The following is a 224772-nucleotide window of genomic DNA, read 5'->3' as shown; positions in this document are numbered from 1 at the left end:
CTGCTCGCGGTGCGCCGGGAGACGACGCAGGCGTTCGTCGCGGCATCCGGCCTGACGGCCTGGAACGATCCCCACAACGCCGACGCACGGTACGCCAGAGTGCGCGTGCGCGAGCGTGTGCTGCCGGTGCTCGAGACCGAACTCGGTCCGGGTATCGCGGAAGCTCTCGCCCGGACGGCCGAGCAGCTGCGCGAAGACGCCGAGGCTTTCGACGAGATGATCCACGAGACGATCGAGGACATCGTCGAGCACGCCGAGGCCGGCATCTCCGTCAGCGTGGCCGCGCTCGCCGCGAACCCCGCCGCCCTGCGGAACAGGATCATCCGCCTCGTCGTCGACAGCGAGTTCGGGGTCGCCCTCACCCGCGCGCAGACCCTCGAGGTCGCCCGGCTCGTCACCGACTGGCGGGGTCAGGGGCCGATCGACCTGCCCGGGTGCGCAGCCGCCCGCAGGGGCGGACGCATCGTCATCACCGCATCCGGTCGCTGATCGGGAGCTTCGCCCAGACGGAGCGCGGAGGGCGGGCTACTTCTTCCCGCCGAACAATCCGCCGAGGATGCCGCCGAGGTCGATTCCGCCGCCCGAGCCGCTGTTCCCGCCGCCGAGCAGTCCGCCGATGACGTCGCCGATGCCGCCGCCCGAGCCGCCCTTGTCGCCGCCGCCGAGGATGCCGCCGATCACGTCGCCGATGCCGCCGGAGCTCTCCGCCCCGGCGTCGGTCTTGGCGCTCTTGTCCTTCGTCGCGTTCGCGATGAGACCCATGACGATGGGGGCGAGGATGGGCAGGAGCTTGCCGAAGTCGATTCCGGGGGTCGCCTTCGACTCCGTGAGCTCCTTCGTGACCTCCTTCTCCTTCGAGCCGAGGATGTGCGCGACGATCTTGCCACCGTCGGCCTGATCGATGTCGTCCACCGTGCTGGCGGGCGTCGAGCCGGAGTGCTTCTTGAGCGCGGCCTCGATCGCCGCGGAGCCCTCGGTGGTCTCGGCGTTCTTCGCCAATCCGCTCAGGAGCACGGCGCCGCCCTGTTCGACCGCGACCTTCGCCTCGTCGCGCGAGACGCCCAGCTTCTCGGCGATGTCGTCGATCGGCACCTGGGTGAGGATGTCGTCAAGAGCCATGAGGATTCCTTCCGTCGGTGGGCGTCCGCCCGCGTCACCGATCACAGTAGTGCGGATGGCGGGCGATGGGGAGATCTCCCCATCGCCGTCATGCAACAGGCGGCCCTATGGTGGAAGCTCCGGGGGGAAGGAGTACCGATGTCCGATCTCGATGTCCAGAAGGACGCGCTCGACACGGCGCAGGCGCGGCTGACGGCAAGTGCCGCGCCGGTCATCACGTCGTGCCTGTCTTTCGCCGGCACCGGTTCGCCCTCCGTCGAAGGCGCGCTGGGCGAGGCTGAGTCGCTGCTGACGCAGATCCTCTCCGCACTCGCGCAGACGGCGACGAACTCCGCGGCCGACACGGCCTCCGTCGCCTCCACGTTCACAGCGTCCGACGAGACCCTGGCGCAGGCGGCACGATGAGCCTTCCGGGAATCGTCGACGACCCGGCCAAGGGCGATGTCGGGGCGGTGAACGGCTACGCGACCGCCTTCACCACCCGTGCGAGCTCTTCGCGGGAGCGCAAGGGCGACGCGGATGCGGCCCTCGCCAGCCTCACCTCGATGACTTCGTCGGCGGCGGCTGAACTCGGCACCAGAGTCGTGCTCCTCGCGCAGCGCCTCGGGGAGACGGCCCAAGGGCTCGACGGGATCTCCGCCGCCGTGTCGACGTACGCGACAGACCTCGAGGCGTTGAAGAGCGAGGCCGCGCGGCGCCTCCGGGCCGCTCAGAACGCGTACGACCACATCTTCGTCCGACGCGCGGAGGCACTCAACGCCGCCAGCGAGTTCGTCACCGGCTGGGCGCTTCCGTGGGACGCGGTGCTTCCGTCATGGATGTACCTCGACGACCCCGGCTACCTGCGCCGCTGGCAGGACGCGATCGACGGCTACCGCACCGCGCTCGCCTCCTACAACGCCCTCGCGGAGCAGCGCGCGACCATCGATCAGAAGGCCGTGAGCGCGCTCGCCGCCGTGCCCCTCATCACCGCCGTCACCCAGGGCGGGAAGGTCGGCCCTGGCGGATTCGTCGCCGCGAGCCTCGCGTGGGCGGGCAACGTCAACGCGATCACGGCGGAATCCCTCGCCGGTCTCGGCGACCCCGACATCATCCGCGAGACGTGGAACGCGATGGACGACGAGACGCGGGCGGCGCTCCTCGCCGCGTCATCCCTCATCCTGGGAAACCTCAACGGCATCCCGATCCGCGACCGCGTCACGGCCAACCACACCAACATCCGCGACGAGATCGCGCGAAGGGAAGCCGAGATCGCCCGGCTCCAGGCGCTGGTCGACAGCCTCAAGACCGGCGACCGCGCCGACGCCTGGGAGGCGAAGGGCTACCTCGACGAGATCGCGAAGCTGCGCGAGCCCATCGACTACTGGCAGAGCCTGCTCGACCAGGACTACACGTGGTGGGACGAGAGCGAGCGAAAGCACACCGAGAGCGGGGCAGGCGCGCGCGTCGTCGTCTTCGACCCGGGCGCGGACGCGGTGGCCACGTACCACGGCCCGATCGATCCGATCACCGGAGACATCCCCGCGTGGATCCGCAACGTCGCCGTGTCGGTCCCGGGGACCACGACGACCATGACCAGCTTCGGTGACGGAACGGGTGCGCAGCTCTACCGGTCGGCCGGCCCCGACACCGCGGTGTTCCAGTGGGCGGGAGGCACGTTCCCGCAACTGGAACTGCCCGGACCGACCGACGCCTCCTTCTCGCGGGACCTCGCGCCGAAGCTGGTCGACTTCGTCGCCGGAATCGACAAGCCGGATGGTTCGTCCCTCACCGTGCTGGGCCACAGCTACGGAGGGGCGACCGTCGGGCTCGCCGAGAAAGCGGGTCTCGTCGCCGACCGCATCCTCTACGTCTCAGCGGCAGGTATGGGCGCTGGGGTGAGCGGTATCGAGGACTTCCCGCAGACCTCCGGAGTCCCGCACTACTCGATGATGGCGCGAGGTGATCTCGTCGTCGGACTGATCCAGGGCAACGGGCCGGAGCAGATGCACGGGCAGTCGCCGCTGACCGCGGACGGTGTCACCCGATTGGAGACGGGGTGGATCAAGGACGACAACGGTGATCGCCTGGTTGACCTCGAGGACTACAACGTCGAGGGGAACGGCACGCCGCGGGGTATCGACAGCCACAGCTCCGTGTATGACCCCCGATCGGTGGCGTTCGACAACATCATCGCTGTCATCACCGGCGGCGACGCCATGCTCTTCGCGCCGGACGATGTCTACAACCCGCGACCCATCGTCGTGCCGGGAGCCGGACCCATCGTGCAGGCCCCGGTGCAGATCGACGGCATCGACAAGTCGGGTTTCGAACCGGAGTACGCGAGGATCGAATGATGAAGATGACCGCACGTGCCGTCGCGCTGATGGCCGGCGTTCTCGTGGCCCTGACGCTGGGAGGCTGCACGATGGTGACCGAGACAGACAGTCGACTCGACGAGTATCAGGCAGAGGCGGAGGGCTTGGCCGACGAACTGATCGCCCTGGTCCCGGCCGACCTCGCTCCGACGACTCCCCCCGACGTCGAGTCGTCGGGGCGCATGCTGCAGAATCCGGTCTCCGCCGACCCCTCTCCGCAGGACTCGGTCTGGTGGCAGGTCGATGCGTACATCGAACCGGTCCAGCGGCCCGCCGCCTCGGAGGACGCTGCGAAGGCGATCGCCAACGGCCTGCTCGACGACGGGTGGGAACAGACGAAGGCCCGCGAGACGGCAGAGGGCCGAAGGACCGCCGACGCCTATGCGAAGGACGACTGGTACGTCGAGGTGACGTGGGTTCGTTCCGAGGAGGGCAAGTTCGAGACGGTCGAGATCTCCGTGCTCAGTCCGAAGACGACGCGCGGAGACCACGACGAGATCCACTCCTGAGGGGGCGGTCGCAGCCCGGGACCGGAGCACACCGCTGCGTCGCCTAAAATCGATCCATGCGCGCCGCGGAGATCCAGGACGACCTTGCACAGATCCTCGTCACCGAGGAGGAGATCCACGCCAAGCTCGACGAGCTCGCGGCGCAGGTCGCGAAGGACTACGAGGGCAAAGACCTCATCCTCGTCGGCGTGCTCAAGGGCGCCGTCATGGTCATGGCCGACTTCGCACGGGCGCTGCCGTTCCACGCCCCGATGGACTGGATGGCGGTGTCGAGCTACGGCGCCAGCACGAAGTCCAGCGGTGTCGTCCAGATCCGGAAGGACCTCGACACCGACCTGCACGGCAAGCACGTGCTCATCGTCGAGGACATCATCGACTCGGGCCTCACGCTGAGCTGGCTGCTGGAGAACTTCGAGTCCCGCGGCGCGGAGTCGATCGAGGTGCTCGCGCTGCTGCGCAAGCCGGAGGCCGCCAAGGTCAAGATCGACTGCAAGTACGTCGGCTTCGACATCCCGGTGGAGTTCGTCGTGGGCTACGGGCTGGACTACGCGGAGCGGTACCGCAACCTGCGGGACGTCGCCGTGCTGGCGCCCCACGTCTACAGCTGACGCTTCGACAGGCTCAGCGACCCACGCTTCGACAGGCTCAGCGACCCACGCTTCGACAGGCTCAGCGACCCACGCTTCGACAGGCTCAGCGACCCACGCTTCGACAGGCTCAGCGACCCGGGGGCAGCGACGGGCGTTGCGCCGTGGGTGAACGCACAGCGCCCGCCTAGGGCGCGCGCGATACGCTGATCCGATCATGGATGTGAAGAAGCTCACCCGGAATCCGCTGATCTACGTCGCGCTGATCGGCGTGCTTCTCTTCGGCGGATTCCTGCTGATCTCCAATCTGGGCGCGCCCAAGCAGATCACGACCCAGGAGGGGCTGAAGCTCCTGTCCGGGACGACGGTCACCGAGGTCGTGAACACCGACGGGGATCAGCGGGTCGACATGACACTCTCGAAGCCCTTCGAAGGCTCCGAGAACGTGCAGTTCTACTACGTCGATGCGCGTGCCGACGAGGTCGTCAGCGCGATCAACGAGGCAGCCCCCAAGGACGGCTTCAACGACGCCGTCCCACGTGCGACCTGGTTCGACGGCTTCCTCTCGCTCCTTCTTCCGCTCGTGCTGCTCGGCCTGCTGTTCTGGTGGCTCCTGTCGTCCATGCAGGGTGGCGGCGGCAAGGTCATGCAGTTCGGCAAGTCCAAGGCCAAGCTCGTCAACAAGGAGACTCCGACCGTCACCTTCGCCGACGTCGCCGGCGCGGACGAGGCCATCGAAGAGCTCCACGAGATCAAGGAGTTCCTCCAGGATCCGGCGAAGTTCCAGGCCATCGGCGCCCGCATCCCGAAGGGCGTGCTGCTGTACGGCCCTCCCGGAACCGGTAAGACCCTCCTCGCCCGCGCCGTCGCGGGTGAGGCCGGCGCCCCGTTCTACTCGATCTCCGGTTCCGACTTCGTCGAGATGTTCGTCGGCGTCGGTGCCTCCCGCGTGCGCGACCTGTTCAGCCAGGCGAAGGAGAACGCGCCGGCCATCATCTTCATCGACGAGATCGACGCCGTCGGTCGTCACCGTGGTGCCGGCATGGGCGGCGGCAACGACGAGCGCGAGCAGACCCTGAACCAGATGCTCGTCGAGATGGACGGCTTCGACCCGAACGCGAACGTCATCGTGATCGCGGCCACCAACCGTCCGGACATCCTTGACCCCGCACTGCTGCGCCCCGGCCGCTTCGACCGCCAGATCGGCGTCGACGCCCCCGACCTCAAGGGTCGCCAGAAGATCCTCGAGGTGCACAGCAAGGGCAAGCCGCTGTCGAAGAACGTGGACCTCGAGGTCGTCGCCCGCAAGACCCCAGGCTTCACCGGTGCCGACCTGGCGAACGTGCTGAACGAGGCCGCGCTGCTCACGGCCCGCTCGAACGCCCAGCTCATCGACAACCGCGCGCTCGACGAGGCCATCGACCGCGTGATCGCCGGTCCGCAGCGTCGCACCCGCGTGATGAAGGACAAGGAGAAGCTCATCACGGCGTACCACGAGGGCGGCCACGCTCTCGCTGCAGCGGCGATGAACTACACCGACCCCGTGACGAAGATCACGATCCTGCCCCGCGGCAAGGCGCTCGGCTACACGATGGTGCTGCCGCTGGACGACAAGTACTCGGTCACCCGCAACGAGCTGCAGGACCAGCTCACCTACGCGATGGGCGGCCGCGTCGCGGAGGAGATCGTCTTCCACGACCCCACCACGGGTGCGTCGAACGACATCGAGAAGGCCACCTCGATCGCCCGCAAGATGGTCATCGAGTACGGCATGACGACGCAGGTCGGCCCGGTCAAGCTCGGCACCGAGGGCGGCGACATGTTCGTCGCCCGTGACATGGGCCGCGGCCGCGAGTACTCCGAGAAGGTCGCGGAGCGGGTCGACGCCGAGGTGCGCGCGCTCATCGAGCAGGCCCACAACGAGGCCTACGCCGTGATCAGCGAGAACCGCGACATCCTCGACAAGCTCGCCCTCGCGCTGCTCGAGGAGGAGACCCTCGACCACAACCAGATCGCGGAGATCTTCACCGAGGTCAAGAAGCTCCCCGAGCGCCCGCTGTGGCTGTCGAGCGAGGACCGCCCGGTCTCCGAGCGTCCGCCGATCGACGTGCCGAAGAAGGACGTCTCGCTCGCCGCATCGGTCGAGGCGCCCAGCAGCGCACCGCGCACCCAGCAGGGGTCGGCCGGAGCCGGTCACCCGCGGCCCGCGACGGCGTGACGTGACCGTCGACAGGCAGCGCGTCGAGCGACTCACCAGGGAGCTGCTCGAGGCGATCGGCGAGGATCCCGATCGACCGGGGCTCAAGCAGACGCCGTCGCGCATGGCCGAGCTGTACACGGAGTTCTTCTCCGGAGTGGGGGAGGACCCAGCGGCTCCGCTCGCGCACACCATCAGCGTGACACGAGGCCCTGCGCCCGACACCCTCCCGTCCGGGGCGGTGCTGCTGCGTGACATCCGCTTCCGCTCGGTCTGCGAACACCACCTCCTGCCCTTCGCCGGTCACGCGCACATCGCGTATCTGCCGGGCGAGCAGGTCGTGGGACTGGGTGCCCTCGTGCGCGTGGTCGAGGTGCTCGCGGCGCGACCGCAGGTACAGGAGCGCCTCGGAGAGCAGATCGCCGACACGATCGCCGAGCACCTCGACACCCGCGGCGTGCTCGTGGTGCTCGATGCCAGCCACGGCTGCGTCACGATGCGCGGCGGACGCCAGACGGAAGCCTCGACGCTCACGATCGCCGCGCGCGGCGTCTACGCGGATCCGGTCGCTCGCACCGAGCTCATCACGCTCATCGGACTGTCCGCCGGCTCGGGGGCGTCCCGCGACGGGTCCGCTCTCTGATGACGGGCATCTGGGGCATCGTCAACGTCACGCCCGACTCGTTCAGCGACGGAGGACGATACCTCGACGTGGACGCGGCCGTCGCCCATGGTCTCCGGCTGCGCGCGGACGGGGCCGCCGTGCTCGATGTCGGCGGAGAGTCGACCAGGCCCGGAGCCGAGCGCGTCGGCACCGATGTCGAGCAGCAGCGCGTGATCCCGGTGATCGAACAGCTCGCCGCGGCCGGCGTGCCCGTCAGCATCGACACGCTGAGCGCCGAGACCGCCGCAGCGGCGGTCCGCGCAGGCGCCCGCATCGTGAACGACGTCTCGGGCGGGTTGGCCGATCCGGACATGCGGGCGGCCGTCGCGGAGTCCGGAGCGGATTTCGCGATCGGGCACTGGCGCGGTTTCTCGGCGGACATGTACGCGCACGCCGAGTACCGCCGGGTGGCCCGCGAAGTCGCCGGCGAGCTCCAGGAGCGCATGGGCGAAGCAGCAGCCGCCGGGATCGCCCCCTCGCGCCTGATCCTCGACCCGGGTATCGGCTTCGCGAAGGCGGGCACGCAGAACTGGGACGTGCTGCGCGGGCTCGACGAGATCATCGCGCTCGGCCCGCGCGTGCTCATCGGCACCTCGCGCAAGCGGTTCCTCGCGGAGGTGCTGCGTGGCGAAGGCGGCCAGGACGAAGAGGTCTCCGAGGCGCGGCGAGACCTCGCCACCGCCGTGACCAGCGCCCTCGCTGTGCGGGCCGGCGTCTGGGCGGTCCGCGTGCACGATGTGTCCGCCACCCGCGACGCCCTCGCCGTCGCGCACGCCTGGGAAGGCTGAGGGGCGCGCCCTGGGGTCGCCCCCGTACGCTAGAGGCATGGATTTCCTCGATGAGATCGTCCTCACCGGTCTGACCGTCTTCGGCCGCCACGGCGTGTACGCGCATGAGCGAGAGGACGGCCAGGAGTTCGTGGTCGACCTCCGGCTGCGGATGTCGCTGGAGCAGGCCGCCGCCTCGGACGACGTGGCCGACACCGTGCACTACGGCGAACTGGCCGAGAAGGTGGCGGGAGTCGTCGAGGGCGAGCCCGTCAACCTGATCGAGACCCTCGCCGAGCGGATCGCCGCGGTGGCGCTGCAGGACGCCCGCGTGCAGAACGTGACCGTCACCGTGCACAAGCCGCACGCCCCGATCGACCGGAACTTCGCCGATGTCGCGGTGACCGTGCACCGCAGCCGCGGGCCCGAGTGGCTCGAGGACATCACCGCATGAGCCGCAGCCTCGCGAAACCCCCGCAGCTGCCCGGTCCTCGCCCCGCGCGACCGGAGACCGTCGCGGTCGTGGCGCTCGGCGCGAACCTCGGCGACCGGCACGAGACGATCCGCGCTGCTGCGGAGCGCATCGCACGGCTGCCGCTGGTCAGCGAGGTGCGCCTGTCCGCCCTGTTCGAGACCGTCGCCCTGCGTCTCGACGGGCCGGATCCCGACGCCCCCGGCTACGTGAACGCGGTCGCGCTGGTGACCACGCGTCTGGCGCCGGAGATCCTGCTCGGCATGCTGCACGCGATCGAAGACGAGAACGGGCGGGAGCGTCGAGAGCGCTGGGGCGACCGCACCCTCGACCTCGACCTCATCGCGTACGGCGATTTCGTCTCGGACGAACCGCGGCTGCAGGTGCCGCATCCGCGCGCCGCAGAGCGCCTGTTCGTGCTCGAACCCTGGCTGGACGTCGACCCCGACGCCGTGCTGCCGGGGTGGGGCAGGGTCGCCGAACTCGCGGCAGGTCTCCTCGCCAGGGGCGAGGGATGAGACGCACCTCGGCCGGACTGCTCGTCGTCCTCGCCCTGCTCGGCGCCGGCGGCGGCTTCCTTCTCGATCACCTGCTCACGGCGGGCGGTCGCGCGACCTTCACCCCGTCCCTGCTGCTGCCGGTGCTGCTCCTGCTGATCGCGGCGGCGTCCCTCGGAGTGGCCTGGCCGGTCCGGCGCAGCGTCCGGTCGGGCGTCCGCATCGATCCGTTCCGGGCTCTGCGGGCCGCGACGCTCGCCCGTGCATCGAGCCTGCTCGGCGCGATTCTGGCCGGCTTCGGCGCCGGGCTGCAGCTGTTCCTCCTGACACGGCCGATCGAACCCCCGGTAGGGTCGACTGTGGCCATGCTGGCCCTCATCGGAAGCGCGATCGTCCTCGTCGTCGCCGCGCTCGTCGCTGAACAGTTCTGCACCCTGCCGAAGGATCCTGATGACTCAGAACCCAGAGACCGCGCCCCTGAACCCGGCGGAGGGCACTGACCTCGACGCCCTCGACCAGGGGACCTACACGAAGCTGCGCACCGCGCGGAACGAGGCCAGGCTCGAGCTCGACGGCACATGGCACCAGATCTCGCCGCGCTACGTCGTCTCGCAGATCGTGCAGAACGTGATCTTCATCGCGATCGTCGTCGCGGTCGCCGTCGTGCTCAACGTCGTGCTCGAGCAGGATTGGGTATGGATCCCGGCCGGCGTGATCCTGTTGATCACGGTCATCACGCTGGTGATCCTGCCCCGTCAGGCGAAGGCGATCGGCTACATGCTCCGTGCGGACGACATCGTGTTCCGCAAGGGCATCCTCTGGCAGCGGATGATCGCCGTCCCCTACGGCCGCATGCAGCTGGTCGACATCACCCAGGGGCCCCTCGACCGCGCCTTCGGGGTCTCGCAGCTGAAGATGGTCACGGCCGCCGCGACCACCGGCGTGCAGATCCCGGGCCTGACGCAGGCGGCATCGGAAGCGCTGCGCGACACCCTCATCCAGGTCGCCGAGACGCGTCGGACCGGCCTGTGAGCGAGCCGCAGCCTCCCCTGACGCCGAGCCCGCAGGCATCCGCCGTGGAGCCGTCGACCACGCTCGCGAACGGCGAGTGGCACCGGATGCACCCGCTCACCCCGCTCTTCAAGGGCGGTCTGGCGCTGATCATCGTGGCCGGCATCGTGGTCGCGAACATGCGTGATCGCGTCATCAACTGGCTCGTCGCGCTGTTCACGCCCGAGGAAGCCCACTACGGCGATTACACCGGCGGCGATCCGGTCGACTGGGTACTGGCGAACAACCTGATCCTCGTCGCTCTGCTCAGCGTGCTCGGACTCGTCCTCGTGCTCGTGGCGATCTTCTGGTTCGTCTGGCGCTTCCAGCAGTTCCGGATCACCGGCGACCACGTCGAGGTGCGCAAGGGCATCATCTTCCGCTCGCACCGGCGGGCGCCGCTCGACCGGGTGCAGGGAGTCAACCTGACCCGACCGTTCCCCGCTCGCATCATCGGACTGGCGAAGCTCGAAGTCGTGGGCGCCGGCAATGACGCGAACGTCGAGCTCGAGTACCTGGCGACGCCTCGCGCCGAGTCGGTGCGTGCGGACATCCTGCGTCTGGCCTCCGGCGCGCGAGCGGCGCGTCACGCCGCGCTCAACCCCGACGCCGCGGGAGCGGCCGCTGCGGCGCCCGCGTCCGCGCGCGCGCAGCTCGTCGGCTCGATGAACGCGGGGGTCAACGACCTCATCGCCGGCGTCGACCTCGCCGACGTGGTGCCGGAGAGCGTGGTCAAGATCCCGACCGGTCGACTCGTCGGATCGCAGTTGATCTCCGGCCTGCTGTGGCTGGTCTTCTTCGGAGTGATCTTCGCCGTCGCGATCGGCAGCACGCTCATCGGCATGCTCGTCGACGGCGACCCGGACGGCGGCGTCGTGCTCCTCGGCATCGGGCTCGGGATGGGCATCCCGATGGTCATCGCCGTGGTCGGTATCACCTGGGCGCAGATCTCCAAGTCGCTGCGGTACTCGATCGCGCCGACGCCCGACGGCGTGCGCATCACCTACGGACTGCTGACGACCGTGACCGAGACGCTGCCGCCAGGGCGCATCTTCGCCGTCGAGGTCTCGCAGTCGCTGCTGTGGCGCCCCTTCGGCTGGTGGATGATCAAGATCAACCGCATGAGCGGCAAGAGCGCGGCGCAGCAGTCGTCGGGGAGCGGCCAGCAGTTCAACGTCGTCCTCCCGGTCGGCAAGCGCGCGGACGTCGAGCGCGTGCTCGCCCTCGTGCTGCCGGATGTCCCCGCCGCGAGCATCTCCTCGCTCTGGGATCAGGGCGTGGTCGGGCCGAGCGAGGGCGACGCGTACCGTCGGATGCCCCGTCGCGCGTGGTGGCGCCGTCCGGTCTCCTGGAAGCGTCACGGTTACCTCGTCGAGGAGTTCGGCCTGATCCTCCGACGCGGGAACATCTGGCGGAAGCTCGCGGTGTTCCCGTTGGCGCGGCTCCAGGGCGTCTCGCTGAGCCAGGGACCCATCGACCGGGCGCAGCGCGTGTCCGGAGCGCAGGTGCACACCGTGCCCGGGCCTATCACGGGCTACCTCTCCGGGCTCGAGCGCGCCGATGCGCTGGCGCTCCTGGACGATGTCAGCCGAGCCGCCGCGGAGGCGGCGTCTCGGGATACGACCCATCGGTGGAGCGAGCACGCGTCGACGCCGACGGCGGTGGCCGCGCCCGTGGCCCCGCCGCCCTACACGGGGCCGCCGCCGGTCTTCACCGCGCCGGGGCAGACGCCGCCTGCGCCTCCGGTCGCTCCGCCTGCTGCGCCTCCGGTCGCTTCGCCTGCTGCGCCTCCGGTCGCTGCGCCTCCGGTCGCCCCGCCGCCCGCGCCTCCGGTCGCTCCGCCTGCTGCGCCTCCGGTCGCCCCGCCTGCGCCGCCCGCTTCACCCGCTGCGCCGGGGGAGTGAGCGTGGTCCGTGACGGACGCCTCGGCGTCGGGATCATCGGCGCCGGTCGGGTCGGTCCGGTCGTCGGAGCGGCGCTCGCCGGAGCCGGACACGCGGTCGTCGGGATCACGAGCGGTTCCGACGATGAACGCGCCTCTGCGGTGCTGCCGGACGTCCCCGTCCTGGACGCTCTGGAGGTCGTCCGTCGGGCGGAGCTCGTGATCCTCGCCGTGCCGTCCGAGCAGTTGCCGTCGCTCGTCTCCGGCATCTCCGAGGTGGGCGGCTGGCAGATCGGCCAGCTCGTGCTGCACACCGACCCCGCGTACGGCATCGAGGTTCTTCGTCCGGCCGCAGAGCGCGGGGCGATCCCGCTCGCGGTTCATCCGGCGATCACGTTCACCGGAACCTCGATCGACCTCCGACAGCTGCAGGCGGGCTTCGCGGCCGTGACCGCGCCTGCCGCCGTGCTGCCCATCGCACAGGCGCTCGCGGTGGAGATGGGGTGCGAGCCCGTGGTGATCGCCGAAGAGGACCGCCCCGCGTATGCGGACGCGATCGCGACGGCCACCGAGTTCTCGCGATCCATCATCGGTCAGTCGACCGCACGCCTCCGCGAGATCGGGGTCGAGAACCCCGGCGGCTACCTGTCGGCGCTCGTGCAGTCGACCGTGGAGCGAGCGCTGCGCGAAGCCTCGGACGAACCGCCCCTGATCTGAGGCACCGCTCCGCTGAGCGCGTCGCTGCGCTGAGGCGCCGCTGAGCTGAGCCCGGCGGTCGCTCAGCGCCCGCCGGAGAACCCGCCTCCCCCGCCCCCTCCGGAGAATCCGCCGCCGAACGATCCGCCTGTGCTCGACGAGCTGGACGGCGCCGAGTATGTCGCAGCGGAGTGCGACGACGCGACGAAGGAGGCGAGCTGCGCTCGCAGCAGGAAGGAGCCGGGATCGCCGATCCAGGCCGCACCGCGCTGCTCCCGTGCGTATGCCTGCTCCAGCACATCACCCCATTCGTCCTCCAGACCGAACAGGATCGCGTAGGGCAGGAGCCTCTCGTACACGTGGATGACGTCGGCGGTGCCGTCCGGACGGCGCTCGGCACCGGTGTACGACTGCAGCATTCGAAGACGGTCGGCGTCCGCGACGCGGATGAACTCCTTCACGCCCTGCAGATACTCGGAGACGCGGGCACCCTCGGCGGTGGGGACCGTGTGCCGGGAGAACGCATAGAGGCTGGAGAGCAGCACGAGAAGGACGGCGAAGGCGGCGGCGACGAGGCCGGGGATCGCGGAGAGACGGCCCGTGCTCGCGGCCACGATCCCCAGCGTCAGGCCCACGAGGGCGATCGCGATGGCGCACCACTGCACGATCACGGCACCGCGACTCCGCGCCTTCTCGGTGAGGCCGCGCGACTCCGCCTCGAGCAGGCCGCCCTGCCGCAGAGCCGCCATGCGCGCCGCGAACGCCTCGTCCGCTGCGGGCAGATCGACGACTCCTTCCGGATCAGCACCGAGGAAGAGCGCGTCGAGCGCCTGTGCGTCGAGAGCATCGGGAGCGGGTGCCCCGGCGATCCGGCGCAGCCGCGGCTCCTCGGATGCGGGGCCCTCCTCGATGCGCAGTGCTCCGCGCACCGCGAGATGGACGATCTCCGCCGGGATCACATCCTTGGCGCCGGGCACGAGGGCAGCTGCGACCAACGGCGGCAGGGAATCCGGTACGTCGTACTGCGCGACGACGACCCCGGTCGCCGTGCGCCGACGACGGGTGAACGCGGAGACGGCCACCCAGCTGCCGACGGACACTCCCACCGCGCCCACGGCCGCGGCCACCGGGGCGACGTCGCCCACGGGATCCGGCGTGCGAGCGAGAGGCTGCGCGACGGTGCCCGCCTCGAAGCCGACGGCGACCGTCACCCCGTCTCCGGCCGGAAGCTCCGCGGCTTCGACGTCGAACGTCGCCTGTCCGTCCTCGGTACCGGGCCCAGCGAGTTCGCACTCCTCCGTCGACCCTGCCGGTCCCGTGTAGCAACGGGTGTCGCCGGTGAGCTTCGTGCTCATCTCGGCGTCGAACACGATCTCGGCGCGGAACCGGTCGATCGGCTGCGTGCTGTCGAGGGGCAGCAGGTTCCAGTAGAACTCGTCCACCGAGGGGTTCGACGACCCGGCAGCCGGCTCAGTCGCCAGGATCACGTCCCGCATCTCGTACTCGATGACGTAGGTGGTCAGGCCGTGCACGTAGTCGTCGTCTCCCGTGAGGACGAAGAGCAGTCCGTCGTCCTCCTCGGTCTCGTACGGCACCGCTGCGCCGGTCTCATCGGTCACCGACAGGACCGTGGTCTCCGTGCTCGCTCCCTGGTACTCGGTGGCGAGGCCTCGGACGATGCCGCGATTCTGGTCCGTCTCCGGGAACCGGGCGACCAGGGTCTCCGTCACGTGCATCCGCGCGCGGCCCTCGTCGTCGAGCCGGACCTCGTACGCGGAGGTCCACGAGCTGTAGGAGAAGTCGTCCTCATCGTCAGCCGTGACCGCTGTCTGCGCCTGCGAGGCGACGGCCGAGGTGTGCTCGGCGGGGGCTGCCGTGGCGGCGGTGGGCATGACCACCGCCCCGAAGGCGAACATGAGGACAGCGAACGCGCGGAGGATCCGTGGATGGCCCATTGTTCGAGGCTACCCAGCCTGGGCGGAGAGTCCGCACGCCGCCTCGGTAAACTGGCAGGGACTTCCAAGGAGCCCCCCACATGACTGACGCGTCCGCCGCGCCCGAATCGGCCTCGACCGACCCTTCCTCCGAAGAGGACGTCCACGAGCAGAAGGCCGTGCGACTCGCGAAGCGCGAGCGTCTGATCGAGAAGCGGACGGACCCGGGCGGGGGAGCGTTCCCGGTCGCCGTTCCCGTCACCCACACGATTCCCTCGTTGCGCGCCGAGTACGGCGAGCTCGAGGCCGGCGCCGAGACCGGCGTGATCGTCGGGGTCGCGGGGCGCGTGGTCTTCAGCCGCAACACCGGCAAGCTCTGCTTCGCCACGCTCCAGGCGGGTGACGGATCCCGCATCCAGGCCATGATCTCCCTCGCGAACGTGGGCGAGGAGTCGTTGGCCGACTGGAAGGAATACGTCGACCTGGGTGACCACGTCTTCGTGCACGGCGAGGTCATCTCCAGCCGTCGCGGAGAACTGTCGATCATGGCCGACGACTGGGCGATCGCGGCCAAGGCGATCCTGCCGCTTCCCAACGCCTACGCCGAGCTCAGCGAGGAAGGGCGCGTGCGCAGCCGCTACCTCGACCTGATCGTCCGCGAGCAGGCGCGCACCACCGTCCGCGCGCGCGCCGCCGTGAACGCGAGCCTGCGAGCGACGTTCGCGAGCCACGACTACCTCGAGGTCGAGACTCCGATGCTGCAGGTGCAGCACGGCGGGGCCTCCGCGCGGCCGTTCATCACCCACTCCAACGCCTTCGACACCGAGCTGTACCTGCGGATCGCGCCGGAGCTGTACCTCAAGCGCGCGGTCGTCGGCGGGATCGAGCGGGTGTTCGAGATCAACCGCAACTTCCGCAACGAGGGCGCCGATTCGACGCACAGCCCCGAGTTCGCGATGCTCGAGGCGTATCAGGCCTACGGCGACTACAACCAGATGGCCGCGCTGACGCAGGAGCTGGTGCAGAAGGCGGCCATCGCGGTCGCCGGCTCCACGACGGTGACCTGGGCCGACGGCACGGAGTACGACCTGGGCGGCGAGTGGGACCGCATCTCGATGTACGAGTCTCTCTCGGCGGCCTCCGGTCGCACCGTCACCCCGCAGGACTCCGTCGAGGACCTGATCGCGTTCGCCGAGGAGAGCGGCGTCGACCTGCCCCCGCAGGCGACCCACGGCAAGCTCGTCGAGGAACTCTGGGAGCACTTCGTGAAGGGCGGCCTGGTCCGACCGACGTTCGTGATGGACTTCCCGGTCGACACGTCGCCGCTCGTGCGGGAGCACCGGTCGATCCCGGGAGTGGTGGAGAAGTGGGATCTGTACATCCGCGGCTTCGAGCTGGCCACCGGGTACTCCGAGCTCGTCGATCCCGTGATCCAGCGCGAGCGCTTCGTCGAGCAGGCGAAGCTCGCCGCCCGTGGTGACGTCGAGGCGATGCCGGTCGACGACGAGTTCCTCCGCGCTCTCGAGCACGGCATGCCGCCGTCCGGGGGAATGGGCATGGGCATCGATCGGCTGCTGATGGCGATCACGGGACTGGGGATCCGGGAGACGATCCTCTTCCCCCTCGTCAAGTAGCGTCGGCTCGCCCCTCGTCACCGCCGCTGCCCCCGTCGGAACACCCATTCCGGAAGCGCGGCGTTGCCGATCAGGGCTTCCAGAAGCACCGCCAGCGAGTAGTCCGGGTCGATCTCCCGTGCCATCTCGAGGTAGCGTCCCGCGTGAGTGGCCCGGCCGAGTGCCCAGGCCAGCCATGCGGCGACCGTGAGCGGTGCGGGTCGGGAGGATCGTGGTGCGCGGGCAGCTGCGCCACGGACGACGGCGAGCGCGTCGCGCAGTCGCTCGGTGTCCGGCATCGCGCCCTGTCCGAGGAAGACCCGGCCCAGGTCGTCGGGGAATGCACGACCCGCGTGGGCGAACGCCGTCTGCGCCCCCAGTGTGCGGACTCCACCGGAGAGATCAGTCGCCCACTGCGCGATCGCGACGTCACGCAGGAACGGCCGGTCGAGACACCACAGCAGTGCCGCCGTCGCGAACGGCGGAAGGTCATCGGGAGCCGCGAGAGCGGATTCGAAGAAGACCGGGATGTCCTCCAGCAGCACGAGCGCGGCGATGAGCTGCGGGTTCTCGCGGCCGCTCACACGCCCTGTCGCGCTCGCGTCGAGAACGGCTGCGAGCTCGACGGCCGCCCTTCCCACGCGTTCCTTCTCCGCGAAGTCGACCTCCGGAAGGTCCACCCCCGCCGACTGGTCGCCGCGGACGTCATCGCCGGCGGCGGAGGGGAGCGGGCGGATGTGCTCGAGCGCATGCAGCTGCGGTTCGGCCTCGAGGAAGCTCGCCCAGCCCGAGGGAGTGACGCACAGCGCGTCGACGATGCGGAGTCCGGCGTCTTCGGCGCAGCCCAGCACTTCATCGACGACGACCGCATACGGGAGGACGAGACCGTCGCGCGTGGGATGCGCTTCCCGGTCGGTGTACACGACCACCGCGATGGCGTCGGTCTCCGGCACGCGCGCCGTGAGGCCGACGGCCGCATCGGCGTACGCGTCCAGGTCGATGTCGTCGTCGGGGAGGTCGAGGCGCATCGCTCCGTCGGTGCGGCTGCCGTGGAAGGGCAGCAGCACGACGCTCTCCCGCGGTGTGAAACCGGCGAGCGAGGGGACGATGCCGAGGAAGGCGGCGGAATCGGTGGCGTGGAGAACGGTTGTCATCCCGAGAGTGTCGTCGAATCGCACGCGCGGCGACGGCGGAACGGATGCTTGTGGACGCAGATCCTGGGAACGCGCGAATGTGCACGAAGAGTCGCTCGCGTACGATGGAGGGATGGAGAACATCTGGGTCGCCGTGGCATGGTCGCTTCTGCCGACCGTCGGGGTGAGCATCGTGTTCTTCGTCGTGGTCCGCGGCATCCTCCGGTTCGATCGCACCGAGCGCAAGGTGCACGCGCAGATCGAGGCCGAGGAGCGCGCCGCACGCGGCCTGCCGCCGCGCGTCTGAGTCCGACCCATCGGCTACTGTGAAGCCAGCGCACCGTGCTCGGTGCGCCTCGGACGTGATGGTCACTGCGGTGGCGAGGGAGCACGATGACTGCGGAGACCTGGGGCTGGTGGATCGCCGCCTTCCTCCTGGTGCTCGACATCATCATCCGTGTCACGGCCATCATCGTGATCCCACGCAACCGTCGCCCCACGGCGGCGATGGCATGGCTGCTCGCCGTGTTCTTCATCCCCTTCGTCGGAGTGTTCCTCTTCCTGGTGATCGGCAATCCGCGCCTCCCACGCGCGCGTCGACGGAAGCAGGACCAGATCAACGAGTACATCGCCGAGACGAGCGAGCACCTGCACTTCGGCACCCTGCGCCCGAACGCCCCCGCCTGGTTCGGCCCGATCGTGCAGATGAACCAGAGGCTCGGTGCCCTGCCGCTCTCCGGTGACAACGGCGCGCACCTGATCTCGGACTATCAGGAGTCGCTCGACGAGATGGCCGAGGCCATCCGCACGGCCCAGCAGTACGTGCACGTCGAGTTCTACATCCTGCAGTCGGACGACTCCACCGACAACTTCTTCCGCGCTCTGGAGGAGGTCTCGGCGCGCGGAGTCGAAGTGCGCGTGCTGCTCGACCACTGGGCGAACAGGGGCAAGCCGCGCTACCGGCAGACGATCGCGCGACTAAACGCGATGGGCGCCGACTGGCACCTCATGCTCCCGGTGCAGCCGCTCAAGGGGAAGATGCAGCGCCCCGACCTGCGCAACCACCGCAAGCTGCTCGTCGTCGACGGTGTGGTCGCGTTCCTCGGTTCGCAGAACATCACCGACTCGACCTACAACCTGAAGAAGAACATCAAGCGCGGTCTGCACTGGGTCGACCTCATGGTGCGCCTCGACGGACCGGTCGTGCTCAGCGTCAACGCGATCTTCCTCAGCGACTGGTACAGCGAGACGGATGTCGTGCTCGAGGAGATCGACATCGCGCACGCCAACATCGGTTCCGGTGACCTCGACTGTCAGGTGGTGCCGTCCGGTCCCGGGTTCGAGGTCGAGAACAACCTTCGCCTCTTCCTCGCGCTGCTGTACGCGGCGAAGAAGAAGATCATGATCGTGAGCCCCTACTTCGTCCCGGACGAGGCTCTGCTGCTCGCCGTCACCGCCGCCGTAGACCGGGGAGTCCATGTCGAGCTCTTCGTCTCCGAAGAGGGCGACCAGGCGATGGTCTACCACGCCCAGCGCAGCTACTACGAGGTGCTGCTCAAGGCGGGCGTGCGCATCTGGATGTACCGCAAGCCCTACATCCTGCACACCAAGACGCTGACGATCGACGACGAGGTCGCCGTCATCGGCTCGAGCAACATGGACATGCGCTCGTTCGGTCTCAACCTCGAGGTGTCGATGCTCGTGCGCGGCGAGGAGTTCGTCGACGAGATGCGCGAGGTCGAGGACAAGTACCGCTCGCTCAGCCGTGAGCTGACGCTGGAGGAGTGGATGGAGCAGCCGCTGCGCTCGACGGTCCTCGACAACCTGGCTCGCCTCACCTCCGCGCTGCAGTAGGCGGGCGGGCGGGCTACCCGCGGTTCCGCGGCGCGAGTAGCCTGAGGGAATGACCCCCACCAGGCTCGCCGTCGCCGCGTCCTCCGCCCTCGTGGCCGTCCTCCTCCTCGCCGGTTGCACCGGCGGCCCCGGTGGAGCCGCACCGCACTCGACCTCGGATCCGTCGAGCGGACCCGGCAATGCCGGCAGCGGCGAGGACCACGACGACATCGAGGGTGCGCTGCTCGACGACGGACGCATGTTCGCGGTCGTCACGTGGGGATCGTCGACGTGCGTGCCGCAGGTCGATCAGGTCACCGCGGAGGGGCAGACCGTGACGGCGACGCTCGTCGAGCCCGAAGGCGACGGCGCCACCGAGAAGGCGTGCACCGCCGACCTCGCCCCGCGTGCCAGCATCGGGGCCCTTCCGGAGGGTGTCGATCCGACGAAGGACATCGAACTCCGCATCACGTACGGCGACATGACGGACGACGTCGACCTCGACGGCGACCCGGACGCCTCCGGCACACCGGGCACGCCCACCGAGTACCTGCCTTCCGCGGGGTGGTTCGACGACAGCGGCCTCGTGCTGCTGACCTGGGGGTCGTCGACCTGCCTTCCGGTCGTCGAGTCGGTGGAGGGGGCCGGCGACGCCGGGACGGTGACCTTTGCGACCGACGGGAATCAGGTCTGCACCATGGACATGGTGCCCCGCGCGACCATCCTCGCGTTCGGCGACGACACGGTCGACGACGACAAGACCTTCACCCTGACGTTGGTCGGCGGGGGGCTCGACGGAACGGTCGAGGTCCGCTGACCCGGAGGGCGCCGCTCGCTCAGCCAGAGGTGTTGGACCGGTCGCCGGAAGAGTGGTTAGGGGGCGACCCAGTCGCACCTATGCGACTTCACACAACGGGGATCACTGGTCGGAGTTCTTTCCCTGGTCCCGGTACCGGGGCCTCGAAGTATCTACCTGATGCTCATGTGTGGGGCGCGCCTGTTGACATCGGGGGCACCCATCCGCAGTCAGGGCGTCGCTTTCCCACAGCTCCATAGGTTTTGAATAGGGCCCTACGAGAGTCGGGTTTGTCAAGAGGACTGCCAGCTCCTGCTCCGTCGCGTTCAGCGTCGCGATAACGCGCAAGAGGGACTTCAGCGTCGGGTTCGCCCACTGCCCGCGCGCGAATGCGCGCTCGAGAAGGCCATACGTTGAGACAGCCATATCGGAGTCGTGTGCGAGGCGCTCCTGGGAGAATCCCCTGGACTCACGCATCCATCGAAGCCAGGCAGCGATGTGTCTTGCTACTCGACTGTGTGCTCGTTCGGGCGTCACACTCCGATTCTTGATGATCACCGGTGACAACCGCGGGAACGTCACGGAATACTGGTAGCGCGAGCTCAGGAAACGGGCCGTTCACGTTCTGACGCCGATTTGAATAGCTTTCGACGGAGAACGGACGTTGCGATGTGGATCTCCGGGACGCGGATGAGTGCCAGCACGCCGACGTAGACGAGCAGGACAACGCCGCCGATAGCGAGTGAGCCCAGCGCACCCAGCAGCTTGTCGCTCACCATCCACCCGTCCACTCCGCCGAGAAGAACGAAGAGACCAACACCGGCGAAAGTCGACGGCACGGCTGCCACCATGCAGCGGACCAGGGAGAGCAGCCAAGTTCGCGCTCCAAGGTGGCCCATGCGTCTGCGAAGGAGGGCGATTGCAACAACTGTTTGGAGCGTGCTAGCCGCTGATTGCCCTAGAGCAACAGCTGCAGCAAGGAGGGCCGTTGGTAGGATTCCTGCCGCATTGAGCGCTGCCGCCATGGAGGTTGTCGCAACGACGATGACGCCTTGGAGCAATGTGAAGAGGAACGGCGTACGCGTGTCGCCGTAGGCATAGAACGTCCGTTGGACGATGAACAAGATCGCGAGAGGAAGCAACCCGATCAGGTAGCAGAGAAGGACAATCGCGGCGTCGATCGAGTCGGCGGGGGTGTTCGTGAATACACGTGACGCCGGGATGGCCGCGGCGGTGGTTGCTGCAAGTGCCCCGGTGATGAAGAAGCCCAGCACACGGATGCTCCGCGAGATATCCCGACGAACCTCCGCTGTGCGGCGGGCGGAGGCGTGCTCAGCGATCTGCGTGAAGTAGGGCGTCCCGATCGAGTAAACGATCATCGAGTAGGGGAGCATGAATACGAGCCAGGCGTTGCTCATGACAGCGGCGGCGGCACCTTGACCGGAGGCTTCATTCGCAACCCAACTCTGATAGAAGCCGGCGGCCAAGCTCGAGAGCGCCATCAGCAGCGTCCAGCCTGCAACTCGGCCGAGGTTGCCCAACCCGGCACCACGCCACCTGAAGTCGATCCGCAACGCAATTCCGGTCGCACGCCAGAACAGGAGTAGGACGGCGGCCTGGACCGCGATTCCCAAAGTTGACACTCCTCCGAGCCAGGCGATCATTTCGGGAGTCCACACCGCGACGTTGGTGAGGTCCTGGCCGAAGAGTGCGCCCATAAGGAGGAAGCCGACGATCGAGATGATGTTGTTGGCAACCGGTGCCCATGTGAAGGGCCCGAAGATCCGCCGCGCGTTAAGGGTCTCGCCCAGCAACGCATACAGGCCGTAGAACAGGATTTGCGGGAGGCACCAGTATGCAAACGCTGTTGCGAGAGCGATTTGTTGAGGATTGTCGGGACGTAATTGCAAAGCCACGAGCCAGGGTGCGAGCACCATGGCTGCACCCGTTGCTAACACCAGAACAGTGGTTCCCAGGCTGAACATCTTAGAGATGAAGGCGTTCCCACCGTCGCTGTCCGCTGTCGCCTTGACGATTTGCGGGACGACGACGGCAGTCAGGATGCCAACGGAGATGATGCCGAAGATGCTGTTGGGAAGCTGGTTGGCGACAAAGAACGCATCCGCGACCGCTGAAGCATTCGACCCGATGAGGCCGACCAACACGACGGTTCGGAGAAGCCCAGTGAGTCGGGAAGCCATCGTTCCGACGCCAAGGAGGGCGCTGCTTCTACCCAGGTTCGACATAAACCCCCATCGATCGACCCTCCATCCGCTCTTCAGGCTATCGACCGCAAGCTGAAAACACTCACTGCCTCCCTAACAGGTGATGCAGGGGAGGCACTGAGTCGAGATCTGGAAACGAGCACGGAGCGCTCCGTGCTCGCTGACTAGCAGTTGTGGCGGATCCCGTTGAACTCGAAGTTGGACTGTCGAATCAGCGTCGCGTGCGGCTTTAGTGTTTCGCAGCTCATGTATCCGCCCTGCCTATAGGAAAACTGCATCCTTTTGCTGGTCGATGTGCAATTGCGCGCGTGCGCGTAGTACTGCGCCCCCTGGAAGGGGTTCCAGCTACTGGTCTGCCAGTACTCGATCCCTCCAATGCAGGGCGCCGCTGGCACGATCTTGGCCGCGGACGCCATCGCGGCTTGAGAGCTGAGTGGGGTCGCTGCCGTGGACGGTGTCGCCACTCCTAGGATCCCAGCGGCGACGATGGCCGCGCCGATCGCAAGCTTCGACGGGTTTTGCATTTCGTGACCTCTCTTCTGCTGGTTCAAGTGCCGAGTGCACCGCTGAGGATTGAAGCGGGAGCCGAACAGGTGGAACAGAGCGTCAGTGCTCTTGTGCTGCGGGCATCGGAGTGATCTGTCCGGAGACGCGTCTGTATCGCGAGCTTCAGTTCCGTGAGTAGCCGATGCGGCGAACCCGCGGCCGGGAATGGTGCGGGTGTGAGCGGAGTCCAACGGGGATGCGAGCCATGCACGAGAAGCCAGGGATGAGCCATTCACCCCTGGCACACCGCGACTCTCGTAGACGAGGATGATCCGGACCTGAAGCGCGCTCTTGCTCTTCCCGGGCTCACCGTGCGGGACCGGCCGCCGGGTTCACCGTTCGCAGGCGTTGGCCCAGATCAGATTCATCAGGACGAGGACGACGAGCACGAAAGCCCCGATAGACATCACAAGACCGCCGCCGGCAGAGAGGGCACCGCTCGCTCAGATCATCGCGACGGGGTGGCCGCTCGGCAACGCCAGCAGCAGCGCGCCGGGGTCAGCCCAGCAGGTGATGCGCACCGCGGAGCCGAACTCATCGCCGTCGAGCTCGACGGGAGTCGACTCGGGCACCGCGGCCTCGGCCGCGGTCCCGCGGAAGTAGTGCACGGACGCGTTCCGGCCGCGGCGCTCCAGCACGCGTCGGCCTGCGCGGAACCGTCGGAGGACGGAGTTGTCCCACCAGATCTTCCGCCACACCGCGACCCAGCCCAACACCCCGGTGGGCTGGATGACGGCGATGTCGAGCGCGGCATCCGTGATCGAGGCCTCGGGAATCAGCGCGATGCCCGCGGGCAGCGTGCCGCAGTTGGCGAAGAGCACGCTGTACGCCCGATGCGTGTGCAGCCGGCCCTCATCGATCTGGTAGACCGTGCGGAACGGCTTCGCCCTCGGCAGGGATCGCGCGGCTCCGTCCACGTAGGCGATCCACCCGACGGACTTCTTCAGATCGGATCGGGTGTTCGCGATCATGTCCGCATCCAGGCCGATGCCGGCGAGCACCACGAACGCGTGCTCGGATTCCGTGCCGTCCTCGCGCGTGATGCGCGCCCAGCCGATGTCGATCGGATGCCGGAAGTCCCCGAGGGCGGCGCGGATCATCTCGTCCGGATCGCCGAGCGGCAGCCCGAGGTTGCGGGCCAGGAGATTGCCGGTGCCGCTCGGCAGGATCGCGAGCGGCACTCCCGTGCCGGCGATCGCCTCCGACACCGCACGAACCGTGCCGTCGCCGCCCGCCACGAGGACGACATCCACCCCGCGCTCGAGAGCCTGCGCCGTGGCGAGCTGCCCGGCATCCTCGACCGTCGTCGGGTAGAAGGCCGGATGCTCCCACCCGGCTTCACGCGAGAGGTCGCGCACACGGGCTCGCAGGTTCTTGCCGTCGACCTTGATGGGGTTGTAGACGAGCGCCGCCTGTCGCTGGACGGGTGCGCTCGTGGTCATGGCGCTACTCTAAACCGCCATCCGCGTCGGGCTCCCCATCCTGCACGTCGGGGCGTTCACCGTAGACTTGACGGATGATCGACCTCGCACTCCTCCGCGACAATCCGGAGATCGTCCGCCGTTCGCAGGCTGCTCGTGGAAACGACCAGAGCACCGTCGACGTCGCACTCGAGGCCGATCGATCGCGCCGCGCCGCGCTCGTCGCGTTCGAGGAGCTGCGCGCCGAGCAGAACGCGTTCGGCAAGCAGGTCGCGAAGGCGCCCAAGGAGGAGAAGGCCGCGCTCGTGGCGCAGGCGAAAGACCTCGCCGAACGCGTCAAGCAGGCCCAGCACGCCGCCAACGAAGCAGCCGAGGCGGCGTCCGTCGCGCTCGCGCGGATCGAGAACGTCGTGATCGACGGCGTTCCTGCCGGCGGAGAGGCGGATTTCGTCGAACTCCGCCGTGTGGGCGACGTGCCGGCGTTCGATTTCGAGCCGCGCGATCACCTCGAACTCGGCGAGATGCTCGGTGCGATCGACATGGAGCGCGGGGCGAAGGTCTCCGGCGCCCGCTTCTACTTCCTGCGCGGGATCGGGGCGCGCCTCGAGATCGCCCTCATGAACCTGGCCCTCGACAAGGCGCTCCAGAACGGCTTCGTCCCGCTGATCACGCCCACGCTCGTGCGGCCGGAGATCATGCAGGGCACCGGTTTCCTGGGCGAGCACGCCGATGAGGTCTACCACCTCGACAAGGACGACGACCTGTACCTCGTCGGAACCAGCGAGGTCGCGCTCGCCGGGTATCACAAGGACGAGATCGTCGACCTTGCCGACGGCGCGCTCCGCTACGCGGGCTGGTCGACCTGCTACCGTCGCGAGGCCGGCTCGCACGGCAAGGACACCCGCGGCATCATCCGGGTGCACCAGTTCAACAAGCTCGAGATGTTCGTCTACACGACCGCCGAAGACGCCGAGGCGGAGCACCTGCGTCTCGTCGCGCTGCAGGAGGAGATGCTGACCTCCCTGGGCCTCGCGTACCGCGTGATCGACGTGGCAGCGGGAGACCTCGGTTCGAGCGCCGCCCGCAAGTACGACATCGAGGCCTGGGTTCCGACGCAGGGCGCGTTCCGCGAGCTCACCTCGACCTCGAACTGCACGACCTTCCAGGCGCGCCGTCTGGACGTGCGGTACCGCCCGACGGTCGATGCCGCCGACGCTGCACAGGGGACCGCCAAGACGCAGCACGTCGCCACGCTGAACGGCACGCTCGCCACGACGCGTTGGATCGTCGCGCTGCTCGAGACGCACCAGCAGGCCGACGGCTCGGTACGCGTGCCCGAGATCCTCCGTCCCTACCTCGGCGGGCTGGATGTGATCCGCCCGCTGACCGAGGGGCGGGCAGCCCGGTGACGGACTCCTGGCTGATCGGGCTCGACGTCGACGGCACGATCCTGTTGCAGGACGAGACGATGAGCCCCGGCGTGCCGGAGGCCATCGGCCGCGTCCGGGATGCCGGTCACCTCGTGACGATCGCGACCGGGCGCAGCTGGATGGCGACGCGCCGCTACGTCGAGGAGCTGGGCCTGACCGCCGACTACGTCGTGTGCTCCAACGGCGCCGTCACGATGCGTCGATCCGGCGATGAGTGGGAGCGCTGGAAGGTGGAGACGTTCGATCCGACGCCCGTCCTCTCCCTGCTGCGCGACCGGCTGCCGGACGCCAGATACATGGTCGAGCTCGCCTCGGGGCAGCGCCTGTTCACGGAGCAGCTCGACGACTGGACGCTCGACGGCGGCCGCCAGGTCGACTTCGAGGAGCTGGGCGCGCTCCCGGTCTCGCGCATCGTTGTCGTCTCGCCCGGCCACGACGAGGACGACTTCCACCGCCTCGTCGCCGACGCCGGTCTGAACGAGGTCTCCTACGCCATCGGCTGGACCGCATGGCTCGACATCGCCCCCCAGGGTGTCGACAAGGGCACGGCCCTGGAGCAGGTGCGCACCGAGCTCGGGCTCGCCCCGGAGCGCATCCTCGTCGCCGGAGACGGACGCAACGACATCGGCATGTTCGGCTGGGCGCTCTCCCTCGGCGGTCGTGCAGTGGCCATGGGGCAGGCGCCCTCCGAGGTGAAGGACGCGGCGGGCGAGGTGACCGCCGATGTCGTGGACGGCGGACTCGCGCAGGCTCTGGACACGCTTCCAGCGCCCGCCCAGGTCAGCACGGGAGAATAGAACTCGGCTAGACTCACGCCTGGTCGACAGACGGCGTCTGTCGGGAGGGTTGTCCGAGCGGCCGATGGAGCTGGTCTTGAAAACCAGTGGGCAGAGATGTCTCGTGGGTTCGAATCCCACACCCTCCGCATGCTGAGCACGGTGCCCCCGCACCGATGCTGAATCCGAAAGGGCCCGAGTGAGCGAGAACCCCCGGCGCCGCCGCACCATCGCCCGGCACGGTCAGCTGGAGAGCCCCAGCACCGTCAGCCAGCTGTTGAAGTTCATCGCGATCGGTCTCGCGGTCGTCCTCGTCAGCGGTCTCGGCGTCGGCGCGTACGTCTTCTACGACCTCTCCAGCACGGTTTCCGCGAACGCCGTCGAGCTCGAAGGCCAGGAGGCCGTGCCGCCGGACATCGGCGAGTACGAGGGCGGGTTCAACCTGGTGCTCACGGGTGTGGACACCTGCGAGGAGAAGTACGCGGAGCTCTTCGGCGACCGCTGCACCGGCAGCGACGCCGAGGGCACGCTCAACGATGTGAACCTGCTGGTGCACGTCTCGCAGGAGCCGCGTCGCATCACCGTGGTCAGCTTCCCCCGCGACCTGATGCTCCCCATCCCGGAGTGCGTGGACGAGGACGGCAACACCCACTCGGCGATGAGCAAGCAGCCGCTCAACGTCGCCTACACGGACGGCGGCCTGAACTGCGTCGTCAAGACCATCTCCGAGCTCACCGACCAGGAGGTGCAGTTCGCGGCATCCGTGACCTTCGGCGGTGTGATCGAGATCACCAACGCCATCGGCGGTGTCGACGTCTGCCTCGCCAACCCCATCAAGGACCGCTACACGGGCCTGGACATGGCCGCCGGAACGCACACGGTCGAGGGGCTGCAGGCGCTGCAGTTCCTGCGCACCCGTCACGGCGTCGGGGACGGCAGCGATCTGGGACGCATCGGCAACCAGCAGCAGTACATGTCGAGCCTGGCCCGCAAGATGATCAGCGGCGAGGTGCTCGGCAACGTGCCCGTCATGCTCAAGCTGGCCAACACCGCTCTGAACAACCTCGAGGCCAGCACCTCCCTCGCGAACAACCCGATGACGCTGGTCCAGATCGCCCTGGCGGTGAAGTCGGTCCCGTTCGAGGACATCGTCTTCGTGCAGTACCCGACGGGTGCGGACTCCGCGAACCCGAACAAGGTGGTGCCGAACTACCAGGCGGCGACCGCGCTCTGGGAGGCGATCGAGCAGAACGCCCAGCTGCAGATCACCCACCAGAACAACAGCAACGACGGCGTGGTGGTGCAGGAGCCGACGACGCCCGTCGAGGAGACGCCGGTCGACCCGTCGGCGACGCCCGATCCCGCGGCGACCCCCGACAACGTCGTGGCGCTCCCCGACTCGATCAAGGGCAACTCGGCCGCTCAGGAAACCTGCTCCAACGGCAACGTCCGCTGAGGATCCCGCGACTCCACGCAAGTCCTTTGCGCACTCTTGCAAGGGCTTGCGTACACTGACTGCATGTCGAAGCGACTCGCCGAGGTGGCCCGCAAGGTCGGAGTGAGTGAGGCGACGGTCAGTCGTGTGCTCAACGAGAAGCCGGGGGTCTCGGACGCCACGCGCCAAGCGGTCCTCACCGCACTCGACGTCCTCGGCTACGAGCGGCCGACGAAGCTGCGCGGAGAGCGCGCCCGCCTCGTGGGCCTGGTGCTGCCCGAGCTGCAGAATCCGATCTTCCCCGCATTCGCCGAGATCGTCGGCGGAGCGCTCACCCAGAACGGGTACACGCCGCTGCTCTGCACGCAGAACGCCGGAGGTGTGACGGAGTCGGACTACGTCGACCTGCTCCTCGCGCAGCAGGTGTCCGGTGTCATCTTCCTCGGGGGGAACTACACGCAGGCGGACGCCGCGCACCAGCACTACGAGCGCCTGCGCCAGGTGAACCTCCCGACCGTGCTCGTCAACGCCCGTGTGCCGGAGCTGCCGTTCGCCACGGTCTCGACCGATGATGCCGCCGCCGCGGAACAGGCGGTGTTGCACGTGCACCAGCTCGGGCATCGGAAGATCGGCCTGCTGCTCGGGCCGGAGGATCACATCCCGTCCCGCCGCAAGCTCGAATCGGCGCGACGTCTGCTCGAATCGCTCGGAGCACCGCTGGCGGACGAGCTCGTCGTGCGCGGCATGTACTCCCTCGAGTCCGGCCAGGCGGGGGCTTCGCGACTGTTCGCCGCCGGTGCGACGGCGATCGTGTGCGCGAGCGACCCGATGGCGCTCGGGGCGGTGCGTGCGGCCCGGCGTGTCGGACTGTCGGTGCCGGGTGACGTGAGCATCGTCGGATTCGACGACTCCGCGCTGATGAGCTGCACCGAGCCGCCGCTGACCACGGTCCGGCAGCCGATCGAGTCGATGGGGCGAGCCGTGATCGCCCTCCTGCTCGCTCAGATCGCCGGCACGGCTCAGCCGGGCGACGAGCTCCTCTTCGAGCCCGAACTGGTGCTGCGCGCCTCCACGGGGCCCCTGCCCGTCTGACCCCAGGCCCCTGAGGGGGCGCCGATTGCTGCGCCCGCAAGACATCGTAAATTTACGACATTTCGTTTACTTCTTGCGTTAAGTGGTTAGGAAAGCTACATTCGACTCATCGCCACCGACGACGAGGAGTTCCGTGAACACTGACGTTCTGCGCACGGCGGCACCCGCCCGCACGCTGACTATGCCCGTCGGCGACGGCTGGTGGCGGACGGCCGTGATCTATCAGGTGTATGTGCGCAGCTTCGCGGACGGAAACGGCGACGGCATCGGCGATCTCGCCGGTGTCCGCTCGAGGCTCCCGTACTTGAAGAGCCTCGGGGTGGACGCGCTCTGGTTCACCCCGTGGTATCTGAGCCCCCTCGCCGACGGCGGGTACGACGTGCAGGACTACCGCCGCATCGATCCCCGTTTCGGCTCCCTGGAGGAAGCCGAGCAGCTGATCGCGGAGGCGCTCGCACTGGGCATCCGAACGATCGTCGACATCGTGCCCAACCACATCTCGGATCAGCACGAGTGGTTCCAGCGAGCGCTGGCGGCCGGTCCAGGCAGTCCGGAGCGGGAACGGTTCTGGTTCCACCCCGGCCGCGGGGAGCACGGAGACGTCATCCCGACGAACTGGGTGTCGAGCTTCCAGGGCGAGACCTGGTCGCGTACCAGGAACCCCGACGGCAGCGACGGCGAGTGGTACCTGCACCTGTTCACCCCCGAGCAGCCGGACCTGAATTGGAACCACCCCGATGTGCGGCGTGAGCACGAAGACGTCCTGCGGTTCTGGTTCGACCGCGGGGTCGCGGGTGTGCGGATCGACTCGGCGGCTCTTCCCGTCAAGGACCCCGCCCTTCCCGACCTCCCCGCCGGCTCGGCGCCCACGGTGGACCATCCGCACACCGACCGTGACGAGCTGCACGACATCTATCGCGAGTGGCGTGCGGTCGCCGACGAGTACGACGGGGAGCGGGTGCTCGTGGGCGAGGTGTGGCTCGAGGATGCCGAGCGATTCGCCCGGTACCTGCGGCCGGGGGAGATGCACACCGCCTTCAACTTCGGCTTCATGACGCAGCCGTGGAGCGCGCGTGCCATGCGCGATTCCATCACCCGCACCCTCGCGGAGCATGCGCCGGTCGGTGCCCCGGCGACGTGGGTGCTCTCGAACCACGACGTCACGCGTCCGGTCACGCGCTACGGGCAGGCGGATTCCTCGTTCGCGTTCGAGCGCAAGCGCTTCGGCACCCCGACCGACCCGGCTCGCGGCGCACGGCGAGCCCGCGCCGCTGCGCTGCTCGTCGCGGCCCTGCCGGGCAGCCTCTACATCTACCAGGGAGACGAACTCGGTCTGCCCGAGGTGGAGCTGCCGCTCGACGCGATCGAAGACCCCATGCACTTCCGCTCCGGCGGGGTCGACCCGGGGCGGGACGGCTGTCGCGTGCCCCTGCCCTGGACGGGGGCGGCGAGTCCCTACGGCTTCGGCGGCACCCCCTGGCTTCCCCAGCCCGACGACTGGGCCGCGCTCACGGTCGAGGCGCAGGACGCGGATCCTGCTTCGATGCTCAACCTCTACCGTCGGGCCATCGCCCTGCGCCGCCGGATCGACGACTTCGCCGGCGCCGACCTGGAGTGGCTCGAACTGGGCGCCGACGTCCTCGCCTTCCGCCGTGGTGACGGCACGCTCAGCGTCACCAACCTCGGGGCGATCGCCGTGCCGCTGCCTGCACACCATGAGGTCCTCCTCTCCAGTGCGCCGCTCGACGGCGTGCTCCCGCCCGACTCCACAGCCTGGCTCGCTCTGCGGGCCACCCCCGCGCGCTCGCAGTGAGCGCCGTCGTGATCCTGCACCACCCGTTCAGCACCACATGGAAGGACAGACAATGAAGTCACCAACGAAGGCCATGGCCGCCGGCATCGCCGTGCTCGCGACGGTCGGCGCCCTTGCCGGCTGCACGTCCGCCGGCGACGGGGACGGCGCCGACGGACGCCTCGAGCTGCGCGTCGCGACGTTCCCGCCCGGGGCGGATGCGGCCGCGTACGATGCGTTCGCCGCCCAGGAGAAGCAGTTCGAGAAGGAGCACCCCGACATCGACATCATCGGTGTCGAGTACGAGTGGGAAGGCCCCACATTCGCCGTGCAGCTCGCCGGGGGAAGCCTGCCCGACGTCTTCACCGTGCCGTTCACCGACTCCAAGACGTTGCTCGAGAACGGGCAGCTGATGGATGTGACCGACGCGATCGAAGAGCTCGGATACACGGACAAGTTCAACCCCATCATCCTCGACGGGGTCACCGGCGCCGACGGCAAGATCTACGGCTTCCCGCGGCAGGCCTACGCCGCAGCACTGCACTACAACCGCGACCTGTTCGAGCAGGCGGGGCTCGACCCCGACAGCCCTCCGGAGACGTGGGACGAGATCCGCGAGGCCGCCAAGAAGATCACGGACGCCACCGGCAAGGCCGGCTACGCGCAGATGGCGATCAACAACACCGGTGGATGGCAGCTCACGTCGCAGACCGTGGCCCGTGGTGGTCGCACGCAGACCGACAACGGGGACGGCACCGCCGAGTCGACGATCGACAACGACGCGACCAAAACCTCCCTCCAGTTCCTGCACGACGTGAAGTGGGAGGACAACGCCTTCGGCTCGAAGGTCGACCTCGACTGGGGGACCATCAACCAGGAGTTCGCCGCGGGCAACATCGGCATGTACACCTCCGGCTCCGACATCTACACCGCTCTCGTGCGCGACTTCGGCATGGACTCGGACATCTACGGCATGACCGTCGTGCCCATGGAAGGCGACGATCCCGGCACGCTCGGCGGCGGTGACATCGCCGTGATCAGCCCCACGGTCGATGACGCGACCAAGGAAGCCGCAGTGACCTGGATCGACTGGTACTACATGCAGAAGCTCATGGACAAGGATGCCGCGGTGCTCGACGCGAAGACCCTGAACGAGTCGGGTCAGGCCGTCGGAACCCCGCTGCTGCCGGTGCTCAGCCGGGAGCTGTACGACGAGTCGCAGGAGTGGATCGCCGACTACATCAACGTGCCGGTCGACCAGATGGCGCCGTTCAGCGACCGCATCTGGGATCAGACGCCGGTGGGGGAGCCGAAGGTCAAGACGCAGGAGGTCTATGCCCTGCTCGACACCGTGGTGCAGAAGGTCCTGACCGACCAGAACGCCGACATCGACGCTCTCCTGGCTCAGGCGCAGAGCGATGCGCAGGCGAAGCTCGACGAGTAGACCTTCATGACGATGACGCTCCCCGAGCAGCGGGCGGCGGTGGAGGATTCTCCGCCGCCCGCTGTGCGCCGCTCCCGCCGCCGCTCACCCCTCACCTGGTTCCGCGGCGGCGGGCTCGCGAACCTCCTGTTCGTGCTCCCGATGCTGTTCGTGTTCGTGTTCTTCTCGTGGTCGCCGATCGTGCAGTCGGTGGTCATGAGCCTGCAGAAGACCAACCTGATCGTCTCCGAGTGGGTCGGGTTCGACAACTACCTCGCCGTGATCGGCGACCCCGAACTCGGTCGCGCCGTGATCAACACGCTGTGGTTCGCCGTGCTCGCCCTGCTCTTCGGGTTCCCGCTGCCGCTGCTGATGGCCGTGCTCATGAGCGAGGTGCGCCGCGGCAAGGGCATCTACTCCGCGCTCGCCTACCTCCCGGTCGTCATCCCGCCGGTGGTGGCCGTGCTGCTGTGGAAGTTCTTCTACAGTGCCGACCCGTCCGGTGTGTTCAACACCGTGCTCGGGTTCGTGGGCATCCCTCCGCAGCCGTGGATCCAGGACGCCGTGCAGGCGATGCCCTCGCTCGTGCTCGAGGCCACCTGGGCCGGAGCCGGGGGATCGATCATCATCTACCTCGCGGCACTCCTGGGCGTGCCACCGGAGCTCTACGACGCGGCCGAGGTCGACGGTGCCGGGATCTGGAAGAAGGTCTGGCACGTCACCCTGCCGCAGCTGCGCGGCATCCTCTTCATCATGCTGATCCTGCAGGTGATCGCGACCGCTCAGGTCTTCCTCGAGCCGTTCCTGTTCACCGGCGGCGGCCCTGCGGGAGCGACCAAGACCGTGCTGCTGTACATCTACGACAAGGCCTTCCGGAACAGCCTGGGCGGCGACTACGGCGAGGCCACGGCCGTCTCGGTGCTGCTGGCGATCGTCCTCGCCCTCCTCTCCTGGCTGTACTTCAAGCTGACCGACCGTTGGAGCACGACGTGAGCCTCACCACCCGCCTGTCGACACGCGCTGCAGAGAAGGCCGCAGAGAACGCCGCCGACAGCGCGGGTGATCGCACGGTCATCTCCGACTCCGAACGTCGGCGGCCCGGCATCCGCATCGGGATGACGCTCACCCACGTGTTCCTCGCCGTCGGGCTGGTCGTCGCCGGACTCGGTCCCATCCTGTGGCTCGCGAAGTCGGCGATCACGCCGACGCAGGACACCCTGCAGCAGCCGTTCGCGCTGTGGCCGAACGGCATGGACTGGGAGAACCTCTCGACCGCGTGGAACGACATCCACATCGACCAGTACTTCCTCAACACGGTGATCATCGCGCTCGGGGCCTGGTTCGTGCAGCTGTTCATCGCGACGACGGCGGGCTATGCGCTCTCGGTGCTGCGCCCGACTTACGCGCCCATCCTCAACGCGCTGGTGCTGGCGACGCTGTTCATCCCCGGGATCGTGCTGCTGGTGCCGCTGTACCTGACGATCGTCCGGCCGCCGTTGCCGGGCGATGTGAGTCTGCTCAACAACTACCTCGCGGTGTGGCTGCCGATGGGCGCGAACGCCTTCAACATCCTGCTGGTGAAGCGGTTCTTCGACAGCCTGCCGCGCGAGGTGTTCGAGGCCGCGCGTACGGACGGCGCCGGGCCCTTCCGGCTGTTCTGGTCGATCGTGCTGCCGATGTCGAAGCCGATCCTCGGGGTGGTCTCGGTCTTCGCGATCATCGCCGCGTGGAAGGACTATCTGTGGCCCATGCTGGTGCTGCCTGACCCCGCGGTGCAGCCGCTGTCGGTGCGGCTTCCCGCCGTGCAATCGCAGACCGAACTGGATGTGTTCCTGGCGGCGCTGGCGATCGCGACTCTCATCCCGATCGCGATGTTCCTCGTCTTCCAGTCGGTGTTCCTGCGCTCGGCAGGTCTCGGCGGTGCCGTGAAGGGGTAGTGCGCGGCGTCGGTCCGCCCGCACGGATGTCGGGCGGGCGGGCGGATGCAGGACCGGATCCGGGGCAATCGCCCGACATCCGGACATCCGCCCGACAAGTGTCCCCCGAGTGGACGGAAGAGGGTGCCGGAGAGCTAGGGCCCGGGTGCCGTCGGGGGGAGCAGGGCGTCGATCAGGGCGGCCATGATGCCGGGCATGTCGACCGTCGGATCGATCATCCACTGCAGCTGGAGTCCGTCGGACACGGCCTGGATCACGCGGGCGAGGGTGTCGGGGTCGAGCGCGGAGGGCTGCTGCTCACCGCCGAAGTTGTCGGCGATGGACTCGCGGAGGCGTGCACTGCGGTCGAGGAAGTACGGGTGGGCGGGATGCGCCGGGTCCGCTGCATCGACCGCGAGCCGCGAGAACAGGGCGACGAGTCCGGGGACCTCGGTGTTGTGCCGGATCACGTCGAGGAAGGCGCCTCGGGCATCGTCCGCGCTGAGGGCGGAGGGATCCAGCCCGTCGTGCTCGTCGCGCTTGCGGAGGACCTCCGTGAAGAGCTCCTCCTTCGAGCCGAAGTAGTGCAGGAGGGCAGCGGGGGTCACACCGACGACCTCGGCGATCTCCTTGAGCGAGGCGTTCTGATAGCCCTTGCGTCCGATCACGTCGAGCGCGCTCTCGAGGATCTCCTCCCGTCGCGCCACGCCCTTCGCGTACGAACCCCGTCGTGCCATGCTCCGAGACTAATCCTGAATGCTGTTTGAAATCTAATACTGAAGAGCATATGGTTTTCGCAAGGACATCGACGTCGCCCGCGAAAGGACCACCATGACCGAGAACTCGGCTTCCGACCTCACCCTCGAGGAGAAGGCGGCGCTCACCAGCGGCGCGGACTTCTGGACCACGAAGGCGATCGACCGCGTCGGCATCCCCTCGGTGATGATGACCGACGGCCCGCACGGACTCCGCAAGCAGTCCGGCGCCACCGACCACCTCGGCCTCGCCTCCAGCGTGCCGGCGACCTGCTTCCCGCCCGCGGTCGGCATCGGCTCATCGTGGGATCCGGAGATCATCGAGCGCGTGGGCGCCGCGATCGGCGTGGAGGCCGCCATCGAGGACGTCGCCGTCGTGCTCGGACCCGGCATCAACATCAAGCGCTCGCCGCTGTGCGGCCGCAACTTCGAGTACTTCTCCGAGGACCCGATCGTGTCGGGCGTGCTCGGAGCCGCGTCCGTCCGCGGCATCCAGTCGCAGGGCGTCGGCACCTCGCTCAAGCACTTCGCCGCGAACAACCAGGAGTTCGACCGCATGCGCGCGAGCTCCGACGTCGACCCGCGTCCGCTGCGGGAGATCTACCTGCGCGGATTCGAGCGCGTCGTGAAGGACGCCTCGCCATGGACGGTCATGTGCTCGTACAACAAGCTCAACGGCGTCTGGACCTCCGAGGACCCCTGGCTGCTCACCAGCGTGCTGCGTGACGACTGGGGCTTCGACGGCCTCGTCGTCTCCGACTGGGGAGCCGTGAACGACCGCGTCGCCGGCGTCGCCGCAGGACTCGACCTGGAGATGCCCTCCTCCGGCGGCCGGACGGATGCGCAGCTCGTCGCAGCCGTGCGTGCGGGCGAACTCGCCGAGAGCGTGCTCGACACCGCGGCCGGTCGTGCGATCGACCTCGTGCGCAAGGCAGGCCGGCGTCCTGCCGTTGCCGGGCCTCTGGACGTCGACGCCCACCACGCGCTCGCCAGGGAGGCCGCTGGTCGGTCCATCGTGCTGCTGAAGAACGACGGTGCACTGCTGCCGCTCGCCGGCGATCGGAAGGTCGCCGTGATCGGTGCGTTCGCCACCGAGCCGCGGTTCCAGGGAGCGGGCTCTTCGCTGATCAACCCGACGCGTGTCGACACGGCGCTCGAGGAGATGCGGGCTGTCGGCGGCGAGAACGTCAGCCACGCTCCCGGCTTCGCGGTCGAGGGTGGGGCGATCGCCGCGTCCGGACGCTCCGCGGACGATCTGCGGGCCGAGGCGGTCGAGGTCGCGACGGCGGCGGACGTGGTCGTGCTGTTCCTCGGTCTCCCCGCGGCGGAGGAGTCGGAGGGCTTCGACCGCGACCACATCGACCTGCCCGCCGAGCAGCTCGCGGTGCTGGACGCGGTGCTCGAGGCGAACCCCCGCGTCGTCGTCGTGCTCTCCAACGGTGGAGTCGTCGCCTTGCCCTTCGCGGAGCGGGTGCCCGCTATCGTCGAGGGCTGGCTGCTCGGGCAGGCCGGCGGCGGTGCTGTCGCCGATGTGCTCTACGGTGCGGTCAACCCGTCCGGGAAGCTCACCGAGACGGTGCCGGTGCGCCTGGAGGACAACCCCTCGTTCGGGAACTTCCCCGGCGAGTTCGGCCACGTCCGCTACGGAGAGGGCCTGCTGGTCGGCTACCGCTGGTACGACGCGAAGGGCCTCGAGGTGACCTTCCCGTTCGGTCACGGCCTGTCGTACACGACCTTCGACTACGGGGCGGCGACCGCCGAGGTCCGCAGCGACGGCGACGTGCTCGTGCGCGTCGACGTCACGAACTCGGGCGACCGCGACGGCAGGGAGGTCGTGCAGGTCTACGTCGCCCCGACCACATCGATCGTGCAGCGCGCCCCCCGCGAGCTCAAGGCGTTCGCCTCGGTCCTGCTCGCCGCGGGAGAGACCCGCACGGTCGAACTGGTCGTGCGGCGCGAAGACCTCGCGTACTGGGACATCCGCGTCGACCGCTGGGTCGTCGAAGGCGGCGCCTACACGGTCGACGTCGCCGCGTCGAGCCGCGACATCCGCGCGACCGCGACCGTCGACGTCTCCGGCGACGAGGTGCGTCAGGAACTCACCATGAACTCGTCCGTGGGCGACCTCCTCGCACATCCGGTCGCCGGTCCGATCGTGCAGCAGGCGATGGGCGGGATGCTGGGCGGGGCCGGTGGCGACGCGGCCGGCGCCTCCATGATGCCCAACGACGAGGCGATGCAGAAGATGATGGCATCGTTCCCGATCGGGCGCCTCGCCGGTTTCCCGGGTCTGCCGGTGTCGTTCGAGCAGATCGAGCAGTTGATCTCCGCTGCGAACGCCGAAGCCCCCACCGCGGGCTGACCGGCGGCTGGCCTCTCGACTGGGAGCCGAGTCCGTTCCGCACGCGACCGGGCTCGGCTCTCCCGCTCCCGCCGTCAGCCGGTGGTGGAGCGCCGCACGATCAGCTCCGGGGGGAAGACGGTCTGCCGGGGGATGCTCTCCGGATCGGCTGCCTCTTCGAGCACGATCCGCAAGGCTGTCCGTCCGATCATCCGACTGGGCTGGCGGATGGACGACAGCGGCACGGCCGCTGCTGACGCGAACGGGATGTCGTCGAAGCCGATCAGGGCGATCTCGCCGGGGACGAGCACGCGACCGCCGGAGACCAGGGACTGCAGCAGGCCGAGCGCGAGCAGGTCGTTCGAGGCGAACAGCGCATCCGGCCACTCCCGGCGGGGACGGGTGAGCAGCCGCGCTCCGGCCGCTGCGCCCTCCGCCACGGTCATGGCCGCCGTCGGCACGACCTCGAGGTCGACGTGGACGGCGGCGTTCTCGGCCGCAGCACGGGCACCCGCGAGTCGATCGGTGACCTGCCGCATGTCGAAGGGGCCGCCGACGAAGGCGATGCGGCGTCGGCCGGCCTCGATGAGGTGCTCGACCGCGAGTCGACCGCCCGCCACGCTGTCGACCGAGACCGAGGAGAACCCGCTGTCGGCGCTGAACCGGTCGACGAGGACCGTGGCGATGCCGCTCGCCCGGAACCGGCGCAGCTGCGTCATGACGTCGCCGTAGGGGGCGATCAGCAGGCCGCGCACCTGCTGCTCCCGGAAGAGGTCGAGGTACACCTTCTCGCGCGACGGGTCTTCGTCGGTGTTGCCGTAGAGGATCGCGATGCCGTGGCTGGATGCCTCGTCCTCGGCGCCGCGGACCACGTCGCTGTAGAACGGGTTCTGGCCGTCGAGCACGACGAAGCCGACGGTGGTGCTGACACCGGCGCGCAGTTTGCGGGCGGCGTCGTTGCGCACATAGCCGAGTTCCTCGATGGCGCGGCTCACGCGGGCGACGGAGTCGCTCGATACCTCTTCCGGCCGATTCAGGACGTTCGAGACCGTCCCCACGGACACCCCCGCGCGCAGGGCGACATCGCGGATGCTGACCGGCACGGCTGTCCTCTCGTCATCGGGCGGATCACGGTTCGGGCATCAGGGCTTGACCTGAGGCCCGCGTCACATACACTAGCCTGAAACACACCTGAATCGATTCAGGTCGGATTCAACCCGAACATCATCCCCCTCAACGGAGAGGAAAGCCAGTGGTCGACGAAGCACCCGTCCGCAGTGCTCCCCCCACCGCGGTGGAACTGCATCGCGTCGTCAAGTCCTTCGGACCGGTCATCGCACTGCGCTCCGGAAGCCTCACACTCCGCCCCGGATCGATCCACGCCCTCATCGGCGAGAACGGTGCGGGCAAGTCGACGCTCGTGAAGATCATGGCGGGTCTGTACCGTCGCGACTCCGGCGACTTCCGTCTGCACGGCGAGGACGTCGACTTCACGAGCACGGCGCAGTCGAAGGCGGCGGGGATCGCCGTGATCTACCAGGAGCCCACACTGTTCCCCGACCTCTCGGTCACCGAGAACATCTTCATGGGACGACAGCCGACCGGTGCGCTCGGACGCATCGATCGCAAGGCCATGCGCTCCGAGGTGGACCGCATCTTCCGGCGCCTCGGTGTCGCACTCGACCCCGATCGCATCACCGAGGGACTCTCGATCGCCGACCAGCAGATCATCGAGATCGCGAAGGCCATCTCCCTCGACGCGAGCGTGCTCATCATGGACGAGCCGACCGCCGCCCTCAGCGGCGTCGAGGTGGAGCGTCTGTTCGCGGTGGCTCGGAGCCTGCGCGACGAAGGGCGGGCCATCCTGTTCATCTCGCACCGCTTCGACGAGGTGTTCGACCTGTGCGACACGGTCACCGTGATGCGCGACGGCGCCTACATCGACACGACGCCCATCGCCGACACCACGGTCGACGATCTCGTGCGCCAGATGGTCGGGCGCGACGTCACGGAGCTCTTCCCGAAGCAGGAGGCCGCCGTGGGCGAGCCGCTGCTCGAGGTCCGCGGACTCACCAGCCCCGGCGTCTTCCACGACATCTCCTTCACCGTCCGGTCGGGAGAGATCGTCGCGCTCGCCGGTCTCGTCGGAGCAGGTCGCAGCGAGGTCGCCCGAGCCGTGTTCGGCGTCGACCCCTATCGCGAGGGGGAGGTGCGCATGCAGGGGAACGCGGTCCCGCGCCGCAACCCGACGGCGGCCATGCGCCGCGGCCTCGCGCTCGTCCCGGAGGATCGGCGCAAACAGGGACTCGTGATCGACGCGGGCGTGGGCGGCAACATCACGCTCGCGATCCGCCGGAACCTCGCCCGGTGGGGACTCCTCACCACGGGCATGGAGAACCGGGCGGCGCGGGTGTGGGCGTCGCGGCTCGAGGTGAAGGCGCATGCGCTCGACACCGTCGCCGCGACCCTCTCCGGGGGCAATCAGCAGAAGGTGGTGCTCGCCAAGTGGCTCGCCACCGATCCGCGCGTCCTGATCATCGACGAGCCGACGCGCGGGATCGACGTCGGCACCAAGTCCGAGGTGCACCGGCTGCTGTCGCAGCTGGCGGGCGAGGGCATGGGCATCCTCATGATCTCGTCGGAGCTTCCCGAGGTGCTCGGCATGGCCGACCGCGTGCTCGTGATGAGGGAGGGGCGGATCACCGCCGAACTCGCGCGCGACGACGCCACCAGCGAGAACGTCATGTTCGCCGCCACCCACGCATCGGAGCAGCACGCATGAGCACGACCACCGCCCCCGCCGCGCCCGCGCCGGCGATCGCCAAGAAGCCCGGCGGCATCGGCCGCGCCCGGGAGTTCGGGATCCTCGCCGCGCTGATCCTCGTGGTGGTCGCGGCCACCGTGAAGAACCCGAACTTCCTCTTCAGCGCCGACGGCTGGCGCGACCTCCTGCTCACGCCGTCGATCCTGATGCTCGTGGCGGTGGGACAGGCGATCGTCATCATCACCCGCAACGTCGACCTCTCCGTCGGATCGGTGATGGGCCTGACCGCCTTCCTCACCGGCCGGCTGTTCATCGACGTGCCCGGCATCCCGATCCCGCTCGTCGTCCTCGCGGCCGTCGTGTTCGGCGGGGTGCTCGGCCTGATCAACGGCGCCCTCGTGGCGTTCGCCCGGGTCCCGGCCATGGTGATCACCCTCGGGACGCTGTATGCCTACCGCGGCGTCAACGTGCTGTGGACGGGCAGCGACCAGGTGCACCCCTCGGACCTTCCTCGCGAGTTCCTGGGACTGGGCACCCAGCAGATCCTCACGATCCCCGTGCTGTCGATCGTGGCGATCATCGTGCTCGCGCTCGCCGCCTGGTACATGCGCAACACCCGCGGCGGCCGCGAGTACTACGCGATCGGCTCGGACCCCGCCGCCGCAGAGCTGTACGGACTCAAGACGACTCGTCGGGTGCTCAGCGCCTTCGTCCTCTCCGGTGCCCTCGCGGGACTCGCAGGCGTCTTCTACGTGGCCCGCTACGGATCCGTGAGCTCGCAGGTCGGCTCGGGCTGGGAGCTCGATGCGGTCGGCGCGGCCGTGATCGGCGGCATCGCGATCACGGGAGGGGTGGGCACGGTCTGGGGAGCGGCGATCGGCGCCATGCTCCTGATGACGATCAACAGGGCGCTGCCGATCCTCGGGATCCCCGACTTCTGGCAGCGGGCCGTGGTCGGCGTGCTCATCATCGGCGCGATCGTGCTGGATCGCGTCCTCGCCGTCCGACAGAGACGGCAGCTCATCGAGGCGAGGGACGACTCATGACCACGACCACATCCACCACCTCGACCCGCGTGATCCGGGACTACGACCGCCCGCTCTGGCGGCGCGTCCTCCTCAACCGCGAATTCGCCATCATCGCCCTGCTCGTGCTCGTCGTCGTGGTCTCGGCGGCATCCATCCGCGGTTTCGCGCAGCCGATCACCGTCAACTATCTGCTCCTCGACGTCGCCCCCATCCTCCTGATCGCCCTGCCGATGACCCTTGTGATGATCACGGGAGAGATCGATCTGTCCGTGGGCTCGATGGTCGGCCTGGCGAGCGTCGTCACGGGCGTGCTCACCGAATCCGGCGCGCCGTTCGAGGTCGCCGCGCTGGCCGCGCTCGCGGTCGGCGTCGTCGGAGGAGCCTTCAATGGCTTCCTCGTGACGGTGGTCGGACTGCCGTCGCTGGCGGTCACGATCGGCACCCTGGCGCTGTTCCGCGGTCTCGCCGTCGGTCTGCTGGGAACGACCGCCGTCACCGACTTCCCCGAGATGTGGACGGCCCTGGCCAAGGCGAAGATCGCGGGCACCACGATCCCGTACATCGTCATCCCTTTCCTGGTGCTGCTCGCGATCTTCGTGGTCGTGCTGCACTTCACCCCGTTCGGCCGCGGCATCTACGCCATCGGGCTCTCGAAGGACGCCGCGCGGTTCTCCGGCGTCAACGTCGAGCAGACGAAGTTCATCCTGTTCATCCTCTCCGGCGCGGTCGCGGCGTTCGCCGGCATCTTCTACACGCTGCGCTTCGGCAGCGCCCGCGGCGACAACGCCACCGGACTCGAGCTCCAGGTGATCGCCGCCGTCGTGCTCGGCGGGGTCTCGGTCTTCGGCGGCCGAGGGCACCTGCACGGAGTCGTCGCGGCCGTGCTCCTGATCGGCGTGCTCGGCAGCGGCCTGCGCCTCGCCGGCGTCACCTCCGACGTCATCAACATCATCACCGGCGGTCTGCTGATCTTCTCGGTCGTCGCGGCCAGCGTCCTCGCCTGGGCCCAGCGCGTCCGTGCGAAGGCCGGACCGCCCCTCCGCGTCGCAGCCTCTCCCGCACCATGAGGCGGCCTCTCGCTGTCGGCACCCGCCGGCGGTGATCATCACGAAAGGAAGAACAATGACGTTTGCACGCAAGAGGGTCTCGGCGTTCGCCGCCGTGGCCGTCGCCGCAGCGCTCGTGCTGACCGGCTGCGCCGACACCGGCAGCGGGTCGGGCGGCTCCGGATCCGGCGGTGACGGCGGGTCCGACAACCTGGCGATCACATTCCTGCCCAAGAACCTCGGCAACCCGTACTTCGACACCTCCAGCGAGGGAGGCAAGAAGGCCGTCGAGGAGTTCAGCGGCACGTTCGCCGAGGTGGGACCCGCCGAAGCGACACCCGACGCGCAGGTGAGCTACATCAACACCGCCACCCAGCAGGCGGTCGGCGCACTGGTCGTGTCGGCGAACGATCCGAAGGCCATCTGCGACGCTCTCAACGAGGCCAGGGACGCCGGAGTGAAGGTCGTCACCTTCGACTCCGACACGAACCCCGAATGCCGAGACGTGTTCATCAACCAGGCCGACTCCGAGGGCATCGCCAAGACCCAGATCGACCAGGTCGCCGAGCAGATCGGCGGCTCCGGCGAGATCGCCATCCTGTCGGCCTCCGCCAACGCGACCAACCAGAACGCCTGGATCGAGCTGATGAAGGAGTACGCCGCGAGCGAGTACCCCGACATCACGATCGTCGAGACCGTGTACGGCGACGATGACGACCAGACCTCGTTCGACAAGACGGCCGCGCTGCTGCAGAGCCACCCCGAGCTGAAGGGCATCGTCTCGCCGACCACGGTCGGCATCGCGGCCGCTGCGCGCTACCTGTCCACCTCGGACTACAAGGGCAAGGTCGCGCTGACCGGTCTCGGCACCCCGAACCAGATGCGCGAATACGTGGAGGACGGCACGGTCACGTCGTTCGCCCTGTGGAACCCGGCGGACCTCGGCTACCTGTCGGCCTTCGCCGCGAAGGCGCTCATCGAGGGGGACATCACCGGAGCCGAGGGCGACACCTTCGAAGCCGGAGACCTCGGCGAGTACACGGTCGGCGCCGACGGCGTGGTCGTGCTCGGCGACCCGTTCGTGTTCGACGCGGACAACATCGGCGACTTCGACTTCTGAGTCGGCGCCGGGAAGGGGCGTCGGAGCTTCGGCTCCGGCGCCCCTTCCACGTGCGGCCGCGCGCGGACGCGGCGGTGTCAGCGTCGAGGGGTGAAGCGCGCCGGGGAGTGCGTGTGCGAGACGAGGGCACGCAGCTCCTCCAGCGTCGACGGTGCAGCTCCGAGCGCGCGCGCCTGGACGAGCACGTTGCCCAGAGCCGTCGCCTCGACCGGCCCCGCCAGCACGGGCAGCCCGGTGCGGTCCGCGGTGGCCTGGCAGAGCAGGCGGTTGAGCGAGCCGCCGCCGACGAGGTGGATGCTGTCGAGCTCGCGTCCGGTGAGAGCCGAGGCGGTGCGCACGGTCTGCGCGAACGCCTCCGCGATCGATTCGACGATGCTCCGCACGAAAGCGGGCCTGGTGGTCGGGGCCTCGTCCCCGAGCAGGGCTCTGATGCGTGCCGGCATATCGCCGGGCGCACTGAGGCTCGGGTCGTTCGCATCGAACAGCGCCACCGCGTCGGTGACCTCGGAGGCGGCCGACAGCAGCTCCGGGAGGTCGATCGGTGCTCCGTCGTCCGCCTCCCAGGCCCGCACGGTCTCGCTGAGGAGCCAGAGTCCGGTGACGTTGTGCAGGAAGCGGTATCGACCGTCGACCCCGAGCTCGTGCGTGAAGTTCGCCTCGCGCGCGGCATCCGTGAGCACCGGCGCGCTCAGCTCGACGCCGACCAGACCCCACGTGCCGCAGGAGATGTACGCGGAACGCGGCGTCGACAGGGGCGCGGCCACGACGGCGGAGGCTGTGTCGTGCGAGCCGACCGCGATCACGGGGAGGCCCTTCCCGACGCGCTCGACGAGCTCGGGGCGGAGTGCTCCGATCGTCGCACCCGGATCCACGAGAGGCGGCAGGATGCTGCGGGGGATGCCCAGGCGCTCGGCCAGCGCCGCATCCCACTCGGCATCCTGGACCCCGAGCAGGCCGGTGGTCGAGGCGTTCGTGCGTTCGGCCACCGCCGATCCGGTGAGCAGGAAGGCGATCAGGTCGGGGATCAGCAGCGCGGTGTCGGCCTCGGCGAGGCGTTCGTCGACGCGAAGCTGATACAGCGTGTTGAAGGGCAGGAACTGCAGGCCGTTGCGCCGATACAGTTCGGTGAACGCGGCGACGGTGTGCACCTGCTCGACGCCCCGCGCCGTGCGCTCATCCCGGTAGTGGAACGGCTCGGCGAGAAGCTCGCCGTCTCGCAGGAGTCCGTAGTCCACGGCCCACGAGTCGATCCCGATGCTCTCGATGCCGGGTTCGCGTCGCACGGCCTCCGCGAGCCCGGCGACCACGTGCTCGTACAGCGCGGCGAAGTCCCAGTGCAGTCCGTCCGCGCGCTCGACGGGCCCGTTGGGGAACCGCGACACGAGCTCGAGGTCGAGTCGTCCGTCGCCGATCCGCCCGATCATGACTCGGCCGCTGGTCGCGCCGAGGTCGACCGCCGCCACCGCCCGCACGCTCACGCCCCGCGCCCTGCGCTCGAGTGCACGGCATCCCGTCGAGCGCACGGCTTCGCCGCGAGCGCAGGCCGTGCACTCGGCGGGTTCCCGTGCGCTCGGTGGAGGGTGATCATCGGAGGAAGGCCGCGGCGACGCCGGAGTCGACGGGGATGTGCAGGCCCGTGGTGCGGCTGAGCTCGGGGCCCGTGAGCACGTAGACCGCGTCCGCGACGTTCTCCGGCACGACCTCGCGCTTGAGGATCGTGCGGTTGGCGTAGAACTGGCCGAGGTCCTCTTCCTTCACGCCGTACGTCGCGGCGCGGTTGGCGCCCCAGCCCGAGGCGAAGATGCCGGAACCGCGCACGACGCCGTCGGGGTTGATGCCGTTCACGCGGATGCCGAACTCGCCCAGCTCGACCGCGAGGAGGCGCACCTGGTGGGCCTGGTCGGCCTTGGTGGCGGAGTAGGCGATGTTGTTCGGGCCGGCGAAGACGGAGTTCTTCGAAGAGATGTAGATGATGTCGCCGCCGAGCTTCTGGTCGATGAGCACGCGGGCGGCGGCCTTCGACACCAGGAAGGATCCCTTCGCCATCACGTCGTGCTGCAGGTCCCAGTCCTTCTCGGTCGTCTCCAGCAGCGGCTTCGACAGCGACAATCCGGCGTTGTTGACGACGAGGTCGACGCCGCCGAAGGCGAGGACCGCCTCGTCGAGGGCTGCCTGCACGGCATCCGCGTCCGCGACGTTCGCGGCCACTCCGATCGCGACGTCGGCGCTCCCCAGCTCAGCCGCGGCGGCCCGCGCCTTCTCGAGGTCGAGGTCGGCGACGACGACGCAGGCTCCCTCCGCGGCGAGGCGCGTGGCGATCGCCTTGCCGATTCCCGAAGCGGCGCCCGTCACGAACGCGATGCGTCCCTGGTGCGACTTCGGCTTCGGCATCCGCTGCAGCTTGGCCTCCTCCAGCGCCCAGTACTCGATGCGGAACTTCTCGGCGTCCGAGATCGGGGAGTAGGTCGACAGCGCCTCGGCACCGCGCATGACGTTGATGGCGTTCACGTAGAACTCGCCGGCCACGCGGGCGGTCTGCTTGTTCGCTCCGTAGGAGAACATGCCGACGCCGGGGACGAGCACGATGAGCGGGTCGGCGCCCCGGATGGCGGGCGAGTCGGCCGTGGCATGCGCGTCGTAGTACGCCTGGTAGTCGGCGCGATACTGCTCGTGCAGGTCGTGCAGACGCGCGATCTGCTCCTCGACGCTCGCGCTCGCCGGGAGGTCGAGGATCAGCGGCTTCACCTTGGTGCGCAGGAAGTGATCGGGGCAGCTCGTGCCGAGCGCGGCCAGCGCCGGGGCCTTCTCGGAGGCGAGGAAGTCGAGCACCTCCGGGGAGTCGGTGTAGTGGCCCACCATGGGCTTGTCGGTGGAGGCGATGCCGCGGATCGTGCCGGCGAGGGCTGCCGCGCGCTCGCGCCGCAGCGCTTCCGGAAGCGCCTCGAAGCCCGTCCGCACGGCGCCGAACGGAGCGTCCTTCCCGTGCTCGGCGATGTACTCCGCCGCAGTGTCGATGATCCAGAGGGAGTTGGTCTCGGCGTCCGCGGAGGTGTCGCCCCACGCCGTGATCCCGTGACCGCCGAGGATGCAGCCGATGGCCTGCGGGTTCGCCTTCTTGATCGCGGCGATGTCGAGGCCGAGCTGGAAGCCGGGACGCCGCCAGGGCACCCAGACCACCTTGTCGCCGAAGATCGTCGTGGTCAGTGCTTCGCCGTCGGCGGCGGTGGCGATCGCGATGCCGGAGTCGGGGTGCAGGTGGTCGACGTGCGCGGCGTCCACGAGTCCGTGCATCGCGGTGTCGATCGACGGGGCGGCGCCGCCCTTGCCGTGCAGGCAGTAGTCGAACGCCGCGACCATCTCGTCTTCGCGGTCGACCCCGGGGTAGACGTCGACGAGGGCCCGCATCCTGTCGAGGCGGAGCACCGCGAGTCCGCTCTCGGTCAGCGTGCCGAGGTCGCCGCCGGAGCCCTTGACCCAGAGCAGCTCGACGGGCTGCCCCGTCACGGGATCGGTGGCCGTGCCCTTGGCGGAGGTGTTCCCTCCGGCGTAGTTGGTGTTCTTCGGGTCGGCGCCCAGGCGGTTCGAGCGGGCGATCAGTTCGGCAGCGGTGGGGGTGGTCATGCGAGTCCTCGGTTCGTGGGAGAAGGTGCCCAGGTGCGGCTGGGAGTCAGGGGAGTTGCAGGATGCGAGCGGCGAACTGCTCGATCGTCCTGGCGAAGGCCGGCTCGGTGGGACGGTTGAGGTGGCCGTGCGTGGTGCCGGGCTCGACCGCCACGGTCACCTCGGCGCCCGCTGACGTCAGGGTGCGGGCGAACGCCTCGCCGGAGACCCGCAGCTCGTCGGTCTCGTCGTTGATCATGATCGTCGGTGGGAAGCCGGCGAGATCCTTCGGCTCCGCGACGCCGGGAACGGCGTAGATCTCAGCGCCGTCGGTGTCGCCCCCGAGGTAGTTCTCGTACATGCCGCGCACGAAATCCGGAGTGAACACGTCGGCCGCCGGATCCGCATCCAGCAGGGCGCGCAGATCGGCGTCGGGGGCATCCTGCACGGCCTGGAGAGTCGGGTAGGCGAGCACGACGAGGGCGGGTGTCGGACCCTGCTCGTGGACCAGACGGAGCGCGGCGCCGGTGGCGAGGTTGCCTCCCGCGCTCGCTCCGCCGATCGCCCACCCGCGGGGTGCCCTGCTCGACGTGGACGCCCAGCGGAATGCCGCGACGACCTCGTCATGCGGGACGGGGTAGTGCGTGCCGCCGCGTTCGGGAGAGCCGAGGCGCGTGGTCCAGTCCGCGGTCATCGGCGCCAGGCGGTAGTCGACGCTGGCGACCACGATGCCGCGATCCGCGAAGGCTCTGGCGACCGCGTCGGCCTCCGGCATGTCGAGATCGCCGCCCGCGAAGCCGCCGCCGTGCGCCCACACCAGGCCGAGGCCGTTCGGCGCTTCGGGCGTGTAGACGCGGATGCGGAGGGGCCCGTGCGGACCGTCGACGATGTGGTCGGCGATGTCGGGTGCGGTCATCGGATCAGGCACCCCATCCGGCCTGCACGCCGCCGACGCGCTCCTCGGCGATCCGCTGCTGGTAACCGGATGCGGCGTACGCGGCCATCGGGTCGGCCGCGAGTCCGCGCGACTCGCGCCACTGCGCCAGCGCCGGACGCACGTCCGTGTAGAACGCATCCATGAACACGGCGTTGGCGGCGAGCACATCGCCCGACTTCTGGGCGGCGGTGAGCGCGTCCCGGTCGACGAGCAGAGCGCGCGCGGTCATCTCCTGCACGTTCAGCACGGAGCGGATCTGACCCGGGATCTTGTCCTCGACGTTGTGGCACTGATCCAGCATGAACGCCACGTCGGGGTTGTTGAGGCCGCCACCGCGGATGACCTCGAACAGGATGCGGAAGAGCTGGAACGGATCGGCCGCGCCGACGATCAGGTCGTCGTCGGCGTAGAAGCGCGAGTTGAAGTCGAACGACCCGAGCTTGCCGAGGCGCAGCAACTGCATCACGATGAACTCGATGTTCGTGCCGGGAGCGTGGTGGCCGGTGTCGAGGCACACCATGGCCTTGTCTCCCAGGGCGCTGACCTGGGCGTACGAGGTGCCCCAGTCCGGAACATCGGTGTGGTAGAACGCCGGCTCGAAGAACTTGTACTCCAGCACGAGGCGCTGATCGTCGCCGAGTCGGGCGTAGATCTTCTCCAGCGACTCCTGCAGTCGGTCCTGGCGTCCGCGCAGGTCGGCCTGACCCGGGTAGTTCGAGCCTTCCGCGAGCCAGATCTTGAGGTCGCGACTGCCCGTCGCATCCATGACGTCGATGCACGCGAGGTGGTGATCGATGGCCTTCCGTCGGATCGCCGGGTCTTCATGGGTGAGGGCGCCGAACTTGTAGTCGTCGTCCTGGAACGTGTTGGAGTTGACCGTGCCGAGGGTGACGCCGTGGTCCTCGGCGTGCTTGCGCAGATCGTCGAACGAGTCGACCAGGTCCCACGGGATGTGCAGCGCGACGGAGGGGGCGAGGGCGGTGTAGGCGTTGACCTGCGCCGCGTCGGCGATCTTCTCGTACGGGTCGCGGGGAGTGCCGGGGGTTCCGAAGACCTTGAATCGGGTCCCGGAGTTGCCGAACGCCCAGCTGGGCAGCTCGATGCTCTGCTTCTCGAGCTCTGCGAGGGTGTCGGGGGAGAGGATGCTCACGGTGCGCTGCTTTCGTCGTCGATGCGGATGAGGGCGGTCTCGCCGACGGCGGCGAGCTGGTCTTCGAGGTGGAACACCTCGGTGAGGGGGGTGGCCGCCTGGTCGGGGCGGCCGTCGAGATCGACGAAGAACCTGCTCATCTCGGCTTCCCAGCGGGCGGCGATCGGCGATGCGGCGAGGTGCGCCTGCGCGGCGGCGTCGTCATCGGTCTCGTAGTAGCCGAAGAGCGTGCCGCACTCGCCGAGGAACAGGGTGTAGTTGCGCCGGCCGGCGCGAGCGATCTCGGCCAGCATCTCCGGCCATACGGGGGCATGGCGTTCGAGGTATTCGTCGAGCAGCTCGGGACGGATCGTCAGCTGGAAGCCGATGCGCTCCATGATGCCTCCGCCTTTCTGACTCCTGTGGCATGAATCGTTTCAACCGCCATGCTATGCGGCGACCCGCACACCCGTCAAGATCGGGCCGCCCTTGGCAGGTGCCGTACACTCACGGACAGCATCCGAGAGCGGCGAGGAGCAGGTGTGGCAGTGAGCGTACGGGACGTCGCGGCGGCGGCGGGAGTGTCGGTCGGCACGGTCTCGAACGTCATGAACCAGCCGGACAAGGTCGCGGCAGCGACCGTCACCCGGGTGCAGGCCGTGATCGCCGAGCTCGGATTCGTGCGCAACGACGCGGCGCGCCAACTGCGCGCAGGGCGCAGCCGCAGCATCGGGCTCGTCGTCCCCGACGCCGGCAACCCCTTCTTCGCGGATGTCGCGCGCGGCGCGGAGGCCCGCGCCGACGAGGACCTCCTCGCGGTGCTGCTCGGCAACAGCGACGAGAACCCCGCGCGCGAGGACAACTATCTGGATCTGTTCCGCGAGCAGCGGGTCAACGGCGTGCTCATCACCCCGTCCTCCGAAGACGTCGACAAGCTGGTGCGCGTGCAGGCGGCAGGCACCCCGGTCGTGCTCGTGGACCACGAGGTGCCCGGATCCGCGTTCTGCTCCGTCTCGGTCGACGACGTCGAAGGAGGCCTGCTCGCCGCCCGACATCTGCTGGCCATCGGTCGCCGACGGCTCGCCTTCGTCGGCGGCCCCGCGGAGATCGCCCAGGTCGCCAACAGACTCCAGGGCGCCCGACGCGCTGTCGATGAGGTGCCCGGCGCGAGCCTGGAGGTGATCCGGATGCCCGCCCTCACGGTCCTGCACGGGCGGGAGGCGGGCGAGCAGATCGCGGCGCGGACGGCGGGGGAGCGCCCGGACGGGATCTTCGCCGCGAACGACCTGCTCGCCGTCGGACTGCTGCAGGCGCTGACCATGCTCCGCACCGTGCGCGTGCCGGAGGACATCGCCCTCGTCGGCTACGACGACATCGACTTCGCGACCGCGACCGTCGTCCCGCTGACCTCCGTACGGCAGCCGGCGCAGCTGATCGGTCGCACTGCGGTCGAGCTGCTGCTGCGGTCGATCAGCGATCCGGACGGCGACTACGAGCGCCGGGTGCGCTTCCGCCCCGAGTTGGTCGTGCGACAGTCCACGACCGGCTGAGATCGCGCGACGAACCGGGGGCGTCGGACGATCAGAGCGGCAGACGCACCGACCTCGTGTGGGCACCGTGGCCGAGCTGCTCGACGGCAGCACCCGGCAGGTCGAGTTCGGCGGTGGTCCCGACCGGGACGACGACGTCGACAGCGAGCTCATCGCCGTGGAGTTCCCAGGAGATGGCCGCTTCGCCATAGGGCGTGCGCTGTCGTGCCGAGGCGCGTGTGAGACCGCCGCCGGGCCGCGGGGCGAAGCGGATGCGGCGGTAGCCCGGCTCGGCGGGGGCCAGCCCTGCCACGCTGCGGTGCAGCCAGTCGGCCACGGCTCCGAGGGCGTAGTGGTTGAACGAGGTCATCGTTCCGGGATTCACGGTGCCGTCGGGGCGCAGCGCATCCCACCGCTCCCAGACCGTGGTCGCCCCCTGCACCACCTGGTACAGCCACGACGGACACTCCCGCTCCAGCAGCAGGTCGTAGGCGGTGTCGGCGTGTCCGGTCAGGGTGAGGGCGTCGCACACCAGCGGTGTGCCGACGAATCCCGTCGCGATGCGGTTGCCCGCACCCCGCACGAGGGCGGCGAGGCGGGCTCCTGCGGTGGCGCGATGCTTCTCGTCGGGGAGCAGGTCGAAGACGATGGCGAGCGCGTAGGCGGTCTGGGCGTCCGAGGTCATGGTGCCGTCCGGGCGGACGTAGGCGGCGCGGAAGGCGGCGGTGACCTCGTCGGCGAGCGAGCCGTAGTGCGCGGCCTCCGCGTCCAGACCGAGCACGCCGGCCATGTCGGCGACCGCCCGGGCCGACCGCGCGAAGTACGCCGTCGCGACGAGGTGGCGATCGGTCCGCCCCGCGCCCGGATCCTGCGGGGGAGCCGCGGGGTCGAGCCAATCCCCGAGCTGGAAGCCCTCGTCCCAGACGCGGTCGGCTCCGGCCACCGACTCGACCTTGTCGACCCAGCGTCTGGCGCTGTCGAACTGCGCGTCGAGCACGCCGGCATCCCCGAACCGCCGATACAGGGTCCAGGGCAGCAGCGTCGCCACATCGCCCCAGGCGGCGCCCGGCCGGATCGGCGACCACACCTTGTGCGTGGGGATCACCGGAACGAACCACGGCACCGTCCCGTCGGAAAGCTGCTCGGCTTCGACGTCCCGCAGCCAGCCCGTCAGCATCCCGGCGACATCGAACAGCGTCGCGGCCGTCGGCCCGAACACCTGGATGTCACCGGTCCAGCCGACGCGCTCGTCCCGCTGCGGGCAGTCGGTCGGGATGTCGACGAAGTTTCCCCGCATGCCCCAGACGACGTTGCGGTGCAGCTGCTCGACCAGCGGATCGGAGCACGCGAACCAGCCGGTCCGCTCGAGGTCGGTGTGGAGGACCCGGGCGGTGAGCGCGCCCGTTGCGGCGTCGGCGTCGAGGTCACCGGGCCATCCCGACACCTCGGCGTACCGGAACCCGTGGAACGTGAATCGCGGCTCCCACTCCTCGCCCTCCGGTCTCCCGGCGAGCGTGTAATGGTCCGTGGAACGCGCGCTGCGCAGCGGACGCGTGTAGAGCTCGCCGTCCTGCAGCACCTCGGCCGTGCGCAGCGACACGGTGGCGCCGGACGGACCGGAGACGCGGATGCGGATGCGGCCGACGAGGTTCTGTCCGAAATCGAGGATGCGCGCGCCGCTGGGTGAGGTGAGCACGGCCACCGGCGACACCTCCTCGGTGATGCGGACGGGAGGCCCCGTGGGAGCCACCAGCGTGCGCGGGTCGCGGGCGCGCACGCTCACCGGGAGCCAGCCGCTGTCATCGAAAGAGCCCGTCGACCAGTCGGGGATCTCCCGGCGGGCGTCGTAGTCCTCGCCGTCGTAGATGCCTGACCGCAGGATGGGCGAGAGCGTCGCCCGCCACGTCGCATCGGACGCGACCGTCTGCCGCCGTCCGTCGGTGTAGGTGATCTCCAGCTGTCCGAGGAACGACAGGTTGCTCCCGAAGATGTTCCTGGTGCCCCCGCGCCAGCCGAGCCGCCCGCGATACCAGCCGTCGCCCAGCCAGGCCCCGATCGCGTTCTCGCCCTCGGCGAGCAGGTCCGTCACGTCGTAGGTGTAGTAGCGGAGGCGCGACCGATAGACGGTCCAGCCCGGAGAGAGGGTGTCCGAGCCGACCCGGCGGCCGTTGACCTCGGCTTCGCACAGGCCGTGCGCGCTGGCGTAGAGCCGGGCGTCGGCGACCTCTCCATCGACGCGGAACCCTCGGCGCACCAGGGTCGCGCGACGGGCGTCGCTCTCCGGGTCCTCGTCGAGATCGGCTCCGACCGGTCGCGCCGTCCAGTCCTCGGCGCGGAGCAGCCCGGTCTCGACGCGGGTCTCCGGGCCGGCGGCGGACCACACGCCGTCGGCGCCCTGCACCGCGACGCGCACGCCCACCCGTTCCCGGGAGCCCAGCGGGCGGCTCGGCCACGGGACGAGCACCTGCTCGGCGGAAGCGACCTCGAACGTCTCCTCGGCGCCCGGACGGATCACGGTCACGGCGTAGCGCGCCTGGTGCCAGCCCTCCGGTGCATCCGACAGCGTCCAGCTCAGACGCGGACGGGATTCGCCGATGCCGAACGGCTCCCGATGGTGTTCGATCCGGGGCGCGGAGACGGTGGTCATGTTCTCATCCTCGCCGAGCGGGGGCGTTCCTCTCAGGCGGGTGTGGGCGTGCCGCGCCCTGCGCTCGAGCCGCGCATGATCCGGGCGACTGCGGTGATGAGGAACAGCTGCCCCGTGATGGCCTCGGCGATCGCGACCGCCTGACCGCCGGTGCCGACCGGCACGAGGTTGCCGTACCCCGTGGTCGTCAGCGCCGTGAACGAGAAGAACAGCTGATTGCCGAGGGAATCCGGGTTCTCGGAGCCGAACAGCGGATCGGGGGCGATCTGCGACATCAGGTTGTACACGAACGCGAAGAACATGCCGACGAGGATGTAGGCGGTGACCGCGGCGAGGAGCGCCTCGAGGTCGAGCCCGCGACGCGTCACCTGGTGCGCGATGATCACCCAGGGAGCGACCAGCAGGGCGATCATCGACGCGGCCGACAGCGGGATGGCCAGCACGGGACCGTCGGCGCCGAGCGCTCCGGCCACGATCGCCGCGAGACCGGCGGCGGAGAGCACGACCCAGGACACCCGCTGCGCGATCCGACTCGCTCCCGTGACGGAGAACACGACGGCGACGGTCGCGAGCATCGGGAGGAACGCCCACGGACTCGGATCGGTGCTCGGCTGCACGGCGCAGAGTCCGTACGACACCACCAGCAGCGCGAGCACCACGCCGTATCCCGTCGCCCGCCTCGTCCACAGTCCCTCGCGCGCCTCGACGGATGGTCCGCCCGACGCCAACGGCATCCCGGTCATGCGGTCAGTATCCCAGGCGGTTCCGGCTCGGCGGGGAGGTGGGGACACGCTCGGTTCGTGTCCGATCATCAGACCCGTTATGATGGCTAGGTGCATCCGTACTTTCGGGTCGGGTGCCTGGAGACGTCGCATAGTCCGGCCGAGTGCACCACCCTGCTAAGGTGGAGTCCCCTCACGGGGACCAGGGGTTCAAATCCCCTCGTCTCCGCAGAAGAACCCCCGCTCCGGCGGGGGTTTTCTCGTTGACTCAGCGGTCGTCGCGCGCCGGGGCTCTTGGTCGGCGAAACCGGTGTCGAGTGGGAATCGGGTCCGGCCCTCCGGTAGTCTCGCCCGCATGCCCACCGCAACGACGCAGACCCCGAGACGCGAGGCCTTCGGCTCTCGGAACGTGTTCATCCTCTCCGCGATCGGCTCGGCTGTCGGCCTGGGGAACATCTGGAGATTCCCCTACGTCGCGTACGAGGGCGGCGGCGGGGCGTTCCTCATCCCGTACCTGTGCGCCCTGCTCACGGCAGGCATCCCTCTGCTGTTCTTCGACTACGCGATCGGACACCGGTTCCGCGGCTCGGCGCCGCTGGCATTCCGCCGCCTGCACCGCGCGGCGGAACCGCTGGGGTGGTGGCAGGTCCTCATCTGCGTCGTGATCGCCGTGTACTACGCGGTCATCATCGCGTGGGCGGCCATGTACACCTGGTTCTCGGCGCAGCTGACCTGGGGACCGGGGAACGAGGACGCCTTCTTCGCCGGTGACTTCCTGCGCTCCGAGTCCGTCGCGGACGTCGGCGTCTCCACCCAGTTCGTGCCGCAGGTGGGTCTTCCCCTCGTGGTGGTGTGGCTGGTCGTGATCGTCATCATGGCGCTGGGCGTGAAGCGGGGCATCGGCCGCGCGAACATGATCCTGATGCCGCTGCTGACCGTGATGTTCGCGATCCTCGTCGTGCAGTCGCTGTTCCTGCCCGGCGCGATGGACGGTCTCGACGCGTTCTTCCCCCCGAACTGGGAGGCGCTGGCGGATCCGGGAGTCTGGGCGTCGGCATACGGACACATCTTCTTCTCGCTCTCGGTCGCCTTCGGCATCATGGTGACCTACTCCTCGTACCTCAAGCGCAAGACCGACCTCACCGGCTCCGGTCTCGTGGTCGCTTTCGCGAACTCCGGGTTCGAGATCCTCGCCGGCATCGGCGTGTTCGCAGCACTCGGGTTCATGGCCCAGGCCCAGGGCACGGATGTCGCCGGGGTGGCGACCTCCGGCATCGGTCTGGCCTTCGTGGCGTTCCCGACGATCGTCTCGCAGGCGACGGGCGGCTCCATCATCGGCGTGCTGTTCTTCGGGGCGCTGGTCTTCGCCGGAGTGACCTCGCTGATCTCGATCCTCGAGGTGATCGTCGCGGCTCTGCAGGACAAGCTCGGTTGGGCCCGGGTCCGCACGACGCTCACCGTGGCGATCCCGCTCGCGCTCGTGTCGATGGCGCTGTTCTCGACGACGACGGCGCTGACGGTGCTCGACACCGTCGACGCCTTCGTGAACTCCTTCGGGATCATGGCCGTCGCGCTGATCGCCGTGATCGTGGTGGCCTGGCTCCTGCACAAGCTCCCCGCGCTGGTCGAGCACCTGAACCGCCGCTCCAGCTTCCGCGTGGGCACCGTCTGGAAGCTGCTCGTCGGCGTGCTCGCCCCGATCGTGCTCGGCTACCTCTTCATCAGCGAGCTGATCGCGAAGATCTCCGAGCCGTACAGTGGCTACCCGGTGTGGTTCCTCGCCGTGTTCGGCTGGGGCATGGTGGTCGCCCTGGTCGTGCTGGCGCTGCTGCTGTCGGCCGTGCCGTGGAGCAGACGCTCCCACGCGAAGGACGACCCCGAGTACGACCGGTTCCTGGCCCAGGAGGAGTACGCGCCCGACGCGGAGACCTCGGCCATCCCGACGCTCGGGACGACCACGAAGGGAGCGGGAGCATGAGCCCGATCGCGATCATCATGATGATCATCGCCATGGTCACGGTATGGGGCGGGCTGATCGCCGCCATCGTGAACCTCGCGCGGCACCCGGAAGCAGCGGAGTCGGAGCCGGCGCCGCCCGTCGAGCTCTGACGCCGCGGCGAGCCGATCGCATCCGGCAGGAGAAGTCGGGTGCGCGTGAGGCGACGCGGAGACGATGGTGAGGAAAGGAGGACCTCATGATCGCCACGCTCAACGCCCTGGTCGACCTGGTCGAATCGGATCACGCCGCGGAGCTCGACGTCGACGCGTTCGCTCACGCGCACGGGACGACCGAGTACCACCTGCGGCGGATGTTCTCGGCGCTGGCCGGCATGCCGCTCTCGGAGTACGTGCGCCGTCGTCGGATGACGCTCGCCGGTGCGGAGCTCGCGTCCGGGGCGGGGAACCTGCTCGACGTGGCCGTGCGCCACGGGTACGGCTCGACCGAGGCGTTCGGCCGCGCGTTCCGTGCCGTGCACGGGATCGGGCCCGCGGATGCGCGGCGAGACGGGGGTCCTCTCCGCACACAACCCACGCTCCGGTTCCGCCTGAGCGTCGAAGGGAGCACCCGCATGGATGTCACCATCGTCCACCAGCCCGCATTCGTCCTCACCGGCCACGCCGTCGAGGTCCCGCTCATCCACCAGGGAGTCAATCCGCACATCCAGGCGCACATCGCCGCTCTCCCCGCAGAGGAGCACCAGCGGCTCAAGGCGCTCGGCGACGCGGAGCCGGCAGGCATCCTCGCCGTCACCGCCGGCATCGACCCGGACGCACCGGAGGGCAGCATGCTCACCTACCTGCACGGTGTCGCGCTGTCGGCCTCGACGCCCGTGCCGGACGACCTCGATGCGATGTCTGTCGAGGAGGGGGCGTGGGCGGTCTTCGCGGCACGCGGACCGTTCCCGCAGACTCTGCAGGACCTCTGGGCGGCGACCGCGACCGAGTGGTTCCCGTCGAATCCCTGGCGGCTGCGACCGGGGCCCTCGATCGTGCGCTATCTCGAGTTCAGCGGCGACTTCGCCTCGTGCGAGCTCTGGCTGCCGGTCGAGCACGCCTGACGGCGACAGCGGGGAGCGACGGTCCGTTCCTCCCCGCTGTCGGACCTCCCTGTCACACTGGGCCCACGACCAGAGCGCACCAGTCAGGAGGCCCGCCATGGCGGCGATCGACCCCAAGAAGACCATCGATGCGTATCGCGCCAAGCGGGGAGAGTTCCGTGTCCTCGACGTGCCGCCGCTGCAGTATCTGATGATCGACGGCAGCGGAGACCCGAACACGGCGCCCGCGTACGCGGAGGCCGTGTCGGCGCTGTTCCCCCTCGCCTACACGCTGAAGTTCGCCAGCCGGACCGAGCTCGGGATCGACACCGTGGTCATGCCGCTCGAAGGGCTGTGGCACGCCGACGACATGGAGTCGTTCACCTCTCGGCGCGACAAATCCGCGTGGGAATGGACGCTCCTGCTCCTGGTGGGAGACCACGTGACGAGGCCGATGTTCGCCGACGCCGTCGAGACCGTCGCCCGCAAGGCCGAGAAGAAGAAGGAGCCGCTCCCCGCGCTGTCGAGGGTGCGGCTGGAGACGCTCGCCGAGGGACGATGCGTGCAGACGCTGCACGTCGGGCCGTTCGACGACGAGGGGCCGGTGCTCGACGAACTGCATCACCGCTTCATCCCGGAGAACGGCCTGCGGATGACGGGCCGGCATCACGAGATCTACCTGAGCGACCTGCGGCGCACCGACCCGGCGAAGCTGCGCACCATCCTCCGGCAGCCGGTCGCGGACGCCGACTAGGTCTCCGGTCGAGAACGCCGGAATGCAACCCCCTCTTCGGCGGCGCTCCGCCGGGATACCCTTCCCTTCATGAGCACGGTCAAGCACGCGGCGCGCGTGGCGAAGGACTCCACGGCGTTCCGACGCATCGCCCGTGCCGGGTTCGTGGTGCTCGGACTGATCCACGTCATCATCGGCTCCATCGCGATCTCGATCGCCGCCGGCGGATCGGGTGACGCCGACCAGGACGGCGCGATGGAGCAGGTGCGGAACAATCCGATCGGCGGTCTGCTGCTCCTGCTGATCGCCGCAGGACTGATCGCCCTCGCCGTCTGGCAGATCGCGAGCGCGTTCCTCGCCGCCGACCCCGCCGAGACGAAGAAATGGGGACAGCGGCTCAAGCTCTTCGGCATCGCGGGCGCCTACCTGGTCATCGGGGGACTCGCGCTGGTCTACGCCGTCGGCGGGCATGCGGAGTCCGAGGAGGCTTCGAAGACGCTCAGTCAGGTGGTGCTCGCGGCACCGGGAGGCGTCGCGCTGCTGGTGATCGTCGGGCTGTCCGTGATCGGCGTGGGCGTCGGATTCGTGGTCAGCGCGATCATGCGATCGTTCGAGAAACTGCTCGACATGCCGACCGGCGCAGCGCGCGGCGGCATCATCGCTCTCGGCGTCATCGGCTACCTGGGCAAGGGCGTCGCCGTCGGAGTGACCGGTGTGCTGTTCGTGGTGGCCGCCGTCACGCAGGACCCCGACAAGGCGGCCGGGCTGGACGCCGCGCTGCACAGTCTCCTGGACCTGCCGTTCGGTCGTCTCGTCCTGGGTGCGGTCGGGGCCGGCTTCGCGATCTACGGCATCTTCTGCATCGCCAGGGCGCGGTTCGCGCGGATGTGACCGAACGCCTCCGCCGCCCCAGGGTGCTCGGCGGATGGGAGACTGGAGGGATGAGCGCTTCTCCCGGAGTCGACGTCGTCGCCCCCCTGACCGAGGACGAGGTGCGGCGCATCCGCGCCGACTTCCCCATCCTCGGCACCGAGGTGAACGGGCATCCTCTCGCCTACCTCGACTCGGGGGCGACCTCGCAGCGTCCGTCGGCCGTGTTGGACGCCGAGCGCGAGTTCGCGACCACCAGGAACTCGGCGGTGCACCGCGGTGCGCACACGCTCGCGGCCGAGGCGACGGAGCTCTTCGAAGACGCCAGGGCCACGGTCGCCCGCTTCGTCGGGGCGGAGGAGGACGAGATCGTCTGGACCTCGAACGCCACCGAGGCCATCAACCTCGTCGCCTACTCCCTGTCGAACGCCTCCCTCGGGCGCGGTGGGGCGCAGGCCGAGCCCCTCCGGCTCCGCGCGGGCGACGACATCGTCACCACGGAGATGGAGCACCACGCGAACCTCATCCCGTGGCAGGAGCTGGCCGCGCGCACGGGTGCCACGCTGAAGGTCATCCCCCTCGACGACGACGGCGCCCTTCGCCTCGACATCGCCGCCGAACTGATCGGCCCACGCACGAAGCTGGTCGCGTTCACGCACGTCTCCAACGTCCTCGGCGTGATCAACCCGGTCGATCGCCTCGTCGCCCTGGCGCGAGAGGTCGGCGCTCTGACGCTGCTGGACGCCTGCCAGTCGGCGCCGCACCTGCCGCTGGACGTGCGAGCGCTCGGGGTCGACTTGGCCGTGCTGTCGGGGCACAAGATGCTCGGCCCCACCGGCATCGGCGCCCTCTACGGGCGTCGCGACCTGCTCGCCGCCATGCCCCCGTTCCTGACGGGTGGCTCGATGATCACCACGGTGACGACGACCGAGGCCGAGTACCTTCCGCCGCCGCAGCGGTTCGAGGCGGGGACGCAGCGGGTGTCCCAGGCCATCGCGCTCGCCGCCGCCATCGACTACCTGACGGCCGTCGGGATGCCGCGCATCGCCGCCCACGAAGCCGCCTTCGGTCGCCGTCTGGTCGAGGGTCTCGGTGCGATCGACGGAGTGCGCGTGCTCGGCGCCGGCATCGACCTGCCGCGCGTGGGCCTGGCGAGCTTCGACGTCGCCGGCATCCACTCGCACGACGTGGGGCAGTACCTCGACGACCTCGGCATCGCGGTGCGCGTCGGCCACCACTGCGCCCAGCCGCTGCACCGGCGTCTCGGTGTGACCTCGTCGACACGGGCGAGCACCTACCTGTACACCACGGACGCCGAGGTGGACGCCGTGATCGACGGCGTCGCCGGAGCGATCGAGTTCTTCCGGAGGGGCGCATGAGCGACCTGCAGAACCTGTATCAGGAACTGATCCTCGACCACTCCCGCACGCCGCACGGTTACGGTCTGCGGGACGAGATCGCGGCGCAGTCCCACCAGCTCAACCCCACGTGCGGCGACGAGATCACGCTGCAGGTGCATCGCGCGGCCGACGGCTCGGTGGAGGCGATCGCGTGGGAGGGCCACGGCTGCGCGATCTCTCAGGCGTCGGCGTCGCTGCTCGCCGAACTCGCCGAAGGACTCACGGTGGCGGAGCTCGAGGTGCGGATCGCGGCCTTCCGCGAGGCGATGCGCTCCCGCGGGAAGATCGAGCCCGACGAGGAGCTGCTGGGCGATGCGGCCGCTCTCGGCGGGGTCTCGAAATACGTCGCGCGCGTCAAGTGCGCCATGCTCGCCTGGGTCGCCGCGGAGGACGCGCTCGCCCGCAGCTGACAGCCGTCGACTTGTCCCGCACGGAGTCAGCGGGGAATAGTCGTCGCTCTCGCGCGTTGGGGCGAGCATGACAACTCTCGGAATCATCGGTGCAGGAAACATCGGCAGCCAGGTCGCGCGCGTCGCGGTGGCGAACGGCTACGACGTCGTGATCGCGAACTCGCGCGGGCCGGAGACGCTCGCCGACCTCGTCGCGGAACTCGGACCCCGCGCGAAGGCCGCCACGGCGGAGGAAGCGGCAGCGGCCGCGGACGTCGCGGTGGTCACCGTGCCCCTGCGTGCGATCGATCAGCTCCCGGCCGAACAGCTCGCGGGGAAGATCGTGCTCGACACCAACAACTACTACTTCGAGCGCGACGGCCACATCGAAGCGCTGGACAAGGGCGAGACCACCACCTCGGAGCTCGTGCAGCGCGCCCTTCCCTCCTCGAAGATCGCGAAGGCGTTCAACCACATCTTCGCGTCCGAGATCACGACCGACGGCGCGCCGGCGGGGACCCCGAACCGGCGTGCCCTCGCCACGGCGGGAGACGACGAGGCTGTCGCCTTCGTGACGCGGTTCTACGACGAGGCGGGTTTCGACACCGTCAACATCGGTCCGCTGAGCGAGTCCTGGCGGGCCGAGCGCGACCGCCCGGCGTACGTGGTGCGCCAGAACGCCGAGGAACTGACGGCGAACCTGGCGAAGGCCAACCGCCTGCCCTGACGCGCCTCTCCGGTGCGGGTGGGGTGACCGACCCGCCCGCACCGGCCCGGGCGTGTTGGGATACCAAAGTTGAGGATCCCCGACCGAAGTGCAAGAATGCCCAGATGGCGGGGGCTGTGGGGGCACGGGGCGAGCTGGAGTCGGTCAGGGTCACGAGGATTCTGCGCGACGACATCATCCTCGGCCGACGCGCGCCCGGATCCCGACTGGTGGAGCGGGACATCGCCGCCGAGCTCCACGTGTCACGGCTTCCCGTGCGCGAGGCCATCCGCACCCTCGTCGCCGAGGGCGTGGTGGTCGCCCGGCCGCGCACCTGGGCGGTGGTGCGCGAGTTCACCTACCGCGACATCCGTGACTTCGCCGAGGTCCGCGAGGCGATCGAGACCCTGATCTTCGTGTTCGCGGCCGAGCGGCACGATGAGTCGGGGATCGCCCGCCTCCGCGACGCCTACGAGCGCGAGCTCGCTGCCGCGCTGGTGGACGACTCGGAGACCGCTCGGATCGCGGCGGCGGAGTTCCACGAGATCGCGGTCGAGCTCGCCGGGAACGAGATGCTCGCGGAGCTCATCGCGGTCTTCCTCACGCGCCTTCGCTGGCTCTTCGGACAGCATGACGACCTCGTCGCGATGGCGGACGAGCACCGGATCATCCTCGACGCGGTCATCGCCCGCGATGCCGACGCGCTGCGCCGGATCGTTCCCGCGCACCTGGCCAGCGGTCAGTCGGCCGCCGAGCGGCGGCTCGCCGGCGACGGCGACCTCGTGATCTGACGAGCCGTCGGGCAAGATCGGGGACGACAGACGCGACCCCGGTTGTATATTGGTGCGATCGGAGTGGGTCCGGAACTGTTGCGCTGTCCTGGGGAGCGAGATGCGAAGTCTTGCTGTCGCTGTCGGATGCCTGTTGCTGGTCGGCGGTGTCGCGCTCGTCGCGATCGCCGATCAGGAGCGTCTGACGGCGCTCGCCGCGGTCAAGGCGGAGATCGTCCGCGTCGAGCGCGCTCTGGACGACTCGCGAGGTCAGAACCTCGAACTCGCGGAGCGGCTCACCGAGCTCCGCGCGCAGGTCGCCCAGCAGGACGCGGATCTCGCTGACACGACCGGGTTCCTGCCGTGATGCGACGCGCGCTGGCGGTCACCGTCGCGCTGGCGGTCGTTCTGGCTGCGGGAGTCCTCGCCCGCGCCGAGGGCCTCGACGCAGAGCGGGCGGAGGCGGTGGCGGAGCTCCGCGCACTCGCCGACCAGCGTCAGGACGCGGCCCAGCGCACGGACCACCTGGCCGTCTCCGTCGAGAGGGCCGAGCAGGATTCCGCCGACAGGGCGTCCGTGCTCGCGGCGCGCCCCGCATTCCTCACCGAGATCGCCGCGCTGAGCACCGCGCTCAGCGGGGCGACCGGGATGGTCGACACGTCGGCGCACCGGGCCGCGGCGCTCTCGGCTCAGCAGACCGTGCTGGCTGAGAAGGAGAACCCCGACACGGTCGCCGCGGCCACCGCGACCGTCCACGCCCTCGCCGAGAAGATCGGCACCCAGGTCGCTTCGTGGCAGGCCGCGCAGAGCTCCGGACCCGGAGGTCCCGCTTGGAGTTCCAGCGGGCCGAGCGGCTACGCGCGGGTGCGGGCGGCTCTCGACCTGGTCGGCGGCGGCGGGGTCGGACTCTACGAGTCCTCCTCGTGCGCCGGCGGCAACGCTCCGGCGTGCGCCAACAGCAACGGGTACATCAAGTACCGGGCGGACATCGTGAACTGGAGCAGCGGCCGGCTGAACTGGGCGATGGCCCACGAGCTGGCCCACATCTACCAGTTCCGGGTGTGGGGAGCTCTCACGTCGTCGTCGGCCTACGGCTCGCTGTTCGGCGGCGACCCCGAGTTCCTCGCCAACTGCATGGCCGTGGTGCGCGGCTACGCCGGATCCGTCGGCTGCAACGGCGACCAGCAGGCCTGGGCATCCGGCATCTGGGTGGGCGCCGTCCGCTGACCGACCGGCCGCGATCAGGAGAGCGGCGTCGTCGTGTCGATCGCTGCGCGCAGGGGGCGCCGCATGACGCGCCAGTACGACGACGGTGCGACCCTCGTGAGCACGTCGATCAGGCGCGCCTCCCGTCCGACCATGGTGCGAGCGGCCCGACGCTCGGTGGCCCGGACGATGCGCGCCGCGGCGTCAGCGGGGTCGGTGTGGTACATCGCCGCCTGGGCGGCGGCGGCTCGAGCGGCCACCGCGGGATCGATCGCGGCGGCATACCGGCCGTGCAGGATGATCCCGGTGCGCACACCCGCGGGATACACGGCGCCGACGCTGACGGACGAGCCCTCCAGCTCGTGCCGGAGCGCCTCGGAGAACGCCCGGACGGCGAACTTGCTGAGGGAATACGGGATCCGTCCGGCCGGAGCGGCGAGGGCGTACACGCTGGCCACGTGTGTGATGTGCGCCGCGGGTGCGGCGCTGAGGGCGGGGAGCAGAGCCTTGGTGACCGAGACCGTGCCCCAGAGGTTCACGTCGGTGAGCCAGCGCATCTCCTCCATCGTCAACTGCTCGAGATTGCCCAGCATGGAGGAGCCGGCGCACGTGATCAGGGCGTTGATGCGCGGATGCTCCGCGGTGATGGCCGCTGCGGAGGCGAAGACCGCGTCGTCGTCGCGGAGGTCGACGACGTGCGTCGTGACCCGGACGCCGCGGAGCTCGGCGGCGATCGCGGCGAGTCCGGTCCCGTCATGATCGATCAGCGCGAGGTGCGCGCCGCGGGCCGCGAGGAGGCGCGCGATGTCGGCTCCGATGCCGTGCGCGGCCCCGGTGATCACGGTCGTGCTCCCGGTGAGGTCGAGGCGTTTCATGGGACTCCTGCGGGCGCGCATCCGAGAGCGGAACCGCGGATGTCGGATGGATGGGGCATTCTGATTGCGAACCATTCTGGCCGACACCGGGCCCCAGTGATACCGGTACGCTCGTGGAGAGGAGGTGCCGGTGGGACGGACAGCGGATGCCATCGCCGAAGGCGTCGCGATCGCGACCGCCGCCGCGCGCCTCGCCGTGAAGAACCACATCCTCATCGGCACGATCGCCGAGGGCGGCGTGTTCGACACCGAGAAGTACATCGACGACGCGCGGGAGGCGCTGCGGGCGATGGCGGAGGAGTCCGAAGAGGCCGCTGCCACGGTCACGGCACTGCGCAAGCGCGCGCGAGGCCGGCACTCCGACCCGGTCGGAACGCACGACTACCGGGACCGCGACGTGCGCAACCTGCGCCGCCGCGCCAAGCAGTCCACCGGCGTGGCTCAGCGCCTGCGCGAGATGATGCAGGATCGGGCGAGCCTCGAGCGGATCGTCGAGGAGGCGCGCGATGCCGCCTGGGCCGACGTGCGCCACAACCTCGACCGCCGCTTGCGGGTCGAGGGCATGCGACCCGACCACGACCCCGACTACTCGCGGATGCGCGAGGCGAGGATGCAGGCTCTGCGCCTCGTCGACCTGCAGGCTCTGTCCTCGGAGCAGCGGGCGAAGGCCAAGCGCCGGAAGAAGCAGCAGAAGGCCGCCGCGGACGACGAGTGACCCCTCGTTTCGCTTTCCTCTCGGGACTGTTGTAGGCTGTTCCACGGCCCGCTGAGCGGGCTGGGCGCCCGTAGCTCAATGGATAGAGCATCTGACTACGGATCAGAAGGTTAGGGGTTCGAGTCCCTTCGGGCGCACACTGTGTTGAGACAGTACGGAGATCCCCGTCGCGAAAGCGGCGGGGATCTTCGCTTTTCCCGGAGCCTTCCTGTCCGCCCGAGTCAGAGCAGGCTCGTGATGGCCGGGTCCCGCTCCGCGACGGCCGCCGCGGTCGACACGATGGCCCGGCGCATGGCCGCGACGGCGACCGCCGGGGTCACATCCGATCGGTGGGCCAGGCTCACGGTGCGGGTCATCGCGGGGTGGGAGAGCCGCGCCGAACGCAGCAACGGGCGGTCGAAGAGCACCATCGCCGGAACGACCGCGACCCCCACGCCCCGTTCGACGAAGCGCAGCACCGCATCCATCTCGGCCCCTTCCAGGGCGAGCTTCGGCGTGAGGCCGGCCGCGCGGAACGCGGCATCCATCGTGGCGCGCAGCTCGTAGCTCTCGTCGAACGCGATCAGGGGCAGAGTGGCGAGGTGGTCCAGGCTGATCGAGGGTCCGTGGGTCACGGGTGGCGAGGCGTCCGAGGACACGACGACGAGCTCTTCTGTGAGCAGGGGGACATGCGTCAGGCTGACCCCGGCCGGGGGTGTCGCATCGGACTGCGTCACGAGCGCGATGTCGACCGCACCCACCGCCAGCTGCTCGACCAGCAGGCGCGACCCGCTCTCGGTGAGATGCAGATCGACGTCGGGATAGGCGTCGTGGAAGAAGCTGAGGGCTTCGGCGACGAGGCTGATGCAGAGCGTGGGAGGGGCGCCGAGGCGCACGCGTCCGCGGCGGAGTCCCGCCAGCTCGCCCATCTCCTCCCGGATGGCGTCCGCTTCGGCGAGCATGCGCTGAGCGCGGGGGAGGAGCGTCTCGCCGGCGGCCGTCAGTGCGATGTGGCCGCGCGCGCGGTGGAACAGCTCGGCGCCGAGTTCGCGCTCCAGCGTCGAGATCTGCCGGCTCAGGGAGGGCTGGGCGAGGTGCAGGTGCTCGGAGGCGCGGGTGAAGTGCCCGAGGCGGGCCACTTCGACGAACCCGCGCAATTGCTCGAGGTTCATATCCATAGCCTACCCGCATGGTTTCCAGTCGAACTATGCATTGGAGTTATTAGGATCGCCTAACTAGCGTCGAGATCATGAATGCACCCGAACGACAGATCTCCACCACGGTCCTCGTGATCGGCACCGGCGGATCCGGGCTGCGCGCGGCGATCGAGGTCGCCGAACGCGGCGTCGATGTGCTCGCCGTCGGCAAACGCCCTCGCCACGACGCCCACACCTCCCTCGCAGCCGGCGGCATCAACGCGGCGCTCGGCACCATGGACGCCGAAGACAGCTGGCAGCAGCACGCCGCAGACACCATCAAGGAGAGCTACCTGCTCGCCAACCCGCACACCGTCGAGATCGTGACTCAGGGCGCCGAGCGCGGCATCCGCGACCTCGAACGCTGGGGCATGGACTTCGCCAGGGAAGACGACGGACGCATCTCGCAGCGCTTCTTCGGCGCGCACACCTTCCGCCGCACGGCGTTCGCGGGGGACTACACGGGCCTCGAGATCCAGCGCACCCTCGTGCGCAAAGCCGAGCAGCTGGACGTGCCCATCCTCGACCACGTCTACATCACCCGCCTCCTGGTGCGCGACAACGTCGTTTTCGGCGCCTACGGCTTCGACCAGGCCGACGGCACCCGCTACCTCATCCACGCCGACGCCGTGATCCTCGCCGCCGGCGGGCACAACCGCATCTGGCGGCGCACCTCTTCCCGCCGCGACGAGAACACGGGCGACTCGTTCCGGCTCGCGGTCGACGCGGGAGCTCGCCTGCGCGACCCCGAGCTCGTGCAGTTCCACCCCTCCGGCATCATCGAGCCCGAGAACGCCGCCGGCACCCTCATCTCGGAGGCCGCCCGCGGGGAGGGCGGCATCCTGCGCAACGCGCTGGGCGAGCGGTTCATGGCGAAGTACGACCCCGAGCGGATGGAGCTGTCGACACGTGACCGCGTCGCGCTCGCGGCCTACACCGAGATCCAGGAAGGACGCGGCACCGAGAACGGCGGCGTCTGGCTCGACGTGTCGCACCTGCCACGCGAGACCATCATGACCCGGCTTCCACGGGTCTACCAGACGATGATGGAGCTGCAGATGCTCGACATCACCACCGATCCGATCGAGATCGCCCCGACCGCGCACTACTCGATGGGCGGCGTCTGGGTGCGGCCGGAAGACCACCGGACCGACGTCGAGGGCCTGTACGCGATCGGCGAGGCCTCGAGCGGACTGCATGGCGCGAACCGGCTCGGCGGCAACTCGCTGATCGAGCTGCTGGTGTACGGACGAATCGTCGGGCAGGCGGCCATGGCCCACGCGGCTGGGCTGGATGCGCAGCGTCGCTCCTCCGAAGCGGTGGCCGCGGCCAGGGCCGAGATCGACGACCTGCTCGCCGCGGACGGCCGAGAGAACGTGCGCGCGCTGCAACGGGCCACCCGCAACCTCATGACCGAGTACGCCGGTGTCGTGCGGTCGGAGGAGGGGCTGAACGCCGGACTCGCCGACCTCGACATGATCGAGGGGCGCATGGAGGACATCGGGATCCACCCCGACATCGCCGGATTCCAGGACCTCGCGCACGCCTTCGACCTCAAGGCATCGGCGCTTGCGGCCAGGGCCACGCTCGAGGCAGCACGCGAGCGTCGGGAGACACGCGGGTGCCACAACCGCAGCGACTTCCCCGACACCGATCCGACCCTGCAGGTGAACCTGGTGTGGTCGCCGACGTCAGGTGTCACGCGGGAGCAGATCCCGCCCGTCCCCGGCGAGATCGCCGAGCTCATGCGCGACGTCGACACCGAGGGCAAGCTCGTGGAGTGACGTGCCCTTCCCCGCCGGGCGCCCGCTGATCCGCTCCCGCTGCCCTGGGCTCGGGCCGCGCGCGGGGGTGACCAGGGGCGAGCGGGTCAGGGGGACTGCGGGTCCTCGGAGTCGATGACGCCGATGCCGACGGCCTCGTGGTCGGGCTCGGACTCCTGGCGCGGCGGAGCCTTGGGCTCCTCACCGGGATCCTTCTCCGTGCTCGGCTCCTCGAGCTCCTCGGTGCTCGGAACCTCCTCCGGGTCCGCGTCCTCCGTCGACGAGGCCTCGTCGGGCGTCGTGACCTTTCCTTCCGACGTGTCGGAGGAGGGCGTCGGCGTGGGAATCTGAGCCTCGGGCGTGCTGCCGTCCTGCTCGGGGGTCTCGGTCGGTTCGGGTGTGCTGTCGCTCATGTTCTTCCCTTCCTCGGAGTCGTGAGACCAGGATGCCCTGCCGCCGTCGGCCGTTGAAGGGGGTTGACGCGGCCGACGGGTTAACGCCGGTGAACCGGAGCGTGCGAAGCGGCGTAGCCTGGAGGGGTGACAGCGTACGTCTCGGCCTTCGACCTCTTCTCCATCGGAGTGGGACCATCGAGCTCCCATACGGTCGGACCGATGCGGGCGGCGCTCGACTTCGCGCACCGGCTCTCCGCAACAGGGGTCCTGCCGCAGGTGGCACGGGTCGGCAGCACCCTGTACGGATCGCTCGGTGCGACCGGGATCGGGCACGGGACCCCGGATGCCGTGGTCGCGGGGCTGCGGGGGCTCGCGCCGGAGACCTGCGATCCAGCGGAGGTGCGGTCGGCCTGGACGGACTTCCCCCCGGGCGGGATGCTGTCGATCGACGGGAGCCATGCGGTGCCGTTCGCGAAAGAGGACATCGTCTTCGCGCCGCGCACCCGCCTGCCAGGGCACCCGAACGCGATGACCCTCACCGCCTGGACCGAAGACGGCTCGGTCCTCATCGAGGAGACCTACTACTCGGTCGGCGGCGGCTTCATCCGCCGCGACGGCGAGGATGCGAAGCTCACCACCGCGGGCTTCCCCTACTGCTACGCCGACGCGGCGTCGCTGCTCGCCCTGTGCGACGAGCACGGACTCTCCATCGCCGAACTCGCCCGGCTCAACGAGACCTCCGTCCGCAGCGAAGAGGAGGTCGCCGCCGGGCTCGACGCGATCTGGGAGGCGATGTCCGGATGCGTGGACGCCGGGTTGCACGCCGAGGGCGTCCTTCCCGGGATCCTCAAGGTCAAGCGACGGGCGGGTGTGATCCGCGGGCAACTCGAAGAGGTCGAGGCCGACGGGCACCGCGAGCTGCCGGGCGAATGGCTGGGCGCCTTCGCTCTGGCCGTCAACGAGGAGAACGCCGCGGGTGGTCGCGTTGTCACGGCTCCGACCAATGGAGCTGCCGGGATCCTCCCCGCCGTCGCGATGTACTGGTGGCGCTTCCTGGCGGACTCCGGGCTCGGCGCGGGCAACGCCGTCACACCTTACGGCGAGCTCGTCGGCAGCGCCCTGCTCGGCTTCGACGCGACGTCTCCGCAGGGCGCCGTCGCGGAACCGGACGGCGTGGACGAAGCTCTGGTGGCCGAGGCCAACCGTCGTCGCGGCATCCGACGCTTCCTGCTCACGGCGACAGCACTCGGGTCGCTGTTCAAGGCCAACGCGTCGATCTCCGGGGCCGAGGGCGGATGCCAGGCCGAGGTCGGGTCGGCGTGCGCCATGGCAGCCGGCGGGCTCACCGCCGTGATGGGCGGCACGAATCGGCAGATCGAGAACGCCGCCGAGATCGCGATGGAGCACCATCTCGGGCTCACGTGCGATCCGATCGGCGGACTCGTGCAGATCCCGTGCATCGAACGCAACGCGATCGCCGCTTCGACCGCCGTGACCGCCGCACGTCTCGCGCTGCGCGGCGACGGGAGTCACTACGTGTCGCTGGACGCGGTCGTCGAGACGATGCGCCAGACCGGCCTGGACATGTCGACCAAGTACAAGGAGACGAGCGAAGGCGGGCTGGCGGTCAACGTCATCGAATGCTGACCGTGCTCCACAGCCTTCGTGTCGGTGACGGCGGGTAGCCTGCGACCAGGCGTCACGCGGAGGGGACATGATGGATGCGTTCTGGGACCCGACCTCGCGGCGTCGGCGGCAGCAGCCCGTGGTGTCGGTCCGTCCGAACGATGATGCCCCGACACCCGGGATCGACTGGCCCACGAACATCCCCGCGGTCGCCCAGGTTCTGCGTGAGGGCATCGACCTCGATCCCGGCGTCACGTTCCTCGTCGGGGAGAACGGCAGCGGCAAGTCCACCCTCGTCGAGGGGGTCGCGATCGCCTACGGGCTCTCTCCCGAGGGCGGTTCTCGCCAGGCGCGGCATCGCACACGCCGGACCGAGTCGCCCCTGTCCGACTGGCTTCGACTGCAGCGCGGCGTCGGGGCGAGCCGGTGGGGTTTCTTCCTCCGCGCCGAGACGATGCACTCGTTCTACACGTACCTCGAGGACAATCCTTCGACGCGCGGTGCCGACGTCCCGTTCCATGAGATGAGTCATGGCGAGTCCTTCCTCGCCCTGCTGGAGAGTCGATTCGATGAGCCCGGCTTCTACTGCCTCGACGAGCCGGAAGCCGCCCTGTCGTTCAACTCGACGCTGGCGCTCATCGCCGTGCTCCGGCGCATCGCCGACGACGGCGGACAGGTGCTGTGCGCGACGCACTCGCCGGTGCTGGCCGCTCTGCCCGGCGCGAAGATCCTCGAGGTGGGCGACTGGGGCATGCGGCCGGCCGAGTGGGGAGACCTCGAGATCGTGAACCACTGGCGCTCCTTCCTCGATCAGCCGGCCCGCTATCTGCGGCATCTGCTCGACTGATCCGGCCGCGTGAAGTCGTAGGCTGACGGGCATGACCGAGCACAGAACGCCGCGTCGACGAGGGCGCCCGCGGGGTGGATCCGACTCCCGTGCGCGCATCATCGGGGCTGCGGTCGACGACTTCGGGGAGAAGGGATACGACGGCGCGACCGTCCGCTCGATCGCGGCCCGCGCAGGGGTGGATTCCGCGCTGGTGCACCACTACTTCGGCACCAAGGCCGATCTGTTCGCCGAGGCCGTCGGCATCCCGCTGCGCCCCGACGTCGACGTGCCGAGGATCGTCGCCGGTCCCCGCGCAGAGGTGGGGGAGCGGCTGATCCGATACGTCCTCGAGAGCTTCGAGCAGCCGGAGATCCAGCGGCGAGGTGTCATGCTCATGCGCACCGCGATCGGGAGCCGGCTGACGACGCCGCTGCTGGCGGGCTTCCTCTCGCGTGAACTCGTGGGCCGGATCGCTGCGGCGCTGGGCGTCCCCGACGCGGAGCTTCGCGCCACGCTCGTGGCCTCGCAGGTCGCCGGACTGCTCCTCACGCGTTATGTGCTGAAACTCTCCCCGATAGCGACAGCCTCCATCGACGACCTCGTCGCCCGCGTCGGCCCCACCCTCCAGCGCTACCTCTTCGCCTGACCCCCCTCCTCCCTGCCCCTCCTCGCCCGTCCCGCCGCCCCTCCTCGCCCGCCCCTCCCGCCGCCTCGCCGTCGCAGGCCCTCCGCCTGCACAACTTCGGAGATCGACGGCGACACGCCGCGCCTGTACGGCTCCGCATCGGCGTGTCGGTTCAGGACTCCGAAGTTGTGCGGGCTGGGGTGCGGAGTGGGGTGCGGGCTGGGGTGCGGAGTGGGGGGCGGGAGGGGAAGGGCGGCTGTTGACGAGGGGGAGGGGGGAGGCGGATAATTCATCGCATGATGAATAACTCGGCGGTGGACATCACGCGGCTGCGGGTGGACCGCGGAGGCACGCGCGTGTTCGACGGTGTCGATCTCACCATCCCGCGCGGCCAGATCACTGGGCTCCTCGGCCCATCAGGGTGCGGCAAGACCACCCTGATGCGCGCGATCGTGGGTGTGCAGAAGATCTCCGCGGGCGAGGTGACTGTTCTGGGGCAGCCGGGTGGATCGCGGCAGCTGCGACATCGCGTCGCCTACGGCACGCAAGGCGCCGCGGTGTACGGAGATCTCAGTGTGCGGCAGAACCTCGCGTACTTCGCGGCTCTGCTCAAGGCTCCGAAGGCGGATGTCGACCGTGTCATCGCGGAGGTCGGGCTCGGTCCCCAGGCGGGGCAGCTGGTGGACTCGCTCAGCGGCGGTCAGGCCAGCCGGGTCTCGCTGGCGATGGCGCTGATCGGGTCGCCGGAGCTCGTGGTGCTGGACGAACCGACGGTCGGGCTCGACCCGGTCCTGCGGGTCGAGCTGTGGGAGCTCTTCCGAGGTCTCGCCGACCGAGGAGTCACCATGCTCGTGTCGAGTCACGTCATGGATGAGGCACTGCGGTGCGATCGGCTGCTGCTCCTTCGGGAAGGGCGCATCATCGCCGACACCACACCGGCGGCCCTCCTGGACGACACGGGCACCGCCGATCCCGAGGCCGCCTTCCTCGCCCTGATCGAGCGCGATCGAGCCGCCGAGCGCCCTGAGGACGGCCCGACACGGCGATCGAGACGTGAGACGCGCGGTCACGGAGGTCAGCGATGAACGGCCGTCGGATGCTCGCGACGGCGGGGCGCGTCCTCGCTCAGCTGCGGCACGATCCGCGCTCGATCGCCCTCATGCTCGTGGCGCCGAGTCTGCTCGTCGGTCTGTTCGCGTGGCTGTTCAGCGATCAGGAGGGTGTCTTCGATCGCTTCGGAGGCGCCATCCTGGCGTTGTTCCCGTTCATCGTGATGTTCCTGATCACCTCGATCACCACCTTGCGAGAGCGCCGTTCCGGCACTCTCGAGCGCCTCATGACGACGCCGCTGGAGAAGGCCGACTTCATCCTCGGCTATGCCCTCGCGTTCGGAGTCATGGCGCTGCTGCAGGCGGTCATCACGGTGTCGTTCGCGGTCGGCGTGTGCGGCCTGGGCGTCGAGGGGCCGCTGTGGCAGCTGGGGCTCGTCGCGATCGTCGATGCGCTTCTGGGCACGGCGCTGGGCCTGCTGGCGAGCGCGTTCGCGCAGACGGAGTTCCAGGCGGTGCAGTTCATGCCGCTGCTGGTCTTCCCGCAGATCATCCTCGGCGGACTGTTCATGCCCCGCGATCAGATGCCCGATGTGCTGTACGCCATCTCGGACTGGCTGCCGCTGAGCTACGCGATCGACACAATCAACGCCGTCACGGCGGGGGAGGAGGGATGGGACGTATTCGGTCCGCTCCTGATCGTCGTGGCCTTCGCCGTCGGCGCTCTGGTGCTGGCATCCCTCACCCTGCGGCGTCGCACGCGCTGAGGTGAGGTGGGACGCGCCTCAGCGCGCCGGGCGATTCTTCGTGTGCTTGGTCGGCACAGCGGCCCAGGGGTCCTCCGGCCACGGATGTCTCGGGTAGCGTCCGCGCATCTCGGCGCGCACCTGGCCATACGGCCCGGACCAGAACGAGGCGAGGTCGTCGGTGACGGCGAGGGGGCGACCCGCGGGGGACAGCAGGTGGAAAAGCACCGGCACCCGTCCGTCGACCAGGCGGGGTGTGTCCGCCCACCCGAAGCACTCCTGCAGCTTGACCGCGACGACCGGTCGTGCGGTCTCGTCGTCGGGGTCGGGGTAGGCGATGCGGATGCGGGATCCGCTGGGAACCTCGAGGCGCTCCGGCACCAGTTCGTCGAAGCGCGTCGCCTCGGGCCACGGCAGCAGACGGCGCAGCGCCGAGGTCAGCTCCAGGCGTCCCGCGGGAGAGCCGGAGGCGAGCGCGTCGAGCTCCGGCGCGAGCCACTCGTCGAGAGCCCCCACCAGACCGGCATCGGAGACGTCTGGCCAGGGTGCACCCAGCTCGCGGCGCAGCAGCGACATCCGGCGGCGCAACGCGCGCGCGCCATCGGACCAGGTGAACACGCCGAGTCCGTCGCGGTGGAGTGCTCGGCGGACCGCATCCCTCCCCTCCTGGATCGATGCGCGAACCGGCACCGCGGTGCGCAGGATCGCTCCGATGCGTCGCTCGCGCCGTGCCTGCACGCGACCTCCGACGAACTGCGCCTCGACACGGTCGGTCATCAGGTGGCTCGCCGCCTGCTCCATCCGGTCTTCCGTCAGCAACGCGGCGGAGCGGATCATCGCTCCGGATCCGGCTGTGGTCCGCGAGGGGGCTCGCGCGACGTCGGCGACCGCGAGCCATTCGACCGCGGCCAACGGACCGCGCACCGCGGCCCTCGTCCCGGACGCCAGTAGGAACGTCGCTCCTTCTGCGGTGCGCTCGACGCGGTGGGCGATGCGCTCGGGGAAAGCGAGGGCGATCACGAGCCCGACGCCGTCGAGATCGGAGTCGACGCCCGGGGTCGGTGCGACCATGCGCTCGAGGCGGCGGACGTCGTCCCGCCATCGGCGGGCGTCGGGGGCTCTTCCGCCTCGCAGGGTGACCAGCGCCCGGGCGGTGTCGGCGTCGGCGATCCTCAGGTCGCCGCCGAGCAGCGCGACGACCTCGGCCGCGAGTCGGTTCCCGACCATCCGGCTGCCGTCCCGCAGAGCCCGGGCGAGGCGCGGGTCCGTCGGGATGCGTGCGAGGGCGCGGCCCTCCGGCGTCGCGCGGCCTCGATCGTCGATCGCCCCGAGGCCGCGCAGCACGGCGGTGGCGTCCGCGAGGTTCTCGGCGGGCAGTGGGTCGATCATCCGAAGGCCGGCCCCGCCGGGAGCACCCCAGCAGGCGAGCAGCAGAGCGGCGTCGGCGAGGTCGACGACGGCGATCTCCGGCGCAGGTCGCGCCGGAGCCGCCGCGTATGTGCTCTGATCCACGCAGCGGATCACGGTGCCGGGACCCTGGCGGGTGGCGCGCCCGGCACGCTGTACGCAGGAGGAGCGCGAGGCTGCGGTGGTGACCAGTCCTGTCATGCCGCGGGCAGCGTCGCGCTGCGGCTGTCGCGACAGGCAGCTGTCCACGACGAGACGGACCCCGGGGACGGTGAGCGAGGACTCCGCGAGGGAGGTCGTGACGATGATGCGGGGCAGATCTCCAGCCGTGCGGCCCCGGATCACCGCGTCCTGTTCGGGTGGGGGAATCCGGCCGTGCAGCTCCCGCACGTCGAAGGCGCTGCTCGCGGCGCGGATGCGTCCGGCGATCTCCGACACCTCACGGACGCCCGGCGCGAAGACCAGCACGTCCGCTGCCGTGTCATGACGGACCAGCTCCGCGGCGGCCGCGGTCGCGATGCCGGCGACGTGGTCGAGGAAGCCCCAGGTGACACCGCGTTCGTCCAGACGCGGCACGGGACTCGGCGCCCAACGCTCGGTGAGCGGGAAGGCGGGAACGGCATGATCGACGATCGGTGCGGGGCGGTCGTCGGTGCCGATGACGGCGGCGAGGCGCGCGGCGTCCACCGTGGCCGACATGGTGACCAGCACCAGGTCGTCCCGCAGTTCGCGCACCTCGGAGAGCAGTCCGATCAGGAGGTCCGTCTCGAGGGCGCGCTCATGCACCTCATCGAGGATCACGGCATCGACGCCCACGAGACCCGGGTCGTCGAGCATCCGTCGAAGGAGCACGCCGGCCGTGACGAACTCGACCCGCGTCTCCGGTCGCGTCGAGCGCTCGCCGCGGACCGTGAATCCTACGCGCGTGCCCAGGGGGGAGCCGTCGAGGTGGGCGAGTCGTCGAGCAGCCGCGCGTGCGGCGACGCGGCGCGGCTGGGTGACGATGACACGACCCGCGCCACGGGAGGCGATCAGGGGTGGCACGAGTGTCGTCTTCCCGGTTCCCGGTGGGGCGGTCACGACCACGGATCCGCTCTCGTCGAGCGCTGCGGAGAGTTCGTCGAGGGCTGCCGCGAACGAGAGGTCGGCGCCGATGGCGTCGAGGTCGAAGGCGGCGGGCGTCACCCGTCCAGTCTGCCCGCTCTCCGGATCGTTGGACTGAAGCGGACGTTTCGGGCGGTGGGATGCCGGCTTCCGGGGTGGGTCGGGTGGTACGCACGGATGCCGCGACCGATTCGGTCGCGGCATCCGGTCATGCAGTGTGTCTGCTGAGCTGTGTCGACTACTCGGCGGCGGGTGTCGGCGCCGTCGATGGCGGTGGCGTGGGTGTGGTCGCCGGGCGCTCCGCCTGTGCGGTGACGGTGGATGCCGCGGCGACGCCCTCTCCGATGCCGCGTCCGACGGCCTGTCCCTGGATGATGCCGGCGAGGTCGAGACCCGTGGCCGAGTGGACGCTGTCGAACACCGAGCGCAGTGCCTTCGCGTTGTCGGCGCCGACGACGTTCGAGGCGCCGTCCTCCCCGGAGCTGCCGATGATCGAGACGTTGCCGATCGCGGCGTAGCCCTTGGAGAACTCGGCCATGATCGACGGCAGGACCTCGAGCACGCGCTGCGACAGGAACGCATCCTGGTTCGAGGCGATGGCCTTCGCCTCTGCTTCGAGCGCGGCAGCGCGGGCGTCACCCTCGGCGCGGATCGCGTCTGCTTCCGCGCTCGCGCGCAGGCGGCGGGCTTCTGCCTCCGCCTCAGCCTGGGCGCGGAGGGCGTTCGCTTCACCGCTGGCCTTGGCGATCGCCGCGGCGGCTTCACCCTCGGCGCGGGCCTTGTCGGCCTGTGCCTGCTGCTCGGCGATGCGGGTGCGGGCCTCTGCCTGCTTGACCTGCTCGATCGCGGCGGCTTCGGCCGCTCGTTCGCGCGTGTAGAGCTCGGCCTGAGCGCGGGTCTCCGCCTCATAGCGCTGGGCATCGGCGACGCGCTTGACGTCGGCATCGAGCTGAGCCTGCTTGTTCTCGGCCTGCTGCTGCAGCACGGCCTGCTCGGCCTGAGCACGGGCCAGGGCTTCGGCCTGCTCGGCCTCGGCACGCGCGCGGCCGATGCCGGAGTCGGCGTTGGCCGTGTTCGTGTCGAGCGCGGTCTGCTCGATCAGGTTGGCTTCCTGGTTGGCGATGTTCTTCTGGTTGATCGCGCGGTCGGCGTTCGTCTGCGAGATCTCGGCGGCCTGTCGCTTCGCCTGGATCTCGGGCGCACCGAGGGACTGGATGTAGCCGACCTTGTCGGTGATCCCCTTGATCTGGAAGGAGTCGAGGATCAGGCCCTGCTCGGCGAGCTCCTGCGACACATCGGCGGCGATCTGGTCCGAGAACTTCTTCCGTTCCCGCATCAGCTCGACCACGGAGAGCGTCGCCACGATGCCGCGGAGCGCACCTTCGAGCTGCTCGGTCGTGAACTGCTCGATCGCCTTGTCCTGCGAGGCGAATCGCTCGGCCGCGCGGCGGACGTACAGCGGGTCGGAGCCGATCTTCACGATCGCGACGCCGTCGACGTTCAGCGTCACGCTGTCGAGCGACTGCGCTTCGGCGTTGAGGGAGACCTGGCGTGAGCGCAGGGAGATGATCTCGTGCCGCTGCGTGATCGGGTTGACCAGCGACTTGCCGTTCACGATCACCGTGACGGGAGACTCCGCCATCTCGGAACTGGTCGTGCCGTCGGCGGCGATGACCGCGCGCTGGATCTTCTGCTTGCGGCCCGAGATGACGAGTGCCTCGTCCGCACGAGCGACCTTGATCCAGCTGCGTGCGAACAGCAGCAGGATCAGCAGCAGGACGACCGCGACGACGACCGCGATCCCGACGATGATGAGGATGCCGACGATTCCGGCGATCTCCATGGATGACCTCCCTGGTTCGCCCCCCCGAGGGGGCGGTCCGATGTGCCCGCATCCGTTGCGGGCATCCGTGATCCACCCTGCCAGAAAAGCCGATCGGGAGACGGCGCCGACGGCGTTCGCCTCACGGAATGTGAGCAACTCGCGCTGATCCCGCTGTGAGGAGGAAGCGCGGGGGTCAACGGGCGCGGAGCTTCTCCGCGAGATCGCGAAGGGTGCGCAGCTCGTCGTCGTCCAGGCGCGACATGCGGTCGGCGATCGAGCGCCCGTGCACGGTGGCGAGCGAGCGGAAAGCGCGCGCACCCTCGTCCGTCGCGCGGATCAACGCACCTCGGCCGTCGTCGGGGTCGGCGCACTTGGCGACGAGTCCGCGAGTGACCATGCGATCGACGAGTCGCGAGACGCTGGGCTGACTGATCAGCATGTTCGCTGTGATGTCGCGCAGCCGGGCGGTCATGTCCGGGGACCGGGTGACCGTCAGCAGCACGTCGTACTCGGCCTGGGTGACGTCGCTGTGATCGAAGTCGGCCATCATCTCGGTGAACAGCTCGTGCTGCGCCCGGAAAAGGCTCTCCCAGGCCTCCAGGGCGAGCTTGCGATCGGTCATCCTCACAGAATAGTGCGAACAGTAAAGGGCCGGTCGGAGAGGCTCCCGACCGGCCCTTGTCCCTTGCACCAAGAGTGTCCTGCAATCACATGCGGTGGATGCCACAGCAAACATTCACCGTGCGATCACTGTATAACGGCGAGGTAACGAATGCAACGGTTTGATCACGGAAATTCCTGCTGTCCTGTGTGCCCGTGCCGCGACGCCCGCGCCCGAACTGTGGGAGCCGCCTCGCCTCGGTGACAACCACGGCTATCGAGACCTCGCAACCGAGCACCCGGAGTAGCTGGCGCAGAGGAAGGAGTTGTTTGCGATCGCGAGCGGCACGAAACGACGTGCTCCCGGTGGGCGGCGGGCTCTGGATCCCCGCTCTGCATCCCGAACATCGACTGAACACGCCGTACTCCGACGGATGCGACCGCCACTGCTTCCCGGTAGTTCTCATCGGCATGCCCGGACTCGACCAACGATCTCGCCGCAGGGAATGCCGCCCAGCGCGCCTCCGTTCAGACGAGTGGTGACACGGTGTCACTACCGGGAGAACCGCCCGGTCCGCAGACTCGATGGATGAAAGCCTTGGATCTGGTGCTCAACGCAGTCATCCTCCTGTCCGCGACCGTCTTCTTCGCGTATCTCGGTCTGCTCTACGACTTCGGCCTCTTCACCACTCTTCCGGGATGGATCACCCGCCCGTTCCTGGCTCTTCCGGTACTGCAGTACGTCGCCCTGGCTGTGGTCATCGGCGCAATGCTCGCGAAGATTCCCGTCAGGAAAGCGATCCGTCGAAAACACCCTCGGGAGGAACCTTGGTGACCGACAGCGAGAGACCGACCGATACACAGGCGATCCCTCGGATGCGGAGGATGGTGGTCGGTTCCGCCATCCTCGCGATCGCCCCGCTGTCGGTGATCGGCGTCGCCCTCACCAGCACGTCCTGGTGGGAGGCGCTGTTCGTCGGACTCACACTGGCGTTCGCGACGACGCTGTTGAAGGAGTGGCGTCTCGACGGGTACCCTCCCCGCGCCGTCTTCCTCTTCCTCTTCACCGGAGCGGCGTATCTCTACGGGGCTTTCATGGCGAACAGTCCGATCAGCTTCATGCCGTTCGCCGTCGTGGGTGCCCTGCTCGTCATGAAGGTCCGCAGGCACCGCCTGATCGCCTCGCTCTTCCTGGCGCTGGTCGTAGCGGGGGTCGGCGCGGTGTCGTTGCTGACGCATGTGGCGACGCTCCCTCTCGTCATCCAGTTCGTCGTCGTGCCGGCGGCCGGGACGCTCTACGTCCTCGCAGTCGTTTTCGTAGGCGAGCTCGCCTGGGAGCTCGTGCGCGAGGCCGAGCGCGCCAAGGTGATCGACCTGGAGCTTGCTGTGGCGGAGGAGCGGGTGCGCTTCGCGGGCGACCTGCACGATATCCAGGGGCAGTCGCTGCATGTCATCAAACTCAAGGCGATGCTGGCCCATCGACTCCTGGAAGACGATCCGCACCGCGCGGCAGGAGAGCTCGCCGAGATCCGTCAGCTCGTCGACGATACCGTCGCGAAGACGCGGGAGCTCACCTATGCCCGGTACGAGATCGACCTCGTCGCCGAGCTCGAGAACACCCGGGCGCTCGCCGAGGCATCGGGGATGAGCGTGTCGATCCGCACCGAACTCGACCGCTCCGCCCGCCCCCACCCGCTCCTGGCTCACACGCTCCGCGAGGCCACGGCCAACCTCTTGCGACACGCAGAGCCGTCGTGGGTGACCATCACCGCCAGCGCCGTCGAGGTCGAGATCACGAATGACGGCGTTCCCCCCGCGGGCGAGATCCGTCCCCGAGGACTCGCGCGACTCGAACGGCGGATCCACGCCGTCGGCGGCGAGCTCGACTTCTCGCGGCGCGTCGACGCCTTCTCCGTCCGTGCGCGAATTCCCGCGCACGACGGGACCGCGTCGACTGCGCGCGATGGTCAAGATGGAGAACGATGAGTAGCGGCGACAGCATTCGGGTCGTCCTCGCCGATGACGAGCAGCTTCTGCGATACACGCTGGGCGCACTCCTGACGCTCGACGGTGCGATCGCCATCGTCGGTCAGGCGTCGGACGGTGCGGAGGCGGTGACCGTGACCCTCCGCGAGCGGCCCGACGTGCTGGTGATCGATCTCGAGATGCCCGGCACCGACGGTCTGCACGCCGTCGAATCGATCCGCCGGCAGGTGCCGGAACAGAAGATCCTGATGCTGACCCGACACGCGCGGCCCGGGGTGCTTCGGCGAGCGCTGAAAGCGGGGGTGCGGGGCTTCATGAGCAAGGCTGCGGATCCCGAGCTCATCGGTGAGGTCATCCGTCGGTTGCACGAGGGCGGCCGGTGGGTCGACCACGACATCCTCGAGGCATCCATGATCGACGATTCGCCGCTCTCGGATCGGGAGCTCGATGTGCTCCGGGAGACGCTGGAAGGGTACTCGGTGAAGGAGATCGCTGCGAGGCTGCATCTGGCTGGTGGCACGGTGCGCAACTACCTGTCGAGCGCGATGCAGAAGACCCACTCGTCGACGCGACAGGACGCCGCACGTCACGCCCGGTCGCGCGGCTGGCTGTGAGAAGGCATGTGACGCCGTGTCACTCATCCTGGTGACACCAGCCCACTACTGCGCACCGAGCATCCGGAGTCCACTGGATGCATGACAACTCCAGTGCCCATCAAGAATCAGCCCCAGCGCGTGCGCCTCTGGCGACGCCCCTTCCGGGTGGTGCGTGAGAATCTGCGTGCCTACCTCATTCTCAACGCGGCCGCATACGGACTGGCCGTCGTCGGGCTCGTCCTCGGACTGATCTTCCCGGATCTCGTCGCACAGGAAGCCGCCGGCCTGGAAGCGGACGGAACCGGCGAGCTGGTCCGCACGCTCGTCGCGACCCCTGCGCTGTTCGCGCTGGCGATCCTCGGCGTGAACCTGTTCAACCTCACCGCCTTGACCATCGTGCTGCCCTCGCTCATCGTGCCGTTCGCGGGGCTTGCCCTCTTCGGCTACTGGGCTGTGACGACCGGGATCACCATCGCCCCCCAATCGGAGGGCGAATGGATCCTCTTCATCCCGCACTCCCTCACCCTCGTGATCGAGCTGCAGGCGTACATCCTGTTCCTGCTCGGCGCCTTCCTGATCGGCAAGTACTGGCTCCTCCCGCGCACTGCCGGGGCACAGACCCGACGCCGAGGGTACCTGCGGGGCCTCCAGAAGCTTGGACTCCTCGCGCTCCCTGCGCTCGTGCTCCTCATCATCGGTGCCCTCTGGGAGGCGTACTCTCTCAGCTTCCTGCTTGGTGGATTCGCGTAGTTCGAGCCCGGAATCGGGTGCGCCTGCGTCGGAGCCCGTCGCTTTCGACGCAGGTCATCGACGTCTTCGTCGGTTTCGTCGCGGACTTCTCGGAGATGCTCACCAGCGAGGTCGCTCGACCGTCTCGCCGTCGCGGTATCTGGACTGCCTGGTCCGTAAGCGGGATAATGATCGGTATGTCCGCATCGCAGACCAAGCCGGGGAGACCCCGCGAGTTCGATCCCGACGACGCCCTCGAACAAGCCATGAGAGTGTTCTGGGCCAAGGGATACGAAGGTGCGAGTCTGACCGACCTGACCGAGGCGATGGGCATCACTCGCAGCAGCATGTACGCAGCGTTCGGGAACAAGGATGAGTTGTTCCAGCGAGTGGTCGAGCGGTACACGGAGGGCCCAGCGTCCTACGGATTTCGCGCCCTGTCGGAGCCGACCGCACGCGAAGTGGCCCAGTCGATTCTTCGCGGTGCAGCAGCAGCCAGCACGAGCCGTGAGACGCCGCACGGATGCCTCGGCGTCCAGGCTGCGCTATCCGTCGGAAACAACGGGCTCGCAGCCCAGAAGGTCCTCATCGACTGGCGCCAGGATGGAACTGCGCGCCTCGAGGCCCGGTTCCTGCGTGCCAGGGCCGAGGGCGATCTACCGGAGACCGAGGATCCGCGCACGCTGGCGACCTACATCACGACGGTCGCATACGGCATCGCTGTTCAGGCCGCGACCGGAAAGAGCGAGGCGGAACTGCGCCCGGTTGCCGATATGGCGATGAACGCGGCATCCTGGTCCCACGACTGAGGCTTCGAACTCCGCGATCGTCTCATCGCCGGGGTGTTCACTGTCGCCGCCCGCTGCGAGCGGCTTCCTCCACTCGCGCGACGAGGTGACTGTTGTGCAGCGCGTGAGCGAAGCCCGGCGTCGTAAAGCTGTTCTCGTCGATGTCTCGTGCAAGACTCGCGTACACCTCTCCCACGTTGATCGCAGCACCCGCCCAGAATTCCGCAGCGGTGGGTCCCACGCCGGACGAGACCGGCGCGTCGGGCGCGGCGAAGTCGACGCTCGCCGAGAGGGTGAGATCACCGACCTGGACGCCGCCGGGGTGGTTGCCCTCGAGCTTCACCCATCCTTCTGCGCCGCGCACCTCCAGCGTGAATCGGGAGTCCTCCATCGGGACCCCCGCGAGCACCTGAACCGACACGGGGGCACCTGAGCTCGTCTTGGCGATCAGGTCGATGTGATCGTCGACCTCGCGTTCCGACGTCTCACCGGAATCGGTGAGCACCACCTGCGGCCAGAGTCTCTCGGTCCTCGCGTCCACTTCGGTGATCTGCCCGAGGACGGTCTCGATGACGTCCAGCACGTGCGCGGTTGTGATCGTGAGGAAACTGGCCCCCGACTCTTGCTTGTTGAAGTAGTCGTAGGCCGAGATGGATTCCGGGCCGTAGCCGAACGTCGTCGCGTGAACCCGGGCGGAGAGCACGCGCCCGATGGCCCCGTCGGCGATGATCTCCGCCGCGCGTCGCACCGCGGGGTTGAGACTGCCCTGCAGGCCGATCGCCGTGTGCTGAGAACCCACGGCCTCGGCGATCTCTTCCGTCTCACCGAGATTCGCGCCGAGGGGAGATTCCGAGTAGACAGCCTTTCCCGCGGTGAGCGCCGCTACCACGAGGTCTCGGTGGGCCGGCACTTTCACGGCGACCGTGACGAGGTCGATGTCGGGGTCGGCGATGAGGGCGTAGGGATCAGCGAACCACCGCCGTGCCCCGAATGCCTCCGCGGCCCGCTTCGCCGATTCCTCTCGTCTTGTCGCGACGGCCTCCAGCACGAACCGCGGCTGGGCCGCGATCGCGGGTATGTGCGACGCTCCTGCCCAGCTCGCTGCGGTGTCGGCGCCGATGATTCCGACTCGGATGGGGTTGTCCTTCATGATTTTCCAATCGATGCGTGATCAGGGTGATGTGTCGTTCAGTTCAAGAGACGCTGAGTCGGCTCGGACGGCGGGCACGGATCGCCGCTCGCCCCCACCGGCCAGCTGCGGCGGGTCGACCGTCAGCGATCGATCGCGGCCATGTCGGCCGCCGAATGGCGCTCGCCGTCGGGTCGGGGGAGCGCGTCGAGCCGGGTGAGCTGCCCAGGCGAGAGCTCGAGGACATCTGCGGCGAGGTTCTCTTCGAGGCGAGTGATCCTGGTGGTGCCCGGAATCGGTGCGATCATCGGTCCGCGGGCCAGCAGCCAGGCGAGTGCCACCTGAGCCGGAGTCGCGTCGGATTCGCGCGCGACCGCTTGCACCTCATCGACGATCGCGAGGTTCCTCTGCAGGTTGTCGCCGCTGAAACGGGGGTTGCTTCGGCGCCAGTCGTCAGGTGCCAGGCCATCGAGCGTGCGGATGCCGCCGGCCAGAAAGCCGTGGCCGAGGGGGGAGTAGGGGACGAGTCCCGCGCCCAGCTCCGTGAGAGTGGGCAGCAGTTCCTCCTCCACGCCTCTCGTCCAGAGCGAGTACTCGGTCTGCACGGCGGTCACCGGGTGCACGGCATGCGCCCGACGAACCGTGTCGGCCCTGGCCTCCGAGAGACCGAGATGGCGGACCTTACCTTCCGAGACGAGCTCTGACAGCGCGCCGAACGTCTCCTCGATGGGCGTGTTCGGGTCAACGCGGTGCTGGTAATACAGGTCGATGACGTCCGTGCGCAGCCGGCGCAGCGAGTTTTCCACGGCGAGCCGAACATTCTGTGGCGAGCTGTCGGGAGCCGGTCGGCCCGTGTGCGAGATGAGGCCGAACTTGGTCGCGATCACGGCGCGATCGCGGCGTCCCTGCAGAGCTTTGCCGAGCAGTTCCTCGTTGGTGAAGGGGCCGCAGACCTCAGCGGTGTCGAACATGGTCACGCCGAGGTCCATTGCGCGGTGGATGGTGCGCACATGATCGGCTTCCGGGCCCCCTGCACCCGTGTAGAAGGCCGACATGCCCATCACACCCAGGCCCAGCCGAGGTACTTCGAGTGTCCCGAGGTGCGCTGTCTTCATTCGTCCGTCCGTCCGTGTCTCGACGTGATCCCCGACCCGCCGCTATTCTGTATTGAATAGTACACAATTATGCGGGCGGTGAGTCGTCCGCATCTCGGGGAGCACGAGCCGGAGGGTGGTGACGCTTGTCACAAGAAGTGGTGATGTCCGCCACTGTCGGGTGGGCGGTCGACTCCGGAGGCTGGAATCATGAAGTCACTTGATGTCTTGCTGAACGTGGTGATCGTGCTGGCGATCACGGTGCTTTCCTCGTATGCGGCCTTCTCCTATTACGGCATCGGACTGCTGGCCTCGCTTCCTGGGGGAGTGACGGGCTTCTTCCTCGATAACGGCGCGATCCAGTACGTGGCGCTCGTGATCCTGGTCGCAGCCGTGGTCGGCAAGATCGCCGTGGGCCGGGCACTGAGGAGACGGGCACGAAGCGAGACATGACGACCGACGAGCAGATCGCCACCGAAGACCCGATGGCATCGCGAATGCGACGGCAGGCGATGGTGACTGCCGTGCTGACCATCGCGCCGCTGACCTTGCTCGGAGTCGCGTTGACCACCAGAAGCTGGGGGGAAGGGCTCCTCGCCGCCGTGTGCCTCCTGCTCACGCTCGGAGTGCTGCGCGAGTGGGACCTCGACGGTTACCCTCCCCGGTCCGTGTTCGCAATCGTCGTGACCGCTACGGCGTGGCTCGCCGGCGCCGCGCTGATGACGAGTCCGTTGAGCTTCTTGCCGCTCGCCCTGGTCGGCTCCCTGATGATCGTGCGCGTCCGTCGACGAGTCCTGTGGGTGCTGATCTTCGCGCTCGCGGTGGCCTCGCTGGGTGCGGTCGCGTTTATCCTCCGCCCCATCACCGCTGAGCGTGCAGCCACCTATCTTCTGTTGCCGTTCCTCGGTGTTCTCTTCGCTGCCGCGGTGATCGGCGTCAGCGAACGGGCATGGTCGATCGCGCGACGTTTCGAGCGTATGAGACAGATGGAGACACAACTGGCGGTGGGACGGGAGAGGGCCAGGTTCATCAACGACCTGCACGACATCCAGGGCCAGTCCCTCCACGTGATCAAACTGAAGTCCGCGGTCGCGCACGGGATGGTGCGGGACGACCCGGAACGCGCGGAGTCCGAGATGCTCGAGATTCAGCGCTTGGCTCGCGAAACCATCTCGCAGACCCGCGCCATGACAGTCGACCGCTACGAGCTCAACCTCGCGGTGGAGTTCGAGAACGCGAAGCGCCTCTGCGAGTCGGCAGGCATCGCGGTGCACGCACACGTCGATCTGGCGGAGGGCGTTGTGCCGCAGTTGACCCTCGCCCATGTGCTGCGCGAAGCGACCACCAACCTGCTACGCCATGCGCAACCTACTGTCGTGAGCATCAGAGCATCCTCGCGGATGGTGGAGGTGGCGAACGACGGCGTCGCTGAGAGCCGAACCGACCCGGAGCGCGGGCTCGCGCGCCTGCGAGAGCGAGTGGGGGGCGCGGGGGGCGTGATGACGGTGACGCGCGAGCCCGACCGGTTCGTCGTTCGCGCGGAATTCTCCCCCTTGCCTCTCGACCGGGCGAGATCGTGACGACCGACGATGTCATCCGCGTTGTCCTCGTGGATGACGAGCATCTACTACGCTCGGCTCTCGCGACGTTGCTCCCATCGGACGGAACGATCGAAATCGTCGCAGAGGCCGCAGACGGCGCGGCAGCCGTAGCGGCCACGCTTCGATCCACCCCCGACGTCGTCGTCATCGACCTGGAGATGCCGACGATGGACGGGCTCGAAGCCGTCACACGCATCAAGCAGCAGATACCCGGCCAGCCTGTGCTGATGCTCACACGGCATGCCCGCCCAGGAGTGCTGCGGCGTGCGCTCGAACTCGGCGTGCGCGGCTTCCTCAGCAAGAACGCCGAGCCGGAGGAGATCGCGGCTGTCATCCGCGAGATATCCGCGGGAGGGCGTTGGATCGGACGCGACGTCCTAGAGCTCTCCGTCGTCGACGACTCTCCCTTGACCGACCGCGAGAGAGACGTCCTGCACGCGGCCTACGGCGGACACTCGGTCAAAGAGATCGCTCGCAGGCTTCATCTCGCACCGGGGACCGTGCGGAACTACCTGTCGAGCGCGATGCAGAAAACGGGCTCCTCCACCCGCTATCACGCGGCCCACGTGGCAGCCGAGCGCGGCTGGCTCTGAGCTCCGAACAGACCCGTTCCGCGGACCGCACGACCTCGTGACATCTGACACTACTGCCGCTGCACGGACCCACGGAGTCTGGTTACATGCATCTCACCGACGACGAGGGCGCGTCCGCCCGCACCGACAATGCCCCTCAACGCGGACGAGCCGTCCGGCCCGGCGTGGAGTACCACCGCACTCTGGCCGGCGACAAGCGTCGGGTCGGCCGGGGCATCCTCGCTATCGTGCTGCTCCTCGGCGGAATGTGGGCTGGCATCCTCGGATCGGTCCTCCTCGCGCGGCTGTTCGACCAGGCTGTGGGCATACCTCCGGTGGCGGAGGGTCGAGGAGGACTCACCCCGTCGATGCACATCTTGGGTATGTTCGCGAACGCCTTGCTCATCCCGCTGAGCATGCTCATCCAGCGCTGGCTCTACGGGGTGCCCTTCGCGTCCTTCTATTCGGTCTTCTCCCGCTTCCGGTTCGCCCTTTTCGCGCGGGCCCTGTTCGTCATCCTGCCCGTCTTCATCGTCATGAATGTCGTCGGCAGTTTCCTGCTCCCGACAGAGTCTGTGGCGTGGGTCCAGAGCGAGGCGCTCTGGATGCTCGCCGGAACGCTCCTCCTGGTGCCGTTGCAGGCAACGGGTGAGGAATTCGGTTTGCGGGGACTCGTGTTCCGAGTTGCAGGCAGTTGGGGGCGCGGCCCGCGCACCTCCCTCGTTCTGGGCATCGCAGTCACGGGCTTTGCTTTCGCGGCTCTCCACTTGGCGATGGACCCGTGGCTATGGGTCTGGTACTTCCTGCTGGCGATCACGACGTGCCTGATCACCTGGCGCTCGGGCGGAATCGAGATCGCCATCGTTCTCCACGTGGCTTTCAACACGCTCAACTACGTCTTCGCCGTCGGCACGAGCGGGGACCTCAGCGGCGCGAGTGACCGTTCAGGGGGCAACTCGACGATCGCCGTCAGCTTCATCCTTCCGGCCCTCATCTTCATCGCGGCCACCATCGTGGTGTGGTTCCGGACCAGGGGCACCGGCCCAATCACGACCCCACCTGTGGACTGGCGGCCCGACGATTGGCAGAGCTTGCACGGTATCGCAGACGGCCGCACGAGTCGGCCGAGCTGATCTACGGCCCGGCAGCCGGACCGCGGTCAGGTTTCAGAGGATGGATTGGGGTCGGGCTAGGCGTTGGCGATGACCGGTTTCAGCGGCCCGTGTTATCGCATCGAGCACCCGGTGGTGGTCGAGTGCCACCGTGAAGTCCGGTGCATTGGTGGTTCCATCGCGGAGGTCGGCGGCGAACTGGGCGTAGAGGCGGGCGACCCCTGCAGCTGGTGCGTCGAGTTGCCGGTCGGGAGTTGCATAGGCGGGCGGTACCCGCAGTACTTGGACAGGCTCATCGCCGCGGCGAAGCGTGATGGTGAAGTCGGTGAAATGGATGTAGCCCGACGGTGACTCCACACGCAGACTGCCCTCGGTGCCGTGGATCTCCCATGCTGTCGCGGTGCCGGCAGGGCGCCCGACGCTGTAGTGCAGCGAAGTGACGGTCCCGCCTTCGAGGACACCCGCGACGACGATCTCGTCTGGCGCGTCCTTCGGCAGCGATGAGCCATCCGAGAGGCGGATGCCGTCGCCGCGCTGGTTGGCGACGACGGCGGAAGTGTTCTCGAACCTGCCGAGCACGCGCGAGAGGGGTTCCAGCCCGTGGCCGAGCATGATGCTCAGCAGCGTGGCGCCATTCTCCGCCCGCGCCATGTACTCGAGCGGCGGGTCGTATCGGCCGACCCACATGTCGTCGGACACGTGCGCTCGGACGCTGGTGCTGAGCGGCTTGCCGATCACGCCTTGCGCGATCAGGTCGCGAAGGAAGAGGATCGGCGGGTGCAGGCCGCCTTGCAACCCGGCAACGGTCCGCAGCTGTCGTTCGCGTGCGAGTCCCTCCAGCTCTTCGGCTTCCGAGAGGTTTCTTGCGAGCGGCCATTCGCTGTAGACCATCTTGCCCGCGGCCAGTGCGTCGGAGACGATCTGCTTGTGCTCGGGTACCTTGACCGCAACCACCACCAGGTCGACCTCCGGCCGCTCGACGAGAGCCTCATGTGTGTCGAAGGCGAGGTCGGCGCCCAGTCGATGAGCGGTTGCGTTCGCGCTCGCCATTCGTGTCGTACTGACGGCTCGGATCTGGAACGCGTCGAGAGCCTGCAGTGCGGGTATGTGAGCTATGCCACCCCACCCTCGATCGGCGCTAGCCCCGACAAGGCCGACGCCGATCCGGGCGTTTGCTGAGTTCATGATCTTGAGTGCTCCTGCCTCGTGCAGCCCGGCAGATCTCGGAGGGCCGCGTCACGGTGTTCTGTTGTGAAGTGATGCGGGGGCACCCGAGCCCACTATGGCGAGCGGGTGAGAATGCCGTTCGCGTAACGGTCGAGCCCGGGTGCCTGCGTACGGGTGTTTACGCGTGATCCCAGTGGGCCTCGAGTTCGCGCGCCACGTCGGCTGGACGCTCGATCATCGGCCAGTGCGAGCTGCGCAACTTGAAGACGGCACGTGCGCGAGTGGCATTGCCGAGCTCGTCAGCGAAGCGATGCGGCAGGAACGGATCGTCGAGGCCCCAGATCACCAGCGCTGGCGCGGTCGCGTTGCTCAAGCCCGGCTTCCATTCCGCTCCGACCTCGATCGCCGAACGGTAGAGGGCGAGAATGCTGGCCCGCATGGTGGCATCGAGGTGCCGAACCGACTCCTCTGCCGCTTCGCGGGGCATCTGCGCCTCGGTCAGGCTCGCTGCGAACTCCGCGAGATCGAGGTCCGCCATCCACTGCTCGCCCTCGCCCGGCGTCTGCCAGATCTCGGCGAGATAGTGCCATGGGTACTCGGGATCGATGGGTCCGCTGATGCCCGTCCAGGTGCGCACAAGATCCGGCCGGATGGATGCGAGGCGGCCTGTCAGGAGAGTCCCCCAATCATGACCGACAAGGTCGACGGGTTCGCCGATCTGCTCGATCTTCTCGATGAGCCACTCGAGGTACTCCTCTTTCGTCGACGTGAACCCCGCTGGGAGGGGTGCATCGAAACCGGGGAGATCGATCGTGACGATGTCTTCGCGCTGAAGATGAGAACGAAGGGTGTCCCAAAGCCGGTGGGTATCGGGTACACCATGAACGAGAACTGCGGGCATTTCGGATTCTCCAATTGATTGTTGTCGTGGTCGATGGGCCGGTCGGCCGGGTCAGGGAAGGAGGATGACTTTGCCGTGGGTGTGGCCCGTGGCGACGAGTCGGTGGGCGTCCGCAGCCTGGTCGAGCGGGAAGCTGCGGCTGATGCGCGCGGTCCATGCGCCCGCGGCGATCAGGTCTAGGGCTTCCTGGACAGGGCGGCTGTCGCGGTTCCCGCTGCCTCCGGGGCTGAATTCGACGCCGTGTCGTGCGGCATCGCGGTCGGCGAGCGTGACGACCCGCTCGGGGCCGCCGAGCACTTCGACGAGGGCGGGAAGGAGTCCTTTGCCGGCGGTGTCCAGCGCGGCGTCGACCCCGCCAGGCGCGGCCGCACGGATGCGATCGACCAGGCCCGGTCCGTGGGCGACGGGGATCGCACCGAGGCTCTTGACGAAGTCAGCGTTGGAGGCGCCGGCGACGCCGATCACGGTGGCACCGCGCTGTCGCGCGAACTGCACCGCAGCGCTCCCCAATGCCCCGCTCGCGCCCGTGACCACGAGCGTCTCACCCGGACGAAGGTTCAGAAGCCCGAGAGCCCTCGCCGCGTTATCGGCACCGATGACGGTGGCCGCGGCGTGCTCGAAGGACACACCGTCGGGGATGGTCGCAAAGTTGCTGCTCACTGTGTACTCGGCGTAGGAGCCTTGGGTCGCGGAGTCCGGCCACCCAGCGACGCGGTCGCCGACCATGCCCTCGTCGACACCCGAGCCGACCGCCTCGATGACGCCCGCGAACTCGAATCCGATGATGGCGGGTGCAGGCAGACGGAAGGCGCCGGCGCGTGCCAGGATCTCCGCCGGGTTCACTCCGGCGGCGTGAACCCGCGCCAGGACTTGACCCGGACCCGGTACCGGCCGCGGGGCCTCCGTGACCCGCAATACGGACGGTTCGCCGAACGAGGTGATGACGGCGGCTTTCATGATGATCCTTCTCCTTCGTATCGAGCCGGCGGCACTTCCGCTGCGGCGCGTTCGCTCCTCAATGACCGGCTGTGAGATCTCCCCGGCACTTCAAGACCGCTCGGTACAGATTTAACGTAGACGGGACGAGTTTTATTCGCAAACCCTTTGCTGTGGGGAGGGGGCGCCAGCTGGGGGCGTCAGGGCTGGGTGCTTTCGCCGTCCTGTGCCCGCGCGAGCTTGATCGCCTGCGCCATGACATCGCGCTGTGCGGGGTTGTACAGCGCGCTCATCGCTTCGGCCAGAGCAACCTGCGCGGCGTCGAGGGGCACGCTCATATGTCCAGAAGGATCCGTGAGCCACGCGTACCGGCGGAATGCCGAAGCCAGCTCGGGGGCGAAACGCTCGGCGAGGCGGACGCGGACGTCCTCGTCCGCGTCCGGAGGGAGGGTATCGAACTCCTCGCTTGCCTCAGCCGAGCGGTCTGCCTCGTCCAGCACCATCTGGCGGATATCCGCCAAGGCCTGACTGTCATACAGTGTCGTCGACAGGAGGATCACCGCTTTCTCGGCCGGTGATAATCGGTCGGCGACGTCCTCGAACTCGACGGGGAGCCACGCAGCGAAGTCGCCGTTGAGAATCACGCTGATATCTGCGCGCATTCTCTGCAGCCGCTCGATCTCGATGTCGAGCTCTGCGTCGATCGTTCTCAAGGTTTCTGACGGTCGCGCACCCGACGCCACCTCTTCGATCCGGTCCAGGGGTACGCCGATCTCGCGCAACCGACGGATCTGCAGCAGTCGCAGCAGATGCGTCGCTTCGTAGCTCTTGTAGCCGTTGGAGCGACGCTCGGGGTGATCCAGCAACCCCACGCGGTGGTAGTGGCGAATGGCGTTGACGGTCGTCCCGGCGAGCGCGGCGAGTTCGGTCGTGCTCCACGGCATGACCCGATTATGGCGGGTGCCCTGCTCGCGGGTCGCGATCTCGATCATCCGTTGGCCTCGGCCAGCGTGCACTGGGCATCGCGAGCTGGCACCTCGAGGTCGACCAGATAGGCGGCGACCGCCGCTTCCACGCAGTCATTGGCGGCCAGCAATGCCCCGTGCTGGTCTCCCACGACGGTCAGCAGCGATCCGCCGAGAGTCTCCGCGAGTCGGATGCCCCCGGCGTGAGGGGTCGCAGGGTCGCCGGTCACCGAGACCGTCAGGGTCGGGGGGAGGTCGCTGATCCCGTCCGCGTAGGGGAAGCCCAAGGTCGGCTCGACGGGCCATCCCTCGCAGAGGTCTGACGTTTCGCGGATCGGGGTCGCGGGATCGAGGAACGGCGCGGCGTCGAGCGCGGTCCGTTCCAGTTCGGCCAGTTCCGCCGCGGTGAACCGGTCCTCGTCCAGGCAGTTGATCGCCAGAGTCGCTTCGGTGCCGTTGTCGTAGGTGCCTTCGGGGGTGCGCCCGAGGTAGAAGTCCCTCAGGCCGAGCATGGTGGTCCCGTTCCCCTGTGCGAGCTCGAAGAGTCCCTGGCTCATCACCGGCCAGGTCGCGGAGCTGTAGAGGCCCGTCACCATGGCGTCGCTCACATCGGCGAACGTGAGTTCGCGCCCGGACGCCGTCATGAGCGGTGAGTCGACGAGGGGGCGTGTCAGTCGCTGATACGCCTCGGTTGCAACGGCGGGATCGTCGCCGAGCGCGCAGGCGCCTTGCTGGGCGCAGAAGGCGGCGAACTGTTCGAACGACCTCTGGAAGCCGGCCCACTGCTGCGCGCGGCGCTCCAGAGTGGTCGCGTGTGGATCGAGCGCGCCATCCAGTACGAGAGCGCGTACGTTCTCTGGGAATATTTCGGCATACACCGCGCCCAGCCTGGTGCCGTAGCTCGAGCCGGCGAAGGAGAGCGCAGGGTCACCCAGCACAGCGCGCATGATGTCCATGTCCCGTGCGACGTCGCGGGTACCAAGGTGCGCCAATGCCTCCTCCCCGCCCACGCTCTCAGCGCATGCCTCTACGAGAGGGCGCACACCGGAGTACGACAGCTGGCTCGCGCTGCCCGCCCCCGCGTCGCGTTCCGCGTCGCTGTAGCAATCGAGCGCGGGCACGGTCGCGCCGGTGCCGCGCGGATCGAAGCCGACGATGTCGAATCGCTCGGTCAGTGCGCTATCGGCCCAGACGTCCGCGAGCTGAGCCGCGTAGCCGACCCCAGGGAAACCCGGACCGCCCGGGTTGACCACGAGCGAACCGATCGGAGACTCTCCGCGGGCCGGAACGCGAAAGACTGCGATCTGCGCCGATGTCGCATCAGGGTCCTCGTAGTTCAGCGGCACCTCGATCTGTCCGCACTCGCCCGCGATCACGCTGTCGGGGGCGTAGCCAGGCAATTCGCAGGGCTCGAGGTCCATCGGCTGTTCGTAGAACCGCTCGAGCCCGCCACTCTCCGAATCCTCCGGCGGGGGCGAGTCGGCCGGGGTGCACGCGGTGGCGGCGAAGACAACCGACACCAGGGCGGCGAGGATCGCGTATGGACGGCGTCGAGGCACTCGTCGAAGGGGGCGTTCGTTCATGAACCCAGACCACACCCTGTCCTCGCGACAGGGTCAAGCGGGTCCACCGCGACGTCTTCTCCGATTCTCGTGTGATCGGACAGTTCCTCTCCGATTCGCGGAGGTGTCGGGCTCACCGGGCGGTCGGCGCGTCCCTGTCAGGAGCATCGGAGTCCTGTCCGTCGATGATGTCGTCCGCGTTCCCGACGACCCAGGCGGTGAGAGGGGCGAGGAGCGCGCTCAGCTCGCGGCCGCGATCGCCGGGGAGGGCCGCGTCAACGCCGTCACCCGTCGCGACCTCGCCGAGGCCGCGGTGGCCGTGCTGCTCGGCGACGACCACGCGGGCAAGGTCTACGAGCTGGGCGGAGACGCTGCGTTCACGCTCGCCGAGTTCGCCGCGGAGATCACGGACGTCACGGGGACCCCGGTCGTCTACAACGACCTCCCCGCCGCTGACTATGTCGCCGTGCTGGCCTCGTTCGGCCTCCCGCTGCCCATCGCCGAACTTCTCGCGGACTCTGATCAGAGCCTGAAGCGCGGCGAGCTCCTGGTCGAGGGCGATGACCTCCGCACTCTCATCGGGCGCCCGACGACCACCCCCGCCGAGGCCATCCGGGAGGCCGTCTCCGCCTGACCCCAGGTGCGCCACGATCGTCGGCGCCTCCGCCGAATTCCGCCTCGAGACGGTGCCCCCCCGCGCGCTCCTCCGGACGGCGGCACGCCGTGCGGCGCCGATGATCGCGATGCGTCCGCCCCTTGTCGAATCGCGCACGTTCGACCGGCGGACGCAGCTGCTCGAATACGTGCCCACCGTCCTCGACGGGCCACCGGGCGCGTGATCGGACTCGGCAGACGACAGCGACTCCGATTTTTCACGGGTATTACGCGCGATGCGATACATTGCATAGAAGGTAGAACTTCAGGCTCTACTGTCGTGTTCGAGTGGAGGACATGTGGCACTGTCAGGCGGACCCCTCGAGCGTCGGTCGATGAGCGACGAGGCCTACGCGCGGTTGCAGGACGCGATCATCACCGGAGAGCTGCGGCCCGGTGAGCGGTTGCGCGACTACGAGCTCGCGGAGCGGCTCGGAACCTCGAAGACCCCGATCCGCCATGCCCTCGACCGGCTCGCCGACCACGGTCTCGTGGAGATGCAGCGCAACCGCTACACGCGCGTGGCGCCGATCGACCTCGACCAGGTCCGCAACGCGGTGGATCTCTTCGGCGACATCTGGATCGGCTCCGTGCGCCACGTGATGCCGCTGATCCAGGACGACGACGTCGCCTACCTCACCGAGCTCGCCGACGCGATGTCGTCATCGGCCAAGGCGCGCGACGTCGCCGGGTTCAGCATCGCGCTGCGGGGCATCGCCACCGGCTTCGCCCGCATCGAGGGCAACGACGCGCGCGCCGTCATCATCGAGCGTCTCGGACCGCAGATCCGCCGGTTCAGCCAGCATGCGCGCGACGCCGTCGACTGGGAGGCCGTCGACGGTTTCGTCGGCGCCCTCCGCGCGGCGATGATCGAGCGCGACGCCGTGAAGACCAGGGCCGTGCTCGTGAGCTTCTTCGACGAGGTGCTTCCGAGCACCATCGACCGTGCGGAGGAGCAGGACCTCACTCGCTCCGAGCTGGACTGACACCGAGGGCGTCGTCCGTTCGCAGGTGATCCACAGGAACAGCAAAGGGTCGTCTTCTATTCTGAGATCTCCCAAGGGGAGTACTCCGATACGGTGGGGTCGTCATTACGGATGCACGTCGCATCCCGGGCCACCGGTTCCATGTTCCATGGAATGGAGAAGACTTTGGCGGTACTGTCGTACCCCGAGTCTGGAGCCCGCATTTGGACGTCACCCCCCTGATCTGGATCATCACGATCGCCGTCACGATCGCGTTCTTCGTATACGAGTTCTTCGCGCACGTGCGCACGCCGCATGAGCCGACCATCGGCGAATCGGCCCGCTGGTCGATCTTCTACATCAGCCTCGCGCTGCTGTTCGGCGTCGGCATCGGCGTCGTCTCGGGCTGGACATACGGCGGGGAGTACTTCGCCGGCTATCTGACCGAGAAGGCGCTGTCGATCGACAACCTCTTCGTCTTCCTCATCGTGATGACCGGCTTCGCGGTGCCCAAGAAGTACCAGCAGAAGGTGCTGATGATCGGCATCGTGATCGCCCTGATCCTGCGCGGCATCTTCATCGCCGTCGGTGCCACGCTGATCGAGAACTTCTCCTGGATCTTCTACCTGTTCGGTGCGCTGCTGCTCGTGCTCGCCTACCGTCAGGCGTTCAGCAACCACGAGAGCAACCCGGCGAACGGGCGCTTCATGACGTTCGTCCGTCGTCACCTCCCGGTGAGCGACGAGTACAACGGCGACAAGCTGACCGTGGTCAAGAGCGGCAAGCGCTTCGTCACCCCGATGCTCCTCACGATCATCGCGATCGGCTTCATCGACCTGGTGTTCGCGGTCGACTCGATCCCCGCGATCTACGGCCTGACCGACCAGGCATACATCGTCTTCACGGCGAACGCCTTCGCGCTCATGGGGCTGCGTCAGCTGTACTTCCTGATCGGCGGACTCCTGGAGCGTCTCGTCTACCTGGCTCAGGGCCTCGCGGTCATCCTCGCGTTCATCGGCGTGAAGCTCGTCCTGCATGCCCTGCACGTGAACGAACTGCCGTTCATCAACGGCGGCCAGGGCGTCGAGTGGGCGCCCGAGATCCCCATCTGGTTCTCGCTGCTGTTCATCGCCGCGACCATCGCGGTGGCGACCGTCGCGAGCCTGCTCAAGACGCGTCGCACGCCGGGCGCCGTCACCTCCACCACCGACACCACCCCTACCGACAAGGAGCACTCTTGAGCGCGCAGCGCTGTTCTGACTCTTCGGACTCTGACAGTACGAGCGCCCGGCTCACGCCGGGCGCTCACCCCGCCACCGAGGAGGGGGCCCGCTGATGGGCGACCTGCTCTGGAACATCGCCCTCGTCTTCGTGTTCGTGCTGATCGGCGGTGTCTTCGCTGCGACGGAGATGGCGCTGGTCACCCTGCGCGAGAGCCAGATCAACGCGATCGGCCAACGAGGCCGCCGCGGCGCGAAGGTCGCCGCCCTCGCCCGCAACCCGAACACCTTCCTCTCGGCCGTGCAGATCGGCGTCACGGTGGCGGGCTTCGCCTCCGCCGCCTACGGTGCGACGTCGATCGCGCCGTCGCTGGCACCCGTGCTGGAGTCATGGGGCCTGGCGCCCGCGCTGTCGCTGACCCTCGCGACGCTGGTCCTCACGCTGATCATCGCCTACCTCTCCCTGGTGCTCGGCGAGCTCGTGCCGAAGCGGCTCGCGATCCAGCGCAACGCGCAGTTCGCCTACGCGGTCGCGCCGGCGCTCAACGGATTCGCGACGGTCATGCGCCCGGTCATCTGGCTGCTGTCGGTGTCGACCAACGCCCTCGTGCGTCTGCTCGGCGGCGACCCGCACAAGACGAACGATGAGATGACCGACGAAGAGGTGCGCGACATCGTCGCGAGCCATCAAGGGCTGCCCGACGATGAGCGTCGCATCCTCGACGACGTGCTGTCCCTGCGAGGGCGGCAGGTGAGCGAGGTGATGCGACCGCGGCCCGAGGTCGTCGCCCTCGACGAGGCGTCGAACGTCGGAGACGCCCTGTCGCAGGTGCGGGACCTCCCGTTCTCGAGGTATCCGGTCTCGAACACCTCGATCGACGACATCACCGGGTTCGTGCACGTGCGCGATCTCTTCGAGGCGGCCGCCGAGGATCCGACGCGCGCGCTGAACGCCCTCGTCCGCGACATCCCCTACATCCCGTCGACCGCGCGGGTGCTGCCCACCCTCACCCGTATGCGAGCCGAGGGTCACCACATCGCGGTGGTCGTGGACGAGTACGGCGGCACCGATGGGCTGGTGACCCTGGAGGACCTCGTCGAGGAGGTCGTGGGGGAGATCTTCGACGAGTACGACGCCGAGGTCTTCATCACCTCGGACGAAGGCATCGACGGGCGTCTCAATCTGCAGGACTTCGAAGAGGCCACCGGCCTGGCGATGCCCCGGGGCTCATCGGACACCATCGCCGGACTCGTCACGGAGCAGCTCGGGCGGCTCGCCGTGGTCGGTGACACGGTCGAGGTGCCCGGAGCGACGATCCAAGTCGCGGAGATCGACCGTCGACGCATCTCGCGTGTGCGCGTCACGCCCCACGCGAGTGCCGAGCCGGCGAGCGCGAGCGACGCCTGACCGCGGTCAGCCGGGGACGCCGCCTCCATCGCGGCGGACCCGGCTGCCGAGGTCGCGCAGGCCGTCGACCAGGACGTCGGCCAGCAGGAGCGCGTACCGCCCGTCGGGGTCGAGATCGGGGTCGAATACCGTGATGGAGGCGCCGACCGCGTGCGGAGCCAGTCCCTGCAGCAGCGCGGTAAGTTCGCTCGCATCGATCCCGCCGGCATCGGGGCTGTCCACCGCGGGCATGACCGTGGGGTCGAGCACGTCGACGTCGACCTGGAGCCAGTACGCGGGGCCGGCCACGGCGACGGCGTCGGCGGCCACACGGGCGGCTCCGAGAGCGACGACGTCGGAAGCCGGAGTGACGCGACCGAGCAGGGCGCGCACCTCCTCCTGCTCCTCGTCGTCGTCCCGGTGACCGATGTGCGCGGTGCGTTCCGCCGAGAAGTAGGGCGCCAACCCCTCGATGTCGGCGATCGCCGGCCAGTGCCGGCCGACCGCGGCCGCGAGAGCCTCGCCTGCCACGCTCGCGCACTCGTCGCTGTTGCCCGGGTGACGGAAGTCGGTGTGCCCGTCGACGTGCACGAGCCCGATCCCGCCGCGGCGTGCGGTCGCGACCCCGGCTCCGAGTAGGATCGCGCAGTCGCCGCCGATCACGAGCGGTGCCTCACCGGCATCGAGTATCCGGCCGAGCCGTTCCGCCAGGCGTCGGGTGTGATCGAGCATCGCCTCCTGGTTGCGCACGAAGCCGGCCGCGCGGGTGTCGTCGTCGTCGACGTAGCGTCCCGACAGGACCACTCCGCTCTCGCGGGCGCCGAGTTCCCCGAAGCGGCGGAAGAGTCCCGCTTCGCGGAGCGCCTCCGGTGCCTTCGCAGCTCCTGGGACGCTGCCGTGCTCGGGCGGGCGGAGACCGAGATTGGACGGGGCCGAGAGCAGCGTGATCATGCCGTCATCCTGCCCGGGGGGTCGGACATCGCGGACCGATGACGCGGCACGGTGGCGCTGCGACAGCGGATCGGTCGGGTGGGGGCGCCGACCGCGCGCCCCCACCCGGATGATCAGCTGATCGCGTAGACCGCGCTCCCGACGATGAACGCGACGATGGTCGTCCATCCGATGATCGCGAGCGCCTGCCAGAAGAGGATGCGTCCCTTGCCGATGCCCGACGCGGCCAGCATGGTCGCGGTGAACTGCGTCGGCAGCAGCAGGGGGCCGAGGAGGCTGACGCCGGGAACGCCGTAGCGCTCGAACGCGCGCTGGAACTTGTCCCGGCGCGCACTGCCGCGTCCGGCGTCCGGTGCGGGCTCCGTCTCGGTGCCGGTACCGCCGCCGGCGAGCGCGACCTGCTTGGCCCGCGAACGGTTCACCACAGCGGCGCGGGCGCCGGAGCTCGCCAGCACCAGCACCATGACGCACAGGAAGTTGCCGACCATGGCGGCGATCGCGGCGACGACCGGAGCGATGCCGCCGATGATCCCGATGCTCACGGCGCCCTCGCCTTCGACGAAGGGGACGGCGCCGGCCAGGGCGACGATCAGCGGCTGGACCAGCTCGGGCACCTGGGCGACCAGGTTCTGGAAGGTCTCGATGAGGTTCATGGGGGTGCTCCCGTGGTTCGATGCGATCGGAGTCTCCGTCGCGATGACACCAGTCCACTCGAACTCCGACGCGCGCGGCAGTGTCGGCCCGTCATCCCTTTCCGGGTGGATCGCGCCCTCGACGGGTGACAAGTGTCACGGCCGTATCGTGGGAGCGTGAGCAGCATCCCCCCGTCCTCCGTCGCCGAGCCGGCACTCGGCGCCCGTCAACTCGCGCGGGGCATCACCGCGACCTGGTGGTACACCGTCACCGCCGTCCTGTTCATCGAGTTGATGCTCGTCGTCGCGTGGGCCGGGATCGCCGCCGCGGAGGATGTGAGCGGCGGCGTCGTGCTCTTCGTCGGCATCGGGGGCGTGGTCTGGTGCGCGTCGACGCTGATGCTGCTCGTCCACTACCGACGCCGCGTCGACAGCGGGCCGGAGGCGATGTGGCGGAGCCTGGCGGTGCCGTTCCTTGTCGCGGCCGCCTATGGCCTCACGGCCGGCGCCCTGGTGAGCAGCTGGCAGCTCGCCGCCATGCCCATCGTGCAGTTCTTCGTGCTCCTGAGCTGGCCGCGCGGCGTCCGCGTCCGCGTCGTCCTGGCGGCGACCCTCATCCTCGCCGCACTGGCCGTGGTCGATTCCGCCGCCGGACTGAACGGCGGGCTCCCCTGGTGGATTCCCGTCGTCTACGGCGCGCTGCTCCCCGGTATGAGTGTCAGCTCGCTCTGGTGGTGGGACGTGCTGGTGACGCTCGACCGCGCGAGAGCCTCCGAGGCGAAGCTCGCCGCGACCCAGGAGCGTCTGCGCGTGGCGACCGATGTGCACGACCTGCAGGGGCACCACCTCCAGGTCGTGGCGCTGCAGCTCGAACTCGCGGAGCGCCTGCTGCCGATCGATGCGGATGCCGGGATGGAGCAGCTCCGTGCGGCACGGGTCAGCGTCGACGAGGCGCGACAGGGGACGCGGGATCTCGCGACCCGCTTCCGCTCGGTTCCGCTGGGGGATGAGCTGGCCAACGCCAGGGACCTGCTGGTCGCCGCTGGGCTGGAGGTCGAGGCCGCGATCGACGCGGATGCCGATGCGGCCCCGGCCTCCGCGTTGGGGCCGGTCATCCGGGAGACGACGACGAACGTCCTCCGACACGGTGCCGGGCGGCGAGCGCGCCTCCTGCTGACGCGGACCACGGACAGCTGGCGTTACGAGATCGGGAACGACACGGTGCCGGGCGCCGAGCTCGAGCACGACGGCTCCGGCCTCGACGGCATCCGTCGGCGCATCGAGGAGGCACGCGGCACGCTCGAGGTGCGACGGGAGGCGGACGAGTTCGTGGTCGTGGTCACCGTTCCCGCCGAGACCGAGGAGGGGCGATGATCCGCGTGCTGCTGGCCGACGACGAGGCCATGATCCGTTCCGCGCTCGCGGCGCTGCTGCGCCTGGAGCCGGACATCGAGGTGATCGCGGAGTGCGCGGACGGCGAGCAGGCGGTGACCGAGGCGCTGCGGCTGCATCCGGACGTGTGCCTGCTCGACCTCGAGATGCCGGGACTGGACGGCGTGCAGGTGGCCGAGAAGCTGAACAGGGCGATCGCGACCCGGTGCGTCGTCGTCACCCGGCACGCGCGACCCGGTGTGCTGCGCCGCGCCCTCGCCTCCGGGGTGGCCGGATTCCTGCCGAAGTCCCGGGGCGCCGACGAGGTGGCGGCGGTCATCCGCCGCGTGGCTGCCGGCGCGCGCTATGTGGATCCCGAGATCGCCGCGGATGCTCTGAGCGACGAGCGTTCGCCCCTCACGGACCGTGAGCTCGACGTACTGCGGGCAGGCCGTCGCGGCGAGACGACCGGGCAGATCGCTCGAGCGCTCTCCCTCGCGCCGGGGACCGTGCGGAACCACATCTCGGTCGTCCTCGGCAAGCTCTCGGTCGAGACCCGTCAGCAGGCGGTGCTCATGGCCGAGGAGCGCGGCTGGATCTGAGTGCCGATATGCTGGCGGACATGGGAACAATATGCGCAGCGCCCGTGATGGGGCGCACCCTCGTGTTCCGCGACCGCCGCGCCTGACGGCGCGCTCGCACTCCGCACGCATCTGCGCGCCGTCCACCGAGATGTCATCGCACCTCGGGACGGGCGATCCTCACTGACGCTCCCACGCGTCCTCGCCTCCGTCGAGGTGCTCCGATTCTTCCTCTGGAGCGCACTCATGCCTCGATCCATCCATGGCGGCCGTCACGAACTCGGCCAGAACTTCCTCACCCACCGTCCGACCCTCGCTCGCATCACCGTCCTCGTCGCGCGCACGTCCGGCCGCATCCTCGAACTCGGCTGCGGCGATGGCGTCCTGACGCGCGAGCTCGGAGCGCTGGGCAGGCCCCTCACCGCGATCGACCTCGACGAGCATCGCGTCGGTCGTCTGCGCAGGGCGCTGCCCGACGTCCGCGTGGAGGTGGCCGACGCCACGCGCCATCCGCTCGACGCCGAGGTCGTCGTCGGCAACATCCCCTTCCACGTGACGACGCCGATCCTACGGCGTCTGCTCTCCCACGGTCGCTGGAACGAGGCGGTGCTGCTCACGCAATGGGAGGTCGCGCGCAAACGAGCGGGCGTCGGTGGCGGCACCCTGATGACCGCGCAGTCGGCCCCGTGGTTCGAGTTCTCCCTGGAGGGCCGGGTTCCCGCGTGGGGATTCTCTCCCCGGCCGAGCGTCGACGGCGGTCTGCTCGCCATCACCCGTCGGGGTTCGCCGCTCGTCCCTGTCTCGGATCGGAAGCGGTACGACGCGTTCGTCCGGGCGATGTTCACGGGGCGGGGCGGGAGCCTCGCCGCGGTGGTGGCGGCCGCCGCTCGCATCCCGATGGGCGGGGCTCGACGTGCGGTGGCGGCTGCCGGGGCGGGGGAGCAACGCCTTCCCCGCGATCTGCGCCCCGAGCAGTGGGCCGCCCTCTGGCATCAGGTCAGCCGTGGGTGACGTGTCGAGGCCGGCGATCCGTGCGCGCTCGCAGCTCGCCGCGCCGGAAGCGACGAGGCGCCATACCCCCTCCCGCCGAGACGGTTCGCCGCCACCGTGATTCCCCCGCCGGTCCGCGTGTCCTGCACGGGAGGTACTCTCGACGCATGTCGGCCTTCGGAACGCTCGAGACTCCCGTCGGGGTCATCGGGGTCGAGAGCGACGGCGCGGCGATCACCCGCGTCACGTGGCGGTCGACTGCGCCCGAAGGAAGCGTCATCGCGGCGGACCCCGGCGCCGATCCGCTGCTCGCTGAAGCACTCGCGCAACTCCGTGCCTACTTCGACGGCGCCCTGCAGCGCTTCGACGTGTCGGTCGACCTCGGCGTCCAGACCACCGCGGCCAGAGCCGTGCTGCTCGCCCTGCAGGAGACCGTCGCGCACGGGGAGACCGTCACCTACGGCGGACTCGCCGCCCGCAGCGGCACCGCTGTTCCGGCGCGGGGCATCGGATCGATCATGGGCGCCAATCCCGTGCCGCTGATCGTGCCCTGCCACCGGGTCGTCGCCGGGGACGGGCTGGGCGGGTACTCCGGCGGCGACACGGGGCGAGGTCTCGAGACCAAGCGCTGGCTGCTGGAGCATGAGGGCGCTCTGCCCACCTCGCTGTTCTGAGCCGGCGGGCGTCATCGCGTCCGTTCCGCACGGAACCGCCTGCGAGAATGGACGTGCCGAGTCCCGAGCCGAGGAGCCAACGTGCCGTTCATCTCCACCCGCGGCGGCATGCAGCCGCAGTCGTTCAGCGAGACGCTGCTGGAGGGCCTCGCGCCCGACGGCGGACTGGCGGTGCCCGAGATCATGCCGACCGTCGACGGCGAGACGCTCGAGCGCTGGCGTGCGCTGACCTACCCTCAGCTGGCGACCGAGGTGCTCGGCCTGTTCGCGACGGACATCCCCCGCGCCGACCTCGCGCGGATGACGGATGCCGCCTACGCTGGCTTCCCCGACGGGGTCGTGCCGCTGCGGGCGGTCGACGACGAGCTGACCCTGGTCGGGCTCTCGGAAGGCCCGACGCTCGCCTTCAAGGACATGGCCATGCAGTTCCTCGGCCAGGTGCTCGAGTACACGCTGGAGCGCAACGACGCGGTGCTGAACATCCTGGGCGCCACGTCGGGCGACACCGGCTCTGCAGCGGAACACGCCCTCCGCGGCAAGGAGCGGGTCGCCGTGTTCATGCTCTCGCCGCAGGGCCGCATGAGCGCGTTCCAGCGGGCGCAGATGTTCTCGCTCGACGACGCGAACGTGCACAACATCGCGGTCGAGGGCGTCTTCGACGACTGCCAGAACCTCGTGAAGAAGCTCGCCGGCGACCTCGACTTCAAGCGCGCCCAGCACCTCGGTGCCGTCAACTCGATCAACCTGGCGCGCATCACGGCCCAGACGGTGTACTACTTCTGGGCATGGCTGCGCGCGACCGACGCCGGCGGCTGGACCGAGCTGTCGTTCACGGTGCCGTCAGGGAACTTCGGCAACATCCTGTCCGGGTTCTACGCGAAGCAGATGGGCCTGCCGATCCGGCGCCTCGTCCTGGCCGCGAACGAGAACAACGTGCTCGACGAGTTCTTCCGCACCGGCGTGTACCGTCCGCGCAGCGCCGCCCAGACGCTCGCGACCTCGAGCCCGTCGATGGACATCTCCAAGGCGTCGAACCTCGAGCGCTTCATCTTCGAGCTGGTCGACGGCGATCCCGCCCGCGTCGTGGGAGCGTGGGACGACCTCGAGGCCCAGGGGCACTTCGACTTCTCCGCCGACAAGGAACGGTTCATAGAGGAGTTCGGCATCGTGAGCGGAACCTCGACCCACGCGGACCGACTCGCGACGATCCGCGCGGTGTACGAGGCCACGGGAGAGGTCATCGATCCGCACACCGCCGACGGCGTGAAGATCGCGCGGGAGTACGTCGAGCCGGGGGTGCCGATGCTCGTGCTCGAGACGGCGAAGCCCGAGAAGTTCGCCGAGACGATCCACGAGGCGATCGGCGTCGAGCTCGGCTATTCGCCCGAACTGCAGCAGATGCTCGACGCCCCCCAGCACGTGACCGAGATGCCCGACGACGCGCTCGCTCTCCGCGCCTTCATCGAGGCGAACGCCCTGCACTGAGCCGCGACACCCCGCTTTCGCGCCGAAACCCCCTGTCGCCCACGCCGGAGACAGGGGGTTTCGGCGTGAGCCCGGGGTCTCGGCGAGAAGTGCGGGAGAGGGCGGGAGAGGGGGAGGGGGGGAGGGCAGTGTGCACAGGGGGAGGGGAGATCAGGGCGAGATGCACATGTCGGGGAAGGCGGCGGGGTGAGTACCGTGGCGGGCAACCCGTTCCCTCCTCCTCCCGAAGGACTCCCATGGCACGCACGGCGCACGCAGACGATTTCGCGCTCTCCCGAGTGACGCCCGAGGCCCGCAAGCCCTGGTTCGGAATCGCCGTTCAGCGATTCGGACAGGTCTCGGCCCTCTCGCAGTTCCTCCTCGGCGCGACCCTCGGTTACAGCATGACCTTCGGCGAGGCCGTCCTCGCCTTCCTCTTCGGCTCGATCATCCTCGAGGTGATCATGTGCGTGGTCGGCTTCATCGGCCAGCGCGAGGGCCTCAACACCGCACTCCTGGCGCGCTGGACCGGCTTCGGCGAGATCGGCGCCTCCCTGGTCGGCCTCGCGATCGGCATCAGTCTGATCGGCTGGTTCGGCATCCAGTCCGCCATCTCGGCGCAGTCCCTCGACGCCCTGATGCCCGGCGCGCTGCCGGTCTGGGCGTGGAGCCTCATCTTCGGCCTCGCCGTCACCGCGATCGTGGCGTTCGGCTTCGTCGGGATGCAATGGCTCGCGAACATCACGGTGCCGCTGTTCCTCATCCTCGTCGGCTGGTCTGTCATCTCCGAGCTCACGCGCCACGACATCGGCGAGCTGCTGACCGGCCCGGCACCCGGACCGACCATGAGCGTCTGGGCAGGCACCGGGATCGTCGCCGGCGGCCTCATCGTCGGCGCCATCATCACCGGCGACATGACCCGGTTCAACCGCTCGCGGGCCGACGTCATCAAGCAGACGGTGCTCGGCGTCTCCCTCGGCGAGTTCGTGATCGGTCTCGCCGGCGTGCTCCTCGCCCACGCGGCCGCGACCGGCGACATCGTCGCGATCGTGACCTCGTCGGTCGGCTTCATCGGTCTGTTCATCGTCCTCACCGGCACGCTCAAGATCAACGACTGGAACCTGTACTCCTCGACCCTGGGCCTGGTGAACTTCATCTCGACCGCCTTCGGCAAGAACCTGCACCGCGTCACCACGACCATCGTCCTCGGTGTCGTCGGCTCGGTGCTGGCAGCCGTCGGCATCCTCGGTCAGTTCACCGAGTTCCTCGTCGTGCTCAGCGTCGCGTTCCCGCCGATCGCCGGCATCATGGTCGCCGAGTACTACGTGGTGCGCCGCTGGCGGCCCGAACTCGACGCGACCCGAGAGGCCGGCACGCTGCCGCTGACCGCCCCACGCATCGTCCCGGCGACCATCATCGTGTGGCTGGTCTCGTCGCTGGTCGGCTACTTCGTGACCTGGGGCATCCCGTCGCTGCTCAGCCTCTTCCTGTCGATGGTGCTCTACATCGTCGCGGGCAAGCTCGGCTGGGTGCGCGGCGTCGGCGTCGCCACCACCCGCCAGGCGCACCAGGCCGACAGCGCTCCCGCCGCGGTCTGAGCGGACCGCCCGGAACAGAACCACCTCCACGAAAGCGAGAATCATGCACATCGGCATCGACGTCGGCGGCACCAACACCGACGCCGTCCTCATGGACGGCACCCGCACCCTGGCCGGGGTGAAGCACTCCACGACGCCCGACGTGACCAGCGGCATCGTCCAGGCGATCGAGGACCTGCGTGCGGGGCACTCCTTCCAGGGCGCCGACATCGATGCGGTGATGATCGGCACGACGCACTTCATCAACGCGCTCGTGCAGGCGAGTCGCCTCGCTCCGGTCGCCGCGCTCCGTCTCGGCCTGCCGGCGACGCGGGCGCTGCCGCCGCTGATCGACTGGCCGGAGGTGCTCGTCGAGGCGACGCAGGCGCGCAGCTATCTCGCTCACGGCGGCTACGAGTTCGACGGTCGCCCGATCTCGCCGCTCGACCCCGACGAGATCCGCGCTCACGCGGAGGACATGAAGGCGCACGGCATCCGCTCGGTCGCCATCTCCTCGGTGTTCAGCCCCGTCAACCACGATCTCGAGGTGCGCGCGGCCGAGATCGTCGCCGAGGTCCTCGGAGAGGATGCCGCCATCTCGCTGTCGCATGAGATCGGCCGGATCGGACTGCTGGAGCGCGAGAACGCGACGATCATCAACGCGGCTCTGCGGGAGCTCGCCTCCGAGATCGTCGACGGGCTCACCTCGGCGGTGCGCGCCCAGGGCATCGAGGCGCCGATCTTCCTGAGCCAGAACGACGGCACGCTGATGGATGAGGAGTACGTGCGGCGCTACCCGGTCGCGACGTTCGCCTCCGGGCCGACGAACTCCATGCGCGGTGCCGCGGCGACCAGTGGCCTCGACGACTGCGCGGTGATCGACGTGGGCGGCACGACGGCCGACATCGGTCTGCTCATCAACGGCTTCCCCCGGGAGACGGCGAACGAGGTCAAGGTCGCCGGGATCCGCACCAACTTCCGGATGCCCGATGTGCTGTCGCTCGGTATCGGCGGCGGCAGCATCGTGGACGAGGAGACCGCGGAGGTGGGACCTGCCTCGGTCGGGTACAAGCTCACGACCGAGGCCCTGGTGTTCGGAGGTTCCACGCTGACCGCGACCGACATCGCGGTCGCGGCCGGCCGCGCGCAGGTGGGGGATCCGAGCAGGGTCGCGCACCTCGATCCCGCCTTCGTCGAGCGCGTGCTCGCTCGCATCGCGGAGCGCGTGTCCGAAGCCGTCGACCGGATGCGCACCTCGCCCGACCCGATCGCCGTCGTCGCGGTGGGCGGAGGCTCGATCCTCCTCCCCGACGAGCTTCCGCTGTTCGGCACCGTCCACCGGCCGGAGAACTACGCGGTGGCGAACGCCATCGGGGCTTCGATCGCTCAGGTCGGCGGCGAGATCGACAAGGTCTACGCGATCGAGCCGGGTCGCCGCGAGGAGACTCTCGCGGAGGTCCGCGCCGAAGCCGTCGACAAGGCGATCGCGGCGGGCGCGAAGCCGTCCACCGTGTCGATCATCGACTTCGACGAGGTTCCCATCCCGTATCTGCCGGGCAACGCCACGCGCATCCGCGTCAAGGCCGTCGGCGACCTCGACATGGGGGCCTGAAATGAGCTGGACGATCACTCCCGCGCACATCGACGGACTCGCCCGCGGCGCCGCCGTCCTCGGCACCGGCGGAGGAGGCGACCCGTACATCGGCGCTCTCCTCGCCCGTCAGGCCCTGTCCGCCGGCGACGTCACGGTCGTGGGCCTCGACGAGGTGCCCGACGACGCCCTCGTGCTGTTCGTGGCCATGATGGGCGCGCCCACCGTCATGGTCGAGAAGCTCCCGAGCCTCGCCGAGGTCATCGAGCCGGTCAAGGCGCTCGGCATCCACCTCGGTCGTCCGGTGACGCACATCGCGTGCGCCGAGGTCGGCGGAGTCAACTCGACCATCCCGATCGCGGCGGCCGCCGCTCTCGGTCTTCCGCTCGTCGACGCGGACGGCATGGGGCGCGCGTTCCCCGAGCTGCAGATGGTGCTGCCGACGCTGTACGGCGTGACTGCCTCACCCCTCGCGTTCAGCGATGAGAAGGGCAACACCGGCGTGCTGCAGACGGCGGACAACTCCTGGACGGAGCGCATCGCCCGCGTCGCCTGCGTCGAGATGGGCTGCTCCGTGATGATCTCGGGCTTCTCGATGTCCGGTGCCGCTGCTCGGGAGTCGCTCGTCGCGGGGTCGCTGTCGCGCTGCATCGAGATCGGACAGCGGATCGCGGTCGCCCGTGAGGAGAAGACCGACCCGGTCGCCGCCGTCGTGGAGCTGCTGGGCGGCCGCGAGCTGTTCGGCGGCAAGGTCGCGGACGTGAACCGCGCGACGACGACCGGCTTCGCCCGCGGGCGTGCGCGGATCGACGGCGACGGCGGGGCCTCGCTGACGCTGCAGTTCCAGAACGAGCACCTCGTCGCGGAAGCCGACGGCCAGGTGCTCGCGACGACGCCCGACCTCATCATGGTGCTCGACGGCGAGTCCGGTGAGCCCGTCACGACGGAGGGTCTGCGCTACGGGCAGCGGGTCCGCGTGATCGCGGCCCCGGCCGACGAGCGGTGGCACTCGGACGCGGCCCTCGCGATGGTGGGTCCCGGCTACTTCGGCTACGACATCCCGGCACACCGGTTCGACGGCACGGTCTCGGCAGGGGCCGCCGCGGCAGGAGCGGCGGCATGAGCTGGCAGCTGACAGCCGCGGATCTGCCCGACCTCGCCCGGGGTGCGACCCTCCTCGGCACTGGCGGCGGAGGCGATCCCTACATCGGCAAGATGCTCGTCGAACGCGTGCTGGGCGAGGGGAGCATCACGATCCTCGATCCGGACGACCTCGCCGACGATCTCTTCGTGATCCCGACCGCGCAGATGGGGGCGCCGACCGTCATGGTCGAGAAGATCCCCGCCGGCACGGAGCCCACCCTCGCCCTGCGCACGCTCGAGGACCACCTCGGGCGGAAGGCCGATGCCACCATGCCGATCGAGTGCGGCGGGATCAACTCGATGATCCCGCTCATCGTCGCCGCGGAGACCGGACTGCCGGTCGTCGACGCGGACGGCATGGGACGCGCCTTCCCCGAGCTGTCGATGGAGACCTTCGCGGTGTACGGCGTGCACGGCTCCCCGCTGGCGCTCGCCGGTGAGCGGGGCGAGAAGGTCGTGATCGACACCGGCGACGACGACCGGCAGATGGAGTGGCTGGCCCGCGGCATCACGATCCGCCTCGGCGGTGTGGGCCACATCGCCGAGTACGCGATGAGCGGAGCGGACGTGCGCCGCACCGCCGTGCCCCGCACGATCTCGATGGCGCTGGCGCTCGGCCGTGCCATCCGGCTCGCCCGCGAGGAGCACCGTTCTCCGTTCGAGGCGATCGCCGAGACGCTGTCCACGACGCTCTACCCGCATCTGCGCGAGCTCTGCGTCGGCAAGGTCGTCGACGTGGAACGCCGCACCACGGACGGCTTCGCGAAAGGGCGGGCCGTCATCGCTCCGCTGGGCGCCGAAGACGGCGACGTGTTCGAGATCTCCTTCCAGAACGAGAACCTCGTCGCGCGTCGCTCCGGCGCACTCGTGGCGATCGTGCCGGACCTGATCTGCGTCGTCGACCACGAGACGGCCGAGCCGATCACGACCGAGGGGCTGCGGTACGGCCAGCGGGTGCGCGTGCTGGGCATCTCGACGCCGGACATGATGCGCAGCCCGGGGGCGCTCGCGGCGTTCGGTCCGTCGGCCTTCGGTCTCACGGAGCAGTTCGTCCCCGTGGAAGAGCTGGCCGCGCCCTAGGCTGGTTCTCATGCAGCTGGCGCGCGACGACCTCGGTGCCCTCGCCCGCGGGTACGCGCTCCTCGGATCGGGCGGCGGCGGATCGACCACGATGCTCGAGCTCATGCTCGGCTCGTCCGACGGCTGGCCGATCGACGTCGCGGAGGCGTCGTCCCTCGACCCCGCGACGCCATGCCTCGGGGTCGCGTTCGTCGGCTCCACGATGCTCTTGAGCGAGCGGATGCCCGGTGCGGCGCCGTTCTCGTCACTGCTTGCAGCCGTCGAGCGATGGCTCGGACACCCGGTGCCCGCGGTCTGCTCCCTGGAGGGCGGCGGGATGAACGGGCTCGCCCCGCTCACCCTGGCGGGTTCCCACACGGTGGTCGACGCGGATTGCACCGGTCGGGCGGTTCCCGGTCTCGATCAGATGTCCCTGTTCGTCGATCGCGTGCCCGGACTCGTGTTCGCGTGCGAGACGGGGGCCGACGGCGTGGCGCTCGTGGAGGCGACCCGTGCGATCGATGCCGAGCGTGTCGTCCGCTCCGCCATCATCCAGGCGGGAGGGGTGGGGTGCGCCGTCCTCGCCGGCTTCACGGTCGGCGACCTGCACGAGCACGCGATCGAGGGTCACCTGGCCCGCGCGCTGGGGCTCGGCCGCTCGTTCCTGGCCGCGGCGACGGCGCCGCTCCCCGTCCTCGCCGAGGAGCTCGGCGGACAGGTCCTCGCCGAGGGCCGGATCGCCTCGATCGCGACCTCCCCGGCTGATCCTCATGTCAACGCGGTGGAGATCTCGGGACACGGTGGCGCGATCCACCGCGTCATCACGCGGTCCGAGACCCTCGCGGTGCTCAGCGACGGGGTGCTCGTGGCCTCCGCGCCGACCATCATCGTCATCCTGGACGCCGTGTCCCGGGAGATCCTCGAGGTCACCGACCTCGGACTCGCGCGCCATGTCGCGGTCCTGGGCCTGCCCGCTCCGGACTGGTGGAACGCCCGACCGGACCGACGCGCCCGGGTCGTCCCCTCCGCCTACGGGCTCGCCGACCTGGATGCCGCATGAGCGAGACACTGTCCCTGAGCGCCCTCCTCGCCCAGGGCGAGAACGGGGGGCTGCGCCACGTCGGCGGTCCCGCGATCGGGTGGGACGCGGTCTCGGTGGAGGCGGCGGAGGAGGACCTGCCCGCCGACGGCGACGGCCGGCTCGCCATCCTCACCGGTACAGCGCCCGCGACGACCTGGCAGCAGGATGCGATGCTCCGGCGCGTCAGGGACCGCGGCTACACCGGACTCGCGCTCCCCGGAGCGGCCGGGATCGACGCGGGATCGCTGCGTCTCGCCGACCGGATCGGGCTGTGCCTCCTCGACGTCGACCGTCCGGTCCAGTTGGCCAGAGCCTGTTGGATGCTCATCGAGGCCCGTGATGCGCTGACGCTCAATCAGGTGCGCAAGATCGCGCAGTCCTTCGAGTATGCCGCCGACGATCTCGGTGATCTTCTCGGGCATCTCGCTGCGAATCTGGGCCTCGGGGTCGCGCTGATCGACGCCGCCGGAGTGCTCCGTGAGGCGGGAGCGCACCTGGACGCCGATCTGCACGCCGCGATCCGGTTCGACTCCTGGATCGACGGGGCCCGGGCCGGGGAGTCCGCGGCGGCTTCCGTCCGCGTCGACAGTCCCGGACGCACCGGACTGCGGCTCGTGCTCTTCGGGCGGGGACTCGGTGAATCGCAGCTGCAGTCGCTCTCGGTCGCCGCGGAGGTCGCGATGCCGGCGGTGGCTGCGCGCATCCTGATCGACGAGATCGCCGCGGTCAACGACGTCGCCGCCTCATCCGGTCTGCTGAGGGACTTCGTCGATCTCCGCGGTGCGGTCGACGCCGACGTCGAGCGGCGCATGGCGGAGCGCGGCTGGCGCACCGGAGGTCACCACATCGGCTTCCGGATGGTGGCGCGCGGGCGGGTGGACCCGTTCTCCCTGCTCCGTTCGATCACCGCCGGTCTGAGCGCGATCGACGCCGAAGCGCACGCGACGACGGCGGGGCGCGGAATCAGCGGCTGGCTCTCCTTCCCGGAGGCGCCGGGTCCCGATCGCGTCGAGCGGTCGGTCGCCGCGCTTCGCGAACTGCACCTCAGCGCGTTGCGGGATTTCGCGGTCGCCACGGGTGTCGGCTCGCTGCAGGGCGGACCGGAGGGGTTGGCCGGGACGCTCGACGAGGCGGGCGATGCCGCTCGGATCGCCGCTGCGAGGTCGGCCACCGGATGGTTCGTGCGGGTGGACAGCCTCGGGCTCGAGCAGCTTCTGCTCGCCTGGACGGGCAACGACACGTTCGTCCCAGCGGCCCAGTCGCTGCTCGCTCCGCTCCGGGAGGGCGGAGGTGAGCTGCTCACGACGCTCTCGTCCTACCTCGACCACGAGTCGGGGATCGCCGCGACCGCCGCAGCGCTCGGGTTGCATCGGAACACCGTCGCCGTGCGCATCCGCCGTGTCCAGGAGCTGCTCGGCATCGACATGAGCGACCCCGAGGCGCGGCTGGCGCTTCACCTCGCCTGCCGGGCTGTGCTGCCCGGCTGAGCTCTCACTCGGGGTCGCCGTGCAGCATCCAGGCGATGCCGAAGCGGTCGACGAGCATCCCGAAGGTGCCTCCCCAGGGCGGGGTGTCCAACGGCATGGTGATCGTGGCGCCTTCGGACAGCCGATCCCAGACCTCCTGCGTCCGCTCCTGGGTGTTCCCGCTCAGGGACACCGAGATCCCCTGCGGCTTCTCGTAGGTCATCCCGTCCGGGGTGTCGGATGCCATCAGGACGAGGCCGTCCGGAGTGTTCAGCTGAGCGTGCATGACCAGCTCGCGCTGGCTGGGATCCTGCACCATGTCCGGGAAGTCCCCGAACACGCTGATGTCCAGATCGCCGCCGAGCACGCTCTGGTAGAACTCCATCGCCTGGCGGGCTTCCGTGCGGAACGAGAGATACGGGTTGAGAGCGGGCATGAGGACCTCCAAATCGAGCGGAACGTGTCGCGGCCGGCACCGTCGACGCTCAGTCTGCGCCGGGTTCCGCCGCCTCGCAAGAGGGCTCGAGATCGTCAGTCGGGCAGGGCCTGCAGCGCTGCCGTGAGCACCTGCGGAACCGTGGGCACGCCCTCGGCGCGGAACACCTCGGCGCCGGCGTCGTCGCGGATGATCACGGTGGGGGTGAAACGGATGTCGAGCTGCTCCGCGAGGTCAGGCTCCCGTGCGACGTCGATCTCCGAGACCGACGCACCGGGGAGGTAGCGTGCGGCGTCACCCAGCACCGCCCTCGTGCGCGCGCAGGCGCCGCAGAACGAGGAGGACACCAGCGTCAACTCCATGTGCTCCCCTCTCGGCTCGGCTCGGCGCGTGCTCTGCGGGATGCAACCGCGCGACGGAGCGTGCTGTTCCCGGAACGGTCGATCCGGGCTCAGGTCGACGGGGCAACGGCACGCGGGTGCAGCAGACCCGAGGCCGCTCCGAGGGCGGCGCCGACGAGAGTGTCGACGATCCGCTCCCCGGCGACGTCCATCGAGCCGATGTCTCCGGTCGCGGCTCCCGTGAGCAGCAGCACGAGCGGGGTGATGAACACGAGAGCGAGTGCGTAATGGCGCACCACGACGAGCTCGATCGTGAACTGCAGCGCGCCCAGCAGCAGCGCGAGCCAGAGCCCGGCCGGATGCAGCAGCGCCAGAAGTGCGTACAGGCCGGCACCCAAGACGGTTCCGAGCATGCGGTGCAGTCCGCGCTCGAACGCGGCGCGACGCGCGGCGGCGACGCCGACGACCGCGACGGCGGAGCCCACGATCCAGTATGTGCGCGTGGGATCGATCACGAGACCGAGCAGCACACCGAGCACCGCCACGACCGCGACCCGCAGCACCAGCACCCGCGATCCCGGGGAGAGAGCGGGGCCGGGCAGCAGATCCCGAAGCGGTCGCGGCGTCACCGCCCGCGAGCGGGGCAGCAGGAGGGGAGTGAGCGCGAGCAGGTACGAGAACACGCACCCCGCGGCGAGGGCCGCGACGTACGTGAGCGGGGCGATGGCGGAGGAGTCGACGACGTGCGCGGACAGGCCGAACACGAGGACGAAGAACAGCGGGCCGGGCGGGCCCAATCGGAAGCCGAATGCGATCGCCGCGGACGCGACGGCGACGAGCACGACTCCGATGCCCACGAGCACCGCGTTCCCCGCGACCAGAACGCCGAGCGCGGCGCTGACCACGAGCCCGGCGGCGATCAGCGGCAGGGCGCGAGCGCGGTCGACCACCGCCGCCGAGCCGAGGAACAGCACCGTGAACGCGCCGCTGGCCGCGATGTAGCCGAGCGCGGGCTCGCCGGCGAGGGTCATCACGGCGATCGGGACGCTGATGCCGAGTGCGGCCTGCAGCGCGAGGGGCCACCTGCGGCCGCGCGACGGGGCGAAGGCGAAGAGGCTCACCCCTCCATTCTCGTCCCCCCGGGAAGCCTCGGCCGTCGACGGGACGCGGCGACTCACCGCGCGGCGAGCCACTCCGCGAAGGTCTGCCGTCCGAGATCGGCGTCCGCGCCGGGGAGTGCCTTCCCCGCTCGCATGCCCGACATCTGGGGGCCCGGCACGTTCAGGGCCGGGATCCAGCCCCGGTATCCGGTGCGACGGGCGAAGGCGCGCACCATGTCGGCGAGCTGCTCCTCGCGCGGCCCGGCGAGGTCGCGCACCCGCCCCTGCGCGCCGCCGGCGGCGAGTTCGGCCAAGCGCCTCCCGACCTCGTCGGCGGCGACGGGCTGCGTGCGTGCGCGCGGAGCGACATGCAGGGGACCGACCTTCGCGCGCGCGAACATCTGCTCCGCGAACTCGTGGAACTGTGTGGCCCGCAGTATCGTCCACGGCATCGCCGACGCCTGCACGAGCTTCTCCTGGGCGATCTTGCCCGCGTAGTAGTCGTAGGGGATCCGATCGATGCCCACGATCGACAGCACCACGATGTGCCCGACGCCGGCGTCCGCCGCCGTGGCGAGGAGATTGCCCGTCGCGGCAGTGAAGAACTCGATGGCGGTGCTCGCCTTCAGCGTCTCGATGCTCGCGACGTCGATCACCGCGTCCGCGCCGTCCAGAGCTCCCGCCAGACCGCGGCCCGTCACGAGGTCGACGCCGTGCGAGCGGCTGAGCACGACCGGATCGTGACCACCTGCGCGTACGGCCTCGACGGTGCGGCGTCCGACGACACCGGTTCCTCCTGCGACAGCGATCCTCATGGGCGTGCTCCTTCGTCCCGACACATCTTCCTCCTTCCGCGCCGGCCGCGACGCGGCGACGCGGCGGATCGACCCGCTCTCCTGCAGACCCTCGGCCCTCGCTACGATGACGACTGTGACCCCCACGACCGTGCGCCCCGGCATCGCCGAGCGTCTCTCGCAGATGATCAGGATCCCGACGGTCTCCGCGGAGCTCGAGCAGCGCGGCCCCGGTCCGTTCGAGGAGTTCGTCGCGTTGATCGCCGAGCTCTATCCCCTCGTCCACGAGAAGCTGACCCTCGAGCGCCACACCGACTTCGGCTTGCTCTTCCGCTGGGCGGGCGCCCGAGGAGCCGACGGCGGGCCAGTGGTGCTGATGGCCCATTACGACGTCGTCCCGGTCGATGAGAGCGACGCCTGGAGCCATCCGCCGTTCGCGGGAGTGATCGCGGACGGCTCCGTGTACGGCCGCGGCGCCCTGGACGACAAGGGGCCGCTGATCGTCGTGCTCGAGGCGGTCGAGAACCTCCTGGCCGACGGATTCGTCCCGAGCCGCGACGTGTACCTGTCTTTCGGGGGCAACGAGGAGACCTACGGGAAGGCCGCCGAGGAGATCGCCCACGTGCTGCGCGACCGCGGCATCGTGCCATGGCTCGTCGTCGACGAAGGCGGCGCCGTCGTGGACGCGCCCCTCCCGTTCGTGCCGGGCCGCGCCGCGATGATCGGCGTCGGGGAGAAAGGGGTGCTGACGGTGCGGCTCTCCGCGCGCGGCGAGGGAGGTCACGCCTCCGCCCCGCCCTCGCTCACCGCGGTCCGTCGCATCGCCAGAGCCGTCGACCGCCTCGGCCCCGGGACCTTCCGTCCCCGTGCGTCGCGCGCGATCCTGCGGATGCTGTCGCAGCTCGCGGCACAGACGCCCGGCCCCGCCCGGCATCTGCTGCGCCTGCTCGGATCCGCGCCGCCGCTGACCGCGCGGGTGTTCGCCGCGCTGGGCGGGGAACCGGCGGCACTCGTGCGCACGACCGTCGCGCCGACGATGCAGGCGGGAGGAACCGCGGCGAACGTGCTGCCTTCTCAGGCCTCGGCCACGATCAATCTGCGCATCGCACTGGGAGAGACGACGCAGCAGGCCGTGTACCGTCTGCGGCGACGGATCCGAGACCCCCTCGTGCAGGTCGAGGTCGTCGAGGCGAGTGAGCCGTCGCCCGAGTCCTCGACCGACAACGCGCAGTTCGCCCTGCTCGCCGCGGCCCTGGAGGTCTCTCATCCGGGCGTCCCCGCCGTGCCGTACATCATGATGGCGGCCACGGACTCCCGGCACTTCCATCGCTTCGCACCGGCCGTCTACCGGTTCGCTCCGCTGGACATGTCCAACGCCCAGCGCGCGTCCATCCACGGTGTCGACGAGAGCGTCGAGATCGCGGCCCTGGAGCGCGGGGAGCGGTTCCATCGCGCACTCCTCGAACGGCTAGGGTGATCTCACCCGCCTCCCGCCGTGCGCCGGAGGATCCGAACGAGAAGCAGGAGACGCGATGACGCGCACCCGAACACTGGGCACCCTCGCCGTCGTCGTCGGCTTCCTGGCCTTCGTGGAGTTCACCAGCGGCGTGCTCCAGGGCTACTACACGCCGATGCTGAGCGACATCGCCCGGCATCTCGGCATCCACGACGCGGACGTGAACTGGCTCGAGGGCGCGCAGCTGATGCTGTCGGCGCTCGTCGTTCCGGCATTCGCGAAGCTCGGGGACATGGTCGGCCACAAGCGGATGCTGCTCATCTCGACGGCCGTCACCGCCGCGGCCGCCCTGGTCCTGCCGTTCACCGATTCGTTCGGGGTGTTCCTCGCGGCGTGGGCGCTCATGGGCTTCTACGTCGTCTGGCTCCCGCTCGAGATCGCGCTCATCTGGTCGCGGTCGCGCCGCCTGGACGGACGCTCGTCGATCACGGCGAAGGCGGCAGGACTCCTGGTCGCGGCGCTCGAGGCAGGCGCCATCATCGGCGCCCTCGTGGGCGGCGCCCTCATCGACGTGCTGCCGCTGACCGTCGTCCTCCTGGTTCCGGCCGTGCTCATCGTCGTGTGCTTCTTCGTCATCCTGTTCGGTGTCACGGAGTCGCCCGAGCCCACGGGAGGAGTCTTCGACACCGTCGGCCTGGTGCTGATCTCGCTCGCTCTCCTCTGCTTCACCGGCGGCCTCAGCCTGCTCCGCCTCGAAGGCGGTCTGACCAACCCGTTCTCCTGGGCCGTGGTCGCCCTCGGCATCGTGCTCGTGATCCCGTTCGTGCGCTGGGAGCTGCGCTGCCAGGACCCCCTGATCGACGTGCGCATGTTCCGCTCGCCGGCGCTGGGCCCCGTGTTCCTGACCGCCGGTCTCTTCGGGGTCAGCGTGCTCGGCGCGCAGGCCCCGCTGTCGACCTTCGCACGCACCGATCCGACCGTGTACGGGTACGGTCTCGGCACGAGCGGTTTCGCGACCTCCCTGATCATCGGCGTCTACCTCGTCGCGATGATCGTCGGGGCGCTGCTGTTCCCCGTGGTCGCCCGGAAGCTGTCGCCGCGCCGGACCCTGATGGGGGCATCGGTGCTCGTGGGCGTCGGCTTCCTGCTGTTCCTGCCGTTCCACGACGCCTACGGGCAGGTCATCGCGAACATGGTCGTGGTCGGGCTCGGCTCTGGCGCGCTCGTGGCAGCGCTTCCGGCAGCGGCCGCTTCTGCGGCGCCCGCGACGCAGACGGGGGTGGCCACGGGTCTCACCAACTCGGTGAAGACCGTGGGCGGTGCGATCGCGTCCTGCGTGTTCGGCATCGCCCTGCTGCACGGGGTCACGAGCGCGGCCGGCGGCGCGGACGGAACGGCCGGTTCCCTGGCCGGGTACTTCACCGTGTGGATCGTCTGCGGTGCGACCGCGCTCGCGGCAGCCGTGATCCTCGTCTTCGTTCCGAAGACCGCCTTCACCGATCGGACGGTGGAGGCCGAGATCGCTCCCGTGGTCTGAGCCTCAGTCGTGCAGCCGCAGGGCCTGGGCGATCTCCGGCCAGGCGAGCGCGCCGAGCTCGGCATCGGCGGACTCGGTGCCGCCCCGTGCCATCCGGACGCCGCCGGTCGGCGCGGACTCGCCCGGCAGCACCACGCGGTGCCCCGCCGAAGGGTGTGTGACCACCGTCGTCTCTCGGCCGTGCTCCCGCCGGCGTCGCGCGATGGCTGCGGCGAATCCGTCGCTGGGCCACACCCGGTCGTCGCCGCCCGCGACCAGGACCAGCCGGCCGGGTATCCGCTCCACCGCGATCGTCGCGGACGCCGTGCGCTCGGCGTCCAGCTCGAGGCTGGTCTCGTACAGCGATCGGTACTCGGGCGGCTCGGTCGACGGAGTCCAGTCCGCATCGAACCGCACGGCGGGAAGCGGGGCGCCGCGGTGCGTCCAGTGCGAGGACCATCCCGCTCCGTCGTTCCCCGACCAGATGACCGAGGACGGCGCGATCGCCACCGTGATGTCGACGGGGAACAGTGAGGCGGTGACGAGGGCCGCCTCCGCGCCGAAGGAGGTACCGAGGACCGCGATCCGGTCGTGGTCCTTCCGCAGCAGTTCCAGCTGAGCCGCGAACAGCTCGATCGGGACCTCGTGCGGTGCGGGACGTTGGTCCACCCCGCCGAACCAGCGGATGGCGCGGGCCCTGGCGCCATGGCGCGCGAACAGCTCCGCCCGCCCGTTTTCGACGCGTCCGCTCGAGCCGGCGAGGATCAGAACAGCGGTGCCGCAGGGGCGCTCCGGATACGCGTCGTGGAGGTCGGGGGAGGAGACCATCGGGCGGTGATCCGGGCGCATCAGTCGCGGTCGAGCCCGAAGGTGCGCTTCACGATGGCCTGCACGTCGCGGTCGAGGCCGTCGATCCGGGTGTTCACGGTATCGAAGCGCGCGTTCATCTCGTTGCGGAGGCCGGTGAGCTGTCCGTTCACTTCGTTGCGGAGGCCGGTGATCTGCCCGTTCATCTCGGTGCGGAGGCCGGTGATCTGTCCGTTCATCTCGGTGCGGAGGCCGCCGATCTCGCTGCGGAGTACACGGATGAAGAGGGTCGAGACGAGCGTGAGGGTGCCGAACATCAGCGCGACGAACGATCCGATCATCGTCCAGATCTGCGCATCGTTCATGAATCCCACTCCCTCATCGTCGCATCGATTCCGCAAGCCTGCCAGAGCGCGCGGAGCGAAGATATTGGCTGTCCGGGGAGTGTGGACGACCGGTCGAACCCGGCCGTTGGGGAGGAGGAGACCGGACGACGGAAGCGCTCCGCCGCCCGGTCCTGCTCAATCCCCCTTCACGTTCACGAGCTGCCGCAGCGTGTGCCGGATCGACACCAGGCTCGCGGCGTCAGCCATCACCCGGTCGATCGGCTTGTACGCCTGCGGGATCTCGTCGAGGAAGGCGTCGGTGTCGCGGAACTCGATGCCGGCCATCGCCTCCCGCAGCTGGTCGTGGGTGAACGCCTTGCGCGCGGCTGACCGCGAGTACTCCCGTCCGGCCCCGTGCGGCGAGGAGTTCAGCGACTGCGGGTCGCCGCGTCCTTCGACCACGTACGAGGCGGTGCCCATCGACCCCGGGATGAGTCCAGGCCGACCGGCATCCGCCTGGATCGCGCCCTTCCGGGATACCCAGACCCGCTTGCCGTAGTGCAGCTCGGACTCCGTGAAGTTGTGGTGGCAGTTGATGCGCTCCTGCTCGTCCACGGGGCTTCCGAGGAACTCCGACACCTGACGGATGACCCGGTCCATCATCTCCTCGCGGTTCAGCAGCGCGAAGTGCTGGGCCCACCGCAGCTCACGGATGTATCGCGTGAACTCCGGGGTGCCTTCGACGAGGTAGGCCAGGTCGGGGTCGGGGAGGTCGATCCACCACTGCTTCGCCAGCCGCTGGGCCACCGCGATGTGGTGCGTCGCGATCTTGTTGCCGACACCTCGCGACCCGGAGTGCAGGAACAGCCAGACCCGGTCGAGCTCATCCACCGACACCTCGATGAAGTGGTTGCCGGATCCGAGCGTGCCCAGCTGCAGGCGCCAGTTCCCGGCGTACTGCGCGGGGTCGAAGCCGTTCTTCTCCGCCAGCTGCTCGAGCTCGGCGATGCGCGGCTCGGCGGTTGCCACGACCTTGCGGTTGTACCGGCCGGCCGACAGCGGGATGGCGCGCTCGATCTGCTCCCTGAGCTTGGCGAGCTCGCGGCCGTCGAGGTCGTTCCTCGTGAACTGCGTGCGGACGGCGATCATGCCGCAGCCGATGTCGACGCCGACGGCGGCGGGGATGATCGCGCCGAGCGTCGGGATGACCGAGCCGACCGTCGCCCCCTTGCCGAGGTGCGCATCCGGCATCAGCGCCAGGTGCGGGTGGATGAACGGCATGCGGGCCGTGGTGTGCGCCTGAGCGAGTGTCTTCTCGTCGATCAGTGACGCCCACGACAGCAGCCGTGCGGAGAGCCTCTCCATGATTCCTTTCCTTGTGGTGGTGTTCAGCCACAGGTCAGGGGAGTCTCCAACGGAAACGCCCCGGACCTGACGGTACGGGGCGTTGCGAGAGCGGATGCTGTCACACGGCGCGTGCCGGAGGGTACGACTCGTAGCGGTCATTGCGCTTCTGCTGAAGCGGCAACACCGCTGCGATGGGGAGGTTCCGCAGGGCGGTCATCCGTCGACTCCTCGGCTGGCATGCTGCACCGGTCGGCACAGCCTTGCCACCCTAGGACGCGACACGCCCGGGCGTCAAGCGCTCTCGCGCGGAGGGTTGTACATGAACTCGATACGGATGCCGTCGGCGTCCTCCACGAATGAGGCGTAGTAGCGGTCGCTGTACCGCGGATACTCCTTGGGTTCGCGCACGGCTGTCCAGCCGGCGTCGAGGGCGAGCGCGTGCAGCCGGTCGACCTCGGCGCGCGACGGCACCCCGAAGGCCATGTGCTGCCAGCCGACGCGGCCGTGCCGGTGCGGGCCGGATTCCTCGTCCCACGTGTAGAGGATGATCTCGGTCTCCTCGCCGTGGTGCCAGGAGATCGAGTGGTCGTCCTCTCCGCCGCTCTGATAGCCGAGAGCGGTCAGCACGGGGTGGAACTGCGCGCGGCCGCGTTCCAGGTCGTCGACGGTGATGCCCAGATGGTCGAGAAGTGCCATGCGCCCAGTCTGTCAGCGTCGGCGCGCGTTGTCAGTGCGGCGCGTGGTACTCGGCCTCGCCGCGCTTCCAGTACCCCTTCACGACGGCGTTCGCGGTGTCGACGGCCCATCGCTGCACGAGCGCTCGGCCCGGCTTGACGATCGACTGCTCGGCAGCGATGAAGACGAACGGGTCGTCGCCCGGGACGTCGCCGGGGGTCAGGGCCTCGAGGAAGGCGCTCAGTGCCGAGCCGGCGGCCGCCTGGCCGCGGTGCAGCCACTCGATCGTGACGGGCGCCTCGATCTCGACCTGGTGTGCCGCGTCGACGGTCTCGATCACGATCCGCGCCGGCGTGCCCTTCGGGATCAGCGTGGCGAAGCGACGGATCGCGGGGATGGCGGTCTCGTCGCCGACGAGCAGCCACGACCCGGGCTGTCCTTCGAGCACCGCGGAGCCACGGGGGCCGCCGACTCCGATGGTCGAGCCGATCGGGGCGTTCGCCGCCCAGGGAGCCGCGACACCCTGGTCGCCGTGCACCGCGAACTCGACGTCGAGCCAGTCCTCGCCCCACGCCAAGGGCGTGTACTCCCGGCTGGGCGAGGCGCGCAGCTCCTCGACGGAACCGACGGGACCCGCCGGGAAGAACAGCCGCATGTGGTCGTCGGATCCGAGGGACTCGAACCCGGCCAGGTCGCTGCCGGTGAGGCGCACGCGCACGAAGTCCGGAGCGAGCCATTCCCTGGCGCTCAGCGTGACGTTGCGGAAGCGCAGCTCGAGGCCGCGACGCTCGATCGAGAAACCGGATTTCGTATCGCTCATGAAGTAAGGCTAACCTAATTGAGCCGAGGTCAGGTGATCCTAACCTCGGCCATACCGGCGCCCCTCGTGTGCGCGACGATCCCGCAGAACAGGAGTCTCTCCATGTCCGTGCCCAGAACCCTCACCGCCACGAGCGTCGCGCTCGTCGGACTCCTCGCCCTCGCCGGCTGCGCATCCGGCAGCACGGCGGAACCGGAGGAAACCGAGTCCTCGGCCGACTCCGTCACGATCGAGGACAACACCGGCACGCACGAGATCCCGACTCCTCCGAGTTCCGTCGTCGCCCTCGACAACCGCACGTTCCAGACGCTCTCGGACTGGGGCGTCGAGCTCTCCGCCGCGGCCGTCGCGCTCATGCCGGAGACGGTGGCGTATGCGAAGGACGACGAGATCGTCGACATCGGTCTGCACACGGAGCCGAACCTCGAGGCGGTCGTCGCCGTCGAGCCCGATCTCATCATCAGCGGTCAGCGCTTCACGCAGCACAACGCCGCCATCGCCGACCTCGTGCCCGAGGCCACGATCATCGACCTCGACCCCCGCGACGGCGAGCCGTTCGACGCGGAGCTCAAGCGACAGGTCACCGTCCTGGGAGAGATCTTCGGCAAGCAGGACGAGGCGCAGAAGCTGGTCGACGACTTCGACGCCGCCGTCGAGCGCGCCAAGGCCGCCTACGACGACGCGGACACCGTCATGGCCGTGAACACGTCCGGCGGGGAGATCGGCTACCTCGCCCCGACCGTCGGCCGCTCGCTCGGCCCGATCTACGACATCCTCGGCCTCACTCCCGCGCTCGAGGTCGACGACGCGAGCGACGACCACCAGGGCGACGAGATCTCCGTCGAGGCCATCGCGTCCTCGAATCCCGACTGGATCCTCGTGCTCGATCGCGACGCCGTGTTCGCCGCTGAGACCCCGGATTACGTGCAGGCGGCGGAGATCCTCGAGAGCTCCGAGGCTCTGGCGGGCGTCACCGCGGTGAAGGAGAAGCAGATCGTGTACATGCCCACCGACACCTACCTGAACGAAGGCATCCAGACCTACACGACGTTCCTGAACGACTTCGCCGACGCTCTCGAGCAGAGCGCGAAGAACTGAGGTTCCGCGGCGGCATCCGGGGCGCCCCGGATGCCGCCGCCCCGTCATCATGACCACGACCCACCTGGCCTCGCCGCCCCGCTCCGCCGGGCGGCTCTTCGACGTCAAGCTGCTCATCGGTGTGCTCGTCGTCGCCGTCCTCCTCGTCATCTCGCTCTTCACCGGCGTCTACGACATCGCCGGCGCGGACGACGGCGCCCAGATGTTCCAGATCACGCGGGTTCCGCGCACGATCGCACTGGTGCTGGCCGGGGCCTCGATGGCGATGGCGGGCCTCGTGATGCAGCTGCTCACCCAGAACCGCTTCGTCGAGCCGACCACGACCGGCACGACGGAGTGGGCCGGTCTCGGCCTGCTCGCCGTCATGATCCTCGTGCCGCAGCCGTCCCTTCCGCTGCGCATGGCCGGAGCCGTGCTCGCGGCCTTCATCGGCACGATGGTGTTCTTCGCCTTCCTCCGCCGCGTCGCGCTCAAGTCCTCGCTCATCGTCCCGATCGTGGGCATCATGCTCGGCGCCGTGGTCGGTGCGGTCTCGACGTACCTGGCGCTCGCCACGAACTCGCTGCAGATCATCGGCGTCTGGTTCGCGGGCAGCTTCACCTCGGTGATGCGCGGACAGTACGAGATGCTCTGGATCGTCGCGATCATCGGCGTGATCGTGTTCATCGTCGCGGACCGGCTGACGATCGCCGGGCTCGGCGAGGAGATCGCCACGAACGTCGGCGTGAACTACAACCGCATCATCCTGCTCGGCACCGTCCTGATCGCGGTCACCACCGGTGTCGTCACCGTCGTCGTCGGCAACCTGCCCTTCCTGGGGCTGATCGTGCCGAATATCGTCTCGATGGTGCGCGGCGACGACCTCCGCAGCAATCTGCCCTGGGTGTGCCTGCTCGGGATCGCTATCGTCACGGTCTGCGACATCATCGGGCGCACGATCATCATGCCCTTCGAGGTCCCCGTGTCGCTGATCCTCGGCGTCGTCGGCGCCGTCGTGTTCGTCCTCCTCCTGCTCAGGCAGCGTCAACGTGGCTAGCGGGGTGCTCACGAAGGCGACCCTGGGCGATCGCGTGCGCTCGGCCGGTTCGTTCACGACTCCGCGTGCCCGCCGGCGCTACCTGATCGTGCTCGGCATCCTGACCATGCTGGCCCTCGGTTCCGGCTTCGGACTCCTCGCGTGGGGCAACCCGATGCCGGCCGGCACCCCCGGATTCTGGCGCATCGCGCAGCACCGGGCGACCGACGTCACGGTCATGGCCCTCGTCGCGGTCGCTCAGGCCATCGCCACGGTGAGCTTCCAGACGGTCACGAACAACCGCATCATCACTCCCTCGATCATGGGGTTCGAGTCGCTCTACCGCGTCGTGCAGACATCGACCGTGTACCTGTTCGGCGTGGCAGGACTCGTGGCGATCCAAGGCGTCGGACAGTTCGCGATCCAGGTCGCCATCATGGTGGGGCTCGCCGTGGCGCTCTACGGCTGGCTGCTGTCCGGACGCTACGGCAACCTGCAGATCATGCTGCTGGTGGGGATCGTGATCGGCGGCGGACTGGGAGCCGTCGCGACGTTCATGCAGCGCCTGCTCACCCCCAGCGAGTTCGACGTGCTCGCGGCGCGGCTGTTCGGCAACGTGTCCAACGCCGATCCGTCGTACCTGCCCCTGGCGGTCCCGCTCGTCGTCGGCGCCGCGGCATTGCTGTGGCTCCGCTCCCGGCGGCTCAACCTCATGGCGCTCGGCCCCGACGCCGCCCGCTCGCTCGGGCTGGATCACCGACGGGAGCTGTTCATCGTGCTGTTCCTGGTCGCCGTGCTGATGGCGACGTCGACCGCGCTGGTCGGGCCGATGACGTTCCTCGGATTCCTCGTCGCGACGCTGGCGTACCAGTTCGCCGACACGCACGATCACCGGCTGATCTTCCCCGTGGCGGTGCTGACCGCATTCACGATCCTCGCCGGCGCCTACTTCCTCATGAAGAACGTGTTCTACGCGCAGGGCATGGTGTCGATTCTGATCGAGCTGGTCGGCGGCACCGTCTTCCTCATCGTCATCCTCAGAAAGGGCAGGCTGTGATCGCTCTCGACGGCGTCCGCCGTGACTACAGCAGCGAGGTCGGGATCGGCCCCGTCGACCTCCAGATCCCCGCCGGCGGGATCACCGCGCTCATCGGTCCCAACGGCGCCGGCAAGTCGACGCTCCTGACGATGATCGGACGCCTCAACGGCATGGATGCCGGGGCGATCGAGATCGCCGGTCTGGACGTGGCCTCCACCAAGTCGAAGGATCTGGCGAAGGTCGTCTCGATCCTCCGCCAGGAGAACCACTTCGTCACCCGGCTGACCGTGCGCCAGCTGGTCGGGTTCGGACGTTTTCCGCATTCGAAGGGACGCCTGAACAGGGCCGACGAGGAGATCATCAGCAGCGCGATCGACTTCCTCGATCTGGGCGCTCTGGAAGGCCGGTACCTCGACGAGCTGTCCGGCGGTCAGCGGCAGCGGGCGTACGTCGCGATGGTCCTCGCGCAGGACACCGAGTTCGTGCTGCTCGACGAGCCGCTGAACAATCTCGACATGCGGCACGCCGTGCAGATGATGAAGCACCTGCGGCGCGCGGCGGAGGAACTCGGACGCACGATCGTCATCGTCCTGCACGACATCAACTTCGCGGGTCACTACGCCGACCACATCTGCGCCATGAAGGACGGCGCTGTCGTGGAGTTCGGAGCCCCGGAGGCGATCATGACCGACGACGTGCTCACGCGGGTGTTCGACACCCCCGTGCGCGTGGTCGACGGTCCATCGGGCCCGCTCGCCGTCTACTACTGATGCCGGCGGTCCCGGGTCTGCGGCAGCCCTTCGACAGGCTCAGGGACCCAGAGGCGACAGGCTCAGAGCTCGACGCCGTGATCCTCGTCGTTGACGCCGGCGTTGTGGCCGCGGCGGGACTCGTAGCCGAGGAACCATCCGAACCACACGATCGCGGCGAGGAGCACGCCGAGCCACACGTTCTGGAAGATGAGCCCGATCACGACGCCGACGACGAGCAGGCCGACGGTGACGGAGATGCGCAGCGCGGTACGGGACATGGCCCCAGCATAGGCGGCGGCGTCAGCGGTCGCGATGGTCCTCCGGGGCGAGCCGGGGACCGCGGCGCGGCTCCTGCACGCCGCTGGCGAAGATGAGGCGGACGACCCGCTGCCGGTGACCTGCCCACGGGGCCAGGAGCTCGATCATCCCCGCGTCGTCGGTGCGCTTGCCCGTCAGGGCGTAGCCGACTTCGTGCGCCAGGTGGTAATCGCCGACGCTCACCGCATCCGGGTCGCCGAGGGCGCGGATGCGGGTCTCGGCCGATGTCCAGACGCCCACGCCGGGCAGGCTCGTGAGCACCCGGTCGCGATCGACGCCGTCCGCCGCCGCATGGACGGCACGGGCGATGCGGTCGCCGCGCTCCGCGGCACGAACGATCGTCCGCGACTGCGGCGGCTCGACGCCGGCGCGGTGCCAGGCCCAGGACGGGATGCGGAACCACTGCTCCGGTGACGGCGCGGCGAACAGGGGGCGAGGGGTCGGACCGGGCGCGCGCTCTCCGTATCGGGACACGAGCCAGCGCCAGGCGCCGAAGGCCTGCATGCCCGTGACTTTCTGCTCGATGATCGCGCACGCGAGGGCGTCGAACACCTCGCCGCCGCGAGTGAGGCGGAGGCCGGGGTTGCGGCGCGCTGAATCGGCGATGAGCGGATGGCGGGACGCATCGAAGCCCTCGTCGTCATCGCGGGCGCCGCACAGATCGGGCACGCGGTCGAGGGCCAGTTCCGCTCCGCGCCCCCAGGCCGTGGCCCTGACCTCCGCTCCCGTCATGCGGAGGGCGAGCGTGGCGGGGCCGAGCTCCGTGCGCATCGTGCGCCAGATGACGGGACCGTCGATGACCATGGTCGGGTCGGTTCCGCCGCGGCGGAGCATCCCGACCGTGCGCCGGAGGTCGAGGGGATGGGGAGGCCGGTAGACCGTCTCGCGCGGTGCCCCCGCGGCCGCAGCGTCGGCCGATGCGGGGTCTGCGGTGAGGGTCATGCGCCCACCCTACGCGCCGTCCCTGACACCGCCTCCGAGGCTGCGGAGGGTCAGAAGCGGTCGGGCGAGGGCGTGCCGTGGCCGTAGCGGATGACGACGTCGGCGTGCCGGTCGAACCGGTAGCCGATACCGCGCACCGTGCGCACGATGTCCTCGTAGCGACCGAGCTTCGCGCGGAGGCGGCGAACGTGCACGTCGATGGTCCGCTCTCCGGGGGTCTCGTCGTCCTGCGCCTGCCAGAGGGCGGAGACGAGCTCGCTGCGCTCGATCGTCCGGCCCTCGCGGAGCACGAGGTACTGCAGGAGCTCGAACTCCTTGTATGTGAACGCCGCGGACTCGCCGTCGATCAGCACGCGCTTGCGGGAGATGTCGACGGTGACGCCGCTCTCCTCGTCGACCGTGTCCTCCTCGGCAGCCGCCTTCGTGCGGGCGATCGCGCCCGGCTCCTGCAGCGCCAGTCGGACGACGTCGAGGTCACGTCCGCCGGAGCCGTGCGGGGCGAGGGCGACCGTGGCGTGCGTCTCCGCGCCGGGCGCGAGTTCGGCGAGCGTGCGACGCAGGGCGTCGACAAGGAGGGGGAGGCTGACGCCGGCCTCGGCGGCCTTGATCTCGTCCAGGCCGACGTAGAGGGCGAAGCCGCGGGGCGAGCGCACGGCCGGGAGGTCTGCTGCTGCGGAGGGCAGGGGAGCGGCGGCGGTCTGGGTGCGGACGGCGGCGGCGGGACGCTCGAGAAGTGCGGTGTTCGACATGATGATGAAGTCCTCAGGACGTGAGCCCGGATCGAGAGGGGCTCTGATGCGTTGCGTGAATGACCGGCGGAGCCGGGAAGCGAGCAGAGGGTGGATGCTCGGTGACGCCGACCTCGCAGATCGCGAGTGGTCAGGTCAGGCGGGGTGGCTGTTCGTTCAGCGACACATTCGGCAACACATGCCAACGCGACCGGGCATCATCATCCCGGCAGTCCCGTTCGCCTCCTGGGCGGACAAAGGGCGTGCGTTGGTGGTCATGGGGGGATTATGTCCGATCATGACCGCCCATGTCAAAACGACCGCGTGAGCCCCGGCGGGCGTAACGTGGGGGAGATGACGATCTCGCACACTGTCGGAGGCTTCCTCCTGACCGATGAGAAGGACGCGTCGCGGTACACGCTCATGCGCGACGGAAAGCTCGTGAGCGTCCTCGACTACCGGGACGACGGGCACACGATCGCTCTGACGCGGGCCTTCACCGTCCCGACTTTCCGGGGCAACGGCTACGCCGGGAAGGTCGTGGAGGGCGCGGTGGCCGACATCATCGAGCGCGGCGACCGCAAGGTCGACGCCGTGTGCTGGTACGTCGCGGACTGGTTCTCGGCGCACCCAGAGCATGCCGGACTGCTGCGGCGTCGGTGACATCGCCCGTATGACGCACTGTTACGCCGCGCTCGCTGCGAGGATGGGCTCATGAGACTCGCCGAGGCCCTGACCGCGCGCGCCGACCTGCAGCGTCGCATCGAGCAGCTGCGCGCTCGGATCGTCGCGAACGCCCGCTTCCAGGAGGGCGAGGAGCCGGCCGAGGACGCCGCCGCGCTGATCCGGGAGGCGGAGGATTCGCTCACCGAGCTGCGCGACCTCATCCGGCGGATCAACGCCACGAACGCCCGTCTCGACCTCGGGGCGGACGGCACCATGACCGACGCGCTGGCGACGCGCGACGTGCTGCGCCTGCGGCACTCCGTGCTGACCGACGCTGCTGCCGCGGCGTCGGGTGCGAACGACCAGTTCCTGCGCCAGATGCGCTCCGAGCTGCGGCAGGTCTCGGCGCTCCCCGTCGCACGGCTGCGGGCTCAGGCCGACGCTGTCGCACAAGAGCTGCGCGAGCTGGACAACCGGATCCAGCAGGCGAACTGGTCGAACGACCTGGAGGAGGAGAGCGGGAGTCGGTAGTCGCGACGGAGCGGGCACAACCCCTGCCGGAGGGGCAATTCCGGCCCTGTCGGGCGGAGGGCAGCCCGGATCCCGCATCGCGCAGCCCCGCACGCCGCACAGGTGACCGCGCACAGCGCACTTCGCATCACCGCGTGCCGATCGTCGCGACGAGGGAGGGTCAGGGGACCTTCCGCTCTTCTCCTCCCTGGCCGTGGCATGCTTCCGCGGCACGCCTCGGACGGAATGTCCGAGGTCCTTCGTACCGTGTGAACATGCGCATCCTGCACACCTCGGACTGGCACATCGGCCGGACGTTCCATGGCAACTCGACCATGGACGCCCTCGCCGAGGTCCTCTGGGCGCTCACGGAGCAGGTCCGTCGCCATGACGTCGATGTCGTGATCGTCGCCGGTGACGTGTTCGACTCGGCGACTCCGGCGGCTGCTGCGTACACGCTGCTCGGCGACGCCCTCGTCTCGCTGCACGACACCGGAGCGCGCGTCATCGTCACGAGCGGGAACCACGACTCTGCGGCCCGTCTCGGGTTCCAGTCGCGGCTGCTGCGCGACGGCATCCATGTGCTGACGGATCCGCTGGCGATCGGTCAGCCGGTCACGGTCGACGACGCGCATGGCCCCGTGCACTTCTTCGGCATCCCGTACCTCGAGCCCGCGATCGTGCGCCAGCATTGGCCTGAGGGAGACAGCGCGGGGCGTCAGCTCCGCACGCAGGCGCAGACCATGGCCCATGCGATGGAACTGGTCCGACTCGGCATGCGCGAGCACGAAGGCCGCTCGGTGGCGATCGCGCACTGCTTCACCGCGGGCGTCGACGCGACGGTGGGACTCGAGCGCGAGGTGCGGCAGGGCGGACTCGACGTGGTTCCGGTGAGCGTGTTCGACGGCCCCGATTACGTTGCCCTCGGTCACATCCACGGTCGCCAGGAGCTCAGCGACCGCGTGCGTTACGCGGGTGCTCCGCTGCACTACAGCTTCGGCGAGCAGCACAAGCCGCGCGGATCGTGGCTGGTCGACCTCGATGCCGACGGCCTCGCCTCCGTCGAGTGGATCGAACTCCCCGTGCCGCGCCGGCTCGTCACCCTCACGGGTGCTCTCGACGAGATCCTCGCTCCCGCGATGGTCGCCGAGCACGCGGACGACTGGGTGTGTGCGATCTACACCGACGCCGTGCCGCAGACCGAGCCGATGCGACGACTGCGCGAGAGCTTCCCGTTCTGCGCGATGGTGCAGCATCAGCCGGCTGTCACGACGGAAGCAGGCGAGCGTTCCTACGCGCAGCGTCTCCGGACCGCCGTGACGGACGCCGACCGCATCGAAGCCTTCCTCGAGCACGTGCGGGCGGGGAACGGGGCGACCGACACCGAGGCCGCGCTGATCCGCTCCGTGCTCGACGAGCGCGTGCGGGCGGAGGCGCTCGTCTAGATGCGCCTGCATCGCCTGGAGATCGAGGGCTTCGGACCGTTCCGGTCTCGCCAGACCGTGGACTTCGACGCGTTCGCCGACGACGGGATCTTCCTCATCGCCGGCCGCACCGGCGCAGGCAAGTCGAGCATCCTCGACGCGGTCTGCTTCGGGCTCTACGGCGGGGTCCCGCGCTACGACGGGGGAGAGAAGCGCCTGCGCAGCGATCACTGCGAGCCGGACGACATCTCCGAGGTCGTGGTCGAGTTCAGCACGCCGGCGGGCCGGTTCCGCGTGACGAGGTCTCCGGAGTATCTGCGTCCGGCGAAGCGCGGGGGAGGCATGACGAAGCAGGCTCCTGCCGTCGCTCTGGACGAATGGACCGAGACGGGCTGGGTGGGGCGCGCGGCCAGGGCCGTCGACGTCGGCAACGAGCTCGACGAGATCCTGCAGCTGAGCCGAGAGCAGTTCCTTCAGGTGATCCTGCTGGCCCAGAACCGCTTCTCGGAGTTCCTCCTGGCGGGGAGCCGCGATCGTCAGGTGCTGCTGCGCCGGCTGTTCGGCACTCAGCGGTTCGAAGACGTGCAGGCCCGCTTCGACGAGCGACGGCGCGCTGCGGAGCAGATGCTCGGCGCGCGGCTGGCGACCGTGGCCGCTCGGGTCGAGGAGGCCGAGCGCCTCGTCACCGCCGTCGAACTGTGGGGCGAAGGGACGGAGGACGAGTCGACCGGAGAAGAGAAGAACGCGACGCGCGTCTTCACCACGGACGAGCGCCTCGACGCCCTTCGGCGGGCCCAGGCCCGTGCCGACTACCGCGCAGAGCGTCGAGCATCCGAGCAGGCCGAGGCGGAGCAGCGCTCCGCCGCCGCCGACGCCGCACTCGCAAAGACCCGCGAGGAGCGGCAGGCCCAGAAGGAACGCGACCGCGCACGGGTCGCTCTCGAGCAGCTGGATTCGGAGGAGCCGCAGATCGCCGAGGCGCGGGCCGAGCTCGCCGCTGCTCGCGCAGCGGAGGCGCTGCGGCCGGCCATCGCCGCGGCGGAGCGCGCCGCCGTGCTGCACGCGAAAGCGGTCGAAGACGAACGGACCGCGCGTGCCGTGTGGGACGCGTTCGGGATGTCCGTCGACGGCGACCTGGAGGAATGGGCCGCTGCCCGCACGCGGGAGAGCGGCGCGTGGGAGCGCGCCCGCGACCTGGAAGAGCAGGAGCCCGCCCTCGCGACTGCGGTGGCGGCAGCGGCGACCACTGTCGAGGAAGCGGCGGAGCGCGTCGCGGCCGGCGAGCGCGAACGCGCCTCGCTGCCGGAGGCCACGGCGGCGCTGACGGCGGAACGCGACGAGGCTCGGCGTATCGCCGACCGAGGCGATGATCTCCGGGCAGCGGTGGACACGGCCCGGTCGCGCCGCGCGGCCGCCCGAGAGGCCGACCGTCTCCGGCAGGCGCTGGCCGTCGCGGATGCCGAGGTCGCCGAGGCCTCGGCCTCCCATGCCAGGGCGCAGACCGTTCTCGCACAGCTCCGTCAGCGGCGCGCGGACGGCATGGCGGGCGAGCTGGCATCACGCCTTGCGCCGGACACGGCATGCCCGGTGTGCGGTTCGCAGGAGCATCCGGCGCCGGCGTCGCACGCCGATCCGGTCTCGGGCGAGGACATCGAGGAGGCCGAGGCTGCTCGCGACGCGGCGGCGCAGCAGGAGCGGGAGCTCGTCGCCGCGTCCGCTGCGCTGCACGCCGAGCTCGCCGCCGCGACAGCGCGGTCCGAGGAGCGATCCGTCGAGCAGGCCGAGGCCGAGCTCGCTGACGCGGAGGAGGCGCAGGCACGCAGCCTCGCCGCCGCTGAAGAGGCCAAGGATCTCGAAGCGCGTCTGGCCGCGCTCGTCGTCCGCGCCGGAGAGATCGAGGCGGAGCGGGCGGAGGCGGCCGCCGCGCTGGCCGCGGCGCGCGAAGCCCACGCGCTGCTCCTCCAGCGCGCCGCAGATGCACAGACGCTGATCTCCGAGGCTCGCGGGGATTTCCCCTCCGTCGGGGCCCGGCTGGAGGATGCGGCGGCGAAGATCGCGGCTGCTCATGCCGTGGTCGAGGCGGTCGCCGAGACGGCGAGACGGACGCTCGCGCTCGCGGAGGCCGAGAGCGAGCGGGACGCGGCGCTGGCCGACACCGCCTTCCCCGTCGTCGCCGCGGTCGAGGAATCCCTCCGGTCGCCGGCCGCGCAGGAAGCCCTCGATGCGCGCATCACGCACCATGCGGTGCAGCGCGAGAAGGAGCGCGCGATCCTGTTCGACCTGGAACTGCGGACGCTGCCGGAGGAGCCGATCGACGTGGCCCCCGCGGAGCTGGCCGCCGCCGAGGCGCGCGCGAGCTGGAAGCACGCGGTCGACGAGGCGGTGCGCTCCGCGGGTGACGCGGAGCGACTCGCCGACCTGATCCGATCCGCGGCTGCCGAGCATGCGCGCACGGCGGATGACGCCGCCGAGTTCGAGACCCTGCAGGGGCTTGCCGACACGATCGCCGGTCGGGGTGCGAACACGCGCAAGATGACGCTCGAGACGTTCGTCCTCGCAGCGGAGCTCGAGGAGATCGTGGAAGCGGCCAATCGTCGGCTCCACGACATGTCGTCGGGGCGATACCAGCTGGAGCACTCGGACGCCCTCGCCGCGCGCGGCGCGACATCCGGTCTCGGCATCGTGGTCTTCGACGCTTTCACGGGGCAGACCCGACCGCCGCAGTCGCTGTCGGGAGGCGAGACGTTCCTGACCTCCCTCGCCCTGGCCCTCGGCCTCGCCGAGGTGGTGACGGCCCGTGCCGGCGGCATCCGTCTCGACACGCTCTTCATCGACGAGGGGTTCGGGTCCCTCGACGGCGACACGCTCGACGTCGCCATGCGCACCCTCGACGAGCTGCGCCAGGGCGGCCGCACGGTGGGCGTGATCAGTCACGTCGAGGCCATGCAGGAGCAGATCCCGGCTCAGCTCACCGTGCGGGCGCTGCCGAACGGGCCGAGCCTGATCGAGACCCGCTGACGCGGTCGTTGACGGCCGAGCCGCTCAGACCCCGTATTCGCTGCGGATGAAGTCGCGCAACTGCACGCTGCAGCGCGCCACAGCCTCGCGCCAGTCGGTCAGCGCGCCGTCCTCGGCCTGGTCCGACACGGCGCGGAAGACCCGGATCGGCACGCCGAACTGCTCGGCGACCCAGATGTAGGCGTACGTCTCCATGTCCACCAGCGCCGCGCCGGACGGGCGGATCACGGCGGTGACCTCCGCATCCTCCACGAAATGGTCGCCCGTGGCGATGAGCACACCGTCACGCCCGGTCGAGACGCGTGCGGGGAGGGAGACGTGCTGACCGGCGACGCCGTCGAGATCCGTGACGTCGTGCTGGAACGCCGTGCCGATCTCGTGGACGGTCGCCTCGAGCCCCGGATCGATCGCGCCCGCGGTTCCGACCACCACGATCTCGTCGTAGGTCTTCGCATCGAGCGCACGGGTGAGCGCGTACGTGGCCTGTAGCTTGCCCGGCCCGGTGACGAGACGGTCGAAGCCCTCGAGCTCTTCCGGGAAGGCGGACAATTCGGACGCGAGCGCAGCGACGAGGAGTTTCACTGCCCCATTCTCTCAGGCCGTGGCTGGCAGGAGCATGCGAACGCCGCGGCGTCATGCCCTCGTAACGCGATCAGGGGGATACTGGTGCGAGGACAAGACCGGAGGATCACATGTCGTTGCAGAAGCAGATCTCTGAGGACCTCGGCGTCAAGGCCGAGATCGACCCCGAAGCCGAAGTGGACCGTCGAGTCGGCTTCCTCGCCGACTACCTCCGCGAGACCGGGGCCAAGGGCTTCGTGCTCGGCATCTCGGGCGGCCAGGACTCGACGCTCGCGGGGCGTCTCGCGCAGCTCGCGGTCGAACGCGTGCGTGCGGAGGGCGGCGAGGCGAAGTTCCTGGCCGTGCGTCTGCCGTACCGCGTGCAGCACGATGCGGACGACGCGGCAGCGGCCCTCGAGTTCATCGCCCCCGACTCGTCCGTCGAGGTCAACATCCAGAACGGCGTGGACGGCGTGGAGCAGGACATCGAGTTCGCCGTCACCAGTGACATCACCGATTTCAACCGCGGGAACATCAAGGCCAGGCTGCGCATGGTCACGCAGTACGCGCTCGCCGGCCACGACGGCCTGCTCGTGATCGGCACGGACCACGCGGCCGAGGCCGTGACGGGCTTCTACACGAAGTTCGGAGACGGCGCGGCCGACATCCTCCCGCTGTCCGGCCTCACCAAGCGGCAGGGTCGGTCGCTGCTCCAGTTCCTCGACGCGCCGCACCGCCTCGCCTTCAAGGTTCCCACCGCCGATCTCCTCGACGGTCAGCCGGGCCGGGCGGACGAGGACGAGCTCGGCCTGACCTACGAGCAGATCGATGACTTCCTCGAGGGAAAGGCCGTCGACCCCGAGGTCGCAGGGCTCATCGAGGCGAGGTACCTGGCGACGGAGCACAAGCGGCACCTTCCGGTCACTCCCGACGACACCTGGTGGCGTTGACCGCAACCCCCAGGAGACGGGCCGCCGCTTCGCCCGTGTCAGATGCCGCGGATAGTGTCGAAGCATCCGAGAGAACGGGAGCATCGTGCGGATCGACACTCAGGCGCAGCGCGTCATCTGGAGCGCCAGCGACCTCAAAGCGGCCGCCGAATGCGAGTTCGCCTGGTGCCGGGCGATCGACGCGAAGCTGGGCAGGGTGCCGGCGGTGGAGGAGCCGGAGGACGCGACGCTGAAGCGCGCCGCAGAGCTCGGCGATGTCCACGAACGCAACGTCCTCGCCCGCTACCTCTCCGACCTCGGCGACGAGCGGGTGCACCGCATCGACAAGGTGTCATCGAGTGACGCCGCAGCCCTCGGCGCCGCCGTCGAAGAGACCATCGCCGCCCTGCGCTCCGACGCGCTCGTGGTGTTCCAGGCCGCTTTCGCGACGGAGGAGTTCGTCGGGTTCGCGGACTTCCTGCGCAAAGACGTGGATGGCCGCTGGCGGGTGCAGGACTCCAAGCTCGCCCGCAAAGCTCGTGTCACGGCGCTCATGCAGTTGGCGGCATACGTCGATCAGCTCGACCGGTTGGGCATCCCGAGATCCGATGAGGTCGACCTGATCCTCGGCGACGGATCGATCAGCACGCATGCCGTGGACGACCTGCTCCCGCTGTTCCGGGTGCGCCGAGCGCGACTGCGCGCGCTCATCGCCGACCGCGCGATCGCCGACGGCATGGCAGGCGCCCCACTCGCCTGGGGAGACGACCGTGGCGACCTGCAGGTCGTGGCGTGCGGACGCTGCGCCACCTGCGAAGAGCAGGTGATCGCCCACCGCGATCTGCTGATGGTCGCCCGGATGCGCCCGGTGCAGCGCGCGCGACTGCGTGCGGCCGGTGTCGACACGATCGATGACCTGGCTGCCGCGTCGACGCCGCCCGAGGGCATGAACGTCGACACGTTCGAGAACCTTCGGGCTCAGGCGCGACTGCAGCTCCGAGCCGACGCGGAGGGAGTGCCGACCTACGAGGTGCATTACGCTCCGGCGATCCACACTCTTCCGGTGCCCAGCCACGGCGACATCTTCTTCGACTTCGAGGGCGATCCCCTCTACACGGAGCCCGCCGCAGACGGTGAGGCCCAGTGGGGAATCGACTACCTGTTCGGCTGGGTCGACAACGCCGATCAGTATTCCGCGCTGTGGGCGCACACGTTCGCGGACGAGAAGCAGGCGCTGGAGGACTTCCTCGACTTCGTGAAGCTGCGCCGGGCCGCGCACCCCGGCATGCACATCTACCACTACGCCCCGTACGAGACCTCGCACCTGGTCGCCATGGCCGCGCGTCACGGCGTGCGGGAGGGAGAGGTCGACCGACTGCTGCGCGAGGGCGTCTTCGTCGACCTGTATCCGCTCGTGCTGAGGACCGTGCGCGTCGGATCACGGTCGTACTCGATCAAGAAGCTCGAGCCGCTCTACATGGGCGCCGACGTGCGCACCAGCGACGTGCAGAAGGGCGACGACTCGATCGTGCAGTACGTCGCCGCCCGCGAGCTGGCGGCGGCGGGGGAGGACGCGGAGGCCGACGCCGTGCTCGCGGACCTCGCCGACTACAACCGCTACGACTGCGTGTCGACACGACGACTGCGCAACTGGCTCATCGACATCGCGCGGGAGAAGGGCGTCGCGCCTGCCCCGCCCGATGCCGCCGACGAGGTGATCTACGAGCCGTCACCGCGGTCGGTGGCACTGCTCGCGGACGCGGAGCGCGACAGGGAGGCAGGCGGCGACGGACTCGTCCATCGTCTCGCGGCCGCCGCGATCGACTACTTCCCCCGGGAGTCGAAGAGCTTCTGGGTCTCGCACTTCCAGCGCCTGCGCGAGCCGGTGACGATGTGGGACGGCACGCGTGATGTCGTCCGCGTCGATGCACCATCGTCGACGGTCCGTCGGGAGTGGAGCATCGGGGAGGGGCGTCGGGTGATGTCTCGCGACATCGAGATCCGCGGCGAGGTCTCGCCGGGCACCACTCTCGGTGCGGGGTCGCAGCCGTTCGCGCTGTACGGCGTCCCGGCTCCGTTCGACACCGAGGTGCCGTCGCGCGCGGTCCACGTCCCGCATACCGTGACCGTCACCGAGGTGCTCGACGACGGCTACCTGGTCACCGAATCGGCGGTGCAGGGACAGACCTGGGACGAGCTTCCGCTCGCGCTCACCCCCGCGGCGCCACCTCGCGTGGCCTCGCTGCAGGGGGCGATCGACGAATGGGCCGACGCTGTGCATGACGCGGCGCCCGACTTCCCGCACGACGCCGCGACAGACATCCTGCGCCGCATCCCGCCACGAACGGTGTCCGGTGCCGGACTGCCCTCCGCCGACGAGGACGCGATCGATGCGATCGTCCGGGGCATCCTCGATCTCGACCGCAGCTACCTCGCCGTGCAGGGTCCTCCCGGAACCGGCAAGACCTACACGGGCTCGCGGGTCATCGCCCGGCTCGTCACCGAGCACGGATTCAAGATCGGGGTGGTCGCGCAGTCGCACGCCATCATCGAGACGCTCCTCGCGCGGGTCGTCGACGACGGGGTGCCGCCCGCTCAGGTGGCGAAGGCGCCCAAAGACCCCGATGCCGAGACTCCCTATACGACGATTCCGAAGAACGGCATGGCGTCATTCCTCGGGGAGCACACCGACGAGGGTGCGGTCGTCGGCGGCACGGCGTGGGACTTCAGCAACACGCAGCGGGTCGACCGCGCCGGCCTCGACCTGCTGGTGATCGATGAGGCGGGCCAGTTCTCGCTCGCCTCGACGATCGCCGTCGCCGCCGGGGCGAAGCGGCTCCTCCTCCTCGGGGATCCTCAGCAGCTTCCGCAGGTGAGCCAGGGGGCTCACCCGGAGCCGGTGGACACGTCGGCCCTCGGCTGGGTCATGGATGGCGACCCGGTGGTGCGGCCGGAGTACGGCTACTTCCTGGCCCGCTCCTGGCGGATGCACCCGTTCGTGGCAGCACCGGTGTCGAAGCTCGCCTACGCGGGACAGCTCGCCTCCGCGCCAGGCACCGACCTCCGAGCGGTCGACCGCATCGATCCCGGCCTGCACGTGGTGCCGCTCCGGCACCGCGGCAATGCCACGCAGTCGGCCGAGGAGGCGGCCGAAGTCGTCCGGCTGGTCCGCGATCTGGTCGGACGCACCTTCACGGACAACGACGCGCTCCGTTCGCGTCGACCGCTGGCCGAGAGCGACATCATCGTGGTCACGCCGTACAACGCACAACGTCAGCTCGTGCTCGATGCGCTCTCCGAGGCGGGCTTCCCCGACGTCCCCGTGGGCACGGTCGACAACTTCCAGGGCAAAGAGGCCGTCGTCTCGATCACCTCCCTGGCCGCCTCGAGCGGCCGGGACGCCCCGCGCGGTCCGGAGTTCCTGCTGCTGCAGAACCGCCTCAACGTGGCCATCTCCCGCGCGCAGGTCGTCGCGTACCTGATCCACTCGCCGGCGCTGCTCGACGACCTCCCGTACACGCCCGAGGGAGTCGCCCGCCTGAGTGCCTTCGCGACACTGGTCGGTGCGGGGGACGACGCGCCGAGCGCCGCCGCGTCCGCCGTCGCGCGGGCGGAGGAGACGCAGAATGTCGGCGCCTGACGGCCACGCACACAGCGACCCGGACGCGCACAGCGCGGAAGAGATCCTGGGCGCCGCCGCGGCCTGGGTGTGGTTCCCGCGCGGCAGCCTGCACGAACGCGAGGAGCTGCTGCTCGTGCGGGATCCGGAGAGGTTCGGCGGCGGTGTGCGTGCATCGCAGGTCGACTCCGCGCTCGATGCGCCGACCGTCGTGGATCATGCCCTGGCGCGCACGAGGGCCTGGGGTGCGGCGCGGTTCACGTTCTGGACGAACCCCGCCGATCGCCCGGACCTCGAGGACGAGCTGCGTCGGCGCGGAGCGGAGCACGTCGACACCGTGGCGGTGTTCGCGCGTCCGGTCGACGGTGCCGACATCGACCTCTCCGCCGACGTGACGGTCGAGGTCGTGCGCACGCTCGAGCAGGTCCGCGAGGTCGACGCGGTCAACGTCCCGGTGTGGCAGCAGCAGCCCCTCGATGAAGAGGGTCTGCGCACGGAATTCGCCGAGGTGGCCGCTGCTCTGCAGGCGCGAGAGGGGTTCCGCGTGCTCGGCCGGATCGGCGGTCGAGCGGTCAGCACCGCGGGATGCACGATCGACGAGGGCTTCGTGCGACTCTGGGGAGCCTCGACGCTCGAGTCGGATCGCGGCCGTGGCGCCTACCGCGCCGTCCTCGCCGAACGGCTGAGACGGAGTGGCGAATGGGGAGCACGCACGGCGCTGGTGAAAGGACGGGTCTCCACGTCCGCGCCGATCCTGGCCCGAGCGGGGTTCACGCACTACGGCGACGAACGCGCTTACCGGCTCACGCTCTGAGACGAGCGCGCACCGGGGTCAGACGGTGCCGTAGAGCCGGTCTCCGGCGTCGCCGAGACCGGGCACGATGTAGCCCTTGTCGTTGAGGCGCTCGTCCAGGGCTCCCAGGACGAGGGTGACGTCGCGGTCGCCGGCCATCGCCTCGATCGCCGCGACGCCCTCCGGGGTGCCGAGCAGGCAGATCGCCGTCACGTCCTTCGCGCCGCGGTCGAACAGGAACTGGATGGCCGCGGCGAGCGAGCCACCGGTGGCGAGCATCGGATCGATCGCGAAGCACTGGCGGTCGCTCAGATCGTCGGGCAGCCGCTCGGCGTAGGTCGTCGGCTCGAACGTCGTCTCATCGCGCACCATCCCGAGGAATCCGACCTCCGCGGTCGGCAGCAGCTTCACGAGACCCTCGAGCATGCCGAGGCCCGCACGGAGGATGGGAACGACGATGGGCCGCGGCTCGGAGATCTTCACGCCCATCGTGGTCGTCACCGGAGTGGTGATCTCGACGGGGCTGACCTTCACGTTGCGGGTGGCCTCGTAGGCGAGCAGCGTCACGAGCTCCTCGGTGAGCTGCCGGAAGACGGGTGACGGAGTCCGCGCGTCGCGCAGCACCGAGAGCTTGTGGGTGATGAGAGGGTGGTCGGCGACGTGAACACGCATGGATACAGGGTAATGCGCCGCCGGGGCGCACACGACATCGGACCGCCGGCCGGGGGCGGCGGCTGTCGTAGGCTCGAGCCATGACCGCCGCCGACGACTCCGCGATGCGCCGTGCGCTCGCGCTCGCCGAAGAGGCGGCAGCGGCGTCGGAGATCCCGGTCGGTGCGGTGGTCGTCGACGCCGAGGGACGCGTCATCGCCGAAGGGCGCAACACCCGTGAGGCGACCCATGACCCCACAGGACATGCCGAGATCGAGGCCCTGCGCGGCGCCGCGGTGTCGGTCGGATCCTGGAATCTCGAGGGTCACACCCTGGTGGTGACGCTCGAGCCGTGCATCATGTGCGCGGGAGCGATCCTCCAGGCGCGGATCGGGCGGGTGGTCTTCGGCGCGTGGGACGACAAGGCGGGGGCGGCGGGGTCCATGTACGACGTGCTGCGCGACCGACGGCTCCCGTACCGCGCCGAGGTGATCGGCGGCGTGGACGCCGACGCGTCGACCGCACTCCTGCGCGCGTTCTTCGAGCAGCGTCGCTGAGGGTGCTTCGAACCCGACCTCAGCCCTCGACGGTCGACCAGACCACGTCCACGAGGCACAGCCCGTCCTCGGTCGTCCGGTAGAACACGTCGCCGGGGAACTGCTCCCCCGCCGTCACCCTCTCCGCGCCCAGCGACAGGTTGATGCTCCAGTCCGGCTCGTGGGCCGCCTGGTCCGGCCAGTGCTCGGCGACGAACCTCCCGGGCTCCTCGGCGGACAGGCCCTCCCAGTCGGCGCGCTCCCCCAGCTCGGGGTCGTGACCCTCGCACACCAGGGAGTCGGCATCGCCGGCGACGGCCAGGTCTACCAGACGCTCGGTCGTGCGGATGACCTCCGCGCCGTCCGCGCCCCAGAGCAGGGCGTCCGGGACGCAGGCCGAGAGGACGAGGGTCAGGCACGCGGCCGGGCCCACGGCTGCGACCCGCCTCGACCGCGTCATCGTCAGTCCGAGGACTTCAGGACGAAGACGTCCGTCGAGGGCTCCGGGTCGATCGCCGGCCGGTAGATGTCGGGCTCGATGTACACGATGCGGGCGACCGGTACCGCTTCGCGGATCCTCGCCTCGATCGCGTCGATGTCGTCGGCGACCTCGCGCAGCGGCTTGTCGGCGTTGAGGGCGATCTTCGCGGCGACCATGAGCTCGTCCGGTCCGAGATAGAGCGTCTTCATGTGGATGATCTTCTCGATCTCGTCACCCGCCGTGATGGCGTCGACGATGCGATCGTGGTCGGCCGGGGTCGCCCCTTCGCCCACCAGCAGGCTCTTCGTCTCCACTCCCAGCACGATCGCGATCAGCACCAGCAGCACACCGATCATCACGGTGCCGAGGGCGTCGAACACCGGGTTTCCGGTGATGAGGGTGAGCCCGACGCCGAGCAGGGCGAAGGTCAGACCCGTGAGGGCCCCGACATCTTCGAGCAGCACGACGGGAAGCTCCGGAGCCTTCGACCGGCGCACGAACGACACCCAGGACTGGTCCTTCTCGCGCACGAGGTTGCTCTCGCGGACCGCGGTGCGCAAGGAGAACGACTCCAGGCCGATCGCGATCACCAGGACGACCAGCGGCAGCCACCACCAGGTCTTGTCGAGCTCGTGGGGGTTCGTGAGCTTCTCCACGCCCTCGTAGATCGCGAACAGGCCACCGACGGAGAAGAGGATGATCGACACGACGAACGCGTAGACGTAGCGCTCGCGGCCGTAGCCGAACGGGTGCGCGCGGTCCGCTCCACGACGTGCCTTGCGTCCGCCGAGCATCAGGAGGAGCTGGTTGCCCGAGTCGGCGACCGAGTGGATCGCCTCGGCCAGCATCGACGCGGACCCGGACAGAGCCCACGCGACGAACTTCGCGAGCGCGATCCCCATGTTCGCCAGGAACGCCGCGACGATGGCCTTGTTGCCTCCTGATGCACTCATGCGTCGAGTCTAGAACTGCCCGCCCGCGGATGCCGGAGTGCCCGCCGTAGGATGACGACATGGCTGACTCGCTTCCCTCCCTCGCGTTCCTCGGTGCCGGATCGATGGGCGGTTCGATCCTGCGGGGCGTCGTCGCCTCGGGCATCCACGTCGACGGCGGGATCACCGCGACGAATCGGACGACGGAGAAGGCGGAGGCGTTCCAGGGCCTTGCCGGCGTCACCAGCATCGCGCTCTCGGATCGTCCTGAGGGCAATGCGGAGGCCGTCGCCGGGGCGCGCATCGTCCTGGTCGGAGTGAAGCCGGCGATGGTGCCCGACCTCCTCCGGGAGATCGCCCCGCACCTGGCGGCCGACACGATCGTGGTCAGCGTGGCCGCCGGGGTCACGCTTCAGACGTTCGCGGACGTGCTCGGCGCGGATGCGCGCGTCATCCGGTCCATGCCCAACACTCCCTCGACCGTGCGCAAGGGCGTCACCGGACTCGCCGCCGGAACGGCTGCCACCGCGGACGACCTCACCCTCGTCCGTCGCCTGTTCCAGACGGTCGGAGCGGTGGTGGAGGTGCCGGAGTCGCAGATCGACGCGCTGTCGACGATCTCGGGGTCCGGTCCCGCCTACGTGTATCTGCTGATCGAGGAGTTCACGAAGGCGGCCGTGGACATGGGCTTCCCGGAGTCCGACGCGCGGCTCATGGTCGAGCAGACCTTCATCGGGGCGACCGCCCTGCTCGAGGACTCGGGCGAGGAGCCGGCGGAGCTGCGCCGCCGCGTCACGAGTCCGAAGGGCACCACGGAGCGCGCCGTCGCGGTGCTGCAGGACGCGCATCTCGACCGGACCTTCGCCGACGCCGCCGCGGCCGCGCTCGCCCGGGCGCGGGAGCTCGCCGCCGGAGCCTGAGCATGCGGCTGCGGTTCGAGGGGGTGATCTGGTACTGGCGAGGGCCGGCACCGTTCCATTTCGTCACCGTGCCGCCGGTCGAGAGCGAGATGATCCACGATGTCGCGTCGGTCGTGACGTACGGGTGGGGGATGATCCCCGCGTCCGTCACGATCGGTGACACGACGGTGACCACCGCGCTCTGGCCGAAGGACGGCGGATACATCGTCCCGATCAAGAAGGCGCTCCAGGACCGCGAGGGTCTCGGCGTCGACGACGAGGTCCACCTCATCCTCGACATCGACGCCTGAGTCGCCGCGTCGCGCCAGGCCATCCCCCGGGAACAGGCGCTTCTGGTGAAATGCTGCCTGTTCTCCCGCGATCGCCTGTTCTCGCGCGCACGCCTGTTCTCACGCGCGCGCCTGTTCTCGCGCGCACGCCTGTTCTCGCGCGCACGCCTGTTCTCGCGTGGGCGGGATCAGGCCATCCAGCGGGAACACGCAGTTCTGCTGAAATGCTGCCTGTTCTCCCGCGATTGCCTGTTGCCGCGTGGGCTGCGCGACTGCCTGTTCGCGCGCAGGGCCGGCGGGCGGGTCAGCTCTCGCTGGAGACCTCCGCGAGCACTTCCGGCCAGCGACGGTCGAGGAGGCGTCCGCCGAGGACGGCGCCTCCCCATAGGGCGAGAGCGCCGATCGCGAGGCCGAGCACGAGGCTCACCCAGCCGAGCACGGGGTTCCAGATCGCGGCGATCGCGAACCCGAGGGCGGGAGCTCCCAGGATGAGCGTGATCGGTGACATGATCATCATCGCGAGCAGGGACTGCACACCGCCCGCCGAGCCCCGACCGAAGGGATTGGCTTCCGGGGCGGGAGCGCGTCCCGGAAGGAAACCGCCGACCCACGCGCCGGATCCGGCCGCGATCGCCGTGAGCCCGAGCGCGGCGCCGAGGCTCGCCGGCAGCAGGTCGAGCCGGCCGGCCAGGAGACATGTCGCCACGCACAGCACGGCGGTGACCGGGACGGCGAGGAGGCCGAATCCGAGCAGTCGTCCCGCTCTGTCCGCGGTACCGCGCACGCCGGTGATGACGTGCAGGGCGACGGCGTCGTTGTCATAGGCGATCGACATCTGCACGATGGAGCCCGCGAGGAGCGCGTTGATCGCGGGGATGAGGGTGACGGCCGGCCCGAACCCGATGGCCTCGTCCTGGAGCCCGTTCATGACCGCGATGCCGACGAAGATCGCCGGAAGCAGCAGCATCATCACGATGTTGACGAGCTGTCGCGGGTCGCGGCGGTAGTAGCGCAGGGAGCGGGCGGCGACGGCCCCCACCGGATTCGCCGGGAGCATCCGGTCGAGCACTCCGCCCGACCGGACGCGACCCCCGCCGCTGCTCTGGATCGGAGCGACCAGCCGCGCAGCCAGCAGCCGCTGAGCGAGCAGCCACAGCGCCGCGACGGTCGCGACGGCGATCAGCAGACGCAGACCGGCGGCGAGGAGGTCTCCGCCGGCGATGGCTGCCGGGACGCCGAACACGGCGCCCACCGGCGTCCATGCGACGACGTCGGCGACCGTGCCGAAGGCCCCTCCCACGTCGGTCACGGTGGTGAGTGCGCCGATCCCCAGGTTGAGCAGCAGCCCGGAGGAGGCCGCGAGCAGCACGCCGAGCGTCACCACGAGGTCACGGGTGCTGCGGCGCGCCAGCCATCGTCCGAGCAGTCCGCTCACGACGCGGGCGCCGAGCACGCACGTGGCGACCGCCAGCGGGATCGTGATCACGGCGACGAGCAGCGCCGGCAGGCTCACGGACCAGCCGAGGAGCATCAGCACGAGCGCGGTGGTCGTGCCGATGCCGCCGATCGTGGTGGCTGCGGCGACCGTGAGGCCCGGCAGCAGGGACCGCGCGGTCACGGGCAGCAGCGCGAACCGCTCGGGTGCGAGGGAGTCGTCGGCGCTGACCAGGATCGAGCCGATCCACCACCCGAGCACGATCACGGCGCCCGTCAGGACGAGCGCGGTCACCGCGGCATCGGGAGCGGCGAAGCGCAGGGCCACGAGACCCGCGGAGAGCGCGGCGAGGAAGCCGAGCGCGATCAGCCCGGTGAGGATCAGCGTGACGATCATCCACGGATTGCGGCCGAGCTGGTGACGCAGCTGCCGCCACCGCAGACCTACGAGGAGCGCAACCATGCGAGCGTCTCCGTTCCCAGGTCGTGGGCGCCGACGAGCGCGAGGAACCGCTGCTGCAGCGACATCCCCGCACGGACCTCGTCCAGGGGGCCGTGGGCGAGCAGGCGTCCTTCCGCGACGATGGCGACCCGGTCGCACAGCGACTCTACGAGCTCCATCACATGGCTCGACAGCACCACTGTGCCGCCGTTGTCCACGAAGGAGCGCAGGATCTGGCGGATCGTCTCGCCGGAGACCGGGTCGACCGCCTCGAGGGGCTCGTCGAGGATGAGCAGCCGGGGCGCGTGGATGAGCGCGCACGCGAGCCCGATCTTCTTCCGCATGCCGGCGGAGTAGTCGACGACGAGTGTGTCCTGCGCGTCGGACAGTCCCAGCGCGTCGAGCAGGTCGCCGCTGCGAGAGACGACCTCGGCCTCTGACATGGCCCGGAGCAGCCCGGTGTAGCGGAGCAGCTCCGCCCCGGTGAGGCGGTCGAGCATGCGGATGCCGTCCGGCAGCACGCCCATGCGGGCCTTCGCTTCGGCGGGGTCCTGCCAGACATCCGCCCCGAGCACCCACGCCGTGCCCGCGTCAGGACGCAGCAGACCGGTGGTCATGGCGAGCGTCGTCGTCTTGCCGGCGCCGTTGGGTCCGAGCAGCCCGAGCATGGATCCGGCGGGGACGTCGAGGGACAGGTCGTCGACGGCGACCTTCTGCCCGAACTGCTTGCGGAGCCCGCGGAGGGCGAGGACGGGAGGAGCCGCTGTGGGGTCGGTCATGGCTCCCATCCCACCACGGCGGTGAGGGTCGGCGCATCCGCCGCGAGGGGGACGGGGAGTGTCGCCGCGCGTCAGCGGTCGAGGCCGGCGAAGCGCTCGATGTCGCTGTTGGTACCGGACACGATGATGAGGTCGTGGTTGGTGACGATCGTGTTCGCCTCGGCATAGCGGAACGGCTTGCCCGGACTCTTCACGCCCACCACGGTGACCTTGTACTTCGACCGGACGCCGGATTCGTTCAGGCCGACGCCGCGGATGAACTTCGGCGGGTACATCTTCGCGAGCACGAAGTCGTCGTCGAAGCGGATGAAGTCGAGCATGCGCCCGCTCACCAGGTGCGCGACGCGTTCTCCGGCCTCGCGCTCCGGGTAGATGACGTGGTTCGCGCCGACGCGGGCGAGGATCTTGCCGTGCGACTGCGAGACCGCCTTCGCCCAGATCTGCGGCACCTTCAGATCGACGAGGTTCGCGGTGATCAGCACCGAGGCCTCGATGGACGAGCCGACCGCGACGACGGCGACCTGGAAGTCCTGTGCGCCGATCTGGCGCAGGGCGTCGATGTTCCTGGCGTCGGCCTGCACGGTGTGCGTGACGCGGTCGGACCACTTCTGCACGAGCTCGAGGTTGTCGTCGATCGCGAGCACCTCGCGGTCGAGGCGGTCGAGCTCTCCGGCGCAGGCGGCACCGAACCGGCCGAGACCGATGACGAGGACGGGAGCGTCGCCCCGGAGGACTTCAACCAACGATCGGCCTTTCCACGGGCAGTGAGTAGTACTGCGTGCGCGATGTCGCGGCGACCGCCGCGGCGAGTGTCACTGTACCAACGCGGCCCATGAAGATGGTCGCGGCCATGACGTAGGAGGCGGAATCCGGAAGCTCTCCGGTGAGGCCCGTCGACAGGCCCACCGTGCCGAACGCGGAGATCACATCGAAGAGCACATGGCTGATGTCGGCTTTGGTGATCTGCGAGATCACGATGGTGGACAGCGCCACGATGGTGGCGCCCCAGGCGACGACGCTGAGGGCGACGCGCTGCACGTCGCTGGGGATGCGGCGTCCGAAGGCCTCCACCGACTGGCGGCCCTTCGCCTCCGACCACACCGCGATCGCGAGCACGGCCAGAGTCGTGACCTTGATGCCGCCGGCGGTCGACGCCGAGCCGCCGCCGACGAACATGAGCATGCTCGCGGCGAGGAGCGACGATCCGTTCAGATCGTCCATCTCGATGACGTTGAAGCCGCCCGACCGCGTCATGGCCGAGAGGAAGAACGCCTGGAAGGTCGTGTCGGCGGCGTCCATCGAGCCGAACGTCTTGGGGTTGTCGAACTCGAGGATGACGAAGACCGCCGCGCCCAGGATGAACAGCAGCACGGTCGTGACGATCGTGAGCTTGGAGTGCAGCGACCAGCGCTTCACATGCCAGACGTGCTTGGCGAGCGTGTAGATGACCGGGAACCCGATGCTGCCGAGGAAGACGCCCACCATGAGCAGAGACAGCACGAGATAGTCGTCGGCGAACACCGCGACGCCGCCGTCGTTGGGCGCGAAGCCGGTGTTCGTGAACGCCATCGCGGCGAAGTACGGCGCCTCCCAGAGGGCGGCGATGGCGTCGACCCCGGCCATCACCAGCGCCGGATAGAGCAGCGCCGCGAGGGAGGCTTCGATGATCAGCGCGGACACGGCGACCGTGGTGAGCAGCTGGCCCACCTCGCCGAGCCGCACGGTCTGGCTCTCGTTCACGACGCCACCGTGTGCCCGGAGCGGGTTCGTGTCGCCGGCGGCCATCAGCTTGGCCCGCAGTCCCAGTCGCTTGGAGATGAGCATGCCCATCAGCGAGGCGAGGGTCAGCACCCCGAGCGCGCCGATGTTGACGCCGATGAACACCAGCACGTGTCCGAACGGCGACCAGTGGTTGGCCATGTCGACCGTCGCGAGGCCCGTGACGCAGATCGTGGAGACGGCCGTGAAGAGGGCGTCGCTCAGGGGGGTGACGGTGCGATCGGCAGAGGCGATCGGCAGTGAGAACAGCACCGTGAAGACCAGGATCAGCAGCGCGAACACGGCGATCGCGAACCGGGACGGCGATGACGTGACCAGGTGCTTGAACCATCCGCCCGCACCCGGGAGACGGTGCCCGGGGGACGACGCCGAAACGATGCCCGACATCATCGCCCCCTCCGTTTCCTGCCTCCACCGCACCTGCGGTCGCACGGCGCCTGTCGCCGAGCCTTCGTCATGGTACTCCGTGGCGGGGACGACTACCCTGAACTCATGACGGACATCTTCGACGTGATCGCGGACGGTACGAGGCGAGACATCCTCCAGCTCCTGCTGCGGCGCACGTCCGAAGGCGAGACCGGCACCAGTGTCAGCCAGATCGTGGCCGATCTGGGGATCAGCCAGCCCACGGTGTCCAAGCATCTGAAGGTGCTCCGCGACGCCGAGCTGGTCACGGTGCGCGAAGACGGGCAGCGCCGGTTCTACAGCCTCGCGGTCGAGCCGCTCGAGGTCGTGGACGACTGGCTCGTCCCGTTCCTGGTCGACGCCTTCGGCGATGACGCCCCGGACATCCAGTACCCCGGAGCGCCCCTGCCGGACGGCGCGGCGCACGCCGCCGAGGTCGTCGGGCGCGCCGCGGCCTCCGCCAAGCACGTCGTCGCGTCGGCCCTCAAGCGTCTGGGAGCCTGAAGCTCCGCGGACTCAGCGGCGGGCGGCCTTGCGGCGGAACAGCCAGGCACCCCATGCCACCGCGACCAGCAGGATCGCGAGGCACCAGCCGATCGCCCACCAGGCTTCGCCGCCCAGGGGTGCGTCGGTGAGGAGTCCGCGGATCGTCTCGACGATGGGAGTGATCGGCTGATGGGCCGCCACCGGCTGCAGCCAATCCGGCATGCTCGCCACGGGGACGAAGGCGCTCGACAGGTAGGGGAGGAACAGCAGGATGAATCCGTACCCGTTCGCGCCCTCCGGGCTCCCCGCGGCCAGTCCGATCGCCGCGAACAGGTACGTGATCGCGAGGATGTACAGAGCGATGAGCCCGGTCAGCGCGATCCACTCGAGCGGCGTCGCACGGGGGCGGAAGCCGACGAGGATGCCCACGCCGATCACGATGGCGGTCGCGATGAGGTTCCGCAGCACGCTGGCCACGACATGGCCTGTCAGCACGGCTCCGGCGCGGACCGGCATGGTGCGGAACCGGTCGATGATGCCGGTGCGCATGTCGTTCGCGACGTAGACCGCTGTCGAGGAGGCGCCGAATCCCGCGCACGTGAGGATGATGCCCGGGACCACGTAGTCGACGTACGCCCCGGACGGGTCGATCGCTCCGCCGAACACCCAGGTGAACATGAGCATGAGCATCACGGGCAGCAGGATGGCCATCAGCAGCGACTCCCCGTCACGGAGCGAGTGGCGAAGGCTGCGGCCCACGAACACGGACTCGGCGGTGAGGCCGCGCAGCCGCGGGCGGGGAGAGGCGGATGCCGGGGCGGTGCGCGGCGCCGCGAGAGTGGCGTTCATGCGAGCTCCTTCTCGGTGCGCTTCGGGGCGGTGGGGGCGGTGACGGCGAGGAACACGTCGTCCAGGGTCGGACGGCGCAGCGCGACGATGCCGTCCTCCCCGTCTTCGTCGAGCAGGTCGAGCGCCCGGCGGAGGCCGGCGACGCTGCCGTCGGTGGGGATCTCCCGCCGGATCTCGCCGTGGTCGTCCAGGAGTTCGACGGTGTCGCCGCCCACGCGGGCCTTCAGCTCGGCCGGCGTCCCCATCGCGGCGATCCTGCCGTCGTGCAGCACGGCGATGCGGTCGGCGAGCTGGTCGGCCTCCTCCAGGTACTGGGTCGTGAGGAAGACGGTCGTGCCCGTGTCCGCGAGCATGCGGATGATGTCCCACAGCGCGCGGCGACTCCGGGTGTCGAGTCCGGTGGTCGGCTCGTCGAGGAAGAGCACCTCTGGCGTCACGACGAAGCTGAGGGCGAGGTCGAGTCGGCGCCGCATCCCTCCGGAGAACGTGCGCACGGCGCGGGATGCCGCATCGACCAGATCGAACTGGGAGATCAGTGCGGCGGCGCGACGCTTCGCGGCGGCGCGCCCGAGTCCCGCGAGACGCGCGAACATGACCACGTTCTCCGTGGCGGTCAGCGCATCGTCCACGGCAGCGGACTGGCCGGTCAGGCTGATCCGACGTCGCACCTCGATCGGCTGATCGCGGACGTCCCACCCGGCGACCAGCGCGGAGCCGGCATCGGGGGACGTGAGCGTCGTCAGGATGTTGATGGTCGTCGTCTTCCCGGCGCCGTTCGGGCCGAGGAGGGCGAAGACCTCGCCCCTGGCGACCGTGAAGTCGAGATCGTCGATGACCGTCTTGCGGGTGAACGCCTTGTTCAGGCCGCGCACTTCGATGGCTGTCTCCATCGTGGAGCCTTTCTGTGTATGGCAAAAACTGTGTATGAGCAACGCAACTGTGTATGACGGTAACACACTGTTTAAAAGATAAACAGAAGTAGGATGTAGCCATGACCGACACCGAGCTCCCGGAGCTGCCTCGGGGTATCGCCCTCGCGTGGGGAGTGGCGGCGAATCCGCAGCGCGGACCCAAGCGCGAGATGAGCGTGGAGAAGATCGTCGAAGCGGCCGTCGAGCTCGCCGACGCAGAGGGGATCGGCGCCGTGTCGATGGCGGCCGTCGCCTCGCGCCTCGGGTTCACCCCGATGTCCCTCTATCGATACGTGACCGCGAAGGACGACCTCCTCCTCCTGATGCAGGAGGAGGCGACCGGCCTCCCGCCCGCGCGCCTGATGGAGGCGGAGGGGTGGCGCGCGAAGCTCATGGCGCTCTACCAGGAGCAGGTGCAGCTGTACCTGCGACACCCCTGGATGCTCTCCCTGCCCATCACCGGCTCGCCGATCACGCCGAACAGCTCGGCATGGCTGGACGCCGGACTCGCGGCGCTCGAGGACACAGCGCTCTCAGCCGAAGAGCGGATGGCGACCGCCCTTGCGGTGACGGGCCACGCGCGCTGGTGCGGGATCGTGCAGGCGGGGTACACCGAGCAGTCGCGGGGGAGCGGCCTCGCACCCGAAGAGGTCGCGGCCCGCGAGGCGTCGCTGTTCGATCGCGTCATCACGGCGGCCGAGTTCCCCGCCCTCCGGCGCGCGATCGAGGACCAGGTCTTCCTCTCCGAGGCCGACCCGTTCCGGTTCGCGGTGGAGCGGACCCTGGATGGCGTCGCCGCCTACATCGCGGCGCTCGATCGCGGCGAGCCCCATGCCGAACCGTCGGAGTGGATCACCCTCGATCCGGCGGAGATCGCCGGCGACCGGCGCCTCAAAGAGGCGCAGAAGGCGGTGCGGGAGGCGGAGAAGACTCTGCGCGCGGCGCGCAAGGTCGAGCGCCAGGCGCTGATCGACGCCAGGGAGAGGCTGGCACGGGCCAGGAAGTCGGGCTGATCGCCCCGCGCGCCCTCGGTGTTCGCCATGATGTGGAGATGACTGCCGAATACCGAGCGCACTTCGACTTCTCGATCGTCTTCGCCAATGGCGGAGGTATGAGCGGAGACGGATTCCGACTCGATCTTCCCGGGCACGATGTCTCCGAGGAGGACGTCGCCGCCCTGCTCGTCCGCCACCTCGGCCTCGCGCTCGTGAGCGAGGTCGCGCTCACCGACCTGAGGATCGTGGAGGAGCCGCACCGCGGCAGCAGAGGGGTGGAGGTCGAACGCCGCGTCGCGGCCGATACGGTGATCGATCTGAGTCATCCGATCGAGGCGGGGCTCGTGACCTACCCGGGGCTCCCCGCGCCGACGATCACGCCGTATCTGACGCGAGAGGATTCGCGCACCCGCTATGCCGAGGGAACCGAGTTCGCGATGGACGTCATCACGATGATCGGCAATACCGGCACGTACCTGGATGCGCCGTTCCACCGCTACGCCGACGGCCGTGATCTCGCGTCGCTCGACCTGCGGACCCTCGTCGGTCTGCGCGCCGAGGTGTTCCATGTGCGTGACGCGTGGACGTCGGAGGACCGGGGCATCCGAGCCGCGACGTTCGGGGACCGCGACCTGGCCGGATCGGCCGTGCTCATCGACACCGGATGGGACAGGCACTTCGGAACGCCTCGGTACGGCTCAGGGGCACCCTTCTTGACCGAGAAGGCGGCGCGGTCGCTGGTCGACGCCGGGGTCGCACTGGTCGGCATCGACTCCCTGAACATCGACGACACCGAGAGCGGAGGGGAGCGCCCGGCGCACAGCATCCTCCTCGCCGGAGGGGTTCACGTCGTCGAGCACCTGACGAGGCTCGATGCAGTTCCGGCCAGGGGCGCGCGGTTCACGGCGGCGCCACCGGCAGTCCGCGGGTTCGGCACCTTCCCTGTGCGCGCGTTCGCCACCGTCGCCGAGTCCCACTGATCACATCAGTCCCACGGGTTTACACGCGTCGCAGCTACCCCATAGAGTGTGCTCATCGAGAAAGGGGTACGTGGGATGCCCGAGGTTCCTGACGTCCGATTCCTCACGGTTGCTGAGGTCGCCGAGCTGATGCGCGTGTCCAAGATGACCGTGTACCGGCTCGTCCACGCGGGCGAGCTGCCCGCTGTCCGCTTCGGACGCAGCTATCGCGTGCCCGAATCCGCTGTGGCCGACGCGCTGCAGCGCCCCATCGCCGACGTCGGCTGACGACGATCGCCCTCCGGCGGGGACCCGGGTGGGCGACGACGAGGTGTGACAGCCGAGGCCTGCGGGTTTGCTAGACTGACCCGAGGCATTTTCCGTGCCCGTACCCGGATGTCCGAAATCGGCGACATCCAGCCACTGACTTAGTGAGGTTTCCGTGGGTTCTGTCATCAAGAAGCGCCGCAAGCGCATGGCGAAGAAGAAGCACCGCAAGCTGCTTCGCAAGACTCGCCACCAGCGCCGCAACAAGAAGTAAGCGGCCAGACACCGAGCGCCTGTCTTCGGACGGGCGCTTTGTGTCTCTGCCCGCGTGTCCCACCGCCGAGAGGATGTCATGAAGTCGATCACCGTCGCCGAACTCGCCGAGCGCTCCGGCACGCCGCTCATCGACGTGCGGGAGGTGCACGAGTATGCCGCCGGTCACGTCCCCGGCGCCGTGAACATCCCGATGTCGGAGATCGGAAACCGCCTCGACGAACTCCCCGCGGAGTCGTTCGATGTGATCTGCCAGGCCGGCGGTCGCTCCGCGCGTGTCGTCGAAGCGCTCGAGGCTCGCGGCTATGACGCGACGAACGTCGAGGGCGGTACGGGGGAGTGGATCGCGCAGGGTCGCGCGGTGGAGGTGCCTTCGGCGTGACCACGCTGACCCTGATCGGCAAGCCCGACTGCCACCTGTGCGACGTGGCATCCGAGATCATCGACGCTGTGGTCGCCGAGCTTCCCGACGCGGCCGCCGAGCGCATCGAGATCGTCGAGTCCTCCATCCAGGACGATCCCGCGCTCTACGAACTGTGGTGGGAGAAGATCCCGGTCGTGCTGATCGATGGCGAGCTGCACGCCCACTGGCGCCTGTCGCCGGACCGGCTTCGGCACGCCCTCGAAGAGGCCATCCGGGCCGATGAGTCGACCCTGCAGGAGGAGACCCGATGACGATCCGTCACGTCGTGACCTGGAAGCTGGCCGCCGAGGATGCGACCGAGCGCGCTGCGCAGGCTGCCGAGGTCGCCCGTCGCCTGAACGCCCTGGACGGCGTCGTGCCGCAGCTCCTCTCGATCTCCGCCGGCGCGAACATCGCCTACCCCGACGCCAATTGGGACGTCACCCTCGTCGCCGATTTCGCGTCGGTCGCGGCGATCGAGGAGTACCAGGTGCATCCGGCGCATGAGGAGGTGGCCGTCTACATCCGCTCGGTCGTCGCCTCCCGCGTCGCCGTCGATTTCGAAGTCTGAGACGCCGTTCCGTCGAAGCGGGTACCGGGTTTCGTCCGGTCGATCGCGCCGCACTCGAAACACAAACGTGATACGCGTGAGCCGGATGTCATTGGTCACGCGACGAGCCGCATGTTTAGATGTTCTCCTACCCGTCACCGGGCGTCACCGCCCTCGACTCACAGGAGCCGACATGCCTCGTCGCAACCTCTTCGCCGGTCTCGCCCTCGCGGCGACGGCCACGCTCGCCCTCGCCGGCTGCGCCACCGGCTCCTCCGATGCGGGCAGCAGCGGTGAGCCCGCCGCCGGCGACGAGTACGGCCTGATCGAGGCCGGGACTCTGACCGTCTGCTCGGACGTGCCCTACCCGCCGTTCGAGGTGGAGGACCCCAACTCCGAAACCGGCTACTCGGGCTTCGACATCGATCTGCTCAGCGCGATCGCCGAGAAGATCGACCTGAAGCTCGCCGTGCAGGATGTGGGCTTCGACGCGCTGCAGTCCGGCACGACTCTCGCGGCCGGACAGTGTGACATCGGCGCCTCCGCGATGACGATCACGGACGAGCGCAAGGCGAACATCGACTTCTCCGACCCCTACGTCGACTCGCTCCAGTCGCTTCTCGTGCGTGCCGACTCCGACATCACCTCCATCGACGACCTCGACGGCAAGAACGTGGGTGTCCAGCAGGGCACGACCGGTGAGACCTACGCGGGCGAGAACGCCCCGGGTGCGCAGCTCGTGCAGTACCCCTCGGACGGGGAGCTCTGGCCGGCGATGCAGGCGGGTCAGATCGACGCGATCCTGCAGGACCAGCCCGTCAACTACGTCCACGAACAGGACGACCCCGCCTACAAGATCGTCGAGACCTACCCGACGGACGAGTCTTACGGCTTCGCCTTCGCCAAGGGCGAGAAGGACGAGCTGCGTGAGGCCGTGAACAAGGCTCTCAAGGAGCTTCAGGACGACGGCGGATATCAGAAGATCTACGACGAGTACCTCGCGGCCAAGTGACCGGCGGCGGGAGAGCGGGAGGACCTCGACGATGGCGTTGAGGCGCACCACCAAGAGCAAGCTGTACCGGTACACCGTCTACGCGGTGCTGATCGCGATCCTCATCTGGGCCGTGGTCAGCACGGATTGGGCGAGGATCGCGCAGCTGTACTTCAACCCCGAGGTCGCGGCGAAGATGCTTCCCGGCATCATCACGACCGCACTGGTGAACACGCTGTGGTTCACCGCGGTGGCGTTCCTCGGCGGACTGATCCTCGGCGTCGTGCTCGCCCTGATGAAGCTGTCGGAGATCGCCCCTTTCCGATGGATCGCGACGTGCTGGATCGAGCTGTTCCGTGGACTCCCCGCGATCCTGACGATCTTCGCCATCGCCTACATCCTGCCGATCGGACTCGGCGTGCCCGCGACGAAACTCGGGGGTCCCGTGGTCCTGGGGCTCATCGGACTCATCCTCGTCGCCTCCGCCTATATGGCCGAGACGATCCGTGCTGGTTTGCAGGCCGTGCCGAAGGGACAGACCGAGGCGGCACGATCTCTGGGCATGTCCCCGATGAAGACCACCTTCTGGATCGTCGTGCCGCAGGGCTTCCGCATCATCATCCCGCCGCTGACGAACGAGTTCGTGCTGTTGCTGAAGGACACGTCGCTGCTCTTCGTCGCCGGCTCCTTCATCTGGTCGAAGGAGCTCACGACCTTCGCCCGTGATGCGAGCACGCAGAACGCGAACGGAACGCCGCTCATCATGGCGGCGATCCTCTACCTGATCGTGACGATCCCGCTCACGCGTTTCAGCGCGTGGCTGGAGCGACGGATGTCGAGGCAGCGATGATCACCGAACTGATTGATGTGCACGCCCCCGCGATCGACGTGCAGGGGCTCGTGAAGTCCTTCGGCGACAACGAAGTGCTCAAGGGCATCGACCTCCGGGTCACCAAGGGCGAGGTCGTCTGCGTGATCGGGCCGTCGGGTTCGGGGAAGTCGACGCTGCTGCGTTCGGTGAACCTCCTCGAGGAGCCGACCGGCGGGAAGGTGCTGATCGAGGGCATCGACATCACCGATCCGGACGTCGACATCGACCGCGTGCGCACTCGCATCGGGATGGTGTTCCAGAGCTTCAACCTGTTCCCGCATCTGAGCGTGCTGGGCAACCTCACGATCGCGCAGCAGCGCGTGAAGAAGCGTTCCAAGAAGGAAGCCGAGCAGATCGCGCATGCCATGCTCGATCGGGTCGGACTGGCCGAGAAGGCCGATGCCTATCCGGGGCACCTGTCCGGCGGGCAGCAGCAGCGCGTGGCGATCGCCAGGGCGCTGTGCATGAACCCCGACATGATGCTGTTCGACGAGCCGACCTCGGCGCTCGACCCCGAACTGGTCGGCGAGGTGCTGCAGGTGATGCGCTCGCTGGCGGATGAGGGGATGACGATGCTCGTCGTCACGCACGAGATGGGCTTCGCGCGTGAGGTCGGATCCCGGCTGATCTTCATGGACGGTGGGAACATCGTCGAGGAGGGCGACCCCCGTGAGGTGCTGGCGAATCCGCAGCACCAGCGCACGAAGGACTTCCTCTCGCGCGTGCTCTGAGTTTCCCCGCCTGGTGTCGCCGAGACCCCGGGCATTCGTCGAGACCCCCGGCTGCAGACGTCTGCAGCCGGGGGTCTCGGCGTGAACCCGGGGTCTCGACTCAGCCGCGCGGGGGGAGCGACTCAGCCGCGCGGATGCACGGCGACGGGCTCGGGAGCGATCGCGATGCGGACCCGGTCGCCGAAGGACGGGTGGATGCCGGGGGCGTGCTGCACGCGGACGAGCTCTCCCGACTCCGTGCGGACGAGGGTGCGACGCATGCTTCCGAGGAAGGTGCTCTCCTCGACCAGGGCCTCGGCGGCGGCGTCGGCCTCGGACGCGAAGTAGACGTTCTCCGGACGCAGGTACACGTCGACGGGACCGTCGGCGGGAGACTGCAGCGGAAGCCGCTGTCCCCACACCATGACGTGATCGCCCTCGGCGACGCCCGACACGACGCTCGACAGACCCACGAATGCAGCCACTCCGGCTGTCGACGGCTTCGTGTACAGCTGTTCCGGGGACCCAATCTGCTCGATGCGACCGGCGTTCATCACCGCGATCCGATCCGAGACGGCCAGCGCCTCCTCCTGATCGTGCGTGACGAACACGGTCGTGATGCCGAGCCTCAGCTGGATGCGGCGGATCTCATCGCGCAGCTGCACGCGCACCTTCGCATCGAGCGCCGAGAGCGGTTCGTCGAGCAGCAGCACCTTGGGTTCGGTGACCAGCGCTCGTGCGAGTGCCACACGCTGCTGCTGCCCTCCGGAGAGCTGGTGCGGGAACCGATCGGCGAAGTCGGCCAGCCCGACCAGCGCCAGAGCGTCGACCGCGCGCCGCGAGGCCTCCGCCTTGCCGACGCCGCGTCGCCGTAGACCGAATGCGGTGTTCTCGGCGACCCGCAGGTGCGGGAAGAGCGAATACGACTGGAAGACCATGCCGATGTCGCGCTTGTTCGTCGGCACACGAGACACATCGCCGCCGCCCAGGAGCACGGCGCCCTCGTCCGCGCCTTCGAGGCCGGCGAGCACGCGCAGCAACGTGGTCTTGCCGCAGCCCGAAGGCCCCAGGAGGGAGACGAACTCACCGGGCGCGATGTCGAGGTCGACCCCGTGCAGCACGCGATTGCCGGCGTAGCTCTTGACGATGCCCTGCAGCTCGACACGGGTGCCTTCGCCCGCCTGAGCGAGCAGCAGGTTGTCCTTGGTGCGCGGCAGCGCGTGGTCGAGGGTCATGGGCGGGCCTTTCCGGAGCCGCGGGCGACGCGGCCGATGACGAGGAGCAGGAGGAAGACGAACACCAGCGCGAGCAGAGTGAAGATGGCCGGCGCGTAGGGGTCCTGTTTGTTCACGACGACCATGGCCGTCTGGAACACCTGACGGTTCAGGAGCGAGGCGATCGTGAACTCTCCGAGCACCACGGCGATGGAGATCAGCGACGCCGCGAGCAGACCCTGACGCAGGTTCGGGGCGAGCACCCTGAGCACGACCGTCGGCCAGCTCGCGCCGAGCGACCGCGCTGCCTCGGAGAGCGTCCGGAGGTCGGCCGCGTCGATCGACGCCTGGATGGACCGGAACGCGAACGGCAGCACGGTGATGCCGTACGCGAAGGCGAGTGTCCATGTGCCGGTGCCCAGCGTGCGACCGATCTGCAGATAGATCGGTGCGAGGCCCACCACGAGGACGATCGCCGGGATCGAGATCGGCAGCAGCACCGCGAACTCGAAAGCGGGCTTGAGGTTCGGGAAGCGCAGGTTGACGAGGATCATGGTCGGGGCGAGCAGCAGCAGCACGATGGCGACCGTCACCACGGCCAGCACCAGCGAGTTGCCGAGACCGGTCCAGATCGGCTTGAGGGTGGCTGCGGCCGCCGGATCGAACAACGCGATCCAGCGGGCGAAGGACAGTCCGCCGGCGGGGTCGCGCAGGGTGAACAGGAACGTCGACACCAGGGGCACCGCGAAGAACGAGCCCACGAGCACGCCGATGATCCACCTGGTCGTGCGGGAGGGCCCGAGCCGGTTCACGACTGCCACCTCGCCGCGCGTCGCTGCACGAGGGAGTACAGGGCCATCACGACGCCGACGATCACGATCATGCCGAGCGCCAGGGCGCCGGCGAGGTTCTCCCGGCCGAGCACCGTCTCGCTCGTGAGCGCCGTGCGGATCTGCAGCGGCACGATCTGGGCACCCTGGCTGGCGAGAGCGGCGGCGGTGGCATACGACGAGAACGCGTTCGCGAACAGCAGCAGCAGGCTGGCGAGGAACGAGGGCGCGAGCACGGGGATGCCGATGCGCAGCCAGAAGCTCGTGCGGGTGCCGCCGAGCGTGAGGTTCGCCTCGGCCCACTGCGGCTTGAGAGCGGCGAGGGCGGGCATGAAGGTGATGACCATGAGGGGGATCTGGAAGTAGAAGTAGGGGAGCACGAGGCCGGGCAGCTCGTAGAGCCAGGTGCCGTTCTCGAAGATGTTCACGCCGAACGTGTCCTTCAGGAACACGGTGACGACGCCCTGGATGCCGATGGTCGCGATGAAGGCGAAGGCGAGCATGACGCCGCCGAACTGCGCGAGCACACCGGCGGCGGCATCCACCGCCGAGCGGGTCCGGCCTTCGGGGTCCATGCCGAGCAGCGCGTAGCAGACGAGCGCGCCGACGAGCGCCCCGACCACGGCGGTGAGCAGTGACAGGCCGGCGGAGTTGGCGAAGGTGTTCAGCACGACCGGATCGGCGAGCGCCGCCACGTTCGTCCAGGTGAACGAGCCCTCCTTGGTGAAGAAGCCCGAGCCGATCGCGAGGATCGTCGGCACCGCGAGGAACAGCACGACGTAGGCGGCGAAGGGGACGAGCCCGAGCCAGGCGAGGGACGGAGCGGGCCGCCGGGCCCTCGCGCGTGGCGAGGGCCCGGCGGCCGTGGCGGGGGCGGCGGCCGTGGCATCCGCCCCCGGTGCGGTGAGGGTGGTCACTGGACCGCCACGGCCCACTTCTCGCCGAGCAGCGTGCCGGCGTTCGTCGACTGCTCCTCGGTCGGGACCACGGTCTCCTCCGGAGCCTCAGGGAGCGCAGCGGCGAGGTCGGCGTCGATCGTGCCCGCCTCGGTCATCGCCTCCATGCGCACCGGACGGGCGCCGCCCTTCAGCCACAGGTTCTGCACCTCGTCGCTGTAGAGGAACTCCTGCCACAGGCGAGCAGCGGCCGGGTGCGGGGCGTCGGCGTTGATGGCCTGGTTGTAGTACCCGGCGTAACCGGTGCCGTCGAAGACGACGACCTTCCAGTCCTTGTTGTCAGCCGTGTGCGAGGCGTTCAGGTAGTCCCAGTCGAACACGACGGGCGTCTCGCCGCTCGCGATGGTCGCGGTGGTCACGTCGACCTTGAGCAGGTTGCCGGCCTTCTGCAGCTCGGAGAAGAAGTCGATGCCCGGCTGGAAATCGTCCAGCGTTCCGTCGGACTGCACGGTCGCCAGGCCCACCGCGGCGAACGCGGCACCGGCCTGGGTCGGGTCGCCGTTGATCGCGACGGCGCCCTTGTAGTCGGCCGAGAGCAGGTCGGACAGCTCGGCGGGAGCATCGAACTTCGAGGAGTCGTAGCCGATCGACATGTATCCGCCGTAGTCGCCGACGAAGAGACCGGTCGGCTCCTTCAGCTCGTCGGGGATGTCGTCCCACGTCTCCACCTTGTAGGGGGCGAAGGTGTCGGTGTTCTGGAGGGCGACCGTCAGACCGAGATCGAACACGTCCGGGGCGGTGTCGAGTCCCTTGTTCGTCTCGGCGGCCTGGATCTCCTCGGCGCTCGAGACGTCCGGCGAGGCTTCGTTGATCGTGATCTCGGGGTACTTCTCGGCGAACAGGTCGAGGATCTCGCCGTAGTTCGCCCAGTCGCGGGGGAGCGCGATGACGTTGAGCGATCCCTCGGCCTTGGCGGCGGCCTCGAGGTCGGCGAACGTGCCGAAGTCGGCGACCGAGGTCGCCGCCGCGGCGTCCACGTCGGAGTCGCCGGAGCCCGAGGCGTCGGCCGCTCCGGAGCAGGCCGTGAGTGCGAGTGCGGCCGTGGTGGCCAGGGCGATACCGGCGCCGATGCGCGCGCGGCGGGTGAAGCGAGCCATGAGTGTCCTCTCGGTGTCCGGCGCTGTGAGCCGGTGTCGGGTTGCGAGAGGACACTATGAGGCGCAGGTTGCCGCCCGTCGCGGGTCCGGTGAACGGACGGTGGCGAGGGGGTGGACGCTCGGGTGCGGCGGTGCTCAGTCCTGCGGCACGGTGTACTTGAAGCCGCGGTGCGAGCCCACGTAGCCCAGGCGCTCGTAGAAGCGGTGGGCATCGGTGCGGGCGGCGTCGGAGGTGAGCTGCACCATCGACGCGCCGACCGCGGGGGCGGCGACATCTCCGACCCAGCGCATCAGGGCGGATCCGATGCCCGAGGAACGCAGACTGCTCTGCACGCGCACCGCCTCGACCAGCAGCCGCCGTGCGCCGCGACGCGCCATCCCGGGGATGGAGGTGAGCTGCAGCGTGCCGACCACCGCGCCGTCGAGTTCGACGACGAGCAGGTCGTTCGAGGGCTCGGCCAGGATCTCGAGGAGGCCCTGCGCATACGCCGGCCGGTCCTCGGCCGAGGCCACATCGCCACGGGCCGCACTGATCTGATCATCCGCCAGCAACGCGATCACCGCATCCGTGTCCTCAACTGTCGCCCGTCGCAGGAGTGCGGTGCCGGCGCGCGAATCGATCGTGTGGGGCAGGGGCAGGGCATCGAGCATGGCCCCAGTCTGCCAGCGCGGGGGGCGGATTCGAGTGCAGCCCTGCGGCTCTGGAATCATGGCGAGGTGGATATCGGCGCCGTGCTCGGACTGGAGCAGCTCACCTGGGGGATCCTGCTGCTCGTCGTGGTGGCGGCCTTCTGCGCGGGCTGGATCGACGCGGTCGTGGGGGGAGGAGGGCTGCTGCAGCTGCCGGCGCTGCTGCTCATCCCGGGCATCGCGCCGGTGCAGGCGCTCGCCACGAACAAGCTCGCCTCGGTCTTCGGCACGGCAACGAGCAGCGTCACCTACTACCGACGCGCGAAGCCCGACCTCCGCACGGCGCTACCGATGGCGATCATCGCCTTGATCGGCTCCTTCGGGGGAGCGGCCGTCGCGACGGTGCTGCCTTCCGCCGCATTCAAACCCATCATCGTGATCGCGCTGCTCGCCGTGGCCCTGTTCACCGCGTTCCGACCGCAGATGGGCGCGGCCACGCAGCTGCGCTTCCACGGACACAAGCACCACATCATGGCGGGCGCCGCCGGTCTGGGGATCGGCTTCTACGACGGGATGATCGGCCCCGGCACGGGCACGTTCCTCGTGATCACGCTGGTGGCGCTGCTCGGCTACGACTTCCTGCAGGCGAGCGCCAAGGCGAAGATCGTCAACCTCGCCACGAACGCCGGAGCCCTGATGCTGTTCATCCCGCACGGCTCGGTGCTGTGGCTGCTGGGCGGCATTCTCGCGGTCGCGAACGTCGCGGGCAGCTACCTCGGTTCGCGCATGGCCATCTCGCGCGGGACCACCTTCATCCGCGTGGTGTTCCTGGTGGTGGTGGTCGCTCTGATCGCGAAACTGGGCGTCGACGTCTGGAACGAGAACATCGTCCCCGCATTCGCGTAGCGCCCCTTTTCCTTCTCCCTCCTCCCTCTTTCGCCGAGACCCCGGATACGCGACGAGACCCCGGGCTGCCAGCGGCAGTGTCCCGGGGTCTCGGCGGCACGACGGGGTCTCGGCGGCTCAGGCCTCGTCGTCCTCGGGCTCGTAGTCGACGCCGGCCTCGGCGCGCTGCTCCGGAGTGATCGGAGCGGGAGCGGAGGTGAGCGGGTCGAAGCCGTTGCCGGACTTCGGGAACGCGATGACCTCGCGGATCGACTCGGTCTTGGTCAGGTGCTGCAGCACGCGGTCCATGCCGAGCGCGATCCCACCGTGGGGCGGTGCGCCGAACTTGAACGCGTCGAGCAGGAAGCCGAACTGCTCGTCGGCCTGCTCGTCGCTGATGCCCATGACCTCGAACACGCGCTTCTGGATGTCCTCGCGGTGGATGCGGATCGAACCGCCGCCGAGCTCCGAGCCGTTGCACACGATGTCGTATGCGTAGGCGAGGGCCGATCCGGGGTCGGTGTCGAACGTGTCCTCGAACTCGGGCTTCGGGCCGGTGAACGCGTGGTGCACGGCCGTCCAGGCACCGGCGCCCACTGCCACGTCGCCGGAGGCCACCGCGTCGGCGGCCGGCTCGAACATCGGGGCGTCCACGACCCAGGTGAAGGCGAACTCGTCGGGGTTCAGATAGCCCAGGCGACGGCCGATCTCGACGCGGGCGGCACCGAGCAGCGCGCGGCTCTCCTTGGTCGCGCCTGCCGCGAAGAACACGCAGTCGCCCGGCTCTGCACCGACGAGCTCGGCGAGCCCGGCCTGCTCGGCCTCGGACAGGTTCTTGGCGGCGGGGCCGCCCAGCGTGCCGTCCTCGTTGAACAGGACGTAGGCGAGGCCACGTGCACCGCGCTGCTTGGCCCAGTCCTGCCACGCGTCGAGCTGCTTGCGGGGCTGCGAGGCGCCGCCGGGCATGCGCACGGCGCCGACGTACTCGGCCTGGAAGACCCGGAACGGGGTGTCCTTGAAGTACTCGGTCGCGTCGACGAGCTCGAGGCCGAAGCGCAGGTCGGGCTTGTCCGAGCCGTACTTGGCCATCGCCTCGGCGTAGGTCATGCGCGGCAGCGGGGTCTGCACCTCGACACCGATCGTCGCCCACATCGCGACGATGAGCGACTCCATGAGGGCGATCACGTCCTCCTGGTCGACGAAGCTCATCTCGATGTCGAGCTGCGTGAACTCGGGCTGACGGTCGGCGCGGAAGTCCTCGTCGCGGTAGCAGCGGGCGATCTGGAAGTACTTCTCGACGCCGCCCACCATCAGCAGCTGCTTGAACAGCTGCGGGGACTGGGGCAGTGCGTACCAGCTGCCGGGGCTCAGGCGAGCGGGCACCAGGAAGTCACGGGCGCCCTCGGGCGTGGAGCGGGTGAGGGTGGGCGTCTCGACCTCGGTGAAGTCGTCGGCGTGCAGCACGTCGCGGATCGCCTTGTAGACGTTCGAGCGCAGACGCAGGGCGGAAGCCGGGGCCGGGCGGCGCAGGTCGAGGTAGCGGTACTTGAGGCGTGCCTCCTCTCCCACCGTCTCGGTGTCGGCGAGGGCCGTGGAGACCTGGAAGGGGAGCGGAGCGGATTCGTTCAGCACCTCGACCTCGGTCGCGATGAGCTCGATCTCGCCGGTGGGCAGGTTCGGGTTCGCGTTGCCCTCGGGGCGCTGCGAGACCTCGCCGGTCACCTTCAGGACGAACTCGTTGCGCAGCGGGTGCGCGATCTCCTCGTCGCGGATGACGACCTGGGCGATGCCGGAGGCGTCCCGCAGATCGATGAAGGCGACTCCTCCGTGGTCACGACGGCGATCGACCCACCCCGCGAGGGTGACGGTCTGACCGATGTGCTCGGCTCGCAGAGAGCCTGCCGAGTGGGTGCGAAGCACGGAGTATTCCTTCTGATCTGGGAAATGGGGAACCCGCCCATTCTACGGGGGAGCGCGTCGCCTCCTCCGCCCGAGCCGGCTCTCAGTAAGATCGCCAGGACAGAAAGGCCCATCATGGACTCCAACGGCATCTCCGACCTCTTCGCCGCCATCTTCTCCGGCACGACGGGTCTGATCGCCCTCGTCTTCTACGTCCTCGTCGTCATCGGTCTCTGGAAGGTCTTCACCAAGGCCGGATACCCCGGCATCCTCGCGATCATCCCGATCGTGAACGTGGTCTTCCTCGTCAAGATCGCTGGCATGTCCGGGTGGCTCGCGCTGCTGTACCTGATCCCGATCGTGGGCTTCATCTTCGGCATCATCGTCGCGGTGAAGCTGGGGGAGCGCTTCGGCAAAGGCGGGCTGTTCTCGTTCTTCCTGCTGTTCGTCTTCCCGTACATCGGCTATCTGATCCTCGGGTTCGGCGAGTCCCGCTACCGCAGGGCGTGACATGACGGCTTCGCGCCTGCATCTGGTCCGGCACGGTGAGGTGCACAATCCCGCCCGCGTGCTCTACGGGCGGCTGCCCGACTACCACCTGAGCGCCGCAGGGCGGGAGATGGCCGCGGCCGCCGCGACGCACGTCGCGTCGGGCGGGCGTCCGGTGACGGCGCTGTACTCCTCGCCGCTGGAGCGGGCGCAGGAGTCCGCGGAGCCGTTCGCCGACGGCTTCGATCTGGTGCCGGAGATCGACATCCGACTGATCGAGCCGACCAACGTGTTCGAGGGCACGCAGATGCGACGCTCCCTGCTGAACCCCTTCAACTGGTGGCACCTGCGGCAGCCGTCCCTGCCGAGCTGGGGCGAGCCGTACTCGTCCATCGCGGAGCGGATGCTGAGCGTCATGGACGAGGCCTGGGATGCCGCACCGGACGGAGACGTGGTGATGGTGTCGCACCAGGCGCCGATCTGGATCACACACCTCCGGGTCGCCGGCCTGCCGCTGCGACACGACCCGCGGACCCGACGCTGCGCCCTGTCGAGCGTGACCTCCTTCGAGTGCGTCGGCGACGTCTGGCGCGAGGTCGCCTACGCGGAGCCCGCCGCGACCGGTGGTGCGGTCGACGTCGGGGCCGTCTGACCCGCTCTCGGCCAGGCGACCCCGACGAGGGTCAGAGCGACTGGATGACGCCGACCGCCGCGAGCTGACCGGCGGCGGCGGAGAGCAGCACGGAGGCCATCGGCCCGGGGAGGCTCGCGCGGTGGGCGAGGTCGCCGGCGGCGAAGACCCCGGGGACCGAGGTGCGACCGAAGTCGTCGATCTCGACCGAGCCCGACTCGAGCATCCGCAGACCGAGCTGCTCGGCGAAAGGGGCGCGCTGGCGCATCGTCCCCGACGCCACGAAGATCCCCGCGACGTTGTGCTCGCCCCGATCCGTGCGGACGCGGACGCCGCCCGGGTGCGCGTCGACGGCGGTGGCCGGGGCGTCGACCACCCGCGCGCCCCGCGCCTCGAGGGCACGCTGCTCCTCCTCGGAGAACGCGGTGTCGACGGGGAAGACCGTGATCTCGCCGACGATGCGCCCCAGCAGCCCGATCAGGTGCTCGGCGCGAGGCGCAGCTCCGAGGATCGCGATCGGCTTCCCCGCATGCTCGTGCCCGTCGCAGAAGGGGCAGCTGAACGCCGCAGTGCCCCAGTGCTGCTGCAGCCCCGGGAGCGCGGGCAGGTCGTCGGCGACGCCTGTGGCGAGGATCACGCGGCGGCCGTCGACCTCGGACCCGTCGGCGAGGTGCACGCCGAACGCGTCCTCGCGCGCTTCGACACGGTCGACGCGGGCATCCCGGACCTCCACGTCGTCGTAGGCGGCGAGCTCGCTCCGACCGGTCGCCCGGAACTCCGCCGGCGGGGTGCCGTCCTCGCCGATCATGTTGTGCATGTGCAGGACGGTCCCGTTGCGGTACTCGCCGGAGTCGAGCAGCAGCGTCGAGCGATGCATCCGTCCGAGGGTCAGCGCGGCCTGGAGTCCTGCCGGTCCTGCGCCGATCACGATCGCGTCGTACATGGTGGTCCTTTCGGGTGGGTGTTGCCTTCGAGGCCAGTCTGTGAGTTCATGTCAACATGAAGTCAAGTGCTGATCATCCGTGGTCCGTCGGCGAGGTCGCCGAGCGATTCGACCTGCCGACCAACGTGCTGCGGCACTGGGAGTCGGTAGGCCTGCTGCGCCCGCCGCGCGACCCGGCAGGACGACGCCGCTACGGCGAGGACGAGATCGTGCGCATCGCCGTGATCCAGCGGAGCAAGGCGGCGGGGATGAGCCTCGAGCAGATCGCGGTGCTGCTCGACGACGGCAGCGCGGGTCGGCACCAGGTTCTGCAGCAGCACCTGGACGACATCGATCGGCGGATGGAGGAGATGCGCCTCTCACGCGCCATGACCGAGCACGCGATGGGGTGCCGGGCGCACGACATCGCCACGTGTCCCCGCTTCCGGGCCGGGGTGGACGACGTGCTCGCCCGCTTCTGAATCCCCCCGGGGGTACCCGGCTCGCGCATAGGATCCTCTGCGTAAACTCGGAGTCGTGCCACTCGACTCGACGGTTCGTCCGATCCGCAGCGGCCGCCCCTCCCGCATCCGGCGCTCACGCCGTGCGGTCGGTGCCGCGCTCGCAGCGGTGCTCGCCATCGGCTTGAGCGCCTGCGCTCCCGATCCGGTCAGCGAGTCGTTCCTGAACGGCGAGAACACCGGCTACGTGGCGGCCGACGGCGCGATCGTCGAGATCCCCGTCGCCGAGCGCGGCGAGCCCGTCGCCTTCGGCGGCGTCACCGAGGACGGCGAGAAGTTCGACAGCGCCGACATCGCGGGACAGGTTGCCGTCGTGAACTTCTGGTACGCCGGGTGCGCGCCGTGCCGCCTCGAAGCCGCCGACCTCGAGGCCGTGTGGCAGGAGTACAGCGACGACGACGTGTCGTTCATCGGCATCAACACGCGCGACCAGGCCGACACCGCCACCGCCTTCTCCGAGGAGTACGGCGTCACCTACCCGAGCCTGATCGACGTGGACACCGCCGAGGCGAAGCTCGCCTTCGCGAAGGCGACCCCGATCGCGGCGACGCCGACCACCCTCGTGCTCGACAAGCAGGGTCGCGTCGCGGCACGCATCATCGGCCCGATCGACGGCACGTCCATCCTCTCCACGCTCGTCAAGGACGCGCTCGCGGAGGACTCGTGAGCACCAGGGGAGTGCTGTGAACCCCGAAGCGATCATCGGCTCCGGGGCACTCTGGATCGCGATCCCGGTCGCGATGCTCGCGGGACTCGTCTCGTTCCTCTCCCCGTGCGTGCTGCCGCTCGTGCCCGGCTACCTCGGCTTCCTCGGCGGCGCCGTCGCGCCACGATCGACCTCGTCGGCCGCAGCCGGCGGACAGGGCCAGGCGACCTCGACCGTGCAGCCCACGACCCGCGGCCGGCTCGTGCTCGGCGTGCTGCTGTTCATCCTCGGCTTCACGATCGTCTTCATCCTCTACACCGTGCTCGGCGGAACCGTCGGCGTGTTCCTGCTGCAGTGGGGCGACCTGATCACCCGCATCCTCGGCGTCGTCATCATCGCGATGGGACTGGTGTTCCTCGGACTCTTCGGTTTCGCGCAGAAGGAGCTCCGCTTCCACGTCGACTCGAAGGCCGGCATCGTCGGAGCCCCACTCCTCGGCGTCGCGCTCGGCATCGGCTGGGCACCGTGCATGGGGCCGACGCTCGCCGCGATCCTCGCGCTCTCGTTCAACGCGGGCGACCCGGTCCGCGCGGGTTTCCTGGGCCTGGCGTACTCGCTCGGACTCGGCATCCCGTTCCTGCTCGTCGCGCTCGGCTTCGGCTGGGCCACAAAGGCGATCGGCTTCCTCCGCCGCCACATCCGGGTGGTCAACATCGTCGGCGGCGTGATGCTGATCCTGCTCGGGGTGCTGATGGTCACCGGTCTCTGGACCGACATCATGTCCCGGCTGACGGCGGTGATCGGCAGTGTCATCCTCCCGCTCTGATCGTCCCGAGAAGAACACCCGCACCGAGAAGGCCATGACGAAGAACAAGGGTGCCGTGAACGGCGACTCCAGCGATCCGCTCCGCCCGTCCGACCATGTCGACGGCGACGACTCGATCACACAGCCACGGCTCGGCTTCGTCGGCTGGCTGCGCTGGGGATGGCGTCAGCTGACCTCGATGCGCACCGCGCTGATCCTGCTGCTCGTGCTCGCGATCGCGGCGATCCCCGGCTCGATCTTCCCGCAGCGGATGGCCGACCCGAACGGCGTCACGCAATGGGAACGCGACAACCCCGACCTCTTCCCCGTGCTCGACGCGATGAAGATGTTCGACGTGTACCTGTCGCCGTGGTTCTCGGCGATCTACCTCCTGCTGTTCGCGTCGCTCGTCGGCTGCGTGATCCCGCGCATCAAGCACCACGCGAAGGCCCTGCGGGCTCGGCCGCCGCGCACCCCGGCACGACTGCAGCGCCTCGAGGACTACCGCGCGGTCACACGCGACCCCGCTGCGGACTCCGGCACCAGGACGGGCGATGCCGAGGCGGAGGCCGCCGCGTCGATCGACGTCGCGACGAAGCAGCTCAAAGCGCTCGGCTACCGCGTGGAACGCTACGACCGCGGCCGCACCTTCTCCGTCTCCGCCGAGCGCGGCTACTGGCGCGAGACCGGCAACCTGCTCTTCCACCTCGCGCTGGTCGGCGTGCTGGTCACGGTCGGTATCGGCGGCGGATTCTCCTACACCGGACAGCGGGTGCTGGTCGAAGGCGAGACCTTCGCGAACACGCTGCTCGACTACGACTCCATGAACCGCGGCCGGTTCGTCGGCGACGACGCCTTCGCTCCGTACTCGATGCGCCTCGACTCGTTCGACGTGACCTACCAGCCGTTCGGAGAGCCCGGCTCCGGGCAGGCGGGCGACTTCTCCGCGAACGTCACGGTGCAGGAGAACGGCGAGGAGCGCACCGGCGCCGTCAAGGTCAACGAGCCTCTCGCGGTCGCGGACGACGATGTCTTCCTGCTCGGCAACGGTTACGCCCCGACCGTGACCGTGCGAGACCCGGACGGCAAGGTCGTCTTCACGGGCAGCACGCCGTTCCTCCCGCAGGACAACAACATGACCTCGCTCGGGGTGCTCAAGGTTCCGGACGGACTCGCGGAGCAGGTCGGACTCGTCGGCTTCTTCTACCCGACGACGGGCGTGCTCGACACGGGCGCCTTCTTCTCGGCGTACGGCGACCTCACGAACCCGACCCTGACGCTCGACGTGTACACCGGCGACCTCGGCATCAACGAGGGCGTTCCTCGGTCCGTGTACGTGCTCGACACGACCGGGATGACCAAGCTCACCGGCCGCAGCACCGACGTGGAGTCCATCGAGCTGACGCCCGGCCAGACGGCCCAGCTGCCGGACGGTCTCGGATCGGTGACGTTCGAGGACGACTCGCCCGCCGGCGCCACGGACGCGTCCGAATCCGTGAAGCGCTTCGCCTCGCTGCAGATCCACCGCGACGAGTCCGGCGTCTGGGTGCTCGGCTTCGCGCTGCTCGCGCTGGGTGGACTCATGGTCGCCCTGTTCGTGCCGCGCCGCCGCGTCTGGGTCAAAGCCACGGCGAAGGACGGCGCCGTGGCGCTGGAGTACGCCGCGCTCGCCCGCGGAGAAGACCCCACGCTCGCCGCCGCGGTGGACGACCTCGTCGCCGGGCACGCGCGACTGCTCGACGCAGCAGGCGGCACGAAGGCGCAGCCGACCCCTGACGAGACGGCGGATCAGCCCGCTGAGCCGGAGGCCCCGGCGACCGACACCCGAAAGTAGACTGACACCATGCTCGAGCTCAACGTGATCTCGCCGGTCCTGCTGTGGACGGCGATCGCGATCTACGCGGCGGCCTTCGTGGCCTACGCCTTCGATCTCGCGCGCCGCTCGCAGGCCACGGCCGATGCGCAGACCGTGAAGGAATCCGTGCTCGTCGGGGCGGCCGGAGCGAGCACGGCGGCCTCGTCCCTCCCGTCCGGGGCGGCCGCAGCACCGCAGCGCTTCGTGATGGCGCGGATCGGCACCTCGCTCACCGTGCTGGGATTCCTGTTCCATCTCGCCGCGACCGTCACCCGCGGTATCGCGGCCGGACGCGTGCCGTGGGCCAACCTCTACGAGTTCGCCATGATCGGCACGCTGCTCATCATCGCGGTGTACCTCGTGGTGCTCACCCGCCTCGACCTGCGCTTCCTCGGCACGTTCATCACGGGCCTGGTCGTCGTGCTCCTCGGCCTCGGAGCGACGAACTTCTACGTCGAGGTCTCACCGCTGATGGACCCGCTGAAGAGCGTGTGGCTCATCATCCACGTGTTCGTCGCGTCGCTCGCGACCGCTTTCTTCGCTCTCGCGTTCGCCCTCTCGGTGATCCAGCTCATGCAGTCGCGCCGAGAGCGTCTGGTCGGAGAGGGGGCCGCGAAGACCGGGCCCGGGTTCCTCCGCACCTTCCCGACGTCGGTGCGCCTGGAGAGCCTCGCCTACCTGTTCACGATCATCGGCTTCATCCTCTGGACCTTCACGCTCATCGCGGGCTCCATCTGGGCGTACTACGCCTGGAGCCGTTTCTGGGGCTTCGACGTCAAGGAGACCTGGACCTTCGTGATCTGGGTCATCTACGCCGGGTACATCCACGCACGCGCGACCCGAGGCTGGCGCGGCAACCCTTCCGCGTGGCTCGCGATCGTCGGCTTCTCGGCCGTGATCTTCAACTTCACGATCGTGAACGTCTTCTTCAAGGGCCTGCACGCCTACTCCGGCCTGAGCTGAGTCCCCGCCGGCCCGCGCCGCCGTCCCCGCCGTCAGACCTCCGTCCGCACAACTTCGGAGATCCGAGCCGACACGCCGTCCCTCACCCCCGAGGCGCGGCGTGTCGTCATCGAGTCTCCGAAGTTCTGCGGATGCGTCTCAGGCTCGGCCGCGGAGGGGCAGGATCTCGGCATGCTCGCGGCCGTCCTGGTACCAGACGAACTCCGCCTCGGAGATGACCTCCGCCGGCACCGACCCGAACGCGCGGGACTCGGCCTGCGCGAATCGAGACAAACCTGTGCCGCGGGCGCCGCGCACAACTTCGGAGTGTGACGACGACACGCCGCGCCTCGCGGGGTGAGGGGCGGCGTGTCCGGCGCGATCTCCGAAGTTCTGCGGGGACCGGTACGGGTGGGAGGGGTCAGGCGGGGGCGAGGAGGGCCTTGGCGGAGGTCGTGCGGCGGAGGGTCACGGCGAGCGTGGTGGCCACGAGCGACAGCACGCCCCAGACGACGAGAGCCGCGACCGCGGAGCCGCTGGCGGTGATCAGGCCGGCGAACGCGGGAGCCGTTGGGAGGGCGGCGCCGATCCCGGCGAGCCAGTCGGGCACGGTCGAGATGAGCCCGGTCGCCACGGCGAGCACTCCGACGAGCGCGGAGATCCAGCGGCCGACGCCGCCGAACAGCGCGACGAGCGCCTGGTTCACCGCGGCGAACACCACACCGGCGAGCACGGCCGTGCCGGCGAAAGCCCACCAGGTGCCGGCATCGTAGCTCGCCACGATCTGCACGATCAGCGACACCAGCAGACCCTGCCCTGCGCCGATCAGCGCGGCGGGAGCGAACGCTCGCAGGGTCAGAGACGCGGAGGAACGGCGTGAGGTGAGGGTTCGAGCCGTGTGGGCGCGCATCACCACGAACGTCGCCAGTCCCCCGAACCAGAGCACGACCGCCGCGAGCAGCGGGATCGCCGTCGGGCCGAAGATCGTGTTCGTCGAAGAGTTCGACGACACGGGGTCGGCGATCACGGAGGCGAGCGACGTCGACTCGCTGTCGCTGAACGAAGGAAGGGAGTCGGATGCCGTGCGCAGTCCGCCCGCGAGGTCGCCCGTCCCGGTCGCGAGGGTGTCGAGTCCGGTGGCGAGTTCCGTCGAGCCGTCGGCGAGCGCGGTCGCTCCCTCGGACAGCTGTGTCGCGCCGGAAGCGAGGCCCCGTGCGCCTGTGGCGGATGCGGCGATGCCCTGGTCGGCGAGCTGGGTGAGGCCGCCCGCGAGCTGTGTCGCACCGGTGCCGGCCTGGGTCATGCTCGAGGCGAGAGTGCTCAACGTGCCGGGGAGCGCGGCGACGCCGCCGGCGACCTGGTCGCTGTTGAGCACGCCGGAGGCGGTGCCGGCGTCTGTGGCCACGGCCCCCGCCTGGGTGGCGAGGCCGGAGTACAGGTCGCATTGAGCCTGATCAGCGACCGGCGGGGTGCACGCCGCGGCCGCGAGACCGCCGAGCTGCTGGGCGAGCCCGGCGGAGCCGGCGGCGGCGGACTGCGCCGATGCGGAGGCGCTCTGAATCGCGCCGACGAGCTGCTGGGTGCCTCCCACGTTCTGCTGCAGCGTCGCACCGCCACCGGTGAGTCCCGATCCGATCTGCGCCGCGCCGGCCGCCGCCTCCCGCGTCTTGCCCGCGATCGTGTCGAGGCCCGAGGCCAGCGACGACGCTCCGGAGCTGAGCTCGCCCGCGCCCGAGGCGAGCTGGGTCGCACCGTCGGGGATCGCTGCGGCCCCGGTGGCGGCATCGCGCGCACCGTTCGCGAGCTTCAGCGCACCGTCGGCCGCATCGCCGATCTGATCGCCGATCGTGGTGAAACCGACCAGGATGTTCTCCGTCGTCGCCTCGGAGAGCATCGTGCCCATGGTCGACGCCGCGACGTCGGCGATCTGACCGGTGATGAGGTCGTCGGCGACGAGGCCGTCGTCGGGGGTGGTCACGGTGATGGTGGCCTGCTCGGCCTTTCCCCCGCCGTCGGAGATCGCCGTGCCGGCCGAGGTCGCCGCAGCGGAGAAGTCCTCGGGGATCGTGATGACGGCCTGGTAGGAGCCGTCGGCCAGGCCGTCCGCGGCGTCGTCCTCGTTGGAGATCACCCACGTCAGGTTCGAGTCGAGGTCGTCCGAGCCGTCGACGAGGCCTGCCGCGAGCTGGCGGCCGAGCGGGGTCGTCTGGCCGTCGATGGTCACGGGCTCGTCGAGGTTCACGATGGCCGCGGTCATGGACTCGAGCCTCTCGGTCGGATTCTGCAGCGCCGTGACGAGGATGCCGCCGACGGCCGCGGGCAGCAGCAGCACGCCGAGGATGGTCAGCCAGGTGATGGGCTTGCGGGAGCGCGCGCGCTCGATGGGGAGGGTCATGCGGTCACCTCGGTGGATTCGGCGACGCCCCGTCGTGAGGCGCGCGTGTCGAGAGTCTGGACGTCGGGCCATCCGGCCTCGGCAAGGGTGGCGCGCGCCGTACCGGGGTCGGCGGCGGTGGCGAAGACGGCGAGCGGACGTGCGGCTGCGGCATCGCGCAGCATCGCCGTCGCCTGGTCGCGCTGGGGATCGGTGAGGCGGTCGATGCCGTCGATCACGACGACGCGGGATCTGCCGCGCAGGGCTTCGGTCAGGTCGTCGAGCGCGGCATCCTCGCCGTCCACGAGGACGCATCCGACGTGCGATCGCACCCATGCCGCTCGGCCGGGCAGCAGGTGGCCTCCGACGCGCAGCCGCCCGTCGGACGCCGTCAGACGGCCCGCGATCGTGAGCGCGAGAGCGCGGCGCGCCCCGGGATCGCCGCCGGTCGCGATCACGGCGCCTCCGGCCGGCAGGCGGACGGAGAAGTCGTCGATGAGCGGGGAGTCCGCCGTGATCACGAGGTCGTCGGCCGCCACCACCGAGTCGTCGCCGGGCCATGCGGCCAGGTGCCGCTCGCGTTCGACGGCCTCGCCCTCCACGTCGACGCGGGGGAGGACCTTCACCAGCCAGCGGGGCAGCTCCCAGGCGCGCTCGCCGAGGATCGCCATCAGCGCCGGGATCAGCGTCATCCGCACGAGGAACGCGTCGAACGCGATGCCGGCGGCGAGGCCGAGGGCGATCGGCTTGAGCGAAGAGTCGCCCTCGGGGACGAAGGCCACGAACACCGCGAACATGATGAGTCCGGCCGCCGTGACGACCTTCGCCGACCCGGTGAAGCCGCTGCGCACGGCGCGGAGCGCGGCGGCCCTGCGGGTGGCACGGTTCGGGCTCGTCGCGTCCTTATCGTGCACGAAGTCCTCGCGCATGCGGGAGACGAGGAACACCTGGTAGTCCATGGCGAGGCCGAACAGCACGCCCATCAGGATGATCGGCATGAAGCTGATGATCGGTCCGACCTTGGCGACATGCAGCAGATCCGCGAACCAGCCCCACTCGAACACGGCCCCGACCACGCCGAAGGCGGCGACGATCGACAGCAGGTAGCCGACCGCGGCGGTGATCGGCACCCAGAGCGAGCGGAACACGATGGTCAGCAGGATCAGCGACAGGCCGATCACGAAGATGCCGAACGGCAGCAGTGCGTTGCCGAGCTGGTCGGAGATGTCGATGCCGACAGCAGTGAAGCCGGTGACCTTGAGGTCGATGCCGAACTCGTCCAGCCATTCATCGTGGTGGCTGCGCAGCTCGCGCACGAGGTCGGCGGTCGCGGGGTCGTCGGGCGCGGTCTCCGGCACGATCTGCACGATCCCGGTGTCTGCGGTCTCGTTCGGGGTCGCGAGGGCGACCTCCTTGACGCCGGGGACCTTCGCGACCGCGTCCCCGAGGTCCTCCATCAGCGTCAGCGGATCGGTGGAGGTGACGATCGTTCCGGTCAGGATCATCGGACCGTTGAAGCCGGGACCGAACTCCTCGCCGACGAGGTCGTAGGTCTGCCGCGCCTCGTTCTCCTTCGGGAGCACGCCGGCGTTGGGCAGTGCGAGGTCGAGGCTGAGCGCGGGGACGGCGACGATGCCGAGCCCGAGCACCACCGCGATCGACACCAGCGCGGGGTGCTTCATGACACCGCCGACCCATCGGGCGCTGCCCTTCACCGGGCCGACCGGCGTCGAGGGCGCGGTGTCATCGGCCGAGTCGTCGGCGTTCCCCTTCGTCTTCGGCGCCCTGGCCTTCTTCGGGCGACCGACGACCCGGCCCTTCATGAAGCCGAGCAGGGCGGGAGTGAGGGTGACCGCGATCGCGACGGCGACGGCGACCGCGGCGGAGGCGGCGATACCCATGGTCGTGAGGAACGGGATGCCGGCGAAGCCCAGGCCGATCAGGGCGATGAGCACCGTGACACCGGCGAACACGACGGCCGATCCCGCCGTGCCGACGGCGCGGGAAGCGGATTCCTCCGGGTCGACGCCGGCGCGCACCTGATCCTGGTGGCGCGCCATGATGAACAGCGCGTAGTCGATGCCCACCGCGAGCCCGAGCATGAGCGCCAGCAGCGGGGTGGTCGAGGACACGGTGGCGAAGGCGGTGGCGGTGAAGATGCCGGCCATCGAGATCCCGACGCCCAGGATGGCCGTGAGCAGGGGGAGTCCGGCGACCACGAAGGAGCGGAAGGTCACGATCAGCACCAGCAGGGCGATCAGCAGTCCGACGGCCTCGGTCAGGGTGACGCCGGGGATGGAGATCGCGAACAGATCGCCGCCGAGGGAGGTCTGCGAGCCCGAGGGGAGCTCCGCGCCCAGGTCGGCGACGACTGTGCGCAGCGCATCCTTCGTCTCCTCAGAGACATCGGTGGACTCGCCGTCGAACTGCACGCGCACGATGGCGGCGGTGTCGTCGTCGTTGATCATGCCCTTGACCATCTCGTCGTACGGGGAGGTGGCAGCGAGCACGCCGTCGAGGTCGTCCAGCTCATCGACCGCGCCCTCGATGTCGTCCTGGTACTCGGCATCCGTGATCTTGTCGCCGTCGGCCGCGACCACGATGAACTGCGCGTTCGTTCCGCTCACCTGCGGGAAGGAGCGCGAGAGCTGCTCGAGCCCCGCCTGGGACTCGGTGCCCGGGATGGAGAACGTGTTGTCCGTGCCGGCGCCGAGCACCAGGGCACCAGCGCCCGCGATGCCGAGCGCCAGGAGCCACGACACCAGGACCCGCCAGGGGTGGCGGAAGGACCAGCGTCCGAGCGACGACAGGAGTGTGGACACGCGTTCCTCCGAGGGGGTGCGGGGTGGATACACAGGTGTATCCGATACATAGATGTATCGTAAGGTGACCCGGCGCGCGGAGTCTGTGTGCAGGGTGTGAATCATGCGAGAGTGAAGGGTCAGGAGGTTTCGATGTCGACACCCGCAACCCGCAGTCGCGAGAACACGCGAGCCCGTCTCCTCGAGGCGGCCGCCCAGGTCTTCGCCGAAGCCGGTCTGGACGGTGCCTCCGTCGAGGCCGTCTGCGAACGGGCCGGTTTCACCCGTGGTGCTTTCTACTCCAACTTCGAGTCGAAGGACGAGCTGTTCCTGATGCTCACCGCGAGCGTCGCCGACGCGCGTGTGCGCGCCGTGCGTCAGCGCGTGGAGGAGATGACGGCGGAGGGCGCGCTCGCCGAGGGGTGCGATCCGATCGAGCTCGTGCAGCAGGTGATGGAACTCGGTGGCGATGATCGCCTCGGGGTGATGCTGATGAGCGAGATCCGCATCCGGGCGCTGCGTGATGCCCGTTTCGGCGAGGCCTACCTGGCGCAGGAGCGGGAGATGGTCGCGAGCATCGCGCAGATCGTCGACGACATCGCCGCAGCCGTCCCCCTTCGGTTGCGGCTGCCTGCCGCGGTCGCGGCGCGGATGCTCATGATCGTCTGGGAGGGCATGACCGTTCGCGGGGCCATGGCCGGTCAGGACGATGCGCAGCTGCGCCAGTCCGGGAGCGAGGAGCTCGGTCACCTCGTTCAGCTGCTCGTCGACCCCTGAGCACCGCGCCGACGGATCAGCCGATCAATCCCTCTCTGCCGACACCAGCTCGTAGTGGCAGCGGGCGAGACGCGCGAACCACCATTCGCGTCGCTCATCGGAGGCCGCGAGCCGGGTGAGGGCGTCGGCGTCCGGTGTCAGGCGTCCGACCGGGATCTCGCCGTCGACGGGGCGCAGGTCGGCCACGTCGTCGAGGAACAGCGAGGCTGTGCCGAGTCCGCAGTCGTAATCCAGTGTCGGGAGGGCGGCGGCCAGCGCGGCCCCCTGCGACAGGCCGACCGCCGTGTCCAAGGCGCTCGAGACCACGACCGGCAGTCCGGCTGCGGTGACGATCTGCAGCGCGTGCGTGATCCCACCCAGCGGCTGCGCCTTGACGACGAGGAGGTCCGCGGCGCCAGCGCGCGCGACCCCGAGAGGGTCCGAGGATTTCCGCACGCTCTCATCGGCGGCCACGGGGATGCCCATGTACTTCACACGCCGACGCAGGTCCGCCAGTTCGGGGACCGTGGCGCACGGCTGCTCGACGTACTCGAGGTCGTACTCGCCGAGCACGTGCACGGCGTGCTCGGCTTCGTCCACGTTCCACAGCCCGTTGGCATCCACCCGGATCCGGCCCTCGGGGCCCATCGCCTCGCGCACCGCACGCACCCGCGCCGCGTCATCGGCGAGCGTCTGACCGGGCTCGGCCACCTTGACCTTCGCCGTGCGGCACCCCGCGAACCGCGACAGCAGTTCCGGCACCTGTGCGGCGTCGATCGCCGGGACCGTGGCGTTCACGCCGATCCGCTCGCGCAGCGGCGTCGGCTGCTCGCGCCACGCGAAGTCGATCGCCGCCGCCAGCCACGTCGCCGCTTCGGCGTCGTCGTACTCGACGAACGGCGAGAACTCGGCCCAGCCCTCCGGCCCCTGGAAGAGGAGGGCCTCCCTGGTGTCGACGCCGCGGAAGCGGCTGTGCATCGGGAGGGCGACGACCCTGGCCGAGTCGAGCAGGTCTGCGAGGGGCGGGATCATGTGCCCATTCTGCTCCGTGTCGTCGGTCGGGCCGCGCTTCGCCCCTCGGGTGCGTCGAATCGGCGAGAACATCCCATCCACCGACGTGTCCGACAGCAGTGTGTCGTTGACAATGGTGTGTGACGCACAGTAATGTGATCGGCATGAACGAGACGCTGGACACGCATCTGCAGGAACTCCGGCGCGGCACCGTGGTGCTCGCCTGCCTGCAGCTGCTGCGCACCCCCGGGTACGGCTACTCCCTGCTGGAGCAGCTCGAACAGCGGGGCTTCGCGACCGACGCCAACACGCTGTACCCGCTGCTGCGCCGTCTCGAGAAGCAGGAGTACCTGACGAGCGAGTGGAACACCGACGAGGCCAGGCCGCGCAAGTTCTACCGCACCTCGGAGGCCGGCATCCGCCTGGCCGACACCCTCACCGACGAATGGCGGTCGCTCACGGCGGCGATCGCATCCCTCACCGCAGAGGAGCACTGACATGACGACGACCACGCTCACCGAGCGATACATCAGCGCGACGATCCGCAGCCTCCCTCCCGAGGCTCAGGGCGACGTGCGCGCAGAACTCGAAGCCTCCATCGCCGACGCCGTCGAGGCGCGGCTCGAGCAGGGCGAGGCGCCCGAAGCCGCGGAGCGCGCTGTGCTGACCGAGCTCGGCGATCCCGGCGCTCTCGCCGCCGGGTACGCGGATCGCCCGCTGTACCTGATCGGTCCGCGGTACTACCTGATGTGGTGGCGACTGCTGAAGCTCCTCCTCCTCATCGTCCCGGTATGCGTGTTCGGTGCGGTCGCTCTGGGGCAGGTGATCTCGGCCGCACCGGTCGGGGAGGTCATCTCGACGTCGATCCTCGCGACAGGTGGCGCGATCCTCCACATCTGCTTCTGGACGACCCTCGTGTTCGTGATCCTGGAGCGGTCGGGGAGCACGGCGGCCCTGACCGAGTGGAACGTGGACCAGCTGCCGGAGCCCGCGCAGGACGGCGCGGGCAGGAGCGAGCTGATCGCGTCGCTGGTGTTCCTCGGGATCTCCGTCGGCGCGCTCCTCTGGGATCGGTTCCGCGGTTTCGTCCAGGTCGACGGCCAGGCCCTGCCGATCCTCGATCCGGACCTGTGGCCCTGGGGGATCGGCGTGCTGCTGCTGATCATCGTGGCGGAAGCGGTGTTCGCCGTCGTGCTCTTCCGCGCGGGGCGGTGGAGCCCGCGGTCGGCGGTGGTGAACACGATCCTCGCCGTCGCCTTCCTCGCGTGGGCCCTCGTGCTGCTGTTCACGGGTGAGCTCGTCAACCCGGACTTCCTTGCCCACGTCGAGGCCGCCGGGGGCGAGGGGTTCGCTGCGGGACAGGCGGGTGCCGCCGATGAGGGTGGAGTGTTCCGCATCCTCGCCGTCCTGCTCGGGTTCGGGGTCGCGGCGGGGGTCGGATGGGACATCGTGGACGGCTGGCGCAAGGCGGCCCGCGCGCGTCGCGGCTGATCGTCCGACACGATCACCTCCTCCCGTCGCACCGGCTGTCGGCATGGCGCATCCAAACCGACAGCAAGGGCGACGGGAACCGGGGAATAGGGTGGATGCCGTGACCGATGCCTTCGTCTCCGACCTGTTCGACCCGGCCGAATGGGTGCTTGCGCCCGGTGCCGAGGACTACACCGACATCACCGCGCACGTCTCGCGCGACGGCGGCGTCGCCCGCATCGCGTTCAACCGGCCGGAGGTGCGCAACGCCTTCCGCCCGCACACCGTGGACGAGCTGTACCGCGCGCTCGACATCGCCCGACAGGATGCGCGCATCGGCGCCGTGCTGCTGACGGGCAACGGCCCGAGCCCGAAGGACGGCGGCTGGGCGTTCTGCTCCGGCGGCGACCAGCGCATCCGCGGTCGCGATGGGTACAAGTACTCGGATGCGGAGACGGCGATCGTCGACGGTGCGAGCCGAGCCGCCGTCGGGCGTCTGCACATCCTCGAGGTGCAGCGTCTGATCCGCTTCATGCCCAAGGTCGTCATCGCGGTGGTGCCGGGATGGGCGGCCGGTGGCGGACACTCCCTGCACGTCGTGTGCGACCTCACCATCGCCTCCGCGGAGGAAGCGCGCTTCAAGCAGACCGATGCCGACGTCGGCAGCTTCGACGCCGGATACGGCTCGGCGTACATGGCGCGCCAGACCGGGCAGAAGCTCGCCCGCGAGGTGTTCTTCCTCGCCGAGGAGTACTCCGCGCAGCGCGCCTACGAGATGGGAGCGGTTAACCGCGTCGTCCCGCATGCCGACCTCGAGCGGGAGGCGCTGAAGATGGCGCGCACCGTGCTGACCAAGTCGCCCACGGCGATCCGCATGCTGAAGTTCGCCTTCAACGCGGTCGACGACGGGCTCGTCGGCCAGCAGGTGTTCGCCGGGGAGGCCACGCGTCTCGCGTACGGCACCGACGAAGCCGTGGAGGGGCGCGATTCGTTCCTCGAGAAGCGCGACGCCGACTGGTCGTCGTTCCCCTGGCACTACTGACCCCTGGCACGACGGAAGCGGAGACCCGGATGACCGCGCTGATCCCGACGGATGCCGAGGACCCGCAGCAGCTGTGGGAGGCGCTGCGCAGCGCGCTCGAGGGAGGCCCGGCGCTCGGACTCGGCATGGTCGCGGGCGCACCGGAGAACGTCGCGGAGGGGATCGCGGCCGTGATCGCCACCTCGGGGTCGAGCGGCGTTCCGAAGCGCGTCGCCCTGAGCGGTGAAGCGCTGCGGGCCAGCGCCGAGGCGACGGCCGCACGGATCGGGAGCGGGCGGTGGCTGCTCGCGCTCCCGGCCGGCTATGTGGCGGGTCTGCAGGTGCTGGTGCGATCGCTTCTCGCCGGCACGCGGCCGGAATCGGTCGAGGGGCGCTTCTCGCCGCTGTCGTTCGCGGAGGCGACCCGCTCGCTGCAGCGCCGGACACCGGGTGCCGATCTCCCTGATCTGTACACGTCACTGGTCCCCGCGCAGGTCGCGACCCTGCTCGACGCGGCGGACGACCCGGCGGTCCTCTCCGCGCTGCGGGCCTATCGCGCGATCCTCGTCGGAGGGCAGTCGCTTCCGGAGCCGCTGCGCGAACGCGCGGCGGCACAGGGGGTGCACCTGGTGCGCACCTACGGGTCGACCGAGACCAGCGGTGGCTGCGTGTACGACGGGGTGCCCCTCGACACGGTCGCGGTGCGCACGGTCGACGGGGAGCTGCGCATCGCAGGTCCCATGCTCGCGGAGGGGTACCTGGGAGACGGAGAGCTGACCGCCCGGGCGTTCGTGCGCGACGAGCTCGGAATCCGCTGGTACCGCACCGGCGACCTCGGGCTCGTGGAGGACGGCGTCGTACGTGTGCACGGGCGCGCGGACAACGTGATCGTCTCGGGAGGCGTCAACATCTCGCTCGACCGGGTGGAACGGGTCGTCCGTCGGATCCCCGGCCTGCACGAGGCGGTCGTGATCGGTGTCGAGGACGAGCGCTGGGGGGAGGCGTCGGTCATCGTCGCGGCGCGCGGGGAGGTGCTGCGGCGCAGCGAGTCGGAGCAGCTGGCGCAGGCGCGCGACGCCGTCGCGGACGAGGTCGGCAAGCACGCCCGTCCGTCCCGTCTCATCGTCGTGGACGAACTCGATGTCCTGGCGTCCGGCAAGCCCGACCGCGAGGCGATCAGGAGGGCGGTCGCCGCGCTGCACCGAGCCGGACGGGGACTGCCAGAATGAACCGCATGGCCTCGTACACGCACGGACACCACGAATCCGTCCTCCGGTCGCACAACGTGCGCGACATCGCGAACTCGGCGCAGTACCTCCGCCCGCATCTCACGGCCGCCACGCGTCTTCTCGACGTGGGCGCCGGCCCGGGCAGCATCACAGTCGACTTCGCAGGTGTCGTCGCGCACGTCACGGCCACCGAGATCGATGAGGGCGCCCTGTCGCTGTCGCGCCGCCTGGCCGCCGAGCGGGGCCTGACCAATCTCGACTTCTCCGTCGAGGACGTGCACGCGCTCGGCTTCCCCGACGACTCCTTCGACGTCGTGCACGCGCACCAGGTGCTCCAGCACGTGGCCGACCCGGTGCAGGCGCTGCGGGAGATGCGTCGCGTCGCCGTGCCGGGTGGGATCGTCGCGGCGCGCGATGCCGATTACGCGGGATTCCTCTGGTTCCCGGTGCTCCCGGAGCTCGATCGCTGGCTCGCGCTGTATCGCGCGGCCGCCAGGGCGAACGGGGGAGAGCCCGACGCGGGACGCCGACTGCTCGCCTGGGCACGCGCCGCCGGGTTCCAGGACGTCACGGCGACCGCCTCCACGTGGTGCTATGCCACCCCGGCCGAGCGTGCCTGGTGGGGCGGGATGTGGGCCGACCGCATCCTCGAGTCCGCGCTCGCCCGGCAGCTCGTCGACGAGGGCATGGCGAGCCGGAGCGATCTGGAGGACATCAGCGACGCGTGGAAGCGCTGGGCTGAGGACGGCGACGGCTGGTTCCTCGTGCCGCACGGCGAGATCCTCGCGCGCGCCTGAGGCGGAACGCGTACATCCGCAGACGGATGTCCGACGCCGTGCGCTCGCGTAGCGTGGGGGAGTGATCCGCCCGCTCTCCCGTACGGCGCTGGTCCTCGACATCGTCGGGGCGGCGCTGCTCTTCGTCGTCCTCACGCCGATGTCGCTGGTGTTCTACGCGCCGGTCCCCGGCGGCGGGTCGTTCGGGATCGCCGCCGCTGCGATGGTCGTGGCGAGCGTGCTGATGTTCGGCGGCGTCGCGATCGGCCGGCTCGCTCCCGGGCTCGCGCTCGCCGCGGCGTGGGCGGGCGCGATCGTGCAGATGCTGGCCGGCTTCGGCCCGCTGCCCATCGACTTCGCGATCCTGATGGTGCTGTACGCCACGTCCGCATGGGGCACCCGGCGCGTGCTCTGGTGGGGCTTCGGCTCCGCGCTCCTCGGCGGACTCGTGGCGGCCCTGTTCATGGTGTTCGTCAGCGGCGTCAGCTTCGGCTCCGGATCGGGGTGGGAGCAGGTCACCACCGGTACGCTGCTGCTCGCGCTCTCGGCGATGGCGCTCGGATTCGCCTGGGTGTGCGGGCTCCTCTGGCGCGTCATCCTGCGGGCACGCCGCACCCGTGCCGCACAGCTCCAGGCGGAGTCCCTGGCTGTCGAGGAGCAGGAGAGGGTGCGCATCGCCCGCGACATGCACGACATCGTCGCGCACTCGCTGGCCGTCGTGATCGCGCAGGCGGACGGCGCGCGCTACGCCGCGGCCGTCAAGCCGGAGATGGCCACCGAGGCGCTCGGCACGATCGCACAGACCGCGCGCGGGGCGCTCAGCGATGTGCGGATGCTGCTGACCCAGCTGCGCCATCGTCAGGGCGACGGTCCGCAGCCCACGCTCGCCGACCTCGAGGCGCTGTTCGCCCAGGTGCGACAGGCGGGGATCGAACCGCGCGTGACCGTCGACCCGATGCCGCCGGGCGAGCCGCCGGGGGCGATCCAGCTCGCCGTCTACCGGATCCTCCAGGAGGCGCTCACCAACGCCATCCGCCACGGTGACGGCGCCGTCGACGTGCACCTGGCCTGGCTTCCGGATCGCGTGGACATCGACGTGCGCAACACGGTCTCGCGCGAGGCGGTGGTCGGACAGGGCGGCCACGGGGTCATCGGGATGCGCGAGCGCGCCCAGCTCGCCGGCGGTAGTCTGCAAGCCGAGCGTCGGGGGACGCAGTTCGTCGTCCATGCCTCGCTTCCGATCGGAGTGTCCGAATGATCAGAGTCGTGCTCGTCGACGACCAGGCGCTGTTCCGCGCCGGCATCCGGATGCTCGTCGCCTCGCAGCCCGACCTCGAGGTGGTCGGAGAAGCAGGCGACGGCAGGGAGGCGCTCGAGGTCGTGCGCACGACCCGACCCGACGTGGTGCTGATGGACATCCGCATGCCGGTCATGGACGGACTCACCGCGACCGCGGAGATCCTCGCCAGGCCGGAGCCGCCCCGCGTTGTCATGCTCACCACGTTCGATCTCGACGAGGCCGCGGCCAGGGCGATCCGCCAGGGCGCGAGCGGCTTCCTGCTCAAGGACGCCGACCCGGAGTTCCTGCTCGCCGCGATCCGCACCGTCCACGCGGGATCGAGCGTGATCGCCGCGTCGGCGACCCTCGACCTGTTCGCGCACTTCGCCGAGGCGCCGAAGCCGGTTCCGCCCCAGTACGCGACGCTCACCGATCGCGAGAAGGAGATCTTCGCGCTCGCCGCGCGTGGTCTGTCGAACGCCGAGATCGCCGGCCGGGAGTACCTGAGCGAGGCGACGGTGAAGACGCACATCAGCCGGATCCTCACCAAGCTCGGGCTGCGCGACCGGGTGCAGCTCGTCGTCTTCGCCTTCGAGCACGGACTGGTCTGACCCTCGCGCGGTGTCCGTGGCCTGGTGCAGGATCCGTGCATGGAGAACATCGCCCCCACCGTGCCCATCCCGGTCCGCCTCGACATCGACACCATCGCGCCGCACTTCTCACGCGCCCTCGCCCACCTCGACACGGCGATGGTGCGCGAGCTCGATGCGGTGGATTTCGACCATCGGCTCCGTGAGCTCGTCCGACTGCGGGCGTCGCAGCTGAACGGATGCAGCTACTGCGTCGACATGCACGCCACCGACGCCCTGAAGGCCGGTGACACGACGCAGCGGATCAACGCGCTGGCGGTGTGGCGGCAGTCCGCCCTGTTCACGGCGCGCGAGCGAGCGGCGTTCACGCTGACCGAGAGCATCACCCGTGCGTCCGAGACGCACGTCCCCGATGCGGATTGGGAGGAGGCGGCGGCGGAGTTCTCCCCGGCCGAGCTCGGCGCGCTCGTGGCGCTGATCGTCACGATCAATGCGTGGAACGGGGTCGGCGTGTCCACGCACGCGTGGGTGTGAGGGCGCGGATCATCCTTGCGATGTACGCGGATGAGCCCGCAGGGCGATGACCGGTGGGGAGTGGCCGAAATAGCGTCGAAGCCATGGAGATCACGACCACCGACCTGGGGCTCGCCGCCCGCGTCCAGCATCTGAAGAAGACCTACGGCTCCGGCGAGGGGACGGTGCGAGCGCTCGATGACGTGAGCGTGGGCATCCGTCGCGGCCAGTTCACCGCCATCATGGGGCCGTCCGGCTCCGGCAAGTCCACCCTGATGCACATCATGGCCGGGCTCGACAGCCCGACCGAGGGCCGCGCCTGGATCGGCGACACCGAGATCACGGGCCTGGGGGACATCGACCTCACGATCCTGCGGCGCCGCCGGGTCGGCTTCATCTTCCAGGCGTTCAACCTCGTGCCCACGCTCGACGCCCTGGGCAACATCCTGCTGCCCTTCGAGCTCGACGGTCGCCGTCCGAGCGCGATCGAGCGTGCGCGCATCGACGGGCTCATCGAGACGCTCGGCCTCGGCTCGCGGCTGGGCCACCGGCCGCATCAGCTCTCCGGGGGACAACAGCAGCGCGTGGCGATCGCCCGTGCTCTGGCGACGGCGCCCGACCTCGTCTTCGCCGACGAGCCCACGGGCAATCTCGACTCGAAGACAGGACGAGAGGTGCTGAACCTGCTGGCGACCGCGAGTCGTGAGCACGGGCAGTCGATCGCGATGGTCACGCACGACGCGATCGCCGCGAGCCACGCCGACCGCGTGCTCTACCTCGGCGACGGCCGCATCGTCGCCGATCACCCACGCCAGACGGCCGAGCAGATCTCCGCCTACATGCTCGCCGCGGAGGTGGCGGCATGACCGCCGTCGCCACCGTCGTCCCCGACACGAGGGCGACCGGCCCGCGGCTCTCCTGGCTGCGGGATCGCGGAATGGGCGCGAGCATCCTGGTCGCCGCGCTGTCGGCTGCCTTCGGAGTCCTGCTCGTCGAGGTCACGGCCTACATCGGCACGGTGCTGCAGGCGGATCCGTTCATCGGCGACAGCGAGACGCTCGCATTCGTCGTCGCCCTCCTGTCGGTGCTGCTGACCGTCGTCGCGATGTACGTGGCCGCGATCGTCACCGCGAACACGTTCTCGACCATCATCGCCGGTCGCACCCGCCGCATCGCGCTGCTGCGCCTGATCGGGGCCACCGCTCGCTCGCAGCGCGCGCAGGTCGGGCGCCAGGGACTCGTGGTGGGCCTGCTGGGCGCCGCCATCGGGCTGGTCGTCGGACTCCTGCTGGCGGCCGTCGGCGTGCAGGTGGGTGCGCAGCTGATGGACAACGCCCCCGCGGACTTCTCCCTCGCGCAGCCCTTCGTCGTGCTGCCGGCCGTCGGCGTCGCGCTCACCACCTGGGCGGCAGCCTGGGCCGGTTCCCGACGGGTCCTCTCCGTGACCCCGCTGCAGGCGCTGGGCGGCTCGGTCGAGCGCACCCACGACGAGGTGTCGGGGAAGCCGAGCAGGCACGTCGCGGCCTGGGTGCTCCTCGTCACCGGCGCCGCGCTGCTCGTGGGCGGCGTGCTGATCGGACTCATCACGCCGCTCGGCGTGGTCGTCGCCTTCTTCGGCGGCGTGCTCTCGTTCACGGGCCTGGCACTCGGATCGGTGCTGTTCATGCCGCCGGTCCTGCGCCTGGTCGGCAAGATGTTCGGTTCGAGCGCGACGGCCCGTCTGGCGGCGGAGAACGCTCTGCGCTACCCGGAGCGCTCGTCCCGCATGGCGATCGGCGTCGTGATGGGCGTGACTCTGGTGACGATGTTCGCGGTGGCGCTGGAGTCCGCCAAGCGGCTCATGCTGAGCCAGGTCACCGGCGAGGTGCCGGAGGAGTTCTTCGCGCCGATGGACGCCTTCGCGGCGGTCATGATGGTGCTCGTGGCCGTCTCCGCGGTGATCGCGGCGGTGGGTCTGGTGAACCTGCTGACGATCGGCGTGGTGCAGCGGCGTCGGGAGCTGGGCCTGCTGCGGTCGATCGGCCTGTCCAACCGACAGGTGCGTCGGATGGTGCTCCTGGAGGCCACGCACATCACGGTCGCGGCGACCCTCACCGGACTCGTCCTGGGTGTGGTCTACGGCTGGATCGCGGCCCAGTCGCTGCTCGGCTCCGTGCCCACGCTGCCCGACTTCGTCCCGGCCGGCCTCGTGGCGCCGCAGATCCCGTGGGTCCCCGTGGCGATCATCGTCCTCGCCACGGCGGTCCTGACGCTCGTCGCCGCCGCCACTCCGACGCGGCTGGCGACCCGGGTGGCACCGGTCGAGGCGCTCGCCGCGGACTGACGGCTCTAGGCTGGTCGGGTGCCGTCTCCGTTCGATCAGTCCACGTACCAGGTCCGCCTCGACTGGGGCGGCGCGGGCCTCGCCCGACTCGCCGCCGCGGATGTCGTCGTGGTCGTCGACGTGCTGCGCTTCTCGTCCATCGTGATCGACGCGGTCGCCTCCGGTGTCGACGTCGACCTCGCGGAAGCCGAGCAGTGGTCGCGGAACGGCGCGGCCCTGGCGGCGGACGCATCTCCGGAGGCGACCGTGCTGATCGGCGGGCTGCGCAACGCCTCGGCGGTCGCCCGCGCGGTGCAGACGATTCAGGAGCGCCGGCAGGCGCGCACGTCGGTCGCGGTGATCGCCGCGGGCGAGCTCGAGCCGTCCGGGGCGCTGCGGTTCGCGGTCGAGGACCAGCTGGGGGCCGGGGCGATCGTGCTCGCTCTGTCCGACCGCGGCATCGACCACACGGCCCCCGATGCGGCCGTCGCCGCCGAGGGTTTCCGCGCTCTCCGCGGAGCCCTCCGGCACATGGTCGGCGCGAGCGGGTCGGGTCGCGAACTCGCGAGCGGCGTCACGGCGACCGCGCGGATCGAGGCAGTCGGCCTGACGCCGACCACGGTGGCCGATGCGGCAGTGGTGGACGCGGTCGACGCCGTGCCGGTGCTGCGCGAAGGGGTCTTCACACGATTCGAGTGACGTCCGCCGCCGTCTCGCCGATGCCGGGGGCGCGGATCGCCGCGGAGAAGCCGATCTCCGGTGTCCGCCGCGAGGGAGGCGCCGTCGTGGCTCCGGGCACGTAGGGTCGTGGCATGAGGTACCTTCCCGCTGTCATCGTCGACGTCGTGCTCGTGCTGATCTTCGCCGCTATCGGTCGCGCTTCCCATGAGGAGGACCCGGGTGAGTTCCTCCTCACCGCCTGGCCCTTCCTGATCGCCCTGGTCATCGGGCACCTGCTCGCGGCGCTCCTGCCCGGCCGGCCCCGTCGGCCGTGGTCGATGCTGTGGGGCACTGTGGTCTGGGTCGTGACGGTCGCCGGAGGCATGCTGATCCGCCTCCTCAGCGGAGACACCGCCGAGGTGCCGTTCATCGTCGTGGCGACGATCGTGCTGGGGGTGTTCCTCGTCGGATGGCGCGCGATCGCCGCTCTGCTGCGTCGTCGTCGAGCCGCATCCGGTGCAGCGGGCGCCGCCGTCGAGGAGGACGCCGGGCCCAGCACGGGCACCGGGGCCGCTGCTGTCTCGGATGCTGACGATTCCGGGGATGCGATCCGCTGAGGCGGTCTCAGCGCGGCATCTGCGCGGCGAGCCGCGCATCGGTCGAGATCTCTCGGCGCGTCCATGCGAACAGGTGCCGGGGATCGAACGTGCGTGAGCAGCGCGCGCACGAGGTGGGTCTCGTGGGGCGGCGGTGTCGGTAGGTCACGTGCCCGGCAGGGCAGCTGCCGACCCAGGGAGCGAGCTCGACGGCGGTCTCCCCGTGATGGGTCGTGCCGCCGACATAGCCCAGGTCGTGCGCGATCCGCTTCCATGCCGGACCGTGCGCTGCGGCGTGCCCGGCGAGCGCATGGGCGACCTCGTGCAGCAGCACCTGATGGATCTCGTCGTCGTCGAATCGTGCGGCGAGGTAGCGGGAGACCGTGATGCGCTTCTTCGTGTAGTCGCATTGCCCGGCCCGACGCTTGGCATGGTCGAAGCCGAAGGACCAGCTGTCATCGAGATGCAGTGTGATCAGTGCTTCGCCCCAGACGCGCACCCGGTCAAGTTCCGCCATGCGATCAGGCTAAGCCATGCATCCGACAACCGGCTCGCAGCGCGGCTCAGCCGGCGATGAGCTGCGACGGGCGACGGCGCTCTGCCGCCTCGATCGCGAGCAGCGCGGTCTCGAGCTCGCTGTCCTGGGCACCGGATTCGCGACGCAGGAACAGGGACTGCTTGAAGCTGTCGCGTGCCGTCTCGTAGTCGCCGGCGTCGTAGGCGTTCTTGCCGTGATGCTGGTAGGCGAAGGCGGCGATCGACAGCCACCGCTGCCCCTCGGCCTCCGCGGCGCAGGTCGCCAGCTCCTGTTCGGCCGCGGCATGCGCGCCGCGGTACTGGAGGATCGTCGCGTGGAGCACACGGGCGCGGAGGACGTCCTTGCGGGTGCCGGCCATGCGCGCCTGGCGGACGGCCTCGTCGGCCAGCGCCAGCGCCTCGTCCAAGCGGTCGAGAACCTTCAACAACCAGACCCGCTCCAGCAGCGCAGGCAGGCTGCGCTGCGACTCGATCTCGGCGAGACGCGTCGCGCACTCGTCGAGATCGACCACCTCGCGGAGGGTCTCCTGGTCGTATCCCCGGATGAAACTCATTGCTCTCCTTCCGCAGCGTCCCCGTCCAGTGTGCCTTCCGGTTCCGCGGTCGTCCCGGCGGCGCGCCCTGGTCGCCGTATCCGGTCCGCGACACGCCGCGGTCGGGTGGCCCCGCAACTCAGCGGAGGAACAGCGAGGCGTCAGGTCGGGGCGAGGCCACGGCGTCGGCATCCGTCACGACCCGTGCGCCCTGGATGAACGAGTGCACCTCGGCGCCCTGGGCGATCTTTGCGGGGTGGGGGCCGGCGGCGAGCATCCGCGGCAGCCACTCGGTCGGCAGGGGAGCGGCCGAGGCGGCGATCACGAGGTTCCCGAATCGACGGCCCTTGAGGACCTGGGTGTCGGCGAGCACGCCCACCTCGGGGAGCACCTCGGCGATGGTGGCGGCCTGTCGTCGCGCGAACGCGAGTCCAGGGCCGTCGGCGACGTTGACGAGCAGCACGCCTCCGGGGGCGAGGAGTCCGCTGAGCTCGCGGTAGAACTCGACGCTGGTCAGATGCGCCGGGGTCTGGGCTCCGGAGTAGACGTCGGAGACGACGAGGTCGCAGCTCGACTGCAGAGCGCCGGGCAGCCGTCCGACGCCCTCGCGGGCATCCCCGATCCGGATGCGGATGGCCGCGCCCTTCGGCAGTGGCAGGTGCTCGCGGACGAGCTGGGCGAGCGGCGCCTCCAGCTCGATGACCTGCTGTCGGGACCCGGGACGCGTCGCCTCGATGTAGCGCGGGATCGTGAGCGCACCTGCGCCGAGATGCACCGCGGTCAGCGGCCCCGGGGGCAGCTGATCGATCACCGCTCCCATGCGCACGATGTACTCGAAGTGGAGGTGCGTCGGGTCGTCGAGATCGACGTGCGACTGCGGAGTGCCGTCGACGATGAGCTCGAAGCCGCTCGTGAACTCGGACGGCACGATGCGCGCGATCCCGCCGTGATCCAGGCGCGCCTCGGGATGCTCCGTGTCCCGTGCGCGCGTCCGTCCCATGGGATCGAGCCTACGCCGCGTCTCGGAGCGTCAGCGCTGGTTGCCCACCGCGCAGGTCTCCTGCTCCAGCGTCTGCCCCGAGATGTCCGGCGGCAGCGTCGTCCGCACCTCGGGCTCCGCGGTGGCCGGCGGCTCCGAGGTCTCTGGCGCGGTCCCCGGCGCCGGGGTCACGAGCTCGACACCGCGGTGCGTGGTGACGCCTCCCGTCAGCTGCAGCGGCTGACCCGACTTCACGGCCGTCCACAGGGCCTCGGCCGCCGCCTCGTTCGGCACCACCTTGTCGTCGTCGTCCGGGTCTTCGACGTTCGGGTACTGCACGAACGCGAAGTCGCTGAAGCGCACATCCTTGAGGGCGAGCGCCAACTGTGCGAGGCGGAGGGGGTCGTTCAGCGACTCGCTCGGGTCGATGTTGTCGGCGATGGCGTTGGCGATGCGCAGGACCTTCGGCACATCCGTGAGCGTCTCCTCGCTGAGCACCTTCTTGGCCAGCCGGGACATGTACTGCTGCTGGTTGGAGATGCGCGCGAGGTCGCTCTCGTCGCCCACGCCGTGACGTGTGCGGATGAACTGGAGGGCTTCGACGCCGGAGACGGTGTGCGTGCCCGGCGTCAGGTTCAGGCCGGTGTGGCGGTCGCGGATGCCGTCGCCGGCCACGCACACCTCGACCCCGCCGATCGCATCGGTGACGGCCATCACGCCGTCGAAGCTGATCTTCGCGGCGAACTCGATCGGGATGTCGCCGAGCTCGCTCACGGTCTTCGCGACGCAGGAGAGTCCCGCGTGCTCGAATACGGAGTTGATCGAGGCCTTCCACATCGACGAGGCCACCGAGCCGTCCTCCCGCGTGCACTCGGGGACCGGAACGCCCAGGTCGCGGGGGAGGGAGATGACCGTGACGTTGCGGGGTGCGGCCGAGACGTGCACGAGGAGCGTCACGTCGTTGCGGCTGAGCCCATCCGCTTCCTCGCATCGCTCGGCGAACAGCGCCGTGGCCCTCTCGCCGCACTCGTCCGTGCCGATGACCAGGATGTTGAACGCCTTGTCCGCGGGGTAGGCGCCCAGTGTCGGAGGGTCCACCTCCGGCGCCCCCTCGAGAGCGACCGCTCCGTCGCCGACGCGGTTGAACACGTCGACGGCCAGGAAGCCGGCGACCGCGACCGCCGACACGGTGACGACCGCGACGGCGATGCCGAGGAACTTGAGCAGGGTGGCCCCCGCGCTCGGTGTCGGCAGGGTCGCATGGCGTGCGACCGTGGGGCGATCGGCGTGTTCTCCGCGTCGAATCATGGTCCGGAGCCTACCTGTGACGCCTGATGTTACGGGGATATGACGATTGTGGGAGGAACTTGCAGGGAATTAGTTAGTCGTGGATACTTTTTCCTAACCCCCGGTGAGTACCCGATGCCCGCCAGGACTTTCAAAGAGGAGATCCCCGCAATGCACAAGCGCATTCTTCCGGCCGTGGCGCTCGGCGCCGTGGCCACGCTCGCCCTTGCCGGCTGCGCCGGCGGCAGCGACAACGGTTCCGCCGACGGCGAGGGCCAGGAGCTCACCGTCTGGATCATGAAGGGCACCAACCCGGACGCCACCGCCTTCTACGACAAGGTCTCGGACGCCTTCGAGAAGGAGACCGGCGCGACGGTCACCATCGAGGAGATCCAGTGGGCGGACGCCCACGACCGTTTCGTGACCTCCATCGCCGGTGGCACGACCCCCGATGTCGCCGAGACCGGCACGACCTGGACCGCCGAGTTCGCCGACGCCGGCGCGCTCGAGCCGCTCGATGAGTACGTCGACGCCGAGGACGGCCTCCGCGACGACCTCGTCGAGGGCCTGGAGGTCGCCGGCACCTACGACGGCGAGCTGTACGGCATGCCGTGGTACGCGGGCGTGCGTTCGCTCGTCTACCGCGCCGACGTGTTCGAAGAGCTCGGCCTCGAGGCTCCCAAGACCTGGGACGACATCGTCGCCGCGGGCGAGGCCATCAAGGCCGCCAAGCCCGACATGCTCCCCTTCCCGGTCCCCGGTGACGCCGAGTTCCAGGTCTACCCCTGGGTCTGGGGTGCCGGCGGCGAGATCGCCACGAAGGACGGCGACACCTGGACCAGCGAGCTCGACAGCGCGGAGTCGCAGGCGGGCATCGAGTTCTACGCCGGTCTCGCGACCGAGCACGGCTTCTCCTCCGCGGGTGCGACCACCTGGAAGGAGACCGACCTCCGTGACGCGTTCACGCAGGGCAACGTCGCCATGATGCTCTCCGGCTCGTGGACGCCGAAGTCGCTCATCGAGGCGAACCCCGACCTCGAGGGCAAGATCGGCGCCGCGGTCATCCCCGGCCAGGACGGCGGCATCGCCCCGTCCGTGCTCGGTGGATCGCACCTGTCGGTGTTCAACACGACCAAGAACGCCGACCTCGCATGGAAGTTCGTCGAGCTCATGACCACCGGCGAGTTCGCCGAGCAGTGGTCGGACGAGACCGGCTACTTCCCCGGCGTCCAGTCCGCGATGGAAGAGGCCCTCGCCTCGACCGACCCGCTGGTCGCGCCGTTCGCCGAGCAGATGGTCGACGGCGGGGCATCCGTCCCGGTCACCCCGAACTTCGGCGCCGTGCAGGCGAAGAAGACGACCAACTCCATGATCCAGGCCATCCTCAGCGGGCAGAAGGACGTCGCGACCGCGACGAAGGACGCCACCGCCGAGATGACCGAACTGCTCAACCAGAAGTAAGGAAGCAGCTCTTCCATGTCGATGGTGCAAGCGCCACTGCCGGCCACGAAGGCGGAGTCCCCCTCCGCCTCCGTGGCCGGCGGCCGGAAGCGACGCGGTCTCTCGATCGTCGCGGCCCGCCCCTGGCTTCTTCTCGCGCCCGGGCTGGCCATCCTCGCGGTGCTCATGCTCTGGCCGCTCGTCCAGGTGTTCATCTACTCGCTGCAGGACTACGGCCTGCGTGAGATCAACACCGGGGAGAGCAACTGGATCGGCCTCGGCAACTACGTCGAGGCGCTCACCAACCCGACGCTCTGGACGGTGGTGCTCCCCAACACCGTCGGCTTCGCTGCCGTGGCGGTCTTCACCACCGTCGCCGTGGGCACGCTCGTCGCCCTGCTGCTCGCCCGCCTCGGCACCACCTGGCGGGTCATCGTCTCCAGCTGCATCATGGTCGCCTGGGCGATGCCCGCCGTGACCGGCACCTACGTCTGGACCTTCATCTTCGATGCCGACCGCGGCATCTTCAACACCGTCCTCCGCGACCTCGGCCTCATGGACGACCCGGTCAACTGGTTCACGAACCAGTGGTCGTTCTACGCGATCGTGCTGCTGAACGTCGTGCACCACGGCTTCCCGTTCGTCGCCATCACGGTGCTCGCCGGACTGCTCGGCGTCTCGAAGGAGATGCTCGAAGCCGCAGCCCTCGACGGCGCCGGCGCCTGGCGCCGATTCTGGAAGATCATCTTCCCGACGCTCCGCCCCGTCTTCTCGGTCGTCATCATCCTGTCGACCATCTGGGACTTCAAGGTCTTCGCCCAGGTGTACCTGATGCCCGGCGGCGGAGGAGGCAACCGACAGGTGCTCAACCTCGGCGTCTGGTCGTACGTGGAGTCCTTCGGGCAGAACCGCTACGGCTTCGGCGCGGCCCTCGCCGTGCTGCTCACGCTCGTGCTCATCGGCATCACGATCGTCTACATCCGCTCCCTCATGAAGGAGGACGAGCTGTGAACCCGCGCCCTCGGCTCCGCTCGCGCATCGGACTCGGCATCGCGGTCGCCGCCGTCCTGATCTTCACCCTGTTCCCGGTCTACTGGATGGTGTCCAGCGCCTTCGACGGCAAGGCGTCCAGCGGCGGGCAGTCGCTCCTGCCGCAGGAGTTCACGTGGGACAACTTCGCCTTCGTCCTCACCGACGGCGGCTTCGGCACCTACCTGCGCAACTCCGCGATCGTGGCGCTCGTCACGGTCCTCGTGAGCGCTCTGGTCTGCCTGCTCGCCGCGGTCGCGGTGGCCCGCTTCAAGTTCAAGTTCCGCACCACGATCCTGATGATGATCCTGGTGGTGCAGATGGTGCCGCTCGAGGCGCTCGTCATCCCGCTGTTCCTGCAGGTCAAGAGCCTGGGCCTGCTCAACAGCATCCTCGGACTGATGGTCGTGTACGTCGCCCTGTCGCTCGCGTTCGGCATCTGGATGCTGCGCGGCTTCGTCGCCGCCGTGCCGGTCGAGCTCGAGGAGGCCGCGTACATCGACGGCGCGAGCTGGTGGCGGATGTTCCGCTCGGTGCTGCTGCCGCTGGTCATGCCGGGCCTCGTCGCGACCAGCATCTTCAGCTTCATCACGGCGTGGAACGAGTTCATCTTCGCGATGACGATCCTCGGGGCCCAGACCGACCAGTACACGGTCTCGATCGGTCTGAAGTCGTTCTTCGGTCTGCACTCGAACGACTGGGGCAGCATCATGGCCGCGTCGACCATCATCACGGTCCCCGTCATGATCTTCTTCGTGCTGGTGCAGCGCAAGCTCGCCTCCGGCATGGTGGCAGGAGCCGTGAAGGGATGACCGACGACCTGGAGCGCCTCGCGAACGGCGTGCTGTGGCCGGGCTTCTTCGGCACGACCGCTCCGCAGTGGCTGCGCGACGAGCTGAGCGACGGTCTGGCCGGGGTCGTGTACTTCGGTCAGAACGTGAGCGACGAGCTGTCCGCGCTCAGCGCCGATATCCTCGCCGCGAACCCGGACGCCCTGATCGGCATCGATGAGGAGGGCGGCAGCGTCACCCGGCTCGAGTCCGCCTCCGGGTCGACGGTTCCGGGAGCCGCGCAGCTCGGGCTCCTCGACGACCTCGTGGCCTCGGAGCGCACGGGGGCGGAACTCGCCCGCCGCGTGCGAGCGGTCGGCGCGAACGTGGTGCTCGGTCCCGTCGCGGACGTGAACACCGACCCCCGCAACCCGGTGATCGGCGTCCGGGCGTTCGGCGACGACCCCGACCTGGTCTCCCGTCACGTCGTGGCGACGATCGACGGTCTGCAGGATGCGGCGGTCGCCGCATGCGTCAAGCACTTCCCCGGGCACGGCGACACCCACCTCGACTCGCATCATGCGCTCCCCGAGATCACCCTCGACGTCGACGACATCGAGCGCGTGCACCTCGCGCCCTTCCGCGCCGCCGTCGAAGCGGGCGTGGACGCCGTGATGACGGCGCACATCGTCGTTCCGGCGTGGGGCGAGCAGCCGGCCACCCTGAACCCGCGCGTGCTCGGCATGCTGCGCGACTGGGGCTACGACGGCGTGATCATCACCGATGCGCTCGACATGGCGGCGATCCGCGAGACCGTCGGGCTCGGCGGCGGTGCGGCGCTGGCCCTCGCCGCCGGAGCCGACCTGCTCTGCATCGGCAACCCGACCAACCCGGGCGACGCCGCGCTGCCGGACCAGGACGAGCGGGACTTCCGTGCCGCACGGGACGGCATCGTCGCGGCGCTCCGGGACGGATCCCTTCCGCGGGAGCGCGTGGAGGAGGCGGCGGCTCGGGTCGCGACGCTGGCCGCCAAGCTGCGCGCCGCCGCCGCAGGCGCCGAGGAGGCCGAGGAGGCCTTCGACGCGGCCGACATCGTGCGTCGAGTCCTGACGGTCTCCGGGGAGGCTCCCCGTGCTTCCGACCTCGCCGTGATCGACGCGCGACGCCGTTCGACGCTGGCCGTGGACAGCGCGGGGTCGTACGTCGCCGCGGCGCTCGCCGGTGACGGCGTGCGCGTGCGGCTGGATGTGGCTGCCGCGCCGATCGACGATCAGGACCGCGTGCTGGACGAGATGCGCGCGGCTGCCGGCACCACGGTGCTGTTGATCGACCGGCCGGACACCGATGATGCGCAGCGGGCTCTCGTCGAACGAGCGGCGGTGCGCGATGCCGGTGCCGTCGTGGTCAACGTCGGGCTTCCGGCCGTCCGCCCGCTGCCGCTGCCGGTCGTCGAGGTGGCCGCGGCGAGCCGGCTCGGTGCGCAGCTCGCGCGCGAGGCGCTTCTGGGTCGCTTCCCCGTGTCGCAGAGGACGCCCAGGGCCGGCTGAGACAGGATCCATCCATGGACGATGACGTTCTCGCGTTGGTGCGGCGCTCGCTTCCGAAGGTGAGCGCCGCCGAGGCGCGCGTCGCGGAGACGATCCTCGGAGACCCGACACTCGTCGTCGACCTCGCGATCAACGACCTCGCCCAGCTGTGCCGCACCTCGCTGTCGACGGTGGCCCGCTACGCGCAGTCGCTCGGCTACAGCGGCTACCGGGAGCTGCGCGTCGCCGTGGCCAGGGCCATCACGCTGGAGCAGGCGCAGCAGGCCCGGTTCGGCCTGGACACCACGGCGATCGACCCGGACGACGGGCCGTCGGCGATCGCCGCGAAGCTCGCGGCACAGGAGATCGACGCGATCGAGAAGACGGCGCTCGCCCTCGACGCACCGGCGCTCGACCAGGTGGCCCGTGCGATCGTCGCCGCCCGGCACATCGACCTGTTCGGCCAGGCCGCGTCGTCGCTGACCGCGCAGGATCTGCAGCTCAAGCTCGCGCGCATCGGATGCTCCGTCTCGCACTCGGCCGATCCGCACCTCGCGGTGACGACGGCGGCGCTGCGCACCTCGGGCGATGTCGCGATCGCGTTCTCCCACGGCGGGGAGACCGCGGAGACGATCCGTGCACTCGAGGTGTCCCGAGACGCCGGCGCGCTCACGGTCGCCGTCACCAGCGCCGCGGATTCGCCGTTGGCGCTCGTCGCAGACGTCGTGCTGCTCACCCACGCGCACGAGTCGCCGTTCCGGATGGCGGCGATGTCGAGCCGTATCGCGCAGCTCGCCCTCGTCGACGTGCTCTTCGTGCGCGTGGTGCAGCACCGCGGCGAGCCGGTCGCCGTCTCGCTGCAGCGGACCCACGACGCGGTCCCGGCGCGGCGCCGCAGCTGATCGCGGTGCGTGGCCCGTCCGCGTGCGTCAGTCGACGTGGTCTCTCGTGCTGACCAGCGCCCTGGTCGCGATGCGGTGACCGCGCGCGAGGCTCCCGGTCAGCGAGAGGCCGGCGAGGACGCCGGCCAGGAAGCCGGCGGCGAAGGCGTCTCCGGCTCCGATTGTCTCCACGACCGGAGTGTCGATGGCGTCGCTCTCGGCCATCTCCGCGCCGTCGAAGGCCACGGCGCCGCGGGCGTCGGTGATCAGCAGGTGGCGCGGCTGCGGGAAGAGGGCACGCAGCTCCCGAGGGTCGCTGGTGCCGAAGACCGCTTCGGCGTCGGGGCGGGTGCAGAACACGATGTCGGCGCGCCGGACGAAGTCCGACACGATCCGGCGGCCTTCCTCCTCGCGGCCCCGCCAGAGCGCGGGGCGCCAGTTCACGTCGAAGCTGAGCAGCCGGTCGGGGTGCGGTTCGGCGTACAGCGACTCCTGCGCGGCGAGGGCCGAGGGCGACAGCGCGGGCGTGATGCCGGAGGTGTGCACGAGCGCGGCGTCGGCGAGGAGAGCCGCCGCCGCCGGTGCCGTGAGCGTCTGCGGGGACAGCGCGGCAGCCGCCGACCCCGCACGGTAGTAGTGCATGATGCCGCCGACGGTGCCGTCCGACAGTGCCGTGAGCTCCTTGACGTACAGGCCGGTGGGCGCATCGGCGTCGGTCTCCACGGCGGTGTCGTCCACCCCGTGCGCGCGCAGCTCGGCCGTCAGGAAGCGGCCGAAGCCGTCGTCGCCGACGCGGGAGATCACGGCGGCGCGGATGCCGGCGGAGGCCAGGGCGATGGCCGTGTTCCATTCGGCGCCGGCGAGGGAGCGGTGGAACGTGCGACAGTCCTCGAGGGGACCGGCGGCCGCGGCGACGAGGGCGACCATGCCCTCTCCGAAGCAGACGGCGAGCGGGGCGGTGTCGGACACGTTCTGGACACTACCGGATCCGCCCGTCTCGCGCCGATACCGGATTGCAACCTCGAGGCGGTTGGCATCTGGGAGTCCGCTGGGTACGTTCGAGGGATCACCGTCACCGAGGCGACAACGCCTCGGTGTCGCGCAACGAAGCGCCCGACAGGGAAGGTCATACAATGCACCAATCAGTCACGCGTCGGCGAGGACTCATCGCCGTCACCGGAGCAACGATCGCGGCGATCGCGCTGGCAGGCTGCGTCGCCAGCGAGCGCGGCGACGGGGGTGGGGAGGGCTCCGGAGACGTGGACGGCACGTTCGTCTTCGCCGCCTCGTCCGATCCGGCGAGCCTCGACCCGGCGTTCGCCCAGGACGGCGAGACGTTCCGCGTCTCCCGGCAGATCTTCGAGGGTCTCGTCGGCACCGAGCCGGGCACCGCCGATCCGGCCCCGCTGCTGGCTGAGTCGTGGGAGCCGTCCGAGGACGGCATGTCGTACACCTTCGCCTTGAAGGAGGACGTCACGTTCCAGGACGGCACCCCGTTCAACGCCGAGGCCGTCTGCGTCAACTTCGACCGCTGGTACAACTGGACCGGCCTGGCCGCCTCCGAGGCCTTCGGCTACTACTACAACAAGCTCTTCAAGGGCTACGCCTCCAACCCCGCGGACGCCGTGTACAAGTCGTGCACGCCGGACGGCGACAACTCCGTCACGATCGAGCTGAACAAGCCGTTCGCGGGGTTCATCGCCTCGCTGTCGCTGCCCGCCTTCGCCATGCAGAGCCCGTCCGCGATGCAGGAGTTCGGCGCGGACGAGGTCGGCGGATCCGCCGAGGCCCCGCAGCTGTCCGAGTACGCGATGGGACACCCCGTCGGCACCGGCCCCTACCAGTTCGACGAATGGGCGCCGGGGGAGCAGGTCACCCTGAAGGCCTATGACGGGTACTGGGGTGAAGCCGGCCAGATCGACGAGATCATCTTCCGCACGATCGACGACCCGACCGCTCGCCGTCAGGCGCTCGAGTCCGGATCGATCGACGGCTACGACCTCGTCGGCCCGGCCGACACGAAGGCCCTCGCGGACGACGACTTCACGATGGTGTCGCGCCCTCCGTTCACGATCCTCTACCTCGCGTTCAACCAGGCCGTGCCGGAGCTCCAGGACCCCAAGGTCCGCGAGGCCCTCTCCTACGCGGTCGACAAGGACGCGCTGATCAGCCAGGTGCTCCCGGAGGGCACCGAGAAGGCGACGCAGTTCGTCCCCGAGGTCGTCAACGGCTACAACCCCGACGTCAAGACCTACGACTACGACCCCGAGAAGGCGAAGTCCCTGCTGGCCGAGGCCGGCTACGACGAGTCCAACCCGTTGAAGCTGACCTTCAACTACCCGGTCAACGTCTCGCGTCCGTACATGCCGGACCCCGAGCAGATCTACACGGTGCTGTCGTCGCAGCTCACCGAGGTCGGCGTGGAGACCACCCCGGTCTCCGAGGAGTGGGTCGAGTACCTCGACCGCACGACCGGCACGTCGGACCACGGCATCCACCTGCTCGGGTGGACCGGTGACTACAACGACACCGACAACTTCGTCGGCGTCTTCTTCGGCCAGAAGAGCTCGGAGTGGGGCTTCGACAACCCGGAGCTGTTCCAGAAGCTGACCGAGGCGCGCGGGGTGTCCAACCTCGACGAGCAGACGGCGCTGTACGAGGACATCAACGAGATGGTCGCCGAGTTCATCCCCGGCGTCCCGCTCGCGCACCCGGCGCCGACACTCGCGTTCGACCCGCGCGTGGAGAGCTACCCCGCCAGCCCGGTGAACGACGAGGTCTTCACGGACATCGTCCTCACCAAGTAGGCCTGACCATTTGATACGTCGAGCCCCGGTTCCGCCCTCGGCGGGACCGGGGCACGGCGTACCTTCTGATCGACGGAGAACTCTGTGCTGCGCACCATCGGCAGGCGACTGCTGTTCCTCATCCCCACCCTGTTCGGGCTCAGCATCCTGCTGTTCGCCTGGGTCAGGGCCCTTCCCGGCGGCCCCGCGGTCGCCCTCCTCGGCGAGAAGGCCACACCGGAGGCCATCGCCAGGGTCAACGAGCTGTACGGCTTCAACAAGCCCCTCATCGAGCAGTACTTCATCTGGGTGACGCGCCTGCTCCAGGGCGACTTCGGCACGTCCATCCAGACCAATCGGCCGGTGACGGAGGAGTTCCTCCGCCGCTTCCCCGCGACGCTCGAGCTGAGCGTCATGGCGCTCATCTTCGCCGTCGGTATCGGCATCCCGCTCGGCTACTGGGCGGCGCGCCGTCACGGCAAGCTCACCGACCACGCGTCCGTGGTGCTGAGCCTGATCGGCATCACGATCCCGGTGTTCTTCCTCGCGTTCATCCTGAAGTACGTCTTCGCCGTCCAGTTGGGCTGGCTGCCCTCGGACGGGCGGCAGGATCCGCGCATAGACGCGACGCATCCCACCGGCTTCTACGTCTGGGACGGCATCATCACGGGGGAGTTCGACGCGGCATGGGATGCGATCCTGCACCTCATCCTTCCCGCGCTCGCGCTCGGCACCATCCCGCTCGCGATCATCGTCCGCATCACCAGAGCCAGCGTGCTGGAAGTGCAGAACGCGGACTATGTGCGCACGGGCCGTGCGAAGGGCGTCGGGACCCCGACGCTCCGCAACCGCTTCATCCTCCGCAACGCGATGCTGCCGGTGATCACGACGATCGGTCTCCAGACCGGTCTGCTGATCTCGGGCGCCGTGCTCACCGAGACGGTGTTCGCCTTCCCCGGCATCGGATCGTTCCTCGCGAGGGCGATCTTCACCAGGGACTTCCCCGTCCTCCAGGGATTCATCATCTTCATCGCGATCGCGTACGCGCTGATCAACCTGGCGGTCGACGTGTCCTACAGCTTCATCGACCCGAGAGTGAGGGTGCAGTGATGTCCCTCCCCATCGTCCGAAAGGAGGCGGTCGCATGAGCATCGCACTCCCGCCCGCACAGGGGCCTTCGGCGGAGAGCGGCGGCAGCATCGACACCGTCGCGATCGCCCAGGCCGATCTGAAGAACGGCTCCGGAGGGTTCTGGAGCGACGTCTTCCGTCGGCTCCGTCGCAACCCCACGGCGTGGATCGGCGCGGTCATCGTGCTGCTGTTCCTGCTCGTCGCCGCGCTCGCGCCCCTCCTCGCCCCGTATCCGGAGACGGCTCTGCCCGGCGCGAAGTACATCACGCCGACGCACATCCCCGGTCCCGGCGAGCTGCCGGAGTTCCCCCTCGGCCTCGATCGGTTCGGCGGCGACGTGCTGTCCAAGCTCATCTGGGGCGCGCAGGCGTCTCTGCTGATCGGTGTCATCTCCACCGCGATGGGACTCGTCGGCGGCATGATCCTGGGTCTGCTCGCCGGAACCTTCGGCGGCTGGGTCGACACGGTCATCATGCGCGTCGTCGACATCATCCTCTCGGTGCCGAACCTGCTGCTCGCCGTGTCGATCGCCGCGATCCTCGGGCAGACGCCGTTCGCGGTGATGATCGCGATCGGAGCGTCGCAGGTGCCGATCTTCGCGCGCCTGCTGCGAGCGTCGATGCTGCAGCAGCGATCCAGCGACTACGTCCTCTCCGCGCAGACGCTCGGCCTGGGCCGGGGCAGGATCACGATGTCGCACGTCCTGCCGAACGCGATCGGGCCGGTGATCGTGCAGGGGACCCTGACCCTCGCGACGGCCGTGATCGATGCGGCGGCGCTGTCGTTCCTCGGTCTCGGCGGCGGGGGTCCGGCGACGGCCGAGTGGGGTCGCATGCTCACCTATGCGCAGGCGGAACTCGCCATCGCGCCGTGGCTGGCGTTCCTCCCCGGTATCTGCATCGCCGTCACCGCGCTCGGCTTCACCCTGCTGGGTGAGGCGCTGCGCGAGGCGATGGACCCGCGGACGAGGGCACGATGAACGCCAGGGACGATGGCGCGATGCGCGCCGTGAAGGAGAAGCAGATGTCGACCGAGCCCCTGCTGTCCGTCCAGGGCCTCGCCGTGGACTTCGCCACCATGGACGGCGTCGTGCACGCGGTGGAAGGGGTCGACCTCGAGATCCGACCGGGGGAGACCGTGGCCATCGTGGGGGAGTCCGGCTCCGGCAAGTCGACGACCGCGATGGCCATCATCGGTCTGCTCGCCGGAGGAGGCCGGGTGGCCTCCGGGAGCATCCGCCTCGACGGGAAGGAGATCGCCCACGCGCCGGAGCACGAGCTGCGCACGATCCGCGGCCGCGACATCGGCCTCGTGCCGCAGGACCCGATGTCGAACCTGAACCCGGTCGCGAAGATCGGCACCCAGGTCGCGGAGACCCTGCTCGCCCACGGCCTCGCCACCAGGCAGAACGTCCAGGCAAAGGTGGTCGAGGCGCTCAGCGCTGCCGGCCTCCCCGATCCGGAGCGACGGGCGAAGCAGTACCCGCACGAGTTCTCCGGCGGCATGCGTCAGCGTGCGCTCATCGCGATCGGTCTGGCGTGCAAGCCGCGCCTGCTGATCGCCGACGAGCCCACGAGTGCCCTCGATGTCACGGTGCAGCAGACCATCCTCGACCAGATCGGACAGATGACGCGCGAGCTGGGAACGGCCGTGCTGCTCATCACGCACGACCTCGGTCTCGCCGCCGAGCGGGCCGAGCGGGTGATCGTGATGCATCGCGGCAAGGTCGTGGAGCAGGGCGACGCGCGACAGATCCTGGAGGACCCGCAGCACCCCTACACGCAGTCGCTCGTGAAGGCGGCTCCCTCCGTCGCGGCGGCGCGGCTGCGGCCGGAGGCGTTCGTGAAGGACGCTTCGACAGGCTCAGCGACCCAGGGCGAGGACGCTCCGACAGGCTCAGCGACCCACCGTGAGCCTGGGTCCCTGAGTTCGTCGAAGGGGAACATCGTCGAGATCGAGCACCTCACCAAGGTCTACCCGGTCCGCGGTCGCGGCGAGGACTTCGTCGCGGTCGACGACGTCTCCCTGGCGATCCCGCGCGGCGAGACCGTCGCGATCGTGGGGGAGTCGGGCTCGGGCAAGACCACGACGGCGCGGATGCTACTCAAGGTGATCGAGCCGACGAGCGGGCTGATCCGCTACGAGGGCAAGGACATCTCCTCGCTCACCCGAGCGGAGACGAAGGACTTCCGTCAGCAGGTGCAGCCGATCTTCCAGGACCCGTATTCGAGCCTGAACCCCATGTTCACGATCGAGCGTCTGATCGCGGAGCCGCTGGAGTTCTACAAGCGGGGGAGCAGTGCCGACCGCCGCAAGCGCGTGCGGCAGCTGCTCGACGACGTGGCCCTCCCGCAGTCGATGCTGCGCCGGTACCCGTCCGAGCTGTCCGGCGGTCAGCGGCAGCGGGTCGCGATCGCCCGGGCGCTCGCGCTGTCGCCGGCGCTGATCGTGTGCGACGAGCCGGTGTCGGCGCTGGACGTGCTGGTGCAGGACCAGATCCTGACGCTGCTCGGCGACCTGCAGCGCGAGTACGGCCTGAGCTACCTGTTCATCTCGCACGACCTCGCGGTGGTGCGCCTGATCAGCGACTACGTGTGCGTGATGAAGGACGGCAGGCTCGTCGAGGCGGCCTCCTCGGAGGAGATCTTCACGAACCCGCGCGACCCCTACACGCGGCGCCTCCTCGCCTCGATCCCCGGCAACGAGCTCAACATAGCGTCCTGACCCGTCCCGTCCCGTCCCGTCCTACCCCGAGACCCCGGTTTCGCGTCGAAACCCCGTCCTGCCACCGCGGCGAGGGCGGGGTTTCGGCGACGAGGCGGGGTCTCGGCGGTCCCATTACCGCAGCGTCGAAGATTGGTCAAGGATTGCGCTTGCCATGTCGTGAGATCGCGTCTATAGTTGGTAGTTGCGCTCGCTTCTCCCTGCCCTCATATGGTGGTCGGCATCTCGTGAGCTTCTGAGCGCACACTCCACCTGACGACAAAGGAATCGAGAAGCCCTGCGGGGCTCACGGAGGTTATTCCCTTGGCTGCTGCTCGCAACGCATCCACATCCACCACCACCAAGAACGGACGCGGAGCTTCCCGTCTTTCGTTCGCCAAGATCTCCGACACGCTGACGGTCCCAGACCTTCTCGCCCTGCAGACCGAGTCCTTCGGTTGGCTGGTCGGCAACGACGCCTGGAAGGCGCGCGTGGCCGAGGCCAAGGCTGCCGGTCGCACCGACGTCAACGAGAACAGCGGTCTGGGCGAGATCTTCGAGGAGATCTCTCCGATCGAGGACCTCGGCGAGACGATGCAGCTCTCGTTCACGAACCCCTACCTCGAGCCGGAGAAGTACTCGATCGAGGAGTGCAAGGAGCGGGGCAAGACCTACGCCGCTCCGCTGTACGTCGAGGCCGAGTTCATGAACCACCTCACGGGTGAGATCAAGACCCAGACGGTCTTCATGGGCGACTTCCCGCTGCAGACCGACAAGGGCACGTTCATCATCAACGGCTCCGAGCGCGTCGTCGTGTCGCAGCTCGTCCGTTCCCCCGGTGTCTACTTCGACAAGACCCCCGACAAGACGTCTGACAAGGACATCGTGTCGGCTCGCGTCATCCCGAGCCGTGGTGCCTGGCTCGAGTTCGAGATCGACAAGCGCGACCAGGTCGGCGTGCGCGTCGACCGCAAGCGCAAGCAGTCGGTCACGGTCTTCCTCAAGGCGCTGGGCATGACCAGCGAGGAGATCCTCGCCGAGTTCGCCGGCTACACCTCGATCGAGGAGACGCTCGCGAAGGACACGATCGTCACCAAGGAAGACGCGCTCCGCGACATCTACCGCAAGCTGCGTCCGGGCGAGCAGGTCGCCGCCGAGGCTGCCCGCGCGCTGCTCGACAACTTCTACTTCAACCCGAAGCGCTACGACCTCGCGAAGGTCGGCCGCTACAAGATCAACCACAAGCTGGGTCTCGACCAGCCGCTGACCTCGTCGGTGCTGACCGTCGAGGACATCGTGGCCACGATCAAGTACCTGGTGCGCCTGCACGCCGGCACCGAGGAGACCTTCGAGGGCATCCGCGGCGGCAAGAAGGCCGAGATCCGTCTCGCGACCGACGACATCGACAACTTCGGCAACCGTCGCATCCGCGCGGTCGGCGAGCTGATCCAGAACCAGGTCCGCACGGGTCTGTCCCGCATGGAGCGCGTCGTCCGCGAGCGTATGACCACGCAGGACATCGAGGCCATCACGCCGCAGACCCTGATCAACGTGCGCCCCGTCGTCGCCGCGATCAAGGAGTTCTTCGGAACGTCGCAGCTGTCGCAGTTCATGGACCAGAACAACCCGCTCGCGGGTCTGACGAACAAGCGTCGTCTGTCCGCGCTCGGCCCCGGTGGTCTCTCGCGTGACCGTGCCGGCGTCGAGGTCCGTGACGTCCACCCCTCGCACTACGGCCGCATGTGCCCGATCGAGACGCCGGAAGGCCCGAACATCGGCCTGATCGGTGCGCTCGCGACCTTCGCGCGCATCAACTCCTTCGGATTCATCGAGACGCCGTACCGCAAGGTCGTCGACGGGGTCGTGACCGACCAGATCGACTACCTCACCGCTTCGGAGGAGGTCGACTTCAACATCGCGCAGGCCAACGCGCCGCTGGATGCGAAGGGTCGCTTCCGCGAGAGCCACGTCCTGGCCCGCCCCAAGGGCGGCAGCGGCGAGGTCGATCTGTTCGTCCCCGAGGAGATCGGCTACATCGACGTCTCCCCGCGCCAGATGGTGTCGGTCGCGACCTCGCTCGTGCCGTTCCTCGAGCACGACGACGCACAGCGCGCCCTCATGGGCGCCAACATGCAGCGTCAGGCCGTGCCGCTGCTGCGCAGCGACTCGCCGCTCGTCGGAACCGGTATGGAGGGCTACACCGCCATCGACGCCGGTGACGTGATCACCGCCGAGAAGGCCGGTGTCGTCTCCGAGGTCTCCGCGGACCGCGTCGTCGTCATGCTCGACGAGGGGGGAACGCAGGAGTACCACCTGCGCAAGTTCGACCGCTCGAACCAGGGCACCTCCTACAACCAGAAGGTCGTCGTCAACGCCGGCGAGCGCGTCGAGGTCGGAGAGGTCATCGCCGATGGCCCCGCCACCGAGAACGGCGAGCTGGCCCTCGGAAAGAACCTCCTCGTCGCGTTCATGACGTGGGAGGGCTACAACTTCGAGGACGCGATCATCCTGAGCCAGGACCTGGTGAAGGACGACACCCTCTCTTCGATCCACATCGAGGAGTACGAGGTCGACGCCCGCGACACCAAGCTCGGCAAGGAGGAGATCACCCGTGACCTCCCCAACGTCAGCCCGGAGCTGCTGAAGGACCTCGACGAGCGCGGCATCATCCGCATCGGCGCCGAGGTCCGCCCCGGCGACATCCTCGTCGGCAAGGTCACGCCGAAGGGCGAGACCGAGCTGTCGGCCGAGGAGCGTCTGCTCCGCGCGATCTTCAACGAGAAGAGCCGCGAGGTCCGCGACACGTCCCTGAAGGTGCCTCACGGCGAGCAGGGCACGATCATCGCGGTCAAGGAGTTCAACGCCGAGGACGGCGACGACGAGCTCGGCTCCGGCGTGAACCGCCGCGTCGTGGTCTACATCGCCCAGAAGCGCAAGATCACCGAGGGTGACAAGCTCGCCGGCCGTCACGGCAACAAGGGTGTCATCGCGAAGATCCTCCCCATCGAGGACATGCCGTTCCTGTCGGACGGCACGCCGGTCGACATCGTGCTGAACCCGCTCGGCATCCCTGGACGAATGAACTTCGGTCAGGTGCTGGAGACCCACCTCGGGTGGATCGCCAAGCAGGGCTGGAAGGTCGAGGGCACTCCGGAGTGGGCTGTGAAGCTCCCGCAGGAGGCGTTCGAGGCCGCTCCCGGCACGAAGGTCGCCACGCCGGTGTTCGACGGTGCGAGCGAGGAGGAGATCTCCGGTCTCCTCGACTCGACGCTCCCGACCCGCGACGGCATCCGTCTGATCGACTCGAGCGGAAAGACGCAGCTGTTCGACGGCCGCTCCGGCGAGCCGTTCCCGGCGCCGATCTCCGTGGGCTACATGTACATCCTGAAGCTGCACCACCTGGTCGACGACAAGATCCACGCACGTTCCACGGGTCCGTACTCGATGATCACCCAGCAGCCGCTCGGTGGTAAGGCGCAGTTCGGTGGACAGCGCTTCGGTGAGATGGAGGTGTGGGCCCTCGAGGCCTACGGCGCCGCATACGCGCTCCAGGAGCTCCTCACGATCAAGTCCGACGACATCCTCGGCCGCGTCAAGGTGTACGAGGCGATCGTCAAGGGCGAGAACATCCAGGAGCCGGGCATCCCCGAGTCGTTCAAGGTGCTCATGAAGGAGATGCAGTCGCTCTGCCTGAACGTCGAGGTCCTCTCGGCCGACGGCACGCTGGTCAACCTCCGCGACACCGACGACGAGGCGTTCCGCGCCGCAGAGGAACTCGGTATCAACATCTCCAGCCGCTTCGAGGCCGCCTCGATCGACGAGATCTAACCCTTCGACAGGCTCAGGGACCCAGGTTCCTGACACCAGGACCCACCGGGTCGCTGAGCCTGTCGAAGCCCAGACTTCTCAAACAGAATTTCCGACACAGGAGAACTAGTGCTCGAGTCCACAACTTTCGACGAGCTTCGCATCGGCCTGGCCACCGCGGACCACATCCGCGCGTGGTCGTACGGTGAGGTCAAGAAGCCCGAAACCATCAACTACCGCACCCTGAAGCCCGAGAAGGACGGCCTCTTCGGAGAGCAGATCTTCGGACCGTCCCGCGACTGGGAGTGCGCCTGCGGCAAGTACAAGCGCGTCCGCTTCAAGGGCATCGTCTGCGAGCGCTGCGGCGTGGAGGTCACCAAGAGCTCCGTCCGTCGTGAGCGCATGGGTCACATCGAGCTCGCCGCTCCCGTCACCCACATCTGGTACTTCAAGGGTGTTCCCTCGCGTCTGGGCTACCTGCTCGACATGGCGCCGAAGGACCTCGAGAAGGTCATCTACTTCGCCGCTTACATGGTCATCTCGGTCGACGAGGAAGCTCGTCACCGCGACCTGGGCACGCAGGAGAACAACATCCGTCTCGAGCTGAAGACGCTCGGCGACCGCCGCGACTCGAAGATCGCGGAGCGCCTGGCCAAGCTGGAGGAGGAGCTCGCGGCTCTCGAGGCCGAGGGTGCCAAGGCCGACGCCAAGAAGAAGGTGAAGGACGCCGCCGAGAAGGAGATGTCCCTCATCCGCAAGGGTGCCGACGAGCAGATCGCCAAGCTCGAGCGCGTGTGGGAGGACTTCCGCACGCTCGAGGTCGGCGCGCTCCGCCCCGAGGACGACGTCTTCCACGAGCTGCAGGACCGCTTCGGTCAGTACTTCGAGGCCTACATGGGCGCCGAGTCGATCCAGCGTCGCCTCGCGGCGTTCGACCTCGAGGCCGAGGCTGAGAACCTGCGTCTGCAGATCTCGGAGGGCAAGGGCCAGCGCAAGATCCGTGCGATCAAGCGCCTCAAGGTCGTCAGCTCGTTCCTCGAGACCGGCATGAGCCCCGCCGCGATGGTCCTGGACGTCGTCCCGGTCATCCCGCCGGAGCTCCGCCCGATGGTGCAGCTCGACGGTGGCCGCTTCGCGACCAGCGACCTGAACGACCTGTACCGCCGCGTGATCAACCGCAACAACCGTCTTCGTCGTCTGATCGACCTCGGTGCCCCCGAGATCATCGTCAACAACGAGAAGCGCATGCTGCAGGAGGCCGTCGACGCCCTGTTCGACAACGGCCGCCGCGGTCGTCCCGTCACCGGTACCGGCAACCGCGCCCTGAAGTCCCTCAGCGACATGCTGAAGGGCAAGCAGGGTCGTTTCCGCCAGAACCTGCTCGGCAAGCGCGTCGACTACTCCGGCCGTTCGGTCATCATCGTCGGCCCGCAGCTGAAGCTGCACCAGTGCGGTCTGCCCAAGCAGATGGCGCTGGAGCTCTTCAAGCCGTTCGTCATCAAGCGCCTGATCGACCTCGGTCACTCGCAGAACATCAAGGCGGCCAAGCGCGCCGTCGAGCGCACCCGTCCCGAGGTCTGGGACGTGCTCGAGGAGATCATCCGCGAGCGTCCGGTGCTGCTCAACCGTGCACCCACCCTGCACCGTCTGGGCATCCAGGCGTTCGAGCCGCAGCTCGTCGAGGGCAAGGCCATCCAGCTGCACCCGCTCGTCTGCGCGGCGTTCAACGCCGACTTCGACGGTGACCAGATGGCCGTGCACCTGCCGCTGTCGGTCGAGGCTCAGGCCGAGGCCCGCGTGCTGATGCTCGCGTCGAACAACATCCTGAAGCCGTCCGACGGCCGCCCGGTGACCCTGCCCTCGCAGGACATGATCATCGGTCTGCACCACCTGACCACGGTCAAGGAGGGCGCAGCCGGTGAGGGTCGTGCATTCGGCTCGGTCGGCGAGGCGATCCTGGCCAAGGACGAGGGAACCCTCGACCTGCAGGCCAAGATCCGCATCCGCATCCCGGGTCTGACGTTCCTCGAGGGCGAAGCTCCCGAGGGCTACGAGCGCCACGGTCTCGTGGACGCCTCGCTGGGTCAGGCGATCTTCAACGACGCGCTGCCGAAGGGCTACCCCTTCGTCCGCGAGCAGGCCGACAAGGGCAAGCTGTCGCAGATCGTCAACAAGCTGGCCGAGGAGTACCCGAAGGTCGAGACGGCTGCGTCGCTGGACCGCATCAAGGACGCCGGTTTCTACTGGGCCACGCGCTCGGGTGTGACCGTCGCCCTGAGCGACATCCTCACCCCGCCGAACAAGGCGGAGATCGTCGCCGGCTACGAGAAGCAGGCCGCGAAGGTCCAGTCCCAGTACGAGAAGGGCCTCACGACCGACGCCGAGCGTCGTCAGGAGCTCATCAAGATCTGGACCGAGGCGACCGACGAGGTGCAGGCCGCGATGAAGGCGCACTTCCCGGAGGACAACACCATCAACCGCATGGTGTCCTCGGGTGCCCGTGGTAACTGGCTGCAGATCCGCAACATCGCGGGTATGCGTGGTCTGGTGAACAACCCCAAGGGTGAGATCATCCCGCGTCCGATCATCTCCTCGTACCGCGAGGGTCTGTCGGTGGCGGAGTACTTCATCGCGACGCACGGTACCCGTAAGGGTCTGGCCGACACCGCTCTGCGTACCGCCGACTCGGGTTACCTGACCCGTCGTCTGGTGGACGTCTCGCAGGACGTCATCATCCGCGAAGAGGACTGCGGCACGTCGAAGGGCCTCGAGCTCCCGATCGCCGCTCCGAACTCGCAGGGCGAGCTCGTGCGCGACGCGAACGTCGAGAACTCGGTGTTCGCTCGGACGCTGGCCTCCGACGTGGTCGACAGCAAGGGCGAGGTCCTCGCCGCTGCCGGTGACGATGTGGGCGACGTGCTGATCGACAAGCTGGTCGCTGCGGGTGTCGAGACCATCAAGGTCCGCTCCGTCCTGACCTGCGACTCCGCCGTCGGTGTCTGCGCGCAGTGCTACGGCCGTTCGCTGGCGACGGGCAAGACCGTCGACATCGGCGAGGCCGTCGGCATCATCGCGGCTCAGTCGATCGGTGAGCCCGGTACCCAGCTGACGATGCGTACCTTCCACACGGGTGGTTCGGCGTCGGCGGATGACATCACGCAGGGTCTTCCCCGTGTGCAGGAGCTCTTCGAGGCGCGTACCCCCAAGGGCGCGTCGCCGATCGCCGAGGCCGATGGCCGCATCACGATCGACGAGACCGACAAGGGCAAGAAGGTCATCCTGACGCCCGACAGCGGCGACGAGCCGGTCATCTACCCGGTGCTGAAGCGTGCGACGCTTCTCGTCGAGGACGGCCAGCACGTCACGGTCGGTCAGCCCCTGCAGGTCGGAACGCTCGACCCCAAGGAGATCATGCGCGTCATGGGCGCTCGCGAGGTGCAGCGTTACCTCGTCGGCGGCGTCCAGGGTGTGTACCGCTCGCAGGGTGTGCCGATCCACGACAAGCACATCGAGGTCATCGTCCGTCAGATGCTCCGCAAGGTCACCGTCGTCGATCACGCCGACACGACCCTGCTCCCGGGTGAGATGGTCGACCTCAAGCGCTACCAGTCGATCAACCGCGAGGCCGTGGCCGAGGGCAAGCGCCCCGCGTCCGGTCGTCCGGAGCTGATGGGTATCACGAAGGCGTCGCTCGCGACCGAGTCGTGGCTGTCGGCCGCCTCCTTCCAGGAGACGACCCGCGTGCTCACCGAGGCTGCGATGCAGGGCAAGCGCGACCCGCTGGTCGGTCTCAAGGAGAACGTCATCATCGGAAAGCTCATCCCCGCCGGAACCGGTCTCTCGAAGTACCGCGACGTCACGGTCGAGGCCACCGAGGAAGCCAAGAGCGAGCGCTACCCGAACCGGATCTTCGCATCCGACGGTGCGTACGCGGACGGCGACTTCGGCTACGTCGACTTCGACGCGTTCTCGACGGACGACATCACCCCCGGTACCTACAACTGATTGAGGCACAGCCGAGGTGTGACTGAGTGAACGAAGGCCCCGGGGTTCGCCCCGGGGCCTTCGTCGTCCCCGCGGTGTTCGCGGTCGCCGAGTGCACGGGAAGTCGCCGAGTGCACGGGATGCCTGCGTCCATACGCCGTGCAGTCGACGCGAAGCCGTGCACTCGAGGGAGGAGCGGGTGCGGGGTCGCTCAGTCGAAGAGGTGGTCCACGATGCTCGAGGTGTACCCCGCGGGGGCGAGGTTCGAGTAGCGGGTGTCGATCAGGACGTCGTCTCGCCAGAACAGGGTGCGGCCGTCCGTCACGGGGTACTGCTCGTTGGGCCAGGTCTTCTCGCAGCGCGTGCCGCCGTCCGGGGTGAAGCAGGAGAATCCCTCGTCATCTGCCAGCTTGTTGAGCAGGTCGAGAGCGGGTCCGCGATTCATCCCGGAGATGGTCGTCGTGAGTCGGGTCGTGTCGGCGCCGGGGTCGCCCCAGATGCAGGTGAGGGCGCCGTCTTCGCCCACGCCGGAGGGACCGAACGCCGCGTGGTTGAGCGGAGTGTCGGCGAGCTCCGTCAACACGGCCTCCGACAGGATCGCGCGGCAGTCCGTCGGGAGCGCGACGGGCGCGGCGGTCGGCGTCGGGCTGGGCGACGGCGTGCCCGTCTCCTCATCACCGGCCGCGTCATTCTGCGTCGAACTCGGCGAAGGACTCCCGGCGCCGCCCGCCTGCGGGGCGCACGCCGTCAGGGCGAGGAGGAGGACGACAGCCGCGGTGGCACCGATGAGTCGGGGGTTCATGGCCACACGGTACTCCCCGTCGGTCGGCCAGCCGGAGAGGATCGCTGCCTTGCCGCAGCCTCCCCGTGCCGCGATAGTGTCGGCGGGTGAGCAATGAGACGTCATCCGCCGGTTCCGTCGTCGTGATCGGCGATGCCCTGATCGATGAGATCCGCGACCGGGCGGGAGTGCGGGAGCTGGTCGGAGGGGCGGCGCTGAACGTCGCGGTCGGCCTGCGGCGCCTTGGCGTCCCCACGACCCTGATCGCGATGGTGGGGGAGGATGAGGCGGGCGCGCACATCCGCGAGTACCTTTCGGATCACGGCGTGCGGCTGATCGCGAGCGCGGCACCTCTCGGTTCCTCGCGGGCGATCGTGCAGCGCGGAGCCGACGGAGAGCCGCAGTACGTCTTCAACGAGGCGGCACAGAGGCGCAGCATCCGGTACTCGGACGACGCGCGCCAGGCGATCGCGGATGCCGGGCTCGTCGCGATCAGCTGCTTCCCCTTCGACGTGCCGGCGGAGGTCGAGGCGCTGATCGATGCGCTGGCCGAAGCGCGGGTCGCGGTCGATCCCAACCCCCGCACCGGGATGCTGAGCGATCGCGACGAGTTCGTCCGCGGATTCGAGCGGCTCGCCGCGTCCGCCGCCCTCGTCAAGGTCGGCGCGGATGACGCGGCGATCCTCTACGACGGCGACCTCGATGCCCTGCGCGCCCGGCTGCGAGACCTCGGCGCGGCAGCGGTGCTGGCGACCGCTGGAGCTGACGGCGCCACCATCGACGCACACGCCGGCGTCGTGTCCGCTCCCATCGCCGAGCTTCCCGGCGCTGTGATCGACACCGTCGGAGCCGGGGATGCGACGCTGGCCGCCGTCTCCGAGGGTCTCGTCTCGGCCGCGCCGCAGGAGCTCGAGGAGTGGCGAGCGCTGCTGCTCCGCGCCATGGACGTCGCTGCGGCGACCTGCCGCGCAGAGGGCGGCCTGCTGCGGACGCCCGAATCGCTGGCCGAAGCCGAGCGCGGCGTCCACGGCAGCTGACGGTCCGATTTCCTGCACCTGCCCCTGGCAGGTATGCTTGTCTCTCGTGCCCCCGGTTGGCTGTTCAAGTCGGACGGGTGCGCTCTGGCGAGTTACCCAAGCGGCCAAAGGGATCTGACTGTAAATCAGACTGCTCTGCATTCGGGGGTTCGAATCCCTCACTCGCCACCACCGCTCCGCAGACAAGAGCGGATACGAAGGCCCGAGCGCTCGTCGCGAGGGCCTTCTCTCATCTCCGGAGCGCAGCGACAGCACCACCCGACGCCTGGAAGACGAGATCCGCAGCTGGGCCGATCGAGCGTCTGCGGTTCATAGACTGGGGCGATGCGACCGCTCACCGAAGCCGACGTCAGAGCCTCATTCGTCAACGCGGATGAGGATGAGCTGCGCGTCATGGAGATGCCGCACGACTTCCTGCTCGTGGACTGGGACTACCTCGACTTCTTCGCCTGGCGCGACCCCGGAGCGAGCCGACGCGGATACGTCCTGATCCCGCACGAGGGCGGGATCATCGGCATCGTGCTGCGCGCGACCGAGCCCGGGCGGATGCGCTCGGGCATGTGCGACATCTGCCACACGATGCAGCCGGGAAATCAGGTCGCGCTCTTCTCCGCTCGCCGCGCGGGCGAAGCCGGTCGCCGGGGAGACTCCTTCGGCGCCTACATCTGCGCTGACTTGTCCTGCCACGAGAACGTGCGTCTGGCGCATCCGCTCGCTCCGAACGAGATCCGCGCCGCGGGGCAGGCCGACTTCCGTCTCGACAGCACCCGCCGTCGGATGGAGGGCTTCGTCTCGCGCGTGTGGGAGCACTCCTGATCGCGGTTACGCTGGACCCACACGTCCTGTGCTCGAAGGAGAAGCCATGAGCGATGCCATCCTGTTCGCCGTCGAAGAGGGGATGGCCAGGCTCACGCTGAACCGGCCCACCCGCCTCAACGCCTTCAATGCCGATCTGGCCTATGCCTGGCGGGATGCGACGGCGGAGGCGACGTCGCGGGAGGACGTCAAAGCGATCCTCATCGATGCTTCAGGACCGGCGTTCTGCGCTGGCGGCGACGTCATCGACATGGCGACGACCATGGGCGCGTCCGGCGCCGAGATCACCGCGCTGGCCGAGGTGATCAACGCCGGGATCCGCTCCCTGACCGAGTCCGCCATCCCCGTCGTCGCGGCCGCGCACGGGACCACCGTCGGGGGAGGGCTGGGCATCCTCCTGTCCAGCGACTACGCGGTGGTCGGGTCCCGCTCCCAGCTCGGCAGCCTGTATGCGAACATCGGTCTGACGCCGGATCTGTCGGTGTCGGCGCAGCTCGCCCGTGCGGTGGGCCAGCGCAGGGCGCTCCAGCTCGTGCTCCAGGACCGTCTGCTGTCGGCGACGGAGGCCGTGGAGTGGGGACTCGTCGCCGAGGCGGTCGAGGGGGAGAGCTCCGCGGACGAGGCCGCACTCGTCCGCGCCCGCGCGGAGGAGGTCGCCCGCTTCTGGCTGGCGGGAGCCGCCGGCGCCTACGGTCAGGCGAAGCGGCTGGTGCGCTCGCAGCCCGAGCGCACGTTCGTCGAGCAGCTGAGCGAGGAGGCGCGTTCGATCGGTGCGGCTCTCGAGACAGAGGATGCGCAGGCCAGGGTCGCCGCCTTCGCCGCAGCCTCGGCGAAGAAGGCCGGCTGAGCAGTCCTCCCCACGACGCGATCCGAGACCGTTCTTCCCCAGTCCGGGCGACAGCCGTGGCTTCGGCCGGTCGGCGTGGCAGGATGAAGGCATCGCCGCTCGACGAGAGGAACGCCATGTCCCAGCCGGACACCATCGCGCAGGAACCGCACGGTGAGAAGAGGAATCTGTCGCTCCTGATCCGAGGATCCCTCTGGATCGCCATCGGTGCGCTCATCGCCGCAGCGCTGGTCTGCGTCGTCTGGGTCCTCATCGGCGACCAGGACGGCCTGATCGGGCGGGCGTTCCTGACGATCCTGCTGCTGGCGGCCTTCGCCGGCATCGCGATCCTGGAGGCGGGCCTGGCGCCGAACCGGCCCGACTGGCTCCAGCTCGCGAGCATGGTGAGCTGGATCATCGCCCTCCTCGTCGGCGCCGTGAAGATCTGGCTGCCCGAAGACGGCCTCTACTTCGGTGCGGAGCGCTTCTTCCAGCTGCTGCTCGTGATCGGGATCCTGCAGCTCGCGCTCCTGCATGTGCGACTGTTCACGCCCGCTGCCCAGCGTTACGTCACGACGTTCACGCGAGTGATCTACATCGTGACCATCACGTTCCTCGCCGGGCTGGTCGGGATGCTCGTGTTCTACCTCGCGTTCCCGAACACCTTCTTCTATGGCGAGCTGTACTGGCGGATCGTCGTCGCGCTCACGATCCTCGTCGCGGTGGGGACGACCCTCATCCCGCTGCTGAACGCGCTCTTCGCGCCCAAGAAGAAGACCCCGGCGGCCCGCGCGCTGACGGCACCGCCGTCCTGGCCCACGTATGCGGACGGCATCACGCCGCTGCCGGCACTCCCCGATTCCTCGCCCGACTGGAACGCCTACTACACGGGGTATCCGACGGTCGTGCCCTCGCAGCAGGCTCTCGTCGCCGCGCCCGCTTCGTCGTTCCCCGTTGCGACGCAGCCGCCCGCGCCGTCGCCGTCCGCGCCGTCCCAGCCCGCACCGCCCCAGCCCCCGGCTCCGCAGCCCGCGTCGTCCTCGGCGCCCGGCGAGCACGCGGTTCCGCCCCAGCCGGGCAGCGTGCCGCCGCCCGCTCCGCAGGATGCGCCGGCGTCCTTCCCGCCGCCGCCCGCGCCGCAGCAGGCGCCGCAGGACCCGCAGCAGTGACGCTCGCTCTCGAACTCAGCGAACTCGCCTCCGAGATCTCCCGGGAAGCGGGGGAGCTCGCCCGCACGCGACGCGTCGAGGGCGTCCGCCTCGCCGCGACCAAGTCGACGCTCGCCGACATCGTGACCGATGCCGACCGCGAGGTGGAGGCGCTGATCCGGGACCGCCTCCGCGCCGCCCGGGGCGACGACGGCTTCCTGGGCGAGGAGACCGGTGCCGAGACCGGAGCCAGCGGCATCACGTGGGTGGTGGATCCGATCGACGGCACGGTCAACTACGCCTACGGCATCCCGGCATACAACGTCAGCATCGCCGCGGTCAGCGGAGAGCCCGATCCGGCCGCCTGGGAGGTGCTCGCGGGAGCCGTCCACGCTCCGGCCCTCGGCGAGACCTTCATGGCGGCTCTCGGCCATGGGGCCTGGTCCGACGGCCAGCGCCTCGCGGTCACGACCGAGACGCCGGCAGGGGCGCTCCTCGCGACGGGGTTCGGCTACGACCCGGCCACGCATGAAGGCGACCTCGCAACCGTGGCCCGCGTGATGCCGATGGCCCGTGACGTGCGGCGCATGGGGTCGGCAGCGCTCGACCTCGCCTACGTCGCCGCAGGGCGGCTCGACGGGTACTTCGAGCGGGGGCTGCGCCCATGGGACTTCGCGGCCGGGTCGCTCCTGGTCACGGAGGCCGGCGGTCTCTTCTCCCGTCTCGACGCCGACTCCGCGCGCCCGATGACCCTCGCCGGTGGCGGCGCGGTCCACGCGCAACTGCTCGCGATCCTCGACGAAAAAGACTGAACGATTCATGGCATTCCCAGAGTCAGCACGGTAGGGTTTATCCGATCGTTACCACTTTCACCACCCGAAGGTGACCGTGGAGTTAGCGCCCCCGAGCTTGACGCACGACCGAGAGAAACGCTTTGCCCTTCGAGAATTCCCAGGCTGCCCCCGCGCCCACGCGACGGTCCAGCCGGCACCGCACTGCGGCCGCCGAGGCCCCCGCGTCGGGAACGACGGACCCCATCTCCATCGCAGAGTCCGCCGTCGCGCTCGCCGCAGTCATCCCGCTCTCGCGCCGTGCCGCGCGCCAGCGACAGACGTCCGAGGCCGTCGCTGCAGCGCCCGTCGAGCCCTTCATCGCGGAGGTTCCGGAGCCGATCATCGCGGACGTCCCCGCCTCGCCCGTGGCTCCCAGTGATCTGACCGAGGTCGTGGAGATCCTCGAGGCCGCTGCCGACGTCAGCGAGCCCGAGGTCGCCGAGACGGTCGACGCGCTCCTTTCGCAGGCGGAGCCCGTTTCCGCGCCGTCCGTCGAGCCGGAGGGCGACGCATTCGAGCGCGCATCCCGCGCCTTCCGGAACACCGGAACCGTTCCCACCGTCTCCGCCTCCGCGCGCGTGCCGAAGGCGGAGCCGACTGACTCCGCTGCCGCGGCCGAGGCATCCGCGCAGGCCGCCTTCCGTCGCCCTCGTCGTATCCGCAAGCTCGTGACCGTCGGTGCATCCGTCGGCGTGATGAGCCTCGCCGGACTCCTCGCCGTCGGGATGACGCTGCCCGCAGAGGCCGTCGCCGCGGTTCAGGGCAGCGGCATCGCCTCGACTTCTCTGGTCTCCGCCGCCGCCGCGGACGCCGAAGGGGGCGACACCGAGGAGATCCAGGCCTTCGTCGCTCCGTCGGGCGTCGAGAACGAGTCGCTGGCGCGTGCCGGCGACTTCAGCACGGTCTCGCTGGTCCAGGTCGCCGCCGAGCAGGGGATCAACTACTCGGGCGAGCTTTTCACGAACGACCCCGACGCCGCGATCCAGTGGCCCTTCCTCGTCGGCGTCGGCATGAGCTACGGATACGGCATGCGCAGCGGCCGCCTGCACGAGGGCATCGACTTCGTGCCCGGCAACGGCGCGCCCATCCAGGCGATCGCCGACGGCACGGTCCGCATCGCGACCGAGCAGGGTGGTGCTTTCGGCGTCACCGTGTACATCGACCACGTCATCGACGGGTCGGTCATCACGAGCCACTACTCGCACATGCAGTACGGCTCGCTGCAGGTCAAGGCCGGCGACACGGTCAAGGTCGGCGACATCGTGGGCAAGACCGGCAACACCGGACGCTCCTACGGTGCGCACCTGCACTTCGAGCTCATCGTCAACGGCACGACCATCGACCCGATGCCGTGGCTGCGCGAGAACGCCGGACGGAGTTCGTTGTCCGACTGATTTCATGAGGACGCCACAGTGATGGTATTCTCGTACGGTTGCCCCGCGAGGGGCAGCACGCCCCGATAGCTCAGTGGCAGAGCACTTCCATGGTAAGGAAGGGGTCGTCAGTTCAATCCTGACTCGGGGCTCGCAGCATTCTTCTCACGCGGACGGATGCCTCGCGGCAGGGTAGCTCAGCTGGTTAGAGCGCACGACTCATAATCGTGAGGTCGCGGGTTCAAGCCCCGCTCCTGCTACAGACGAAAACCCCCGGGATTCCGGGGGTTTTGTCGTATCTGGACGGCTGATCGGAGATGTCGTGCCGAGGGTCGTGCGGGTTTTGTGCCGACGCCGCTTCAGTCCTTCCGGCTGCTGGCCTGTCGCGACCCAGCCGAGGTATGCTCGTAGCACGGCGGGCAGTAGCCCTCGGAGCCTGGCAGTCTTCCGGACGGTATGACGAGCCAGGCTCACGTGTTTCTACAGCCGAGTGACCCGGGATTCGACGAGCGCTTCGACGCGACGGATCCAGTCGCCCCCGTTCGAGTAACACCAGGCGACGGCATCACTCACCCAGAGCAGCGGATGCTCGTGCGGAGCGACATGCCGGTACTGCATCTCCGAAGATCCAGCGCGGCGGATTGTGTCCGCGATCAGACGGCGGTCGGCGCGCTCGAGGGACTCATCGCGTTCGATGATCAGTTGCGCCACACCTGCGCGGACGGCCGCTTCAGCGAGGGCGTCGAGTGACAGCGGTCGCGCTTCCTTGTCTGGTCGCTGTTTGACAGCCCACACGAGCACCCGAACCTCGAGAGCGCACATGCGCGAGAGGATCTGGCGGCGTCGACTGTCGCTCTCACTCTTGAAGTGGATGCGTCGCTGGCCCGGCTTGAGGAGATCACGGAGCGCCCGTTCGGACGCCTGGACGTCACCGACTGTGGTCGCGGTCGCAACGACGTAGTACCCACGGGCCTTCGACTCGTCGACGTAGACGCGGTCAGCGGGGCGGAAGGTCACTTCTCCACCGTAGAGCGCAGCTCGGACGTGACCCGACGAGTGTCCGCTGTCCCACGGCGCACGACTCATAATCGTGAGGTCGCGGGTTCAAGCCCCGCTCCTGCTACAGACGAAAACCCCCGGTGAAGCCGGGGGTTTTGTCGTTCCAGCCTCAGCGGTACACGGCGGCAGCCTCCGGAGCCGGTTCGCCGACCCGCCCCCGGATGAACACGAGCAGCACGAGGCCGGTGACGATCACCGCCGGATTGCCGAACGCGGCGAACGCGGCGATGGGTCCCTCGACGGGATACGCCACCTGGAGGAAGATACTCGGATCCGTGCTGGCGTGTAGCAGGATCGGCGCGATGATCGTTCCCGTGACGCGCATCGCGAGGTACATGCAGATGCCGAAGGCGAAGGTGTACACCAGCTGGAACAGCGTGGCGACGAGGTTCTGCCCGCTCAGCAGGTTGCCCGCGTGGAGTCCGGCGAACACCGCGGCGGAGATGACGGCCACGATCAGCTCGCGGTAGCCGGCCTTCCGAAGCAGCGTGACGACGAGCCCGCGCGTGAGGACCTCCTCCGCGAAGCCGATGAGGAGTCCGGCGAGCAGCCAGGTCGCCACGACGTCGAACCCGATGTCCGCGTAGTCGGTCGATGCGAAGCGGAGGATGTTGAAGACGAGGACGACCGCGACCGCGATCCACATCCACCCTCGCCCGGTGATCGGCTGCCGCGAGAAGAGTTCACCGAGCCAGCCGACGGATGCGGCAAAGCCGATGACCAGCAGGCAGCCGACGAGGATCGGGAGCACGTAGAACACCAGCACGCCAGCGGCGCTGCTCGGATCGTCGATCTGCGTGGCGAGCGGCGTGAACGCGAGAGAGAGCGCCTGATAGAGCACGAAGTACACGACGACGAGGACCAGGGCCCGCCACCACCCGCCCTTCTCCCAGAAGCGCTTCCAGGCGTGCTCGGCGCGGGATGTGGTCATGGTGACTCCTGAAGTGAGGGACACGTTCTCGGTCAGTGTGACGCACCGAGCCCGTCGCGTCCACCGGTGTGTGTTCAGCGCGCCCCGCGTCCCCCGCCGCCGCGTCGAGCCGGTGGGGGCAGCCGCGGGATCGGGATAGGACGCGTGGCGCGCGACGTGTCGTGGAAGCGCTGCACCGCACTGAGAACCTCCGACACCGAGGAGTATCGGAGCGCGAGCGGGAGGTCACGGCGCCAGAGCACCTCGACCTCGGTGGGGGCGTCTTCGTAGACCTGGCACACCACTCGTCGGTGGTCGCCCTCCGGATAATGCCGGTCGACGACCGCCCAATCCGTGGCGCTGACCTGTTCGAGGGCGAACCGCGGGTCTGCAATCGGCTCCATGATTCTCCTGACTGTCCCCACAGTGCAGGATGCGCGATGCGCGGACGGAGCGACATCCCCTTGACACCGCCGCGGACATCCGGGGCGGTGTCAAGGGGATGCCGCCGGTTCACCGCAGTGGGGACACTGGATCTCCCACTCGAGAGAACGGAGCTGACATGTCGGACACCAGTGCAGACCAGGACGACCGGGGCGAAGTCGAAGCGCTCGGGGCCGACCCCGACTTCCCGACGACCGACCCCGATCCCGACGTCGACGAGTCCTCGTCGTCTCCGGCCGAGGAGGACGACGAGGACGTCGAGGTGTCGGACCTGCCCTAGGCGGGCGTCATCGCGTCACAGGCGCCGTGCCGGGTCCTCCGGTGCGGCGTCTGCGTGCGGGAGCCCGGCGCGCGCCGTTCCGCGCTGCTCAGCCTCCAGGCGCTCGGCTTCCTCGCCGCTGATCGCCTCGCCGCGGGCGACCAACCCCGCCTGATCCGACAGCGGGATCTGCTTCAGGAAGAGCGAGAGCACGAGCGCGAGCACGATGAACGGCACGAGGTACCAGAACACGGGCGCCAGGGCATCGGCATAGGCCGTGACGATGCCGTCGCGCACCTCATCCGGCAACCCGCTCAGGGTGGACGGATCGATCCGGGAGGCCGCGTCCGATGCGTCCTCCGGAGAGGCTCCCGCGCCCGCGAAGACACCCCGCAGGTTCTCGGTGAGCCGGGTGGTGAAGATCGTGCCGAAGACGGCGGTTCCGAGCGATGCTCCCACCTCGCGGAAGTAGTTGTTCGTGCTGGTCGCGGTGCCGAGCTCGCCCGCCGGGACGGCGTTCTGCACGACGAGGACGACCACCTGCATGATGAGGCCGAGTCCCGCACCGAAGACGAACAGGAAGGTGCAGATCAGCCAGATCGGCGTCGAGGCGGACAGCGTGGTCATCGACACCATCGCGATGCCGGTGATGATCGTGCCCAGGATCGGGTAGATCTTGTACCTTCCGGTCTTCGAGATCGCGATGCCCGAGAAGATCGACGTTCCCATCAGACCGACCATCATCGGGATCATCAGAAGTCCGGATGCGGCGGCGGAGGTGCCGGAGGACATCTGCAGGAAGGTCGGCACGAACCCGATCGCGGCGAACATCCCGATGCCGAGCACGAGCCCGATGGCGGTGGCGTTGACGAAGATCGGATTGCGGAACAGGCTCAGCGGGATGATCGGATCCTGCACGCGCGACTCCGTGATGACGAACGCCGTCGCGGCGACCACGAGGCCAGCGCCCCAGGCCCACGTGGCGAGGGAGTCCCAGCCGAACTCGGCGTCGCCGCCGAAGTCGGTGAAGAAGATCAGACAGGTCGTGGCGATCGAGAGGAAGATGACGCCGAAGATGTCGATCGGCTTCTCGGCCTTCTTGCTGGGCAGTTTCAGCGCGACGAGCGCGATGATGAACGCCGCGATCCCGACGGGGATGTTGATGTAGAACGCCCACTGCCAGGTCATGTGATCGACGAAGAACCCGCCGAGCAGCGGGCCGGCGACCGCGGAGAGACCGAAGACCGCGCCCAGCGGCCCCATGTACTTGCCGCGCTCGTTGGCGGGGACGATGTCGGCGATGATCGCCTGCGAGAGGATCATCAGGCCGCCGCCGCCGAGTCCCTGCAGGGCACGGAAGACGACGAACATCCAGAAGTCGGTGGCGAACGCGCAGCCGACCGAGGCCAGGGTGAACAGGGCGATCGCGACCAGGAAGAGGTTGCGCCGACCCAGGACGTCGCCGAACTTGCCGTAGATGGGCATCACGATGGTCGTGGCGAGCAGGTAGGCGGTGGTGATCCAGACCTGGTGATCGACGCCGCCCAGCTGGCCGACGATCGTCGGCATCGCGGTCGACACGATGGTCTGATCGAGGCTGGACAGCAGCATGCCTGCGATGAGGGCGCTGAAGATGATCCAGATGCGGCGCTTCGTGAGCAGGAACGGCGCATCCTGGTGGACGGTGGTGGACATCAGTCGGCTTTCTGTGACGGTGCGTAGAGCGAGCGGACGAGGACGAGGCGCCTCGTCATGAGGTCGGCGAAGGATGCGGTCGACTGGTGGTGCACGAGCTGATCCATGCTCATCCGCACCAGGGCGCCGACGGTGTGCACGATGACCTCCGCACGGAGGGAGGCGTCGTCGTCGTCGAGACGCCGGAGGATGAGGTCCCTGTCGCGCTGTTCGTTCTTCGCGATCTGCTCGAACGCGGCCTTGAGCAGGCGCGGCTCGTGCTCGATCACGGCGAACAGGGCCGGGGCGTCGTCGACCGGGTTGAACAGCTCGAAGCGACGCACCGTCAACCGGACGAAGTCCTCGATGATGTCTCCGTGCGCCGCGGCGAACTCCTCTTCGAGCTCCTCCTGGCGGGAATCGACCGTCGCGAATCCGAAGACCGCGTTCTCCTTGCTCTCGAAGTAGTTGAAGAAGGTGCGCCGCGAGACGCCGACCTCCGCGCACAGCTCCTCGATCGTGAACCCGGCGAACCCTCGCTCCGTGGTCAGTCGACGGGCGGAGTCGGTCAGCGCCCGCGACGTCTCCCGCTTCCGCTGCTCCCGCAAGGACTCTGCACTGTCGCTCATGGAGTGCAATATTGCACTCTTAACCTTGGAGTGCACTGTGAGGTCCGTACGGGGCGACCGGCGAAGAAATTCAGACGAATCTGTGACGATCCCCACCCGGCATCCGTCCTAGGAGTGTCGCTGGACCGCGACCTGCTCTCCGCACGGGAGGCGGACACACGGATGAAGGAGCACATGATGGCGAACGTGACTGGTGGCACCCAGCCCAAGGCTCAGGTCGTCGCATCGCAGCCGGGGACTGCTGCGGGCAAGACCACGATCGAGGACGCGGTGGTGGCGAAGATCGCCGGCATCGCCGCCCGTGAGGTCAGCGGCGTCTACGCGCTCGGCGGGGGAGCCGCGCGCATGGTCGGGGCGATCCGGGACGCGCTCAACACGACCGACCTGTCACAGGGCATCAGCGTCGAGGTCGGAGAGACGCAGGTCGCGGTCGACGTGACCATCGTCGCCGAGTACCCGGTCTCGCTGCAGAAAGTCGCCGACGACGTGCGCACGGCGATCCACCGCGCGATGGTCGAGCTCGTCGGCATGGACGTCGCCGAGGTCAACGTGACCGTCAACGACGTGCACATCCCCTCGGACGACGAGGGCGACGGCGCACAGGAGGCGCGAGTCCAGTGAACGCGTCGGTGATCGGAGCGGCGGCCGCGGCGGTTCTGGCGTTGACCTGGGTCGCCCTGGGTTTCTGGGCATTCCTGCTCGTGGCGCTGGCCATGCTGATCGGCGCGGTCGTCGGCCGCATCATCGACGGCCGTCTCGACGTCCGGGCGCTCGCCGAGGTCTTCCGCGGCCGGCGCTCGTCGTCATGACCGGCGGGACCGAGGGTGAGCGCTCAGCGGAGGTCGTCGTGGGGGCGACGATCTTCACGGCTCGCGCGCTGCAGCAGCTCGCCCTCGGCATCGCCCGCGACGCCGCCCGGGTGTCGACCAGAGACGTGCGCGTGCAGCTCTCGGATGACGGAGGCGCCCTGCGCATCGACGTCACGGTTCCGGTCGCGATGGCGTCCTCGCGAGGTACCACCGTGATCGAGACGGGTGACGCCCTGCGGGCCGAGCTCATCGACCGGATGCGACGGCTCGCCGGCCGCGAGGTCCGCACTGTGAACGTCCGATACTCCGGCGTCCGCCGGAACACAGAGAAGAGGGTGAGATGACGAACGAGCAGGCGACCTACCGTCGCGTCCTCCGCCGTGAGACGCATTCCCCGCGCACCGCGCCTGCCGTGGCTGTGGCCGCCGTCGGCGCGGTCGTGCTGCTCGCCGGGCTCGCAGGAGGAGTGTGGTGGCTGGTGGATCCCGCATTCCGCGCATCGGCGGCCCGGTGGTTCGACGGCGCTTCCGCGCTCGCGGCCCAGCCGGCTGCCGCGATCGCCGTCGGTGCGGTGCTCGTGCTCCTCGCGGTCCTGCTCCTGGCACTCGCCGTGCTTCCGGGGCGGCGGTCCCGCCGCGCCCGCATCGCCGATCGCACGGCTCTGCTCGTGGACGACGGCGTGATCGCGGACGCGGTCGCTGCTGCGGTCGCGCGGCGCACCGGCGCTGAGCGCGGGCGGGTGTCCGTCACCATGGGGCGGCGCACGGTCACCGTGCGGATCGTCCCGACGAGCGGTGTGGCCGTCGATCCGGCCGCGGCCGAATCGGCCGTCCACGACACCCTCGCGGAGGTCGGCTTCTCGTCGGCAACGCGCGTGGTCGTCTCGACGGAGGGAGTCGTCGCATGAACGCCACGAACCGGGTGATGAATCGCGTGCTGCTGTTCCTGGCCGGCGTCGTCCTCCTCGCGGCGGGCATCGTCGCGCTCGCGGCGGGCATCCTGGCGGGTGGGGATCCGCCGGTGTGGACGCGAGAGCCCCTGCGGGTGATCACCGACGTGTGGTCGTCGCTCGCGCGGTGGACGGTCGACGTCGCCGGGGTCGGACCGGTGTCCGTGCTGCTGCTGATCGCCGTGGGGACGGCGCTCCTGCTCACGGTGCTGCTGCTGGTCTTCCTCGGCACCCGGGGGAGAGGACGGACCAGAGAGGTCCTCGAGGTCGACGGAGTCGGCGGACGGACCGCTGTCGACAGGAGCGTGGCGGACGCCGTGCTCGCCGAGCCCTTGAGCCGCCGACCGGACGTCCTCGCGGCGCGCGCAGGCGCCTACCGCGTCCGGCGCGCACCCGCGATCGAACTCGCGGTGACGGTGCGGCCGGGAGCACCGCTCGGTGCGGTGGTCGCCGCGGCGCAGGCGGCTGTCCGCGAGTGGGATCAGCTTCTGGGATCCCGCGTTCCGATCCTGCTGCACCTCGCCGATCGAGGTTGGCGGGACTCGTTCCGCACGGCGACGCGAGTCGAGTGAAGGGTGATCCCGATGGACGAACGCGTGATCGTGCGAGAAGACTCGGCCCCGAGATCCGGTGGTCGGA

General features: G+C 69.3%; 220 protein-coding genes, 7 tRNA genes and 1 pseudogene (1 of these 228 running past the window's edge). 153 read left to right on the top strand and 75 right to left on the bottom strand.

The genetic code is table 11. The features are described 5' to 3' along the window. Positions 1–489 carry the 3' end of a tRNA lysidine(34) synthetase TilS gene (tilS, locus tag F6A08_RS15680; RefSeq protein WP_151459963.1) on the top strand. Its footprint begins 504 nt before the window's first position, so only the last 489 of its 993 coding nucleotides appear in the window; its start codon lies off the left edge, out of view; it ends in the stop codon at positions 487–489. A gap of 36 nt (positions 490–525) precedes the next feature. Here tilS and F6A08_RS15675 read toward each other — a convergent pair whose 3' ends face one another. After that, the gene (locus tag F6A08_RS15675; RefSeq protein WP_151459962.1) at positions 526–1119 is read right to left on the bottom strand and encodes a DUF937 domain-containing protein; all 594 of its coding nucleotides are present in this window, start codon (positions 1117–1119) and stop codon (positions 526–528) included. Between the two features lie 138 nt (positions 1120–1257). Here F6A08_RS15675 and F6A08_RS15670 point away from each other — a divergent pair, with 138 nt between their 5' ends. The 13 genes from F6A08_RS15670 to F6A08_RS15610 all read left to right on the top strand — a co-directional run bounded on the left by F6A08_RS15670 (position 1258) and on the right by F6A08_RS15610 (position 12818). Further along, positions 1258–1524 carry a hypothetical protein gene (locus F6A08_RS15670; protein WP_151459961.1) on the top strand — a complete coding sequence of 89 codons (267 nt, stop codon included), beginning with the start codon at positions 1258–1260 and terminating at the stop codon, positions 1522–1524. Further along, entirely contained in the window at positions 1521–3455 is a 1935-nt protein-coding gene (locus F6A08_RS15665) for an alpha/beta hydrolase (protein ID WP_151459960.1), read from the top strand. Before F6A08_RS15670 ends, F6A08_RS15665 begins: the two co-directional genes overlap by 4 nt. Further along, the gene (locus tag F6A08_RS15660) at positions 3455–3985 is read left to right on the top strand and encodes a hypothetical protein (protein ID WP_124894819.1); all 531 of its coding nucleotides are present in this window, start codon (positions 3455–3457) and stop codon (positions 3983–3985) included. The genes F6A08_RS15665 and F6A08_RS15660 overlap by 1 nt, the downstream gene beginning before the upstream one ends. Positions 3986–4041: 56 nt before the next feature. Further along, entirely contained in the window at positions 4042–4593 is a 552-nt protein-coding gene (hpt, locus tag F6A08_RS15655) for a hypoxanthine phosphoribosyltransferase (RefSeq protein ID WP_151459959.1), read from the top strand. 196 nt (positions 4594–4789) lie between these two features. Next, complete coding sequence (gene ftsH, locus F6A08_RS15650) at positions 4790–6790, top strand: ATP-dependent zinc metalloprotease FtsH (RefSeq protein WP_017204675.1); 2001 nt, start codon at positions 4790–4792, stop codon at positions 6788–6790. A gap of 1 nt (position 6791) precedes the next feature. Then, positions 6792–7412 (top strand): GTP cyclohydrolase I, encoded by a 621-nt coding sequence (folE, locus tag F6A08_RS15645; RefSeq protein ID WP_124894820.1) that lies wholly within the window; start codon positions 6792–6794, stop codon positions 7410–7412. Beyond that, on the top strand, positions 7412–8221 hold the full coding sequence (gene folP, locus F6A08_RS15640; protein WP_017204677.1) for a dihydropteroate synthase: 810 nt from the start codon (positions 7412–7414) through the stop codon (positions 8219–8221). The genes folE and folP overlap by 1 nt, the downstream gene beginning before the upstream one ends. A gap of 37 nt (positions 8222–8258) precedes the next feature. Continuing rightward, a complete protein-coding gene (folB, locus tag F6A08_RS15635; protein WP_017204678.1) occupies positions 8259–8654 on the top strand; it encodes a dihydroneopterin aldolase in 396 nt (131 codons plus the stop codon). Then, positions 8651–9190 (top strand): 2-amino-4-hydroxy-6-hydroxymethyldihydropteridine diphosphokinase, encoded by a 540-nt coding sequence (gene folK / locus F6A08_RS15630; protein WP_151459958.1) that lies wholly within the window; start codon positions 8651–8653, stop codon positions 9188–9190. The genes folB and folK overlap by 4 nt, the downstream gene beginning before the upstream one ends. Beyond that, positions 9187–9669: a DUF3180 domain-containing protein gene (locus F6A08_RS15625; RefSeq protein ID WP_017204680.1), complete on the top strand. Its 483-nt coding sequence runs from the start codon at positions 9187–9189 to the stop codon at positions 9667–9669. Before folK ends, F6A08_RS15625 begins: the two co-directional genes overlap by 4 nt. Then, positions 9620–10201, top strand: coding sequence for a PH domain-containing protein (locus F6A08_RS15620; RefSeq protein WP_017204681.1), 582 nt, complete (start codon positions 9620–9622; stop codon positions 10199–10201). Before F6A08_RS15625 ends, F6A08_RS15620 begins: the two co-directional genes overlap by 50 nt. Continuing rightward, entirely contained in the window at positions 10198–12123 is a 1926-nt protein-coding gene (locus F6A08_RS15615) for a PH domain-containing protein (RefSeq protein ID WP_263971445.1), read from the top strand. The genes F6A08_RS15620 and F6A08_RS15615 overlap by 4 nt, the downstream gene beginning before the upstream one ends. Before the next feature lie 2 nt (positions 12124–12125). Further along, positions 12126–12818, top strand: a complete 693-nt coding sequence (locus F6A08_RS15610; protein ID WP_124894824.1) for a DUF2520 domain-containing protein — start codon at positions 12126–12128, stop codon at positions 12816–12818. A gap of 62 nt (positions 12819–12880) precedes the next feature. On the opposite strand, the gene F6A08_RS15605 is transcribed toward F6A08_RS15610, so the two are convergent. After that, entirely contained in the window at positions 12881–14752 is a 1872-nt protein-coding gene (locus tag F6A08_RS15605; RefSeq protein ID WP_151459957.1) for a DUF2207 domain-containing protein, read from the bottom strand. An 80-nt stretch (positions 14753–14832) separates the two neighbouring features. Between F6A08_RS15605 and lysS the strand changes: the two genes are divergently transcribed. After that, positions 14833–16365 carry a lysine--tRNA ligase gene (gene lysS / locus F6A08_RS15600; RefSeq protein WP_017204685.1) on the top strand — a complete coding sequence of 511 codons (1533 nt, stop codon included), beginning with the start codon at positions 14833–14835 and terminating at the stop codon, positions 16363–16365. Positions 16366–16382: 17 nt separating this feature from the next. Here lysS and F6A08_RS15595 read toward each other — a convergent pair whose 3' ends face one another. Continuing rightward, positions 16383–17498: a DUF4192 family protein gene (locus tag F6A08_RS15595; RefSeq protein WP_151459956.1), complete on the bottom strand. Its 1116-nt coding sequence runs from the start codon at positions 17496–17498 to the stop codon at positions 16383–16385. Positions 17499–17610: 112 nt separating this feature from the next. Here F6A08_RS15595 and F6A08_RS17715 point away from each other — a divergent pair, with 112 nt between their 5' ends. From F6A08_RS17715 to F6A08_RS15585, 3 genes are all read left to right on the top strand, one after another. Beyond that, entirely contained in the window at positions 17611–17784 is a 174-nt protein-coding gene (locus F6A08_RS17715) for a hypothetical protein (protein ID WP_017204687.1), read from the top strand. An 86-nt stretch (positions 17785–17870) separates the two neighbouring features. Further along, a complete protein-coding gene (gene cls / locus F6A08_RS15590) occupies positions 17871–19331 on the top strand; it encodes a cardiolipin synthase (protein WP_017204688.1) in 1461 nt (486 codons plus the stop codon). 49 nt (positions 19332–19380) lie between these two features. After that, positions 19381–20127 (top strand): hypothetical protein, encoded by a 747-nt coding sequence (locus tag F6A08_RS15585; RefSeq protein WP_151459955.1) that lies wholly within the window; start codon positions 19381–19383, stop codon positions 20125–20127. Between the two features lie 581 nt (positions 20128–20708). Here the strand turns inward: F6A08_RS15585 and murJ are convergent. The 3 genes from murJ to F6A08_RS15575 all read right to left on the bottom strand — a co-directional run bounded on the left by murJ (position 20709) and on the right by F6A08_RS15575 (position 24319). Further along, a complete protein-coding gene (gene murJ, locus F6A08_RS15580) occupies positions 20709–22307 on the bottom strand; it encodes a murein biosynthesis integral membrane protein MurJ (protein ID WP_225855864.1) in 1599 nt (532 codons plus the stop codon). A gap of 188 nt (positions 22308–22495) precedes the next feature. Next, positions 22496–22882 (bottom strand): hypothetical protein, encoded by a 387-nt coding sequence (locus tag F6A08_RS17710; protein ID WP_192576795.1) that lies wholly within the window; start codon positions 22880–22882, stop codon positions 22496–22498. A 438-nt stretch (positions 22883–23320) separates the two neighbouring features. Beyond that, positions 23321–24319 (bottom strand): diacylglycerol/lipid kinase family protein, encoded by a 999-nt coding sequence (locus F6A08_RS15575; protein WP_151459953.1) that lies wholly within the window; start codon positions 24317–24319, stop codon positions 23321–23323. 74 nt (positions 24320–24393) lie between these two features. On the opposite strand from F6A08_RS15575, the gene serS reads away from it, so the two are divergent. The 9 genes from serS to F6A08_RS15530 all read left to right on the top strand — a co-directional run bounded on the left by serS (position 24394) and on the right by F6A08_RS15530 (position 34183). Continuing rightward, a complete protein-coding gene (gene serS / locus F6A08_RS15570; protein WP_151459952.1) occupies positions 24394–25707 on the top strand; it encodes a serine--tRNA ligase in 1314 nt (437 codons plus the stop codon). Beyond that, on the top strand, positions 25704–26525 hold the full coding sequence (locus F6A08_RS15565; protein WP_017204692.1) for an HAD family hydrolase: 822 nt from the start codon (positions 25704–25706) through the stop codon (positions 26523–26525). Before serS ends, F6A08_RS15565 begins: the two co-directional genes overlap by 4 nt. Before the next feature lie 43 nt (positions 26526–26568). Then, a tRNA-Ser gene (locus F6A08_RS15560) sits at positions 26569–26653 on the top strand. Positions 26654–26703: 50 nt separating this feature from the next. Further along, positions 26704–27960, top strand: coding sequence for an LCP family protein (locus tag F6A08_RS15555; RefSeq protein ID WP_151459951.1), 1257 nt, complete (start codon positions 26704–26706; stop codon positions 27958–27960). Between the two features lie 63 nt (positions 27961–28023). Then, positions 28024–29031 (top strand): LacI family DNA-binding transcriptional regulator, encoded by a 1008-nt coding sequence (locus F6A08_RS15550; protein ID WP_151459950.1) that lies wholly within the window; start codon positions 28024–28026, stop codon positions 29029–29031. Positions 29032–29212: 181 nt separating this feature from the next. Further along, positions 29213–30844: a glycoside hydrolase family 13 protein gene (locus F6A08_RS15545; protein ID WP_192576814.1), complete on the top strand. Its 1632-nt coding sequence runs from the start codon at positions 29213–29215 to the stop codon at positions 30842–30844. A 52-nt stretch (positions 30845–30896) separates the two neighbouring features. Then, a complete protein-coding gene (locus F6A08_RS15540; protein WP_151459948.1) occupies positions 30897–32267 on the top strand; it encodes an ABC transporter substrate-binding protein in 1371 nt (456 codons plus the stop codon). Positions 32268–32273: 6 nt separating this feature from the next. After that, positions 32274–33239: a carbohydrate ABC transporter permease gene (locus tag F6A08_RS15535; RefSeq protein ID WP_192576794.1), complete on the top strand. Its 966-nt coding sequence runs from the start codon at positions 32274–32276 to the stop codon at positions 33237–33239. Next, positions 33236–34183: a carbohydrate ABC transporter permease gene (locus F6A08_RS15530; RefSeq protein ID WP_151459947.1), complete on the top strand. Its 948-nt coding sequence runs from the start codon at positions 33236–33238 to the stop codon at positions 34181–34183. The genes F6A08_RS15535 and F6A08_RS15530 overlap by 4 nt, the downstream gene beginning before the upstream one ends. A gap of 134 nt (positions 34184–34317) precedes the next feature. Here the strand turns inward: F6A08_RS15530 and F6A08_RS15525 are convergent, their stop codons facing one another. Then, positions 34318–34899, bottom strand: coding sequence for a TetR/AcrR family transcriptional regulator (locus F6A08_RS15525; RefSeq protein WP_124894834.1), 582 nt, complete (start codon positions 34897–34899; stop codon positions 34318–34320). A gap of 94 nt (positions 34900–34993) precedes the next feature. Between F6A08_RS15525 and F6A08_RS15520 the strand changes: the two genes are divergently transcribed. Then, on the top strand, positions 34994–37279 hold the full coding sequence (locus F6A08_RS15520) for a glycoside hydrolase family 3 C-terminal domain-containing protein (protein WP_151459946.1): 2286 nt from the start codon (positions 34994–34996) through the stop codon (positions 37277–37279). A 74-nt stretch (positions 37280–37353) separates the two neighbouring features. On the opposite strand, the gene F6A08_RS15515 is transcribed toward F6A08_RS15520, so the two are convergent. Further along, positions 37354–38361 (bottom strand): LacI family DNA-binding transcriptional regulator, encoded by a 1008-nt coding sequence (locus F6A08_RS15515; protein WP_151459945.1) that lies wholly within the window; start codon positions 38359–38361, stop codon positions 37354–37356. 149 nt (positions 38362–38510) lie between these two features. Here F6A08_RS15515 and F6A08_RS15510 point away from each other — a divergent pair, with 149 nt between their 5' ends. From F6A08_RS15510 to rhaS, 4 genes are read left to right on the top strand one after another with little or no spacing between them, the layout of a single operon-like run. Continuing rightward, positions 38511–40040: a sugar ABC transporter ATP-binding protein gene (locus F6A08_RS15510; protein WP_151459944.1), complete on the top strand. Its 1530-nt coding sequence runs from the start codon at positions 38511–38513 to the stop codon at positions 40038–40040. Then, positions 40037–41068, top strand: a complete 1032-nt coding sequence (locus tag F6A08_RS15505) for an ABC transporter permease (RefSeq protein ID WP_151459943.1) — start codon at positions 40037–40039, stop codon at positions 41066–41068. The genes F6A08_RS15510 and F6A08_RS15505 overlap by 4 nt, the downstream gene beginning before the upstream one ends. Then, positions 41065–42117 carry an ABC transporter permease gene (locus F6A08_RS15500; protein ID WP_124894837.1) on the top strand — a complete coding sequence of 351 codons (1053 nt, stop codon included), beginning with the start codon at positions 41065–41067 and terminating at the stop codon, positions 42115–42117. The genes F6A08_RS15505 and F6A08_RS15500 overlap by 4 nt, the downstream gene beginning before the upstream one ends. 55 nt (positions 42118–42172) lie before the next feature. Then, the gene (rhaS, locus tag F6A08_RS15495; RefSeq protein WP_124894838.1) at positions 42173–43216 is read left to right on the top strand and encodes a rhamnose ABC transporter substrate-binding protein; all 1044 of its coding nucleotides are present in this window, start codon (positions 42173–42175) and stop codon (positions 43214–43216) included. Positions 43217–43293: 77 nt separating this feature from the next. Here rhaS and F6A08_RS15490 read toward each other — a convergent pair whose 3' ends face one another. From F6A08_RS15490 to F6A08_RS15470, 5 genes are all read right to left on the bottom strand, one after another. After that, entirely contained in the window at positions 43294–44640 is a 1347-nt protein-coding gene (locus F6A08_RS15490; protein ID WP_338100885.1) for a rhamnulokinase, read from the bottom strand. A gap of 160 nt (positions 44641–44800) precedes the next feature. Next, positions 44801–46837 (bottom strand): bifunctional aldolase/short-chain dehydrogenase, encoded by a 2037-nt coding sequence (locus F6A08_RS15485; RefSeq protein WP_151459941.1) that lies wholly within the window; start codon positions 46835–46837, stop codon positions 44801–44803. A 46-nt stretch (positions 46838–46883) separates the two neighbouring features. After that, complete coding sequence (locus tag F6A08_RS15480) at positions 46884–47732, bottom strand: alpha/beta hydrolase fold domain-containing protein (RefSeq protein WP_225855863.1); 849 nt, start codon at positions 47730–47732, stop codon at positions 46884–46886. 4 nt (positions 47733–47736) lie between these two features. Then, complete coding sequence (gene rhaI, locus F6A08_RS15475) at positions 47737–48903, bottom strand: L-rhamnose isomerase (RefSeq protein ID WP_017204541.1); 1167 nt, start codon at positions 48901–48903, stop codon at positions 47737–47739. Further along, positions 48900–49280 (bottom strand): L-rhamnose mutarotase, encoded by a 381-nt coding sequence (locus F6A08_RS15470; protein WP_151459939.1) that lies wholly within the window; start codon positions 49278–49280, stop codon positions 48900–48902. The genes rhaI and F6A08_RS15470 overlap by 4 nt, the downstream gene beginning before the upstream one ends. Before the next feature lie 144 nt (positions 49281–49424). Here F6A08_RS15470 and F6A08_RS15465 point away from each other — a divergent pair, with 144 nt between their 5' ends. Further along, complete coding sequence (locus F6A08_RS15465) at positions 49425–50432, top strand: LacI family DNA-binding transcriptional regulator (RefSeq protein ID WP_026050002.1); 1008 nt, start codon at positions 49425–49427, stop codon at positions 50430–50432. A 31-nt stretch (positions 50433–50463) separates the two neighbouring features. On the opposite strand, the gene F6A08_RS15460 is transcribed toward F6A08_RS15465, so the two are convergent. Both F6A08_RS15460 and F6A08_RS15455 read right to left on the bottom strand, forming a co-directional pair. After that, a complete protein-coding gene (locus tag F6A08_RS15460) occupies positions 50464–53058 on the bottom strand; it encodes an alpha-L-rhamnosidase (RefSeq protein WP_151459938.1) in 2595 nt (864 codons plus the stop codon). Positions 53059–53090: 32 nt separating this feature from the next. Continuing rightward, on the bottom strand, positions 53091–53801 hold the full coding sequence (locus tag F6A08_RS15455; RefSeq protein ID WP_151459937.1) for a potassium channel family protein: 711 nt from the start codon (positions 53799–53801) through the stop codon (positions 53091–53093). 119 nt (positions 53802–53920) lie between these two features. Here F6A08_RS15455 and F6A08_RS15450 point away from each other — a divergent pair. The 12 genes from F6A08_RS15450 to F6A08_RS15395 all read left to right on the top strand — a co-directional run bounded on the left by F6A08_RS15450 (position 53921) and on the right by F6A08_RS15395 (position 62913). Next, positions 53921–54009: transfer RNA gene (locus F6A08_RS15450), tRNA-Ser, on the top strand. 126 nt (positions 54010–54135) lie between these two features. After that, entirely contained in the window at positions 54136–55758 is a 1623-nt protein-coding gene (locus F6A08_RS15445) for a sodium-dependent transporter (RefSeq protein ID WP_151459936.1), read from the top strand. Next, on the top strand, positions 55755–55889 hold the full coding sequence (locus tag F6A08_RS15440) for a methionine/alanine import family NSS transporter small subunit (protein WP_017204547.1): 135 nt from the start codon (positions 55755–55757) through the stop codon (positions 55887–55889). Before F6A08_RS15445 ends, F6A08_RS15440 begins: the two co-directional genes overlap by 4 nt. A gap of 86 nt (positions 55890–55975) precedes the next feature. Continuing rightward, positions 55976–56839, top strand: a complete 864-nt coding sequence (locus F6A08_RS15435) for an AraC family transcriptional regulator (protein WP_151459935.1) — start codon at positions 55976–55978, stop codon at positions 56837–56839. Positions 56840–56936: 97 nt separating this feature from the next. Further along, positions 56937–57572 carry a GyrI-like domain-containing protein gene (locus F6A08_RS15430; protein ID WP_151459934.1) on the top strand — a complete coding sequence of 212 codons (636 nt, stop codon included), beginning with the start codon at positions 56937–56939 and terminating at the stop codon, positions 57570–57572. Between the two features lie 69 nt (positions 57573–57641). Further along, complete coding sequence (locus F6A08_RS15425) at positions 57642–58442, top strand: DUF1206 domain-containing protein (RefSeq protein ID WP_151459933.1); 801 nt, start codon at positions 57642–57644, stop codon at positions 58440–58442. Positions 58443–58492: 50 nt separating this feature from the next. Beyond that, positions 58493–59800 (top strand): aminotransferase class V-fold PLP-dependent enzyme, encoded by a 1308-nt coding sequence (locus F6A08_RS15420; RefSeq protein ID WP_151459932.1) that lies wholly within the window; start codon positions 58493–58495, stop codon positions 59798–59800. Further along, positions 59797–60231: a Fe-S cluster assembly sulfur transfer protein SufU gene (gene sufU, locus F6A08_RS15415; protein WP_017204552.1), complete on the top strand. Its 435-nt coding sequence runs from the start codon at positions 59797–59799 to the stop codon at positions 60229–60231. The genes F6A08_RS15420 and sufU overlap by 4 nt, the downstream gene beginning before the upstream one ends. Positions 60232–60298: 67 nt before the next feature. Next, entirely contained in the window at positions 60299–60937 is a 639-nt protein-coding gene (locus F6A08_RS15410; RefSeq protein WP_151459931.1) for an NADPH-dependent F420 reductase, read from the top strand. Between the two features lie 104 nt (positions 60938–61041). Beyond that, complete coding sequence (locus tag F6A08_RS15405; RefSeq protein ID WP_151459930.1) at positions 61042–61707, top strand: GntR family transcriptional regulator; 666 nt, start codon at positions 61042–61044, stop codon at positions 61705–61707. A 100-nt stretch (positions 61708–61807) separates the two neighbouring features. Further along, positions 61808–62053 carry a hypothetical protein gene (locus tag F6A08_RS15400; protein ID WP_192576793.1) on the top strand — a complete coding sequence of 82 codons (246 nt, stop codon included), beginning with the start codon at positions 61808–61810 and terminating at the stop codon, positions 62051–62053. Beyond that, positions 62053–62913, top strand: coding sequence for a hypothetical protein (locus F6A08_RS15395; protein ID WP_151459929.1), 861 nt, complete (start codon positions 62053–62055; stop codon positions 62911–62913). Before F6A08_RS15400 ends, F6A08_RS15395 begins: the two co-directional genes overlap by 1 nt. A gap of 14 nt (positions 62914–62927) precedes the next feature. Here the strand turns inward: F6A08_RS15395 and F6A08_RS15390 are convergent, their stop codons facing one another. Further along, positions 62928–63767, bottom strand: a complete 840-nt coding sequence (locus tag F6A08_RS15390) for an SDR family NAD(P)-dependent oxidoreductase (RefSeq protein WP_151459928.1) — start codon at positions 63765–63767, stop codon at positions 62928–62930. A gap of 130 nt (positions 63768–63897) precedes the next feature. Between F6A08_RS15390 and F6A08_RS15385 the strand changes: the two genes are divergently transcribed. Together F6A08_RS15385 and F6A08_RS15380 are read left to right on the top strand one after the other, a co-directional pair. Further along, positions 63898–64482 carry a hypothetical protein gene (locus F6A08_RS15385; protein ID WP_017204558.1) on the top strand — a complete coding sequence of 195 codons (585 nt, stop codon included), beginning with the start codon at positions 63898–63900 and terminating at the stop codon, positions 64480–64482. A 64-nt stretch (positions 64483–64546) separates the two neighbouring features. Continuing rightward, positions 64547–64619, top strand: a tRNA-Arg gene (locus F6A08_RS15380). Between the two features lie 84 nt (positions 64620–64703). Here the strand turns inward: F6A08_RS15380 and F6A08_RS15375 are convergent. Beyond that, entirely contained in the window at positions 64704–65633 is a 930-nt protein-coding gene (locus F6A08_RS15375) for a LysR family transcriptional regulator (protein ID WP_151459927.1), read from the bottom strand. Positions 65634–65710: 77 nt separating this feature from the next. Here F6A08_RS15375 and F6A08_RS15370 point away from each other — a divergent pair, with 77 nt between their 5' ends. Further along, positions 65711–67441 carry an L-aspartate oxidase gene (locus F6A08_RS15370; RefSeq protein WP_151459926.1) on the top strand — a complete coding sequence of 577 codons (1731 nt, stop codon included), beginning with the start codon at positions 65711–65713 and terminating at the stop codon, positions 67439–67441. An 86-nt stretch (positions 67442–67527) separates the two neighbouring features. Here F6A08_RS15370 and F6A08_RS15365 read toward each other — a convergent pair whose 3' ends face one another. After that, complete coding sequence (locus F6A08_RS15365) at positions 67528–67833, bottom strand: hypothetical protein (protein WP_151459925.1); 306 nt, start codon at positions 67831–67833, stop codon at positions 67528–67530. Between the two features lie 126 nt (positions 67834–67959). Here F6A08_RS15365 and F6A08_RS15360 point away from each other — a divergent pair, with 126 nt between their 5' ends. The 5 genes from F6A08_RS15360 to F6A08_RS15340 all read left to right on the top strand — a co-directional run bounded on the left by F6A08_RS15360 (position 67960) and on the right by F6A08_RS15340 (position 72711). Continuing rightward, a complete protein-coding gene (locus F6A08_RS15360; protein WP_151459924.1) occupies positions 67960–69462 on the top strand; it encodes an L-serine ammonia-lyase, iron-sulfur-dependent, subunit alpha in 1503 nt (500 codons plus the stop codon). A 67-nt stretch (positions 69463–69529) separates the two neighbouring features. Then, complete coding sequence (locus F6A08_RS15355) at positions 69530–70288, top strand: AAA family ATPase (protein WP_151459923.1); 759 nt, start codon at positions 69530–69532, stop codon at positions 70286–70288. A gap of 31 nt (positions 70289–70319) precedes the next feature. Then, positions 70320–70916 carry a TetR/AcrR family transcriptional regulator gene (locus F6A08_RS15350; RefSeq protein WP_151459922.1) on the top strand — a complete coding sequence of 199 codons (597 nt, stop codon included), beginning with the start codon at positions 70320–70322 and terminating at the stop codon, positions 70914–70916. A gap of 275 nt (positions 70917–71191) precedes the next feature. Then, the gene (locus tag F6A08_RS15345) at positions 71192–71980 is read left to right on the top strand and encodes an ABC transporter ATP-binding protein (protein ID WP_151459921.1); all 789 of its coding nucleotides are present in this window, start codon (positions 71192–71194) and stop codon (positions 71978–71980) included. Next, positions 71977–72711, top strand: coding sequence for an ABC transporter permease (locus F6A08_RS15340; RefSeq protein ID WP_151459920.1), 735 nt, complete (start codon positions 71977–71979; stop codon positions 72709–72711). The genes F6A08_RS15345 and F6A08_RS15340 overlap by 4 nt, the downstream gene beginning before the upstream one ends. An 18-nt stretch (positions 72712–72729) precedes the next feature. On the opposite strand, the gene hrpB is transcribed toward F6A08_RS15340, so the two are convergent. The 3 genes from hrpB to F6A08_RS15325 all read right to left on the bottom strand — a co-directional run bounded on the left by hrpB (position 72730) and on the right by F6A08_RS15325 (position 77648). Then, the gene (gene hrpB / locus F6A08_RS15335; RefSeq protein WP_225855862.1) at positions 72730–75282 is read right to left on the bottom strand and encodes an ATP-dependent helicase HrpB; all 2553 of its coding nucleotides are present in this window, start codon (positions 75280–75282) and stop codon (positions 72730–72732) included. Between the two features lie 157 nt (positions 75283–75439). Further along, positions 75440–77044 carry a flotillin family protein gene (locus F6A08_RS15330; RefSeq protein WP_017204568.1) on the bottom strand — a complete coding sequence of 535 codons (1605 nt, stop codon included), beginning with the start codon at positions 77042–77044 and terminating at the stop codon, positions 75440–75442. Between the two features lie 175 nt (positions 77045–77219). Continuing rightward, on the bottom strand, positions 77220–77648 hold the full coding sequence (locus F6A08_RS15325; protein WP_017204569.1) for a MarR family winged helix-turn-helix transcriptional regulator: 429 nt from the start codon (positions 77646–77648) through the stop codon (positions 77220–77222). A 567-nt stretch (positions 77649–78215) separates the two neighbouring features. On the opposite strand from F6A08_RS15325, the gene F6A08_RS17705 reads away from it, so the two are divergent. The 5 genes from F6A08_RS17705 (at position 78216) to F6A08_RS15305 (ending at position 81746) form a co-directional block, all read left to right on the top strand. Next, positions 78216–78461: a hypothetical protein gene (locus tag F6A08_RS17705; RefSeq protein WP_192576792.1), complete on the top strand. Its 246-nt coding sequence runs from the start codon at positions 78216–78218 to the stop codon at positions 78459–78461. A 50-nt stretch (positions 78462–78511) separates the two neighbouring features. Beyond that, positions 78512–79612: a sensor histidine kinase gene (locus tag F6A08_RS15320; RefSeq protein WP_192576791.1), complete on the top strand. Its 1101-nt coding sequence runs from the start codon at positions 78512–78514 to the stop codon at positions 79610–79612. Beyond that, positions 79609–80226, top strand: coding sequence for a response regulator transcription factor (locus tag F6A08_RS15315; protein WP_151459917.1), 618 nt, complete (start codon positions 79609–79611; stop codon positions 80224–80226). Before F6A08_RS15320 ends, F6A08_RS15315 begins: the two co-directional genes overlap by 4 nt. 81 nt (positions 80227–80307) lie before the next feature. Next, positions 80308–80958: a hypothetical protein gene (locus F6A08_RS15310; RefSeq protein WP_225855861.1), complete on the top strand. Its 651-nt coding sequence runs from the start codon at positions 80308–80310 to the stop codon at positions 80956–80958. Between the two features lie 176 nt (positions 80959–81134). Continuing rightward, on the top strand, positions 81135–81746 hold the full coding sequence (locus F6A08_RS15305) for a TetR/AcrR family transcriptional regulator (RefSeq protein ID WP_151459916.1): 612 nt from the start codon (positions 81135–81137) through the stop codon (positions 81744–81746). 37 nt (positions 81747–81783) lie between these two features. On the opposite strand, the gene F6A08_RS15300 is transcribed toward F6A08_RS15305, so the two are convergent. Further along, on the bottom strand, positions 81784–82875 hold the full coding sequence (locus tag F6A08_RS15300; protein WP_151459915.1) for a Gfo/Idh/MocA family protein: 1092 nt from the start codon (positions 82873–82875) through the stop codon (positions 81784–81786). A 122-nt stretch (positions 82876–82997) separates the two neighbouring features. Further along, positions 82998–83969, bottom strand: a complete 972-nt coding sequence (locus tag F6A08_RS15295) for an aldo/keto reductase (protein WP_151459914.1) — start codon at positions 83967–83969, stop codon at positions 82998–83000. 189 nt (positions 83970–84158) lie between these two features. On the opposite strand from F6A08_RS15295, the gene F6A08_RS15290 reads away from it, so the two are divergent. From F6A08_RS15290 to F6A08_RS15275, 4 genes are all read left to right on the top strand, one after another. Next, positions 84159–84401: a hypothetical protein gene (locus F6A08_RS15290; protein ID WP_151459913.1), complete on the top strand. Its 243-nt coding sequence runs from the start codon at positions 84159–84161 to the stop codon at positions 84399–84401. Further along, entirely contained in the window at positions 84398–85528 is a 1131-nt protein-coding gene (locus tag F6A08_RS15285; protein WP_151459912.1) for a sensor histidine kinase, read from the top strand. Before F6A08_RS15290 ends, F6A08_RS15285 begins: the two co-directional genes overlap by 4 nt. Further along, positions 85525–86142 carry a response regulator transcription factor gene (locus F6A08_RS15280; RefSeq protein WP_151459911.1) on the top strand — a complete coding sequence of 206 codons (618 nt, stop codon included), beginning with the start codon at positions 85525–85527 and terminating at the stop codon, positions 86140–86142. The genes F6A08_RS15285 and F6A08_RS15280 overlap by 4 nt, the downstream gene beginning before the upstream one ends. A gap of 86 nt (positions 86143–86228) precedes the next feature. Next, positions 86229–87254, top strand: a complete 1026-nt coding sequence (locus F6A08_RS15275; protein ID WP_151459910.1) for a CPBP family intramembrane glutamic endopeptidase — start codon at positions 86229–86231, stop codon at positions 87252–87254. A 33-nt stretch (positions 87255–87287) separates the two neighbouring features. On the opposite strand, the gene F6A08_RS15270 is transcribed toward F6A08_RS15275, so the two are convergent. The 5 genes from F6A08_RS15270 to F6A08_RS15250 all read right to left on the bottom strand — a co-directional run bounded on the left by F6A08_RS15270 (position 87288) and on the right by F6A08_RS15250 (position 92623). Next, positions 87288–88418, bottom strand: coding sequence for a Gfo/Idh/MocA family protein (locus F6A08_RS15270; protein WP_225855860.1), 1131 nt, complete (start codon positions 88416–88418; stop codon positions 87288–87290). Between the two features lie 160 nt (positions 88419–88578). Continuing rightward, positions 88579–89301 (bottom strand): alpha/beta fold hydrolase, encoded by a 723-nt coding sequence (locus F6A08_RS15265; protein WP_151459908.1) that lies wholly within the window; start codon positions 89299–89301, stop codon positions 88579–88581. 51 nt (positions 89302–89352) lie between these two features. After that, a complete protein-coding gene (locus F6A08_RS15260; RefSeq protein WP_151459907.1) occupies positions 89353–90258 on the bottom strand; it encodes an NADP-dependent oxidoreductase in 906 nt (301 codons plus the stop codon). A gap of 179 nt (positions 90259–90437) precedes the next feature. Beyond that, on the bottom strand, positions 90438–91229 hold the full coding sequence (locus F6A08_RS15255) for a MerR family transcriptional regulator (RefSeq protein WP_225855859.1): 792 nt from the start codon (positions 91227–91229) through the stop codon (positions 90438–90440). Continuing rightward, positions 91226–92623 carry an alpha/beta hydrolase gene (locus F6A08_RS15250; protein ID WP_225855858.1) on the bottom strand — a complete coding sequence of 466 codons (1398 nt, stop codon included), beginning with the start codon at positions 92621–92623 and terminating at the stop codon, positions 91226–91228. The genes F6A08_RS15255 and F6A08_RS15250 overlap by 4 nt, the downstream gene beginning before the upstream one ends. A gap of 265 nt (positions 92624–92888) precedes the next feature. Between F6A08_RS15250 and F6A08_RS15245 the strand changes: the two genes are divergently transcribed. The 5 genes and pseudogenes from F6A08_RS15245 (at position 92889) to F6A08_RS15225 (ending at position 97011) form a co-directional block, all read left to right on the top strand. Further along, a complete protein-coding gene (locus F6A08_RS15245; RefSeq protein WP_151459905.1) occupies positions 92889–93398 on the top strand; it encodes a Rossmann-fold NAD(P)-binding domain-containing protein in 510 nt (169 codons plus the stop codon). Between the two features lie 121 nt (positions 93399–93519). Then, positions 93520–93603, top strand: a pseudogene (locus F6A08_RS15240) (dihydrofolate reductase family protein); the annotation flags it as partial. Between the two features lie 150 nt (positions 93604–93753). Then, positions 93754–94404 (top strand): GntR family transcriptional regulator, encoded by a 651-nt coding sequence (locus tag F6A08_RS15235; protein ID WP_192576790.1) that lies wholly within the window; start codon positions 93754–93756, stop codon positions 94402–94404. A 203-nt stretch (positions 94405–94607) separates the two neighbouring features. Next, entirely contained in the window at positions 94608–95624 is a 1017-nt protein-coding gene (locus F6A08_RS15230; protein ID WP_017204572.1) for a TerC family protein, read from the top strand. A gap of 94 nt (positions 95625–95718) precedes the next feature. Further along, positions 95719–97011, top strand: a complete 1293-nt coding sequence (locus F6A08_RS15225; protein ID WP_151459903.1) for a hemolysin family protein — start codon at positions 95719–95721, stop codon at positions 97009–97011. Between the two features lie 6 nt (positions 97012–97017). On the opposite strand, the gene F6A08_RS15220 is transcribed toward F6A08_RS15225, so the two are convergent. Both F6A08_RS15220 and F6A08_RS15215 read right to left on the bottom strand, forming a co-directional pair. Beyond that, on the bottom strand, positions 97018–97941 hold the full coding sequence (locus F6A08_RS15220; protein ID WP_151459902.1) for an arginase family protein: 924 nt from the start codon (positions 97939–97941) through the stop codon (positions 97018–97020). Between the two features lie 113 nt (positions 97942–98054). Further along, on the bottom strand, positions 98055–98594 hold the full coding sequence (locus tag F6A08_RS15215; protein WP_151459901.1) for a small multidrug efflux protein: 540 nt from the start codon (positions 98592–98594) through the stop codon (positions 98055–98057). Positions 98595–98750: 156 nt separating this feature from the next. Between F6A08_RS15215 and F6A08_RS15210 the strand changes: the two genes are divergently transcribed. From F6A08_RS15210 to F6A08_RS15160, 11 genes are all read left to right on the top strand, one after another. After that, positions 98751–99947 (top strand): sensor histidine kinase, encoded by a 1197-nt coding sequence (locus F6A08_RS15210; protein WP_017204576.1) that lies wholly within the window; start codon positions 98751–98753, stop codon positions 99945–99947. Continuing rightward, positions 99944–100546, top strand: a complete 603-nt coding sequence (locus F6A08_RS15205) for a response regulator transcription factor (RefSeq protein ID WP_017204577.1) — start codon at positions 99944–99946, stop codon at positions 100544–100546. Before F6A08_RS15210 ends, F6A08_RS15205 begins: the two co-directional genes overlap by 4 nt. Positions 100547–100771: 225 nt before the next feature. Continuing rightward, a complete protein-coding gene (gene erm, locus F6A08_RS15200) occupies positions 100772–101536 on the top strand; it encodes a 23S ribosomal RNA methyltransferase Erm (protein WP_151459900.1) in 765 nt (254 codons plus the stop codon). A 146-nt stretch (positions 101537–101682) separates the two neighbouring features. Further along, positions 101683–102189 (top strand): methylated-DNA--[protein]-cysteine S-methyltransferase, encoded by a 507-nt coding sequence (locus F6A08_RS15195; RefSeq protein WP_151459899.1) that lies wholly within the window; start codon positions 101683–101685, stop codon positions 102187–102189. 81 nt (positions 102190–102270) lie between these two features. Beyond that, the gene (gene thrC, locus F6A08_RS15190; RefSeq protein WP_151459898.1) at positions 102271–103674 is read left to right on the top strand and encodes a threonine synthase; all 1404 of its coding nucleotides are present in this window, start codon (positions 102271–102273) and stop codon (positions 103672–103674) included. Positions 103675–103910: 236 nt separating this feature from the next. After that, entirely contained in the window at positions 103911–105251 is a 1341-nt protein-coding gene (locus tag F6A08_RS15185; protein ID WP_017204579.1) for a purine-cytosine permease family protein, read from the top strand. 43 nt (positions 105252–105294) lie between these two features. Continuing rightward, the gene (locus F6A08_RS15180; RefSeq protein WP_151459897.1) at positions 105295–106842 is read left to right on the top strand and encodes a hydantoinase/oxoprolinase N-terminal domain-containing protein; all 1548 of its coding nucleotides are present in this window, start codon (positions 105295–105297) and stop codon (positions 106840–106842) included. 1 nt (position 106843) lies between these two features. Beyond that, complete coding sequence (locus F6A08_RS15175) at positions 106844–107944, top strand: DUF917 domain-containing protein (protein ID WP_017204582.1); 1101 nt, start codon at positions 106844–106846, stop codon at positions 107942–107944. Further along, positions 107941–109044, top strand: a complete 1104-nt coding sequence (locus F6A08_RS15170) for a DUF917 domain-containing protein (protein WP_151459896.1) — start codon at positions 107941–107943, stop codon at positions 109042–109044. Before F6A08_RS15175 ends, F6A08_RS15170 begins: the two co-directional genes overlap by 4 nt. 10 nt (positions 109045–109054) lie before the next feature. Then, positions 109055–110083 carry an S-methyl thiohydantoin desulfurase domain-containing protein gene (locus F6A08_RS15165; protein WP_151459895.1) on the top strand — a complete coding sequence of 343 codons (1029 nt, stop codon included), beginning with the start codon at positions 109055–109057 and terminating at the stop codon, positions 110081–110083. Further along, a complete protein-coding gene (locus F6A08_RS15160; protein ID WP_151459894.1) occupies positions 110080–111591 on the top strand; it encodes a helix-turn-helix domain-containing protein in 1512 nt (503 codons plus the stop codon). The genes F6A08_RS15165 and F6A08_RS15160 overlap by 4 nt, the downstream gene beginning before the upstream one ends. Positions 111592–111595: 4 nt before the next feature. On the opposite strand, the gene F6A08_RS15155 is transcribed toward F6A08_RS15160, so the two are convergent. The 4 genes from F6A08_RS15155 to F6A08_RS15140 all read right to left on the bottom strand — a co-directional run bounded on the left by F6A08_RS15155 (position 111596) and on the right by F6A08_RS15140 (position 114262). Further along, complete coding sequence (locus F6A08_RS15155; protein ID WP_017204586.1) at positions 111596–112006, bottom strand: VOC family protein; 411 nt, start codon at positions 112004–112006, stop codon at positions 111596–111598. Positions 112007–112101: 95 nt separating this feature from the next. Beyond that, the gene (locus F6A08_RS15150; protein WP_151459893.1) at positions 112102–112368 is read right to left on the bottom strand and encodes a thioredoxin domain-containing protein; all 267 of its coding nucleotides are present in this window, start codon (positions 112366–112368) and stop codon (positions 112102–112104) included. Between the two features lie 89 nt (positions 112369–112457). Beyond that, entirely contained in the window at positions 112458–113468 is a 1011-nt protein-coding gene (locus tag F6A08_RS15145) for an FUSC family protein (RefSeq protein ID WP_225855857.1), read from the bottom strand. A gap of 53 nt (positions 113469–113521) precedes the next feature. Beyond that, positions 113522–114262, bottom strand: a complete 741-nt coding sequence (locus tag F6A08_RS15140; protein ID WP_151459892.1) for an SDR family oxidoreductase — start codon at positions 114260–114262, stop codon at positions 113522–113524. A 106-nt stretch (positions 114263–114368) separates the two neighbouring features. Here F6A08_RS15140 and F6A08_RS15135 point away from each other — a divergent pair, with 106 nt between their 5' ends. Then, positions 114369–115718 carry a M20/M25/M40 family metallo-hydrolase gene (locus F6A08_RS15135; RefSeq protein WP_192576789.1) on the top strand — a complete coding sequence of 450 codons (1350 nt, stop codon included), beginning with the start codon at positions 114369–114371 and terminating at the stop codon, positions 115716–115718. A 55-nt stretch (positions 115719–115773) separates the two neighbouring features. Further along, positions 115774–117234: an MFS transporter gene (locus F6A08_RS15130; protein WP_151459890.1), complete on the top strand. Its 1461-nt coding sequence runs from the start codon at positions 115774–115776 to the stop codon at positions 117232–117234. Between the two features lie 3 nt (positions 117235–117237). On the opposite strand, the gene F6A08_RS15125 is transcribed toward F6A08_RS15130, so the two are convergent. The 5 genes from F6A08_RS15125 to F6A08_RS15105 all read right to left on the bottom strand — a co-directional run bounded on the left by F6A08_RS15125 (position 117238) and on the right by F6A08_RS15105 (position 121188). Next, positions 117238–118041 carry an acyl-CoA thioester hydrolase/BAAT C-terminal domain-containing protein gene (locus F6A08_RS15125; RefSeq protein WP_151459889.1) on the bottom strand — a complete coding sequence of 268 codons (804 nt, stop codon included), beginning with the start codon at positions 118039–118041 and terminating at the stop codon, positions 117238–117240. A gap of 20 nt (positions 118042–118061) precedes the next feature. Next, positions 118062–118385 (bottom strand): hypothetical protein, encoded by a 324-nt coding sequence (locus F6A08_RS15120; protein WP_040568871.1) that lies wholly within the window; start codon positions 118383–118385, stop codon positions 118062–118064. Positions 118386–118541: 156 nt separating this feature from the next. Continuing rightward, positions 118542–119711: an RtcB family protein gene (locus tag F6A08_RS15115; protein WP_124894881.1), complete on the bottom strand. Its 1170-nt coding sequence runs from the start codon at positions 119709–119711 to the stop codon at positions 118542–118544. Positions 119712–119984: 273 nt separating this feature from the next. Beyond that, positions 119985–120389 (bottom strand): VOC family protein, encoded by a 405-nt coding sequence (locus tag F6A08_RS15110; RefSeq protein WP_151459888.1) that lies wholly within the window; start codon positions 120387–120389, stop codon positions 119985–119987. Positions 120390–120420: 31 nt separating this feature from the next. Continuing rightward, a complete protein-coding gene (locus F6A08_RS15105) occupies positions 120421–121188 on the bottom strand; it encodes a siderophore-interacting protein (RefSeq protein WP_151459887.1) in 768 nt (255 codons plus the stop codon). A 102-nt stretch (positions 121189–121290) separates the two neighbouring features. Here F6A08_RS15105 and F6A08_RS15100 point away from each other — a divergent pair, with 102 nt between their 5' ends. Genes F6A08_RS15100 through F6A08_RS15085 form a run of 4 tightly spaced genes read left to right on the top strand, consistent with a single transcriptional unit; the run spans position 121291 to position 125110 of the window. Next, the gene (locus F6A08_RS15100; RefSeq protein WP_124894883.1) at positions 121291–122286 is read left to right on the top strand and encodes a siderophore ABC transporter substrate-binding protein; all 996 of its coding nucleotides are present in this window, start codon (positions 121291–121293) and stop codon (positions 122284–122286) included. A 49-nt stretch (positions 122287–122335) separates the two neighbouring features. Then, the gene (locus F6A08_RS15095) at positions 122336–123322 is read left to right on the top strand and encodes an ABC transporter permease (protein ID WP_151459886.1); all 987 of its coding nucleotides are present in this window, start codon (positions 122336–122338) and stop codon (positions 123320–123322) included. Next, entirely contained in the window at positions 123315–124358 is a 1044-nt protein-coding gene (locus F6A08_RS15090) for an iron chelate uptake ABC transporter family permease subunit (RefSeq protein ID WP_225855856.1), read from the top strand. The genes F6A08_RS15095 and F6A08_RS15090 overlap by 8 nt, the downstream gene beginning before the upstream one ends. Continuing rightward, complete coding sequence (locus F6A08_RS15085) at positions 124355–125110, top strand: iron ABC transporter ATP-binding protein (RefSeq protein ID WP_151459885.1); 756 nt, start codon at positions 124355–124357, stop codon at positions 125108–125110. The genes F6A08_RS15090 and F6A08_RS15085 overlap by 4 nt, the downstream gene beginning before the upstream one ends. Positions 125111–125172: 62 nt before the next feature. Here the strand turns inward: F6A08_RS15085 and F6A08_RS15080 are convergent, their stop codons facing one another. Genes F6A08_RS15080 through F6A08_RS15070 form a run of 3 tightly spaced genes read right to left on the bottom strand, consistent with a single transcriptional unit; the run spans position 125173 to position 127101 of the window. Further along, the gene (locus F6A08_RS15080; RefSeq protein ID WP_017204601.1) at positions 125173–125370 is read right to left on the bottom strand and encodes a hypothetical protein; all 198 of its coding nucleotides are present in this window, start codon (positions 125368–125370) and stop codon (positions 125173–125175) included. A gap of 22 nt (positions 125371–125392) precedes the next feature. Next, complete coding sequence (locus tag F6A08_RS15075) at positions 125393–126352, bottom strand: DNA-3-methyladenine glycosylase family protein (RefSeq protein WP_151459884.1); 960 nt, start codon at positions 126350–126352, stop codon at positions 125393–125395. Positions 126353–126402: 50 nt separating this feature from the next. Continuing rightward, the gene (locus F6A08_RS15070; protein WP_151459883.1) at positions 126403–127101 is read right to left on the bottom strand and encodes a winged helix-turn-helix domain-containing protein; all 699 of its coding nucleotides are present in this window, start codon (positions 127099–127101) and stop codon (positions 126403–126405) included. A 333-nt stretch (positions 127102–127434) separates the two neighbouring features. Here F6A08_RS15070 and F6A08_RS15065 point away from each other — a divergent pair, with 333 nt between their 5' ends. From F6A08_RS15065 to F6A08_RS15050, 4 genes are all read left to right on the top strand, one after another. Further along, complete coding sequence (locus F6A08_RS15065; RefSeq protein WP_017204604.1) at positions 127435–127743, top strand: GNAT family N-acetyltransferase; 309 nt, start codon at positions 127435–127437, stop codon at positions 127741–127743. A gap of 51 nt (positions 127744–127794) precedes the next feature. Next, the gene (locus tag F6A08_RS15060) at positions 127795–128277 is read left to right on the top strand and encodes a DIP1984 family protein (protein WP_017204605.1); all 483 of its coding nucleotides are present in this window, start codon (positions 127795–127797) and stop codon (positions 128275–128277) included. 254 nt (positions 128278–128531) lie between these two features. Continuing rightward, positions 128532–129701, top strand: coding sequence for an exonuclease SbcCD subunit D (locus tag F6A08_RS15055; protein WP_151459882.1), 1170 nt, complete (start codon positions 128532–128534; stop codon positions 129699–129701). After that, entirely contained in the window at positions 129702–132698 is a 2997-nt protein-coding gene (locus F6A08_RS15050; RefSeq protein WP_151459881.1) for an AAA family ATPase, read from the top strand. Positions 132699–132722: 24 nt separating this feature from the next. Here the strand turns inward: F6A08_RS15050 and F6A08_RS15045 are convergent, their stop codons facing one another. Further along, positions 132723–133280 carry a phosphorylase family protein gene (locus tag F6A08_RS15045; RefSeq protein WP_151459880.1) on the bottom strand — a complete coding sequence of 186 codons (558 nt, stop codon included), beginning with the start codon at positions 133278–133280 and terminating at the stop codon, positions 132723–132725. 110 nt (positions 133281–133390) lie between these two features. On the opposite strand from F6A08_RS15045, the gene nadE reads away from it, so the two are divergent. From nadE to F6A08_RS15030, 3 genes are all read left to right on the top strand, one after another. Next, positions 133391–134209: an ammonia-dependent NAD(+) synthetase gene (gene nadE, locus F6A08_RS15040; protein ID WP_017204609.1), complete on the top strand. Its 819-nt coding sequence runs from the start codon at positions 133391–133393 to the stop codon at positions 134207–134209. Between the two features lie 85 nt (positions 134210–134294). Then, on the top strand, positions 134295–137828 hold the full coding sequence (locus F6A08_RS15035) for a TM0106 family RecB-like putative nuclease (RefSeq protein ID WP_151459879.1): 3534 nt from the start codon (positions 134295–134297) through the stop codon (positions 137826–137828). Next, a complete protein-coding gene (locus tag F6A08_RS15030; RefSeq protein ID WP_151459878.1) occupies positions 137815–138621 on the top strand; it encodes a hypothetical protein in 807 nt (268 codons plus the stop codon). Before F6A08_RS15035 ends, F6A08_RS15030 begins: the two co-directional genes overlap by 14 nt. A gap of 18 nt (positions 138622–138639) precedes the next feature. Here F6A08_RS15030 and upp read toward each other — a convergent pair whose 3' ends face one another. Next, a complete protein-coding gene (upp, locus tag F6A08_RS15025; RefSeq protein WP_017204612.1) occupies positions 138640–139272 on the bottom strand; it encodes a uracil phosphoribosyltransferase in 633 nt (210 codons plus the stop codon). Positions 139273–139352: 80 nt separating this feature from the next. Between upp and tadA the strand changes: the two genes are divergently transcribed. Continuing rightward, positions 139353–139808, top strand: coding sequence for a tRNA adenosine(34) deaminase TadA (tadA, locus tag F6A08_RS15020; protein ID WP_151459877.1), 456 nt, complete (start codon positions 139353–139355; stop codon positions 139806–139808). Between the two features lie 19 nt (positions 139809–139827). Here the strand turns inward: tadA and F6A08_RS15015 are convergent, their stop codons facing one another. Further along, a complete protein-coding gene (locus tag F6A08_RS15015; RefSeq protein ID WP_225855855.1) occupies positions 139828–140247 on the bottom strand; it encodes a hypothetical protein in 420 nt (139 codons plus the stop codon). A 2-nt stretch (positions 140248–140249) separates the two neighbouring features. Next, a complete protein-coding gene (locus F6A08_RS15010) occupies positions 140250–141221 on the bottom strand; it encodes a cation diffusion facilitator family transporter (protein WP_017204615.1) in 972 nt (323 codons plus the stop codon). A gap of 59 nt (positions 141222–141280) precedes the next feature. Between F6A08_RS15010 and proC the strand changes: the two genes are divergently transcribed. Continuing rightward, positions 141281–142120, top strand: a complete 840-nt coding sequence (proC, locus tag F6A08_RS15005; protein ID WP_151459876.1) for a pyrroline-5-carboxylate reductase — start codon at positions 141281–141283, stop codon at positions 142118–142120. Between the two features lie 2 nt (positions 142121–142122). After that, entirely contained in the window at positions 142123–142410 is a 288-nt protein-coding gene (locus F6A08_RS15000) for a DUF1905 domain-containing protein (protein WP_151459875.1), read from the top strand. 283 nt (positions 142411–142693) lie between these two features. On the opposite strand, the gene F6A08_RS14995 is transcribed toward F6A08_RS15000, so the two are convergent. The 4 genes from F6A08_RS14995 to F6A08_RS14980 all read right to left on the bottom strand — a co-directional run bounded on the left by F6A08_RS14995 (position 142694) and on the right by F6A08_RS14980 (position 147210). Further along, positions 142694–144286 carry a hypothetical protein gene (locus tag F6A08_RS14995; protein WP_151459874.1) on the bottom strand — a complete coding sequence of 531 codons (1593 nt, stop codon included), beginning with the start codon at positions 144284–144286 and terminating at the stop codon, positions 142694–142696. Beyond that, entirely contained in the window at positions 144268–145044 is a 777-nt protein-coding gene (locus F6A08_RS14990; protein ID WP_151459873.1) for an ABC transporter ATP-binding protein, read from the bottom strand. The genes F6A08_RS14995 and F6A08_RS14990 overlap by 19 nt, the downstream gene beginning before the upstream one ends. A 71-nt stretch (positions 145045–145115) precedes the next feature. After that, complete coding sequence (locus F6A08_RS14985; protein WP_017204620.1) at positions 145116–145787, bottom strand: potassium channel family protein; 672 nt, start codon at positions 145785–145787, stop codon at positions 145116–145118. Further along, positions 145780–147210, bottom strand: coding sequence for a TrkH family potassium uptake protein (locus F6A08_RS14980; RefSeq protein ID WP_026050012.1), 1431 nt, complete (start codon positions 147208–147210; stop codon positions 145780–145782). Before F6A08_RS14980 ends, F6A08_RS14985 begins: the two co-directional genes overlap by 8 nt. Before the next feature lie 105 nt (positions 147211–147315). On the opposite strand from F6A08_RS14980, the gene F6A08_RS14975 reads away from it, so the two are divergent. Continuing rightward, positions 147316–147732, top strand: coding sequence for an ArsR/SmtB family transcription factor (locus F6A08_RS14975; protein ID WP_017204622.1), 417 nt, complete (start codon positions 147316–147318; stop codon positions 147730–147732). Positions 147733–147744: 12 nt separating this feature from the next. Here the strand turns inward: F6A08_RS14975 and F6A08_RS14970 are convergent, their stop codons facing one another. Together F6A08_RS14970 and F6A08_RS14965 are read right to left on the bottom strand one after the other, a co-directional pair. Continuing rightward, on the bottom strand, positions 147745–148563 hold the full coding sequence (locus F6A08_RS14970; RefSeq protein ID WP_017204623.1) for an ABC transporter permease: 819 nt from the start codon (positions 148561–148563) through the stop codon (positions 147745–147747). After that, positions 148560–149453, bottom strand: coding sequence for an ATP-binding cassette domain-containing protein (locus tag F6A08_RS14965; protein WP_151459872.1), 894 nt, complete (start codon positions 149451–149453; stop codon positions 148560–148562). Before F6A08_RS14965 ends, F6A08_RS14970 begins: the two co-directional genes overlap by 4 nt. 101 nt (positions 149454–149554) lie before the next feature. Between F6A08_RS14965 and F6A08_RS14960 the strand changes: the two genes are divergently transcribed. The 10 genes from F6A08_RS14960 to F6A08_RS14910 all read left to right on the top strand — a co-directional run bounded on the left by F6A08_RS14960 (position 149555) and on the right by F6A08_RS14910 (position 155514). Further along, complete coding sequence (locus F6A08_RS14960) at positions 149555–150487, top strand: TetR/AcrR family transcriptional regulator (protein ID WP_017204625.1); 933 nt, start codon at positions 149555–149557, stop codon at positions 150485–150487. A gap of 38 nt (positions 150488–150525) precedes the next feature. Beyond that, positions 150526–151449 (top strand): cyclase family protein, encoded by a 924-nt coding sequence (locus tag F6A08_RS14955; RefSeq protein ID WP_151459871.1) that lies wholly within the window; start codon positions 150526–150528, stop codon positions 151447–151449. Between the two features lie 75 nt (positions 151450–151524). Continuing rightward, complete coding sequence (locus F6A08_RS14950) at positions 151525–151716, top strand: helix-turn-helix domain-containing protein (protein WP_017204627.1); 192 nt, start codon at positions 151525–151527, stop codon at positions 151714–151716. Between the two features lie 154 nt (positions 151717–151870). After that, on the top strand, positions 151871–151969 hold the full coding sequence (locus F6A08_RS14945) for a 30S ribosomal protein bS22 (protein WP_003792170.1): 99 nt from the start codon (positions 151871–151873) through the stop codon (positions 151967–151969). A gap of 78 nt (positions 151970–152047) precedes the next feature. Further along, the gene (locus F6A08_RS14940; protein ID WP_151459870.1) at positions 152048–152350 is read left to right on the top strand and encodes a rhodanese-like domain-containing protein; all 303 of its coding nucleotides are present in this window, start codon (positions 152048–152050) and stop codon (positions 152348–152350) included. Then, positions 152347–152643 (top strand): glutaredoxin family protein, encoded by a 297-nt coding sequence (locus F6A08_RS14935; protein ID WP_017204629.1) that lies wholly within the window; start codon positions 152347–152349, stop codon positions 152641–152643. The genes F6A08_RS14940 and F6A08_RS14935 overlap by 4 nt, the downstream gene beginning before the upstream one ends. After that, positions 152640–152942, top strand: a complete 303-nt coding sequence (locus F6A08_RS14930) for a Dabb family protein (RefSeq protein ID WP_151459869.1) — start codon at positions 152640–152642, stop codon at positions 152940–152942. Before F6A08_RS14935 ends, F6A08_RS14930 begins: the two co-directional genes overlap by 4 nt. Positions 152943–153114: 172 nt before the next feature. After that, positions 153115–153933 carry a basic amino acid ABC transporter substrate-binding protein gene (locus F6A08_RS14920; protein ID WP_151459868.1) on the top strand — a complete coding sequence of 273 codons (819 nt, stop codon included), beginning with the start codon at positions 153115–153117 and terminating at the stop codon, positions 153931–153933. A gap of 31 nt (positions 153934–153964) precedes the next feature. After that, positions 153965–154762 (top strand): amino acid ABC transporter permease, encoded by a 798-nt coding sequence (locus tag F6A08_RS14915; protein ID WP_151459867.1) that lies wholly within the window; start codon positions 153965–153967, stop codon positions 154760–154762. Next, the gene (locus F6A08_RS14910; RefSeq protein WP_017204632.1) at positions 154759–155514 is read left to right on the top strand and encodes an amino acid ABC transporter ATP-binding protein; all 756 of its coding nucleotides are present in this window, start codon (positions 154759–154761) and stop codon (positions 155512–155514) included. Before F6A08_RS14915 ends, F6A08_RS14910 begins: the two co-directional genes overlap by 4 nt. Positions 155515–155636: 122 nt before the next feature. Here F6A08_RS14910 and F6A08_RS14905 read toward each other — a convergent pair whose 3' ends face one another. The 5 genes from F6A08_RS14905 to F6A08_RS14885 all read right to left on the bottom strand — a co-directional run bounded on the left by F6A08_RS14905 (position 155637) and on the right by F6A08_RS14885 (position 160241). Beyond that, positions 155637–156728 carry an ABC transporter ATP-binding protein gene (locus F6A08_RS14905; RefSeq protein WP_151459866.1) on the bottom strand — a complete coding sequence of 364 codons (1092 nt, stop codon included), beginning with the start codon at positions 156726–156728 and terminating at the stop codon, positions 155637–155639. Next, a complete protein-coding gene (locus tag F6A08_RS14900) occupies positions 156725–157519 on the bottom strand; it encodes an ABC transporter permease (protein WP_151460132.1) in 795 nt (264 codons plus the stop codon). Before F6A08_RS14900 ends, F6A08_RS14905 begins: the two co-directional genes overlap by 4 nt. After that, positions 157516–158454 (bottom strand): ABC transporter permease, encoded by a 939-nt coding sequence (locus F6A08_RS14895; RefSeq protein WP_192576788.1) that lies wholly within the window; start codon positions 158452–158454, stop codon positions 157516–157518. Before F6A08_RS14895 ends, F6A08_RS14900 begins: the two co-directional genes overlap by 4 nt. After that, positions 158451–159590 carry an ABC transporter substrate-binding protein gene (locus tag F6A08_RS14890; protein ID WP_151459864.1) on the bottom strand — a complete coding sequence of 380 codons (1140 nt, stop codon included), beginning with the start codon at positions 159588–159590 and terminating at the stop codon, positions 158451–158453. Before F6A08_RS14890 ends, F6A08_RS14895 begins: the two co-directional genes overlap by 4 nt. A gap of 135 nt (positions 159591–159725) precedes the next feature. After that, the gene (locus tag F6A08_RS14885; RefSeq protein ID WP_151459863.1) at positions 159726–160241 is read right to left on the bottom strand and encodes a GNAT family N-acetyltransferase; all 516 of its coding nucleotides are present in this window, start codon (positions 160239–160241) and stop codon (positions 159726–159728) included. Positions 160242–160307: 66 nt separating this feature from the next. Here F6A08_RS14885 and F6A08_RS14880 point away from each other — a divergent pair, with 66 nt between their 5' ends. After that, positions 160308–161126 (top strand): sulfite exporter TauE/SafE family protein, encoded by an 819-nt coding sequence (locus F6A08_RS14880; RefSeq protein ID WP_151459862.1) that lies wholly within the window; start codon positions 160308–160310, stop codon positions 161124–161126. A gap of 117 nt (positions 161127–161243) precedes the next feature. On the opposite strand, the gene aspS is transcribed toward F6A08_RS14880, so the two are convergent. Continuing rightward, positions 161244–163025, bottom strand: coding sequence for an aspartate--tRNA ligase (aspS, locus tag F6A08_RS14875; RefSeq protein WP_151459861.1), 1782 nt, complete (start codon positions 163023–163025; stop codon positions 161244–161246). Positions 163026–163139: 114 nt separating this feature from the next. Here aspS and F6A08_RS14870 point away from each other — a divergent pair, with 114 nt between their 5' ends. Together F6A08_RS14870 and F6A08_RS14865 are read left to right on the top strand one after the other, a co-directional pair. Beyond that, on the top strand, positions 163140–163514 hold the full coding sequence (locus tag F6A08_RS14870) for a DUF5684 domain-containing protein (RefSeq protein WP_017203765.1): 375 nt from the start codon (positions 163140–163142) through the stop codon (positions 163512–163514). A 1-nt stretch (position 163515) separates the two neighbouring features. Then, positions 163516–164145, top strand: coding sequence for a histidine phosphatase family protein (locus F6A08_RS14865; protein ID WP_151459860.1), 630 nt, complete (start codon positions 163516–163518; stop codon positions 164143–164145). A gap of 31 nt (positions 164146–164176) precedes the next feature. On the opposite strand, the gene F6A08_RS14860 is transcribed toward F6A08_RS14865, so the two are convergent. Beyond that, positions 164177–165067: an NAD(P)/FAD-dependent oxidoreductase gene (locus tag F6A08_RS14860; RefSeq protein ID WP_151459859.1), complete on the bottom strand. Its 891-nt coding sequence runs from the start codon at positions 165065–165067 to the stop codon at positions 164177–164179. A 56-nt stretch (positions 165068–165123) separates the two neighbouring features. Here F6A08_RS14860 and F6A08_RS14855 point away from each other — a divergent pair, with 56 nt between their 5' ends. Genes F6A08_RS14855 through ccsB form a run of 5 tightly spaced genes read left to right on the top strand, consistent with a single transcriptional unit; the run spans position 165124 to position 169836 of the window. Further along, on the top strand, positions 165124–165528 hold the full coding sequence (locus tag F6A08_RS14855) for a MerR family transcriptional regulator (protein WP_017203762.1): 405 nt from the start codon (positions 165124–165126) through the stop codon (positions 165526–165528). A gap of 55 nt (positions 165529–165583) precedes the next feature. Continuing rightward, the gene (locus F6A08_RS14850) at positions 165584–166234 is read left to right on the top strand and encodes a TlpA family protein disulfide reductase (protein WP_017203761.1); all 651 of its coding nucleotides are present in this window, start codon (positions 165584–165586) and stop codon (positions 166232–166234) included. A gap of 16 nt (positions 166235–166250) precedes the next feature. Further along, positions 166251–167039: a cytochrome c biogenesis CcdA family protein gene (locus F6A08_RS14845; RefSeq protein WP_151459858.1), complete on the top strand. Its 789-nt coding sequence runs from the start codon at positions 166251–166253 to the stop codon at positions 167037–167039. Positions 167040–167073: 34 nt separating this feature from the next. Continuing rightward, the gene (gene resB / locus F6A08_RS14840; protein WP_100248801.1) at positions 167074–168852 is read left to right on the top strand and encodes a cytochrome c biogenesis protein ResB; all 1779 of its coding nucleotides are present in this window, start codon (positions 167074–167076) and stop codon (positions 168850–168852) included. A 9-nt stretch (positions 168853–168861) separates the two neighbouring features. After that, on the top strand, positions 168862–169836 hold the full coding sequence (ccsB, locus tag F6A08_RS14835; RefSeq protein WP_151459857.1) for a c-type cytochrome biogenesis protein CcsB: 975 nt from the start codon (positions 168862–168864) through the stop codon (positions 169834–169836). A 138-nt stretch (positions 169837–169974) separates the two neighbouring features. On the opposite strand, the gene F6A08_RS17880 is transcribed toward ccsB, so the two are convergent. The 3 genes from F6A08_RS17880 to F6A08_RS14825 form a co-directional block, all read right to left on the bottom strand. Then, a complete protein-coding gene (locus F6A08_RS17880) occupies positions 169975–170109 on the bottom strand; it encodes a hypothetical protein (protein ID WP_263971444.1) in 135 nt (44 codons plus the stop codon). 127 nt (positions 170110–170236) lie between these two features. Beyond that, positions 170237–172210 carry a YhgE/Pip family protein gene (locus tag F6A08_RS14830; protein ID WP_124894911.1) on the bottom strand — a complete coding sequence of 658 codons (1974 nt, stop codon included), beginning with the start codon at positions 172208–172210 and terminating at the stop codon, positions 170237–170239. Next, on the bottom strand, positions 172207–175011 hold the full coding sequence (locus F6A08_RS14825) for an MMPL family transporter (protein WP_151459856.1): 2805 nt from the start codon (positions 175009–175011) through the stop codon (positions 172207–172209). The genes F6A08_RS14830 and F6A08_RS14825 overlap by 4 nt, the downstream gene beginning before the upstream one ends. Positions 175012–175143: 132 nt before the next feature. On the opposite strand from F6A08_RS14825, the gene F6A08_RS14820 reads away from it, so the two are divergent. Further along, the gene (locus F6A08_RS14820; RefSeq protein ID WP_017203753.1) at positions 175144–175767 is read left to right on the top strand and encodes a TetR/AcrR family transcriptional regulator; all 624 of its coding nucleotides are present in this window, start codon (positions 175144–175146) and stop codon (positions 175765–175767) included. 24 nt (positions 175768–175791) lie between these two features. On the opposite strand, the gene F6A08_RS14815 is transcribed toward F6A08_RS14820, so the two are convergent. Then, positions 175792–176778: an o-succinylbenzoate synthase gene (locus F6A08_RS14815; RefSeq protein ID WP_151459855.1), complete on the bottom strand. Its 987-nt coding sequence runs from the start codon at positions 176776–176778 to the stop codon at positions 175792–175794. Between the two features lie 143 nt (positions 176779–176921). On the opposite strand from F6A08_RS14815, the gene F6A08_RS14810 reads away from it, so the two are divergent. The 11 genes from F6A08_RS14810 to F6A08_RS14760 all read left to right on the top strand — a co-directional run bounded on the left by F6A08_RS14810 (position 176922) and on the right by F6A08_RS14760 (position 186636). Beyond that, positions 176922–177254, top strand: coding sequence for a PadR family transcriptional regulator (locus F6A08_RS14810; protein WP_040568751.1), 333 nt, complete (start codon positions 176922–176924; stop codon positions 177252–177254). 1 nt (position 177255) lies between these two features. Next, positions 177256–178248 (top strand): permease prefix domain 1-containing protein, encoded by a 993-nt coding sequence (locus F6A08_RS14805; protein ID WP_151459854.1) that lies wholly within the window; start codon positions 177256–177258, stop codon positions 178246–178248. 100 nt (positions 178249–178348) lie between these two features. Next, the gene (locus F6A08_RS14800) at positions 178349–179269 is read left to right on the top strand and encodes a 1,4-dihydroxy-2-naphthoyl-CoA synthase (protein WP_026049921.1); all 921 of its coding nucleotides are present in this window, start codon (positions 178349–178351) and stop codon (positions 179267–179269) included. A gap of 29 nt (positions 179270–179298) precedes the next feature. Beyond that, positions 179299–180477 (top strand): AMP-binding protein, encoded by a 1179-nt coding sequence (locus F6A08_RS14795; protein WP_017203748.1) that lies wholly within the window; start codon positions 179299–179301, stop codon positions 180475–180477. Between the two features lie 5 nt (positions 180478–180482). After that, positions 180483–181274 (top strand): class I SAM-dependent methyltransferase, encoded by a 792-nt coding sequence (locus F6A08_RS14790; RefSeq protein WP_151459853.1) that lies wholly within the window; start codon positions 180483–180485, stop codon positions 181272–181274. A gap of 61 nt (positions 181275–181335) precedes the next feature. Beyond that, positions 181336–182511, top strand: a complete 1176-nt coding sequence (locus tag F6A08_RS14785) for a sensor histidine kinase (protein WP_124894916.1) — start codon at positions 181336–181338, stop codon at positions 182509–182511. After that, entirely contained in the window at positions 182508–183143 is a 636-nt protein-coding gene (locus F6A08_RS14780; RefSeq protein ID WP_017203746.1) for a response regulator, read from the top strand. The genes F6A08_RS14785 and F6A08_RS14780 overlap by 4 nt, the downstream gene beginning before the upstream one ends. Before the next feature lie 39 nt (positions 183144–183182). Beyond that, complete coding sequence (locus F6A08_RS14775) at positions 183183–183656, top strand: carboxymuconolactone decarboxylase family protein (protein WP_151459852.1); 474 nt, start codon at positions 183183–183185, stop codon at positions 183654–183656. Between the two features lie 83 nt (positions 183657–183739). Beyond that, positions 183740–184501, top strand: coding sequence for an ABC transporter ATP-binding protein (locus tag F6A08_RS14770; RefSeq protein ID WP_017203744.1), 762 nt, complete (start codon positions 183740–183742; stop codon positions 184499–184501). Next, positions 184498–185958, top strand: coding sequence for an ABC transporter permease (locus tag F6A08_RS14765; protein ID WP_151459851.1), 1461 nt, complete (start codon positions 184498–184500; stop codon positions 185956–185958). The genes F6A08_RS14770 and F6A08_RS14765 overlap by 4 nt, the downstream gene beginning before the upstream one ends. An 18-nt stretch (positions 185959–185976) precedes the next feature. Then, positions 185977–186636, top strand: a complete 660-nt coding sequence (locus tag F6A08_RS14760; protein WP_151459850.1) for a 2-phosphosulfolactate phosphatase — start codon at positions 185977–185979, stop codon at positions 186634–186636. On the opposite strand, the gene F6A08_RS17875 is transcribed toward F6A08_RS14760, so the two are convergent. Beyond that, positions 186620–186751, bottom strand: a complete 132-nt coding sequence (locus F6A08_RS17875; protein ID WP_263971443.1) for a hypothetical protein — start codon at positions 186749–186751, stop codon at positions 186620–186622. The two genes, F6A08_RS14760 and F6A08_RS17875, sit on opposite strands and share 17 nt — an antisense overlap. Between F6A08_RS17875 and F6A08_RS14755 the strand changes: the two genes are divergently transcribed. Continuing rightward, positions 186750–187214, top strand: a complete 465-nt coding sequence (locus F6A08_RS14755; RefSeq protein ID WP_151459849.1) for a DUF3054 domain-containing protein — start codon at positions 186750–186752, stop codon at positions 187212–187214. The two genes, F6A08_RS17875 and F6A08_RS14755, sit on opposite strands and share 2 nt — an antisense overlap. Positions 187215–187221: 7 nt before the next feature. Here F6A08_RS14755 and F6A08_RS14750 read toward each other — a convergent pair whose 3' ends face one another. The 4 genes from F6A08_RS14750 to F6A08_RS14735 form a co-directional block, all read right to left on the bottom strand. Beyond that, complete coding sequence (locus F6A08_RS14750) at positions 187222–187710, bottom strand: SprT-like domain-containing protein (protein WP_026049918.1); 489 nt, start codon at positions 187708–187710, stop codon at positions 187222–187224. A 46-nt stretch (positions 187711–187756) separates the two neighbouring features. After that, a complete protein-coding gene (locus tag F6A08_RS14745) occupies positions 187757–188284 on the bottom strand; it encodes a hypothetical protein (protein ID WP_017203741.1) in 528 nt (175 codons plus the stop codon). 118 nt (positions 188285–188402) lie between these two features. Beyond that, positions 188403–189263 (bottom strand): spermidine synthase, encoded by an 861-nt coding sequence (locus F6A08_RS14740; protein WP_151459848.1) that lies wholly within the window; start codon positions 189261–189263, stop codon positions 188403–188405. Between the two features lie 30 nt (positions 189264–189293). Further along, the gene (locus F6A08_RS14735) at positions 189294–190550 is read right to left on the bottom strand and encodes an LCP family protein (protein ID WP_151459847.1); all 1257 of its coding nucleotides are present in this window, start codon (positions 190548–190550) and stop codon (positions 189294–189296) included. Between the two features lie 150 nt (positions 190551–190700). On the opposite strand from F6A08_RS14735, the gene F6A08_RS14730 reads away from it, so the two are divergent. Genes F6A08_RS14730 through F6A08_RS14710 form a run of 5 tightly spaced genes read left to right on the top strand, consistent with a single transcriptional unit; the run spans position 190701 to position 196196 of the window. Continuing rightward, positions 190701–191990, top strand: coding sequence for a sugar ABC transporter substrate-binding protein (locus F6A08_RS14730; protein WP_151459846.1), 1290 nt, complete (start codon positions 190701–190703; stop codon positions 191988–191990). A gap of 15 nt (positions 191991–192005) precedes the next feature. Then, on the top strand, positions 192006–192980 hold the full coding sequence (locus F6A08_RS14725) for a carbohydrate ABC transporter permease (protein WP_124894924.1): 975 nt from the start codon (positions 192006–192008) through the stop codon (positions 192978–192980). Continuing rightward, positions 192977–193810, top strand: a complete 834-nt coding sequence (locus F6A08_RS14720) for a carbohydrate ABC transporter permease (protein ID WP_017203736.1) — start codon at positions 192977–192979, stop codon at positions 193808–193810. Before F6A08_RS14725 ends, F6A08_RS14720 begins: the two co-directional genes overlap by 4 nt. After that, positions 193807–195315: a glycoside hydrolase family 3 N-terminal domain-containing protein gene (locus tag F6A08_RS14715; RefSeq protein WP_151459845.1), complete on the top strand. Its 1509-nt coding sequence runs from the start codon at positions 193807–193809 to the stop codon at positions 195313–195315. The genes F6A08_RS14720 and F6A08_RS14715 overlap by 4 nt, the downstream gene beginning before the upstream one ends. A gap of 14 nt (positions 195316–195329) precedes the next feature. Further along, on the top strand, positions 195330–196196 hold the full coding sequence (locus F6A08_RS14710; RefSeq protein WP_124894926.1) for a MurR/RpiR family transcriptional regulator: 867 nt from the start codon (positions 195330–195332) through the stop codon (positions 196194–196196). Between the two features lie 27 nt (positions 196197–196223). On the opposite strand, the gene F6A08_RS14705 is transcribed toward F6A08_RS14710, so the two are convergent. Continuing rightward, the gene (locus F6A08_RS14705) at positions 196224–197144 is read right to left on the bottom strand and encodes a sugar kinase (protein WP_151459844.1); all 921 of its coding nucleotides are present in this window, start codon (positions 197142–197144) and stop codon (positions 196224–196226) included. Between the two features lie 164 nt (positions 197145–197308). Between F6A08_RS14705 and F6A08_RS14700 the strand changes: the two genes are divergently transcribed. From F6A08_RS14700 to rpoC, 6 genes are all read left to right on the top strand, one after another. Beyond that, positions 197309–198982, top strand: coding sequence for an ABC transporter substrate-binding protein (locus tag F6A08_RS14700; RefSeq protein ID WP_124894928.1), 1674 nt, complete (start codon positions 197309–197311; stop codon positions 198980–198982). Between the two features lie 84 nt (positions 198983–199066). Beyond that, entirely contained in the window at positions 199067–200071 is a 1005-nt protein-coding gene (locus tag F6A08_RS14695; protein ID WP_017203731.1) for an ABC transporter permease, read from the top strand. 34 nt (positions 200072–200105) lie between these two features. After that, the gene (locus F6A08_RS14690) at positions 200106–201071 is read left to right on the top strand and encodes an ABC transporter permease (RefSeq protein ID WP_124894929.1); all 966 of its coding nucleotides are present in this window, start codon (positions 200106–200108) and stop codon (positions 201069–201071) included. Next, positions 201068–202816, top strand: a complete 1749-nt coding sequence (locus tag F6A08_RS14685) for an ABC transporter ATP-binding protein (protein ID WP_151459843.1) — start codon at positions 201068–201070, stop codon at positions 202814–202816. The genes F6A08_RS14690 and F6A08_RS14685 overlap by 4 nt, the downstream gene beginning before the upstream one ends. Positions 202817–203119: 303 nt before the next feature. Continuing rightward, on the top strand, positions 203120–206623 hold the full coding sequence (gene rpoB, locus F6A08_RS14680; protein ID WP_017203728.1) for a DNA-directed RNA polymerase subunit beta: 3504 nt from the start codon (positions 203120–203122) through the stop codon (positions 206621–206623). A gap of 108 nt (positions 206624–206731) precedes the next feature. Beyond that, positions 206732–210607, top strand: a complete 3876-nt coding sequence (gene rpoC, locus F6A08_RS14675) for a DNA-directed RNA polymerase subunit beta' (protein ID WP_017203727.1) — start codon at positions 206732–206734, stop codon at positions 210605–210607. 190 nt (positions 210608–210797) lie between these two features. Here rpoC and F6A08_RS14670 read toward each other — a convergent pair whose 3' ends face one another. After that, complete coding sequence (locus F6A08_RS14670; RefSeq protein WP_192576786.1) at positions 210798–211388, bottom strand: hypothetical protein; 591 nt, start codon at positions 211386–211388, stop codon at positions 210798–210800. Between the two features lie 86 nt (positions 211389–211474). Between F6A08_RS14670 and F6A08_RS14665 the strand changes: the two genes are divergently transcribed. The 9 genes from F6A08_RS14665 (at position 211475) to F6A08_RS14625 (ending at position 217660) form a co-directional block, all read left to right on the top strand. Further along, the gene (locus tag F6A08_RS14665) at positions 211475–212404 is read left to right on the top strand and encodes a PfkB family carbohydrate kinase (RefSeq protein WP_151459841.1); all 930 of its coding nucleotides are present in this window, start codon (positions 211475–211477) and stop codon (positions 212402–212404) included. Between the two features lie 86 nt (positions 212405–212490). Further along, positions 212491–212575 (top strand) — tRNA-Tyr (locus tag F6A08_RS14660). A 153-nt stretch (positions 212576–212728) separates the two neighbouring features. Continuing rightward, positions 212729–213220, top strand: a complete 492-nt coding sequence (locus tag F6A08_RS14655; RefSeq protein ID WP_151459840.1) for an FBP domain-containing protein — start codon at positions 212729–212731, stop codon at positions 213218–213220. 46 nt (positions 213221–213266) lie between these two features. Next, a complete protein-coding gene (locus F6A08_RS14650; protein WP_151459839.1) occupies positions 213267–214067 on the top strand; it encodes an enoyl-CoA hydratase/isomerase family protein in 801 nt (266 codons plus the stop codon). Positions 214068–214183: 116 nt separating this feature from the next. After that, the gene (locus F6A08_RS14645; protein ID WP_151459838.1) at positions 214184–215215 is read left to right on the top strand and encodes a hypothetical protein; all 1032 of its coding nucleotides are present in this window, start codon (positions 214184–214186) and stop codon (positions 215213–215215) included. After that, positions 215212–216006, top strand: a complete 795-nt coding sequence (locus F6A08_RS14640; protein ID WP_151459837.1) for an inositol monophosphatase family protein — start codon at positions 215212–215214, stop codon at positions 216004–216006. The genes F6A08_RS14645 and F6A08_RS14640 overlap by 4 nt, the downstream gene beginning before the upstream one ends. Before the next feature lie 122 nt (positions 216007–216128). Next, positions 216129–217421, top strand: coding sequence for a M23 family metallopeptidase (locus F6A08_RS14635; protein WP_017203721.1), 1293 nt, complete (start codon positions 216129–216131; stop codon positions 217419–217421). Positions 217422–217480: 59 nt separating this feature from the next. Beyond that, positions 217481–217552: transfer RNA gene (locus tag F6A08_RS14630), tRNA-Thr, on the top strand. Between the two features lie 34 nt (positions 217553–217586). Further along, positions 217587–217660 (top strand) — tRNA-Met (locus F6A08_RS14625). 220 nt (positions 217661–217880) lie between these two features. On the opposite strand, the gene F6A08_RS14620 is transcribed toward F6A08_RS14625, so the two are convergent. Continuing rightward, positions 217881–218417, bottom strand: coding sequence for a hypothetical protein (locus F6A08_RS14620; RefSeq protein ID WP_124894937.1), 537 nt, complete (start codon positions 218415–218417; stop codon positions 217881–217883). A 9-nt stretch (positions 218418–218426) separates the two neighbouring features. On the opposite strand from F6A08_RS14620, the gene F6A08_RS14615 reads away from it, so the two are divergent. After that, a tRNA-Met gene (locus tag F6A08_RS14615) sits at positions 218427–218525 on the top strand. A gap of 43 nt (positions 218526–218568) precedes the next feature. Here the strand turns inward: F6A08_RS14615 and F6A08_RS14610 are convergent. Together F6A08_RS14610 and F6A08_RS14605 are read right to left on the bottom strand one after the other, a co-directional pair. Continuing rightward, positions 218569–219390, bottom strand: a complete 822-nt coding sequence (locus F6A08_RS14610) for a CPBP family intramembrane glutamic endopeptidase (protein WP_124894938.1) — start codon at positions 219388–219390, stop codon at positions 218569–218571. Positions 219391–219464: 74 nt separating this feature from the next. Further along, entirely contained in the window at positions 219465–219773 is a 309-nt protein-coding gene (locus F6A08_RS14605; protein ID WP_017203719.1) for a hypothetical protein, read from the bottom strand. A gap of 158 nt (positions 219774–219931) precedes the next feature. Between F6A08_RS14605 and F6A08_RS17700 the strand changes: the two genes are divergently transcribed. After that, complete coding sequence (locus F6A08_RS17700) at positions 219932–220093, top strand: hypothetical protein (RefSeq protein ID WP_017203718.1); 162 nt, start codon at positions 219932–219934, stop codon at positions 220091–220093. 15 nt (positions 220094–220108) lie between these two features. Here F6A08_RS17700 and F6A08_RS14600 read toward each other — a convergent pair whose 3' ends face one another. Beyond that, the gene (locus F6A08_RS14600; RefSeq protein WP_124894939.1) at positions 220109–221767 is read right to left on the bottom strand and encodes an MDR family MFS transporter; all 1659 of its coding nucleotides are present in this window, start codon (positions 221765–221767) and stop codon (positions 220109–220111) included. Then, a complete protein-coding gene (locus tag F6A08_RS14595) occupies positions 221767–222375 on the bottom strand; it encodes a TetR/AcrR family transcriptional regulator (RefSeq protein ID WP_151459836.1) in 609 nt (202 codons plus the stop codon). The genes F6A08_RS14600 and F6A08_RS14595 overlap by 1 nt, the downstream gene beginning before the upstream one ends. A gap of 177 nt (positions 222376–222552) precedes the next feature. Between F6A08_RS14595 and F6A08_RS14590 the strand changes: the two genes are divergently transcribed. The 5 genes from F6A08_RS14590 to F6A08_RS14570 are packed head-to-tail and all read left to right on the top strand — an operon-like array spanning position 222553 to position 224705. After that, entirely contained in the window at positions 222553–222996 is a 444-nt protein-coding gene (locus tag F6A08_RS14590) for an Asp23/Gls24 family envelope stress response protein (protein ID WP_083513060.1), read from the top strand. Further along, positions 222993–223184, top strand: coding sequence for a DUF2273 domain-containing protein (locus F6A08_RS14585; RefSeq protein ID WP_017203713.1), 192 nt, complete (start codon positions 222993–222995; stop codon positions 223182–223184). The genes F6A08_RS14590 and F6A08_RS14585 overlap by 4 nt, the downstream gene beginning before the upstream one ends. Then, a complete protein-coding gene (locus tag F6A08_RS14580; protein WP_151459834.1) occupies positions 223181–223528 on the top strand; it encodes a hypothetical protein in 348 nt (115 codons plus the stop codon). The genes F6A08_RS14585 and F6A08_RS14580 overlap by 4 nt, the downstream gene beginning before the upstream one ends. Beyond that, positions 223525–224091 (top strand): hypothetical protein, encoded by a 567-nt coding sequence (locus F6A08_RS14575; RefSeq protein WP_151459833.1) that lies wholly within the window; start codon positions 223525–223527, stop codon positions 224089–224091. The genes F6A08_RS14580 and F6A08_RS14575 overlap by 4 nt, the downstream gene beginning before the upstream one ends. Then, a complete protein-coding gene (locus tag F6A08_RS14570) occupies positions 224088–224705 on the top strand; it encodes a hypothetical protein (RefSeq protein WP_151459832.1) in 618 nt (205 codons plus the stop codon). Before F6A08_RS14575 ends, F6A08_RS14570 begins: the two co-directional genes overlap by 4 nt. The last annotated feature ends 67 nt before the right edge of the window (positions 224706–224772 follow it).

This window comes from Microbacterium algeriense, assembly GCF_008868005.1.
Lineage (GTDB): Bacteria > Actinomycetota > Actinomycetes > Actinomycetales > Microbacteriaceae > Microbacterium > Microbacterium algeriense.
This window is presented reverse-complemented; position numbering and strand designations above follow the sequence as displayed.

Coding starts and splice junctions, on each gene's coding strand:
- erm (WP_151459900.1), top strand. CDS start 100,772: ATGCCTCGATCCATCCATGGCGGCCGTCACGAACTCGGCCAGAACTTC.
- F6A08_RS15205 (WP_017204577.1), top strand. CDS start 99,944: ATGATCCGCGTGCTGCTGGCCGACGACGAGGCCATGATCCGTTCCGCG.
- F6A08_RS15425 (WP_151459933.1), top strand. CDS start 57,642: ATGAGCACGGTCAAGCACGCGGCGCGCGTGGCGAAGGACTCCACGGCG.
- F6A08_RS15010 (WP_017204615.1), bottom strand. CDS start 141,221: ATGAGTGCATCAGGAGGCAACAAGGCCATCGTCGCGGCGTTCCTGGCG.
- F6A08_RS15185 (WP_017204579.1), top strand. CDS start 103,911: ATGGCACGCACGGCGCACGCAGACGATTTCGCGCTCTCCCGAGTGACG.
- F6A08_RS15410 (WP_151459931.1), top strand. CDS start 60,299: ATGACAACTCTCGGAATCATCGGTGCAGGAAACATCGGCAGCCAGGTC.
- F6A08_RS14995 (WP_151459874.1), bottom strand. CDS start 144,286: ATGGTTGCGCTCCTCGTAGGTCTGCGGTGGCGGCAGCTGCGTCACCAG.
- F6A08_RS14860 (WP_151459859.1), bottom strand. CDS start 165,067: ATGTACGACGCGATCGTGATCGGCGCAGGACCGGCAGGACTCCAGGCC.
- F6A08_RS15350 (WP_151459922.1), top strand. CDS start 70,320: ATGACCGAGCACAGAACGCCGCGTCGACGAGGGCGCCCGCGGGGTGGA.
- F6A08_RS14770 (WP_017203744.1), top strand. CDS start 183,740: ATGGAGATCACGACCACCGACCTGGGGCTCGCCGCCCGCGTCCAGCAT.
- F6A08_RS15660 (WP_124894819.1), top strand. CDS start 3,455: ATGAAGATGACCGCACGTGCCGTCGCGCTGATGGCCGGCGTTCTCGTG.
- murJ (WP_225855864.1), bottom strand. CDS start 22,307: ATGGCTTCCCGACTCACTGGGCTTCTCCGAACCGTCGTGTTGGTCGGC.
- ccsB (WP_151459857.1), top strand. CDS start 168,862: ATGCTCGAGCTCAACGTGATCTCGCCGGTCCTGCTGTGGACGGCGATC.
- F6A08_RS15060 (WP_017204605.1), top strand. CDS start 127,795: ATGAGACTCGCCGAGGCCCTGACCGCGCGCGCCGACCTGCAGCGTCGC.
- F6A08_RS15120 (WP_040568871.1), bottom strand. CDS start 118,385: ATGAACGATGCGCAGATCTGGACGATGATCGGATCGTTCGTCGCGCTG.
- F6A08_RS15420 (WP_151459932.1), top strand. CDS start 58,493: ATGAGCGCTTCTCCCGGAGTCGACGTCGTCGCCCCCCTGACCGAGGAC.
- F6A08_RS14715 (WP_151459845.1), top strand. CDS start 193,807: ATGACCGACGACCTGGAGCGCCTCGCGAACGGCGTGCTGTGGCCGGGC.
- F6A08_RS15525 (WP_124894834.1), bottom strand. CDS start 34,899: ATGGCACGACGGGGTTCGTACGCGAAGGGCGTGGCGCGACGGGAGGAG.
- F6A08_RS15115 (WP_124894881.1), bottom strand. CDS start 119,711: ATGGAGAGGCTCTCCGCACGGCTGCTGTCGTGGGCGTCACTGATCGAC.
- upp (WP_017204612.1), bottom strand. CDS start 139,272: ATGCGTGTTCACGTCGCCGACCACCCTCTCATCACCCACAAGCTCTCG.
- F6A08_RS17700 (WP_017203718.1), top strand. CDS start 219,932: ATGTCGGACACCAGTGCAGACCAGGACGACCGGGGCGAAGTCGAAGCG.
- F6A08_RS15595 (WP_151459956.1), bottom strand. CDS start 17,498: ATGACAACCGTTCTCCACGCCACCGATTCCGCCGCCTTCCTCGGCATC.
- F6A08_RS15080 (WP_017204601.1), bottom strand. CDS start 125,370: ATGTCCCGTACCGCGCTGCGCATCTCCGTCACCGTCGGCCTGCTCGTC.
- F6A08_RS15400 (WP_192576793.1), top strand. CDS start 61,808: ATGCGAAGTCTTGCTGTCGCTGTCGGATGCCTGTTGCTGGTCGGCGGT.
- F6A08_RS14920 (WP_151459868.1), top strand. CDS start 153,115: ATGCCTCGTCGCAACCTCTTCGCCGGTCTCGCCCTCGCGGCGACGGCC.
- F6A08_RS14735 (WP_151459847.1), bottom strand. CDS start 190,550: ATGATTCGACGCGGAGAACACGCCGATCGCCCCACGGTCGCACGCCAT.
- F6A08_RS14885 (WP_151459863.1), bottom strand. CDS start 160,241: ATGCTCGATGCCCTGCCCCTGCCCCACACGATCGATTCGCGCGCCGGC.
- F6A08_RS15540 (WP_151459948.1), top strand. CDS start 30,897: ATGAAGTCACCAACGAAGGCCATGGCCGCCGGCATCGCCGTGCTCGCG.
- F6A08_RS15070 (WP_151459883.1), bottom strand. CDS start 127,101: ATGTCGAACACCGCACTTCTCGAGCGTCCCGCCGCCGCCGTCCGCACC.
- F6A08_RS15310 (WP_225855861.1), top strand. CDS start 80,308: ATGACAACTCCAGTGCCCATCAAGAATCAGCCCCAGCGCGTGCGCCTC.
- F6A08_RS15195 (WP_151459899.1), top strand. CDS start 101,683: ATGTCGGCCTTCGGAACGCTCGAGACTCCCGTCGGGGTCATCGGGGTC.
- F6A08_RS15320 (WP_192576791.1), top strand. CDS start 78,512: ATGGTGGTCGGTTCCGCCATCCTCGCGATCGCCCCGCTGTCGGTGATC.
- F6A08_RS14980 (WP_026050012.1), bottom strand. CDS start 147,210: ATGTCGGGCATCGTTTCGGCGTCGTCCCCCGGGCACCGTCTCCCGGGT.
- resB (WP_100248801.1), top strand. CDS start 167,074: ATGACGAAGAACAAGGGTGCCGTGAACGGCGACTCCAGCGATCCGCTC.
- F6A08_RS14740 (WP_151459848.1), bottom strand. CDS start 189,263: ATGGGACGGACGCGCGCACGGGACACGGAGCATCCCGAGGCGCGCCTG.
- hpt (WP_151459959.1), top strand. CDS start 4,042: ATGCGCGCCGCGGAGATCCAGGACGACCTTGCACAGATCCTCGTCACC.
- F6A08_RS15175 (WP_017204582.1), top strand. CDS start 106,844: ATGAGCTGGACGATCACTCCCGCGCACATCGACGGACTCGCCCGCGGC.
- F6A08_RS14745 (WP_017203741.1), bottom strand. CDS start 188,284: ATGAGTTTCATCCGGGGATACGACCAGGAGACCCTCCGCGAGGTGGTC.
- F6A08_RS15100 (WP_124894883.1), top strand. CDS start 121,291: ATGTCCGTGCCCAGAACCCTCACCGCCACGAGCGTCGCGCTCGTCGGA.
- F6A08_RS17875 (WP_263971443.1), bottom strand. CDS start 186,751: ATGCCACGACCCTACGTGCCCGGAGCCACGACGGCGCCTCCCTCGCGG.
- F6A08_RS14655 (WP_151459840.1), top strand. CDS start 212,729: ATGCGACCGCTCACCGAAGCCGACGTCAGAGCCTCATTCGTCAACGCG.
- F6A08_RS15620 (WP_017204681.1), top strand. CDS start 9,620: ATGACTCAGAACCCAGAGACCGCGCCCCTGAACCCGGCGGAGGGCACT.
- serS (WP_151459952.1), top strand. CDS start 24,394: ATGATCGACCTCGCACTCCTCCGCGACAATCCGGAGATCGTCCGCCGT.
- F6A08_RS15490 (WP_338100885.1), bottom strand. CDS start 44,640: ATGATCGGGCGGATCGGCGACGGACGACTCGACCTCGAGCTCGTGTCG.
- F6A08_RS15000 (WP_151459875.1), top strand. CDS start 142,123: ATGCGGCTGCGGTTCGAGGGGGTGATCTGGTACTGGCGAGGGCCGGCA.
- F6A08_RS14595 (WP_151459836.1), bottom strand. CDS start 222,375: ATGAGCGACAGTGCAGAGTCCTTGCGGGAGCAGCGGAAGCGGGAGACG.
- F6A08_RS15605 (WP_151459957.1), bottom strand. CDS start 14,752: ATGGGCCATCCACGGATCCTCCGCGCGTTCGCTGTCCTCATGTTCGCC.
- rhaS (WP_124894838.1), top strand. CDS start 42,173: ATGACGTTTGCACGCAAGAGGGTCTCGGCGTTCGCCGCCGTGGCCGTC.
- F6A08_RS15575 (WP_151459953.1), bottom strand. CDS start 24,319: ATGACCACGAGCGCACCCGTCCAGCGACAGGCGGCGCTCGTCTACAAC.
- F6A08_RS15355 (WP_151459923.1), top strand. CDS start 69,530: ATGATGGATGCGTTCTGGGACCCGACCTCGCGGCGTCGGCGGCAGCAG.
- F6A08_RS14890 (WP_151459864.1), bottom strand. CDS start 159,590: ATGGCTCGCTTCACCCGCCGCGCGCGCATCGGCGCCGGTATCGCCCTG.
- F6A08_RS14990 (WP_151459873.1), bottom strand. CDS start 145,044: ATGACCGACCCCACAGCGGCTCCTCCCGTCCTCGCCCTCCGCGGGCTC.
- F6A08_RS15095 (WP_151459886.1), top strand. CDS start 122,336: ATGACCACGACCCACCTGGCCTCGCCGCCCCGCTCCGCCGGGCGGCTC.
- F6A08_RS15260 (WP_151459907.1), bottom strand. CDS start 90,258: ATGAAAGCCGCCGTCATCACCTCGTTCGGCGAACCGTCCGTATTGCGG.
- F6A08_RS15675 (WP_151459962.1), bottom strand. CDS start 1,119: ATGGCTCTTGACGACATCCTCACCCAGGTGCCGATCGACGACATCGCC.
- F6A08_RS15505 (WP_151459943.1), top strand. CDS start 40,037: ATGAGCACGACCACCGCCCCCGCCGCGCCCGCGCCGGCGATCGCCAAG.
- F6A08_RS14730 (WP_151459846.1), top strand. CDS start 190,701: ATGCACAAGCGCATTCTTCCGGCCGTGGCGCTCGGCGCCGTGGCCACG.
- F6A08_RS15305 (WP_151459916.1), top strand. CDS start 81,135: ATGTCCGCATCGCAGACCAAGCCGGGGAGACCCCGCGAGTTCGATCCC.
- F6A08_RS15375 (WP_151459927.1), bottom strand. CDS start 65,633: ATGAACCTCGAGCAATTGCGCGGGTTCGTCGAAGTGGCCCGCCTCGGG.
- F6A08_RS14710 (WP_124894926.1), top strand. CDS start 195,330: ATGGACGATGACGTTCTCGCGTTGGTGCGGCGCTCGCTTCCGAAGGTG.
- F6A08_RS15440 (WP_017204547.1), top strand. CDS start 55,755: ATGAGCCCGATCGCGATCATCATGATGATCATCGCCATGGTCACGGTA.
- F6A08_RS15405 (WP_151459930.1), top strand. CDS start 61,042: ATGGCGGGGGCTGTGGGGGCACGGGGCGAGCTGGAGTCGGTCAGGGTC.
- F6A08_RS15345 (WP_151459921.1), top strand. CDS start 71,192: ATGATGAATAACTCGGCGGTGGACATCACGCGGCTGCGGGTGGACCGC.
- F6A08_RS14650 (WP_151459839.1), top strand. CDS start 213,267: ATGAGCGATGCCATCCTGTTCGCCGTCGAAGAGGGGATGGCCAGGCTC.
- F6A08_RS14830 (WP_124894911.1), bottom strand. CDS start 172,210: ATGACCCTCCCCATCGAGCGCGCGCGCTCCCGCAAGCCCATCACCTGG.
- F6A08_RS14700 (WP_124894928.1), top strand. CDS start 197,309: ATGCACCAATCAGTCACGCGTCGGCGAGGACTCATCGCCGTCACCGGA.
- F6A08_RS15455 (WP_151459937.1), bottom strand. CDS start 53,801: ATGACCGGGATGCCGTTGGCGTCGGGCGGACCATCCGTCGAGGCGCGC.
- F6A08_RS15235 (WP_192576790.1), top strand. CDS start 93,754: ATGAGCGACGAGGCCTACGCGCGGTTGCAGGACGCGATCATCACCGGA.
- F6A08_RS15255 (WP_225855859.1), bottom strand. CDS start 91,229: ATGATCGAGATCGCGACCCGCGAGCAGGGCACCCGCCATAATCGGGTC.
- F6A08_RS15075 (WP_151459884.1), bottom strand. CDS start 126,352: ATGACCCTCACCGCAGACCCCGCATCGGCCGACGCTGCGGCCGCGGGG.
- F6A08_RS15485 (WP_151459941.1), bottom strand. CDS start 46,837: ATGACCACCCCCACCGCTGCCGAACTGATCGCCCGCTCGAACCGCCTG.
- F6A08_RS14645 (WP_151459838.1), top strand. CDS start 214,184: ATGTCCCAGCCGGACACCATCGCGCAGGAACCGCACGGTGAGAAGAGG.
- F6A08_RS15270 (WP_225855860.1), bottom strand. CDS start 88,418: ATGAACTCAGCAAACGCCCGGATCGGCGTCGGCCTTGTCGGGGCTAGC.
- F6A08_RS14970 (WP_017204623.1), bottom strand. CDS start 148,563: ATGAACGCCACTCTCGCGGCGCCGCGCACCGCCCCGGCATCCGCCTCT.
- F6A08_RS15585 (WP_151459955.1), top strand. CDS start 19,381: ATGACCCCCACCAGGCTCGCCGTCGCCGCGTCCTCCGCCCTCGTGGCC.
- F6A08_RS15500 (WP_124894837.1), top strand. CDS start 41,065: ATGACCACGACCACATCCACCACCTCGACCCGCGTGATCCGGGACTAC.
- F6A08_RS14975 (WP_017204622.1), top strand. CDS start 147,316: ATGACGGACATCTTCGACGTGATCGCGGACGGTACGAGGCGAGACATC.
- F6A08_RS15140 (WP_151459892.1), bottom strand. CDS start 114,262: ATGAGGATCGCTGTCGCAGGAGGAACCGGTGTCGTCGGACGCCGCACC.
- lysS (WP_017204685.1), top strand. CDS start 14,833: ATGACTGACGCGTCCGCCGCGCCCGAATCGGCCTCGACCGACCCTTCC.
- F6A08_RS15550 (WP_151459950.1), top strand. CDS start 28,024: ATGTCGAAGCGACTCGCCGAGGTGGCCCGCAAGGTCGGAGTGAGTGAG.
- F6A08_RS15155 (WP_017204586.1), bottom strand. CDS start 112,006: ATGCCCGCTCTCAACCCGTATCTCTCGTTCCGCACGGAAGCCCGCCAG.
- F6A08_RS15275 (WP_151459910.1), top strand. CDS start 86,229: ATGCATCTCACCGACGACGAGGGCGCGTCCGCCCGCACCGACAATGCC.
- F6A08_RS15050 (WP_151459881.1), top strand. CDS start 129,702: ATGCGCCTGCATCGCCTGGAGATCGAGGGCTTCGGACCGTTCCGGTCT.
- F6A08_RS15435 (WP_151459935.1), top strand. CDS start 55,976: ATGATCGCCACGCTCAACGCCCTGGTCGACCTGGTCGAATCGGATCAC.
- F6A08_RS15055 (WP_151459882.1), top strand. CDS start 128,532: ATGCGCATCCTGCACACCTCGGACTGGCACATCGGCCGGACGTTCCAT.
- F6A08_RS14910 (WP_017204632.1), top strand. CDS start 154,759: ATGATCACCGAACTGATTGATGTGCACGCCCCCGCGATCGACGTGCAG.
- F6A08_RS15250 (WP_225855858.1), bottom strand. CDS start 92,623: ATGGACCTCGAGCCCTGCGAATTGCCTGGCTACGCCCCCGACAGCGTG.
- F6A08_RS17705 (WP_192576792.1), top strand. CDS start 78,216: ATGAAAGCCTTGGATCTGGTGCTCAACGCAGTCATCCTCCTGTCCGCG.
- F6A08_RS14790 (WP_151459853.1), top strand. CDS start 180,483: ATGGCCTCGTACACGCACGGACACCACGAATCCGTCCTCCGGTCGCAC.
- F6A08_RS14765 (WP_151459851.1), top strand. CDS start 184,498: ATGACCGCCGTCGCCACCGTCGTCCCCGACACGAGGGCGACCGGCCCG.
- F6A08_RS15160 (WP_151459894.1), top strand. CDS start 110,080: ATGAGCGAGACACTGTCCCTGAGCGCCCTCCTCGCCCAGGGCGAGAAC.
- nadE (WP_017204609.1), top strand. CDS start 133,391: ATGTCGTTGCAGAAGCAGATCTCTGAGGACCTCGGCGTCAAGGCCGAG.
- F6A08_RS15180 (WP_151459897.1), top strand. CDS start 105,295: ATGCACATCGGCATCGACGTCGGCGGCACCAACACCGACGCCGTCCTC.
- F6A08_RS15430 (WP_151459934.1), top strand. CDS start 56,937: ATGGCGGCGATCGACCCCAAGAAGACCATCGATGCGTATCGCGCCAAG.
- F6A08_RS14815 (WP_151459855.1), bottom strand. CDS start 176,778: ATGATCCCGCCCCTCGCAGACCTGCTCGACTCGGCCAGGGTCGTCGCC.
- F6A08_RS15030 (WP_151459878.1), top strand. CDS start 137,815: ATGTCGGCGCCTGACGGCCACGCACACAGCGACCCGGACGCGCACAGC.
- F6A08_RS14960 (WP_017204625.1), top strand. CDS start 149,555: ATGACCGACACCGAGCTCCCGGAGCTGCCTCGGGGTATCGCCCTCGCG.
- F6A08_RS15265 (WP_151459908.1), bottom strand. CDS start 89,301: ATGCCCGCAGTTCTCGTTCATGGTGTACCCGATACCCACCGGCTTTGG.
- F6A08_RS15670 (WP_151459961.1), top strand. CDS start 1,258: ATGTCCGATCTCGATGTCCAGAAGGACGCGCTCGACACGGCGCAGGCG.
- F6A08_RS15545 (WP_192576814.1), top strand. CDS start 29,213: ATGCCCGTCGGCGACGGCTGGTGGCGGACGGCCGTGATCTATCAGGTG.
- F6A08_RS14810 (WP_040568751.1), top strand. CDS start 176,922: ATGAACGAGACGCTGGACACGCATCTGCAGGAACTCCGGCGCGGCACC.
- F6A08_RS14750 (WP_026049918.1), bottom strand. CDS start 187,710: ATGGCGGAACTTGACCGGGTGCGCGTCTGGGGCGAAGCACTGATCACA.
- F6A08_RS14600 (WP_124894939.1), bottom strand. CDS start 221,767: ATGTCCACCACCGTCCACCAGGATGCGCCGTTCCTGCTCACGAAGCGC.
- F6A08_RS14820 (WP_017203753.1), top strand. CDS start 175,144: ATGTCGACACCCGCAACCCGCAGTCGCGAGAACACGCGAGCCCGTCTC.
- F6A08_RS14950 (WP_017204627.1), top strand. CDS start 151,525: ATGCCCGAGGTTCCTGACGTCCGATTCCTCACGGTTGCTGAGGTCGCC.
- F6A08_RS14865 (WP_151459860.1), top strand. CDS start 163,516: ATGACGGCTTCGCGCCTGCATCTGGTCCGGCACGGTGAGGTGCACAAT.
- F6A08_RS15535 (WP_192576794.1), top strand. CDS start 32,274: ATGACGATGACGCTCCCCGAGCAGCGGGCGGCGGTGGAGGATTCTCCG.
- F6A08_RS15110 (WP_151459888.1), bottom strand. CDS start 120,389: ATGGCACTTCTCGACCATCTGGGCATCACCGTCGACGACCTGGAACGC.
- F6A08_RS14725 (WP_124894924.1), top strand. CDS start 192,006: ATGTCGATGGTGCAAGCGCCACTGCCGGCCACGAAGGCGGAGTCCCCC.
- F6A08_RS15445 (WP_151459936.1), top strand. CDS start 54,136: ATGCCCACCGCAACGACGCAGACCCCGAGACGCGAGGCCTTCGGCTCT.
- F6A08_RS15295 (WP_151459914.1), bottom strand. CDS start 83,969: ATGAAGACAGCGCACCTCGGGACACTCGAAGTACCTCGGCTGGGCCTG.
- F6A08_RS15395 (WP_151459929.1), top strand. CDS start 62,053: ATGCGACGCGCGCTGGCGGTCACCGTCGCGCTGGCGGTCGTTCTGGCT.
- F6A08_RS15130 (WP_151459890.1), top strand. CDS start 115,774: ATGACGCGCACCCGAACACTGGGCACCCTCGCCGTCGTCGTCGGCTTC.
- F6A08_RS17715 (WP_017204687.1), top strand. CDS start 17,611: ATGGAGAACATCTGGGTCGCCGTGGCATGGTCGCTTCTGCCGACCGTC.
- F6A08_RS14780 (WP_017203746.1), top strand. CDS start 182,508: ATGATCAGAGTCGTGCTCGTCGACGACCAGGCGCTGTTCCGCGCCGGC.
- folK (WP_151459958.1), top strand. CDS start 8,651: ATGAGCCGCAGCCTCGCGAAACCCCCGCAGCTGCCCGGTCCTCGCCCC.
- F6A08_RS15015 (WP_225855855.1), bottom strand. CDS start 140,247: ATGACGCGGTCGAGGCGGGTCGCAGCCGTGGGCCCGGCCGCGTGCCTG.
- F6A08_RS15665 (WP_151459960.1), top strand. CDS start 1,521: ATGAGCCTTCCGGGAATCGTCGACGACCCGGCCAAGGGCGATGTCGGG.
- ftsH (WP_017204675.1), top strand. CDS start 4,790: ATGGATGTGAAGAAGCTCACCCGGAATCCGCTGATCTACGTCGCGCTG.
- sufU (WP_017204552.1), top strand. CDS start 59,797: ATGAGCGACCTGCAGAACCTGTATCAGGAACTGATCCTCGACCACTCC.
- F6A08_RS15370 (WP_151459926.1), top strand. CDS start 65,711: ATGAATGCACCCGAACGACAGATCTCCACCACGGTCCTCGTGATCGGC.
- folB (WP_017204678.1), top strand. CDS start 8,259: ATGGATTTCCTCGATGAGATCGTCCTCACCGGTCTGACCGTCTTCGGC.
- F6A08_RS14915 (WP_151459867.1), top strand. CDS start 153,965: ATGGCGTTGAGGCGCACCACCAAGAGCAAGCTGTACCGGTACACCGTC.
- F6A08_RS15315 (WP_151459917.1), top strand. CDS start 79,609: ATGAGTAGCGGCGACAGCATTCGGGTCGTCCTCGCCGATGACGAGCAG.
- F6A08_RS14755 (WP_151459849.1), top strand. CDS start 186,750: ATGAGGTACCTTCCCGCTGTCATCGTCGACGTCGTGCTCGTGCTGATC.
- F6A08_RS15340 (WP_151459920.1), top strand. CDS start 71,977: ATGAACGGCCGTCGGATGCTCGCGACGGCGGGGCGCGTCCTCGCTCAG.
- F6A08_RS14775 (WP_151459852.1), top strand. CDS start 183,183: ATGGAGAACATCGCCCCCACCGTGCCCATCCCGGTCCGCCTCGACATC.
- F6A08_RS15225 (WP_151459903.1), top strand. CDS start 95,719: ATGGGCGACCTGCTCTGGAACATCGCCCTCGTCTTCGTGTTCGTGCTG.
- F6A08_RS15480 (WP_225855863.1), bottom strand. CDS start 47,732: ATGACCGCACCCGACATCGCCGACCACATCGTCGACGGTCCGCACGGG.
- F6A08_RS15365 (WP_151459925.1), bottom strand. CDS start 67,833: ATGAGCGACAGCACACCCGAACCGACCGAGACCCCCGAGCAGGACGGC.
- cls (WP_017204688.1), top strand. CDS start 17,871: ATGACTGCGGAGACCTGGGGCTGGTGGATCGCCGCCTTCCTCCTGGTG.
- F6A08_RS14965 (WP_151459872.1), bottom strand. CDS start 149,453: ATGGAGACAGCCATCGAAGTGCGCGGCCTGAACAAGGCGTTCACCCGC.
- F6A08_RS15135 (WP_192576789.1), top strand. CDS start 114,369: ATGACGACTGTGACCCCCACGACCGTGCGCCCCGGCATCGCCGAGCGT.
- F6A08_RS15065 (WP_017204604.1), top strand. CDS start 127,435: ATGACGATCTCGCACACTGTCGGAGGCTTCCTCCTGACCGATGAGAAG.
- F6A08_RS14795 (WP_017203748.1), top strand. CDS start 179,299: ATGACCGCGCTGATCCCGACGGATGCCGAGGACCCGCAGCAGCTGTGG.
- F6A08_RS15520 (WP_151459946.1), top strand. CDS start 34,994: ATGACCGAGAACTCGGCTTCCGACCTCACCCTCGAGGAGAAGGCGGCG.
- F6A08_RS15105 (WP_151459887.1), bottom strand. CDS start 121,188: ATGAGCGATACGAAATCCGGTTTCTCGATCGAGCGTCGCGGCCTCGAG.
- F6A08_RS14575 (WP_151459833.1), top strand. CDS start 223,525: ATGACGAACGAGCAGGCGACCTACCGTCGCGTCCTCCGCCGTGAGACG.
- F6A08_RS15330 (WP_017204568.1), bottom strand. CDS start 77,044: ATGGAGATCGCCGGAATCGTCGGCATCCTCATCATCGTCGGGATCGCG.
- F6A08_RS14690 (WP_124894929.1), top strand. CDS start 200,106: ATGAGCATCGCACTCCCGCCCGCACAGGGGCCTTCGGCGGAGAGCGGC.
- F6A08_RS14685 (WP_151459843.1), top strand. CDS start 201,068: ATGAACGCCAGGGACGATGGCGCGATGCGCGCCGTGAAGGAGAAGCAG.
- F6A08_RS15165 (WP_151459895.1), top strand. CDS start 109,055: ATGCAGCTGGCGCGCGACGACCTCGGTGCCCTCGCCCGCGGGTACGCG.
- F6A08_RS14670 (WP_192576786.1), bottom strand. CDS start 211,388: ATGAACCCCCGACTCATCGGTGCCACCGCGGCTGTCGTCCTCCTCCTC.
- F6A08_RS14805 (WP_151459854.1), top strand. CDS start 177,256: ATGACGACGACCACGCTCACCGAGCGATACATCAGCGCGACGATCCGC.
- folP (WP_017204677.1), top strand. CDS start 7,412: ATGACGGGCATCTGGGGCATCGTCAACGTCACGCCCGACTCGTTCAGC.
- F6A08_RS15300 (WP_151459915.1), bottom strand. CDS start 82,875: ATGAAGGACAACCCCATCCGAGTCGGAATCATCGGCGCCGACACCGCA.
- F6A08_RS14580 (WP_151459834.1), top strand. CDS start 223,181: ATGACCGGCGGGACCGAGGGTGAGCGCTCAGCGGAGGTCGTCGTGGGG.
- F6A08_RS14590 (WP_083513060.1), top strand. CDS start 222,553: ATGGCGAACGTGACTGGTGGCACCCAGCCCAAGGCTCAGGTCGTCGCA.
- F6A08_RS14870 (WP_017203765.1), top strand. CDS start 163,140: ATGGACTCCAACGGCATCTCCGACCTCTTCGCCGCCATCTTCTCCGGC.
- F6A08_RS15150 (WP_151459893.1), bottom strand. CDS start 112,368: ATGGAGTTGACGCTGGTGTCCTCCTCGTTCTGCGGCGCCTGCGCGCGC.
- F6A08_RS15170 (WP_151459896.1), top strand. CDS start 107,941: ATGAGCTGGCAGCTGACAGCCGCGGATCTGCCCGACCTCGCCCGGGGT.
- proC (WP_151459876.1), top strand. CDS start 141,281: ATGGCTGACTCGCTTCCCTCCCTCGCGTTCCTCGGTGCCGGATCGATG.
- F6A08_RS14955 (WP_151459871.1), top strand. CDS start 150,526: ATGACTGCCGAATACCGAGCGCACTTCGACTTCTCGATCGTCTTCGCC.
- F6A08_RS15460 (WP_151459938.1), bottom strand. CDS start 53,058: ATGACCACCGTCTCCGCGCCCCGGATCGAACACCATCGGGAGCCGTTC.
- F6A08_RS15470 (WP_151459939.1), bottom strand. CDS start 49,280: ATGGAGCGCATCGGCTTCCAGCTGACGATCCGTCCCGAGCTGCTCGAC.
- F6A08_RS14940 (WP_151459870.1), top strand. CDS start 152,048: ATGAAGTCGATCACCGTCGCCGAACTCGCCGAGCGCTCCGGCACGCCG.
- F6A08_RS14905 (WP_151459866.1), bottom strand. CDS start 156,728: ATGACCCTCGACCACGCGCTGCCGCGCACCAAGGACAACCTGCTGCTC.
- F6A08_RS14605 (WP_017203719.1), bottom strand. CDS start 219,773: ATGGAGCCGATTGCAGACCCGCGGTTCGCCCTCGAACAGGTCAGCGCC.
- F6A08_RS15325 (WP_017204569.1), bottom strand. CDS start 77,648: ATGACCGATCGCAAGCTCGCCCTGGAGGCCTGGGAGAGCCTTTTCCGG.
- F6A08_RS14610 (WP_124894938.1), bottom strand. CDS start 219,390: ATGACCACATCCCGCGCCGAGCACGCCTGGAAGCGCTTCTGGGAGAAG.
- F6A08_RS15285 (WP_151459912.1), top strand. CDS start 84,398: ATGACGACCGACGAGCAGATCGCCACCGAAGACCCGATGGCATCGCGA.
- F6A08_RS15625 (WP_017204680.1), top strand. CDS start 9,187: ATGAGACGCACCTCGGCCGGACTGCTCGTCGTCCTCGCCCTGCTCGGC.
- F6A08_RS14855 (WP_017203762.1), top strand. CDS start 165,124: ATGAAGTCAAGTGCTGATCATCCGTGGTCCGTCGGCGAGGTCGCCGAG.
- F6A08_RS15290 (WP_151459913.1), top strand. CDS start 84,159: ATGAAGTCACTTGATGTCTTGCTGAACGTGGTGATCGTGCTGGCGATC.
- F6A08_RS14570 (WP_151459832.1), top strand. CDS start 224,088: ATGAACGCCACGAACCGGGTGATGAATCGCGTGCTGCTGTTCCTGGCC.
- F6A08_RS15390 (WP_151459928.1), bottom strand. CDS start 63,767: ATGAAACGCCTCGACCTCACCGGGAGCACGACCGTGATCACCGGGGCC.
- F6A08_RS15220 (WP_151459902.1), bottom strand. CDS start 97,941: ATGATCACGCTGCTCTCGGCCCCGTCCAATCTCGGTCTCCGCCCGCCC.
- F6A08_RS15215 (WP_151459901.1), bottom strand. CDS start 98,594: ATGAACCTCATCGAGACCTTCCAGAACCTGGTCGCCCAGGTGCCCGAG.
- F6A08_RS14930 (WP_151459869.1), top strand. CDS start 152,640: ATGACGATCCGTCACGTCGTGACCTGGAAGCTGGCCGCCGAGGATGCG.
- tadA (WP_151459877.1), top strand. CDS start 139,353: ATGACCGCCGCCGACGACTCCGCGATGCGCCGTGCGCTCGCGCTCGCC.
- F6A08_RS15125 (WP_151459889.1), bottom strand. CDS start 118,041: ATGGTCTCCTCCCCCGACCTCCACGACGCGTATCCGGAGCGCCCCTGC.